This is a genomic window from Lawsonibacter faecis (assembly GCF_014287675.1).
Lineage (GTDB): Bacteria > Bacillota > Clostridia > Oscillospirales > Oscillospiraceae > Pseudoflavonifractor > Pseudoflavonifractor faecis.
Window position 1 is genome coordinate 279,940 of sequence record NZ_JACOPQ010000002.1, and the last position, 197,669, is coordinate 477,608.

General features: G+C 60.2%; 187 protein-coding genes, 4 tRNA genes and 2 pseudogenes (1 of these 193 running past the window's edge). 100 read left to right on the plus strand and 93 right to left on the minus strand.

The window, feature by feature from the left end; all coding sequences use genetic code 11:
• The 29 genes from H8S62_RS03515 to H8S62_RS03655 form a co-directional block, all read right to left on the minus strand.
• Positions 1 to 576, minus strand: partial view of a phage tail sheath protein gene (locus H8S62_RS03515; RefSeq protein ID WP_186918474.1) — the 5' portion only. The gene continues 504 nt to the left of window position 1, outside the view; 576 of the gene's 1,080 nt are visible here — the first part of the coding sequence; its start codon is at positions 574 to 576; the stop codon falls past the left edge of the window.
• A gap of 12 nt (positions 577 to 588) precedes the next feature.
• Complete coding sequence (locus H8S62_RS03520) at positions 589 to 1,062, minus strand: hypothetical protein (RefSeq protein WP_186918475.1); 474 nt, start codon at positions 1,060 to 1,062, stop codon at positions 589 to 591.
• Positions 1,059 to 1,547, minus strand: coding sequence for a hypothetical protein (locus H8S62_RS03525; protein ID WP_186918476.1), 489 nt, complete (start codon positions 1,545 to 1,547; stop codon positions 1,059 to 1,061). The genes H8S62_RS03520 and H8S62_RS03525 overlap by 4 nt, the downstream gene beginning before the upstream one ends.
• Positions 1,548 to 1,549: 2 nt before the next feature.
• Positions 1,550 to 2,149 carry a head-tail adaptor protein gene (locus tag H8S62_RS03530; RefSeq protein WP_186918477.1) on the minus strand — a complete coding sequence of 200 codons (600 nt, stop codon included), beginning with the start codon at positions 2,147 to 2,149 and terminating at the stop codon, positions 1,550 to 1,552.
• A 15-nt stretch (positions 2,150 to 2,164) separates the two neighbouring features.
• A complete protein-coding gene (locus H8S62_RS03535; protein WP_243255326.1) occupies positions 2,165 to 2,470 on the minus strand; it encodes a head-tail connector protein in 306 nt (101 codons plus the stop codon).
• 2 nt (positions 2,471 to 2,472) lie between these two features.
• Positions 2,473 to 2,883, minus strand: coding sequence for a hypothetical protein (locus H8S62_RS03540; protein ID WP_186918479.1), 411 nt, complete (start codon positions 2,881 to 2,883; stop codon positions 2,473 to 2,475).
• A gap of 20 nt (positions 2,884 to 2,903) precedes the next feature.
• On the minus strand, positions 2,904 to 4,202 hold the full coding sequence (locus tag H8S62_RS03545; RefSeq protein ID WP_186918480.1) for a phage major capsid protein: 1,299 nt from the start codon (positions 4,200 to 4,202) through the stop codon (positions 2,904 to 2,906).
• A gap of 19 nt (positions 4,203 to 4,221) precedes the next feature.
• Entirely contained in the window at positions 4,222 to 4,923 is a 702-nt protein-coding gene (locus H8S62_RS03550) for a Clp protease ClpP (RefSeq protein WP_186918481.1), read from the minus strand.
• Positions 4,924 to 6,138 carry a phage portal protein gene (locus H8S62_RS03555; RefSeq protein ID WP_186918482.1) on the minus strand — a complete coding sequence of 405 codons (1,215 nt, stop codon included), beginning with the start codon at positions 6,136 to 6,138 and terminating at the stop codon, positions 4,924 to 4,926.
• Entirely contained in the window at positions 6,138 to 6,377 is a 240-nt protein-coding gene (locus tag H8S62_RS03560; protein ID WP_186918483.1) for a hypothetical protein, read from the minus strand. Before H8S62_RS03560 ends, H8S62_RS03555 begins: the two co-directional genes overlap by 1 nt.
• A 2-nt stretch (positions 6,378 to 6,379) precedes the next feature.
• The gene (locus H8S62_RS03565) at positions 6,380 to 8,110 is read right to left on the minus strand and encodes a terminase TerL endonuclease subunit (protein WP_186918484.1); all 1,731 of its coding nucleotides are present in this window, start codon (positions 8,108 to 8,110) and stop codon (positions 6,380 to 6,382) included.
• Positions 8,103 to 8,588, minus strand: a complete 486-nt coding sequence (locus H8S62_RS03570) for a phage terminase small subunit P27 family (RefSeq protein WP_186918485.1) — start codon at positions 8,586 to 8,588, stop codon at positions 8,103 to 8,105. Before H8S62_RS03570 ends, H8S62_RS03565 begins: the two co-directional genes overlap by 8 nt.
• Positions 8,589 to 8,859: 271 nt before the next feature.
• Entirely contained in the window at positions 8,860 to 9,108 is a 249-nt protein-coding gene (locus H8S62_RS03575) for an HNH endonuclease (RefSeq protein ID WP_207723446.1), read from the minus strand.
• A gap of 196 nt (positions 9,109 to 9,304) precedes the next feature.
• Entirely contained in the window at positions 9,305 to 9,517 is a 213-nt protein-coding gene (locus tag H8S62_RS18635; RefSeq protein ID WP_423788654.1) for a cysteine-rich KTR domain-containing protein, read from the minus strand.
• 49 nt (positions 9,518 to 9,566) lie between these two features.
• Entirely contained in the window at positions 9,567 to 10,331 is a 765-nt protein-coding gene (locus H8S62_RS03585) for a rolling circle replication-associated protein (RefSeq protein WP_186918488.1), read from the minus strand.
• 247 nt (positions 10,332 to 10,578) lie between these two features.
• Positions 10,579 to 11,076, minus strand: coding sequence for a hypothetical protein (locus H8S62_RS03590; protein WP_186918489.1), 498 nt, complete (start codon positions 11,074 to 11,076; stop codon positions 10,579 to 10,581).
• A gap of 11 nt (positions 11,077 to 11,087) precedes the next feature.
• On the minus strand, positions 11,088 to 12,179 hold the full coding sequence (locus tag H8S62_RS03595) for a hypothetical protein (RefSeq protein ID WP_186918490.1): 1,092 nt from the start codon (positions 12,177 to 12,179) through the stop codon (positions 11,088 to 11,090).
• A 19-nt stretch (positions 12,180 to 12,198) separates the two neighbouring features.
• Positions 12,199 to 14,016 (minus strand): PcfJ domain-containing protein, encoded by a 1,818-nt coding sequence (locus tag H8S62_RS18470; RefSeq protein WP_186918491.1) that lies wholly within the window; start codon positions 14,014 to 14,016, stop codon positions 12,199 to 12,201.
• Positions 14,017 to 14,029: 13 nt separating this feature from the next.
• On the minus strand, positions 14,030 to 14,365 hold the full coding sequence (locus H8S62_RS03605; RefSeq protein ID WP_186918492.1) for a hypothetical protein: 336 nt from the start codon (positions 14,363 to 14,365) through the stop codon (positions 14,030 to 14,032).
• A gap of 12 nt (positions 14,366 to 14,377) precedes the next feature.
• Positions 14,378 to 14,827 carry a hypothetical protein gene (locus H8S62_RS03610; protein WP_186918493.1) on the minus strand — a complete coding sequence of 150 codons (450 nt, stop codon included), beginning with the start codon at positions 14,825 to 14,827 and terminating at the stop codon, positions 14,378 to 14,380.
• The gene (locus tag H8S62_RS03615; protein WP_186918494.1) at positions 14,817 to 15,782 is read right to left on the minus strand and encodes a DUF3102 domain-containing protein; all 966 of its coding nucleotides are present in this window, start codon (positions 15,780 to 15,782) and stop codon (positions 14,817 to 14,819) included. Before H8S62_RS03615 ends, H8S62_RS03610 begins: the two co-directional genes overlap by 11 nt.
• Positions 15,779 to 16,549: a ParA family protein gene (locus tag H8S62_RS03620; RefSeq protein WP_186918495.1), complete on the minus strand. Its 771-nt coding sequence runs from the start codon at positions 16,547 to 16,549 to the stop codon at positions 15,779 to 15,781. Before H8S62_RS03620 ends, H8S62_RS03615 begins: the two co-directional genes overlap by 4 nt.
• A 13-nt stretch (positions 16,550 to 16,562) precedes the next feature.
• Positions 16,563 to 16,760 carry a hypothetical protein gene (locus H8S62_RS03625; RefSeq protein ID WP_186918496.1) on the minus strand — a complete coding sequence of 66 codons (198 nt, stop codon included), beginning with the start codon at positions 16,758 to 16,760 and terminating at the stop codon, positions 16,563 to 16,565.
• A 153-nt stretch (positions 16,761 to 16,913) separates the two neighbouring features.
• Entirely contained in the window at positions 16,914 to 18,278 is a 1,365-nt protein-coding gene (locus H8S62_RS03630) for an AAA family ATPase (RefSeq protein WP_186918497.1), read from the minus strand.
• Positions 18,268 to 19,101 carry a hypothetical protein gene (locus H8S62_RS03635; protein ID WP_186918498.1) on the minus strand — a complete coding sequence of 278 codons (834 nt, stop codon included), beginning with the start codon at positions 19,099 to 19,101 and terminating at the stop codon, positions 18,268 to 18,270. The genes H8S62_RS03630 and H8S62_RS03635 overlap by 11 nt, the downstream gene beginning before the upstream one ends.
• Before the next feature lie 172 nt (positions 19,102 to 19,273).
• Positions 19,274 to 19,597 (minus strand): hypothetical protein, encoded by a 324-nt coding sequence (locus H8S62_RS03640; RefSeq protein ID WP_186918499.1) that lies wholly within the window; start codon positions 19,595 to 19,597, stop codon positions 19,274 to 19,276.
• Positions 19,598 to 19,640: 43 nt separating this feature from the next.
• On the minus strand, positions 19,641 to 20,102 hold the full coding sequence (locus H8S62_RS03645) for a helix-turn-helix domain-containing protein (RefSeq protein WP_186918500.1): 462 nt from the start codon (positions 20,100 to 20,102) through the stop codon (positions 19,641 to 19,643).
• Between the two features lie 38 nt (positions 20,103 to 20,140).
• Positions 20,141 to 20,338: a hypothetical protein gene (locus H8S62_RS03650; RefSeq protein WP_186918501.1), complete on the minus strand. Its 198-nt coding sequence runs from the start codon at positions 20,336 to 20,338 to the stop codon at positions 20,141 to 20,143.
• A 13-nt stretch (positions 20,339 to 20,351) separates the two neighbouring features.
• Positions 20,352 to 20,570 (minus strand): helix-turn-helix domain-containing protein, encoded by a 219-nt coding sequence (locus H8S62_RS03655; RefSeq protein WP_186918502.1) that lies wholly within the window; start codon positions 20,568 to 20,570, stop codon positions 20,352 to 20,354.
• 110 nt (positions 20,571 to 20,680) lie between these two features.
• On the opposite strand from H8S62_RS03655, the gene H8S62_RS03660 reads away from it, so the two are divergent.
• Positions 20,681 to 20,866 (plus strand): hypothetical protein, encoded by a 186-nt coding sequence (locus tag H8S62_RS03660; protein WP_186918503.1) that lies wholly within the window; start codon positions 20,681 to 20,683, stop codon positions 20,864 to 20,866.
• Here the strand turns inward: H8S62_RS03660 and H8S62_RS03665 are convergent.
• Positions 20,844 to 21,023, minus strand: coding sequence for a hypothetical protein (locus tag H8S62_RS03665; RefSeq protein ID WP_186918504.1), 180 nt, complete (start codon positions 21,021 to 21,023; stop codon positions 20,844 to 20,846). The genes H8S62_RS03660 and H8S62_RS03665 overlap by 23 nt on opposite strands.
• A gap of 132 nt (positions 21,024 to 21,155) precedes the next feature.
• Between H8S62_RS03665 and H8S62_RS03670 the strand changes: the two genes are divergently transcribed.
• Positions 21,156 to 21,497: a helix-turn-helix domain-containing protein gene (locus H8S62_RS03670; protein WP_341481013.1), complete on the plus strand. Its 342-nt coding sequence runs from the start codon at positions 21,156 to 21,158 to the stop codon at positions 21,495 to 21,497.
• Positions 21,498 to 21,721: 224 nt separating this feature from the next.
• Here the strand turns inward: H8S62_RS03670 and H8S62_RS03675 are convergent, their stop codons facing one another.
• On the minus strand, positions 21,722 to 21,937 hold the full coding sequence (locus H8S62_RS03675; protein ID WP_186918506.1) for a helix-turn-helix transcriptional regulator: 216 nt from the start codon (positions 21,935 to 21,937) through the stop codon (positions 21,722 to 21,724).
• A 218-nt stretch (positions 21,938 to 22,155) separates the two neighbouring features.
• On the opposite strand from H8S62_RS03675, the gene H8S62_RS03680 reads away from it, so the two are divergent.
• The 3 genes from H8S62_RS03680 to H8S62_RS03690 all read left to right on the plus strand — a co-directional run bounded on the left by H8S62_RS03680 (position 22,156) and on the right by H8S62_RS03690 (position 25,509).
• Positions 22,156 to 23,124: a BRCT domain-containing protein gene (locus H8S62_RS03680; RefSeq protein WP_186918507.1), complete on the plus strand. Its 969-nt coding sequence runs from the start codon at positions 22,156 to 22,158 to the stop codon at positions 23,122 to 23,124.
• A gap of 77 nt (positions 23,125 to 23,201) precedes the next feature.
• Positions 23,202 to 24,689, plus strand: coding sequence for a recombinase family protein (locus H8S62_RS03685; RefSeq protein WP_186918508.1), 1,488 nt, complete (start codon positions 23,202 to 23,204; stop codon positions 24,687 to 24,689).
• Positions 24,690 to 24,870: 181 nt separating this feature from the next.
• The gene (locus H8S62_RS03690) at positions 24,871 to 25,509 is read left to right on the plus strand and encodes a hypothetical protein (RefSeq protein ID WP_341481008.1); all 639 of its coding nucleotides are present in this window, start codon (positions 24,871 to 24,873) and stop codon (positions 25,507 to 25,509) included.
• 448 nt (positions 25,510 to 25,957) lie between these two features.
• Here the strand turns inward: H8S62_RS03690 and H8S62_RS03695 are convergent, their stop codons facing one another.
• The gene (locus H8S62_RS03695) at positions 25,958 to 26,596 is read right to left on the minus strand and encodes a DJ-1/PfpI family protein (RefSeq protein ID WP_186918509.1); all 639 of its coding nucleotides are present in this window, start codon (positions 26,594 to 26,596) and stop codon (positions 25,958 to 25,960) included.
• Between the two features lie 114 nt (positions 26,597 to 26,710).
• Here H8S62_RS03695 and H8S62_RS03700 point away from each other — a divergent pair, with 114 nt between their 5' ends.
• Positions 26,711 to 27,658, plus strand: a complete 948-nt coding sequence (locus H8S62_RS03700) for a helix-turn-helix transcriptional regulator (protein WP_186918510.1) — start codon at positions 26,711 to 26,713, stop codon at positions 27,656 to 27,658.
• Positions 27,659 to 27,817: 159 nt separating this feature from the next.
• Complete coding sequence (locus H8S62_RS03705) at positions 27,818 to 29,824, plus strand: MATE family efflux transporter (RefSeq protein ID WP_243255293.1); 2,007 nt, start codon at positions 27,818 to 27,820, stop codon at positions 29,822 to 29,824.
• A 365-nt stretch (positions 29,825 to 30,189) separates the two neighbouring features.
• Here the strand turns inward: H8S62_RS03705 and H8S62_RS03710 are convergent.
• From H8S62_RS03710 to H8S62_RS03775, 14 genes are all read right to left on the minus strand, one after another.
• A tRNA-Gly gene (locus H8S62_RS03710) sits at positions 30,190 to 30,263 on the minus strand.
• A 179-nt stretch (positions 30,264 to 30,442) separates the two neighbouring features.
• On the minus strand, positions 30,443 to 31,255 hold the full coding sequence (locus H8S62_RS03715) for a cell wall hydrolase (protein WP_155149347.1): 813 nt from the start codon (positions 31,253 to 31,255) through the stop codon (positions 30,443 to 30,445).
• A 564-nt stretch (positions 31,256 to 31,819) separates the two neighbouring features.
• Entirely contained in the window at positions 31,820 to 32,626 is an 807-nt protein-coding gene (locus H8S62_RS03720; RefSeq protein ID WP_155149346.1) for a cell wall hydrolase, read from the minus strand.
• Between the two features lie 119 nt (positions 32,627 to 32,745).
• Positions 32,746 to 33,477: an ATP-binding cassette domain-containing protein gene (locus H8S62_RS03725; protein ID WP_186918511.1), complete on the minus strand. Its 732-nt coding sequence runs from the start codon at positions 33,475 to 33,477 to the stop codon at positions 32,746 to 32,748.
• Position 33,478: 1 nt separating this feature from the next.
• Positions 33,479 to 34,381 (minus strand): glycine betaine ABC transporter substrate-binding protein, encoded by a 903-nt coding sequence (locus H8S62_RS03730; protein ID WP_186918512.1) that lies wholly within the window; start codon positions 34,379 to 34,381, stop codon positions 33,479 to 33,481.
• A complete protein-coding gene (locus tag H8S62_RS03735) occupies positions 34,378 to 35,082 on the minus strand; it encodes an ABC transporter permease (RefSeq protein ID WP_186918513.1) in 705 nt (234 codons plus the stop codon). Before H8S62_RS03735 ends, H8S62_RS03730 begins: the two co-directional genes overlap by 4 nt.
• Before the next feature lie 38 nt (positions 35,083 to 35,120).
• A complete protein-coding gene (locus H8S62_RS03740) occupies positions 35,121 to 35,732 on the minus strand; it encodes a 4Fe-4S binding protein (RefSeq protein ID WP_155149340.1) in 612 nt (203 codons plus the stop codon).
• Positions 35,733 to 35,915: 183 nt separating this feature from the next.
• A complete protein-coding gene (locus H8S62_RS03745) occupies positions 35,916 to 36,590 on the minus strand; it encodes a cysteine hydrolase family protein (protein WP_155149338.1) in 675 nt (224 codons plus the stop codon).
• A 153-nt stretch (positions 36,591 to 36,743) separates the two neighbouring features.
• The gene (locus H8S62_RS03750; protein WP_155149335.1) at positions 36,744 to 37,925 is read right to left on the minus strand and encodes a PucR family transcriptional regulator; all 1,182 of its coding nucleotides are present in this window, start codon (positions 37,923 to 37,925) and stop codon (positions 36,744 to 36,746) included.
• A gap of 187 nt (positions 37,926 to 38,112) precedes the next feature.
• Positions 38,113 to 40,815, minus strand: a complete 2,703-nt coding sequence (locus H8S62_RS03755) for a molybdopterin cofactor-binding domain-containing protein (RefSeq protein ID WP_186918514.1) — start codon at positions 40,813 to 40,815, stop codon at positions 38,113 to 38,115.
• 198 nt (positions 40,816 to 41,013) lie between these two features.
• Complete coding sequence (locus H8S62_RS03760; protein ID WP_155149331.1) at positions 41,014 to 41,706, minus strand: hypothetical protein; 693 nt, start codon at positions 41,704 to 41,706, stop codon at positions 41,014 to 41,016.
• 48 nt (positions 41,707 to 41,754) lie between these two features.
• Positions 41,755 to 42,798, minus strand: coding sequence for a hypothetical protein (locus H8S62_RS03765; RefSeq protein ID WP_186918515.1), 1,044 nt, complete (start codon positions 42,796 to 42,798; stop codon positions 41,755 to 41,757).
• A 192-nt stretch (positions 42,799 to 42,990) separates the two neighbouring features.
• The gene (locus H8S62_RS03770) at positions 42,991 to 43,443 is read right to left on the minus strand and encodes a M78 family metallopeptidase domain-containing protein (RefSeq protein ID WP_155149328.1); all 453 of its coding nucleotides are present in this window, start codon (positions 43,441 to 43,443) and stop codon (positions 42,991 to 42,993) included.
• On the minus strand, positions 43,427 to 43,777 hold the full coding sequence (locus H8S62_RS03775; RefSeq protein ID WP_173023456.1) for a helix-turn-helix domain-containing protein: 351 nt from the start codon (positions 43,775 to 43,777) through the stop codon (positions 43,427 to 43,429). The genes H8S62_RS03770 and H8S62_RS03775 overlap by 17 nt, the downstream gene beginning before the upstream one ends.
• 148 nt (positions 43,778 to 43,925) lie before the next feature.
• On the opposite strand from H8S62_RS03775, the gene H8S62_RS03780 reads away from it, so the two are divergent.
• From H8S62_RS03780 to H8S62_RS03790, 3 genes are all read left to right on the plus strand, one after another.
• A complete protein-coding gene (locus H8S62_RS03780; protein ID WP_186918516.1) occupies positions 43,926 to 44,135 on the plus strand; it encodes a helix-turn-helix domain-containing protein in 210 nt (69 codons plus the stop codon).
• A gap of 190 nt (positions 44,136 to 44,325) precedes the next feature.
• Positions 44,326 to 44,544 (plus strand): hypothetical protein, encoded by a 219-nt coding sequence (locus tag H8S62_RS03785; protein WP_155149322.1) that lies wholly within the window; start codon positions 44,326 to 44,328, stop codon positions 44,542 to 44,544.
• A gap of 42 nt (positions 44,545 to 44,586) precedes the next feature.
• On the plus strand, positions 44,587 to 44,901 hold the full coding sequence (locus tag H8S62_RS03790; RefSeq protein WP_186918517.1) for a helix-turn-helix domain-containing protein: 315 nt from the start codon (positions 44,587 to 44,589) through the stop codon (positions 44,899 to 44,901).
• 351 nt (positions 44,902 to 45,252) lie between these two features.
• Here H8S62_RS03790 and H8S62_RS03795 read toward each other — a convergent pair whose 3' ends face one another.
• The 15 genes from H8S62_RS03795 to H8S62_RS03865 form a co-directional block, all read right to left on the minus strand.
• The gene (locus H8S62_RS03795; RefSeq protein WP_186918518.1) at positions 45,253 to 45,753 is read right to left on the minus strand and encodes a hypothetical protein; all 501 of its coding nucleotides are present in this window, start codon (positions 45,751 to 45,753) and stop codon (positions 45,253 to 45,255) included.
• Positions 45,754 to 45,770: 17 nt separating this feature from the next.
• Positions 45,771 to 46,814 carry a CdiA C-terminal domain-containing protein gene (locus H8S62_RS17785; RefSeq protein WP_207723447.1) on the minus strand — a complete coding sequence of 348 codons (1,044 nt, stop codon included), beginning with the start codon at positions 46,812 to 46,814 and terminating at the stop codon, positions 45,771 to 45,773.
• A 71-nt stretch (positions 46,815 to 46,885) separates the two neighbouring features.
• Positions 46,886 to 47,062 (minus strand): hypothetical protein, encoded by a 177-nt coding sequence (locus tag H8S62_RS03805; RefSeq protein WP_155152254.1) that lies wholly within the window; start codon positions 47,060 to 47,062, stop codon positions 46,886 to 46,888.
• 113 nt (positions 47,063 to 47,175) lie between these two features.
• Positions 47,176 to 48,441 (minus strand): hypothetical protein, encoded by a 1,266-nt coding sequence (locus H8S62_RS03810; protein WP_186918519.1) that lies wholly within the window; start codon positions 48,439 to 48,441, stop codon positions 47,176 to 47,178.
• Positions 48,442 to 48,761: 320 nt separating this feature from the next.
• Positions 48,762 to 49,655, minus strand: a complete 894-nt coding sequence (locus tag H8S62_RS03815; RefSeq protein ID WP_186918520.1) for a PBECR3 domain-containing polyvalent protein — start codon at positions 49,653 to 49,655, stop codon at positions 48,762 to 48,764.
• 39 nt (positions 49,656 to 49,694) lie between these two features.
• Positions 49,695 to 54,656, minus strand: coding sequence for an LPD3 domain-containing protein (locus H8S62_RS03820; protein ID WP_186918521.1), 4,962 nt, complete (start codon positions 54,654 to 54,656; stop codon positions 49,695 to 49,697).
• Between the two features lie 96 nt (positions 54,657 to 54,752).
• Positions 54,753 to 56,315, minus strand: a complete 1,563-nt coding sequence (locus H8S62_RS03825) for a hypothetical protein (protein WP_186918522.1) — start codon at positions 56,313 to 56,315, stop codon at positions 54,753 to 54,755.
• A gap of 233 nt (positions 56,316 to 56,548) precedes the next feature.
• Positions 56,549 to 56,770: a hypothetical protein gene (locus tag H8S62_RS03830; protein ID WP_155152250.1), complete on the minus strand. Its 222-nt coding sequence runs from the start codon at positions 56,768 to 56,770 to the stop codon at positions 56,549 to 56,551.
• Between the two features lie 2 nt (positions 56,771 to 56,772).
• Positions 56,773 to 57,024 carry a phage holin family protein gene (locus H8S62_RS03835; protein WP_155152249.1) on the minus strand — a complete coding sequence of 84 codons (252 nt, stop codon included), beginning with the start codon at positions 57,022 to 57,024 and terminating at the stop codon, positions 56,773 to 56,775.
• 14 nt (positions 57,025 to 57,038) lie between these two features.
• The gene (locus H8S62_RS03840) at positions 57,039 to 57,719 is read right to left on the minus strand and encodes a DUF6273 domain-containing protein (RefSeq protein WP_155152247.1); all 681 of its coding nucleotides are present in this window, start codon (positions 57,717 to 57,719) and stop codon (positions 57,039 to 57,041) included.
• A gap of 3 nt (positions 57,720 to 57,722) precedes the next feature.
• A complete protein-coding gene (locus H8S62_RS18280) occupies positions 57,723 to 60,536 on the minus strand; it encodes a collagen-like domain-containing protein (protein ID WP_207723448.1) in 2,814 nt (937 codons plus the stop codon).
• Between the two features lie 54 nt (positions 60,537 to 60,590).
• A complete protein-coding gene (locus H8S62_RS03850; protein WP_186918523.1) occupies positions 60,591 to 62,366 on the minus strand; it encodes a hypothetical protein in 1,776 nt (591 codons plus the stop codon).
• 11 nt (positions 62,367 to 62,377) lie between these two features.
• On the minus strand, positions 62,378 to 62,812 hold the full coding sequence (locus H8S62_RS03855) for a hypothetical protein (RefSeq protein ID WP_155152243.1): 435 nt from the start codon (positions 62,810 to 62,812) through the stop codon (positions 62,378 to 62,380).
• Between the two features lie 211 nt (positions 62,813 to 63,023).
• The gene (locus H8S62_RS03860; protein ID WP_173023455.1) at positions 63,024 to 64,079 is read right to left on the minus strand and encodes a chitobiase/beta-hexosaminidase C-terminal domain-containing protein; all 1,056 of its coding nucleotides are present in this window, start codon (positions 64,077 to 64,079) and stop codon (positions 63,024 to 63,026) included.
• Between the two features lie 829 nt (positions 64,080 to 64,908).
• A complete protein-coding gene (locus H8S62_RS03865) occupies positions 64,909 to 66,057 on the minus strand; it encodes a Glu/Leu/Phe/Val family dehydrogenase (RefSeq protein ID WP_186918524.1) in 1,149 nt (382 codons plus the stop codon).
• Positions 66,058 to 66,334: 277 nt separating this feature from the next.
• On the opposite strand from H8S62_RS03865, the gene H8S62_RS03870 reads away from it, so the two are divergent.
• Complete coding sequence (locus H8S62_RS03870) at positions 66,335 to 66,970, plus strand: GntR family transcriptional regulator (RefSeq protein WP_173023449.1); 636 nt, start codon at positions 66,335 to 66,337, stop codon at positions 66,968 to 66,970.
• A 177-nt stretch (positions 66,971 to 67,147) separates the two neighbouring features.
• Positions 67,148 to 67,783 carry a flavin reductase gene (locus tag H8S62_RS03875; protein ID WP_155151754.1) on the plus strand — a complete coding sequence of 212 codons (636 nt, stop codon included), beginning with the start codon at positions 67,148 to 67,150 and terminating at the stop codon, positions 67,781 to 67,783.
• Positions 67,784 to 67,897: 114 nt separating this feature from the next.
• Here H8S62_RS03875 and H8S62_RS03880 read toward each other — a convergent pair whose 3' ends face one another.
• The 8 genes from H8S62_RS03880 to H8S62_RS03915 all read right to left on the minus strand — a co-directional run bounded on the left by H8S62_RS03880 (position 67,898) and on the right by H8S62_RS03915 (position 79,391).
• Positions 67,898 to 68,329, minus strand: a complete 432-nt coding sequence (locus H8S62_RS03880) for a sodium:proton antiporter (RefSeq protein WP_186918525.1) — start codon at positions 68,327 to 68,329, stop codon at positions 67,898 to 67,900.
• Between the two features lie 16 nt (positions 68,330 to 68,345).
• Complete coding sequence (locus H8S62_RS03885) at positions 68,346 to 71,453, minus strand: beta-glucosidase (RefSeq protein WP_186918526.1); 3,108 nt, start codon at positions 71,451 to 71,453, stop codon at positions 68,346 to 68,348.
• Between the two features lie 112 nt (positions 71,454 to 71,565).
• A complete protein-coding gene (locus H8S62_RS03890) occupies positions 71,566 to 72,159 on the minus strand; it encodes a hypothetical protein (RefSeq protein WP_155151746.1) in 594 nt (197 codons plus the stop codon).
• The gene (locus tag H8S62_RS03895; RefSeq protein ID WP_186918527.1) at positions 72,152 to 74,536 is read right to left on the minus strand and encodes a glycoside hydrolase family 2 protein; all 2,385 of its coding nucleotides are present in this window, start codon (positions 74,534 to 74,536) and stop codon (positions 72,152 to 72,154) included. Before H8S62_RS03895 ends, H8S62_RS03890 begins: the two co-directional genes overlap by 8 nt.
• Before the next feature lie 296 nt (positions 74,537 to 74,832).
• Complete coding sequence (locus tag H8S62_RS03900; protein WP_186918528.1) at positions 74,833 to 76,569, minus strand: nucleoside hydrolase-like domain-containing protein; 1,737 nt, start codon at positions 76,567 to 76,569, stop codon at positions 74,833 to 74,835.
• Between the two features lie 254 nt (positions 76,570 to 76,823).
• Positions 76,824 to 78,128: a sensor histidine kinase gene (locus H8S62_RS03905; protein ID WP_186918529.1), complete on the minus strand. Its 1,305-nt coding sequence runs from the start codon at positions 78,126 to 78,128 to the stop codon at positions 76,824 to 76,826.
• On the minus strand, positions 78,125 to 78,835 hold the full coding sequence (locus H8S62_RS03910; protein WP_155151735.1) for a LytR/AlgR family response regulator transcription factor: 711 nt from the start codon (positions 78,833 to 78,835) through the stop codon (positions 78,125 to 78,127). Before H8S62_RS03910 ends, H8S62_RS03905 begins: the two co-directional genes overlap by 4 nt.
• An 82-nt stretch (positions 78,836 to 78,917) precedes the next feature.
• Entirely contained in the window at positions 78,918 to 79,391 is a 474-nt protein-coding gene (locus tag H8S62_RS03915) for an SAM-dependent methyltransferase (protein ID WP_186918530.1), read from the minus strand.
• 193 nt (positions 79,392 to 79,584) lie between these two features.
• Here H8S62_RS03915 and H8S62_RS03920 point away from each other — a divergent pair, with 193 nt between their 5' ends.
• From H8S62_RS03920 to H8S62_RS03940, 5 genes are all read left to right on the plus strand, one after another.
• Complete coding sequence (locus H8S62_RS03920) at positions 79,585 to 81,369, plus strand: thioester domain-containing protein (RefSeq protein WP_186918531.1); 1,785 nt, start codon at positions 79,585 to 79,587, stop codon at positions 81,367 to 81,369.
• A gap of 225 nt (positions 81,370 to 81,594) precedes the next feature.
• On the plus strand, positions 81,595 to 82,662 hold the full coding sequence (locus H8S62_RS03925; protein ID WP_186918532.1) for a DNA adenine methylase: 1,068 nt from the start codon (positions 81,595 to 81,597) through the stop codon (positions 82,660 to 82,662).
• 33 nt (positions 82,663 to 82,695) lie between these two features.
• Positions 82,696 to 83,220, plus strand: coding sequence for a hypothetical protein (locus H8S62_RS03930; RefSeq protein ID WP_186918533.1), 525 nt, complete (start codon positions 82,696 to 82,698; stop codon positions 83,218 to 83,220).
• 21 nt (positions 83,221 to 83,241) lie between these two features.
• Positions 83,242 to 84,039: a DNA-methyltransferase gene (locus H8S62_RS03935; protein ID WP_186918534.1), complete on the plus strand. Its 798-nt coding sequence runs from the start codon at positions 83,242 to 83,244 to the stop codon at positions 84,037 to 84,039.
• A 66-nt stretch (positions 84,040 to 84,105) separates the two neighbouring features.
• Positions 84,106 to 86,043 (plus strand): sensor domain-containing diguanylate cyclase, encoded by a 1,938-nt coding sequence (locus tag H8S62_RS03940; protein WP_186918535.1) that lies wholly within the window; start codon positions 84,106 to 84,108, stop codon positions 86,041 to 86,043.
• An 86-nt stretch (positions 86,044 to 86,129) separates the two neighbouring features.
• On the opposite strand, the gene H8S62_RS03945 is transcribed toward H8S62_RS03940, so the two are convergent.
• The 5 genes from H8S62_RS03945 to H8S62_RS03965 are packed head-to-tail and all read right to left on the minus strand — an operon-like array spanning position 86,130 to position 88,307.
• Complete coding sequence (locus H8S62_RS03945) at positions 86,130 to 86,429, minus strand: hypothetical protein (protein ID WP_155151717.1); 300 nt, start codon at positions 86,427 to 86,429, stop codon at positions 86,130 to 86,132.
• A 27-nt stretch (positions 86,430 to 86,456) separates the two neighbouring features.
• On the minus strand, positions 86,457 to 86,867 hold the full coding sequence (locus H8S62_RS03950) for a peptide deformylase (RefSeq protein ID WP_173023933.1): 411 nt from the start codon (positions 86,865 to 86,867) through the stop codon (positions 86,457 to 86,459).
• Positions 86,864 to 87,388: a DUF6933 domain-containing protein gene (locus H8S62_RS03955; protein WP_155151713.1), complete on the minus strand. Its 525-nt coding sequence runs from the start codon at positions 87,386 to 87,388 to the stop codon at positions 86,864 to 86,866. Before H8S62_RS03955 ends, H8S62_RS03950 begins: the two co-directional genes overlap by 4 nt.
• Before the next feature lie 2 nt (positions 87,389 to 87,390).
• Entirely contained in the window at positions 87,391 to 87,852 is a 462-nt protein-coding gene (locus tag H8S62_RS03960; protein ID WP_173023934.1) for a YfcE family phosphodiesterase, read from the minus strand.
• Entirely contained in the window at positions 87,849 to 88,307 is a 459-nt protein-coding gene (locus H8S62_RS03965; protein ID WP_186918536.1) for a YaiI/YqxD family protein, read from the minus strand. Before H8S62_RS03965 ends, H8S62_RS03960 begins: the two co-directional genes overlap by 4 nt.
• A gap of 836 nt (positions 88,308 to 89,143) precedes the next feature.
• Here H8S62_RS03965 and H8S62_RS03970 point away from each other — a divergent pair.
• From H8S62_RS03970 to H8S62_RS04065, 20 genes are all read left to right on the plus strand, one after another.
• On the plus strand, positions 89,144 to 89,746 hold the full coding sequence (locus H8S62_RS03970) for a helix-turn-helix domain-containing protein (protein ID WP_186918537.1): 603 nt from the start codon (positions 89,144 to 89,146) through the stop codon (positions 89,744 to 89,746).
• A gap of 386 nt (positions 89,747 to 90,132) precedes the next feature.
• A complete protein-coding gene (locus H8S62_RS03975) occupies positions 90,133 to 91,068 on the plus strand; it encodes a DUF6017 domain-containing protein (protein ID WP_186918538.1) in 936 nt (311 codons plus the stop codon).
• Between the two features lie 50 nt (positions 91,069 to 91,118).
• Complete coding sequence (locus H8S62_RS03980; protein WP_341481009.1) at positions 91,119 to 91,994, plus strand: ParB/RepB/Spo0J family partition protein; 876 nt, start codon at positions 91,119 to 91,121, stop codon at positions 91,992 to 91,994.
• 17 nt (positions 91,995 to 92,011) lie between these two features.
• Positions 92,012 to 92,269: a hypothetical protein gene (locus H8S62_RS03985; RefSeq protein ID WP_186918539.1), complete on the plus strand. Its 258-nt coding sequence runs from the start codon at positions 92,012 to 92,014 to the stop codon at positions 92,267 to 92,269.
• On the plus strand, positions 92,256 to 92,870 hold the full coding sequence (locus H8S62_RS03990; RefSeq protein WP_186918540.1) for a DUF3846 domain-containing protein: 615 nt from the start codon (positions 92,256 to 92,258) through the stop codon (positions 92,868 to 92,870). Before H8S62_RS03985 ends, H8S62_RS03990 begins: the two co-directional genes overlap by 14 nt.
• A gap of 39 nt (positions 92,871 to 92,909) precedes the next feature.
• Entirely contained in the window at positions 92,910 to 93,413 is a 504-nt protein-coding gene (locus H8S62_RS03995; RefSeq protein ID WP_186918541.1) for a PcfB family protein, read from the plus strand.
• The gene (locus tag H8S62_RS04000; protein ID WP_186918542.1) at positions 93,410 to 95,170 is read left to right on the plus strand and encodes a VirD4-like conjugal transfer protein, CD1115 family; all 1,761 of its coding nucleotides are present in this window, start codon (positions 93,410 to 93,412) and stop codon (positions 95,168 to 95,170) included. The genes H8S62_RS03995 and H8S62_RS04000 overlap by 4 nt, the downstream gene beginning before the upstream one ends.
• A gap of 212 nt (positions 95,171 to 95,382) precedes the next feature.
• Positions 95,383 to 95,598, plus strand: coding sequence for a Maff2 family mobile element protein (locus H8S62_RS04005; protein WP_178870887.1), 216 nt, complete (start codon positions 95,383 to 95,385; stop codon positions 95,596 to 95,598).
• Positions 95,599 to 95,667: 69 nt separating this feature from the next.
• A complete protein-coding gene (locus H8S62_RS04010; protein ID WP_186918543.1) occupies positions 95,668 to 96,537 on the plus strand; it encodes a VirB6/TrbL-like conjugal transfer protein, CD1112 family in 870 nt (289 codons plus the stop codon).
• A 15-nt stretch (positions 96,538 to 96,552) separates the two neighbouring features.
• Entirely contained in the window at positions 96,553 to 96,996 is a 444-nt protein-coding gene (locus H8S62_RS04015; protein ID WP_186918544.1) for a PrgI family protein, read from the plus strand.
• Positions 96,905 to 99,304 (plus strand): VirB4-like conjugal transfer ATPase, CD1110 family, encoded by a 2,400-nt coding sequence (locus H8S62_RS04020; protein WP_186918545.1) that lies wholly within the window; start codon positions 96,905 to 96,907, stop codon positions 99,302 to 99,304. Before H8S62_RS04015 ends, H8S62_RS04020 begins: the two co-directional genes overlap by 92 nt.
• 22 nt (positions 99,305 to 99,326) lie before the next feature.
• The gene (locus H8S62_RS04025) at positions 99,327 to 100,172 is read left to right on the plus strand and encodes a phage antirepressor KilAC domain-containing protein (RefSeq protein WP_186918546.1); all 846 of its coding nucleotides are present in this window, start codon (positions 99,327 to 99,329) and stop codon (positions 100,170 to 100,172) included.
• A gap of 33 nt (positions 100,173 to 100,205) precedes the next feature.
• A complete protein-coding gene (locus H8S62_RS04030; protein ID WP_186918547.1) occupies positions 100,206 to 101,939 on the plus strand; it encodes a C40 family peptidase in 1,734 nt (577 codons plus the stop codon).
• Positions 101,940 to 101,972: 33 nt separating this feature from the next.
• The gene (locus tag H8S62_RS04035; protein ID WP_186918548.1) at positions 101,973 to 102,227 is read left to right on the plus strand and encodes a DUF4315 family protein; all 255 of its coding nucleotides are present in this window, start codon (positions 101,973 to 101,975) and stop codon (positions 102,225 to 102,227) included.
• Positions 102,217 to 103,353: a CD1107 family mobile element protein gene (locus H8S62_RS04040; RefSeq protein WP_186918549.1), complete on the plus strand. Its 1,137-nt coding sequence runs from the start codon at positions 102,217 to 102,219 to the stop codon at positions 103,351 to 103,353. Before H8S62_RS04035 ends, H8S62_RS04040 begins: the two co-directional genes overlap by 11 nt.
• Complete coding sequence (locus H8S62_RS04045; protein ID WP_186918620.1) at positions 103,353 to 105,407, plus strand: DNA topoisomerase 3; 2,055 nt, start codon at positions 103,353 to 103,355, stop codon at positions 105,405 to 105,407. Before H8S62_RS04040 ends, H8S62_RS04045 begins: the two co-directional genes overlap by 1 nt.
• Positions 105,408 to 105,489: 82 nt before the next feature.
• Entirely contained in the window at positions 105,490 to 107,664 is a 2,175-nt protein-coding gene (locus tag H8S62_RS04050) for an LPD28 domain-containing protein (RefSeq protein WP_243255297.1), read from the plus strand.
• Positions 107,661 to 107,882 (plus strand): transposon-transfer assisting family protein, encoded by a 222-nt coding sequence (locus H8S62_RS04055; RefSeq protein WP_186918551.1) that lies wholly within the window; start codon positions 107,661 to 107,663, stop codon positions 107,880 to 107,882. Before H8S62_RS04050 ends, H8S62_RS04055 begins: the two co-directional genes overlap by 4 nt.
• Positions 107,883 to 108,203: 321 nt before the next feature.
• Positions 108,204 to 108,785 (plus strand): type IV toxin-antitoxin system AbiEi family antitoxin domain-containing protein, encoded by a 582-nt coding sequence (locus H8S62_RS04060; protein WP_186918552.1) that lies wholly within the window; start codon positions 108,204 to 108,206, stop codon positions 108,783 to 108,785.
• Position 108,786: 1 nt separating this feature from the next.
• On the plus strand, positions 108,787 to 109,653 hold the full coding sequence (locus tag H8S62_RS04065; protein WP_186918553.1) for a nucleotidyl transferase AbiEii/AbiGii toxin family protein: 867 nt from the start codon (positions 108,787 to 108,789) through the stop codon (positions 109,651 to 109,653).
• A 95-nt stretch (positions 109,654 to 109,748) separates the two neighbouring features.
• On the opposite strand, the gene H8S62_RS04070 is transcribed toward H8S62_RS04065, so the two are convergent.
• The gene (locus H8S62_RS04070) at positions 109,749 to 110,513 is read right to left on the minus strand and encodes a hypothetical protein (protein ID WP_186918554.1); all 765 of its coding nucleotides are present in this window, start codon (positions 110,511 to 110,513) and stop codon (positions 109,749 to 109,751) included.
• Here H8S62_RS04070 and H8S62_RS04075 point away from each other — a divergent pair.
• The 8 genes and pseudogenes from H8S62_RS04075 (at position 110,512) to H8S62_RS04110 (ending at position 124,618) form a co-directional block, all read left to right on the plus strand.
• Positions 110,512 to 110,871 carry a TnpV protein gene (locus H8S62_RS04075; RefSeq protein WP_186918555.1) on the plus strand — a complete coding sequence of 120 codons (360 nt, stop codon included), beginning with the start codon at positions 110,512 to 110,514 and terminating at the stop codon, positions 110,869 to 110,871. The genes H8S62_RS04070 and H8S62_RS04075 overlap by 2 nt on opposite strands.
• Positions 110,872 to 111,452: 581 nt before the next feature.
• Positions 111,453 to 116,948: pseudogene (locus H8S62_RS18475) on the plus strand (MutS N-terminal domain-containing protein); the annotation flags it as partial.
• 760 nt (positions 116,949 to 117,708) lie between these two features.
• Complete coding sequence (gene ltrA, locus H8S62_RS04085; protein ID WP_050005929.1) at positions 117,709 to 119,604, plus strand: group II intron reverse transcriptase/maturase; 1,896 nt, start codon at positions 117,709 to 117,711, stop codon at positions 119,602 to 119,604.
• Positions 119,605 to 119,783: 179 nt separating this feature from the next.
• Positions 119,784 to 121,844 (plus strand): annotated as a pseudogene (locus H8S62_RS04090) (helicase-related protein); the annotation flags it as partial.
• 79 nt (positions 121,845 to 121,923) lie between these two features.
• Positions 121,924 to 122,421 (plus strand): DUF3849 domain-containing protein, encoded by a 498-nt coding sequence (locus H8S62_RS04095; RefSeq protein WP_186918557.1) that lies wholly within the window; start codon positions 121,924 to 121,926, stop codon positions 122,419 to 122,421.
• Positions 122,418 to 122,762, plus strand: coding sequence for a plasmid mobilization protein (locus H8S62_RS04100; RefSeq protein WP_341481011.1), 345 nt, complete (start codon positions 122,418 to 122,420; stop codon positions 122,760 to 122,762). The genes H8S62_RS04095 and H8S62_RS04100 overlap by 4 nt, the downstream gene beginning before the upstream one ends.
• Before the next feature lie 95 nt (positions 122,763 to 122,857).
• Positions 122,858 to 123,148 (plus strand): CD1845 family protein, encoded by a 291-nt coding sequence (locus H8S62_RS04105; protein WP_186918558.1) that lies wholly within the window; start codon positions 122,858 to 122,860, stop codon positions 123,146 to 123,148.
• A 63-nt stretch (positions 123,149 to 123,211) separates the two neighbouring features.
• The gene (locus tag H8S62_RS04110; protein ID WP_186918559.1) at positions 123,212 to 124,618 is read left to right on the plus strand and encodes a relaxase/mobilization nuclease domain-containing protein; all 1,407 of its coding nucleotides are present in this window, start codon (positions 123,212 to 123,214) and stop codon (positions 124,616 to 124,618) included.
• A gap of 147 nt (positions 124,619 to 124,765) precedes the next feature.
• Here H8S62_RS04110 and H8S62_RS04115 read toward each other — a convergent pair whose 3' ends face one another.
• The 6 genes from H8S62_RS04115 to H8S62_RS04140 form a co-directional block, all read right to left on the minus strand.
• On the minus strand, positions 124,766 to 126,157 hold the full coding sequence (locus H8S62_RS04115) for an NPCBM/NEW2 domain-containing protein (RefSeq protein ID WP_186918560.1): 1,392 nt from the start codon (positions 126,155 to 126,157) through the stop codon (positions 124,766 to 124,768).
• 174 nt (positions 126,158 to 126,331) lie between these two features.
• Positions 126,332 to 129,481, minus strand: a complete 3,150-nt coding sequence (locus H8S62_RS04120; RefSeq protein WP_186918561.1) for an Ig-like domain-containing protein — start codon at positions 129,479 to 129,481, stop codon at positions 126,332 to 126,334.
• Complete coding sequence (locus tag H8S62_RS04125; protein ID WP_186918562.1) at positions 129,478 to 129,738, minus strand: hypothetical protein; 261 nt, start codon at positions 129,736 to 129,738, stop codon at positions 129,478 to 129,480. Before H8S62_RS04125 ends, H8S62_RS04120 begins: the two co-directional genes overlap by 4 nt.
• 19 nt (positions 129,739 to 129,757) lie before the next feature.
• Positions 129,758 to 130,174, minus strand: coding sequence for a hypothetical protein (locus H8S62_RS04130; RefSeq protein ID WP_186918563.1), 417 nt, complete (start codon positions 130,172 to 130,174; stop codon positions 129,758 to 129,760).
• 14 nt (positions 130,175 to 130,188) lie between these two features.
• Positions 130,189 to 130,782, minus strand: coding sequence for a zinc ribbon domain-containing protein (locus H8S62_RS04135; protein WP_186918564.1), 594 nt, complete (start codon positions 130,780 to 130,782; stop codon positions 130,189 to 130,191).
• A 571-nt stretch (positions 130,783 to 131,353) separates the two neighbouring features.
• On the minus strand, positions 131,354 to 131,944 hold the full coding sequence (locus H8S62_RS04140; protein ID WP_186918565.1) for a recombinase family protein: 591 nt from the start codon (positions 131,942 to 131,944) through the stop codon (positions 131,354 to 131,356).
• A gap of 958 nt (positions 131,945 to 132,902) precedes the next feature.
• On the opposite strand from H8S62_RS04140, the gene H8S62_RS04145 reads away from it, so the two are divergent.
• The 21 genes from H8S62_RS04145 (at position 132,903) to H8S62_RS04240 (ending at position 150,479) form a co-directional block, all read left to right on the plus strand.
• A complete protein-coding gene (locus H8S62_RS04145) occupies positions 132,903 to 133,301 on the plus strand; it encodes a hypothetical protein (RefSeq protein ID WP_186918566.1) in 399 nt (132 codons plus the stop codon).
• Positions 133,302 to 133,454: 153 nt separating this feature from the next.
• A complete protein-coding gene (locus tag H8S62_RS04150) occupies positions 133,455 to 135,443 on the plus strand; it encodes a hypothetical protein (RefSeq protein ID WP_186918567.1) in 1,989 nt (662 codons plus the stop codon).
• Between the two features lie 2 nt (positions 135,444 to 135,445).
• On the plus strand, positions 135,446 to 136,258 hold the full coding sequence (locus tag H8S62_RS04155) for an ABC transporter ATP-binding protein (protein ID WP_186918568.1): 813 nt from the start codon (positions 135,446 to 135,448) through the stop codon (positions 136,256 to 136,258).
• The gene (locus H8S62_RS04160; protein ID WP_186918569.1) at positions 136,255 to 136,908 is read left to right on the plus strand and encodes a hypothetical protein; all 654 of its coding nucleotides are present in this window, start codon (positions 136,255 to 136,257) and stop codon (positions 136,906 to 136,908) included. Before H8S62_RS04155 ends, H8S62_RS04160 begins: the two co-directional genes overlap by 4 nt.
• Positions 136,909 to 137,179: 271 nt before the next feature.
• The gene (locus H8S62_RS04165) at positions 137,180 to 138,142 is read left to right on the plus strand and encodes a helix-turn-helix transcriptional regulator (protein WP_186918570.1); all 963 of its coding nucleotides are present in this window, start codon (positions 137,180 to 137,182) and stop codon (positions 138,140 to 138,142) included.
• 170 nt (positions 138,143 to 138,312) lie between these two features.
• Positions 138,313 to 138,915 carry a transcriptional repressor LexA gene (lexA, locus tag H8S62_RS04170; protein WP_186918571.1) on the plus strand — a complete coding sequence of 201 codons (603 nt, stop codon included), beginning with the start codon at positions 138,313 to 138,315 and terminating at the stop codon, positions 138,913 to 138,915.
• 14 nt (positions 138,916 to 138,929) lie between these two features.
• Complete coding sequence (locus tag H8S62_RS04175; protein ID WP_186918572.1) at positions 138,930 to 139,160, plus strand: hypothetical protein; 231 nt, start codon at positions 138,930 to 138,932, stop codon at positions 139,158 to 139,160.
• A 16-nt stretch (positions 139,161 to 139,176) separates the two neighbouring features.
• Positions 139,177 to 139,893, plus strand: a complete 717-nt coding sequence (locus H8S62_RS04180) for an ImmA/IrrE family metallo-endopeptidase (RefSeq protein ID WP_186918573.1) — start codon at positions 139,177 to 139,179, stop codon at positions 139,891 to 139,893.
• Positions 139,890 to 140,168 carry a hypothetical protein gene (locus H8S62_RS04185; RefSeq protein WP_186918574.1) on the plus strand — a complete coding sequence of 93 codons (279 nt, stop codon included), beginning with the start codon at positions 139,890 to 139,892 and terminating at the stop codon, positions 140,166 to 140,168. Before H8S62_RS04180 ends, H8S62_RS04185 begins: the two co-directional genes overlap by 4 nt.
• 436 nt (positions 140,169 to 140,604) lie before the next feature.
• Positions 140,605 to 141,045, plus strand: coding sequence for a hypothetical protein (locus H8S62_RS04190; protein WP_186918575.1), 441 nt, complete (start codon positions 140,605 to 140,607; stop codon positions 141,043 to 141,045).
• Positions 141,046 to 141,170: 125 nt separating this feature from the next.
• Positions 141,171 to 142,187, plus strand: a complete 1,017-nt coding sequence (locus H8S62_RS04195; protein ID WP_178844924.1) for a hypothetical protein — start codon at positions 141,171 to 141,173, stop codon at positions 142,185 to 142,187.
• Entirely contained in the window at positions 142,184 to 143,326 is a 1,143-nt protein-coding gene (locus tag H8S62_RS04200) for a hypothetical protein (RefSeq protein ID WP_186918576.1), read from the plus strand. Before H8S62_RS04195 ends, H8S62_RS04200 begins: the two co-directional genes overlap by 4 nt.
• Before the next feature lie 3 nt (positions 143,327 to 143,329).
• Positions 143,330 to 144,016, plus strand: coding sequence for an ABC transporter ATP-binding protein (locus H8S62_RS04205; protein ID WP_186918577.1), 687 nt, complete (start codon positions 143,330 to 143,332; stop codon positions 144,014 to 144,016).
• Between the two features lie 81 nt (positions 144,017 to 144,097).
• Positions 144,098 to 144,601, plus strand: coding sequence for an RNA polymerase sigma factor (locus H8S62_RS04210; protein WP_186918578.1), 504 nt, complete (start codon positions 144,098 to 144,100; stop codon positions 144,599 to 144,601).
• The gene (locus tag H8S62_RS04215) at positions 144,591 to 145,514 is read left to right on the plus strand and encodes a zf-HC2 domain-containing protein (protein WP_186918579.1); all 924 of its coding nucleotides are present in this window, start codon (positions 144,591 to 144,593) and stop codon (positions 145,512 to 145,514) included. Before H8S62_RS04210 ends, H8S62_RS04215 begins: the two co-directional genes overlap by 11 nt.
• Positions 145,515 to 145,735: 221 nt before the next feature.
• Positions 145,736 to 146,278, plus strand: coding sequence for a sigma-70 family RNA polymerase sigma factor (locus tag H8S62_RS04220; RefSeq protein ID WP_186918580.1), 543 nt, complete (start codon positions 145,736 to 145,738; stop codon positions 146,276 to 146,278).
• A gap of 547 nt (positions 146,279 to 146,825) precedes the next feature.
• On the plus strand, positions 146,826 to 147,206 hold the full coding sequence (locus H8S62_RS04225) for a type II toxin-antitoxin system PemK/MazF family toxin (RefSeq protein WP_186918623.1): 381 nt from the start codon (positions 146,826 to 146,828) through the stop codon (positions 147,204 to 147,206).
• On the plus strand, positions 147,206 to 148,249 hold the full coding sequence (locus H8S62_RS17895; RefSeq protein WP_243255299.1) for a ParB N-terminal domain-containing protein: 1,044 nt from the start codon (positions 147,206 to 147,208) through the stop codon (positions 148,247 to 148,249). The genes H8S62_RS04225 and H8S62_RS17895 overlap by 1 nt, the downstream gene beginning before the upstream one ends.
• Positions 148,155 to 148,901, plus strand: coding sequence for a DUF6551 family protein (locus tag H8S62_RS04230; protein WP_243255334.1), 747 nt, complete (start codon positions 148,155 to 148,157; stop codon positions 148,899 to 148,901). The genes H8S62_RS17895 and H8S62_RS04230 overlap by 95 nt, the downstream gene beginning before the upstream one ends.
• 75 nt (positions 148,902 to 148,976) lie before the next feature.
• Positions 148,977 to 149,204, plus strand: coding sequence for a helix-turn-helix domain-containing protein (locus H8S62_RS04235; RefSeq protein ID WP_178257099.1), 228 nt, complete (start codon positions 148,977 to 148,979; stop codon positions 149,202 to 149,204).
• 117 nt (positions 149,205 to 149,321) lie between these two features.
• Positions 149,322 to 150,479: a tyrosine-type recombinase/integrase gene (locus H8S62_RS04240; RefSeq protein ID WP_178257098.1), complete on the plus strand. Its 1,158-nt coding sequence runs from the start codon at positions 149,322 to 149,324 to the stop codon at positions 150,477 to 150,479.
• A 33-nt stretch (positions 150,480 to 150,512) separates the two neighbouring features.
• Here the strand turns inward: H8S62_RS04240 and H8S62_RS04245 are convergent.
• Positions 150,513 to 150,600: transfer RNA gene (locus tag H8S62_RS04245), tRNA-Ser, on the minus strand.
• A gap of 375 nt (positions 150,601 to 150,975) precedes the next feature.
• Here H8S62_RS04245 and H8S62_RS04250 point away from each other — a divergent pair.
• Both H8S62_RS04250 and H8S62_RS04255 read left to right on the plus strand, forming a co-directional pair.
• Positions 150,976 to 152,433 carry an extracellular solute-binding protein gene (locus H8S62_RS04250; protein WP_186918582.1) on the plus strand — a complete coding sequence of 486 codons (1,458 nt, stop codon included), beginning with the start codon at positions 150,976 to 150,978 and terminating at the stop codon, positions 152,431 to 152,433.
• 39 nt (positions 152,434 to 152,472) lie between these two features.
• Positions 152,473 to 155,466: an EAL domain-containing protein gene (locus H8S62_RS04255; protein WP_186918583.1), complete on the plus strand. Its 2,994-nt coding sequence runs from the start codon at positions 152,473 to 152,475 to the stop codon at positions 155,464 to 155,466.
• 150 nt (positions 155,467 to 155,616) lie between these two features.
• Here the strand turns inward: H8S62_RS04255 and H8S62_RS04260 are convergent, their stop codons facing one another.
• The 3 genes from H8S62_RS04260 to H8S62_RS04270 all read right to left on the minus strand — a co-directional run bounded on the left by H8S62_RS04260 (position 155,617) and on the right by H8S62_RS04270 (position 159,136).
• Entirely contained in the window at positions 155,617 to 156,621 is a 1,005-nt protein-coding gene (locus H8S62_RS04260) for a molybdopterin-guanine dinucleotide biosynthesis protein MobB (protein ID WP_186918584.1), read from the minus strand.
• Positions 156,618 to 157,826 (minus strand): molybdopterin molybdotransferase MoeA, encoded by a 1,209-nt coding sequence (locus tag H8S62_RS04265; protein ID WP_186918585.1) that lies wholly within the window; start codon positions 157,824 to 157,826, stop codon positions 156,618 to 156,620. Before H8S62_RS04265 ends, H8S62_RS04260 begins: the two co-directional genes overlap by 4 nt.
• A gap of 134 nt (positions 157,827 to 157,960) precedes the next feature.
• Positions 157,961 to 159,136 carry a GGDEF domain-containing protein gene (locus tag H8S62_RS04270; RefSeq protein WP_173023453.1) on the minus strand — a complete coding sequence of 392 codons (1,176 nt, stop codon included), beginning with the start codon at positions 159,134 to 159,136 and terminating at the stop codon, positions 157,961 to 157,963.
• Positions 159,137 to 159,432: 296 nt separating this feature from the next.
• Here H8S62_RS04270 and gluQRS point away from each other — a divergent pair, with 296 nt between their 5' ends.
• The gene (gene gluQRS / locus H8S62_RS04275; protein WP_186918586.1) at positions 159,433 to 160,380 is read left to right on the plus strand and encodes a tRNA glutamyl-Q(34) synthetase GluQRS; all 948 of its coding nucleotides are present in this window, start codon (positions 159,433 to 159,435) and stop codon (positions 160,378 to 160,380) included.
• 255 nt (positions 160,381 to 160,635) lie between these two features.
• On the opposite strand, the gene H8S62_RS04280 is transcribed toward gluQRS, so the two are convergent.
• Complete coding sequence (locus tag H8S62_RS04280; protein ID WP_186918587.1) at positions 160,636 to 162,897, minus strand: ATP-binding cassette domain-containing protein; 2,262 nt, start codon at positions 162,895 to 162,897, stop codon at positions 160,636 to 160,638.
• A gap of 211 nt (positions 162,898 to 163,108) precedes the next feature.
• Between H8S62_RS04280 and H8S62_RS04285 the strand changes: the two genes are divergently transcribed.
• Entirely contained in the window at positions 163,109 to 163,975 is an 867-nt protein-coding gene (locus H8S62_RS04285) for an AraC family transcriptional regulator (RefSeq protein WP_186918588.1), read from the plus strand.
• 107 nt (positions 163,976 to 164,082) lie between these two features.
• Entirely contained in the window at positions 164,083 to 165,213 is a 1,131-nt protein-coding gene (locus H8S62_RS04290) for a DUF362 domain-containing protein (RefSeq protein WP_186918624.1), read from the plus strand.
• Positions 165,214 to 165,683: 470 nt separating this feature from the next.
• Here the strand turns inward: H8S62_RS04290 and H8S62_RS04295 are convergent.
• The 3 genes from H8S62_RS04295 to H8S62_RS04305 all read right to left on the minus strand — a co-directional run bounded on the left by H8S62_RS04295 (position 165,684) and on the right by H8S62_RS04305 (position 166,815).
• Positions 165,684 to 165,774 (minus strand) — tRNA-Ser (locus tag H8S62_RS04295).
• An 89-nt stretch (positions 165,775 to 165,863) separates the two neighbouring features.
• Positions 165,864 to 165,950, minus strand: a tRNA-Ser gene (locus tag H8S62_RS04300).
• 100 nt (positions 165,951 to 166,050) lie between these two features.
• Positions 166,051 to 166,815, minus strand: coding sequence for an XRE family transcriptional regulator (locus H8S62_RS04305; protein ID WP_186918589.1), 765 nt, complete (start codon positions 166,813 to 166,815; stop codon positions 166,051 to 166,053).
• Between the two features lie 322 nt (positions 166,816 to 167,137).
• On the opposite strand from H8S62_RS04305, the gene H8S62_RS04310 reads away from it, so the two are divergent.
• The 3 genes from H8S62_RS04310 to H8S62_RS04320 all read left to right on the plus strand — a co-directional run bounded on the left by H8S62_RS04310 (position 167,138) and on the right by H8S62_RS04320 (position 170,032).
• Positions 167,138 to 167,341: a DUF6514 family protein gene (locus H8S62_RS04310; protein WP_186918590.1), complete on the plus strand. Its 204-nt coding sequence runs from the start codon at positions 167,138 to 167,140 to the stop codon at positions 167,339 to 167,341.
• Between the two features lie 191 nt (positions 167,342 to 167,532).
• Positions 167,533 to 169,371, plus strand: a complete 1,839-nt coding sequence (locus H8S62_RS04315) for a TIGR03960 family B12-binding radical SAM protein (RefSeq protein ID WP_155152119.1) — start codon at positions 167,533 to 167,535, stop codon at positions 169,369 to 169,371.
• Positions 169,361 to 170,032, plus strand: a complete 672-nt coding sequence (locus H8S62_RS04320; RefSeq protein ID WP_155152118.1) for a TIGR03936 family radical SAM-associated protein — start codon at positions 169,361 to 169,363, stop codon at positions 170,030 to 170,032. The genes H8S62_RS04315 and H8S62_RS04320 overlap by 11 nt, the downstream gene beginning before the upstream one ends.
• An 86-nt stretch (positions 170,033 to 170,118) precedes the next feature.
• Here the strand turns inward: H8S62_RS04320 and H8S62_RS04325 are convergent, their stop codons facing one another.
• From H8S62_RS04325 to H8S62_RS04335, 3 genes are all read right to left on the minus strand, one after another.
• Complete coding sequence (locus tag H8S62_RS04325; protein WP_243255301.1) at positions 170,119 to 170,685, minus strand: HdeD family acid-resistance protein; 567 nt, start codon at positions 170,683 to 170,685, stop codon at positions 170,119 to 170,121.
• Between the two features lie 126 nt (positions 170,686 to 170,811).
• The gene (locus H8S62_RS04330) at positions 170,812 to 171,285 is read right to left on the minus strand and encodes a YbaK/EbsC family protein (RefSeq protein WP_155152114.1); all 474 of its coding nucleotides are present in this window, start codon (positions 171,283 to 171,285) and stop codon (positions 170,812 to 170,814) included.
• A 3-nt stretch (positions 171,286 to 171,288) separates the two neighbouring features.
• A complete protein-coding gene (locus H8S62_RS04335; protein ID WP_186918592.1) occupies positions 171,289 to 171,681 on the minus strand; it encodes a thioesterase family protein in 393 nt (130 codons plus the stop codon).
• 571 nt (positions 171,682 to 172,252) lie between these two features.
• Between H8S62_RS04335 and H8S62_RS18760 the strand changes: the two genes are divergently transcribed.
• The 26 genes from H8S62_RS18760 to H8S62_RS04465 all read left to right on the plus strand — a co-directional run bounded on the left by H8S62_RS18760 (position 172,253) and on the right by H8S62_RS04465 (position 197,447).
• Positions 172,253 to 172,432, plus strand: coding sequence for a hypothetical protein (locus H8S62_RS18760; protein WP_155152110.1), 180 nt, complete (start codon positions 172,253 to 172,255; stop codon positions 172,430 to 172,432).
• 30 nt (positions 172,433 to 172,462) lie between these two features.
• On the plus strand, positions 172,463 to 172,624 hold the full coding sequence (locus H8S62_RS04345) for a hypothetical protein (RefSeq protein WP_155152108.1): 162 nt from the start codon (positions 172,463 to 172,465) through the stop codon (positions 172,622 to 172,624).
• A 146-nt stretch (positions 172,625 to 172,770) separates the two neighbouring features.
• Positions 172,771 to 174,186, plus strand: coding sequence for a phage terminase large subunit (locus H8S62_RS04350; protein WP_186918593.1), 1,416 nt, complete (start codon positions 172,771 to 172,773; stop codon positions 174,184 to 174,186).
• 624 nt (positions 174,187 to 174,810) lie between these two features.
• Positions 174,811 to 177,030, plus strand: a complete 2,220-nt coding sequence (locus tag H8S62_RS04355) for a hypothetical protein (protein ID WP_186918594.1) — start codon at positions 174,811 to 174,813, stop codon at positions 177,028 to 177,030.
• Position 177,031: 1 nt separating this feature from the next.
• A complete protein-coding gene (locus H8S62_RS04360) occupies positions 177,032 to 177,349 on the plus strand; it encodes a hypothetical protein (RefSeq protein WP_155152237.1) in 318 nt (105 codons plus the stop codon).
• Between the two features lie 20 nt (positions 177,350 to 177,369).
• Positions 177,370 to 177,798 (plus strand): hypothetical protein, encoded by a 429-nt coding sequence (locus tag H8S62_RS04365; RefSeq protein ID WP_186918595.1) that lies wholly within the window; start codon positions 177,370 to 177,372, stop codon positions 177,796 to 177,798.
• Positions 177,799 to 178,061: 263 nt separating this feature from the next.
• On the plus strand, positions 178,062 to 178,247 hold the full coding sequence (locus H8S62_RS04370; RefSeq protein WP_155191740.1) for a hypothetical protein: 186 nt from the start codon (positions 178,062 to 178,064) through the stop codon (positions 178,245 to 178,247).
• Positions 178,248 to 178,458: 211 nt separating this feature from the next.
• Positions 178,459 to 179,160 (plus strand): hypothetical protein, encoded by a 702-nt coding sequence (locus H8S62_RS04375; protein ID WP_186918596.1) that lies wholly within the window; start codon positions 178,459 to 178,461, stop codon positions 179,158 to 179,160.
• A gap of 444 nt (positions 179,161 to 179,604) precedes the next feature.
• Entirely contained in the window at positions 179,605 to 179,820 is a 216-nt protein-coding gene (locus tag H8S62_RS04380) for a hypothetical protein (RefSeq protein WP_155152240.1), read from the plus strand.
• Entirely contained in the window at positions 179,820 to 181,388 is a 1,569-nt protein-coding gene (locus H8S62_RS04385; RefSeq protein ID WP_186918597.1) for a hypothetical protein, read from the plus strand. Before H8S62_RS04380 ends, H8S62_RS04385 begins: the two co-directional genes overlap by 1 nt.
• A 288-nt stretch (positions 181,389 to 181,676) precedes the next feature.
• The gene (locus H8S62_RS04390) at positions 181,677 to 181,898 is read left to right on the plus strand and encodes a 4Fe-4S binding protein (protein WP_155152187.1); all 222 of its coding nucleotides are present in this window, start codon (positions 181,677 to 181,679) and stop codon (positions 181,896 to 181,898) included.
• Positions 181,891 to 182,949 (plus strand): 3-methyl-2-oxobutanoate dehydrogenase subunit VorB, encoded by a 1,059-nt coding sequence (vorB, locus tag H8S62_RS04395; protein WP_186918598.1) that lies wholly within the window; start codon positions 181,891 to 181,893, stop codon positions 182,947 to 182,949. The genes H8S62_RS04390 and vorB overlap by 8 nt, the downstream gene beginning before the upstream one ends.
• A 1-nt stretch (position 182,950) precedes the next feature.
• On the plus strand, positions 182,951 to 183,682 hold the full coding sequence (locus H8S62_RS04400; RefSeq protein ID WP_155152192.1) for a thiamine pyrophosphate-dependent enzyme: 732 nt from the start codon (positions 182,951 to 182,953) through the stop codon (positions 183,680 to 183,682).
• A 1-nt stretch (position 183,683) separates the two neighbouring features.
• Positions 183,684 to 184,223, plus strand: a complete 540-nt coding sequence (locus tag H8S62_RS04405; RefSeq protein WP_155152194.1) for a 2-oxoacid:acceptor oxidoreductase family protein — start codon at positions 183,684 to 183,686, stop codon at positions 184,221 to 184,223.
• Between the two features lie 4 nt (positions 184,224 to 184,227).
• Positions 184,228 to 186,324 (plus strand): acetate--CoA ligase family protein, encoded by a 2,097-nt coding sequence (locus H8S62_RS04410; protein ID WP_186918599.1) that lies wholly within the window; start codon positions 184,228 to 184,230, stop codon positions 186,322 to 186,324.
• Between the two features lie 25 nt (positions 186,325 to 186,349).
• Complete coding sequence (locus H8S62_RS04415) at positions 186,350 to 187,609, plus strand: MFS transporter (RefSeq protein WP_186918600.1); 1,260 nt, start codon at positions 186,350 to 186,352, stop codon at positions 187,607 to 187,609.
• An 87-nt stretch (positions 187,610 to 187,696) separates the two neighbouring features.
• Positions 187,697 to 188,878, plus strand: a complete 1,182-nt coding sequence (locus H8S62_RS18285; protein WP_186918601.1) for a M20/M25/M40 family metallo-hydrolase — start codon at positions 187,697 to 187,699, stop codon at positions 188,876 to 188,878.
• A gap of 50 nt (positions 188,879 to 188,928) precedes the next feature.
• Positions 188,929 to 190,311, plus strand: coding sequence for a YfcC family protein (locus H8S62_RS04425; RefSeq protein WP_186918602.1), 1,383 nt, complete (start codon positions 188,929 to 188,931; stop codon positions 190,309 to 190,311).
• 197 nt (positions 190,312 to 190,508) lie between these two features.
• Entirely contained in the window at positions 190,509 to 193,049 is a 2,541-nt protein-coding gene (locus H8S62_RS04430) for a bifunctional diguanylate cyclase/phosphodiesterase (RefSeq protein ID WP_186918603.1), read from the plus strand.
• Between the two features lie 161 nt (positions 193,050 to 193,210).
• Positions 193,211 to 193,855 carry a TlpA family protein disulfide reductase gene (locus tag H8S62_RS04435; RefSeq protein ID WP_186918604.1) on the plus strand — a complete coding sequence of 215 codons (645 nt, stop codon included), beginning with the start codon at positions 193,211 to 193,213 and terminating at the stop codon, positions 193,853 to 193,855.
• The gene (locus H8S62_RS04440) at positions 193,852 to 193,998 is read left to right on the plus strand and encodes a CD1871A family CXXC motif-containing protein (protein ID WP_207723451.1); all 147 of its coding nucleotides are present in this window, start codon (positions 193,852 to 193,854) and stop codon (positions 193,996 to 193,998) included. Before H8S62_RS04435 ends, H8S62_RS04440 begins: the two co-directional genes overlap by 4 nt.
• Entirely contained in the window at positions 193,991 to 194,869 is an 879-nt protein-coding gene (locus H8S62_RS04445) for a 4Fe-4S binding protein (RefSeq protein ID WP_186918605.1), read from the plus strand. The genes H8S62_RS04440 and H8S62_RS04445 overlap by 8 nt, the downstream gene beginning before the upstream one ends.
• A 1-nt stretch (position 194,870) precedes the next feature.
• Positions 194,871 to 195,224: a hypothetical protein gene (locus tag H8S62_RS04450; protein WP_186918606.1), complete on the plus strand. Its 354-nt coding sequence runs from the start codon at positions 194,871 to 194,873 to the stop codon at positions 195,222 to 195,224.
• A complete protein-coding gene (locus tag H8S62_RS04455) occupies positions 195,221 to 195,640 on the plus strand; it encodes an RrF2 family transcriptional regulator (RefSeq protein WP_155152223.1) in 420 nt (139 codons plus the stop codon). Before H8S62_RS04450 ends, H8S62_RS04455 begins: the two co-directional genes overlap by 4 nt.
• A gap of 217 nt (positions 195,641 to 195,857) precedes the next feature.
• Positions 195,858 to 196,412: a DUF4364 family protein gene (locus tag H8S62_RS04460; RefSeq protein WP_155152225.1), complete on the plus strand. Its 555-nt coding sequence runs from the start codon at positions 195,858 to 195,860 to the stop codon at positions 196,410 to 196,412.
• Positions 196,413 to 196,454: 42 nt separating this feature from the next.
• Positions 196,455 to 197,447, plus strand: a complete 993-nt coding sequence (locus H8S62_RS04465; RefSeq protein ID WP_155157967.1) for a putative ABC transporter permease — start codon at positions 196,455 to 196,457, stop codon at positions 197,445 to 197,447.
• Between the two features lie 83 nt (positions 197,448 to 197,530).
• On the opposite strand, the gene H8S62_RS18640 is transcribed toward H8S62_RS04465, so the two are convergent.
• On the minus strand, positions 197,531 to 197,662 hold the full coding sequence (locus H8S62_RS18640) for an IS3 family transposase (RefSeq protein WP_423788655.1): 132 nt from the start codon (positions 197,660 to 197,662) through the stop codon (positions 197,531 to 197,533).
• Positions 197,663 to 197,669: the final 7 nt, after the last annotated feature.

The window sequence follows — 197,669 nt, forward strand, 5'->3', positions numbered from 1 at the left end:
CAGCACGCAGGAGGTGGCCGAGCAGGTGGAGGGCACCCCGGCCAGAATCCCGGCGATGCGGGAGCAGTACTCCCCCGCCGTGAAGGTCTCCGCCCCAGCCTTGATATCGTCCGTGGTAAAGTTGACGATTCCCATGTGGTCGGCCGCCGTGTGGGGGAGCACCGCCTTTTCGGTGTTTCCGCCCTTTTCCCGGCGCTTCTTAATCCAGGCCGCCAGCTCCCCGCACTCCGCCTCGCTCATGTCGGGGGGCCCGGCCACGTAGTCGGCGGAGTAGTTGTCCAGCAGGGCCAGGGCCGGGGCCAGGGTAGCGGCCCCGCTCTCCCCGTCCGGGGGGATGACGGCCAGATACACCTTGGACGGGGTCCCCATGTCGGACCCCGTCATGCACCGCTCCACGTTGCGCCGGTTGGCCTCCCCCAGTTCGGCGGGGATGTCGCTCTCCCACACCACCTCATGGAGGCCCGCCGCCTTGGCGTCCCGCAGAATCAGGGCCACAACGCCCTTTTTGTCCCGGGCGGAGGCCGCCTGCGCGGCCGCGTAAAATTCCTGCTCCAGCTTGGGCAGTCCAATTGCCATGTCATTCACTCCTTACTTTCTGTCTGCTCCCGGGCCGCCGGGCTCCCTCAGCCGCAGGTCCAGGTGCTCCATGGGCGGGGCCTCCCGCACGGCTGCCCCCGGCCGCCCGGCAAACCAGTTGCACCGCAGCGTCACAAAGGCCGACTCCGGCTCCCTGCCCTCTGCCACGGCCAGCACGGACACGGCCCTTCCGCAGCACCGCACATAGCCCGCGCCGAAGAGCGTCAGCACCGCCGCCTGGGTCTCCATCAGCCGCTCGCTGCTGCTCACGTAGTCGTCGTCCTTCTCGTCGAAGATTTCCAGGCTCCACTCGGCGTCCCACCCCTGAAGCAGGGCGTTGGCGTCGCTGGCCTCCGCCCGGGTCATCTGTAGGAAGAAGGACGGCCGCTCAAAGTCCGCCGGGCACACGTCCCGGTAGATGATTCTGTCCGGCCAGCGGGAGCAGATGCGCTCCCCCAGCGCGTCTCCAAGCTCCATCAGCGTCATGCGGGCCCTCCCATCTCCCTGCCCATCTCCTCGCACCAGGCCCTGCTCTCGGCCTCGCAGGCCGCCAGCGCCGAACGCTCGGAGCGGGCGTAGTAGTGGTAGCCCCTTACCGCAGCAACCTTAATCCGGGGCCGGTAGCGGTAGCCCCCGCGCCTGACGGCGGAGGGTCTGCGGATGGCGTGGCCGTTCTCGGTATAGTTGGTGACGGCCCCTGGGCCGTTGGGCCCGGTCTCCGCACCCTCTTTTCCCCCCACGGGGCGCACCGCCGTATACCCCAGCCTGCTGCCCAGGTGGTACTTCTGCCACCCCGGCACCCGGCCGCCGCCGTTCTTCATGCCGGAAGCGGCCGCCTGCTCCGCAGCGGTGCGCTGGAGGGCCTTGCCCAGCCGGTCCAGAAGCTGCCGCTTCCGGCGGGGATGCTCCTCCCGCAGGTCGTCCAGCCAGTTCAGCAGCCGGTCCAGTCCGCTCAAATTTCCGCTCTGCAAGCCTACACATCCTCCCTCCGCTCAATCTCATACTCGTTTTTCCAGGGGTCCAGGGAGTGGACGGCGGTCACGTAGTGCCGCGCCCCGAGCGCGTCCACAAAGTCCCCCTCATCCAGCGCCACCGGCTTGGGTGCCACCAGCACCAGCCCCGCCCCGGCGGCGGCGTGGGTCGCCTCGCGCTCGTAGCGCACGTATTTCTCGGTCAACACCCCGGGGAAGGCAAAGGGCGGACCCACCGTCCGCACCGGCCGGTTGCCCCGGCTCTTGTCCACCGCCGCCTCCCTGTGGCGGGCGGTGCACTCCGTCACCTCCACCACGGCGGCCTGGACGCTGAGCCACCCCCGCGCAGGCTCGGTTATTTCGCTGAGGAACAGGTGCTGTCCCCGCCAGCGGGCGGCCTGGTGGAGGGTCAGGGCCCGGCGGCGCAGCGTCAGCTCCGCCGCCCTGGCCCCGATGCCGATTTTGGAAAACAGGCTGGTCTTGCCGGTCAGCTCCACGGCGGCCCATACCTCGGCGTACTTGATATACTCCCAGCCCCCGGCCGTCTCCGTCAGCCCCAGCAGCTCCACGCGCTCCCGCAGCGCTCCCGCGCTGTTTTTCATCCGTCTCCGCTCCTTTCAGCCCTGGGGCTCGGTCAGCTTGAGCTGGACGACGGTCCGCCGGAGCTGGGGGTTTTCGGCCACGCTCCCGGTCAGCACCGGGTCCCGCAGGTCGTAGCTGCCCAGGGCGATGGCGTGGGCCGCCAGATCGTAGAGGGCCCGCCGTGGGTGCTCCGCCGGGGGGAGGGCCACCCCCGCCCCGGCCAGGTATTCCCGGGCGGCCAGGACGCAGGCCGTCACCACGGCGTCGTCCTCCTCACCCTCCACCCGCAGATACGCCTTGGCGGCCGCCAGCTCCTCCGCCGTCAGTCCCGCCGCGCCCATGCTCACACCGCCAGGGTCCACCCGTTTTCGGCGGGCAGGAAGTCAACCCGGGAGGCCGCCACGACCGCGCAAACAAGGTCCGCGCCCGTGTCGTGCTTGAACTTGACGCCGAGATAGGCCCCGTGCTCCGCGTGGGGCTTGCAGGAGACCGTCACCAGCGCTTCGCTCATGGCCTTATCGGCGGTAAATACCGCGTCCGCCACCTTTACCGCGCCGGTGCCCGCCTCGTCGCCGGCGGCGTAAACCTCCACGGTCAGCTTCTTTCCGCTGGCCACCGGGCCGGTGGCCAGCAGGAACTCCACCTCCCCGGTCTCGGACGCGGCCACAAACCCGCTGGTCTTCTGGGTGGCGGTGGACACCGCCTGGGGCGCGAAGACGATTCCACGGGCCAGCTCTTCAAAAATGCGCTTCATTTCGCTCTCTCCTCTCTCAATCAGGTCCGGGCCGCCAGGGCCACGAAGGGGCTGCGGGTCTTGGTGCTGTTCTTGATGGTCATGGGCTTGTTCGCCTTGGGCCCGCCGTTGCAGCGGAAGACCACCCGGAAGCAGTTCTGGTCGGTCAGGAACTCCACATGGATGGACCACTCCTGCTTGACGGTGCCCTTGGTCAGGAGGATGTACTGATAGGGGTCCACCAGCATAATGTCGCCCTTCGAGCCCAGGGCGGAGCAGTTGTCCTCAAAGAGCACGGGCTTGTTCAGCACCCGCTGGGTGTCGAACGCCCCCAGCCCGCCCTCGGGGTTCCACAGGAACTTGGCCGCCTCGCCGCTCTGGATGGCGAGATAGGGCAGCACCTCCTCCACGTCGGGATGCATCAGCCACACCAGCCTGTCCCGGTTCCGGGGCATGGCCCGGGCCTGCATCTTGATGGCGTTGGCCCCCAGGAAGGACCCCGCCGCCTGGCCGGACTCCTTGTCCACCACGATCATCGCGCCGGACTTCTGGATGCCCAGGGGCTTGCCCACGCCGTCGCCGCACAGCACGGATTCCGTCAGCAGCCGGTCCCCCGCCAGGGTGAACGCATTGCCGAAGAAGCCGGACATAAAGGCCGCGTCCTCCAGCATCTCATCGGTGGCGTAGGCAAAGCCCATCATCTTCTCCAGATCCATCTTCATCTCTTTGAACTGGGGCTTGCTGGCGGCGACGGAGGCCGCCTCGCTGGCCCAGTACATCTGTACCCCGCCGAACACCGCCTTGGAGGTGTCCGTCTCGTCCGCGCTCAGCCAGCGCATGGCGTTGGCGGCGCTGGAGCAGGTGTAGCGGTCCAGGCGGTTGAGCAGGGGGCTCGACTGCACCGCGCTCTCCAGAATCATCCCGGCAAAGTCGGTCTGAAGCACAAAGCCGCCGTCAGCGCCCGTGCCCTCGTTCGCCCCCAGCGCGGCGTTGTTCACCTGGAACAGGCGCTTGTCCTCAATGTGGTTCTTGCGGAAGGAGTAGACCGCCTTGAGCTGTTCGCCCAGTGTGGCGAAGGGCCGGGCCTCATCCCGCTTGTCCTCGGGCTTTCCGCCCGGATCGGGGGTGTGGAGCGCCCCGTCATAGGCGCTCTCCGCCGCCTGATTGCTGGCGGCGGCCAGCTTCTCCAGACTCTGAATCTGGGCGTTGATGCCCTCCATCTGGGCGGTAATCTTGTCGGCCTCCTCAAACTTGTTCTCGCTGACCAGGCCCTCGGCCTGGCTGAGCAACTGGCTCTTCTGCGCCCGCAGCCCGGTGATTTTCTCCATGTAGTCAACCATTTTTGTTGTCCCCTTTCACTTAATAAGTTGCAAGCGCCCTCATCCGAGCCATGGCGCGCCTTGCCAATACCTCCTGGGCCGCTGCGGCCCGCTCGTCCGCAACGTGGGCCCGGTACTTCTCCCGCATGGCCGCCGTCAGCCGGATGCGGCCGCCCGCCGCCGCCACGAAAGCGGCCGGGTCCCCGTCCCCCGCCTCCAGCGGCACAATGGCGTCGATGAGCCCGTACTCCAGCGCCTGGGTGGGGGAAATCCAGATGTTTTTGTCCATCAGCTCGGCCAGCTCCTCGGGGCTCTTGGCGGATTTTCTCGCCGTGTACGCCTCCAGGATGCAGTCCCGGGCGTTGCGCAGGCCCTCGGCCGCCAGCGACAGGTCCTTGTAGTCCCCCTCCGCGCCGCCGGTTGGATTGTGGTAGCAGAGCAGGGCCCCGGGCTCACACTCAATGCTGTTGCAGCCAGAGGCCGCCAGCGTGGCGGAGGATGCCCCGTAGCCCTGGAACAGGGCCGTGGTCTTCCCCTGGTAGCGCCGCAGCAGGGAGCGGATCTCCATGCCCACCGTCATATCCCCGCCCGGGGAATTGATGAGCACCGTCACGTCCTCGCCCCCCGCCTGCTCCAGGGCGCTTGCGATGTCCATGGGGGCGGTGATATCCCGCCAGCCCCAGAATCGCAGCACGTCGGCGGAGTCGTTGTCCCAGAGCTCCCCCCTGAGATTGATGTCCATTTACTCCTCTCCTTTCAGGATAGCCCGCAGCGAACCCAGATTCTTGGTCGCCAGAAACTCCTGGCCCAGGCCGCCGGGGATGGGGTTCTTCTCCTCCTTGGCCCGGCAGTCGTCCGGGCAGTACACGGAGTTTTGCACCATCTTCTCGTAGAACTCCGCCCGGGTCTTGGGGTCGGCGCGGAGCAGCACCTCCACGTTCCCCCGGAGATACCAGCCCTGCGCCCTCTGCTGGGGCGTCGGCAGCTTGTAGGTGTTCTCCTGCTCCCACTGGAGGACGTAGGGCAGCAGCGTGTCCGTCACCCAGTCGATCCGCTGCTGGGCGTTGCTGTTGTACGCCTCCTTGCCCACCTGGAGCATATACTTCGGGATGCCCGTAAACCGGGAAATCTCCTCCACGCCGAACTGGCGGCTCTCAATAAATTGTGCGTCGCTCTGGCTCACCCCGATGGGGGTATACTTCATTCCGTGGTCCAGCACGGCCACGGCAAAAGCGTCGTCTGTGGCGTACTGCCGGAACTCGCTTTTGAGCTTGTCCCGGGTCTCCCGGCTGGCGTTGGTGTCCACCTCCAGCACGCCGGAGAGCCGCGCCCCGTTCTGGTAGAACTTCTTGCCGTACCGCTGGGCCATGCCGTCGGAGGCCACCGTCTCCCGGGCCAGGTCCAGCAGCCCCCGCCCCCGGATGCCGTCATAGCTCTCAAAGAACAGCATGGACAGCTCGTAGGAGGCAAAGGTCCTCTGCACCCCGTCCACGTTGAAGTCGTACCAGTAGAGCCCCGTCGCGCTGTCCCGCCGGACGGAGCAGCATTCCGTCGGCAGCGGGATACGCTCCGTCACCGCGCCGGAGGGGTCCCGCCTGTTCCAGCAGTAGCCCACCCCATGCCAAAAGGCGTTTGACATGACCACCTTGCCCAGCAGGAAGGGGGACATATTGATATTCGGCCGGACCTTCAGCACCCGGTCCAGCGCCTCGTCGCTCACCGACGCCCGGGCGTCCCCGTCCTTTTTGTAGACGCCGAAGGGGATCAGCCCAAAGGCGTTCGTCAGGATGCGGTGGGCGGCGGCCACCGGGGAAAGCCGCTCCGCGCTGGTGGTGTTCACGCCCAGCTCCTCGCCGCTGAAGAACACCTCCCGCAGCCATGCCTGCATATCGCCCCACTCCAGCGTCCGCTCCTCCATGGCGGCCCGGGGGCGGCCCATCGCCTTGCCGAAGAGCATCAGCCCCCGCCCCCTCTCCTGGAGCGGGCCACCACCACGGCGTAAACCGCCAGGCACACCCCCGCCGTCACCAGCGCCCAGGGCCGCCCCAGCAGCTCCAGGGCCGCCAGGACGAAGCAAATACCCGCCGCCAGGAGTAGCAGGTCGTCCAGGTAGGTCCCCAGCACCTCCGCCGTCCGCCCGGGCAGTCTGCCCACAACCGGGGCCACCCGGCTCCATATGTGTTTCAGCTTCTTCAAACTCATATCCCCCAATCCTCGGACAGTACGTGCTCGTTGATATCCGGCCCGGTCGGCATTTTCACCAGCGCCACGGCCATGGCGATTATCCAGGCCACCGTGATGTCGATGCGGCCGATGCTGCGGTTTTTCATGGGCTTCATGTTCTCGTTTCCGTCCACGGCGCACCGCACGTTGCCGAAGCACCACCGGGCGCAGGTGTTGTGTACGTGGCGCATTTCCCGGGCGCGGAGCAGCCGCTCCAGCTCCTTCATGGCCGGGGACATGGAGAGCATGGTCTGGGGTATCTCAATCACCTCCAGCCCCCGCTCCATCAGCCGCTGGGTCAGGGTCCGGGAGAGGTAGGGGTCCACCCCCAGCGCCAGCAGCTTGTACTCCTCCGCCGCCCGGGCCGCCGCCTCCTCCACCTGCACAAAGTCGATCATGTCGCCCTCGCACAGCTCCAGGAACCCGGCCCGCTCCCAATCGCGGTACGGCACATGGTCCCGCTGCTCCGCCTCCAGCACCCCGTCCCCGGGCCGCCACGCCCGGAAGAGGGCCACCCAGGTGTCCAGCCCCTCCTGGGGCGGGAAGAGGAGCACCAGGGCCGTCAGGTCCGTTGTGGTGGAGAGGTCCAGGCCGCCAAAGCACTTCTTGCCACGCAGCCGCTCCAGCCACGCCTCCCGGTCGGCCTTGGCCGACGGCCCCCACTGTGTCTTGTCGTAGATGGTCAGGGGAATCCACCCCACGTCCTTGGTGGCTATCCACTGGTTTAGCCGCAGCCAGCGGAAATTCCGCTCCGCCGCCTCGTTCTGTCTGGCCGCCCGGGCCTCCGCCCGGAACTGCCTGGGCTTGATGGTCACGCCGTAGGAGGGATTGCACAGCTTCCACAGCGCCTCGTCGTAGATGTCCAGCGCGGCTATCCTCTCCGGGTCGTCGCCGGTCAGGACGCTCACGCCGTACATGATGGGGCACCACTGGGGGTCGTCCTCGTCCAGCTCCCGCTCGGGCTCCCCGTTTCGCCACGCCAGGAGCCGCCTGCATTTCTCATGCACCTCCCAGCCGATGCTCTTTCGGTCCGGGTCGTCCCCGGCCGTGGTCAGCACGATCACAGCCTGCTGCCGCCGCGCCGCGTCGGACCCGGTGGTCAGCACGTCCCACAGCCGCCGGTTGGGCTGGGCGTGCAGCTCGTCGATGATGATGGCGGAAAATGAAAAGCCGTGCTTGCTCTCCGCCTCGCTGGAGTACACCTTCATCACGCCGCCGAACCGGGTACGGATTTCCCGCACGCTGTCCCGGCACCAGGCCAGGGGCGCGTGGGCGGGCTTTGAGAGGGCCGTGTGCTCCACCATGAATTTGGCGCACTGGTAGATGATATCGGCGTTGATTTTGTCCGCCGCGAAGACGCCCACCTGGGGCCGCGTCTCGCCGTCACAGAGGAGGTGATACAGGCCCAGCCCGGCGGCAAACTCGCTCTTGCCGTTCTTCTTGGCGATCTCGTCGTACAAAAACCGGCGGTAGCGCACCCATTCCCCGTCGTCGTCCCTAACCTGGACGCCGTAGAACTCCCGGATGGCCTGCTCCTCCCAGGGCAGCAGCTCAAAGGGCCTGCCCGCCCACTCGTTTTGTCCGAACACCAGCAGTGCGAAGAAGTCCATCACCCGCTGCACGGCCTCGGGGCTGTAGCGCAGCTCTGCGCCGTCCTCCGGCGCGGGCACATGGATAAACGGCGTCAGCCACAGCGTCTCAGGCACGGTCCCGCCGCCCCTCCATCAGCGTGAGGAAAGGGTTGGTCTCCGCCGCCTCCTTCTTGGGCAGCAGCACCAGGCGGCACCGGCTGGAGATGGTCAGGCCCATGTCGGCGGCGCAGGCCCGGCACTGCTTGAAGCACCGCTCCTGCTCCTTCCCCCAGGCTGCCACCTCCTCCACGTCCTCGGCGTCCAGGGCGTCGCTTACGTGCCGGGCCGCCGCCGTATACTGCCGCTGGGCAACCAGGTAGCGCCCAATGGTATCCCGGTCCAGCCCGGCCGCGCCCATGTCGGCCTCCAGCAGCTCCTTGGCCAGCTTGCGGAAATCCCCCTTCAGGTACTCCGGCAGCCAGGACGGCGGGCTGATTTTCTTCGGCCTGGGCAGCTTGACCTCCTGGGCGGCCCGCTCCGCCTTTTCCGCCTCGCTCAGATGCTTTTTCCCGTTGGCCTCCAGTACGGCCAGCGGCATTCTCGGTCCCGGCATGGTCTCCTCCTCCTCCCGCGCCGTTTTGTCTCCCGCGCCGTTTTGTCTCCCACGCCGTTTTGTCTCCCACGCCCTCCGCCGCCTGAACTTTCCCATGGGGAGAAAATCCCGCGCCGAGGGGGCCATGCGGTCTTGCACCCCTCGCCCCGAACTTTTTTAGGGTGGGGGGAGGGTTCACGGCAAGCCAAGGGCTTGCCCCTGGGCACGCCTGCGCCACGCGCTCAAGCGCCTGTGCGCCTAAGCCTCGCGGCAATTTGCTATCTGCGGCCCACTAGTTTTTTCGCTGTTTTTGTTTTCTTTCGGCCATTTCGGTGGCCGTCTTGCGGTTATGATGCCGCTCACACAAACTCTGGAGATTAGACTTGTCCACAAAGAGCGCCCAATCTCCCCGATGCGGCGTTACGTGGTCAACGACCGTAGCCCGCACCCGCAGCCCCAATGCTGCGCACTCGCGGCAGAATGGCTCCCGCAGTAACTGGCCGGGCCGCAGTTCTTCCAGCCAGACCTTGGTCCGATACATCCAGCGCCACTCCGCGCTTTCGGTCCTGGCAGCTTTTTTCGGCCTGTGTTCTGGGCACCAGCCATCCCGTGTGAGGTTTGGACATCCGGGTTTGCGGCATGGCCGCAGGGGCTTTAGGGCCACGGGCTATCACCTCCGGGCAAAACAAAAAGCGCCTGAGCCAACACATCCCCGGTTTCCCGGTGGGTGTAGTGGCTCAGGCGCTCGTCGTTGTACGACACTGGCTCAGGCTCTCGTCGATATTCACGATGGATTCTTGCTTGCAGTGCTTGCACCAAACCGGCCAGTTGCGGGCCGTGGTGTCGGGCCGCACCCTCTGCTGGGTAGGCCGTCCGCACCTGGGACAGATTACTCGTCCGTCCTCTGTGACTATTCTACTACTATTAATGCCCTGTTGCAACCCTTTCAACCGCCTTTCTATAGCTTTTCAGAGATGATAATCTGTGTTTCAAGACCGATTAAGGCTGAACTCGCTTTTTCTTTTTCCGCCGCTGCGGTCGTCTTAGTGACTGCTCCTCCTTTATCAATGGTAATAGGTATTTAATGTAAACGAACTCCCCGAACTCGTTTCGGCTCGGTGCAGGGGCGCAAAGGATATAGGCTCCGGGCGGTGCTGTGATAGTCTCGTTATCGGCCATATTACTGACCTCCGGCTTGGGACGGATGAGGCCCAGCGATGGGGTCCAGGTCCTGGCCCCTACATCTGCCTTACCGCACTCCCGGGGCTCTTTTGTCAGGTATTTGGCGACTACCTCATACCCGTCGTCATTGCCGCCAACCTCCAGCGGCTTTATTTCCACCTCGCCCCACTCCCACAAGCTGCGGATCGTGTCGTAATCGTCCCCGGTCCCGTTGAGCACCATATGGTGGTGGAGGCGGCCGCCCTCCGACGATAGCTGCTCCGTTACATAGATGTATTTCGTTGGCTCTCCTCGCAGCTTCCGGGCGGACCGCAGCTTGGCGATAAACTTTTTCATCCGCTCAACTGCCGCTGCCCTGGTCGGTGGCAGGTTGGCTTCGTCATAGGTCAGCGTAACAAACAGGTCCTTGCCGGTAAAGTTAGCTGCCAACAGCACCTCGCATTTTTGCCAGCTATACCGCAGATTGATGAGCTCTTGGGCCGCGCTGGACATCTGCGTCTTATCCGCCCGGGCCTTGGGGCTGTCCTGGAGAGCGGCCACCGTGTACGACACGCCAATGACCAGACGCCCCGCTGTTATCACTTTTTTTCGCTTCGTTTCCCTCTACCTCCCAGACGGGCAAAGGCGGGGCCGTAGCCCCGCCGCCCTTTTTTAGTTTTCTTTGCTATCAAGCGGGTGTTTATGGTCCTGCCCCTCCTCACGCTGCGACGCCTCTGGCGGAAATTCTTCATCGGGGCACGGCCCCTCAACACAGTATTCTGTTACAAGAAAGAGACCTTCCATATGGACGTGCGCAAGGCATTTCCCGTATGGTCCTTTCCAGATGCATTCAGCCATCCCCGCCACCTCCCAGCGCCGCCTCTGCCTCGGGGCTGGCATCGGCATAATCTCCGTTCTTGCAATACCAACACCGCTTACATCGGTCACACGGCTCATCGACATTTTCTGACCGCTGATATCCAAGGCACCAGAGGCTTCCCCCATAGTCCTCAAAGCAATCCGGTTGGGGGTCGCCCTCTTTTGCGGGCGGCGGGTCGATATGCACCCGTCCCTCGTCCCAGTCCTTGACCAGCGCGGTCAGCTCCTCGACGGTGCCGAGGGCGCGGTAGGCTTGCAGCTCGGCGGCCTCTGACCATGTACTTCCCTTATAATTCAGACACGCTTGATAGCCTAAATCGTGTGCCTCATTCAGCGCTTCGTCTATTCCATCCGGCTCCAGCCCCGTGTCCTCGTAGGCGGCGAGGCGGTCAACCCATGGCCCGCTATACTCGGTATCACCGGCGCGCAGACGCCATTTGCCGCCGTCCATATAGGTGTATCGCTCCATGCTCACCACTCCTAACTCCACACCATGTCAGATTTATTTGCTACACAGTCTTTCAGGATTGCCTTAAAATCAGAGAACTTTGCACAATCAGCGCGGCCACAATAGCCGTACAAAATGTTGTCGTCATAGTCTCCAATTACCTTCAAAATTTCCTTACAGGCACCGTATCGGATTTTCCCGCCGCAGTCGCATTGGTACAGGAAGTCGGCAATCTTGATATGTACTTTTTTCTCTGTGACAAGTTTTTCCGTTTCCTGGTCATATTTTTCAAAATACGCCTTTCTAGCTTCGCCCATCATAAACATCACGCTTGGTTCCGATAGGAGTAAATAGTGTTCTGCAAACGGATTTCCGACTAACTCAGCTACTTTATTTCGCAAATTATTAAACCCGCCGCATCCAAGGTCAATACTTCGGCCCGTCTTTTTGCATTCAATCGTTACTCCCATGTTCACGCCCCCCTGCGCGCCGCGCCACTCAAAGTGTCTGCAACCATTGCCACAGTCCATGCAGAACTCCAAATAGCCCTCACCCGGCCTGTATGCTGGCTTTCCGTCAATACAGTAGTGGGCACACAATACGCACCAATCGTCGCGCACCACAGCGAAGCGGATGTCCTCCACCGCCGCGTCCCGTTCCGCCCACGCTCTGGCACGGTCGCTTACCAATGCAGAAACCGTCTTTTTCAGCCGCTCAATCTCCTTGTCCTTCGACCCGTTCTCGGACTGGAGGGCGGTCACGGCCTCAATTAGCTCCGTCACCAGTGCCCGCGACGCAGCGATAAACACCGCGTCCGGGTGGTCTATGTAATCATCAAATCCTTTGTGGTGTTCCTTACCTGGGTAGGACTTTGCCATTTTGTCCGCCCGAACCATGCCCAGCCCGCCGCGCTCAGTCACCGGGCCGGAATACCGCTTAAACCGCTGGAACTCCGGGCAAGCGTCTTGCATCCCCCAGCGGGAAAACTGCATGACGTAATACTGTCCGCTGTGGGCCGTCACCAATTGGCATGTGTGGTGTGCAGTCCTCATGTCCCACATCCACGGTCCCGGGGTTGCCTTTTCGTCAAGGGCCTTTGCCCTCTGAATCAGCTCTTCATACATTTTGCTCCCCCTCCTCCGGCTACGCGCAGTCTTGCCTGAAGCTCTGCGCCAATTCCTTTTTGCTCGGATCAACCTTCACCGGCGGTTTCGCGCCCACGGGCGTACCGTCCTTTTTCCGCTTACACCCCTTTTTAACCCACGCCAGCCATTCCTTTTCAAACGCCTCCACCTCCGGCGTCCTGGCGGCGTGCCTGTAACCTTGATTCTGCCTGACACGCTCCTTCTGCTCGTCAAATTCCAGCGTGTAGTAAGGCTTTTTGGGTGCCCAGGTGTGGCGGATAAAAAATATTGACGTCTTCCCCAGGGCTACATCCTCCCCATATCCCGCCACGCAATGCCTCAGCAGGGCACCCTCCCGGGTTAAACTATTCTGGTTGGTCGCCGGGGATATCATCAGGGGGCCGCTGACATAGGTATATCTCGCCAGTGCTTTGGCCCGCTCCCTGAATTTACGTGCCAGCGCTTTTGTCCTCACAACCTTTTCCACAGTCATGGCCCGTTCGTGGGCGGCGATCAGGTTGTTGGGCCAGCGGACCTCCGGGTTGCTCAGGTCCCATCCCGCCGCCTCCGCCATGTTCCAGTAATCCACCAGAAATGCCGCGTTCAGCCTGTCGTCTTCGGGCATGTAGTCCACGTACTCATTGTACGGGTCGTTTGCCGCGCCCCACTCCCGGATTGCCTTCAGGAGATACCGCAGTGTCTTCCCTACCGGGGCCCGGCCAATCACCCGCTCAATATCCTCCCCGCCGTACTCGTGCAGCAGCGTGATATCCTCCGGCAGGCGCAACCTGTCCCCGGCGGCCTTGGCCTTGACGTAGACCCGCCAGTGGTACAGATCCCAGTGCTGTTTCCGCATCACACGGAACTCCTCCGCCGTCAGCCCCAACAGTTGCGCCGGGCGCTTCTCCTCAAAGTGAAGCTCCGGCAGCTCCATCACGCCGCCCGGGTTGTTCTCCCAGGTGGAGCGCTGCATCGTTTCATCAAACAGGCGGTCAAGCAGATACCCGCACCCCTGCACCACCAGATTTTCCACTTGAGGGTGATTCTGATAGAGCCGCAGATATTCCACCGGGCTCTTCATCCAGCCCGCACGTCCTTCCGCCATGTAAACGTCCAATTTGCTGTTGTACAGGCAGCTATCCGCCATCAGCTCCGGCGTCAGCCCAAAGACGGATTGCACCTGCCCCCAGGTCTCGCTCCAGTCGCGGGGCTGCCGCCATTCCCGACCCACAGACATAAAATATCCGGCGGTCCCGGAATATGATTTTACCCACCCGCTGAGCTTACAGGCGGAATCCTTCTCAAAGACATAGGCTTCCAGCGGCCTGATGTCATACCGCTCATATCCGCAGCGGTTTACCAGCCTGCGGATTTCCCACCCCGTAAGTACAAGAGGACGCTCCCCCGGCTCTCCAGGCAGTAGAGACGCGGACATAACCCTGGCCTCGTCCGCCGTGAACTCCCCGCGCCCTATCCGCGCTGCACACCGCACGGAAACCGGGCTGCCGCAAATCGGGCAAAGGGTGCTGTCCCCGTTGGTCACTGGCTCCATTCCCTGGCAGACATCGACGTAAAACCCATACACATCCTTTTTAGGAGTCCATGTGTGGTTCGGCGGTGCGTATGGCATAATCATGCTCTGTCCGCACTCCGAACAGGTACAACGGACCGCCTTCATTTTGCGCCCAGGGTTCTCAAACATGGCCTCTATGCCGCCGTCCTGTACCCACGCAATTTCATAGACCAGCCCCGCCGTGTCCAGCTCTCCCCGGGCAAGGGCAAAGCCCAGCAGCCCCTCGGGCGGCTTTCGTGACACCAATTTCCGATAGTCCTTCACAACGTCCGCCCCCTCATAGGAAATCCGACAGACTAATGATTTTCGGCGCTTCTCCGGGCGCGGGCGCTTCTACGGCCTTGGACAGGCCGTAGAACTCCCGGATAATCTTCTCTGCCTCCGCTGGCAGGACGCAGGAGAAAGAGCCGGTTTTGTGCTTGTCGGCGTATGCCTTGATTTTCTTCTCGCATTCGCTCAACGACATAGCCTCAATCTCCAAATCCCGGGCCACCAGCTCAGCCAGGTGGGGCTCGTCGCGCACCATGTCCTTCAACTGCTCCCCCACCATCCATACCGCCGTCCGCTCCTTCGGCTGTTGAGCCCTGATTTTTTCTATCGCTTCCGAAATCATTTTTAGGCCCCCTTACATAAAATCGGTCACTGTCATCCTGACAGCGGGAAGGACGGGCGAAAACAGTCTGTCCAGCGCTTCGGTCCTTACTTCGCGGCTTTCTTTATCTCGTCCGCAGATTACACCGTATCGCCATGTCCCATCCTCGTACATGCGGAGGCTTCGCAGCCACCCGATTTTATCTGACTCCAGGCCCAGTTCCCTCAGCGGGACCCCCGCACCGTTACAAATACAGCGGTCAGGGACCTCAAAAGAGATAGGGGTCTCCAGCACATCACCCCGGTCAAAGAAATCTGTGTGGTAAGCCGCATACCGGGACCGGTTGCCTAATAGCGTCACGCCGTCTAAACCACAACTCCATGCAAACAAGTCCAGCCCAACGAGGTACAGCGGGCCTCGGTCGCCCCATCTCTTATTGTGCTCAAACTGCTCCCCCAGGAGGCAGGGCGCTTCAATCAGCATTTTTCTGGGCCTCCTTTTTCGCCGGGAGCCTGTCTCTCAGCGATGCCAGCATCGTTTCGAGCGCGGTCAGCAGCTTATCATGGTTATTGCCGTCTCCATTTTTCGACAGCATCTGGAGACACCCCAGGCAGCGGTTGTAATCCTCCTGCACTGCCTCAAAGTAGACGGAGAAGGTTGCCAGCTCCTTGCCACCGGCCACGCGGAGCTTTTTCTCAAGTCCGTCCACCTTTTCGGACAGCGCCCGGTTCTGCTCCGCCAGGGTCTTTTCCGTCTGCTTGGCGGCCTCCCGCAGCTCCCGCAGCTTTTCCCGGGCCTCCTTCTCGGCGGTTGTGGCCTTGTCCAGCTTGGCCTGGAGCGCGTCCTCCGCCTCTTTTCGTGCGGCAGCCGCACCCTCGGCTCTGGCCTCATCCAGCGCGGCGGCGTCCAGACGCGCCTTTGCCAGCGCCATCTCCTGCTCCATCTTAGCCCGGGCGTCCTCGGCGGCCTTGGCGGCGGCCTCCGCCCGCTCCTTGGCCTCAAGGGCCGCTTTGCGGTCCCTGATGGCCTGCTCCAGCTCCCTGGCGGTCAGCTCGGAGGACTGCTTCACCTCGCCGTTGACTACATGCTCCCCAGCCATGAACGCCTCCCGCTCAGAGGCGGGCAGCTCCAGCAGCGCCAGGGCCTTTCGGGCCCCCAAATCCGCAACCGGTTGCGGATTTGGGTACTCCCGGGCAAGACGCATAAAGTTCTGCGCCATGCGCTCGGATATTTCAACCCGGTTATTGAGCCAGGGCAGCCACTCGCCATGACTCAGCTTTTCCTTGGCCTCGATGAGACCACGGCCGATCTCCAGGATACCGGCCCCCACCCTGTCCTTTTGGGCGATTATCTCCTCGGTGATAACCTCAATGGTCCTCTCCCGGGGCTGTACATGCGCACCCGCCATAGCGGCGGCAATATTGATAGGGGTACTCATTTGCCCTCACCTCCCAGATACTCGGCCACAAACGCCCTGGTATCCCGTGCAATGGCGCTGCGGGGAGAGTAGGGCATGATACCCCCTGCGGATTCCGTGCCGCCGTCGGCCTTGGCGCTGCGGCGGATGCGGGCGCTGTAGATGTGCACCGGGGCACTCTCGGTAAACTCGGCTATCTTGCGGTCCACGTACTCGTCGCGGTAGTACATGGTCAGCACACACCCGGCTACCCGCAGACCCGGATTGACCGACCGCAGACAATCCACTTGGGCCGCCAGCTCAGCCGCGCCGGAAATGCTGTAGGCATCCGCCTTGACGGGCACGATTATCTCATCGGCAGCCAGGACCGCCGCCTGGGCCCCCGGGTGGATAAACGAGCTGGGGCAGTCGATGATGATGTAATCATAGACGTATTCCCCGCTCAACTCATCCCGCAGGTCCAAAAGCGCCCGCTGGGAATACCGCCCCTTGTTGACGTTGGGCATACCAACCGTGGCAAGGGCAAAATCAGAGGGCAGCACATCCAGCCCACGGACGGAGGAGCGATAGATCAGGTCGTGGACATACTGCATGGGGTCCAGCAGGAGGTCCGCCAGCGTGTTGTACTCTCCCGGCGGCAGCAGGGTCTTGGTCGCGTCCCCCTGGCTGTCCGCGTCTACGAGGAGCACCCGCTTGTCGTGCTCGGTGGCCATGATGGCGGCCATGTTGATGGCGGTGGTGGTTTTGGCTACGCCGCCCTTTAAATTGAGGATAGCAATGGTTTTCATTATGTAAGCTCCTTTACTTTTTGAAGTACAGTGACTCGCGGATGGTCCGTCCGTTGACCTCCGCCTCGACGGTAAAATACCGCCGCTGGGGATGGATGAATATAACGCGCCCAACTACCTGCCGGGGTTTTTGCCACCTGTCGGGCGGCTTGCCGCTCTTCTCTACCTCAAAGGCCGAGGGAATGAAGGTGATTTTATCTCCGACCTGCATACGTGCTCCTTTCCGCCGAGGCGGCCCACGGCCCACTCCAGGGCCTTTGCCACCTCCAAATGCTCCAGGCGGCGCTCGGCGTCAAGGGCGGCCATGCTGCGATGCCGCCGGGCCTCCGCCTCAATCAGCCGTATCCGCCTGGGCTTGTCCATGTCAGGCTCCTTTCTTGCTGTCGTCGAAAGGGTCCTCCACCGGCGCTCCGTCATCCAGGAAAGACGGCTGCTCTTCGCCGTCAAATTCCCACCCATACGCCTTGTGGGGAGTTCCCCCGCCCGATTTATAAAACCGCTTTGACTTTTTATCAAAGTCAAGCCCTATACTGCGCTGTGTCTCACCGAAAAAGCGGTTTTTGAGGATGGTCAGCACCGTTCCCGACTTCGTGCCCTCATACTCGCTGTCTCCGCCGTTGCCGCCCTGGTCGGTCCGCTCCATGGAAAATACGTTGTCCGCCATGTTGGTGATGTCGCCTATCCCGCTCACAGCGTCGTTGTCAAGGGGCTTGTCCGTTTTGCGCGGATGGGCCACCAGATGCACATGGACATCATAACCCTTTGCAAACGACGCCAGCTCTCCGACAAAGTTTGACTGTGCGCGGTAGTAGTCGGAATCCTTAACGCCCTTATACCGTGCTGTCATCAAGTTATCTACCAGAAAAACCTTCGCGCCGTAGCGCTTGCGGGCGTAATCAAACGCTTTTAGGATGCGGGCGATATCATGCCGAGCGCTCTTGCCGATATCGTAGAGCAAGAACCGCCCACGCCACCACTCATCAATCCGTCTTTGTACAAAAGGATTGACACCCGGAATCACTTTGCCGCTCTGCGGGTCCGTGCTCTGCGTGATATTTTTGGGCCCGGCGGCCTGGAGCGTAGCCCAATACTTAAACTTCCACGCCTGCAACTCCCCTGAGTACGCACAAACAGGCACAGCTTGGTCAATGCTCTCCAGCAGCATCTGATCTAAAAAGGTACTTTTGCCCTCTCCCCGCTTGCCGGTCCAGATGGACAGCTCCCCCAAGTAATACCCGCCGATAATGTTGTCCAACTTGGCGATGCCGGTACGCACCTTCGGCATTTTTGATATATCCGGCGGGACTACATCCGCGAGGTCGAGGAGGCCAAAGCCGGGAAGCTCTGTGGTATCCAGCAGGAGGTGATCCAGAGATTTCAGCCCGTATTGGTCCCGCAGCTCCTGGAGTGTCGCGCACTTGCGAAAACCAGAGTCGTTCGCCACCAGCAGGACCAGCCCCGGAAGCCGCTCTCGGGCCTCTGCCGCCATTTTCGTTCTCAGCTTGCGGTCAGGGCAGACAATCAGCACATACGGAAACGACGCCAAAAATTTTTCGCACCGGGGCAGGTCCTCCCAGGTGGCTGTCGTCCGCAGGCACCCGGCGTTGACCTTAACGGCCAGCGCGTCCTCCGGGGTACTGCACAGCCAGAATCCGGTCGGCAGGCTCGGGTCCAGGTAAAACGGCTCATAGGCCAGCCATTCGCTGGCACTGGGAAGACTATTCGACATGGCGCACTTCCTTTCGCTTTAACGGGGCGGCTGTCCCGCCCTTGAGCGGGAACACGCCTGCCCAGCCATTAAGGACAGACTGTTTGATAATCTTGAGTTTGGCCTCCCTATCGCCGCCGGACAGCTCGTCCAGCTCAGCAAGGAGCATCTTGACCGCCCGGTCCGTGTTCTTGGCCTTTGGGCTTAGCTCCCGTATCTCCATGAGGGCCACCATAGCCTCCGTCAACTCTCGGTCCCCCGCCACGTACTCGTTAAGCATGGCGCGGGCCTTGTCACTCAATCCACTCCCCTTCCGCTGGCCCCCCTTGGGGGGCTTATGGGGGGTATTAGATAACTGGTTAGTAACTGTTCCTTTAATACAATCCACCGTTTGGTGAAATGGGTCCCCCGCTTCGGTGAATTGCATTTCACCGTTTGGTGGAATGGGTTTATCTCTCACCGTGTCCGCCTCAATCCCTTGCGGCACAGGCATTTCACCGTTTGGTGGAATGCATTCCACCGTTTTGGGAAAGTAGATGTCTTCCGCCTCTCCCGCCAAGGTGTACCATTTTGTACGGTCGGTCTTATCCTCGTTGTAATTTCCGACCAGGATGGCCCCCTGCTCCTTGCAGTTGGAGATAATGCGCTCCACCTGCCGGACCGTCCAAAATGGGAACCGCTCCGCTATGGCCTTGTAGGTATCGTAGGACCAGTAGCGGCCATCGTGGAAGTTGATGCTGTTGGACCGGTTTTTTGCCAGCCAGAAGGAAAGTGAATGCAGAAAGATGGCCTCATTCACGCCGTACAGTATCGCGATCTCAGGCTTGAATTGGTACTCGTTCACCCACGCCACCCCCTTGCAAAATCCGTCCGTATGTGCTATCATAATCGTGGTTTTCATTATGTGACGAGCTTCTGTGCCCTGGTCCGAGGGTACGGGGGCTCGTCCCTTTTTTGTCCAGGCCGCCGGTGTCCGCCGGGGGCCTCTTTTTACGTCTGTGCATGGTACTCCTCCCCTACCAGATGCCCGCCGCTACCATCGCCCTGGTGGCGGCTTCCTGGATCAGCTTTCGGCCCGCCGCCTTTTCTTCCTCCGTGGGCAGCTCGTCCCGGTGACTGATATAGCTCCGGCTCACGCCGTCGCTTCCGCAGTCGTAAAAGCAGGCTGAGTCCGCCAGGGTCACGCTGCCGTCGCGCTCTATGTACTGTGCAAGGCCGTTTCTGCGGTAGAGCTTCGCCCGGAAGGGTTTGCCCCTCACCGTCTCCATGTGCTCCTCCACGGTCTCTATTACGTTCCCCAGGTCCGTGACCTGGACCCCGAACATGGTCTTTGTCGCCAAGACGCTCACCCCCTTCCGAAAGCTATTCGCGGGCCGGATTGTCCTATACCGGCATGAAATCGCTGGCGCAGTAAACGTCCAGCTCCAGGCCGGAGCGGACAATCTCCCTTACCTCCGCCACAATGGCGTAAAACTCCGGCCGCTCATCATCGTCAATGACGTTATTCTCGGCAATGGCCATGAGACGGTCCAACCCGCCCTTATTCTCCAGTTCTTTGATGCGGTTATGGATGCGCACGGCAATCTCCAACACGCTGCGCGGCTCCAGCTTGGGCACTACGCGGTTCATCAGGGCGCTGCTCTCCCGCAGGTGCTGATATGCAAGGGCTTGATTGTCGTAGCAAATGACCATCAACTCCACCACATCGTTGGATGGGATTCTCGCGCCCGTTTCATACGCCTGCAAGCTGCTAATGCTGATATTCAGCCGCTCCGCTGCGGATTCTTGAGTGTAACCCCGCGTTTTGCGGGCTGTTTTGTAGATATTCCGGTATTCCTCCGGCATGGTAAATACCTCCTCCGTGGGGTATGATGATATTGAGCTCAGCAGGCTTCGTCGATGGACCGCAGGTCCATGGTGCCGTCCTGGCGGCATACGACGATGGCGCAGTCGCCGCTATGGTACACAATGCGGACGGCGTTTTTGGTGATGGGCTCTACGGAGCGCAGATTGCCGTCGGGGTATTCTGCGTCCAGCCAGCGCATGATTCTGCGCAATTCAGGGGTTCCGGCTTGGTACATGTTTATTCTCCTTTCAACTTGCGGCCGCGCTGGGCGGCTCCTGGGGCGGCTTGCGGCCATAGAGGGCATCAATGGTACAACCGAGCAGGTCCGCCAGCGCGGGCAACCTTTCCCCAGCCGGAAATGCTCGGCCAGCCTCCCATTTTGCCACTGCCACTTGCGATACACCCATGGCCTCGGCGACGCGAGTCTGGTTCAACCCTCTTGCCTCCCGCAGCTCCTTGATACGCATTCCACAACCTCCTTTCATATTTGGCTTGTCTCTCTTGTTCCATCGTGATAGAATAACTTTACCTATGGTTATAAGCATAATCTAAGTTCCTCTGAAAGGAGTCTTTCTAAGTGACGCAAAAATTACAATCGGATTTGGAGCGCTTTTTTCGCGTATACCAGAATGATGTGAGCGAAGTTCTTAAAAAGCAGCTTCCCCCAAAAGTTGCCGGGCAGGTTGAACGGGCACTGGATGAAGAGTTTGAATTATTTCGCGTCTCATTGATTAACCGACTTACTGAGGAAATGCCAGATTGATGGGCTTCGTGGTGCTGAGCAGTACTTCTTGAGCTTCCTCCAGCGCGGCTGATGCCTGCCTGTAGGAAAGCCCGCTGGAAATAATTAGCTCTACAATTTTACTGGCAAGCGCAATTGTCTCTTCATCCGATTCTGGTATACGGTATGGCAATCGCATAATTTTGCACCTCCTTTCGCTTTGGGTCTGCACCCTTATCTCTGGTTATAATCATAAATCGTAATTATACGATTGTCAATAGAAAAATCGAAAATATTAGATTTTATTGGGTGGTGATACAATTTGGATGTTATGAAAGTCGTTCAAAATATACAAGAACTCTGCAATAGCAAGGGCGTTAAGCCTACAGTTGCCGCACGCGAGAGTGGCGCAGGCAAAGATTTAATTACTAATATGAAAAAGCGAGGTACTCAGCCATCAATCGAAAAAATACGATTGTTGGCTGAGTATCTCGGATGTAGTGTTTCTGATATTTTGGGCGAAAAAGAAAAAGAGCCCACCATCGTTTCCGATGATGGGCACGCCGCGAAACTTGCGCAGGCGCTACGAGACATTGGCATCGATGTGGCCCAGCTCTCCGAGGCCGATGTCCGCAAGATCGCTAAGCTGGCCAAGACGCTCTTTGAGGAGTAAGGCAATACCCCTTATTTCCTCATCTGTTAGGTTTTCCACGCCGCACTCTTCACAGATAGCTTTGTACAGCTCTTTTTCTTTATCCATATGTATTGCCCCTCCCCTATCTTTGTCTGTGTGCCCTATATTATAGAACGTTCGTTCTATTAATTCCAGTGGCAAACTATATAAAATAGGCGGGGCATATTTGGCAAGCATTTTAGCTTTACAGCTATTGACACTGCCTAAATAGGCTTGGCATTCCCTTGTCCATCCACCACGAATAGCTCTTCCACGGCGCGGTCGAGCGCCCGGCAGATGAGGATTGCAACGTCTACCTTGGGGATGTGCCGTCCTGTTTCAATGTCGCTGACCGTGTGCTGCCCGACTCCGGCGGCCCGGGCCAGCTCCATCTGAGTCATGCCCAGCTCCTTTCGCCGCGCCGCTACCTTAACTGCCATATTTACCATATTTTGCTCCCCGCAATTCTATTAAATCGCATTTTTGAATACATTGTACTCGAAATATGTCGAAAAATACGGCTTTAGCGGAGTGTCGCTAAAGCTGCCTTGATTTCCAACACTTTCAGCGATTATTTTTTGCCCGGCAGGGTCGGGCTATGTATGGTAATTCTTCCGTCATGTCTGGCTTAACTAAATTGTGTAGGTGGTGAAATATAATGGCGGGCATCTATATTTGTTTCGGAAATGATTATGCAAATCCAAATCGGCCTTTCAAAGGAACGAGCATGATTGAGCTTTTAAATACCTATACAGTCGTTGATATCGAAACTACGGGGCTAGATTCACATTTTGATGAAATTATTGAAATAGCCGCGATACAAGTATCAAACGGACAAGAAATTAATCGGTTTAACTCGTTGGTCAAGCCTAATCAAGAGATAAGCACATTCATCTCTGAGCTAACCGGTATTACAAATGAAATGGTGGAAAATTCCCCCGGAATCGATGTGGTATTACCGCAATTTCTTAGCTTTATTGGAACTTCTGTATTAGTCGCACATAATGCAAATTTTGATGTAAACTTTATATATGATTTTACTCGCTTGTTGGATCTCCCCCCACTTAAAAATGACTTTATTGATACCCTGCGTCTTAGCCGCCGTATTTTCCCCAATTGGGATAACCACAAATTGCAAACTTTAGTTAATAATCTTAATATTTCAGATACTGTTGAGCATAGGGCACTCTCAGACTGCGTAAATACGCATCTCTGCTTTGAGTCAATGAAAGGCTATATTTCCGCAAATAATCTCTCTCTTGATACGCTATGGGAGCACTACGGGACTATGTCCAAACGGATACATGCACAAACTGATCAATTTGATCTGGACAGTCCCGTCTATGGACGGGTTTTTGCTTTCACTGGCACGCTTGAGAAAATGCCCAGAAAGGACGCAATGCAACTAGTTGTCAATGCTGGCGGGATATGTGGAGACGGAGTCACGCAAAAGACAAATTTCTTAGTACTAGGAAATAACGATTACTGTAAAGCGATTAAGGGTGGCAAGAGTAGCAAGCAAAAAAAGGCTGAGAAGCTCCAGATAGACGGTTACGATATTACTACAATATCAGAAAATGTTTTTTATGATATGATTGGCGCTGAGAATCTTATGGGAGGGGACTGACAAGCTGAAGATAAAAGTGCTAATCAAATCCGCAACCGGTTGCGGATTTGAATCTGTCAGACAGAGAGGAGCCCGCCATGGACGCCGCTGAATATCTCCGCAAATCCCGGATGGAGGAGGGCATGGACACGGAAGAGGTCCTTGCCCGGCACCGCAAGGCCCTGGCCGACTATGCCTCCGCCAACGGCATCAATATTATAGAGACCTACCCCGAGGTCAAAAGCGGCGAATCTCTCTATGCCCGGCCTGAGATGCTCCGGCTGCTGGAGGACGTGGAAGCGGGTAAATACGAGGCGGTCTTGGTCATGGACCTGGACCGCCTCTCTCGTGGCCGCATGAAGGACCAGGGCATTATCCTGGACACCTTTGCCGAATCGGGGACGCTCATCATCACCCCGGAAAAGACCTACGACCTGTCCGATGAGATGGACGCGGAGCTGGCCGAGTTTAAAACGTTTATGTCCCGCCGCGAGTATAAGATCATCAATAAGCGCTTACAGCGCGGACTGCGGCAGAGCATCAACGACGGCTGGTATGTCGCCAACGCCCCCTATGGCTACCGCAAAATAACTGTGGACCGCCACCCCACCCTTGAAGTCGTCGAGGAGGAGGCGAAGTTTGTCCGTATGATGTTTGAGCTCTATACCCAGGGCTACGGCTGCGTCTCCGTCGCCCGGCACATCAACGCCCTGGGGGCCCGCCCGCGCCGCTCAGACACCTTTACCCGCTCCTCCATTGCCAGGATATTGACCAACCCCGTCTATGTGGGCAAAGTCGCGTGGAACCAGAAGAGTCACATCAAAAAGGGCGTGCGGGGCAACCCGAAGCAAATTACGATCTACAATCCGCCCGAGAAATGGATCGTCACCGACGGCCAGCATCCGGCTATCATTGGCCGGGAGCTGTTTGACAGGGCGCAGGAGATTATGCGCGGGCGCTATACCCCCAGCAAAAATGACGGCACCATCAAGAGCCCCCTGGCCGGTCTCGTCAAGTGCGCTCGATGTGGGAAGAATATGCAGCGCCTAATGATGCACGGCGGCCCATACCTGCTCTGTAACACTGTCGGCTGCTGCGCCAGCGCCAAATTTGAGTATGTGGAGGCGCAGGTCCTCCACCAGCTCCGTGAGATTATGACGGAGCTGTCCCTGTCCAAGCCGGAGGCCGTCCCGCAGAATATCGCCCCGCTGGAGGAGTCCCTGGCCATGGTGCGCAAGGAGATTGCCTCCACCGGCAGGCAGAAGGACAAGCTCCACGAGCTGCTGGAAATTGGCGAGTATGACCTCCCCACATACCGGGAGCGTATGGGCAAGGTAAAGGACAAGCTCTCCGGCCTGGAGCGCCAGGAGGCGGAGCTCAGCCGCGCCATACGGGACGCCGACCGCGCAGACCCTCCAGCCGTGGCAAAGCAGATCCGAGCCGTCCTGGACGCCTACGACGCCGCCGACGCCGCGAACCGAAACGCCCTGCTCAAGAGCGTGGTCAACGTCATTTGGTACACCAAGGAGAAAAAGACAAAGCCCCGTGATTTCCAGCTCAAACTGGACGTAAAGGGCTATTTGTAAGCGTTCGTCAATATGCCCAATCCACAAACTCTTGCGGCGCAATGGGTTCAAGTTTCTATAAGGTGCTATATCCTGCGACAAGGACTGTATCGAGGATCTGCGTTTTTACCCCACCCAGAGCTCCCAGTGCGCCATTGACCGGGCCATCTCCATCAAGGCCGGCGCAGCCGAGCTCCTGTACGTGTACATCGACGTGGAGCCCATCGGCTTCAACCGCGGCTTCTACACCGTGGACGTCCGCTATTTCTACCGCGTGACCGCCGACGCCTTTGTGGGCGCCGCCCGGCCCGTGCAGATCTGCGGCCTGTGCGTCTTTGACAAGCGCGTCATTCTCTTCGGCAGCGAGGGCAACGCCAAGGTCTTCTCCTCCGAGGTCGTCTTCGACGGCCTGGACGAGCAGAACATTATGAAGAGCAATCTCCCCACCGCCGTTGTAGAGGCGGTGGACCCCATCGTGCTCAACATGAAGCTGGTGGACGTCTGCGAGTGCCGCCCCTGCGACTGCGAGCTCACCGAGATCCCCCCCTGCATCTGTGCCTGCTTCGGCAGCGACCTGTGCTTCGGCAACGACGGCAAGCGGGTCTATGTCACCCTGGGCCAGTTCTCCATTATCCGCCTGGAGCGGGAGACCCAGCTCCTCATGCCCGTCTACGACTACTGCATGCCCGAGAAGGAGTGCGGCTGCGGCGGCGGTAGCTGCGAGGACGACCCCTGCGAGATCTTCCGCCATGTGAAGTTCCCCGTCAACGAGTTCTTCCCCCCCAACGCCATGGGCGCCCCCTGCGACAACTACCAGAGCGTCAAGGGCTGCTGCACCTAAGCTCCGCACAGATTGAAAAAGGCCGGCCCTGTGAGGGGCCGGCCTTTTTCACCGCAGTTTCACGCGGCGCGCCTCCGGGGAGACGCCTATAAAAACAAAAAAGCCACACCAACATTCATGGTGTGGGACCTCTCTGCTGTCGCACGGAAATTACCGCTCGCTGATGATAACGCTCTCGTCAGAGCCAAAAATCAGTTCGTCGACATCCGTGCTGTGGATGTCCTTAAAATACATACGCTGTACCTCCTTTCTTCTGTTGTGCTCTTATTATACCTCATCTTCCAGGAAAAGCAAGAAGACATTTGTCTGCTTTGCATAAATTTCTTGTAAACAATTTGTGAACTGCTCTGATTACCTGGTAAAACAGAGCGGCCCGCCCCCACAGGCGGGCCGCCCTGCCGCCCCGGCGGCACCGGATATGCCCGACGGCTCCGTCCGGGACGGCGGGTCAATTTCCATGTTCGGGCGGCAGCGTCCCCATGAGGGTGAAGAAATGCCCGGCCTCGCCGGTACGGAAATAGTCGTACCACGCCTCCAGCGTGCCTGCTTCAAAAACGCCCAGACGCCCGATGATCTGCTTCGCCCACAGCAGCGCCCCGGTGGAGCCCGCCGTGATGAGGTTGCCGTCCGCGACCGACGGCTCGTCCCGATAAAAGCGCTGCCCTTGATAGCCCGGCGAAACCATTTCAAGAAATCCCGCCCCGTTGCTGGTATGCGCACGGCCATCCAGCAGCCCCAGGCCGGCCAGCGCGGCGGTGGCCCCGCAGATTGCACACACCGCGGCGCCTGCACGGAGCAGTTCGCCCGCTTTTTCGAGCACGGCGCCGTGCCTGGGATCGTTCCACGTATTCGCCCCCGGCAGGAGCAGCACGCTGGTTTCACTCACAGCGACGTCGCCCACCCGGCAGTCGGGCACGATTGTCAGGCCGCCCATGGTACGGACCGGCTCCCCTGAAGCGCCGACCGTCTTGAGGGATACGCGCGGCGCGCCCGCCCGGAAGAACCGCCCGGAATTCAGCTCCGCGGTCACATGCCCAAGCTCCCAGTCGGCCAGGGTATCCAGAACATAAACATAGATTGTAAACATAAACTTCCTCCGTTTTCATTGCCACATTGATTTATCCGCATTATGATAGTACCATGTAATTGCTGACAGCACTATGGCAGCGATCAAAAATAAATTTGGGACGGCGGCTGACGGATGAAGATTGACAGGCTTGTGAGCATTCTCATGGTGCTCCTCGATAAGCGGCGCATCGGCGCACGGGAGCTGGCGGATATGTTCGAGGTATCCCCCCGCACAATCTACCGGGATATCGACGCCATCAGCGCGGCGGGGATTCCCGTCCGCGCCGCGCCGGGGGTGGGCGGCGGCTTTGAAATCATGCAGGAATACAAGCTCGACAGGAGGGTCTTTTCCACGGACGACCTCTCCGCCCTCCTGATGGGGCTCTCCAGCCTCTCGGGCATGGTGCGGGGCGACGAGCTGGTGCACGCGCTGGCCAAGGTCAGGAGCTTAATCCCCGCCGACAGGGCGGGGGAAATCGAGCTGAGGGTAAATCAGATCTGTATCGATTTAAGCCCGTGGATGGGCAGCGGCGGCATACAGCCCTGTCTGGAGCTCATCAAAGAGGCGCTGCAGGAGAGCAGGCTGCTGGCCTTCGACTATATCGCCCACCACGGAAAGAAAACCGCGCGGACCGCCGAGCCGTGCCGGCTTGTGCTGAAGGGCAGCCGCTGGTATTTGCAGGGGTATTGCCGCAGCAGAAGCGACTTCCGCCTGTTCAGGCTGTCCCGCATGTCGAACCTGCGCATGGGGGAGGAGACCTTTACCCCCCGGGACGCTCCAAAACCGGCCCTGGACTTTACGGAAATGCTGGAGACCCTGCAGACCTGCATCACAATCCGCATTCACAAATCCGTCATGGACAGGGTGCTTGACCACTGCGCCTATGAGAATTTTACTCCGGACGGTGACGAGCACTACAAAGTGCGCTTCCCTTTCATAGAAAACGATTACCACTACGATCTTCTTCTGGGCTTCGGCGCGAAATGCGAGTGCGTGGAGCCGCCCCACGTCCGCGCAGAGATGAGGCGCAGAATCCTTGCCGTCGCCGCCGTGTATGACGGGGAGGCGGGCAAAACTTGACTTTGGAAAGAAAAATATGATATTATAATGATGTTGGACAGCTGAGTGCGTAGAATTCCGAACGAATTCTACGCACTCTTTTTTTGTCCTCCGCAGTTTTCAGGCAGCTTTTCTCCGATAAAGACTCCAAATCTTATATTCCGTATCAGGAGGAGAACCATGGAACAAGCAATGCAGAACCGAATGCTGGGTGAGGAAAAAATATCAAAGCTGCTGGTGAAATTTTCGATCCCCTGTATCCTCTCCCTGCTCATCAGCGCCCTCTACAACATCGTCGACCAAATTTTTGTCGGCAACAGCGCGTTAGGGTATCTCGGCAACGCGGCCACGGGAATTGTATTTCCCATCCTGATCATCGCACAGGCCTTCGCGTGGTGCGTCGGGGACGGCTGCGCCGCCTATCTCAGCATTTGCCAGGGGAAAAAGGACACGCAGAATGCCCACCGCTGTATCGGAACCGGCATAACGCTCACACTGATTCTCAGTATTGTCATGCTGGTTCTCTGCGCGGTATGGAAGCAGCCGCTGCTCCGCGTGTTCGGCGCGTCGGATCAGACCCTCGGAATGGCGGCGGAATACTTCACCATCGTACTCAGCTTCTTCCCGGCCTTCATGCTGATGAACATGATGAACGCCGTCATCCGCGCGGACGGAAGTCCGGCGGTTTCCATGGCGTCCATGTCCCTTGGCGCGATTTTGAATATCATCCTTGACCCGGTATTCATCTTCGGCCTGGACCGGGGGATCGCCGGCGCGGCATGGGCAACCGTGATCGGGCAGAGCGTTTCTTTCCTCGTCAGCGCACTCTACTTCTTCAGAACGAAGAGCTTCCGGCTGGAGAAAAAGAGCTTTATGCCCCAGTTTCCAATTTTCAGCAATGCCCTGAAGCTGGGCGCGTCGTCGTTCATCACCCAGATGTCCATTGTGGTCATCTCCCTGACCTGCAACATCATGCTCGCCAAATACGGCGCCGCCTCCGTCTACGGGCAGGATATTCCCATCTCGGTCATCAGCATCGAGACAAAGGTCTTTACCATTGTCATCAACATCGTCGTCGGCATCGTCCTGGGCGGACAGCCGATATTGGGCTATAATTACGGCGCGAAAAAATATGATCGCGTCAGAGAAACGTACCGCGCCATCCTCATTGCGACCCTGGCGGTCGGCGTTGCGTCCACACTGGTTTTTGAGATTTGCCCGCAGGCTGTTATCAACATTTTCGGCTCCGGAAACGATGCGCTCTACCTCGAATATGCAACGCGCACGTTCCGTATTTTCCTGTCGCTCGTCGTCTTTACCTGTCTAGTCAAAATGTCCTCCATCTTCTTTCAGGCCGTGGGCAAGCCCGTCGTGGCGGTCATCGCGTCGCTGACCCGCGATATCGTCTGCTTTGTGCCGCTGGTGATTCTGATTCCTTCGATTTTTGAGAGAAACCAAGCGGGCAGCGGCATCAATGCGCTCCTGTTTGCCGCACCCGCCGCAGATGTCATCGGCATGATCGTCGCCGTATGCCTGACCGTGCGTTATTTCAAAACAATGGAGTCCGGCGAAGGCCGGGAGCCCGTCCCGGAAAATGCAGTCATCCGCCCCTCCCATAGAGGCGTAATCGTTACCATCGCCCGCGAGCACGGCTCCTGCGGGAAGCGGATCGCCCGGCTTGTGGCGGAGCGGATGGGCGTGGCCTGCTACTATAAGGAGATGACCGCGCTGGCTGCGCTGGAGATCGGCTTGGACCGGCGCTTTGTCTCGGACATCAATGAAAACGCGCCGGAGGCGCTGCGCTCCCTGTACCTCAGCACAGACGTCGTTCAGCAGGCAATCGTGGCCCAGGAACAGATCATCCGCAGGATTGCCGACAGCGGCTCCTGCGTCATTGTGGGCCGCGCCGCCGACTGCGTACTGAGCGATTACCCCGATGTGGTCCGCGTCTTCATCCATGCCCCCAAAGAGTACCGTGTCAAAAAGGTGATGGAAATGTACGGCGACACGGAGGACGAGGCGCAGAAGAGCATCGGCCGTTCCGACGCTGCGCGCGCGTCCTACTACAACAGTATTTCGAGCGGCAAATGGGGCGATCCTCACGGCTATCACCTCTGCATCGACAGCTCCTGCGGTGTTGACGCCGCCGCCGGCATGATCTGTGATTACATCAATCTGCGAGGCTGATTCGGCCCGGTATCCCGGGCGGGGGAGGCCTTCCTCACCTGCCCTTCACATCACTCGGGTACGGCCGGGTAGATAAGAAAAATGGGCGGAGCGGCACTCCGCCCACGAAAAAGAAGGACAGAAAAGATAAACTCTTTTCTGTCCTTCTTTTGCCCCAATACAGCAGAATCAAGATGAGGGAGATGGGGCCCCGCCGTGCGGGGCGGCGCTTTTGCGCCGTACAAGCGTTTTGCCCGCGGGCAAAACCTTGATGCCGGGCGGATTCACTCCGCCCGGGCAGATCAAATAAACCGGGTGCAGCCGCCAAAGGCGGCGGAACCCAAAAAGAAAGACAGAAAAGATAAAATCTTTTCTGTCTTTCTTTTTGGAGCAGGTAAAGGGAATCGAACCCTCATATTCAGCTTGGGAAGCTGACGTTCTGCCACTGAACTATACCTGCACAAGGGAAATCGACTTTGATATTATAGCACAGGTTTCCCGGCTTGGCAAGCTCGATTTTTGCAAAAATCGGAGTTCTTTTCTCCTCCCCCCCGCCGGGGGGGAGGAGAAAAGAAGCCCCTCGGGGCTTCTTTGACAAGCGACAGGCCCGGCCGACGGCCGGGCCTGTCCATATCCTGTTCAGCCGAAAAAGGCGTGGGCGCCGATGGTCGCCACATAGGGGCGGTTGCGGGAGGCCCAGCTGTTGGGCGCCGTGCGGGGATTCACGAAGTAGAGGCTGCTGCCCGCCGTGTTGGCGCCGTCCATGCAGAGCTTGGCGGCGGCGACGCTCTCCTCGTTGGGCTCCAGGTAGATGCTGCCGTTGGCCACGGGGGTGAACTGGTTGCGCTGGAAGACCACCCCGTAGACCGTGTTGGGGAACATGGGGCTGTTCATCCGGTTGAGGACCACGTTGCCCACGGCAATCTTGCCGTCCAGGGGCTGGTTGCCGCTCTCGGCGTAGATGATGTGGGAGAGCCAGTAGAGGTTGTCGGCGTTGTAGTACTGGTCGCCGGAGAGGATGGGCCCGGTCCCGGAGCGGAGCTCCACCGCGCCGCTGCCGGAATCCCAGGTCACGTCCGCGCCCAGGGCGTGGGCCAGGGTGCGCACGGGCACCAAGATGTTGCCGTCGCGGACCTGCACGCCGTCGGGGAAGTAGAGATACCGGCCGTTGGCCACCAGATATTTGGCGCCCAGCTGGATGGTGAGGGTCAGCCCCTCCGCCCGCACCACGGCCTGTCCGTTCTCCCAGGCGGCGGTGGCGTCGGGATACATGGCCCGCACAACGGACCAGTAGCACACATAGGTGGTGCGGTTGATGACCACAGGCGCGGTCTCCATGGGGAGGGTCTCGCCGTCCAATCGAATGCTGGGGCTCTCCACGGCGGTCGCCTGTCCGGCCAGTGCGATGACCATGGTCAGACAGAGGACCGCAGAAAGAACTCGCTTTTTCATAGCAATGTACTCCTGTTTCCTTTTCTTCAATTTTGTTACCGTATTGTAACCCACTTTTCCTCGAAACGCAAGGAAAACTTTTGTCGCAAGCGGTTTTCGACCACTTTTTTGACCTTTTATTGGTTACAAACGGTGACAATAGCATACCCTCCCCGCTGGTATCTTAACCATAAATTTTCATTAAATTGAAAAAACAGGATATTTCGCGGACCTCGCCCCTCCCGGCGTCCCCCTCCCACATAGGACTTGGCCCCCGGTTTGCTGTGCAAAAACCGCTCTATCGCCTGCGGCCCAAGGGCTGCCCAGGCAGGATGATTTTTCCATCTGCCGAAGGTCTTTCCAGAGCGTCCCCGCCGCCCGGCCCTCTGTCTCAGGCTGTTTTCTTCCAGATTCAGTATAAGAAAGCCATTAAAAGGCTCATCTGCTAGATAAATACTGGAAGAAGCCCGGCCCGGCCCAGATTTACATAAGTTTCCGCAAAATTTTTTCTCATTTTTCCGTGTCCCGGGGCGCTTTTCTCCCAGGATAAGGAAAAATCCCGGCCAATTTGGCCGGGATTTTTCCCTATCGGTAGAACCAGTGGGCTCCGATGGTCATCACATAGGGCCGGTTTTCCATGATCCAGTGGTTGCTGGTCAGGGCGGGGGCCAGGAAATAGAGGCTGTCCCCCGCGATGTCGGCTCCCTCCAGGCAGAGCTTGGCCGCCAGGACGCTCTCCCCGGTGGGCGGGGCGTATATCGTGCCGTTGCGGACCGGCTCGAACTGCCCGCCCCAGCGGTCGTCGAAAATCACGCCGTAGATGGTGTCGGGGAACCCGCCGTCCCCGACCCGGTTGAGCACCACGTTGCCCACGGCGATTTTGCCCGTCAGCGGCTCCCCCCTGCTCTCGGCGGAGATAATCCGGGACAGCCAGTAGAGCTCGTCCTCCTTATAATAAGAGGAGGCGGCGGTGATGGGTCCGCCGCCGCTGTACACGCGGACCGTGCCCGTGGAAGCGTCCCACTCCACCGCGGCCCCCATGGCCCGGGCCAGGGCGCGGATGGGCACCATGGTCCGCCCCTGTCGGGCCAGAACGCCGTCCTTCACGTAGAGCGCGCGGCCGTTGGCCTCTATGTAGGGCGCGCCCGGCTCGGCGGTGAGGGTGAGGCCCGCCCCCCGGACCACGGCCCGGCCCTCCCAGCCCACCTCGGCCCCGGGGCTGAGGGCCTGTGTAACGGCCCGCAGGGGCACGTAGGTGGTCTCGTTGACAATCTGGGGCGGGGCGTCGCTGACAAGCGGCCTCCCGTCCACCTCAATTTCCACGGCGGCGGCGCTGCCGCACAGCGCCGCCGCCAGTACCAGGCCCAGGGCCAGGCGCAGGGGTCGTCCCATTGGTCACACATCCTTTGTCCAGGTTTGTAACCAAATTGTAACTTATTTGGCCTGCTGGAACAAGGCGTAAGATTTGCCAGCGGGGTTTGGGTCCGGTACGGGAAGGCCGGCGCGCGGCGTTACCTGTCCGACAGCAGGCGCCGCACAAAGCCCCCGGCGGGGTGGGCGCACAGCTCCTCCGGCGGGGCCAGCTGGGCGATGCGCCCCGCCTCCATCACCAGCACCAAGCTGCCCAGCCTGAGGGCCTCCCGGATGTCATGGGTGACAAAGACCACCGTGAGTCCCAGCCGCCGCCAGAGGGCTTGAAGCTGGTCCTGCAGGTCCCGGCGGGTAATCCCGTCCACGGCGCCGAAGGGCTCGTCCATGAGGAGGATGTCCGGCTCCCCCGCCAGGGCCCGGGCGATGCCCACACGCTGGCGCTGGCCGCCGGAGAGCTCGCCGGGGTAGCGCCCGGCCATCTCCGGCTCCAGTCCCACGGTCTCCAGCAGCTCCCCCACCCGCCGCGCCCCGGTCTCCCTGTCCCACCGGCGGGACAGGGAGGGCACGTAGGCGATGTTCTTTGCCACCGTCATGTGGGGGAAGAGGCCCACCCCCTGGATGGCGTAGCCGACGCGCCGCCGCAGGGCGATGGGGTCCGACGCGGCCACGTCCGCCCCGTCCACATAGACCGCGCCGCCGTCCGGGGTGAGAAGGCCGTTTACCAGCTTCAGGGCGGTGGTCTTGCCGCAGCCCGAGCGGCCAATGATGGTAAGGAAAGTCCCTTTACGCACGTCAAGGCACAAATCGTCCAGCACAGGGGTTTCCCCGTAGCGCTTGGAGACGTGGTCAAAACGGATGGCAAGCTCCTCCACTTTACTCCTCCAGCAGGCCCTTGGAGGCCAGGAACGCCCGGGCCACGTCCCGCTCGCCCCGCTCCTCCACCTCCACCTGATAGTTCAGCGCCGCCATCTCCTGGTCGGTGAGGATGCCCTCCATCTTCTTCAGGGCGTCCTCCAGGCCGGGGTACTTCTCCAGCGCGTCCTCCCGGACCACGGTGGCGCAGAAGTAGTTCACCTGCAGGCGGAGGTCGTCCTCCAGCGTGACCACGTCGGCCACGGCCAGCTGGGCGTCGGTGGTGAAGGCGTTGGTCACGTCGATGTCGCCGGAGGCCAGGGCGGCGTACTTCAGGCCGATGTCGATGTCCCGCACGTCCTTGAAGTCCATGCCGTAGGTCTCGCAGAGGAGGTTGAAGCCGTCGGCGCGCTCGATATAGTCCGGGTTGCCCCCGAAGACCAGCCCGCCCGAGGCCCGCCCCAGGTCGGAGCAGGTCCTGATGCCGTACTCCTTCGCCGCTGCGGCGCGCACCGCCACGGTAAAGGTGTTGTTAAAGCCGTACTGTCCCACCCAGGCCATACGGTATTTGTCGTGGTACTCGGTCCGGAGGGTCTCCCAGATCTCGTCGTCGGTCACGCCTGCGGCGTCGTGGTCCAGGACCATCACATAGCCGGTGGAGGTGTACTCGGGATAGAGGTCGAACTCCCCCTTCTCCATGGCGGGCTGGATATTGCTGGTGCCCCCGCCGATGCCCTTGGTGATCTCCACGGTGTAGCCCGCGTCCTCAATGAGCAGCCCCAGCATCTCTCCCAGGATATACTGCTCAGTCATGGGCTTGGTGGCGATTTTCACCGGACCCGCCTCCCCCTTCGGCGCGCCGCATCCCGCGGCGGAGAGGAGGAGCAAAACGGCCATGGCGGCCGCCGGCAGCTTCTTTTTCATATGGTCAATCTCCATTTCTTCTTGTAGTGGCGCTCCACCCGGCCCAGCAGGAAGTCGCAGGCCAGGGCCAGGAGCGCGATCAGCAAACTGCCGGCGAAGGTCATGGCCGGCTTATAGGTGGTGATGCCCCGGTAGATCGCCACGCCCAGGCCCCCGGCGCCGATGAAGGAGGCCACACTGCACACCGAGATGGACATGACCACCATGTTCCTCAGCCCCGCCAGAATGACCCCCAGGGCCAGCGGCAGCTTGACCCGGAAGAGGATCTGCGCCCGGGTGCTGCCCATGCCCCTGGCGGCCTCCACAATGTCGGAATCAATGGCGGTGAGGCCCGCGTAGGTGTTGCGGACCATGGGCATGAGGGCGTAGACCGTGAGGGCGGCCACCGCCGTTTTGTTCCCGATCCCCAGGAAGGGGATCAGAATGCCCAGCAGGGAGATGGCCGGGACGGTGTAAAAGACGTTGGTGACCCCCATCACCGCCCCGGCATACCGGGGGTGCTCGGCGATGAGGACCCCCAGCAGCAGCCCCAGGGTTCCGGCAATCCCAATGGCCGAGGCCGCCAGGCCCATGTGGACCAGCAGCAGATTTAAAAACCAGTCCCAGCGCTCCACATAGAGCTCAAGGGCGGACCGGAGCAGTTCAATCAGGTTTTCGATGGGTGTTCCCCCCTTCAGGATGCGCCCCGCGGGGCCTGCCATACTTTGCCCAGCCCGCGGCGCGCAATACATGCCCCCCGTCAGGGGTGCAGCCGCTCCACCGCGCCCGCGGGGCATTGCTCGGCGCAGAGGCCGCACTGGAGGCAGTGGCTCCGCTCCACGGCGTAGGGCGCGCCGGGGACGATGCACTTCTGGGGGCAGGCCTCCGCGCAGGCGCCGCAGCCGGTGCAGGCGGCCGTAATGGCGAAGCCGCAGCGCTCCTCGGCGCAGCCGCCGTAGGCGAAGCTCTCCCGGCGGATGGGGTAGTGCAGCAGGTCGAACCACTCGCCGTGCCCGGCATAGATGCGAAACGCGTCCAGGGCGTAACGGCTCTCACCGGGGTATACCTCGTTCATGCCGGGGTTGGCCTCAAAGACCCTGTCCACCCAGGTCCTGTCCAGGACCTCCACCTTCCCCAGGAATTTCAGGGACTGGCAGTCCGGGCACATGGCGGAGAGGGCCACCTCCCCCGTGTCGGTGAGCTGCTTCCAGAAGGGCTTGCCCCTGGAGGTGACGATGACCATGCCGTCGCCGCCGGCCAGCATCACGTTGATAATCCTGCTCCGGGGACGGCCCGCGCCGTCCACCGTCGCCGCAGAGGCGATTTTCACCGTCCGGAACAGCTCCACATACTTTCTCGCTTTTTCGTCCATTCTGTCTCCCTCCGGGTATCGTATGCCGGGCAGCCCTCTGCCGCCTCTCCGAAGTCCATTATAGGCGCGGCGGTTTCATGTGTAAAGTAAGCACTTTTCCGTTACATGGTTTCCATTTGATACTGATAGAAAAGGAAAAAACCGCCGCCGCAAAAATTTGCGGCGGCGGCGCGGGGGCCGGGCTCACGCCTGGCGCTTCCACTCCGAGAGCAGGTCGGCGGAGTCCACCACCAGCCCCAGGTGGAGGGAGATCATCCGCAGGGCGGGCAGCTCCAGGTGCTCCGACCCGCGGGTCAGGTCCCGGGGCACCACCACCCGGAAGTCCCGGTTGGCCCCGTCGAAGGCGGTGTTGATGACGCAGCAGTCGGTCATGCAGCCGGTGAGAACGATGCGGCGGATCCCCAGGTTCCTGAGCAGCAGCTCCAGGTCGGTGGGATAGAAGGCCGACAGGCGCTTCTTGCCGGTGACCATATAGTCCTCGCCGCGCACGTCGATGGACATCGCGTTCCAGCGGGTGCCCTCGAGGGCGTGCTCGGCGATGTTGGGGATCTCCCCCACCGTGACGGGGAAGACCATCCGCCAGGCCGAGGGGTAGCGCCTCTCGTCCGCGCCGTCCCTGCGCAGGGTGGAGCGGACGTGGATGACGGGCACGCCCAGGGCGCGCCCCTCCTCCATAAAGCGGTTGAGCGGCTGCACGATCTCCCGGCCCCGGGGGGACGGACAGGGGCAGTCCGGGTCCGGGGAGAGGTGTCCGTCGTGCATGTCGATGGTGATGATGGCCGTATCCCTGCGCTGCAGGAAGACCTCCCTCAGCTCCTCAGGGACTTCCCTGGCCACGTTGTCAAAATAGGCTTTCATCCGCGCGTCCTCCTTATCAGTGTGGTTGGTACTCCCCGCGGCCCGTGCGAACGGGGTTCCGGCTCCACTATAGCACACCCGGCGGCCCTTTGATTCGTGCGCGCGCCACAATTCTGCGCCCTCTTTTCCGGCGCCGCGCACGGGCGCGGCCCGCTACTTGCCGTACCGGTAGATTTTCAGGCAGTTATAGAGGTGGTTGCGCGCCTGCGCCTCCTCGATGGGCAGGTCCAGCAGCTCCCGTATCTTCTCAAGCCGATAGGCCAGCGTGTTGCGGTGCAGGTACATGCGCTGGGCGGTCCTCACAAGGCTGCAGTTGGCCTGCAGATAGACCTCCAGTGTCCGCAGCAGGTTCTTTCCGTACTTGGCGTCGTAGGCGATCAGGGGCTCCAGCTGGGCCAGGGCGTACTCCCGCACCCGCTTCTGGTCGGGCACCTCCATCAGCAGCTGGAAGATCCCCAGCTCGGAGAACGCCGTCACCCCCTCCGGCCCGCACAGGCTGAGGGCCTTCATGGCCTCCCGGCAGCTCCGGGCGAAGAGGGCGGGCTCGCCGCAGGCGCCGCCCACGCCGAAGCGCACCTCCAGCCGGGGGTAGTCCCGCGCGGCCTTCTCCCGGACGGCCAGCAGCACCTCCCGGAGGGCCGCCTCCTGGCGCTTCTCCAGCCGGAGGAGAAAGACCGGGTTCCAGTTGCGGCTGATGTAGTAGGTCTGCGGGAAGGCGCTCTTGAGGGACTGGATGATGAGGCTGTTGACCTGCCGGCGGGAGGGCAGCTCCCCCATGGGTCCCTCCCCGTCCCCCCCGCTCTCCCAGCGGCACTCCGCCGCCGCCACCAGATGCCGCCCGGTCAGGCGGTACTTCTCCACGAAGGCCGCCATCAGCTCCTCCGGCACCGGCTCCCGCTGAAAGAGGAGCATCTCCAGCAGCTCGTTCATGGCGTTTTCGCCGTACTGGTCGGTGAGGATGCGGGTGGAGATCTCCCCGATAAGGCCGGCGATGTGGGTGTCCCACGGCGCGGTCAGCAGCGGCAGGCGCAGCTCGTCTGCCAGGGCGGCGGTCTCCGGGGGAATTTGGGCGATGAGATCGTCGCACAGCCATATGATGAGGCAGGCCGCCTCCCCCTCCACCGCCTGGCGCACGATATGATTGAGAAATTCCGCCGTGTGCGCCAGGCCCACGCCGGTCATTAAAATCACGTCGCCCCCCATGAGCCACTCCCGGATGCTCTCCGTCTGGGCGATATTGGGCCAGGACACCCGGCGGTGGAGCCCCCGCCGCCCCGCCGCCAGCTCCATGGCGCGGAAGGCGTCCAGCTCCAGCAGATCCTTGACGCTGACCATCTCATCCCCCCATGTCGTTCAGTGAAGCATTCAGTGCGTGTTCCGCCCCAAAGCCGTCATTCAAATTTCTTCCCAAAGCTGTCCTTCAGGGTCTGATGCTCCTGTTGATCGGAATTCCTGGAGGTGAATTGTCCCGAGGGGGCAAGAGAGACCGCCCTGGGGCGCACCAGTCTGTGGGGCCTTCCCCCTATTCGCCCCGGGCCCTCCTCATGGCCTCCAGCACCCGGCCGGGCGTGGCCGGCAGCGTGCGGATGCGCACGCCCACCGCGTCGTGGATGGCGTTGAGGACGGCGGGCGTCATGGGGACGGTGGCCACCTCGGAGATGCCCTTGGCCCCGAAGGGCCCCAGGGGCTCGGGGTCCTCCACCAGGGCCAGCTCATAGGCGGGGGTCTCCCCGATCCGGGGCAGGCCCAGCTTCCCGTAGCTGAGATTGACCGGTACGCCCTCCACCGAGGGGAAGGACTCCCCGAGGGCGTAGCCGATGCCCATGGAGCAGCTGCCCTCAATCTGCCCCTCGATGATGTGGGGGTTGATGGCCCGGCCCACGTCGTGGGCCGCCACCACCTTGAGAACCTTCACCGCCCCCGTCCCCCGGTCCACCTCCACGATGGCGGCCTGGGTGGTGTAGGCGTAGGCGGGGTAATTGCGGTACTCCTCCCCCTCCCGCCGCCGGGCCTCCCCGTCCTCCAGGGGGTAGGTGGGCGGGGCCCTGAAGTAGTACTCCGCCGAGCGCGTCTCCCCCGGCCGCCAGGGGTCCCTCTCCAGGACCTCCCTCAGCCGGGCGGCGGCCTCCACCACGGCCCGGCCGGAGTTCAGGGTCTGCCGCTCGCTGACCGCCTGCCCGTGGCGCAGGGTGCGGGCGGTGTCGCCGGAGACGACGTCGATCTCCCCCGTCTCCCACCCGGCGGCCTCGGCGCAGAGCTGGAGCATGGCGGTGCGGAAGCCCTGGCCCATGTCGATGCCCGACACCCGCATCTCCAGCCGCCCGTCGGGCTTGACCGTGAGGATGCAGCCGCCGTCGTCGGGTACGCCCTTGCCCACGCCCACGTTCTTGTACCCGCTGGCCACGCCCACGCCCAGCGCCTTGTCCCCCCGGGGGTAGCGGGGCGCGTACTCCGCCAGCGCCTCCCTCGTGAGCCTCTCGCAGGCGTCGATGGTGTCCAGCAGCCCCACGCTGTGGCGGAGCTTCTCGCCGCCCACGGTGAGGGACCCCGCCCGCAGGGCGTTGCGGCGGCGCAGCTCGAAGGGGTCCAGCCCCAGCTTTTCGGCGGCCTCGTCCAGCAGGGTCTCAATGCAGACGGCCCCCTGGTTGATGCCGAAGCCCCGAAACGCCCCGCCCAGCACGTTGTTGGTGCGCACCGCCCTGCCCGCCACCGAGATGTTGGGGATGCGGTAGGGCCCCCCGGCGAAGATGCAGCTCTGCATCAGCACGCCGGAGCTGAGGTTGTCGTAGGGCCCCGCGTCGGAGCAGAGGGCGGCGTCCAGATAGCGGATGGCCCCGTCGGCGTCGAAGCCCGCCTCGTACCGGGTTTGGTAGGCGTGCCGCTTGGTGGAGAGGAGGAGGGACTCCCGGCGGTCCAGGGTGATTTTTACCGGCGCGCCCAGCGCGTGGGCCGCCACCGCCGCCGCGGCCTCGATGTGGGCGTCGCACTTGCTGCCGAAGCCCCCGCCCAGGGGCGTGCCCACCACCCGCAGCTTCTCCTCGTCCATGTCCATCACATGGGCCAGCATGGCCCGGATTTCAAAGGGGGACTGGGTGGTGGCGTAGACGGTGAGGCGGCCGTCCTCCAGGCAGCCCACGGCGCTCTCCGGCTCCAGGCAGCCGTGCTCCACCCGCTCCAGCTCGTATTCCCCGGAGACCACCAGGGCGGCCTGCGCCTTCGCCCCGGCCACGTCGCCGATCCTCCGCCCGCTCTCCGCCAGGACGCAGCCCTTTTCAAGCCCCGCGGCGATGGTGTAAATCCCCTCCCGCGCCTCCCAGCGGACCCGGACCGCCGCGGCGGCGGCTCTGGCCTGCCGCTCGGTCTCCGCCACCACCAGCGCCAGCATATCTCCCAGGAAATAGAACTCCTTTTCGCAGAAGACCTGCTGCTCCCGCTCAAAGGTGCCCAGGCGGTTTTCGCCGGGCACGTCGGCGTGGGTCAGGACGCGCCGCACGCCGGGCATTTCCTCCGCCCCGGCGGCGTCCAGCCCCAGGATGACCCCCCTGGGGGCGGGCGCCCAGACGAAGGCCCCGTGGAGCATCCCCTCCCGCTGCAGATCGCCGCAGTACTCCAGCGTGCCCTGGACCTTGGCCGGGCCGTCCAGGTCCGGGAGGGACCTGCCCACCACCCGGCGGGGCCGGGCCGTCGCTCCCCTCCCCTGCAGCACCGTGGTGTGCTCCAGGGTGCGCACCGCCTCAAGCCCCGGGTCCTCCCCCCGCAGGCGGGCTCCGGCCAGCCGGACGGCCTCGATGATCTTCACGTAGCCCGTGCAGCGGCAGTAGTTGTGCTCCAGGGCCGAGGCGATCTCCTCCTCCGTGGGGTCGGGGCGCCGGTCCAGCAGGGCCTTGGCCGCCAGCACCATCCCCGGCGTGCAGAATCCGCACTGCACCGCCCCCACGTCCAGAAAGGCCTTTTGGATGGGGTGCAGCCCGCCGTCGGCGCCCCGCAGCCCCTCAATGGTGAGGACCCGCCGCCCCGCGGCGCGGCTGAGCCTGGTCACGCAGGAGCGGACGGGCTTGTCGTCCAGCAGCACGGTGCACGCGCCGCAGTGGCCCGTGCCGCAGCCGTTCTTGGCCCCCCGCAGGCAGGCCGTCCCCCGCAGATATTGGAGCAGGGTCTCCCCCGCCCCGCACCAGCAGGAGACCGGCTCCCCGTTGAGCGTAAATTCAATGCGTTCCTTTTCCATATGCGACCCCCGCCCGTCGTTTTTCCGCCCCTCCGCCCGTTCCCGGCCGTGGGCGGCAAGGCTGTCCGCCTTATTCCGCCTCCATTATACCAGCTTTTTCCCCTCCCCCGCCCGGTCTATTACGCACAAAGTTTACCGCGTTTCTCTGTGCATATAAACCGAAAGGGCCGCCCGGCGGGCGGCCCTTTCGGCGCGGTTCTACTTCTTCGGCCTGTGCACGGAGACGATTTCAAAGTACCAATAGCGCATCTCCTCCTCCAGCAGCTCCCCCCGGAACGCCTGCGCAAAGGCCCCGTCCTCCAGCAGCTTCGGGTGGAAGGCCCTCTCCCGCCAGAGGCTCAGCCCCAGGGTCTCAAAGGTATAGGCGCAGCCCAGCTCCTCGTCCGGCCCGCCGCAGGTGCACGGGCCCCGGGCCTTCAGCCGGGCCACCAGCTCCTCCGCGTGGGTCTCGAACACGCTCACGCCGTACAGCGTGGGGACGTACCGCGCCAGCACGTCCCGCTGGACGCCGATGCTCACCGCGCGGCCGCCCTCGTAGTCCACGAGGTAAAGCTCGTAGGGCGTCACAAAGTACCGCACGCTCTCCACGCCGCCGCAGCCGCCGTAATCAAGCCCCAGCGGCCCCGGATAGAGCGGCGCGGCGGGGTCGTCCAGCTCTGCCTCCGCCGCCCGCCTGCGCGCCAGGGCCGCCTCAAGCTCCTCCCTGGCCATGCCCAGCGCCAGAGCGCCCACGGCCCGGCCCGGGAGAATCTCCACCGCCCGGGGCTCCGGCGGCCTCCTGCTTCCCCGGCGGAGGGGCGCGGGGGGCGCGGGCCGCTCCTCCCGCGCCTTGGGCGGCTCCAGCCCATATCTGCCCCTGATCCGCGCAAGCATCTCTTCCGTCGGCTCCATACCATCAACCGCCCCTCTCTCAACTTCACCCGCCAACCGGCAGGGCGCTCACTTTCCCCAGCAGAGGGGGCAGGGCGAATACCCCAGGCGGGCGCAGTTCTCCTTGTTGTAGGCCCAATAGGCGTCCGCAGACAGGAACACCGCGCATTCCGCCGTATGGTAAAACTGCGAGCCTTCGACCAGATACCCGATGCTGTTTTTATACAGATAATATACCCGCTCCAGGTCCGACAGCCGCTGGTTTTCCTCCTCCAGCCTGTCCACCGTGTTCCCATAGGCGGTTAGCTTTCTCTCGTACACTCCGGCGGCCGCCTCCAGGCGCTCCACCCGGTCCGCCAGCCGGGCGTTCTCCGCCGCCAGGCTCTCCCGCTCCGCGGCGGCCCCGGCGCTCTGCCACCCCAGAATCCCGCACCCGGCGGCCAGCCCCAGGCACAGCACGCCCAGCGCCGCCGCCAGCCACACCGGCGCGCCCCTGCGTGCCCCCCTCTCCGGCGCGTCCAGCGGCCCGCAGACCCTCCGCTCCTCCGCCGCCACGGCCGCTCCGGCCGCCTGTACGGGCGGGGGCGCAAAGTAGTAAGAGCCCTCCCTTTCAGGCAGGCCCGCCGCGTCCGTCTCCATGTCCGCACACTGCCGCCCGCCGTCCTCCTCAAGCAGGAAGAGCGCCCGGCGCTTTCTGTAATAAATCCAATTCAGGACCCCGAACAGGGCGGCGCACAACAGCTGCCCCGCGGTCGCCCAGATGAAAACGTCCCCCGTGCCCAGGACGACCCCCGCGATGATGTTTACGGCGTAGCTGATCACCAGCGCCCCCTGCGCCGCGACTATGGCGCAGGGGCCCAGCCAGGCTCTGCAGGCCAGTCCCAGCTCGGCCGCCAGGAGGACGCACAAAATCACCACGGTACAGACGCCATTAAACTCGCTTATCCACTCGAATTCGGTCCACCGCAGATACTCCTGCTGGGTAAACACAGCAGGAATGCTGATTAACCACATGAGAATTTGGAGCGGCAGCAGCACGTACAGCAAAAAGCAGTGCCATCTCATGGGCGTACCGCCCCGGTAAAACTGTTCCCGCAGGGTTCTCTCTCTCATCTTGGGCTCCCCCTCCATCAGTCTCTCTGTCCAGGCCTTGCCCGATCCACGGCAATGCGCCCGGCGGCGCGGTTTTTTTCGTGTGGCAGGCAGCTTCTTCCCAGGAATCCCGGCGGGCTTCAAGAAATCACCGGGCCGTCCAGGCGGGAAAGGACCCGCCGGTCAGCCGTGCCGACGGGTTTCAAGCAGGGCCTAAAAGCTCATATACTCCTCCACCGCGAGATTTCCGTAGGTATACCAGCACACGGCCCTGCGCATGAACTCTTCCGTCACGCCGAAGCGCTCCGCCAGGGACCAGAGCTCGGTGCACCCCTCGGCCACCGCGTCGTCCAGCTCCTCGGCGGACAGCTTGCGTTCGACGGCCCACTTGTCGGCCTTGCGCTCATGCTTTTCCACCAGGTCGTAGGGACTGCACACCCTATGGGTGGCCCCGGTGGCGTAGTGCCCGGCCTCGTGGAGGGCGGCGGACTCCTCCTCGGCCCTGGTCTTCATCCGCCCCTTGTCCAGAAAAATCCCCCAGGCGTCCGCCCCGTTCAGTTGTATGGTCAGCGCCTTGGTCCCATCATTGCTGAACGGGAGCTGCCTGTCGAACAGGAAAACGCCCTCGCCGCACAGCCATTGATACAGGCTATCCAGATTCTCCATCTCTCCGCTTCCTCGCATCGTTGAGCTGCCTCGCCATGGACAGCAGAATCTGCTTGTCCATCTCGGTCAGGTCCCTGGTCTCCTCCTGCATGGCGTAGGTGAAGCTGTCCAGCGTAACTCCCTCTCCCGCGCCGGGCGCCTTTTCCCGCCCCTCCCTGCCCAGCAGGCAGTCCACGGACACCCCGAAAAAATCCGCGATGCGCTGCGTTGTCTCCAGGTCGGGCTCCCGTTTTCCATTCTCATACTGGCTCAGGGTGTTGGCGGCGATATCCAGCGCCCTGCCCAGGTCCTTCTGCAGAAGGCCGCGCGCCTCGCGCAGCTCCTTAATTCTCATTTCGCTCACCTCATCCACAATATACATCACAGATTGTGAACAATCAAGTACAATCACAAATTGAGAATTTTGTGGACAATGCCAATTGCACAATTCACATTTTGAGACTATACTGAATTCACAAGCTGAGATTCAGGAGGTAATCGAAATGTCCAACCAATTCCGCATCAGGGAGCTGCGCCGGGTCCGGGGACTGACGCAGGCGCAGCTGGCCTTCCGGCTGGACCTGAAAAGCCCCAGTACCGTCGCCATGTGGGAGAACGGCGTCCGCCGCCCGCCCAGCACGCTGCTCCCCGGCATCGCCCGGGCGCTCCACTGCAGCATTGAGGACCTGTACGCCGGCGGAGCGGGCGCCTGAGCCCTCCCCCGCGCCTGCGATGGCGCGGGGGAACGGGGCTCCATCATCCGCCGTCCCCCGGCCGCATATCTATCTTATACCCGCCCCTGTCCCATAAACTCCCCTTTTCTTCCGGGAGGGGCGGGCAATGCCAGAGCCCGCGCCGCGGCCGGAAAACGCCGGAGCGCGGGGCAGAAAGGAGCGATGACCGATGTCTCTCAACCCCTACCCCCTCCGCGACGCCCAGGACGCCGGCCCCGCCGCCCGCGACGCCGACGGGGCGGAGATTTGGCGCGGTGAGACCACCTTCCGCTGGGAGGGCCGGGAGGTCTGCCGGGAGACCTTCGTGGCCGCCGTTGAACGGCTCCTGCGCGAAGACCCCTGCCAGGTGGCCCTGGAGATGGGCCTGGACATGACCAGATACGATTGACGGCGGCCCGCCCGGCCGCATAGGAGAAAGGGAGGAACCCCCATGACGAGCACGAAAGCCGCTGTCAAATTTGCGGCGGCAATCGAGTCGCTGTATATGGGCTCCCAGCCCGACGCGGCAATTGACGAGGCGCTCGCCCTCCCGTCCGGCGCGGCCCTCATGTGGCGCGTGCTGAACGGCTGCCCGCCCAATGAGGCGGGGCGGCGGGGCGGCCGCCGGCAGTCGGTGAACCTGCCCGGCCTGTTCCGCCTCCACGCCCAGGGCCTGACCGACGGCGCGATTGCCCGCAGCCTGGGCGTGAGCCGCAATTCGGTCTACCTCTGGCGCAATAAGCTGGGCCTGCCGCCCAACGGCTGAGCCGTATGCCCCCGTACAATGCCATTCAGGGAAGGCGCTGCGCGTACTTTCTACCCTAAAGCTGTCATTCAGATGCGGTACGCACAGCGCAGCCGCCGGCGGCTTTGCCGCCTTACGGATGCGGCGTACCCCTTGCGGGTACACCGGCGAAGAAGCCCCTTTTCAGGGGCTGGTACTTCTATTGAAGGGGATTCTTGACGGTGAATTGTCCCGAAGGGGCAAGAGAGACCGCCCTGGGGCGCACCAGTCCGAGGGGCCGCCGCTGCGCGGTCCATACGCGGCAGGGGCAGCCCCGCCAAACGGGAAGCGGCCGTCGGCGCCACACAGCGCCGACGGCCGCCCTGTCCTTTTTCAGTGTTCTCCCGCGCCCGCCCGCAATGCCTCAATCCCGCACGCCCGGAGCGTCTCGGGGCTGAAACAATCCGACCCGGGGCGCAGGCAGATTTTCCCGCTCTCCTTCTCAAACAGGCATTCATCCCTGTCAAGCACCTCTAAAAGCGCGTTTACAGGGTACTTCCGAAACAGGTGGCAGACAAACCGCAGGACAACGTTCAGCGTTTCGGGGATGTTGCGCTCCTTGTCCAGGCGGAACGAAACAGACTGCTCATAGGGGAAATCCCTCTTCAAAATGGCGGATTCATATACGCCAGGGTACATGCCGCCCTTGCGAACAATATGAAATACCAGAAAGCCCACCGGCTCGAACACTCCGCCAAATACGACGACCTGCTCGCTCACCCTCTCCGGAACAGTGTCACCGGCGCTCAGGCCGAAGAAGGCCGCAAGCTCCTGCCCCAGCTCCTCTGCGGTGATGAATTCCTCCCCGGCCATATAGTCCATATCAATCGACATCAAAAGCCCCCCCTTTCTCACGGATAAATATGCGTGACCGTACCGCTGCGCACAACCAGGACCTCTTCCAGCTCAAATAAAATGTAATCGTTCAGCTGCCGGACCAACTGCTCCAGGTCCCCATCCCAGTCGTCCAGACTCAAAACAATCCGCCTTGTCTGCCCCCTTGATAGCTTTTTTTGAATCCCTATCCAGATGCCCCTCGCACTCTGCCCTGCCTGCGGTGAATAGCAGTCAAAAATCCTGCCCTCGATGCGGTAATCCGGCTTTTTAGCGCCCCCGGTCTCCGGCTGCTGCTCTACTGCATATCCCCACTGTGCCAGCGTCCGGGCGGCCTCATTTTCCCTGGTGATGGAGCGTCTCGTCGATTCATTCATTTTGCGATAAAGCTGAGACGGCCTTCCCCCCGGAGCTGCATCGGGGTCGTAGACCCCACTGGGGGAGATTGGCTGATAGTCTGTTTCAATAAGACCACTATCCCCAATATCAAAGCCGTCCGCAGCATCCGTTTCATCGTTCCCAGGCCCCCTTACGCTGGACTCCTCGTCTCTCCAGCCCTCCTCCAGGGCCCGCCGCTCCCCGGCGTCCAGGGCCGCGCCCTCCCCGCCGGGCGGGGTCCTTCCGCCCTCCGCATACGCGCCCCGCACGCCCTCCATGACGGCGTCCAGCTCGGCGATATAGCCGTCAAAGTCGGTGAAAACGCCTCCGAACTCCGCCCGCGCGTGCTCCGGGTCCGCCTTGTAATAGCCCCAAACCAGGGCATTCATTTCGTCATATGCTGTCTTAATTTCTGCCGGGCTCAGGTCAAAAAAGCTTTTGCCTCTAAATCGACTGTTTAAAATAGCATCCATAACTTTTTTTGCAGTTTTATCTCGGTAGTTGATTCTGCCTCCGACGTCATCCAAAAGTGCCTGATATTCCGAACTCCCCCGTTGTTTGACGGCGTGTACCACCTCATGGTGTCCTACCACATCCGCCAATGCATCCGGGATCGAATCAGAGAGATAGATCACGCCATCGCTTGTAACGGCCCACGCTCCTGGAAATTTTTCTTTCAGCACCGCGCCGTCAACCGTGTAAACATCCGATATGTAGCCTTTGGCCTGCTCTCCTGCCCGTACAGACGCCTGATTCAGCGGTCGCTCGACGATGTGTCCTTTTGACCAATCGGCGACGGGTCTTTTTTCGCGGCTTCCTCCATCAGCTTTTCCAGATGCAAGCTCTCCTCCGGGGACAGCTCCCTGGACTTCACCCCGTACATCATCTCCAAAAGCTGGTCCAGCGACAGCGGTTCTCTCTGCTCTCCCATGTTCAATACCCCCCCTCTTCTACGTGTCCTTCGGCCCAGGCTGGGAGTCTCGCTCCAGCACCTCCACCTCGTCCCGGTGCTTCCTGTATTCCTCCATTCTCCGAACCACCGCCTCACGGTATTCCGGCGTCAGTGGCTTCGGGTCCTCGATTTTCACCCCGTACATCCGCTCCAGGAACTCCTTGTAGCCCGGTAAGGGCCTCTTCTCCTCTTCCATATCCGCCCGCCTCCTTTGCTCCATTGTAGGGCCCGGCGGCCCTCACGCCGGGCTCCTCGTCTCTCCAGCCCTCCTCCAGGGCCCGCCGCTCCCCGGCGTCCAGAGCCGCGCCCTCCCCGCCGGGCGGGGTCCTTCCGCCCTCGGCATACGCGCCCCGCGCCCCCTCCATGATGGCGTCCAGCTCGGCGATATAGCCGTCAAAATCGGTGAAAACGCCCCCAAACTCCGCCCGCGCGTGCTCCGGGTCGGCCTTGAAGTGTCCCCAGACCAGGGCGTTGAGCTCGTCGAAGACCGTATCTACTTCGCTGGGAGAGAGGTCGAAAAAGCCTCTCTCACCAAACCGGCTTTTTCGTACGGTGTGCAAAACAAAGTCAAGGGAGGGACTTTGGAAATTCAACCTTCCGCCCACAGCTCCCAGGAATGCCTTATACTCCACGCTCCCTCGCTGCTTGACTGCGTGTACCACCTCATGGTAAGAAACAGTATCAACCATATCTGCCTCTATTGCGTCGGACAGGCAGATCGTCCCGTTACTGGTCATAGCAAGCGCGCCGGGATTTAGCTGTTTCAGGGCACTGTCCTCCACCACGATGGTGTCGGGGATATAAGCGCCCGCCAGCTCTGTGCCGCGGACCGCCGCAGGATTCCGGGGGTTCTCAACTACGTGTCCTTCGGCCCATCCTGGGATACTTTTCGTTCCTCGTGCTGTTTCCGATATTGCTCCAAGAACCGTCTTGCTTCCGCCAGCTCCTCCGGCGTCGGCTCCGGGATTTTCACCCCGTACATCCGCTCCAGGAACTCCTTGTAGCCCGGTAAGGGCCTCTTCTCCTCTTCCATAGCTGACCGCCTCCTTTGCTCCACTGTAGGGCCCGGCGGCCCTCACGCCGGGCTCCTCGTCTCTCCAGCCCTCCTCCAGGGCCCTCTGCTCCCCGGCGTCCAGGGCCGCGCCCTCCCCGCCGGGCGGGGTCCTTCCGCCCTCGGCATACGCGCCCCGCGCCCCCTCCATGATGGCGTCCAGCTCGGCGATATAGCCGTCATAGTCGGTGAATACCTCGGCAAATTTCGCCCTGGCATTTTCGGGGTCCGCCTTATGAAACCCCCATACCACCGCGCTCAGCTCGTCATAGGCCGTTTTCAATTCCCCGGCACTAAGGTCCAGCAAATCTTTCCCGCCAAATCTGCTGCGCAAAATAACGCCCAGCACTTCGTCCGCCTTGTCGCTTAGCGGGTTAATGCGCCCTCCGATATCTTCCAGGAAGGCGTGATACTCCGCGCTTCCCCGCTGCTTGACCGCGTGGACCACCTCATGGTATCCGATTGCATCCGCCAACGGCTCAGGAATCGCATCTGAGAGGTGAATCACCCCGTCGCTTGTGATGGCCAACGCGCCGGGGGAACGCTTCTTCAGGGCCGCATCCTCAACCGTATATACGTCGGGTATGTAGCTGCTTGCCCGTTCACCCGCCCGTACAGACGCCTGATTCAGCGGTTGCTCGACGATGTGTCCTTTTGACCAATCGGCGGCTGGTCTTTTCTCGCTGATTCCTCCACCAGTTTCCTGATATGGGCTTTCTCCTCCGGCGTCAACTCCCTGGGCTTCACCCCGTACATCGCTTCCATAAACTCCTCGAAGCTCAGCGGCTCCTTCTTCTCTTCCATAACCGACCGCCTCCTTTGCTCCATTGTAGGGCCCCACGCCCCCGCGTCAAGCCCGCTCCCCGGCAGGAATACCGCGCCGACCATCCGGGCATCCTTCCCCTTGACACCCTGCCCCTCCTGGGGTATGATGGTGTCAGAAGAAAGCTCGGGCTCCGTCGTCTTGGACGTAGAGGTGTGGGTCTCCTCGGAGATATTCACCCCGGAGGAGGAGCTTTCTTTTTCTTTTACATAGAGCGTTCTGCCCTCAAAAGTCCCCCTCCCGGAATTGTCAAACTGGATGTACACGGCGGTTCCGTCAGGAAGCATCTTTTCATAAATTACGCCCTGCCGGTATGGAGAGCTCTTCTCTATGTTCCCAGGGCGTACCACATCGGGGTGCGCCACCACATCGGGAAGCGCATCAATAATCGCAGCCGTGAGCGGAGCGTTTCCCTTCCTGATTTCACCCTCCGCGTCTCCATGGGTGTCCATAATATGCTTCACGCCATCGTTTGTCACAATGAAGTCCCGCGCCCCGATCTCATACCCGAGAATGTCTCCAACCTTTGCCGCAGTCTCCCCATCCATTTTTCCGAGGTACAGCTTTTCCAGCTTCGCATCCGGCTTTCCTTTTCTCCCGGAACGCCATTTGTCAAAGAATGCCGATACGCTGGAGTCGATCCCCGCGATGATATTTCGGAAGGTCTTACCCTCATATCGTATCGCATCGGCCTCCATCGGCGTATACCCCACCGCCTCCCCCATGGAGGCGGTTTTTTACCGCCCGGCGGCCCTCACGCCGGGCTCCTCGTCTCTCCAGCCCTCCTCCAGGGCCCTCTGCTCCCCGGCGTCCAGGGCCGCGCCCTCCCCGCCGGGCGGGGTCCTTCCGCCCTCGGCATACGCGCCCCGCGCCCCCTCCATGATGGCGTCCAGCTCGGCGATATAGCCGTCATAGTCGGTGAAAACGCCTCCGAACTCCACCCGCGCGTGCTCCGGGTCCGCCTTGTAATAGCCCCATACCACCGCGTTCACTTCATCAAATACCTTATCCAGCTCTACGTCTTTCAGTTCCATGAAGACTTTCCCGGGGAAGCGACTATCCACGATTGCCTTTAAAAACTCTTCTTCCAAGTTTGTATTTTTGTAGTTGAGCAGTTCCCCGGTCTTGTCTACGAACGCACGATATTCAACGCTTCCACGCTGCTTGACAGCGTGCACAACCTCGTGATAACCGATTGGGTCCGCCAGTTCATCAGGAATGGCGTCAGAGAGCAAAACAGTCCCATCGCTGGTCAGCGCCCACGCGCCCTCGTGCCGAGCCTTCAAAACAGCATCCGGCACAACAGCGATGTCAGGCACGTAGCCCTTAGCAATCTCCTGCGCCCGGACTGAGCCGGGATTTGTCACATTCTCGACTACGTGTCCTTCGGCCCAGCTTGGGAGTCTTTTTGCTTCTGTTTGCTCTGCCTGTAAAGCTCCAATCGCTGCTGTATCTGCTTTCGCTCCTCCGGCGTCGGGTCCGAAATTTCCACCCCGTACATCCGCTCCAGGAACTCCTTGTAGCCCGGTAAGGGCCTCTTCTCCTCTTCCATAGCCGACCGCCTCCTTTGCTCCATTGTATGGCCCCGCGGCCCCCGCGTCAAGCCCGCTCCCCGGCAGGAATACCGCGCCGACCATCCGGGCATCCTTCCCCTTGACACCCGGCCCCGCCCGGGGTATAGTGTCCATAGGAGACGGTGATGCCTCACCGCGGAATGCCTGACGTTCCGCTGCCGGGGTGTTGCCGTCTCCCTTTTTCGGCGTAAGCGTAATGGTCTCCGGCGAGAAGTAGTAGAGCACGTTCTCCGTCGGACCAGCCTTTTCCTGCTGGACCAGGCGCACCCGCATATCCACAAGCGTGGGCGTGCCGTCGATGTAGACCGTGGTCATCAAATGGTCGATGCCGTTGATCTGCGGCCTGCCCTTTCGGTCCCCCTCGCTCTTAAAATACACGCCGTTGTTCGCAATGCGCTCCAGATGTTCCATGATGGCGGCGGACTCAATCGGGACTGGTCCGCCGTCCGCGACGCTGAACATCTTGTTCAGCGTCGCCTTGGTGATTTTCAAGACGTACTCCTCGCCGTTGCGGAAAACGTTGCTCGCGGGAATGAACGCCGCGCTGTGTCTATCGAGCCCGAGCCGTTCTCTCGCCCTCTCTATGACCGTGTCGCGGATATGCCCGCCGTCCTGGGGAAGGGTCCCGCCATTGAGCTGCGCCACCTCGTCAAGCGAGAGGTTGATAACCGGCACCGTCGGCAGTTCCACGTTCTGCGGCCGCTCCGCCCGATATTCCGCCGCCTCCCCCGTGGAGGCGGCTTTTTGCCGCCCGGCGGCCCTCACGCCGGGCTCCTCGTCTCTCCAGCCCTCCTCCAGGGCCCGCCGCTCCCCGGCGTCCAGAGCCGCGCCCTCCCCGCCGGGCGGGGTCCTTCCGCCCTCGGCATACGCGCCCCGCGCCCCCTCCATGATGGCGTCCAGCTCGGCGATATAGCCGTCATAGTCGGTGAAAACGCCTCCGAACTCCGCCCGCGCGTGCTCCGGGTCCGCCTTGTAGTAGCCCCAAACCAGGGCATTCAGTTCATCGTAGACGGTTTTCAGCTCAACGTCGTTAAGTTCCAACAGGTCTTTCCCGGCAAATCGGCTCTTTACCACTGTATCCAAAACGAACACCGCCTGATCTGCGGAGAAATTGACTCTATCATCCAGCCGGCTCAAAAATGCGCGATAAACTTCACTGCCTCTTTGCCGTACCGCATGAACGACTTCATGGTAGCCGACGGGCTCCGCCAGCTCGGGCGGTATTTTGTCGGAGAGAAGAACCGTTCCTCCGCTGGTCAATGCCCATGCGCCCTCGTGTTGTCCCTTCAGTGCAGTGTCCGATACGACAACAACACCATCAATGAAGCTGCGGGCGGCCTCTTGTGCTCGAACGGTGCCGGGGTTAGAGGCTTTCTCGACTACGTGTCCTTCGGCCCAGGCTGGGAGTCTCGCTCCAGCACCTCCACCTCGTCCCGGTGCTTCCTGTATTCCTCCATTCTCCGAACCACCGCCTCGCGGTATTCCGGCGTCAGTGGCTTCGGCTCCTCGATTTTCACCCCATACATCCGCTCCAGGAACTCCTTGTAGCCCGGTAAGGGCCTCTTCTCCTCTTCCATAGCTGACCGCCTCCTTTGCTCCATTGTAGGGCCCCATGTCCCCCGCGTCAAGCCCGCTCCCCGGCAGGAATACCGCGCCAACCATCCGGGCATCCTTCCCCTTGACACCCGGCCCGTCTTGGGTTATAGTGGGGTCAGAAGATGGCGCAGTATCCGTGCTACGAACGCTGGTCGCGTGACGGCCAGCCGTGGATGCTGCGCCATCGTTCTTTTTTGTCACTTCTATGGTCTCTGGGGTGAAGTGATACAGCCGATTTCCTCCGCCGGCTTTTTCATCCTCCACACGAACACGCATATCAACCAGATATGGAACTCCGTCGATATATACCGTGGTCATGAGATGGTCATACCCGGCAATCTGCGCCCGCCCGCGCCGGTCTCCTTCGCTACTGAAATACACGCCGTTTTGGGCAATGCGCTCTAATTGGCTTAGAACTGCGATGCTTTCCAACGGAACCACCCGCTCTGGATAGCTGCTGGCGGATAGCATTTTATTTAGTGAGGATTTCGTTATTTTAATTACATAAGCGTCCCCATTTCTGGTCACATTGCTGGCTTCAATATAGGCGGCCGGGTTCTTATCCAGGCCGAGACGTGCCTCCGTTTTCTCCAGTGCTGCTTTCCGGATGTAGTTCCCGGCCTTGGGCATGACCCCTCCGTTCATATCCGCCACCGTCTGCATCGACAAATTGATAACCGGCACCGTCGGCAGTTCCACGTTCTGCGGCCGCTCCGCCCGATATTCCGCCGCCTCCCCCGTGGAGGCGGCTTTTTGCCGCCCCTCCGTCTGGGTATCGGCGGCCCCCGGCATGAGCTCCACGCCGCCCAGCCGCCCGCCCAGGTACTGCTTCCCACGGACCGCGCCGCCCATGATGCCGCCGGACAGCGCGCCGCCCGCGCCCGCCCAGGCCACCTGCCCCACCAGGTCCAGGTAGGCCCGCCGCCTGGCCTCTTCCCTGCCCATGCCCTGGGCCTCGTAATCCCGCACGGCCAGCTCAAAGCCGGAGCTTCCGCCCATAATGGCCGCGTCGGAGAGGATGTTGGCAATTTCGGTAAAGGTCTCCTCGCTGGCCTCCACCCCCGCCTGCTTCAGGGTCTCCCGCAGCAGGTCCTTAGCACCCCCCACCGTCTTGGCACTCAGCAGATGGTCAATGCTGAACTTCTCGAAGACCGCCTCGGCGGCCCCCGCCGCCAGCCCGCCCAGAAGCACCTGACGGTTGGTCCCGCCCCGGGCCATAATGTCCCGGGCCTGGTTGGACGCGGCGCCGGCCCCCATAAAGTAGGTGGCTGCGGGTCCGAATGCGGCAATCTGGGCCGCGCTGTCTGCAATGCTCATCCCCGTCTGGTAGAGGAAGGAGGCCGCGTTCTGCCCTGCAATCTCCCAGACGGTGTTTTTCTCAATCTCCTCAGCCACCGTCCCGCGCAGCGTCCGCACCAGATTGGTTGCCTCCATGGCGTAGGGGTCCAGAGGCACGTAGCTGGAGAGGTCCTTTTCGTCGCTGTTCGGCCCCATGCTCCGCAGCGCCGCGTCCAGGAAGTCCAGCCCCTGGAGCGGGGAGGCCAGCACGCTCGCCGCCGATGAAAGAACGGGATGTTCCCTGGCCGCCTCCTGCCGCTCCTCCATCTTCCGGGCGTACTCCTCCGCCTCTTTCCTGGTCCGCTCATAGCCGGAAATGCGGCTGTAGTTGTAGCCCCGCCTCTTCAGCTCGCCAATGGCCTCGGTCTGCACATCCCGGGTCTCCAGGTCCGTTCCCAGCAGTGCGGTCAGGTCGTTCATATACTGCGCCGTCGACCCGGATTTCTCCGGCGACACGCCGAACCGCTCCCGAATCTGCGCTACAGCGGCGGGGTCCCCCTCCGGGGCGCCGCCGTTTTGCAGTGCGGACAGGATACGCCCGATTACCACGTCCGGCGCTCCCGCCGTCCCGGCCTGCTCATAGAGCGTCCCGCTCTCGGGCTGCCGCGCCAAACGGGCAAGCTGCTCCTCGTTGTCCGCGGCGTAGTAGTTCCAGTGCTGTCCCGCCAGTTCCCGGTCGGTATCCGCAAGCTCAGCCTCCACCCTTTTCAGAGCGTCCGCCGCAGATTCTCCGGGCTTCATATCCACCTTGTCCAGCCAGGCCCCCTCGTAGCGGCCCTGTGCCCGCTGGAGGATGCTTCTCTGCCGCTCCAGCTCATCCCGCCTGGCGCTCTTGTCCTCCACGCCGTCTCTCAGCGCGTCGGACGGCCTCCACAGGCCCTTCATCTGGGCCTGTACGTTTTGAACCTCCTGTGGACTTGCAAGCGGCTCTCCGGGGCTGTTATCAATGCGGTTAAAGGTCGGCAGCGTCAAAACCGATTTTCTCCGTACCGCGGGGAGCTGCAATTCCTCCGCGCCGACGGCGCGAATCTGCGGCCCCCCGCGGCCAAACTTCCCGGTACTCATCACCTCGCCGCCCGCGCCGCCGGCAGTCGGAGCGGTGGCCGACACGGCCCCCGGCACCATGCTCGCGCCTCCCAAGCGTCCGCCTGTGCTCTTGGCGGCATCCAGCCGCCGGGAGATGGTCGGCAAACGATTCTCTCCGCGCTGGCCGCCGACCTGAGCGAGACCCGATTGGCTTCTTTTCGCTGCGGCGATGCGCTCTTGAATTGTCACGGCAGCACCTCATCAATACCCGATTGACCGCAAAATAAAGTCCGCCTCTGCATCGGTAATTGCGCCGGTTTTCAATGCCTCATCCACCTTGGCGGCAATGCTTCCTGCCGATGCATTGCCCCGTGCGGCGCTGGACAGGATGCTCTGTGCCGCCGGTCCGCACTGGGAAATGTCCGTAATTGTGCCGCCCTGGGCAGTCTTCTCCTCCTGTTGCCAGGGCTCGCCCATATAGTACTGCCACGCGGCCCGGACGGCGGGGGTGATGTTCCCGCTTTCCACGGCGTTCATCATGTTGGCGTAGGTGAGCACCGGCTTCTCCGGCCCGCCTGTTCCCCCCGAACTGCCCCCGCCGCCCGTGCCCGCCGCCTGGGCCGCCGCGGGCTGCTTCCGGTACTCATAGGCGTCCTTCATGCCCTGAATCTGCTCGTCCGAGTAGCCCAGGGCCTTATAGCCGGAGAAGTCGCCGTACCGGGCCAGCTCCTGGGCCTGCTGGTAGGCCCACTGCCGGTTCCACTGCCCTTCCCCGCTCTGGAACTGCTGGTTCCACTGCTGGTTGGAGATATCCGCCTGCCCCTGCTGGAACTGCATCTGCTGCCGCTGGAGGTCCATCTGGGCCTGCCACTGCATCTGCTGCCGCAGGGCCTCGTCCTGGCGGACCTTCTCCTGGTAGAGCTGCTGGGCCAGCTCGTAGTTCCCCTGGGCCTCGGCCTGGGCGATGGCATTGTTGTAGTCGGTCTCCATTTGGCTGCGCTGGAGCTCCAGGTCCGCCATGGTGGACGCCTCCGCCTGGCCGATGCCGGAGAGGCTGTTCTGGAGCGCGTTGCCCATCGCCAGCATGGCCTGCCCGCCCGCGCCGGAGTTGAGGCCCTGGGCGGCGGCGTACTCGGCAAAGGCCCGCTTGCGCTGCTCGGACTGGCCCGCCGCCTGGTTCCGGGCGCTCTGGTACTGGGGGGCGATGCCCGCCTGAGTGCGGTCCAATCCGGCCACATTCTTCTCGTAGGCCGCCCGGAGCGCCGCCAGCGCCGCCTCCCGCTGGGCCCTGTTCATGGCCTCGATATAGTCCGAGTAGTCGTTGACGCCGCCGGTCTGCGGCCCCTGCGGCTTGGGCTGCTCCGCCGCACCGCTCCATGTGCCGGTGCCGGAATCGAAGTTCACCGAGCCGCCCATGAGACCCGCCAGATACTTATTCCGCTCCTCAAGCTCCTTTTTGGCCGCATCATCCGCTGTATGCCACTTCGCGGAATTGTCGTTCATCTCCTGCCGCCACTGTTCCTGCTGGCTGGTGCTGGTCTGTACTCCGGCGGCGGAACCCTGGAAGCCGCTGGGCAGGCCGCCGGAGGACGGGATACCGCCCCCGCCGCCGGAGCCGCCCCCGGAGGGCCTGCGGTTGGGGGCGGTGGTCCATGTGCCGCTCTTGTCGTCAAAGCTGGACGTGCTGCCGCTCATGCTGTCAATCTGTTTTTGGATCTCCTGGTTGGCCGCGTGCAGCCGGTCCCTGTCCGCCTGGCTCGCCGTGTGCCACGCCGCAGAATTGGCCTTTTTCTCCGCCTCAAGCTGCGCGAGCGTCTTTGCCATAATCGTTCCCTCCTCAAAAATGGATGGGGCGCCGGACCTCGTCGGGGCAAAGTCCGTTCCATTCGCAACGGCCTGCGGGAGAGGGCATTCCTCACTCCGCTCATCTCCGGCCTAAGAGCCGCCTTCGGCGGTTGGCCTCCGAAACGCGCCTGCGGGCGCAGCCTTGCCCCTCCTCTCCCCGCAGAGCCCCTGTGGCTTTGCGGGGCCCCCAAAAGTCCGGCGCCCCCTATTTTTTACTCCTTCTCCTCGTGCAGCTCGTCCAGCCGCTTGTGGGCGGACTTGGCGGAGGCCTCCACCAGAGCCATGCGCTCCACGAGGTTGTTGTGCTTCTCCACCTTCTTCTCCAGCTCCTCAATGCGGAAGTTGGTGAGCTTGTTGGAGGCCAGCACGCCGAAGAACGACCCGCCCAGCGTCCCCAGCAGGGCCAGGAGGGCCACTGCAATTTCCGGCTCCATCCCTACTCCCCCTTGTTAAGCTGCTTATATGCCTGATGCACGCCCGTGGCCGCAAGGCCGGAGACGACGCCCACGGCAGCGGCGGTCATGCAGTCCGCGGCGGGGAAGTCCGGCATGACGAACATGCCCGGCGCGCCCACGATAACGGGGATATGCTTGTTGTCCAGCCCGGTCGCCTCGACGAGCCGCCCCGCCAGGAAGCAGATGACCGTGACGACGGCCACCCCGCCGATGCCCGGGGAAGAAACGTCCATACTCCGCGCCTCCTTTAAATACAAAATCCAACCGACACTCCGGCCGTGCCGCTGGCCAGGGTGGAGCCGTTCCCGCCCTGCGCGTCCACGGAGCAGAAATGCACCCCGGTGCCGATATGCGGCGAGCGCAGCCACCACACCGACGGGGAGCCCCCCGCCGTCTTGATGCGGGCGGCGTCGGAGCGGAAGAGCGGGTAGAGCGTCCCCTCCCCCTCGGCCGAGACAAAGGTGGACCCCCGCACCTCCACCTCCGAGAAGAGCCACAGCTTATCCGACGTAACCTCGATATGGGAGCTTCCGTAGCCGTCGTAGGTCTTTTTCTGGGCCTGCTTAATGAGCGCCCGGAGGTCGGAGGGCAGCTGTCCCAGCAGTGTGGGCATCCACGCGCGCATGGCGGACTGTCCCCAGCCGCCGCTGCTCGAGGCCGAGCCGTTCATCTGCCTGCCCGCGTTCAGGCATTTGCTCATGCCCAGCGTCAGCGGCGCCTTGCCGCCGCCCGCCAGGTCGTCATGGTCAAAGTCCTCGATGCGGATTAGGATGGTCTCTCCCGTGGTGAGCGTCACCTCCTTCGCGTCTCCCAGGGCCCACGCCTGGGACGCCCTGCCGCTCTGCGCGACCGCGTTGATCTCCGCCCACGAGGCGGCGTAGAAGGCCGCGGAGGTTCTCGTCACCACCGCATTCGTCCGTCCTGTCATACCTTACTCCCCCTTGATAAATACGATACTGGCAACGGTAACCGTTGCCGTCGGCTTGACCCTGCAGTAGATATACACCCCGCCCGCATAGCTGTCGCTCACAGGGGCGAAGTTGCCGCTCACCGTGTCGGCGGCCCCGAAAGCCACGTCGGGCCGGTGGGAGGCGGTCACGCCCGTACAGGGTACGGCGGCACGGTAGCCGTACTCCTGGGCGCCGTAGGTGCCGTTTGCCGTCCACGCGGAGACGGCCACGCTCTTGCCCGTGAAGACCAGCGTCTCCGCCCCGGCCGGGTTGAGCAGCTGCCAATAGGTCCCGTCATAGCGCAGCAGCGCGCACATTCCCGCCCGGATCATCCCGCTCCTGACGGCCCCGCCGTTGGCCCGGATGCTCTTGGCGCCGGTGGAGTTGACGTTCAGCGTGGCCGCCGTGCTGGTGTTGGCGTAGGTGAACTTCACACAAACCACCGCCCCGCTGTCCAGGGTAAAGCCGGGAAGCGCCGCCGTCTTGGCCAGCGTCGCCGCCGCCGTCGCACAGGTTCCGTACTTGACCGCCTGTGTGTCCACAAACGCCCTGTTGGCGGCGTCCATCGGGAATTCGGGCGCCGATACATTTGTAATTTTGCTGTTTGCCGCGTCTATCTCGCTGCCCGGGCACAGGGAGAGTATCCCGCTGTCGCTGGAAATATAGGACTGCCCCAGCTCTAAGACGGCGCTTTCCGCCAGCTTCAGGTCCCCCGCCATGGTCCCGCCGCTCAGCGGCAAAAACGGTCCATCCTTCAAACTCACCAGCGCCGCGTAAAACGCCGCCTCGGTCCCCGTGTAGCCCGCGTCCACCGCCTGCTGATAGGCGCTCTTTCCCGCCGCGCCGTCCTTTCCCGCCGCGCCGGTATCTCCCTTGGGCCCCGCCGCGCCCTGGACGCCCTGGGGCCCCTGCTCGCCCTGGGGACCCTGCACGCCGGGGTCCCCCTTCAGTCCCTGGGGGCCCTGGGGTCCGGTATCTCCCTTGTCCCCCTTGGGGCCCTGGATGCCCTGGTCTCCCTTGGGCCCCTGTTCGCCGGGCAGGCCCTGGATGCCCTGGGGCCCCTTGGCCCCGGTATCCCCCTTGGGGCCGGCGGCCCCGGTATCCCCCTTCTCGCCCTTCGGGCCCTGGGGGCCCGTCAGGCCGATGGGCCCCTGAATCCCCTGCTCGCCCTGGGGTCCCTGGGGGCCCTCCGCCCCGGTATCACCCTTCGGCCCCTGGGGGCCTGTCAGGCCGGTGGGCCCGGCGGCCCCGGTATCGCCCTTGTCCCCCTTAGGTCCGGCGGGGCCGGTCAGGCCGATAGGCCCCTGAATCCCCCGCTCTCCCTGGGGTCCCTGGGGGCCCACCTCGCCCTGGGGTCCCTGGGGACCCTGAACCCCCTGGGGGCCACGGGGTCCCTCCGGCCCCTGGAGCGCCCCGATGCTCTGCCACGCCAGGTTCGCCTCGCTCCAGATATACAGCTCCCCGTTGGCCTCCACCTGGAACGCCCCGGCGGCCCCCTCCGGGAACGCCGCCTGGAGCCGGGCCAGGGTGGGGTACACGTCCTCAATCTCGAAGCTGCGCCCGTCCAGGCCCCGGTCCCCCTTGGGCCCCTGAATCCCCTGGGGACCCTGGGGTCCCGCCGGACCCTGGATGCCCTGGGCCCCTCTCGTGCCCTGGGGGCCCTGTAGCCCCTGGGGTCCGGCGGGTCCGGCCTCTCCGGTATCGCCCTTGTCCCCCTTGGGGCCGGTTTCGCCCCGCAGGCCCTGGGGACCCGCCGCGCCCTGGGGGCCCGGCTCGCCCTGGGGACCGGTGAGGCCCCTGGGACCCTGGAGGCCCTGGACGCCCTGGGGGCCCTGGGCGCCCTTTTCCCCCGCCGCGCCCGCGTCGCCCTTGTCGCCCTTGGGCCCCGCCTCGCCTCTGGGTCCCTGGGGGCCCATGACGCCCGCAGGACCCTGCTCGCCCTGGATGCCCTGGGGGCCCCGCGGTCCCTGGGGGCCCTCCAGGCCCCGTGGTCCCTGCTCCCCGGGGAGGCCCTGGAGTCCCTGGGGACCCTGGGCCCCCTCCGGTCCGGCCCCGCCCTTGAGGCCCTGGGGACCTTGCGGGCCCTGTACGCCCTGGAGCCCCTGGGACCCCTGGGGGCCGGGGTCTCCCTGCTTGCCCTGCACGCCCTGGGGGCCCTGGGGTCCTCTCACGTACACCGGCGCGGGCACCGCCCCCAGCTCCCCGGCGGCAAAGCTCATCAGTCCCGTGTTCTGGTCCACGCTGGGGATGACGGCCTGTCCCGTGGGGCCCCGCGCTCCCTGAATCCCCTGGGGGCCCCGCGCTCCCGTGTCCCCCTTCTCCCCCCTCGGCCCGGTGACGCCCCGCACGATGGTGACGCTCCCGTCGTCCTCCACCTCGCAGTTGGCAAACCGCATCCGGCTCCGCTGGGGCAGCGCCGCGCCGTCGCCGCCCAGTATCAGGTGCCCGCTGGACCCGGTGGCCTCCCACGTCCTGCCGTCCGCCGAGGTCTCCAGCACACGGTCCCCGTTCAGCCGCAGATATTTGAGCGCCGTCATATCGCCGCTGCGGACAATCGCCGGCACCCCGGCCGCCTCCAGCTCAGGCAGAAGCACCGTGTTCAGATAGGTCTGGAGGGCCTCGCCCCCCTCGTCGAATTTCTCCTTCAGCTCCGCGGGGGTCAGGCCCCCCACGTCGTTGGGCTCGTCGTCCAGCTTGGCGACGATTTTCATATCCTTCTCAAATTTGGTCAGCGCCATATCGTCCTCACAAACTCCTTTCCGCTCCATCCGCCTGTCGGCGGATATCCGCTCCATTGCGTTGCTCGTCCTCTCCCCACCCGATGCTACGCATCGTGCGTGGCCCCCCTCCTATTTCACATTGCCGGTATATCTCACCTGGAAATCCGCCGCCAGGATGGTGGCGGTGGCCGAGATGGAGCGGGAGGAGAAAATCAGCTTGTAGAACGTGAATTTCTTGACCTTCAGCCGCACCCGCGCCACCTGGGGATTCCGGTTGGTGCCGAAGCTCCAGTGGGCGAAGCTGGTGTTGAGGAAGGAGGACAGGCCCGAGGCCACCTCCTTCCGGATGTAGCTGGACTTCACGTTGGACTGGGCCGTCACCGTCACCCGGGCCTGGCTCTCCGGCTTGATGGACACCCACAGCACCGAGCCGTACTTGCGCCTCCAGTCCGTGGAGAAGTCCATGCTCCCGCTCTCCCAGTAGGCGTCGATGGGCTCCAGGGCATCGTTACGGTACTGCCGGGACAGGTGCATCACCCGCCCGTCCGGCGTCCCGAAATACAGTTTTCCGCCCACCTTCACCATGGCGGCCGCCGGGAAGTGGTCGTAGTAGTACCAGGTGTTGTTGGCGTAGTTGTGGATTAAGGCCCGCTCCCCGCAGACCACATAGTACTCCCGCTCCTCCTCGTCATCGAAGACGGCGGTCCGCTCCAGGTCGAATCCGGCCAGGGTCGCCTCCACCCGGTCGCTCAGCCGCTTGGCGTTGCGCTCGTCCCGGCTGGCTCCCACCGTCAGCGACCACTGGTACACCCCCCGCCCGAAGAGGGTCCGGGGGTCGTTGTCCACCAGCCGCGCCTGCCCCGGCGCGGCGCAGCCAATCTCCCGGTTGAGCGGATTGGCGTAGAACGCCGGGGCCGCGCTGCCGTCCGCCAGGGTGATGGAGGCGTACTGGCAGGAGTGGGCGCTGTCGGTCTTGAACACCAGCAGCCGGTCGTAGTGGCGGATCATCGCGGTGATGGGCGTGTTGGCGCTGTCCACCGCCATGACGTTCAGGTCCGGGAAGTACTCCGCGCAGGGCTGCCCCAGCTCGTCCAGCCCGGAGTAAACGGCCTCGTTGGTGCCGTCGCCGTAGAGGAATACCCGGCTGTCCGAAGCGCCGTTGTACATCTCGGCAAAGCGCATCCCCGCCACCTTTCCCCGGTCGCCGCTGCCCTTCCTCCAGGTGATGGTGACGGTGTTGACCCCCTTGGCCGGGGCGCTTGCAAAGGTGAGGCTTCCGGCCTTCAGGTCGGCGGTCCAGGAAATATCGGTCCCCTCCACGGCCAGCACCTCGTCAATCTCCCCCTCCACCAGGTGGAACACCTTGTCCTCCCCGTCCGGGGAGAACTGCTGCCGCCGCTTCCCGCTGAGCTTGTTCACGCTCTCCAGCAGCGTGCCGCCGCCGGAGGGGGCCGTGGCGGTGGCCACGATGGGCACATACCCCTCCACCGGCTCCGCCTGCCCTTCGCCGTCCCAGCAGTAGTACTCGCTCCCGGTCAGAAGATACACCTTCCTGGAAAACCCGAAAAAGGAGGTCTCCGCGTCCTCCACGGCCCCCAAGTCCGTCTTGGACCAATCGGCGGGGCGGACGTCCCAGAGCCGCCCGCCGCAGGCCGCCAGCAGGTGGAACGCGCCCGCCACGTACCCGGACCACACCCCGCGCACCGGATGCCCGTCCGCCAGCGTGACCATGGGCGCATAGCCGGGCCGCACCTGTAAATGATTTTCCCTTGTCACACGGAAGTTGCGCATCTCGGCCGCCTCGCCCATTTTCAGCCCCGTGTCCCCGTCCGGGCTCTCGTTGAGCCCCAGCCATTTCTGGACCGCGAACACCTTTGTATCATTTGTGGAATAAATCTGTGCCAAATTGTCTCACCTCACCATCTCGCAAACTGGCCCAGCTCAATCCCGCCGTACAGGTCCGTGATATCCTCGCTCCCGGCGGGCAGGCCCCGCCCGGCGGCGGCCAGCAGCTCCTCGTACCGCTGGCTGAAATAGCCCGCCACGTCCGGGTTCTCGTCCAGCAGCAGATGGGCCGCAAGTCCGTAAGGCAGTACGCCTTGACAGATTCCGTCGTCCAGGCCGATGGGTGACTCGAACTCCTCAATCCGGGGGCAGACCGGGCGCTTCCCCGGCTCCGCCTTATACGTATCGGAGGCGGGAAAGCACTCCACCCGCAGGATGTTGAGAATGGGGATGGCCCGGTTTTTGTACTCCTTGGTGTCCGAGGCGTCCGCCTTTCCCGTGGACTCGTTCACCTCGTCCATCAGGTGCATCGCCGTCTCGAATACCTCCTGCGCCGTTGTCGACATGTGTTCATCTCCAATCAAGTCTTGCATTTTGCAGTTATCGCGGTCTTACCGGGATGACCTTTTACGGCTGGGGGGTAAGGAGTACTCCTTACCCCCCATGTCGTTTAAGTGAAGGCTCCGCGAAAAATGCCGTTGGGCTTGCGTGGAACCCCAACCTGTCTTTTCGGCTCCATGAGGTCTTATCCCCCTATGCGCCTGCGCCCGGCGCTTCTCAAACCGTCTTGTCCGTCACCGCGGAGGCGTAGCCGGACTCGGTGCAGGCGTAAGCCCGCACCCTGTCGCCCGCGTGTACGTCCACGGCGGCGGAATAGACCTTCGCGCTGTCGCTGTAGCGGGGGTCGGAGCCGTCCAGCGTGTACCTGACGACCGCGCCGCCGGTGGCGCTTGCGATGGCGGCCTTGTTGTTCGCCACGGTGACGGTGGGCGCGGCGGTCACGGCGGAGGCGGCGGCGGCCACATAGATGCCGTCCGCCTTGGCGCCGATGACGAACGCGTCGTGGTAGATGCGCCCCTCCAGCAGATTGCCGCTCAGGCCGGGAGGGTCCTTGTGGATTTTGGCGTCCTGGAGCTTCACCGGGTCCACGGTGGAGCCCTTCCACTTCACCATGAAGTAGACGTCCGCGGGGAAATAGCTGTCGGGCACCCGCTTGACGGTCATGCCGTCCACCTCGCCCACCACGCCCTTGCTGAGGGCCTTCTCCCCCAGCCTGTCCACGCCGATGAACTGGTCGGACAGGGCCAGGAGCTTATAGTAGGTGTTGGGGAGGAAGAGGGTGCGGCCCGCGGCGGGCACCAGGCGGTTGTCCATCTCGGCGCCCGCGTCGAAGATGAGCTCCACAATGTTGGCCTTGGTGGGCGCGCCGCTCAGGCCCTTCACGATGCCCGCGCCCCTGGCCCACTTGTCGAAGCGGTATTTGTCGATGTAGGGGACCACCACCTGCTCGGTCTCCCGCTTCATAGCCCGGGCCGCGCCCTTGATGTTCATCTGGTCGGCCTGGTTGCCCTTGTCGATGGTCATGGCGAAGGACTTGTCGTCCCCCATCACCAGCTCCTGGACGGTGTCGCCCAGCTCCACGGGCTCGCCGTAGCGGTTGGCGCCGGTGCGGCTGTAGTTGTTGAGGGGCACCGTGTCCACGGTGAACACCCGCACGGTCTTGGCCCCGGAGAAGGAGTAGTCCTTCCCCGTGGCGCTGTCGGTCAGGGATTCCTTGAAAAAGCTCTCCGCCACCTTGGGCGAAAAGGCGGTTGCATAATTGATTGCAGACATTCCATTTACCTCCATTTATCAGTTGTGTTGTTGTCTGTGCGCGCCCTGCGGCCTTTCGCTCCGCTCCCCGCTTAGTCCCCTGCTCACAGGCGCTCGGCGCTTCCTTGTCACGCTCGCGTTGGGCGCATCATACGGTGCGGCTTCCCGCCGACTCCGGCGAAAGCCGGTCAACGCCTGGCGGGGTACGGCCTTTTCCGGCTTCCCCCGTCGCTCTGGTCCATCCGCACCTATGCGCCTGCGCTCGCGCTTCCTTGTCACGCCTCGCACCCTCCGCGACGGGTCCTAAGCCGTACGACTGCGCAAAAATCCTCCGGGCGGCTTGCGTGGGACGCCCCCCTGCGGCCTTTCGCTCCGCTCCCCGCTTAGTCCCCTGCTCACGGGCGCTCGGCGCTTCTCCTTGTCACGCTCGCGTTGGGCGCATGGCCGGGTCGCCTTCCCGCCGACTCCGGGCAAACCCGGACAACGCCTCGCGGGGTCCGGCCTTTTCCGGCTTTCCCCGTCGCTCTGGTCCAGGCTCCCCTATGCGCCTGCGCTCGCGCTTCCTTGTCACGCTCGCGTTGGGCGCATGGCCGGGTCGATAAGCCGCCATTGCGCGAAAAATGCCGTTGGGCTTGCGTGAGACGCCCAACCTGTTTTTTCGGCTTCATGCCGTCTTATCTCCCCTATGCGCCTACGCTCGCGCTTCCTTGTCACGCCTCGCACCCTCCGCGACGGGTCCTAAGCCGTACGACTGCGCAAAAACCCTCCGGGCGGCTTGCGTGGGCCGCCGCCCTGCGGCTTTTCGCTCCGCTCCCGGCTTAGACCTCTGCTCCCGGGCGCTCGGCGCTTCTCAGTTGTCCGGGGTGTCGAACACGTCCGGGGCGAAGAGCTCCCGGGCCACCTCGCGCTGCGTCTTGCCCGTCTTTTTGGCCTCCTCAAAGACCAGCCGGGTGTTCTTGCGGATGACGCGCTCGGTGTCGTCCACAATGTCCTGGGGTATGGGGCCCACAATGCCGAAGACCAGAGCCTCGTAAATTCGGATGCCGCCCAGGTTGGACACGAAGTCCACGCAGATATCCACGCCCTTTTCAGCCAGAATCTCGTCCGCCTCGGCCGTGGTGGGGATGTTGGCGGCCTCCACAATCATGCCGGCCTTTACTCTGGGGGCGGTGTCCTTGTTGATGACGTCCTCCAGGGCGGCGGGGACCAGAATATCGCAGTCCACGTCCAGCCACTCGCTGTTGGGTCGGACGTCGTAATTGGCCTCAAAAACGGTCTCGTCCAGCTCGCCCTTGGGCTTGCGGGTCTTTACCAGCTTCTGCACGTCCAGGCCGTCCTGACAGGTGACGAGGAGATTCGCGTCGGCGATGCCCACCACCTTATAGCCCATCTTGTCCAGGCACCAGGCCATGCTGGCGCCCACGCAGCCAAAGCCCTGAAGCACCACCCTGGCCCCGGCCGGGCCCTTCTTGAACTTCCACGCCTCGTCCAGCGCGAAGGCGCAGCCGTAGCCGGTGATCATGTCGTACATGAGAAAGCCGTCGTACCGCATGGCGCAGGCGTCGTCGTGATTTTTGATGTACTGCCGGAACTTGGGGTCGGCCCGCATGGCCTTGGTCTGAGGCAGGCCGATGCCCAGATCGTCCAGAATGGCGAGCACATCGGCATAGTCCACGCCCAGATCGCCGCCGATGGAGACGCCGGCGTTGATGTAGGGGGCCATGGCGGTGAGGTAGCGCCGGAGCACGTCCTTGGCGTCGGGGGCCTTATAGTCGTAGGCGATGCCGCCCTTGCAGCCGCCGGTGGTCCGGCTCTCGCAGGCCTTGTACTTATAGCCCATGGTGGTGGCCAGCCGGATGACCTCCTCCCTGGTGACGGTGGGATGCATCCGGGTGCCGCCGCCGCAGTAGTGGTTGACAAAATTGTAGGCGCACAGCCAGCCCTTGGCCTCGCTCTCGGTATCGTTCCATTCCACAACGATGTACGGCTTCTTGTTCATTGTGTACGCTCCTCTCAAAACAATAGTTGTCTTGCTTATGTATACATAATACACTGTAAAAAGATGAGCGTCAATTATCAATAAAGTCATTATTTAAAATAAAAAATTGGATATAATACACAAAAATATTGTGAATAATCAAACAATCGGAATAGTGCTCGGCTTATATGTATTATTTATACTTATAACGCGATTGACATTTTTGGGACAAAGTGTATAATAAAATACAACAGAGTCGGAAGGCGGAAACCCCGCCGGTTCGGAAAGGATGCGTACCATGACCACTTCACTGCGGGAGCGCGTGCGGCAGCGCATTTTGGATCAGGTGAAATATGGGGAGCTGCGGCCCGGCGACAAGATCAGCGAGGCCCAGCTCTGCGAGACGATGGGGATCAGCCGCACCCCGGCCCGGGAGGCGCTGCTCCAGCTCGCGTCGGAGGGCCTGCTGGAAAACGTGCCCCGAAAGGGCTTTGTCGTGTGCGAACGCTCCATTAAGGAGAAGATGGATGTATACGACGTGCTGGCCGCCCTGGACGCCCTCGCCGCCAAGCTGGCCCTGAAATACATGGGGGAGAAGGAGCTGAACGGCATGCGCGAGTGCATCGACCTCATCGACATCAGCATCAAGTACCGCAACTACCCCGAATACTGCCGCCTGCAGCAGCGCTTCCACGACGTATACCGGGAGCGCTGCGGAAACGACATGCTCCGCAAGCTGCTGGAGGAGCTCCAGGTGGGCTTTGCCCCTCACACCTATATCAGCGACGACGCGGACCAGCTCTTTGAGGTCTACAGGGATATGAACGAGGAGCACCGCCACATTGTGGACCTCTTTGAGGAGAAGAAGGGCGACGAGCTCTACCATTTCTTGATGGACGTCCACTGGCAGACCAAATACGACGAGATGATTTGAGAAGACGCCCAGCCTGGGGGCGGGCGCGCCCAATTGAGTACGGAGCGGGAAAAATAGCGGCTGCGGCCGCTATTTTTTTGTTTTTTCAGGAAACACTTGACAAAAGGGGGAAGGAGAGATATGATATCAAAACAAACAGGAACTATTACTGATAAAGAAAATAAAGGAGGCATTCTTATGATCGATCTCAAGGCGTTCTTCCATATGAGCTATGGCCTGTACCTGGTCTCCAGCAGGGATGGGGACGCGGTGGCGGGCTGCACCGTCAACACCCTCTCCCAGGTGACCGCCGAGCCCGTCCGCATGACGGTGGCCGTCAACAAGGACAACGTTACCGCACAGGTAATCCAGCGCTCCGGCCTCTTTACCGGCGTGGCCCTGGCCCAGTCCGCCGGCATGGAGCTCATCGGGGCCTTTGGCTTCCACTCCAGCAGGGACTATGACAAGTTCGGCGCGTTCCGCACCGCCGAGGACGAGAACGGCGTGCCCTATGTGGCGGAGCAGACCGTGGCCCGCTTCAGCTGTAAGGTGATCGATGAGGTGGACCTGGGCACCCACATCCTCTTTGTGGGCGAGGTCCTCTCGGCCGAGCGGCTGAGCGACGAGGAGCCCATGACCTACGCCTATTACCACAAGGTGAAAAACGGCGTCACGCCCCCCAAGGCTTCCACCTATCAGCCCGAGGCCGGGGTGAAGAAGGGCTTCCGCTGCACGGTCTGCGGCTATATTCTGGAGGCCGACACCCTCCCGGCCGACTTCATCTGCCCCATCTGCAGGCAGGGGGCGGACAAATTTGTGCCCCTGGGCGGTTAAAGCATGGAATATTCCAAAAAAGCGGCCCGTGACCTCAGGCCTGAGGTCACGGGCCGCTTTTTTGCGGATATCAGTGAAGAGCGGGCGCGATGCGGCGAATACTGCGCAGGCGGCTCAATCCTTTGTGATTTTTTCGGAAAAAGCCGTGATAATCATGGCGGCGATTGCGACCAGGTAGAGCGCCATGCCCACGATGGAGAGGTTGAGGGCGGAGGCCTCCGCCTGGGGGTAGTTGACGGGGATGAAGTACACGTCGGCCACCAAGGTCACCCGGCCCATGGCAAAGAGGGCGAAGGCGGCGATAAGGAGCAGGGCGGCAGCCACCACGAAGAAGTCGGTCGCCAGGGGGCTGAGCTTCTTCGCCGCGCACACCAGCACCAGCGCCAGGAGAATCGCCGCGACGGTGCAGACGATGGGCAGGGGGCTCATCGCCGTGCCGGACAGGAAGCCGGTCATGGAGGTGATGAGGTAGAATACCAGTCCCGCCAGGGCGGACACAGCCGCCACGCAGACGGACCAGCCGGATTTTGTCAGTTTAACAGTCATTTTTCAGCCCTCCCTCTCAATGCTTTTTCTGCTTGCGCCGCGCGAAGACGTACCCGATCACGCAGACCACGACCAGCACGGAGAACACGGCGATCAGCGCGATATAGAGGACGCGCCACCAGGTCATGACGTTCTCGATGTGGGTGGTGGCGTTCACGCCGTTCATGGCGGCGCTGTTGGCCAGGGCGTACAGGAGGTAGTGGGTGTTCTGCTGGACGGCCTGGAGCATATCCCGGTCGCCGCTGAGGCTCTCGGGGTTCCAATAGGTGATGCCCTCGTTGATGCCGAAGCCGCAGAAGGCGGTGGTGCCGTAGAGGATGGACTCCTTGGGGGAGGCCTTCAGGGCGACCCCGGTGAAGTCGGTGACGTTGTAGCCGTTGAAGTCCCACTCGTCGCGCATGATCTGGACCATCACGCCGTAGTTGGCGCTGGGGGGCACCGCGCCGATGCGGTTGTAGGAGGTCATGACCCCCAGGGCGCCCAGGGTGTAGGTATCGGCCCTGCTCTCGTCGGCCGCGAAGGAGGCGGGCTTGCCGCCGGGCACGAAGGCCTGCTGGAGGTTGCGCAGCTCCAGCTCACGGGCCTTCTGCTCGGTCATGAACACCGCAATGCCGGAGCGGTTGATCTCCTGATCGTTGAAGGCGGCGTGCTTGATGTTCACAAGGCAGCCCTTGCTCTGGGCGCCCTGGACCACGGCGGAGCCGATGTAGCCGGAGAGGATGGGGTCCTCGGAGTAGTACTCCGCGCCGCGGGTGTTGTAGGCGTGGCGGTGGAGGTTCATGCCGGGGCCGATCATGATGGGCAGGTTCAGCACCAGGGTGCTCTCGCCCAGGATGATCTCGCCGTTCTCATAGGACAGCTCCTTGTTCCAGCTGTAGGCCAGGTTCTGGGGGGCGGGGGCCACGCGGGTGCCGTAGTCGTAGTCGGCGGCGTCGGCGTAGGGCACGCCCTGGTAGGAGCCCTCGGTGAGGTAGTGGGAGTCGGAGCCGCCGGGTCCGTCGTCCGCCGCGTACTGGAGGAGGCCCACGGAGGGGATGGCGGCGATGTTGTGGAAGGCGTTGGAGGCGAAGTCCAGGAACTCCTGGACCGTCACCTTGCCGACCAGCTCATCCCAGCGGGCGTCGTCGAAGTCGGCGCCCTTCATGTCGTTGAGCGTGAGGGAGCTTGTGGTGTCGCCGAAGGTGAGGTCGGACACGTCCTCGCCGGAGGCCAGGGGGATGAGGTCGCAGCTGAGCAGCCGGGAGAGGGCGTCGTTGGCGGCGAGGCCGGAGTAGGTCTTGGGGAAGGTGCCGTCCCAGTCGCTGCGGGAGAGGTAGGTGGCCGTGCCGGGCAGGAAGGCGTTGATGTCCATGGCGCAGTCGCCCTCGCTCAGGGCGTTGGTGATGACGACGCCCGCGGGGCTGACGGAGAAGGTGGCGGAGTCCACGCCGCCGTCCCAGGTCCACTTGTAGGTCTTGGCGGCGTCGCCGTCCGCGGTCATGCCGTCCGCGGTGGTCTTGCCCCGGGCGGCCAGAATGTTGTTGAGCGCGTCGTGGGCGTTCTCGCCGATGGCGAAGTAGTAGTCGCCGCCGTCCACAATAAAGGTTTTGGCGTTCTCGCTGTCGTAGCTGGCCAGGTTGGCGAGGTCCACCTCCATGGTGATGGTCTGGCTCTCGCCGGGGGCCAGGGTGTCGGTCTTCTCGAAGTCCATAAGCTGGACGGCGGACTTCTCAATGTGGAACTGCTTGTCGTAGTCGGTATAGGGGGTCTGGGCGTAGAGCTGGATGACCGACTTGCCTGCGGCGGAGCCGGTGTTGGTCACGGTAACGGTGACGCTGGCGGTCTCGCGGGAGCCCAGGACGTTCACCTGGTCCAGCTTCTGCTCGAAGGTGGTGTAGCTCAGGCCGTGGCCGAAGGGGTAGACCACCTCGTTCTGGTAGTCCCAGACGCCGTCCGCGTCGGCGACGGTGCCGTCGGGGTTGGCGTAGGTCCCGGCGCTGGCGCCGGCGCCGCCGTTGCCGAGGACGATGTCGGCGTAGCGGGTCTCATAGTAGCGGTAGCCGGTGTAGATGCCCTCGGCCTGGATGAGGTAGGAGTTGACGTTGGCGTCGTCGGAGAAGCTGGCGGCGTTGGCCCAGGGGATGTTGCCGTAGTTCATCATGGCGGGGGCCAGGGCGCTGTTCTTGGCGAAGACGTCGCCCAGATGGGCGGAGGGGGAGACGGTGCCGTTCAGTACGTCGGCCACGCCGTAGAATCCGTAAGCGCCGGGGAAGCCGATCCAGAGGATGGCGTCCACCTCCGGGTCCTCGGCCAGGCTGCCGATCTCCATGGGGTTGCAGGCGTTGATAAGGACGACCACCTTGTCGAAGTTGGCCTTGGCCTCCTCCAGAATGGCGACCTCCTCGTCGCTCAGGCTGAGGATGTTGCCGGTGACGGTGTTCACGCCGTCGGCCCGGCCCTCGCTGCCGGGGTAGTAGCCGTCGCCGTTCTCGCCGCCGGGGCGGCCGAAGACCACGATGGCCGCGTCGCCGTAGGCGGCGTAGTCCTGGTCAAAGCCGGGGTTGAGGCCCCGCAGCTCGTCCAGGGTCAGCTCGCAGGGGTCGTTGTAGGCGGTGATGGAGGCGTACTCGGGCAGGATGCCGCCGCCGAACTTGGGGGTGGTCCACTCCTGGCCCGCGAAGAAGGCCTCGTAGGCGGAGAGCATGGAGGGGTTGAGCTGGAAGCCCCGCTCGGCGAAGGCGTCGAAAATCTCCACGGTGGATTTGCCGTCGGGCACGCTGCCGCCGTTGTTGCCGTAGACCGGCGCGTAGCTGCGCACGCCGAAGAGGGTCAGCTTTGCGTCGGCGGAGAGGGGGAGGGCGCTGTTCTCGTTTTTCAGCAGCGCGTAGGTCTCCTGGGACTCCCGCACGGCGAATTCCCGGAAGCCCTCGTAGGCCTCCTTGGCGCTGGTGTAGTTGGACTGGTAGGTCCAGGCGTCCGAGGCATCGTCGGACGCCTCGGTTACAATCTGCTGGCTGCGGGTGCCGAAAAAGGCGTCCACGCTGGCGCGGTAGATTTCAAAAATGTTTGCCGCCATCAGGGAAAACACCAGGAACAGGGCAAACACCACGGTCAGGCCGCGCCATACTTTGGTTTTTTGAAACATATCCATCCTCCTTAAATATAAATTGCCGGGGCTGCAAGAGTGCGCGCTCCATCTCCTCCTTTCAGTGCCGGATATCGCGGCGGAACAGAGCGCCGCCGCGCCGGGGTGGGGACTACTTTTTGAAGATGAGCTTGAGAATGGGGAAGTACACCCAGAAGGAGACGGCGCAGTTGATGACCATGGTGATGAGGTCGGCGATGGTCTCGCCCGCGCCGCCCATGGCCCAGGTCTCCATGAAGAGGCGGTAGATGGGGGCCTTGTAGAGCCCCTGGAGGGCGGCGGCAATCAGGGTGATGGCCACGTAGGCGGCCAGATACCAGGCAGCCGCCCTGCCGATGGAGCCCTTGGACTTGAAGGTCACGCTGCGCTGGGCGAAGAAGTTGATGACCTGGGCGATGAAAAGGGTGAGCTGCACCGCCAGAAAGTAGGCCATGCCCCCGCCGCCGCCGGAGGCGATAGACCCGGCGGGGTAGTTGAAGATGTAGTAGACGCTGCCGTCAAAATTGTGTCCAACAGGAAGAATCTGGAAAGCGGCATCCACCAGGCCGGTCATGCCGAACAGGGCCTTGAAGGCGGGCATCATCACCATCTGCAGGACGGTAATGCCATTGCTGAGGAGGAAGAAGACCAGAAACTGGGCCGTGCCGGGATGCTTCTCCCGGAAGCGGGCCCAGGGGCCCGCAGGGGCGGCGGAGAGGTCAGACATGGGCGGAGTCCTCCACACGGACCTGGAAGGTAAGCTCCAGGGGGGCGGTCTGGCCGGTGGTGATGCGCAGGGTTCCCGTCCCGGCGGCTCCGGTGGTTCGCACGTACGTGCCGCACATCCCGCCGTCGGCGCAGGCGGCGTCCGGGCCGAGCAGCTCCAGGGGGCCGGAGACGGCAAAGCGGACGGGGAGCTGGGCGTAGGGCGCGGTGGAGCCGTTGGCGTCCACGATGCGGATGCGCACGGCGGCGGCGTCGTAGGAGGCCCCCTCCGTGAGGACGGTCCTGCTGGCGTCGACCTCCAGGCGGAGGGCGGCGTTGGAGGATTTGGTGAGGGCGGCGGTCACCCGGCCGTCCTTCACCGCCTCGAAGCGGTAGACCGGCGCGTCCACGCCCCAGGTGTTGATATAGTCGGCGTGGAGCCGGGTAAAGGTCTTGGGGCCGGTCCGCCAGCGGACCGCCCGCCAGGCGGTTTTCAGGACGTATTTGAGCGGAATTTTCACGCCGAAGCGCTGGATGGCCAGCAGGGAGTCCTTGATGGCCTCGGCCTTCTTATGGCTCCAGCCCTCGCCCTCCTCGATGGCGGCGCCCACGGTGTCGTTGAAGGGGATGGGGGGGTGCCTGAGGCTCTTCCAGCGCTTTCCCGCGGGCCTGAACTCGCCCAGGAGCTTGTCGTCCCGCCAGACCCGCACAAAGTCGGCGTTGGTGAAGATGTAGTTGTCGCCGATGCTGCCGGCGGGGTAGTCTCCGATGTCCATTTCGGAGCCCACGGCCAGCACCGCGGCCCCGTCTCCGGCGGAGGCGTAGACCGCCGCAGCCAGCTTGGGGTTGCGGAACATGTCCAGCACGCCGTGGTAGCAGATGCGGTCGCCGGAGCCGAAGTCCCCGTGGGTGTAGTAGTCGGCCATGCACCAGCCGAAGCCGCCCGCCACGTCCTCCCGGCCGTAGACCGCGTCCAGCACCGTGGCGTGGCGCAGGGCATGGTCCAGGCGGTGGGCGGGGGAGTCGAAGGGCTTGGTGGGGTACATATGGCCGTTGAACTCGCTGATGAGGTACCCCTTCCCCTTGTCGGGGGAGATGAGGCTCTTGGGGAGAAGTCCGCCGTTGTGCCCGGCGTGGGAGAAGTCGTTGAAGGCGTACACATCCTCCAGCAGGCTGCTCTTCCACAAAAAGCGCACGCCGCTGGTCTGGCGGGAGGGGTCCAGCTCGCGGGCGATGGCGTTGGTGCGCTCGTAGAACCCGTCGTCGTCCTGGGACTCGTTGATGCGCACGCCCCAGAGGACGATGGAGGGGTGGTTGCGGTACTGAAGCAGCATATCCCGGGTGTTCTGACAGGCCGCGTCCTTCCAGCGTTCGCCGCCGATGTGCTGCCAGCCGGGAATCTCGGTGAAGACGATGAGGCCCAGCTCGTCGCAGGCGTCCAGAAAGGCCTGGGACTGGGGGTAGTGGCTGGTGCGCACGGCGTTGCACTGGAGCTCGTGCTTGAGCACCTGCGCGTCGTGCCGCTGGATGGAGGCGGGCATGGCGTACCCCACGTAGGGGTAGCTCTGGTGGCGGTTCAGGCCCCGGAGCTTCAGCTTCTCCCCGTTGAGGAAGAAGCCGTCCGGCCGGAACTCCGCCTGCCGGAAGCCGAAGCGCGTGCGCTTTACGTCCAGGACCCTCCGGCCGGCGTCCATGAGGACGGCCTCCAGGGTGTAGAGCCCGGGGGAGTCCGGGGTCCAGGGGCGGGGATGCGAGACGGGGCAGGAGAGGGCCTGAAGCCGCTCAGCGGCCCCGAACGTACCTGTAAAGACGCTTTTTCCGGCGGCGTCCAGAATTGACAGGCTGACCGCGTCCGCCGGGCCGCCTCCCTCAATGGCAAGGTCGACGAGGGCCTGCTCCATGGAGGGGGTCCTGACGAACATATCCGCAATGTACGCCTGCTCCGCCACGTCCAGCCAGACCTCCCGGTACAGCCCGCCGAAGGTCATGTAGTCGATGACATGGCCGAAGGGGGGCTGGTCCAGGCTCTCCCGGGTGTCCAGGCGGACGGCGATTTGGTTCGTGCCGCCGCAGGACACCAGCCCGGTCAGCTCCACGGTGAAGGCGGTATACCCGCAGAAATGGCTGGCGGCCTCTTTCCCGTTGACGAAGACGGTGGCCTGGTGGGCCGCGCCGTCCAGGGTGAGGAAGAGCCGCTTGCCGCTCCACTCCGCCGGGAGCTCCAGAGTGCGGCGGTACCCGCAGACCATCTGGTAGTCGCGCTCGTCGGCATAGTGGAGGGGCAGCTCCCGGCAGGTGTGGGGGAGGCGCACGGGGGCGGCGTCGCCCTCGAAGCGGAGAAAGGAATCGTCAAAGCGCTCGGTGAATTCCCAGCCGTTGTTGAGCGGTCGTCTGATCATGATATCGGCCCCTTTCGGTGGTTTATATGGGCGGCTCCCTTCAAGGGGAGGCCTGAGCCTCATTTTGTACCCGGAGCATACCATAAGACGGGCCGGGGTGGGGCATAGTGCCCGTGAACGGTTGATTTTTGGCCGTAAGCCGTGGGTCAAGTAGCTGATAATGACAAAAATTAATGCAAAAAATTAAGCAATTTCACGAGAAGAAAGAGATCAGACGGACGGCAGCCCGCCGTGCCGGCACGGCGGGCTGCCGTCCGTTAGAGACAAGCCGTACGGAGAGGAAGCGAAATTGGTATTTATTTTGTAACCGTGATGATAAACTGAGCAAAACGGGTCATGGGGCGCTCCGCCTCGTCGGTCACTTCCATGTTTACAACAAAGATATCGCCGGACTCGGCGTCCCGCGGCACGGTAAACTGAGCAGACCATGTATCGGTGACGGAAACCTCCAGACCGGCGGCTTCACCGTCCTGATAGGTACAGGCATTGCCGGGCACCCACCAGCTTACATTCAGCTTGTCGCTGTCGGGATCGGCGGCGGAACCGGTCAGGGTCACGGTCTCCCCGGCCTTGGCGGTGCAGTCCGGCTTATCGGCGCTGACCACGGGCGCGTGGTTGCAGTCTTCCGGCGCGCAGACTGCCCAGTCGGCGCGGGCGGCCAGCTCGTCAAACAAAACCTGCACATAGTGATTGTTGGAATTCTTGACACCCTGCCGCAGGCCAATGTCGATGAAAGAGCCGCAGCCAAACTGGCAGCACATCCAGTCGAACTGATCCAGCTCGACCCGCGGGAAGGAGGACAGCGCCTGCGGCCCCCAGCCCTCTTTGCCCGCCCCGCCCCAGTCCACGTAGTTGAGCAGACCGTATTGATAGATGAGCGGCTCGCCATAGAGAACCTGTCCGTCGTTCATCAGATGGAATGCGCCCATCAGCTGGCCATGACCAAACTTGAACGCCTCCGTAAGGTATTCACCCTGATAGTAGGGAAGGAGATCTTCCGAGGCCTGAGCGGCGGAGAAATACTGGCCGTAATTGCCAAAGCCGGTCCACTCGCTGTCCTTCAGGCCGGGGAACAGCTCGTCAATCTTACTGTCCGCGCGGCAGTTGTCCTCGCCGGAGCCGATGAACCGGACCTTGTCCACCACCTTTGCCAAAACGGCTTCCCACTGGTCGGTGTTGTGGTAGTCCTCATAGATGCTCATCAGCGCCCGGACGGTGGTGTTGATTCCTCCCCAGTGCATGATGTAAAGCGGCCTGGGATCGTCGTCCAGAATACAGGCCTCAATCAGCTCAGAGCCCTCCGTTTCAAAGCGATAATCGCCTTCAAACGCGATGTTGCCGGTCTTTGCGATGCTCAGAAGGTATTCCGGCGTGGGATAATTGGGGTCGTTCTTGCTCAGATACTGGTAGTCGCTGGCGTAGTTGACTTCGATCAGCCGGGTGAGAAGTCCGGGGTCCACGGGCCGGAAGGAGGTGAGCTGTCCCGCGTTTTCCACCGTCCCGCCGGCGGTCGTGGCCTCGCATTTATAATTGGGGGTAACCTCCGCCAGGGTGTGCTCGCCGTCGCCGTTGAAATGGAACATACCGGCGGTCCACACGATACCGGCAAGGTCGTAGTCGGTGGCGTACATCACGCTCAGCAGGACGCCGTTGATATCGTCCACTTCCAGGTCGGTGGTGATAATAATACGGGGCTGGGTGCTCTTGTCAACCTTTTCCGCCAGCTTGACCGGCGCCGCGGCGTCTTTCGTAACCAGCTTGACCTCGCTGCCGCCCGCGTCCCAATTCACCTTCAAGCCGTTGGCCTCGGACACGGCACGGACAGGAAGATAGGTGGTGCCGTCCACGATAATGGGGTCCACGGGATTGCCCTTGACGTCTTTCAGCTCCACCTTTTTGCCGTCCACCGTCACCTTGACGTCAGAGTTTCGGACACCCTGAACCTGAGACTGCGCCGCCAGCGCGCCCCCGGTTCCCAGCAGCATGGCGGCCGCCAGCGCGCAGGCCATCACTTTTTTTCCGTGCTTCTTCATTTCCTGCAATACCTCCCCTGGTTTTGAATGATTTCTTCTGTGGACGGCGGTCGATGCCTTAGGCCTCTCACACCCCGCTTTTCATTCCGCCGTCTGATGCGATTCACTATAGCACCGAATTGGACAATTGGGTATTTCCTCCCGTGAACGGTTGATTTTTGGCCGCAATCAGTATGTCGAGCCCACAAAAATTACAAAAAACGCCCCTGTCTTTTTGTGCGTTTCGCCAAAAAGACAGGGGCGTTTTTCATCTGTTATGCGCTGAGGGGGAGGAGCACCCGCAGCTCGAACCAGCCGCCCTTGGCGCTGATGGTCACGGAGCCGCCGTATTTCTTCGCCGTCTCCCGGATGCTCTTGAGGCCGTACCCGTGGTAGCGCTTGTCGGCCTTGGTGGTGGCGGGCAGGCCGCCGTCAAACTGGAGCTCCCCCTCGTAGGTGTTCTCCACCCGGATGTGGAGGAAGCCCCGCTGGCGGGAGACCGAGAGGTGGATGAGCCGCCGCTCCGGATCGGGGAGCTTCTCCACGCTCTCAATGGCGTTATCGAGGGCGTTGCCGAAGAGGGTGCACAGGTCCATCTCGTCCATGAAGTCCAGGGCCGTGCCGTCCGCCACGCAGGTGAGGCTGACGCCGTGCTGCTGGCAGTAGAGGCTCTTGCCCGCCAGTACGGTGTCCAGCACGTGGTTGCCCGTCTTGTTCTGGGCCTCGTAGGCGCGGATCTCCTGCTCCATGCGGTCCAGATAGTCGTTCTTCTTCTGCGGATCGCTCTCGGCCCGGAGGACGGAGAGCTGGTGCTTGAGGTCGTGGTACTTCCGGTTGATGAGGTCCACGCTGTCCTGAGAGAGCTGGTACTGGCTGTACTGGGTGCGCAGGACATTGGTGAGCGCGTCCTTCTCCCGCCGGACGTGGAGCTCGGAGAGCTGGATGTGGTAGGCGTACAGAATGGCCACGCCCCCCAGGTCCACCAGGGTGCGGATATTGAAAATCTCCATGGTGAGGCGGCCGCTGAAAGGGGTGTCGGCGTAGAAATAGCTCAGATTGCTGATGGCGTAGATGGCCGCGCCGATGGCCAGGGCGGACAGGAGCTCCCGCCAGGTGATCTCCATCTCCCGCACGCTCTCCCGGCGGCGGCGCTCCAGCGCGTACATCAGCCCGAAGATCAGGGCATAGGTCCCCGCCAGGAACAGAATACGGATGGGCAGACTGGTCCCGCCGGCGCTGTAGGCCGCGTAGTAGTAGAGCTGCCACTCCAGGGAGGCGGCCAGCTCGGCCAGGATAAAGGCCCGCACGCAGTAGTACCCCGCGTTGGCGGTGGAGAAGTCGCAGCACAGGTAGATGAAGACGAACATCAGCGCGGCGGAGAGAAGAATGCAGGGCACGAACCAGGCCACCGGCACGTTTCCGGTGGCCGCCAGGAAGACGCACATCACCGCCAGGAAGAAGGCCTGGACGGCCCGCAGCTGCCAGCCCTTCAGCCTGTGGGGGAACAGGGAGACGCAGAGCATGCAGGCGATCCAGTCGGCCAGGGCGGTATAGAGGCGGGGAATGTTGCCCAGCGTCATTTGCTCACCTCGCCCAGAAAGTCGTTGAGGGCGTCCAGAAAGGCCTTTTTCCGGGCGCGGCTCACCTGGACCAGCTCGCCGTGGACCACGGCGCAATCCTCCCGGAGGCCGTCCACGTGCTCCAGGTTCACCAGGTAGCCCTTGTTGCAGCGGAAGAAGGCGGGACCCTCCAGGGCCTGCTCCACCTCCCGCATGGTGCCCGAGGCGGGGAGGGGGCCCTCCTCCGTGTGGAAGATGAGGTCGTGATCCTGGACCTCCACAAACCAGATTTTTGAAACGTCCAGCTTGCGGACCCCGCCCTTGAGGGAGACGTTGAGAAATTTGCTCTTGCGGTTGCCCATCCGCTCCAGCGCCCGGTCGATGCGCTGGGAGAAGGCGAAGTAGCTCACCGGCTTGAGAACATAGTCCAGCGCGCCCACGGCGTAGCCCTTGATGGCGTACTGGGGGGAGTTGGTGATGAAGATGATGACCACCTCCGGGTCCCGCCTGCGGATCTCCTCGGCGGCGGTCATGCCGTCCATGAAGCGCATTTCAATGTCCATGAGAATCACGTCGTAGTCGCTCCTGTAGCCCAGGGCGATCTCGTCCCCGTCGGAGAAGACCGAGACCCGCAGGCGCTCGCCCCGCTCCCGCTCGTAGCGGGCCAGGAATTCCCGCAGCGTGTCCACATAGCTGGGCTCGTCCTCCACCAGCGCAATTCGTATCATGGCGTACCGCCTCCCTCAATGGCCTCAGATTCCCTCGGGTTTATGATACCATCCGCCGGGGCATTTCGCAACCCGGCGGAAATCAGAAGTTGAACTCCCCGGACCAGTCGAAATCGCCGCTGGCCTCCACGCTTTTGGGCCAGTGGGCGCACCAGCCGGGGAGGACGGGGCTTTCCACCCGGTCCAGGCTGGGGGTGTAGGGCTTCAGGTCCAGCACGGGGCTGCCGTCCTCGGCGTCGATATACCCCAGGCCCACCAGGCCCTCCGCCTCGTCCATCCAGGTCACCTCCGCGCAGGAGAGGGCGATGGGGTTGGGCCGCCGGGGCGAGCGGGTGGCGAAGACGCCCAGGGCCTCCGGGCCGTGGACATAGGGCTTCTCCTCACGCCGCACAGCCCGGGCGTCCGGGCCGTCGCAGCCGCTGAACCACCAGAGGACGTTGACCCGGCGAAATTCCTCCAGCCCGGCCAGGGCGGCGCGGTACTCCGGCTCCAGCGCAATGCGGAAGCCATCCTCACCGGCGCGGATTACACCAAGCTGCCTTACTGTATATTCCATAAGAATCTCCTCGTCTGATTTAATTTTTACGGTACCGTGCTTCCAGTATAGCAGAGCAATTTGATACTACAAGCCCTGAATGGGGGCTTTTTGCGGAGGCGGGCGGGAACGGCGGCCCGCCTCCCGGCATATCCTGACAATAGACGAAGTTCGACAATGTTGAACCTTGCCACTTTAAACAGGAGGTAGACCCATGACCGATATAATTCGACCCGGCGTCGCGGCGGCCGGGTCCCAGGTGACCGTCACCGACCGGCTCCGGGCCGCCGCGCCCGCCTCCCGGCCCTTCGTCGTCTATCAGGACACCGACCTCACCGGCACCGCCACGGGCAACGCCAACGTGGAGAGCTACTGCTCCTGGGCGCCTGCCGCCGCGTCCCGGTATCAGCTCAACCGGCCCGACCACAACCAGATTTTCCGCTTCGATCTGACCACCCAGGGCATCACCATTCCTACCTACTGCCTGGACAAGTTCCGGGACGGGCCTTACGGCGGCGTGCCCTACCGGAGCGCGCCCTTCGAGACCCTCTTTCCCGGGGCGACCGCCCGGCAGAAGCGGATGCTGGCGTGGGTGATGGCCAACGCCTATCCCGCGGTCAGCGCGGCGGAGACCTTCGCCCTGGCGGGGGTAGACGCGGGGGAGACCCCGGTGCTGGACGACAACGACGCCTACGCGGCGGTCCAGGTGGCCCTGTGGGTGCTGCTGGGGCAGATTGCGCCGGAGGAGGTATATTTCCTCAACTGCGGCGGCGCCGACCAGCACCCCAAGTCCGCCAGGCTGCGGGCCGCCGTGCTTCGGCTGCTCCAGCTGGCGGGGGCCTACGCCGACGCGGCGCCCGCCCAGACGGGGGAGGGCGCGTCGGCCTGCCGCTGCGGCAGCGAGCTGATCCAGTGCTGTCCCGCTGAGGCGGAGACGCCCGGAGATGTGAACGACCCACGGATTGGCTTCCGGGGCTGTCCCTGCGAGGTGCGCAGCGTGTGCGGCCGCCTGCTGGTGGGGCCCTTCTCCCTGCGCTCCAACGTGGAGGGGACGCCCGCCGTTACCATTGAGCCCTTCTGCGCCTGCGGCGGCGATCTGTCCGCCGACTTCACCGATTTCTGCGGCAATCCCATCCCCGCGCCCGGCCTGGGGCAGGAGTTCTACCTGGCGCTGCGCTTCTGCGGCGGCAGTCTGTGCTTCAACCTGAACGTGACCCACTCCGGCACGGTGACCCGGGTGATCACCATGGACCCCACCAGCACGGCGCTGAACTATCAGCCCATTGGCGCGGTGCTGGAGGACTATGCCGTCACCCTGACCGCCTCGCTGTGCGTGTGCGTCACCGTCCCCGGGCAGGGGGAGGGCTGCGCCCCCGGCGGGCCGGGAATGCCGGGCGGACCGGGCTTCTCCGGCGTATACGTCCAGAACAACAATAACAATAACAACAACAATAACAATAACAACGGCGGACAGGGCGGAGGCCCAGGCGGCGGTTATCCGCCCATCCTCTTCCCGCCCGTCTGTCTGCCGGGGTGGTGCTGTCCGCCCTACCCGCCCTATCCGCCCTACCCTCCGGAGCCTCCCTATCCGCCCCGTCCGCCCTATCCTCCGGAGCCTCCCTATCCGCCCCGTCCGCCCTATCCTCCGGAGCCTCCCTATCCGCCCCGTCCGCCCTATCCTCCGGAGCCGCCCTGTCCGCCTTGTCCGCCCTGTCCTCCGGAGCCTCCCTATCCGCCCCGTCCGCCCTATCCTCCGGAGCCTCCCTATCCGCCTTGTCCGCCCTGTCCGCCGGAGCCGTCCCGGCCCTGCAGACTCTGCCCGGACTGTATGCCAGAGCCCTGTCCCTGCTGTCAGCCGTGCCCGCCGCCCACGCCCCCCTGCGCATGCGAGGAGCACTGGCCGCCCGAACAGTGCTGTAAACCCGGCCCCTGCTATCTGCCGCTGGAGCGGCGGTCCAGATGCTGCCGCCCGCAGCCATCCGCCAGGCCGGATTGCTGAGACAGTAAATTTTGGCTGGTCAGGACCACGCACTGGGCGTGGGCGGAAAAATCGTGCAGCGGCCGCCGGAGAGCCCCGAAGGACTCTTTGACCGATTGGAAATACCCCCGGAGCCGAGCGGCTCCGGGGGTATTTCTTATCCTGCGCCCCGCACAAATGAATTGCTATTCTTCCAAAGGTAGAGTAAAATATGATTTGATTTTCAAGGAGTGTGGAGAGTAGCATATGGAGTTTTTGAGCACCCGGCAGGTGAGTGCAAAATGGAACATCACCCAGCGGCAGGTGATTGAGCTGTGCCTGGAGGGCAGGGTCCCCGGCGCGCGGAAGGTGGACACCCACTGGATTGTCCCCGAGGACGCCGAAAAGCCGGAGGACGGCAGGAGCCTGCGGTACTGCGGCACCACCGCGAAAATCAAGCCCTTTCTGAAGTGGGCGGGAGGCAAGGGCCAGCTCCTGCCGGAGATTCGTAAAATCTACCCCGAGGAGCTGGGCAGGAGCATCACAAAATACGCGGAGCCCTTCGTGGGCGGCGGCGCGGTGCTGCTGGACCTCCTGGGCTCCTGCCAGCTGGAGGAGGTCTATATCAGCGACTCCAACGCGGAGCTGGTGAACGCCTACGGGGTTATCCGGGACCAGCCGGACGACCTGAGCGAGCGCCTGTACCGGATGCAGAAGGCATATCTGGCGCTGGACATGGAGGGCAGGAAGGAGTACTACTACGCCGTCCGGGACCGCTTCAATCAGCTCAAGACCGGGGGAGGCGGGGCGCTGCCCAGGGCGGCGGATATGATTTTTCTCAACCGCACCTGCTTCAACGGGCTCTACCGGGTGAACAAGAAGGGGCTTTTCAACGTGCCCATGGGCGCGTACAGGAACCCCCAGATTCTGGACGCGGACAACCTGGCGCTGCTCTCCGGGGCGCTGCGGAGTGTGCGGATTGTGCACGGGGACTACCGGCGGGCGGAGGAGTTTATCGACGATCGGACCTTCGCCTATTTCGACCCGCCCTACCGCCCCCTGACCAGGACCTCCGCGTTTACCTCCTACACGGAGAACGCCTTCGGGGACGAGGAGCAGCGGCGGCTGGCGGAGTTTGTTTTGCACCTGGCACGGGAGAAGGGGGCGCGGGTGGCGGCCAGCAATTCCGACCCCCACAACGCCGACCCGGCGGACGATTTCTTTGAGGAGATTTACGACGGGTGCGTGCTGCGCAGAATTGACGCCACCCGGATGATCAACGCCAATACCGGCGGGCGGGGGAAGATAAAGGAGCTGCTGATCACGACCTGGTGAGGCGGCGGAGCGGGGGAAGGGACGTGAACGAGGATGGAAAATATCTATGGAGGCGGACGCAGGACCAACGAGAACGGGCTCCGGTTTGAGCGGGAGACCTCCCTGGACAGCGCTCTGGCCGCCGCGGGCTGCCGCATCTCCGGGAACCGGGTCTACCTCGGCGGCGAGTGGATCGCCGTGAGCGCCCCGAAGAATGAGCTCTATACGGTGATTTTAGGGCCCCGGGGCGTGGACTGGCGAGCGCGCATCTCCAGAAAAATTCTGCCGGACGAGGCGCTGCTGAACCGGATGAACAACACGCTCTACATCCTGGAGAAGAAGTTTCAGCAGGCGGCCGGCTCGGTGGACGAGAAGCTCCAGACCTGCGATTTTAAAAAGCGGCAGTACGAGAAGCTGACAGCGGGCACCGGCATCAGCCGGGTGGAATACGGCTATGTGCTGTGCGACTTCTTCCGGCAGGCGCAGTACCGGGACGTGCGGGAGTACATAGAGGCCGTGGGCTGCTGGTACGAGTTTCGCGAGGTGCCGCTCTCCCGGCTGGGCCTGGGGTTTATTTGAAAAGCGAAAGTGGGAACTGAAATGGAAAGGCTCTTTCCCAAGTCCGTGCAGCCCTTTTACGAGGCGGAGGATGTGCTGCTGCTCTGCCGGGACAGCTTTCAGACGCTGGGAAAAATGAGGGCGGAGAGCGTGGACATGGTCTTCGCCGACCCGCCGTACTTCCTCAGCAACGGCGGCGTGTCCTGCAGGGGCGGGAGGATGGTGTCCGTCAACAAGGCGGCCTGGGACGAGGGGAAAACCCGCCAGGAGAGGCACCAGTTCAACCGCCGCTGGATTCGCGCCTGCCGGCGGGTGCTCAGACCGGGGGGCGCGATCTGGGCCTCCGGCACCCTGCACAACATCTACTCCATCGGCATGGCCCTGGAGCAGGAGGGGTTTCGCATTCTCAACAACATTACCTGGGAAAAGACCAACCCGCCCCCCAATCTGGCCTGCCGGTGCTTCACCCACTCCACCGAGACCATCCTCTGGGCGGAGAAGCCGGGGAAGAAGGCCGGGCACTATTTCGACTACGCCGCCATGAAGGAGCTCAACGGCGGCAAGCAGATGAAGGACGTGTGGCGGGGCGCGCTGACCAGACCGTCCGAGAAGGTGGACGGCGGCCACCCCACCCAGAAGCCCGAGTATCTGCTGGAGCGGATTGTGCGCGCCTCCACCCGGGAGGGGGAGCTGATACTGGACCCCTTCTGCGGCGCGGGCACCACCGGCGTGGCGGCGAGACGGCTGGACCGGAGATTCATCGGGATCGACAGCGAGAGCGGTTATCTGGATATGGCCGTGAAGCGGCTGGAGCGGCTCAGGACGTCCCCGCATGCCTGACGGGCGGAGAGGGCGCGCCCCCGTGGACGGCATATCCGCCGCAGGCCGCGGGAGAGGTGGAGCAAGATGAAAAAGAACATCCTGATGCAGACCAATCTGCTGGTCTGCCTGGTTATCGTGGTGGGGTTCCTGCTGACGGCGGCCCTGAGCTACAGGGCCAACTACAGCGCCTCACTGGAGAATATCGAGCAGGTGTCCGACCTCACGTCGGAGGGCATCTATTACCAGATGAGCACCACCTTCACCAAGCCGGTCAACATCTCCCTGACCATGGCCAACGACAGCCTGCTCCACGAGACCCTCGCCCAGGAGGCGGACCGGCTGGACGACCCGGCCTATATCGAGACCATCCGGGAGTACCTGCACACCTATCAGAACAAATACCGCTACGACTCGGTCTTCCTGGTGTCCGCGGCCTCGGCCCGGTACTATAACTTCAACGGCCTGGACCGGGTGCTGGAGCCCGGCGACCCCGAGAACTTCTGGTACTTCGACGACCTTTTAAGCTCCGAGGCGGAGTACACCATGAACGTGGACAACGACCAGGTGGCCGGGGCGGACAACGCCATCACCGTGTTCGTCAACTGCAAGATTAAAAACGGCGACGGGACGCTGCTGGGCGTGGTGGGCGTGGGCGTGCGCATCGACGGACTCCAGCGGACCCTGCAGGATTACCAGAACCAGTTCGGCGTCAACGCCTACCTGATTGACGACGCGGGCACCATCGAGCTCTCCACAGACTACTCCGGCTACGAGCGGGTGAACCTCTTTGAGCTGGAGGCGGAGTACGGCGGGGAGGAGCGGCGGGACGTTCTGGCCTGGAAGGAGGGCGACAGGGCGCTGAGCTTATGGTCCCTGGACGAGGCGGGACGGAAGCGGGACTATATCGTCGCCCGCTACCTGCCTGAAATCCGCTGGCATCTGGTGGTGGAGCGGGACACCAGCGAGCTGGTGGCGGAGCTGAGCAGGCAGATTCTGGTCACGGCGGTGGTCATCGCCGTCATTCTGGCGGCCATCCTCTTCATTATCACCACGGTGATCCGGCGCTTCAACCGGCGGATCGTGGAGCTGACCCAGTCCATGGAGCAGGAGCGCCAGGCCGTCTTTGAGAAGGTCACCGAGGAGCTCTTCGAGAATATTTATGAGATTGACGTCACCCGGGATCTGCCCGCCAACCCGGCCACGGCCGCGTATTTTGAGAGCCTGGGGGCGCCGCCGGGCTGCCCGTATGAGCGGGCGCTGCACTACGTGGCGGAGAAGCAGATTCAGGAGGCGTTCCGCCGGGGCTATATCGAGACCTTCTCGCCCGCCAACATCATGCGCACCTACGAGTCCGGCAGCGACAGCCTGACCTACGAGCTGATGCTCACCAGGGACGGCGCGCACTACTACTGGATGCGGATTACGGGCCGCATCGTGAAGTGGGAGACGGACGGGAGCATCCATATGCTGGTCTACCGCCAGAACATCGACGCGGAGAAGCGGCAGGAGCAAAAGATGCAGGAGCTGGCATGGACCGACGAGATGACCGGCCTGCTGACCAAGACCGCCACCCGGCGGCAGGTGGACGAGCTGCTCGCAGCGCACCCGGGGGAGGACTTCGCCTATTTTATTTTCGATATCGACAATTTCAAGCAGGCCAACGACCTGTACGGCCACGCCTTCGGCGACTCGGTCATCTGCGCCTTCGCCGGGACCATCCAGGCCCACTTCCGCCGCGGGGACGTACTGGGGCGGATCGGCGGGGACGAGTTCGTCGCCTTTGCCCGGGATACGGGCGCAGCCGCAGCGGCGGAGAAGGCCCGCGGACTCAACGCCGCCCTCAACCGGACCCACACCCGCAGCGGCGTGGGCTGGCAGGTCTCCGCCAGTATCGGCGTGGCGCTGGCGCCCGGGCACGGGGCCGACGCGGACGCCCTCTACCGGCATGCGGACGCCGCGCTCTACCGGGCCAAGGCCCGGGGGAAAAACGGCTTCGCGGTCTACGGCGGGGAGGACGGCTGACATCATAAGACGCGCCGGGACAGCATTTCGCTGTCCCGGCGCGTCTTACTATCGGAAAGGGAAGCAGGGGCACGGGTGGGGAGCCTCTAGTATCTTTGGACAAGCTGTGAAATCAGAGTTTTGCAGGTATTCATTTGGATACAGGCATAGAAGGCTTCCGTAACTTCCTTCCCCTGTCCGGCCGTCAGGGCGTTTTCGGCGTCTTCCGCCGTCTCCCAGAGGACGAAGTCGGTCCACACGGCCTCCTGTACATAATGTTCCCAGGAGATGAATCCGCTCGCCTTGGAGATGACTTCGTCGTGCAGCTTTTTTGTCCGTGCGATAAACTGTTCCGCACTCACGTTTTTCTTGAGCTTGTATGAGAAAATCCACGCGGTTGCCGCCATAAAGGGTCCTCCTTTTTTCTGTCCATTTTAGATGAGTATCCCGTCGCAGTGGTCGATCTCGTGCTGGATAATCTGGGCCGTCCAGCCGGTGAAGGTCTTGAAGCGGGTCTGAAAGGCCCCGTTCTGATACCGCACCTTGATGGACCTCCAACGCCTGGTCCGGCGGGCGCCGGAGAGGGACAGGCAGCCCTCCACGGCCTCGTAGGGTTCGGACTTCTTCACAATCTCGGGGTTGAACATCACCATGTACGTCCCCTCGCTGTCGAAGGCGATCAGGCGCTTGTTGACGCCGATCATATTGGCCGCCATGCCCACGCAGCCGTCCCTGTGGGCCTCCAGGGTCTCCAGCAGATCCTCGGCAGCGGGCAGATCGGCCGGACCGGCGGGCTCCGCCCGCCGGGAGAGAAAGGCGGCGTCCCTCATGATGTCCCGTATCACAGTCCGCACCTCCTTACTTCCTCAAGCAGGCACAGCCCCAGCCGCTCGGCGGCTGGGGCCAGACCCTCATATCCGACGCAGCGGCTGGGTTTTCCGTTTACGGCGTGCTCCAGCAGGGGCTGCTCCCGTGCTGTGGGGTCCAGCGCATAGTCCAGCGCCGCCACATCGTCCCAGGCCCGGTTGAGGAAGGCAACCTCCCGCCGTCCGTGTGTTTTGGTCATCCGCACCGCTTCGGACCGGCGCAGGTAGTCCGCGACGGCTTCAGGCGGGAGTTCGGCGGCCGCAAGGCTGCGGCCCAGGCCGTCCCGGAAGGTGTCCTCCAGGCGCTCCCACGCCCGCCGGCTGAGATCGAAGAGGACCAAGGCGTACCGGCTGCGGCAGTGGACGGCCAGCAGGCTGGGCCGGCCCCGGAGGGGGATGATATGGAGATCCCAGCGGAAGCTGCCGTCCGGCTCCCGGCCGCCGGGGAGCGGCCCCCGCTTGAGATGCCGCTGGAGAGGAAGGGTCAGGCCGAGCTCCATCTTCACGCCTCCCCGTGTGGGATCAGAATCTTTTCCACCCGGTACCGCCCCTGGCTGGCCTCCATCATGCAGAAGGTGATCTCCTGGCGGAAGCGCCGCCTGCCGCAGCTGCCGGGGTTGAGCCGGAGAACCCCGTCCCTCTCCTCGTCGGAGTACCTGTGGGAGTGGCCGCATACAATTACGTCCACGCCGGTCAGGTCCCCGGGCACGTCCTTCTTATCGTGAACCAGGAAAAAGCGGACGCCCTCCAGGGTAAAACGGAGGCTGTGGGGAAGGTCCCGGGCCCACTCCTTGTCGTTGTTGCCCCGGACGATATAGGCCTCTTTGCAGGCGCGCAGCGCGTCCACAATGGCCTGGCCGCCCACGTCTCCGGCGTGGATGACCGCGTCCGCCCCGGCCAGGCGGGAGAGCACCTCCCCGCGCAGCAGGCCGTGGGTGTCAGACAGAATGGCAATGTGTCTCACGGCGTTTCACGCTCCGAAAGCTGAACCTCCGCCAGCAGGCGCCTGAGCGCCAGGGCGAAGTCCACGTCCTGGACGCCCCTGCGGCGGGACGGACCCTTCAGCCGCCCTCCGGCGCCGCGGATTTTTCGGGCGGTGTGGCGGGCCAGGAGCAGTGCGTCAATGTTGCCGCCCGTGTACTCCATCCCGTCCTGGTGGAGCACCCGCGCCCGCCGGGCGAGGCACATGGCGGCGAGGCCGTAGTCCTGGGTCACCACGACGTCACCGGGGCGGAGCAGGTTCACCAGCGCGAAGTCCACGCTGTCCGCGCCCTTGGAGAAGGTCAGCGTGGTCGTCCCGGGCTTTTCAAACCGGTGGCAGGTGTCGCAGAGGATGAGGCACTCCGCATGGTGTTCCCGGGCGATGGCCGCGGTGAGGTCCACCACGGGGCAGCCGTCGGCGTCAATCAGGATGCGCATGGAAGTGGCTCCTTTCCCGTGCTAATAGCTGGTCCGATAGAGGGGGATGACGTTGATAACCGGCTCCTCATAGGGGTGCGCCCGCTTCACGGCGCCCACCGTCAGGTCTGCTCTTTCGGTGCGGCAGGCGAGAGAAGACTCATATCGGCCCCCCCTCATAAGAGAATGACCGGCGCGCGTGACAATGCGCAGAGGGCCGTCCGGTATTGGTTCGGCTCTATTATACACCGAGACCGTCAAAACCGGCAAGTCCCTGTGCGGACCTGCCGGTTTTGCTCCCGCACCCCGAGCATATCAACCCCCAAGAGCCGATTTGCTTCTGCCCCATCCGGCGCCAAAACAGTCCATGCAGGCCCTGATGCCGGGCGGATTCAGTCCGCTCGAGCAGGTAAAACGCCGAAGGGAGGAGCCGCCAAAGGCGGCGGAACCCAAAAAGAAAGACATCATCCAAAGATGATGTCTTTCTTTTTGGCGGAGCGGGTGGGATTCGAACCCACGTGCCCTTGCGGACAACTTGATTTCGAGTCAAAATTCGCTATTTAGAAATAGGCGGAATTAAGAGAAATTGAGTGATGATGGCGGAACTTGAAGAAGCCCGTATTTCAAGGGTTTTTCAAGGGTAAAAGCTCGGAAACTGGAAAAACGCCCAAAAATCAATGAGTTCGAATAATTAGCGGTTTTACTGCTTTTTAGGGGAGAACTGAGCATTTTGGGGAGAACTAGGGGAGAACTGGGGAGACCAAACAAGAAAAAATCGCAGTTCCTACGACTGCGTTTTGAACAGACTTTCATGGGAAACCACCTGCCGTTGACCAATATGAAAAGGTGGTTTGAACATGAAAAATTTAGAAGCGCATTTCAAAGAGATCAAGAAGCAATACCCAAAAACCATGAGCAAGGATCAGCTATATCGGGTGGCCCACATAAGCAAGGCAACCGCACTCTATTTGCTTCAAAGCGGTGCAATTCCATGCAAGGACACGGGTAAAAAAACACGTCGCTATACCATTAAGACAGACGATGTGATCGAGTACCTGCGTCAGAGGGAAATATGCCCGGAAAAGTACAAGGCCAGTGAAGGATGGTACGCTGGGACAGCAGGTGCTAAAAAAACAATAGCTCCAAGCTGCTGGATAACGCTGACTCCTGAGCAGACGAAAAAGTTTGAGCTGTTTTTTGAAGCGGAAATGAAGGAGATGGCGGACCTTATTACAATCGAGGAGCTTGCTGTGTTTGCTGGATACAAATCTACCTCTGTAGTAAACTGGTGCAGCAGCAAAAAGATGAAGGCATTTAAGATTGGAGGGAAATATTTTATCCCCAAAGAGTGTGCTATCAAATATTTAGCTTCAGCGGCAATGTGCCGTAATCCGCAACAGTCGTACAGGTACAAGCTGTTTGTCACAGAGTTCAGAAAACAATACAACATAAAATCATGAAAACAGTACATAGCGCGTCTGTTTACCCAAAGTGGCGCTTGGGTCGGCAGGCGCGCTATTTTTATGCCCAGATGCGGGCGAAGGAGGTGTTATTGTGAAAGCATATGGGAAGTCGTGGGGCTACAACGTATATGACTGCCGGTACTGCCTGTACCGGAAAGGGAAGCTCAAGGGCTGCGTCTACCCGGACGGCTGCTGCTGTCCCGTCCCGCAAAAGCCCGCAAGACGGAACGGCATAGAACAAGTTTACGATGCAGCTGCGGACAACGGTGCTCCCGTTTCGGAGTGCGAGGGCTGTCCCTACGGAAAGGCTGCCCCCTGCATCGGATGGTGTACCAAAGAGGTCATGCGCGCCGAAGGACTTCCAAAGGAGCGTGACAGAAGCCATGTATGACTATTTCTACGGCGCGGAAGCGGAACAGTTCTCCTTCTATCGTATCCCCAAGGTGCTGTTCACGGAGGAACGGTTCAGAAGCGTTTCCGCAGAAGCCAAGGTGCTCTACGGTCTGCTCCTTGACCGTATGAGCCTGAGCTGCAAGAACGGCTGGCTGGATAAAGAAGGACGTGTGTATATCATCTTCACCATCGAGGAGGTCATGACCGCTCTGGGCTGCGCCGACCAGAAGGCCGGAAAGCTGCTGCATGAGCTGGAGAGCAAATGCCGCCTCATCGAGCGCAAGCGGCAGGGGCTGGGCAAGCCCAACCTCATCTACGTCAAGAACTTTGTGGATAACCATGTGGATAACACATCGGGCAGTACCACACCCTCCCCGGAATCACGATTCCAGAACCGTGAAAATCACGATTCAGGAGCAGTGAAAATCACGGATCAAGAATCGTTAAAATCACGATCTAATAATACTGAGAATAATGATACTGATTTTAGTGATACGGATTCCTTTCCCTTCACTTCGTTCAGGAGGGATCACGGGCGGGAAGCGAAAGGAAACGAAGCGGCTCTGAGAGAGCGGTACAGAGAGCTTATTGCGGAGAACATCGCCTATGACGCACTCCTGACAGACTATCCATACGAGCAGGACACGTTGGAAGAAATCCTGGAGCTGCTGGTGGATGTTGTCTGTACGACAAAAAGCTCCGTCCGCATTTCCGGCGACGATAAGCCCGCCGAGGTGGTCAGGAGCCAGTTTTTGAAGCTGAACAGCGAGCACATCCGCTTTGTGGTGGGCGGGCTGAAGGAAAACACCACCCGCATCCGCAATATGCGCCAGTATCTTTTAGCCACGCTGTATAACGCCCCTCTGACCATCGGGAACTACTACCGAAGCCTTGTGAGCCACGATATGTCGAAGGGATTCATCTGAGCCGCAGGTTATTGCCTGCGGCTTTGGCATTTTCAGGAGGTGATGCGACCGTGCCGAAACAGAAACCCAACGAACAGGTACAGCAGATACCGCTTTCAGAGATTCGTCCCTTCAAGAACCACCCCTTCAAGGTGACGGACGACGAGCTCATGCAGCAGACCATCGACAGCATCATGCAGGTGGGCGTCCTCAACCCCGCCATCATCCGCCCCGCACCGGAGGGCGGATACGAAATGGTAGCCGGACACAGGCGGCTCCATGCCGCAGACCTTGCGGGGCTGAAAACCATACCGGCCATCGTCCGCAATCTTGACGATGACGAGGCGGTGATCCTCATGGTGGACAGCAACTTGCAGCGGGAAACCATCAGCCCCATGGAGCGGGCGCAGGCGTACAAAATGAAGCTGGAAGCGTTGAAGCATCAGGGAAAACGGGTGGATTTGGAGGATAAGTCAACTTCTCGCCAAGTTGGCGAGAAGTCATGGGCTGTTGCCAAAGTCGGTGCTGATGCAAACGAAAGTGAAAGACAGGTACACAGATATATCCGTCTCACCGAGCTTCTGCCGGAGGTGCAGAAAAAGGTGGACAGCAAGGAGATCGCATTCAGCCCCGCCGTGGAGCTGTCATATCTCACCCATGATGAGCAGAAGCAGTTTCTGGACGCAATGGACTATTCCCAGAACACGCCCTCCCTTTCCCAGGCACAGCGGCTCAAGAAGCTCAGCCGGGAGGGAAGATGTACGCAGGAGGCCATGCGCTCCATCATGTCCGAGGAAAAGAAGGAGGAACAGGAGCGCATCACGCTGAGCAGCGATACCCTCCGCAAATATTTCCCCCGAAGCTACACGCCCCTGCAAATGCAGCAGACCATCATCAAGCTCCTGGAGCAGTGGCAGAAAAAACAGCAGCGCCGGAACGAGCGCTGAGAAAGGCAGGTTTATCCATGAACGTAACCATCAACATCTACGGCGACGTACACATCCACTGTGACTGCTGCGACGAACGCGGCGTATATGCCGACGACCTTGAGGAAAGCCCCGAAGTCCCATATGAAGATGCACCCGATACGGAGGATGACAGCGAAGAAATCGAGCTGTCCATTGCGAAAGCGGAAGCTATGGTCAAGGCAGTGGCGGAGCTGCTCTTTCCCTTTCTTCCGGCTGAAATTGACGAGGGAGGCGGCGCGCATGAAGGAATTTGACGTGACCATCACCGAAACGCTGAAGCTCACCGTGTCCGTGGAGGCTTCTTCCAAAGAGGAAGCACAACAGATGGTAAGCGACCAGTGGCACGCCGGGGATCATATTCTGGATGCGGACAATTTCGTGGAGGTGGAGTTTGAGAGCAATGACGGCAAGGAAATATCCGCCGAAAAAGCGCAGGACGACACCCTCGAGGTGCTCATGGTGGAGCCGGGACAGTACCCGCGCGTGGAGCGCATCGGCTCAGACCTCGCTTCCTTGCAGAAGGCGGTGGACGGCTATATCGAGGCGGTCTACCCATATGACGACCCCGTGGCGCTGATATGCGGGGAGGAAGCCAAGCTGGAGGGCAAGCCCCTGAACCGCGCCCTGCGGGACGAGGACGGCGATATCTACGATATTGTGGCCGGTAAATTCTTCCTCTGCGGTCTGGGGGATGAGAACTTTGCGTCTCTGCCGAAGGAGCTGCAACAGAAATACGAGGAAAAGTTCCGTCAGCCGGAAGCCTTTTTGAAGATGGGCAGCAAAATTATGGCGATCCCTACCGAGCCCGCCAAGGCTGCGGGCAAGGGCAAGACCGCTCCGGTGACAGAGCGATGATACCATCACTCCCAATGCGAACGGAAGGAGGAAAAACTCATGCAGGAAGAAATTGAAAACAGAACTGTCACTCTGATCATCTCCGCCGTCAAGCTGACCGCACGGGAGCTGAAGGCCGGGATGGATAAATATCTTTCCGAAAAGAAGAGCAAAGCCATGGAAAAGGCGCGTGCCGCGCCTGAAAAGCCCAGCGGCAAGCAGACGGTGAGGCAGCTCATAGGGCAGAATCAGGGCGTATCCAACATTGAGATCACCAACAGCAATATCAAAGGCTTTGAGCGCATAGCTCGGAAATACGGCGTGGATTTTGCCGTTAAGAAAGACCGCAGCGTTTCACCGCCGAAATACTTTGTGTTCTTTAAGGCGAGGGACGCGGATGCACTGACGGCGGCGTTCAAGGAATACACGGCATATGAGCTTAAACGCGCCGCCAAAGCGCAGAACCGTCCCTCCGTGCTGGCGCATCTGCAAGCACTCAAGGCGAAGGTTCAGGCCATTACGCCGGGTAAATCCCGAAACCAGAACAGGGGCATCACGATATGAAGAAACCTCTGAATATCAAGAAGTTCCTGCTGCCCAATATCCCGTATGTCTTTATCGCCCTCTTTGCCACCAAGCTGGGGCAGGCGTGGAGGCTTGCCCCCGGCATGGATTTCTCGGGAAAGGCGCTGCACCTCATGGAGGGCTTCGCCGCCGCGTTCCAATCGGCGCTGCCCAGCTTCCACCCCATCGACCTGTGCGTGGGCGTTGCAGCCGCTCTGCTCATTCGGCTTATCGTGTACGTCAAGGGCAAAAACGCCAAGAAATTCCGCAAGAATCTGGAATACGGCTCTGCCCGTTGGGGCAAGCCCGAGGATATCGCCCCTTACGTCGATCCGAAGTTTGAGAACAACGTCATTCTCACCCAGACTGAGCGGCTCATGATGTCCAACCGTCCCAAAGACCCCAAGACGGCGCGGAACAAAAACGTGCTGGTAGTAGGCGGCTCCGGCAGCGGCAAGACGAGGTTTTTCATTAAGCCAAATCTCATGCAATTACACAGTTCATACGTTGTCACCGACCCGAAGGGCAGCATCGCCGTGGAGTGCGGAAAGCTCATGCTCCGCAATGGCTATAAGGTGAAGATATTCAATTCCATCAACTTCAAGAAGTCCCACCATTACAACCCCTTTGCGTATATCCACAGTGAGAAGGATATCTTGAAGCTGGTCACGACCCTCATCGCCAACACCAAGGGGGACGGGAAATCCGGGGACGACTTCTGGCAGAAAGCCGAGACGCTGCTCTACACGGCACTCATCGGCTATATCCACTACGAAGCCCCCGAGGAGGAACAGAACTTCGCCACGCTCATCGAGTTCATCAACGCCATGGAGGTACGCGAGGACGATGAGACCTTTGAGAACAACGTGGATCTGGCCTTCAAGGAGCTGGCGCAGCGGGAGCCGAATCACTTCGCCGTGCGGCAATATAAAAAATACAAATTAGCGGCGGGCAAAACAGCTAAGTCGATCAATATTTCCTGCGGCGCGCGCCTTGCGCCCTTCGATATCCAGGAGCTGCGGGAGATCACCATGTACGACGAGCTGGAGCTGGACACCCTGGGCGACCGGAAAACGGCGCTGTTTCTCATCATGAGCGACACCGACAGCACCTTCAACTTCCTCATTTCCATGATTTACAGCCAGTTATTCAACCTGCTGTGCGAAAAGGCCGACGACGTGTACGGCGGAAGGCTCCCCGTCCATGTGCGCTGCCTCATCGACGAGTGCGCCAACATCGGGCAGATACCGAATCTGGAAAAGCTCATGGCTACCATCCGCAGCCGCGAGATTTCCGCCTGTCTCGTCTTGCAAGCCCAAAGTCAGCTAAAGGCTTTGTACAAGGACAACGCCGACACCATCATCGGCAACTGCGACAGCTCCATCTTTTTAGGCGGTAAGGAGCCCGGTACGCTGAAGGAGCTGAATCAGGCGCTGGGGAAAGAGACCATCGACACCTTCAATACCGGCGAGAGCCGTGGACGGGAGGTGTCCCACAGCCTGAACTATCAGAAGCTGGGCAAAGACCTTGCCACGATAGACGAGCTGGCGGTGCTGGACGGCGGCAAGTGCATCTTGCAGCTTCGGGGCGTGCGCCCCTTCCTCTCGGATAAGTACGATATCACCAAGCACCCCAATTATAAGTATCTGTCGGACGCAAACCCAAGGAATGCCTTTGATATCGAAAAGTACCTCTCCACAAGGCTGGTGCCGAAAGCGGATGAGGTCTATGAGGTGTTCGACGCGGGCCGCGTCTGAGCGCACAAGCCCGCCGCCCTCATGCGGCGGCTTTTCATATAGATACGGATGAGAAAAGACGCTTCCTCGCTTGCAGGGTCGGAACGAATCCACGAACTAAAAATTGAAAGGAGAAGCCGGAATCGGGGCTGCATCGCAGCTTTCGTTCCGGCTCCTGCTGTATCCGCGAGATTTCAACACAACCAACACCCAATGATTCCGGCAACACAAATATGGAATTTTTCAACTCTGCTGTCGGCGTTCTCCAGACCCTCGTCATCGCCCTCGGTGCCGGCCTCGGCATTTGGGGAGCCATCAACCTGCTGGAAGGCTACGGAAACGACAACCCCGGCGCAAAATCGCAGGGCATGAAGCAGCTCATGGCGGGCGGCGGCGTGGCGCTCATCGGCGTCATTCTCGTTCCCCTGCTCTCCGGCCTGTTCGGTTAATCGCCCGCACGAATCCTTCGCGGCGTCCGCCCTCGGGGCGGGCGCTGCGGGAAAGGAGGGTAAAGCCCATTGGATTTGATATGGCAGAAATTCACCGAATGGCTGAAGGAGCTGCTGGTCAGCGGCATCATGGACAACGTGAACGGACTGTTTGACAACGTGAACAGCCGCGTGGCGGGCATCGCCGGACAGGTGGGCGCTACGCCCCAGGGCTGGAACAGCGGCGTCTACGGCATGATCCGAACGCTGTCGGACAATGTGATTTTGCCCATCGCGGGCGTGATCCTGGCCTTTGTCATGACGCTGGAGCTGATTCAGCTCATTACGGAAAAGAACAATATGCACGACGTGGACACCTGGATGTTCTTCAAATGGATATTTAAGACCGCCTGCGCCGTGCTCATCGTCACCAACACATGGAACATCGTCATGGGCGTGTTCGAGGCGGCTCAGAGCGTCGTCAACAGCGCGTCGGGCATTATCATATCGGACACGTCTCTGACGTTTAACGAGCATATCGCGGGATTTGAAGCTGCGCTTGCGGAAATGGAGGTCTGGTCGCTGCTGGGGCTGTGGCTGGAGTCCGTGGTCGTGCATCTTTCCATGTGGGCGCTGACCATCTGCATTTTCATCATCTGCTACGGCAGAATGATCGAGATCTACTGCGTGACCTCCATCGCTCCCATCCCCATGGCGACCATGGCCAACCGGGAATGGGGGCAGATGGGCCAGAATTACCTCAGAAGCCTGCTGGCGCTGGGCTTTCAGGGCTTCCTCATCATCGTCTGCGTGGCGATCTACGCGGTGCTGATTCAGAACATCGTAGTGGAGAGCAGCGTCTCGGCGGCCATATGGACGTGCATGGGGTACACGGTGCTGCTGTGCTTCACGCTGTTTAAGACGAGCTCCCTTGCCAGGAGCCTGTTCCACGCCCACTGACGGAGGTGATGAAATTTGGCATACGTTCCCGTACCCAAGGACTTGAATGCGGTGAAAACCAAGGTCATGTTCAATTTAACAAAACGGCAGATTCTGTGCTTTGGCGGCGGCGCGCTCATCGGCGTACCGCTTTTCTTTCTGCTCAAGGGCAGTATCGGCAGCAGCGCGGCGGCTCTTTGCATGATGCTGGTCATGCTGCCCTTCTTCCTGCTGGCCATGTACGAAAAGAACGGTCAGCCGCCGGAGAAGCTCATCCGCAACATCGTGCAGGTGTGCTTCCTGCGCCCCAAGCAGCGCCCGTACAGGACGAACAATTTCTACGACCTGCTGAACCGGCAGGATATTTTGGATAAGGAGGTCTACGCGATTGTCCACAAACAAAACCCCCGCAAGAAAGCTCACACGAGCCGAGCGAAAGCAGATCGACGCGGCGATTGCAAGAGCCAAGCGTCAGGATAAGCGAAAGAAGTCCGCCCAGGACAGCATCCCCTTTCAGCGGATGTACCCCGACGGCGTGTGCCGCGTGACGGACAGCTACTACACGAAAACCGTGCAGTTTCAGGATATCAACTACCAGCTCAACCAGAACGAGGACAAGACCGCCATTTTCGACGGCTGGTGCGATTTCCTCAACTATTTTGATTCCTCCATCCGCTTCCAGCTCTCCTTCATCAACCTCTCCGCCACGCGGGACACCTACGCCCGGCGCATCGCCATCCCCTTGCAGGGCGACTGCTTCGACAAGCTCCGCACCGAGTACACCGGGATGCTGCAAAGCCAGCTTGCCCGCGGCAACAACGGGCTTATTAAGACCAAATACCTGACCTTCGGCGTGGAGGCGGACAGCCTGAAAGCCGCAAAGCCCCGATTGGAGCGCATCGAGACGGATATCCTCAACAACTTCCGCCGTCTGGGCGTGCAGGCGGAAGCCCTGAACGGCATGGAGCGCCTGCGCCTGCTGCACGGGATGCTCCACATGGACGAGCCGCAGCCCTTCCGCTTTTCGTGGGACTGGCTGGCTCCCTCCGGGCTGTCGGTGAAGGACTTCATCGCGCCCAGCGCCTTCGAGTTCAAGACCGGCAGCAGCTTCGGCGTGGGCAGCAAGACCGGCTGCGTATCCTTCTTACAGATTTTAGCGCCGGAGCTCAACGACCGGATGCTGGCGGATTTTCTCGATATGGAAAGCTCCCTCATCGTCAGTATGCACGTCCAGTCCGTGGATCAGGTGAAGGCCATTAAGACCATCAAGCGCAAGATCACCGATTTGCAGAAGATGACCATTGAGGAGCAGAAAAAGGCGGTGCGCTCCGGCTACGATATGGATATTATCCCCTCCGACCTTGCCACCTACGGCACGGAGGCGAAAAAGCTCTTGCAGGAGCTGCAAAGCCGCAACGAGCGTATGTTCCTTTTGACCTTCCTTGTGGTGAACGTGGCGGACAACAGGCAGCGCCTCGGCAACAACGTCTTTCAGGCGGGCTCCATCGCCCAGAAGTACAACTGCCAGCTCACGCGGCTGGACTTCCAGCAGGAGGAGGGCTTCATGTCCGCGCTTCCGCTGGGGTATAACCAGATCGAGATCCAGCGGGGGCTGACCACCTCCAGCGTGGCGATTTTCGTGCCGTTTACCACCCAGGAGCTGTTTCAGGACGGCAAGGAAGCCCTGTACTGCGGGCTGAACGCCCTTTCCAACAACCTCATCATGGTAGACAGAAAGCTGCTTAAAAACCCGAACGGGCTGATCTTGGGCACGCCCGGAAGCGGCAAGTCCTTCTCCGCCAAGCGTGAGATCGCCAACGTGTTCCTCGTCACAAACGACGATATCATCATCTGCGACCCGGAGGCGGAGTACGGGCCGCTGGTGGAGCACCTGCACGGGCAGGTGGTGAAGATCTCGCCCACCTCCACCGACTATCTGAACCCCATGGATTTGAACCTGAATTACAGTGACGACGAAAACCCGCTGAGCCTGAAATCCGACTTCATCCTCTCCCTGTGCGAGCTGATCGTGGGCGGCAAGGACGGCCTCATGCCGGTGGAAAAGACCATCATCGACCGCTGTGTGCGCTCTGTTTACCGGGAATACCTGAGCGACCCACGCCCGGAGAAGATGCCTATTCTGGAGGACTTGTACAACGAGCTTCGCAGGCAGGACGAAAAGGAAGCGCAGTATATCGCCACGGCGCTGGAAATCTACGTCACCGGCTCTCTCAACGTGTTCAACCACCGCAGCAACGTGAATATCGAAAACCGCGTGGTCAGCTTCGATATCAAGGAGCTGGGAAAGCAGTTAAAGAAGATCGGTATGCTGGTGGTGCAGGACGCGGTGTGGAACCGCGTCACGATCAACCGTGAGCAGCGCAAGTCCACCCGCTACTATATCGACGAAATGCACCTTCTTCTGAAGGAGGAGCAGACCGCCGCGTATACGGTGGAGATATGGAAGCGATTCCGCAAGTGGGGCGGCGTTCCCACGGGCATCACCCAGAACGTCAAAGACCTGCTCTCCAGCCGTGAGGTGGAGAACATCTTTGAAAACTCCGACTATGTGTATATGCTCAACCAGGCTTCCGGCGACCGGCAGATTCTGGCGAAGCAGCTCAACATCTCGCCCCATCAGCTCTCGTATGTGACCCAATCCGCCGAGGGCGAGGGGCTTTTGTTCTACGGCAGCGTGATCCTGCCCTTCGTAGACCGCTTCCCCAAGGATACGGAGCTGTACAAAATCATCACGACCAAGCTCTCGGAGCAGGTGCAGTCAGAATAGAGACGAGAAAGGATGTGCGAATATGAATAACAATCTGATGATCTTTGAAAACCCGGAGTTCGGTGAACTGCGCTCCCTGCGCATGAACGGCGAACCGTGGTTCGTGGGCAGAGACGTTGCGATGGCGTTGGGCTATGGCAAGGGGAAGTCTCTGAATAATGCTGTTTCCAAGCACGTTGACGATGAGGACAAAGGGGTCACTGAAATGATGACCCCCGGCGGAAAGCAGAATGTTATTATCATCAATGAATCCGGCCTTTACGCTCTCGTCCTTTCCAGTAAGCTGGAGCGCGCAAAGAAGTTCAAGCGCTGGGTGACAGCCGAGGTGCTGCCCTCCATCCGCAAGCACGGCGCGTATATGACGGATGCGCTTCTTAGCCGGATGGATGAGCACCACGAGCTGATTTCGGAGTATATCGGCAAGCTCCGTGCGGAAAACGCAAAGGCGAACGCCGCGCGGGAGGCGCTGAAAAAGGCGGAAGCCGAGAACGCGCGGCTGGCTCCGAAGGCCAGCTACTACGATTCCTTTGTGGGCGTTGAGAGCGTGACCTGTCTCCGCTATACCGCCAAGGAGCTGGGCGTTCCGCAGAAGAAATTTATCGGCTACCTGCTGGAAAAGGGGTATGTGTTCAGAGACCGTCACCGCAGCGACCGTGTATTTGTCAGAGCCGGCAAGCGCAACGACCCGCTGTTTGTGACCAGAGATTTTTACCTTCCCAACGGCACAAAAAGCGAATACACCCTCGTCACGCCTGCCGGAAAGGCGCATTTTCTGAAAATCGCGGAGAAAATCCGCGTCTGGGAGCCCCGTGAGCTTGCAGAGGGCAAAGACGCCAGCGAACAGGCCGTCTTTGCCGCGTGCGTATGACGATCCAATCCCCACAGAATCGAGGTGATGAATATGGCAAAACGCTCGCCAAGGCTGATTTTCACCGAGGAAGAACGCGCCCTGCCGGAGCTGGAACGAGCTGTCCGCAAGGCGGACAGGGCGGCGGTTAAGCTGGAGAAGGCCGAAGCGAAAATTCCCAAGAAAACCGTTAAGGTCAAAAAGCGCGTTGTGGACAGTGAGAGCGGCAAGGTCACGACGCGCCTTTTCTTTGAGGAGGCGGACAAAAAGCGTCCGCCCTCCAAGCTGGCGCACGCCGCAAGGAAAGCGCCGCCGGATACCGTCCGCAGCGCAGTCCACCGCAAGCTCCGGGAGGAGGGCGACGACAACCCCGGCACGGAGGCGGCGAACACCCTGACCGAGACGGCGGAGCGCACCTGGCGCATTGCGGAATCGGCGCACCGCTCCCATGCGGAAAAGCCCTACCGCAGGGCGGACAAGGCGGAAGCCGGCGCAGACAAAGCCAATCTCAAGGCGCTGAACAAACAGTACGAGCAGGAATACGGCAGGGCTTCCAACCCCTATTCCCGCTGGCAGCAGAAGCAGGCCATTAAAAAGGAATACGCCGCCGCAAAAGCGGGGAACGGCGCGAGGAACACCGTCAAAGCGTCCGAGACCACTGCAAAGGCGGCCGGGCGCGCCGCCGAGGGAAGCAAGGAACTCGGCAGCTTTTTTGTCCGGCACAAGAAGGGCTTCCTCATCGCGGGCGGTATCGCCGCCGCGATACTGCTGCTCATGACCTGCATTTCCTCCTGCTCCACGCTGTTTCAGGGCGGCGTCTCCGGTATTGTGTCCTCCACCTACCCGCTGGAGGATGCGGATATGCTGGCGGCGGAAGCCGCCTACTGCGCCATGGAGGACGAGCTGCGGGAATACCTGAACAGCTACGAAAGCACCCACGATTACAACGAGTACCACTTCGACCTGGACGAGATTGAGCACGACCCCTATGTGCTCATTTCCATGATTACCGCCCTCAAGGGCGGAGAATGGACGATTGACGAAATAGGCGGGATTCTGGAGACGCTGTTTGAAAAGCAGTATATCTTAACGGAAACCGTCGCCACGGAAACCAGATACCGCACCGAAACGCGCATCGGCTACTACACCGACGAAAACGGCAATCTGCAAAGCTACGAGTACGAGGCGGAGGTTCCCTACACCTGGTATATCTGCCATGTGGAGCTGGAAAATTTCAACCTCTCCCATGTACCGGTGCATATCATGTCCCACGATCAGCTCTCCATGTACGCCGTGTATATGAGCGTGCTGGGCAACCGTCCCGACCTGTTCCCCGGCTCCCCGTATGTGAACCGGTACTACCACACCCAGTATGAGAAGTACGAGATACCCCCGGAGGCGCTGGCGGACGAGCAATTCGCCGCAGTTATAAAGGAAGCGGAAAAGTATCTGGGCTACCCCTATATCTGGGGCGGCAGCTCGCCCGCCACCTCCTTCGACTGCTCCGGCTTCGTTTCGTATGTCTACAACAACTGCGGCCTGCATTGGAGCTTCGGCAGGCTGGGCGCGGAGGGGCTGCGGGGCATGTGCGCCTATGTCTCCCCGGAGAGCGCCCGTCCCGGCGACCTGATCTTCTTTGAAAAAACCTACGACACCGCAGGCGCGTCCCATGTGGGCATCTATGTGGGCAATAACAGGATGCTCCACTGCGGCGACCCCATTCACTACGCTTCCATCGACACGAGCTACTGGCGAAGCCATTTTCTCCAATTCGGCAGATTGCCTTAGCAACAACCATATCAACGCAAAAAGGAGGATGTTATGAACCCGCGACTTGAAAAGCTGCGTCAGGAGCGCGAGAAGCTGGCGGAAAAGCTCGCATCGCTGACCGCACGGCTCAAAGCCCTGGACGAGCAGATTCTGAAGCTGGAAAACACGGATATTGTGGGCATCGTCCGCGAGAATGGACTGACCATCGAGCAGCTGGCGGCGCTGATGGCGATGCTGGAAAAGCGTCCCACGGCGGCGCTGCCCGACGAATACAGAAAAACGGAGGAATTTATGGATGAAGAATAAATGGAGATTTTTTGCCGTGATAATGGCCGTCGTGCTCTGCATGACGGTCTTTTCCGTTACGGCCTATGCAGGCGGCGATATGGTCGATTCGACAATGGGCGACCCGACCATGGAAACCCCAACTGCAACTACACAGCCGGAGAATACGAATACTGGTGAGCAGACCCCAAACGGACAGACCCTGACCGTGTTTGTGACCGAAAATGCGGATGGGAGCCATACCGTGACCATCGGGGATCGGAGCTGGACGCTTCCCGCCAAACGGGAGCAGGCCGGAAAGGTGGTCAACGTCCGCACCTATTTGAACCTGCGCACCGGCCCCGGCACGGACTACACTGTGATTGGGCATCTGCTCAACGGCGCGGAGGTGAAGGTGCTGGAGGAAAGCAACGGCTGGTACAAGGTGGTCGTGCCGGAGCAGACCGGCTATGTATACGGCAAATACCTTGAGGTTCTCAACACCTCTGCGGGAGGCGGTGAGAACGACACGGATACTGCGGGACTGCTGGAGATACTGCTGCAATATTACGCCGCTGCCGGAGGTTCCGCGCCCTTGACCCCGGACGGCAACCTGACGCTCATGGACGATATCGGCTCCGCTTTCGGCGCAGGCAAGCAGTTCATCACCGTGACGACCAAGGGCGGCAACACCTTTTATCTCATCATCGACCGGGACGACAAGGGCAATGAGAACGTCCATTTCCTGAATCTTGTGGACGAGGCCGACCTGCTGGCTCTGACCAAGGACGGCGAGAGCATCGTCCCCGCCTGCTCCTGCACGGACAAATGCGCTGTGGGCAAAATCAACACGGGCTGCAAGGTGTGCAGAACCAATATGAGCGAGTGCGCGGGCAAGGAAGTGACGGAACCCACGCCACAGCCCGCCGAGCCTGCGGAGACCGCGCCCGAAAAGAGCGCCAACGGCGCGGGGCTTGTTGTGGTCGTCCTCCTGCTCCTGCTGGGCGGCGGCGGTGCACTGTACTGGTTCAAGCTCCGCAAGCCCAAGGCCGACACCCGTGGGGCGGACGATCTGGACGATTACGACTACGGCGAGGACGAGGAAGATGAGGATTACGAGTTTGAAGATGAAAACACTGCTGACAGTGAGGAGGACAAAAACCAATGATGAATACGACCTGTTACCGGCTTGTTGTGTGTGAAAAGCCCTCCGTGGCAAGGAGCATTGCCGCCGTTCTTGGCGCAGGCAAACGCGGGGACGGCTTTCTTTCGGGTGGCGGCTATCTCGTTTCCTGGTGCTTCGGGCATCTTGCGGAGCTTTCGGATGCGGACGCCTACGATGAAAAGTACGGCAAATGGCGAAGGGAGGACTTGCCCATCCTGCCGGATAGCTGGCAGTACACCGTATCAAGGGACAAGCAGAAGCAGATGAACACCCTCCGCGCCCTCATGCACAGAGAGGACGTTTGCGAGGTCGTCAACGCCTGCGACGCCGGACGCGAGGGCGAGCTGATCTTCCGCACAGCGTATAATCTCAACAACTGCCGCAAGCGCGTAAAGCGGCTCTGGATCTCCTCCATGGAGGATGCGGCGATTCTCCATGGTTTTGACAATCTCCGCGACGGCGCGGAGTACGACAACCTCTACGCCTCCGCCCTCTGCCGCAGCAAGGCGGACTGGCTGGTGGGTATCAACGCCACCCGCCTGTTTTCCGTGATGTACCACCGCACCCTGAACGTGGGGCGCGTGGTATCGCCCACGCTTGCGCTGCTGGTGCAGCGGGAAGCGGAGATCAATGCCTTTCAGCCGGAGAGCTTCTACACCGTCCATCTGGACTTTGACGGCTTCTCCGCCGCAGGCGGGCGCATGAAGGAGCAGGCAGAGGCGGAGCGGCTTGCCGGGGACTGCAACTGCAAGACCGCCGCTGTTACCTCCGTCGTGCAGACGGAAAAGACAGAGAAAGCCCCGGCGCTCTACGACCTGACCACGCTCCAGCGGGACGCGAACCGCTTGCTTGGGTACACGGCGCAGCAGACGCTGGATTATCTGCAAAGCCTTTATGAAAAGAAGCTCTGCACCTACCCCCGCACCGACAGCCGCTATCTCACCGACGATATGGAGGGTGGCGTAAACGCGCTGGCGCTGTGCTGCGCGGGCATCTGCGGCACGGAGCTGCCCGCAGCCGTCTATTCGGGGCAGGTGTGCAGCAGCAAAAAGGTCAGCGACCACCACGCCGTCGTTCCCACCATGGCGGCGGGCGAAACGGACTTGGAAACCTTGCCCGCAGGCGAACGGGAGATCCTGCGCCTTGTTTCCCGTCAGGTGCTTATGGCGGTCAGCGCGCCCTTCGTCTATCTGGAGACCGAGGCAAGGCTGGACTGCGGCGGAAATGCCTTTGCCGCTAAGGGAAAAATGGTGATTCAGCTCGGTTGGAAAGCATATGCGGATGCGGAGCTTACGGACAAGGCCCTCCCGGAGCTTTCCGAGGGACAGATGCTTCCCGTTTCCTCCTGCGCGGTCAAAGAGGGAAAAACGACCCCGCCCAAACACTTCACGGAAGATACCCTCCTCTCTGCTATGGAGACGGCGGGCAAGGAGGATATGCCGGAGGATGCGGAGCGGCGCGGGCTGGGAACTCCCGCGACCCGGGCGGCGGTCATTGAAAAACTGGTGGCCACGGGCTTTGCGGAGCGCAGAAAGGCGAAAAAGGCTGTTCGCCTCGTTCCCACCGAAGCGGGCGTGTCCCTCATTACCGTGCTGCCCGAACAGCTCCAGTCCCCGCTGCTCACCGCCGAATGGGAGCACCGCCTCAAGGAGATCGAATGCGGCGAGCTGGGCGCGGACGAGTTCCTCGCCGGCATCTGCGATATGGTCGCAGCGCTGGTTCGGGACGCTGCGCCTGTGGACGGCGCGGAGGTGCTGTTCCCCTCCGGCAGACCCGTTGTGGGCAAATGCCCCCGCTGCGGTGCAGAGGTCACGGAGAGCAAAAACGGCTATTTCTGCGAGAGACGGAGCTGCAAGTTCGGGCTGTGGCGGGACAACCGCTTCCTTGCCGCCAAGAAGATTAGCCTGACAAAGAAGATGGCTTCCTCGCTCCTGACGCAGGGACGCGCCTATGCCAGCGGTATCTACTCCGAGAAAACCGGCAAGACCTACGACGCATTCATCCTGCTGGAGGACGACGGCGCGCGTTCCTCCTATAAGCTGGACTTCACCAAATGACCCTCACAGGCTCCCGCACGGGCGTTTCGTTCGCCTGCGGGAGCCGCTGTTTTTACCATGAATCAAAGGAGGTATGCACGAAATGGCTGAAAAACAGACCAACAAGGAACGGCTCAAGGATATCACCGACAGCATAGAGACGGGCATAAAGGAGCTGTTTGAGAGCGACAAATACAGGCAGTACCTTGCCACCATGAGCCGCTTTCACCGCTACAGCGTCAACAACACCATGCTCATCTATATGCAGCGCCCCGACGCCACCCATGTGGCGGGCTTCAACAAATGGCGAGACCAGTTCGGAAGAAGCGTCAAAAAGGGCGAAAAGGGCATTAAGATCATCGCCCCCACGCCCTTCAAGAAGAAAATCGAGCAGCAGAAATTAGACCCCGACACCAAGCTCCCCCTGCGGGACGAGAACGGCGATATTATCACGGAGGAAAAGACGGTGCAGATTCCCATGTACAAGCCCGTGGTGGTGTTCGACGTGCAGCAGACCGCGGGCAAGCCCCTGCCGGAGCTGGCGGCGAACCTTACGGGGGACGTGCAGAATTACGGGGTGTTCATGGAAGCTCTGCGCCGCAGTGCGCCCGTACCCATCTTCTTTGAGAAGCTGGCGGAGAATATGGACGGTTACTTCTCCGTGGACAAACAGCGTATCGCTGTCCGCGAAGGCATGAGCGAGGTGCAGACGGTCTGCGCCGCCGTCCATGAGATCGCCCACTCCAGGCTCCACAATAAGGACGGGATCGGGGAAAAATATCAGGAGATTGAGCTGTTCGGCAAGCCCGCGCTGTTCTCCAACGGGCGCATCGACCGGGATAAGCTGCCGGAGGGCTTGTATGTATATGACCTGCGCGGCTCGGATTACGATCCGGGTATGCCGGTAACGCTTGAAAGCCATGTCACCGTCAATCACGCCGCCTCTGTCATCACAGCAGCGCCCATTGAGCTGCCGGAGCAAGGCTTTTTGTATCTGGGCGAGGACGGGCTGAACTTCACGGGCGGCGAGCAGACCGTGAAGGAGTTTTTGCACGCACAGTACCCGGAAAAGGCAAAGCTCTCCCGCGCCGCCGAGGAGATTCAGGCGGAGAGCATCTCCTTCGCCGTCTGCGCCTATTACGGCATTGAGACAGGCGAAAACAGCTTCGGGTATCTGGCGACCTGGGCAAAGGACAGGGAGCTGACCGAGCTTCGCGCATCGCTGGAGACCATCAACAGAACATCTTCTGCCCTGATTACGGATATCGACCGTCATTACGCAGAAATATGCAAGGAGCGCGGACTGGATAAGGAACCGGAGAGTCTTGCCGCCCAGCCTGTGCAGGATATCGCCGTGCAGGAGCCGGAGCCGGTCACAGCACCGGACAACGGCTGCGTCCCCGACCCTGCGATTTCTGTTGAGAGCATGAACGCCTACGGCTACACCGATTCCAATATGCTGCCGCTGACAAAGGAGCGTGCGCTGGAGCTCATGGAACAGGATGTAAGCGTGTATATGCTTCACACGGACAACACCGAGGCCATGGCGTTCGATGCAGAGGATATCCGCAGCTTTGACGGCATCTTCGGCGTGGAAGCCTCCGAATGGGAGACGGTCAAGGAACGCCTTGCGCCGCAGGACTATGAAAAGGCGTTTCTCAGTAACCCCGCCGACAGCTTTGCCATCTATCAGCTTCGGGATAATGATAATACGGCGCAGCTCCGCTTTATGAACGCCGAGTATCTGGAGAAGAAGGGGCTTTCCATTGAAAAGGAGAATTACGCCGCCGTCTACGCGGGAAACCTCGACCGCAGGGGCGATACGCAGGACAGGTTGAACGAGCTGTATGAGACCTTCAACCTCCGCCGCCCGGAGGATTTTCGCGGCCACAGCCTGTCCGTCAGCGACATCGTGGCGCTGAAGCAGAACGGCGTGGTATCCTGTCATTACGTTGATTCCCGGGGCTTCAAGGCGCTGCCCGACTTCCTCAAGCCGGAAAACTATCTCAAAAACGCGGAGATGGCCATGGAGGACGATTACGGCATGATCGACGGCGTTATCAACAACGGGCCGAAGCAGACCGTGGCGGAGCTGGAGGAACAGGCAAAGTCCGGCAAGCCCATCTCCCTCATGGAGCTGGCGCAGGCGGCGCGCCGGGAACAGGCGCAGGCGTCACGGCAGGAGAAGAAGCCCTCCGTGCTGGCAAAGCTCTGTCCTCCCGTCAACGAGCCGAAAAAGACAGCGCGTTCAAAGCGCGCGGAAAGAGAGCTGCTATGATGAATTTTACCAACGATGAAATGAACCTCATGTGCATCTACCAGAGCGACAGCCGCAGCGGGCTGATTGCCGCCCTCACCGAAATGCGCGGATATTTGGACGAGGACGAAGCCGAGCTGCGGGAGCTGACCGACAGCGCCCTGCAAAAGCTGGGGGAAATCACCGATGAGGACTTCGCGGAGCTGGAGCTGGTGCCGGACTTCGACACGGACGAATAAGGCGGATTCAGCGGGAGCGGCTTTCGGGTCGCTCCCGCTTTGCTTTCACGATTCTATTTCCCAAAATCGAAAAAATATTGATTTTGGGAAATAGATGGTGATGCTTCGCTTGTCTGCACTGCCGCATTGTTGGACAAAATGCGTGTATCCGCAAAAATGTTCAATAGATGCGGTTTGCCCTTCTCTTTACAAAAATGTCCGTTCGAGTGCGTAACATCCACGGAAAACGCACAGAATGAGCAGGAAAGAATCCGCACTATTTTTTGAAATCCCTTGATTTTCACCGGATAGTTGCGTATAATAAGACTGCGAGGTGAAAATATGATAAAGACAACAGCGATGCTACTGGAGGAACTGCGGGAATACGGTTCTCCGAAGTCAAAGCTCGCACGCATGGCGGAGCGGGGCGAATGCTTTCCCATTACAAGGGGACTATATGAAACTGACCGGAACGCTCCTGCGTACCTGCTTGCGGGCAGTATTTACGGGCCTTCATACATTTCCTTTGAATATGCCCTCAGCCGCTACGGGCTGATTCCCGAGGCGGTATATGCCGTTACCTGCGCCACCTTTGAAAAGAAAAAGAAAAAGAAGTACGAAACGCCCTTCGGAACCTTCACCTATCGGGATGTGCCGTCCGAGGCGTTTCCGCTGGGGATTCGGCTCGTGCAGGAGGGCGATTATTTCTATCGGATCGCAGAGCCGGAAAAGGCTCTGTGCGACCGGCTCTATACTATGCCGCCCGTGCCGAACACACAGGAGCTTTTCCGGCTGCTGACGGAGGATTTGCGGATTGAGGAATCGGAGATTGGGAAGCTGGACGGAAATAAGGTTTGCAAATACAGCGGAGCGTATCATTCCACGAACGTAAAGAAGCTCTGCTCGCTTTTAAGGAGGCTTTGACATGAACAGCGCCATTGAACAGATGCTGAAAAGCTACCATGTAGAGAATATCTACGACAGAAAGAACGCCATGAAGGAAATCATGCAGGAAATTGTGCTCTGCGGCTTGTCCCGTGCGGGCTTCTTCAAAAAAGCGGCGTTCTACGGCGGAACCGCCCTGCGAATTTTCTACGGTCTCGACCGCTTTTCCGAGGATCTGGATTTTTCGCTGGAAGCGGAGGATTTGGACTTTGACCTGACGGCCTACTTTCCCGTGCTGGAGAAGGAAGTGAAAGCCTTTGGGCTGAACGTGGAGATTCAGGAAAAGGAAAAGACAAAAGAAAGCACCATCCGCTCCGCCTTCCTGAAGGGGAACACAAAGGAACATCTCCTGCTGTTCTACGCGGATGAAAAGGTGGCGGGAAGCGTAGCGAAGAATGAAGCGGTCAAGATTAAGTTCGAGGTGGACGTTAACCCGCCCGCCTTCGCCGCATTCGAGCACAAATACCGGCTGCTGCCCGTGCCGTATGAGGTGCGGCTGTACGATATGCCCTCCCTGTTCGCAGGAAAAATCCATGCGGTCATCTGCCGTGCGTGGCAAAGCCGCATCAAGGGCAGGGATCTTTACGACTATGTATTCTATCTTTCAAGGGGTGCGGCGGTCAATCAAAAACACCTTCGGGCACGATTGATTGATTCCGGATATATTTCTGCCGATGCGGACTGTTCCTTGCCGAAAATCAAAGCGATGCTGGCGGAACGCTTCGACAGCATCGATTACGCACAGGCAAGGCAGGATGTGGAGCCGTTCATTCACGATTCCTCCGTGCTGAATATCTGGAGCGCAGACTTTTTCAAACAAATCACGGAGGGACTGACTGCGGTATAGTCCCCGACTGAAAACCGAATACCGCCCTTACATAGAGCGTCCGTTCCGGGCGCTCTAAATTTATGCCATGAAGGAGGAACAATATGCCGAGCAAGCTACAAACGTATATGCAGATGGCGGACGAGGCGCAGCGGCAAATCACCGGCAGCTACCGGGGCTGGACGGGCTTTCTCACCACTGCCGCAAGGCTGTACAAATACCCCTACGCCGAGCAGGTCATGATCCACGCCCAGCGTCCGGACGCCACCGCCTGCGCGGAGTACGACTTCTGGAACGAAAAGATGGGCCGGTATGTCCGCAGGGGCTCCAAGGGCATCGCCCTCATCGACAGCAGCGGCGAAAGACCGAGGCTTCGGTATGTGTTCGACGTATCGGACACGGGCGGAAGGGAGTTTCCAAAGAGCCGCTATCTGTGGGAATACCGGGCGGAACACGCGGATGCGGTAAGCGCCATGCTGGAAAGCCGCTACGGTGTGGACGGAAAAGGAGGGCTCCCCGATCAGCTTGAGCGCATCGCGTCTCAGCTTGCGGAGGAATACTGGAGAGACTATAAGCGGGATATCCTCGCCATCGTTGACGATTCCTTTCTTTACGGGTATGATGAGTTCAACGTAGGAGCGGCCTTCCAAAGCGCCGCCGCCGTCAGCATCGCCTACTCGCTCATGTCCCGCTGCGGGCTTGAAGCGGACGACCGCTTCGAGCATGAGGATTTCCTGAGCATCTTCGATTTCAACACCCCGGAAGCAGCCGCCGAGCTGGGCACGGCGGTGAGCAGGATCAACGGAGAGGTGCTGCGGCAGATCGAAGTCACCATCAAGAATTACGAGCGCGAGAAACTCGCGGAAAGGAGCCGGAACCATGACAGAGCTGACCTACACCAAGAACGGGGACTACCTGATTCCCGACCTGACGCTGAGCGAGACGCCGGAGGACGCGAGACCCCTGGGCAAGTACGGGAGACTGCGCAGGAGCTACCTTCAGGAGCACAGACCGGGGCTGTACAGCCGTCTGGTGCTGTCAGAGAAGCTGTTCCCGCACCTGCGGGAGATCGACGAGACGGCGAACCGGAGGCTGGAGCAGATGATGCCGGAGCTGATGAAGTCGGCGGGCGTGACGGAGGAGCTGAAAGCCCGCGACCAGATGAAATGGGTGGGGCTGATGAACAGCCTGAAAGCGCAGGCCGAGGAGATCATCCTCAGCGAGCTGGTATACAACTGACCGATGACACGCCGGAAGCGGAACCGGCGCAGCCTCCGATACCGCAGGCATACCAACTGAGCCTGTTCCCCACGGAGGAAGAGCAAATCGCATATATCGCAGAAGCGGAGAGCTACACGCCCTCCGCTTTTTCCATGTCCATCCCGCAGGCGGATATCGACCATATTCTGCGCATGGAGGGTAACGCCGACTATGCCCGCATGAAGATCGCCACGGAGTTCTCCAAGGGCAAGGGCGTGGAAGAAATCGCGGCGTTTCTTCAGAGCACCTTCCACGGCGGCAACGGCGTCGTCACCGAAAACGGCAGATATTCCGCGTGGTACGCCGACGACGGCATCCACATCGCCAATGGGGACGCGGCAAGATACCTGACCTCCGCAAAGGTCGTAAGCTGGCAGGAGGCGGCAGCGCGCATTTCCGAGCTTTTGGAGCAGGGCGAATACGCAACCAACGTAGAGTTTGCGGAAGCGCCGGGGCACGAGCGCACGGAGCTGGCGCAGTCTATCTGGTATCTCCGGCAGGATTTAAGTGAAAAGGCGCGGGCGCAGGGCTACCTCTCCTGCCTGTCGGATATGCGGGGCGGCGGTTTCCCGGAGGAAACAGAGCGGCTTGCCGAGCGGCTGAGAGACCCTGCGTTCCGTGAAGTCCTCATGGATGATTTTGCACAATTCCGTTCCGACTACCGGGAGGACAGGAGCCTGCTGCGCTTTCACTACCACAAGCCGGACAAAATCGAGCAGGGTTTACGGGAGCTGTCCCTGCCCCGCAGGGAGTACCGCACCGAAATGGCGGAGATCCCCGCCGTGCAGCGGTTCATTACGGAGGACGAGATCGCCGCGACCCTGACCCGTGGCAGCAATATTGAAGGGAGCAAGGGGCGCATCTACGCCTATTTCAAAGAGAAACACAGCCCCAAAGAGCAGGCGGATTTCCTGAAAGATGAATACGGCATTGGGGGACGCTCCCACGCGGTATCCGGCGCATCCCACAGCGGTGAGGATCACAGCGGCAAGGGCATCAGCCTGAAAAAGCAGGACTGTCCCGATGTGCAGTTAAAATGGAGCAAGGTTGCCTCCCGTATCTCCGAGCTGATCCGCAAGGATCGTTTCCTGACCCCGGAGGAAAAGACACAGTACGAGCAGCTTCAGCGGCAGACCGCAGCGCGAAGCGCAGCATGGAATGACTACAACGCCGTAAAGGAAGCCCACCCGGACGACCTCGTGCTGTTTCAGGTGGGGGATTTCTTTGAGCTGTATGGCGAGGATGCAAAACAGGCGTCGGATCTGCTGAATATGAACCTGACCTCCCGCAGTATCCCCGGTGCTGGCCGTGTGGAGATGTGCGGTGTACCGTCGCACAATTTAGAGATGTATGTAGAGAAACTGCGCGATAAGTATGATGTGACGATTGCCGAAGCGCCGGACTTTAGAGGTGAGCGCCACATTTACACGCTGCGCTCTATCGACCATGAAGCAGAAGCCGCAATCAATGCTTATGAAGCGGAGTTCGGTGCGGACGGCACGAGGGTGTTCCGCGATCCTGCCGCAGAGCAGGCTCAGCCCACGGTGCAGGAGCTGTTCGAGAGATACCGCCTGAGCGTGGGCAACGCGCTTGTCGCGGACGATGCTTTCCTCAACGCCTGCCGCAATTCCGACCGTCAAAACGCCTATCTGGAGGGGGCGGCGGCAATCCGGCGCATCGTCACAGAATCCGGCGATTTGCAGCTCACACGGCTCTATTTCGATATGCCCGCGTTCCACAACCGGCTCCATCAGGAGCTTTTGGACGAGCTTTACCCCACGCTGGCAACGACGGTTACGCCCTCGCCCTACAAGGTCACGCAGGCGGACATTGACGCGGCCTTGCAGCAGTGGAACGGCAGGATTGAAAGCAAGCACGCAGTTGTCCGCTATATGAAGGCTCACGCCCGCGACCGGGACACCGCCGCATGGCTGGCACGGGAGTACGGCTTGAAGGATACCTCTAAACCGCTGCAAATCTCCGTGGGAAATTCCGAGCCGGTCACGCTGTCATGGGCAAAGGTGCAGCGGCGCATTGCGCAGCTCATTCAATCCGATAACTTCTACACCGAGCAGGAACAGGACAACTTTGACAATATTGACCCCATCGCCATCCGGGAAGCGCTTGCTGAACGCGGTATTGTAAATGGGCAGGTTGTGGATGCGGAAGCTAATCGCAACAGCCCCTTCATCCGGCAGGTTATGGCGGATGTGGAGCGGATCGCGGCGCAGGAAAGAAAGGCACAGCAGGAAGAACCTGCCTTCGACCCCGCAGACCGTTTCCATGTGGTGAGCCTTGACCGGGGCTTCCGCACCCTTTACGCCGTGTGGGACGACGAGACCCACGGCTACTATGTGGATGCGGACGGAGTGATCGAGGAATTTACAAGCGAATGGCAGGCGGAGGCATACCGGCTGGAACTGCAAGGACAGGCGGAGCAGGCGCTTATAGAACGGGCAAAGGGACTGATCTCCGACTTCTGCCGGAGCGAATACGGCTCGGAGGCGGATTTCAGCGACCCTACCAAGATTGGCATCGCCTACACCACCGTCACCGACGATGAGATTCCCATTCAGGTGAACATCGACCTTGTGAATTACCGGCTGGAGCGCTATCTGAATGATGAGCATCTGGAAACCCGGCAGTACGGCTCTTTGCAAGAGATTATTACCAACGAGCTGGAAAATCTCGATTTCAGCGATCTCATTCATGTTTCGGATGAGGATGTGGAGCAGCACCGCCGGCACGAGCCGGAGGAAGCAGTTACAGACGTTCCCGAAACAGCTCCTGTCCCGCAGCGAGAACCGTTCCCGTATTCCGTAGGCGATACGGTATATTTGGAGGACGGCAAGCCGTTCATTATTGAGCGCATCGGGCTTTTTGATATTTCTCTCCGCGACCCATCGCTTCTCTACCCTATCTCCCGTGCGGAGAGCAGGGAGAGCTTCGCACGGCTCATGGAGCGCTATCCGCAGCCGGAAAAGACTGCCGCAGAGAATACGGCTGTCCCCGAAAAAGAACCAAAACCCGCCTACACCGAGGAAACCGTGGCAGTATATCCCGGTGACAAAAACAACCTCCCCTATGATGTAGAGATTCGCACCCTGCGCTTTGACGAGCCGGAGCATGACCCGCCCGCACCGCTGCCGCCTGCGGAAAACTTCCGCATCATGGACGATGATCTCGGCAAAGGCGGCGCTAAGGAGAAATTCTGGCGCAACATCAAGGCAATCGCCACCCTGAAGCAGACCGAAGCTGAGGGCAGAAACGCCACCCCGGAGGAACAGCATATCCTCTCCCAATACGTGGGCTGGGGAGGTCTTGCGGACGCTTTCGACCCTGACAAGGCAGGCTGGCGCGTTGAATACGACGAGCTGAAAGGCGTGCTATCCCCGGAGGAATATACCGCCGCCCGCGCCTCCACCCTCAACGCCCACTACACCAGTCCCACCGTTATCCGCGCCATTTACGACGCGGTGGAGAATATGGGTTTCCAGACCGGCAATATTCTGGAGCCAAGCATGGGCGTGGGCAACTTCTTCGGTATGCTGCCGGAGAGCATGAAAAGCAGCAGGCTCTACGGCGTGGAGCTGGACAGTATTACCGGCAGAATCGCAAAGCAGCTCTATCCCAAGGCGGATATTACCGTGGCCGGCTTTGAAACCACCGACCGAAAGGACTTCTTCGACCTCGCCGTGGGCAACGTACCCTTTGGACAGTATCAGGTCAGTGACCGGGCTTTTGACAAGCTCGGTTTTTCCATCCACAACTACTTTTTCGCCAAGGCGCTGGAGCAGGTGCGTCCGGGCGGCGTGGTGGCCTTCGTCACATCCCGCTACACCATGGACGCCAAGGACAGCGCCGCAAGGAAGTATATTGCCCAGCGCGCAGACCTGCTCGGCGCGATCCGCCTGCCCAACAACGCCTTCAAGGCCAACGCCGGTACGGATGTCGTTTCGGATATTATCTTTCTTCAAAAGCGGGACAGACCCATTGAGATCGAACCCGATTGGGTACACACGGGTATCTGGCGAAACCCGGGAGCGAACGCGGACGGCTTTGCCATCAACCGGTATTTCATCGACCACCCGGAGATGGTGCTGGGGCGGCAGACCTCGGAAAGCACGCAGTACGGCAGGCAGGACTTTACCGTTGCGCCCATCGAGGGCGCAGACCTTGCGGAGCAGCTCAGCGGCGCAATTCGGAATATCCGTGGAACCTATGCGGAAGCGGAGCTGCCCGATCTGGGCGAGGATGAGACCATCGTGGAGACCATCCCGGCAGACCCGAATGTGCGGAATTTCTCCTACACCGTGGTGGACGGGGAGCTGTACTACCGGCAGAACAGCATCATGACCAAGCCCGACTTCAACGCCACCGCAAAGGAACGTGCCAAGGGCATGGTGGAGCTGCGGGACTGCGTGCAGAAGCTCATCTCTCAGCAGATGGACGGCTTTATTTCGGATGAAACCATCCGGCAGACGCAGGCGGAGCTGAATACCCTCTACGACGGCTTCACCGCAAAGTATGGGCTTATTAACTCCCGCGCCAACGCCCTGGCCTTTGCCGAGGACAGCTCCTACTATCTGCTCTGCTCTCTGGAGGAGCTGGACGAGGACAAAAACCTCAAGCGCAAGGCGGATATGTTCACCCGGCGAACCATTCGGGCGCACGAGGCAGTGACCAGCGTGGACACCGCTTCGGAGGCGCTGGCGCTGTCCATCTCCGAAAAAGCCTGTGTGGATATGGCGTATATGGCGCAGCTTACCGGCAAGGACGAAGACGCTCTCGCCTCCGATCTTCGTGGTGTTATCTTCCGCAATCCCGAAAATAAGCGCTGGGAGACCGCCGACGAGTACCTCTCCGGCAATGTAAGGGAAAAGCTGCGTATCGCACAGTCTGCTCAGAATTTGTTTGAGGGCGATTACGCCGGAAACGTGGAAGCGCTGAAAGCCGCGCAGCCCAAAGACCTTGATGCTTCGGAAATCGAGGTGCGGCTTGGCGCAACGTGGATCGACCCCTCGTATATCCGGGAGTTCATGTGGGAGACCTTCGAGACCCCCTTCTACCAGCAGCGCATGATCGACGTGACCTATTCCGCCTTCACCGCCGAGTGGAACATCAGGAACAAGAACGCGGTCAGTTACAGCAATATTGCCGCATATATGACCTACGGCACGGAGCGCGCAAACGCCTATAAGATTCTTGAAGATACCCTGAACCTGCGCGACGTGCGCATCTATGATACCAAGCACGATGCGGACGGCAGGGAGAGGCGCGTCCTCAACAGCAAGGAAACCACCCTCGCCCAACAGAAGCAGCAGGCTATCCGGGACGCTTTCCGGGACTGGATATGGCGCGACCCCGACAGGCGGCACACCCTGGTTGCAAGGTACAACGAGCTGTTCAATTCCACCAGACCCCGCGAATATGACGGCAGCCACATCACCTTTGCGGGCATGAACCCGGAGATCCGGCTGCGGGAGCACCAGCTCAATGCGGTTGCCCATGTGCTCTACGGCGGCAACACCCTCCTTGCCCACGAGGTGGGCGCGGGCAAGACCTTCGAGATGGTAGCCGCTGCCATGGAATCCAAACGGCTGGGGCTGTGCCACAAGTCCCTGTTTGTCGTTCCCAACCACCTGACGGAGCAGTGGTCTGGCGAGTTCCTGCGGCTGTACCCCTCCGCCAACATCCTCGTGGCTACGAAAAAGGACTTCGAGCCGAAGAACCGCAAGAAGTTCTGCGCCCGCATCGCCACAGGCGAATACGACGCCGTTATCATCGGTCACTCGCAGTTTGAGAAGATACCCGTCTCCATGGAGCGGCAGCAGCGGCTTTTGGCGGAGCAAATCTTTGAGGTGGAGGAAGGACTGCGGGAGCTGAAAAGCCAGCGGGCGGAGCGGTTCACCATTAAGTCTCTGGAGCGCACCAAGCGCGGCCTTGAAGCCAAGCTCAAAAAGCTCCAGGACAGCTCCCGAAAGGACGATGTTGTGACCTTTGAGCAGCTGGGCGTAGACCGCCTGTATGTGGACGAGGCGCACAACTACAAGAATCGTGCGAAACGTTGTGCATAAGTCGTAGCAGACAGCTATGACGAAAAGCACCATGCGATAGCACTTGATATATCAAGAAAATATCGTAGAGAACTCAAATCTCAAATTCAGAGGTGAAATTCCTCTGCCGTACAGAATCAATGCCGGAAAGGAGAAATCCCACAGCGGTCTGTCAAACCGCAGGCAGTACGAGAGCTAATACTCCACTGTGCGTTGTCTATCTGTAAATAGACAGGGTACAAAGCGTGGTGAAGTCGTAACCTGAAAACCTAAACCGAAAGGCATGGATAATAATGGTGCGGGCTTCCGAAACCTATGGCTATCCAGTAGTGAAAGCTATGCAGCATCGTAAGAGTGCTTGGCATCCGAAAGGATGAAGATTGGAGAAAGCAGATACGGCTGGTTTTTCCGTATATGCCCCATGAAATGAAATATTCATGCGGAACCACACAACAACTGTGATTCAAAGTGTGGTTAGGTTCTCCCGGTGTAAGGTAGCGGCCTAAGGGTTTCAACGGTCTATTGACCACAAGGATAGAGATTTGGGAACGTTTGAGAGCCTGTATTTGGAGTGTTACAGCACAATGAAGAATACAGGAAGTCAGCCGTGCCATAGTAGTCTGCAATTGGGTAATGCCAATTACACGGGGCTGAAATGCCCCACGGCGAAGGGCACGAGTCAGATTGATTTGTAAATTTCACGAAAGAAAATCCAATAACTCCCTGAAAGACGGGTGACGAACTGCGAGGTGAAAACCTTGTGCATTTAAGCGTCAGATTTTCAACAGAAAAAGAATTGAAACAGTTTCAAGACCTGCTCTATGAAAAATCGGGGCAAGGCGTTTCATTCACGGGACTGTTGGAAGCAATGGTCAGCGAAGTGACTATTGTAACCGCTGTTCATAACATCAAGTCCAACAAGGGCAGCAAAACTGCCGGTGTGGACAGGATGAAAATGGACAAGTATCTGCAAATGCCAAAAGAAGAACTATTTCAGTTGATTCAATCAAATATCTCCAATTACAAGCCGAAGCCAGCCAAACGGAAGTATATCGAAAAGGCAAACGGCAAAAAGCGACCTCTGGGTATTCCCACTGTATTGGATAGGATTATACAGGAATGTATGCGACTGATTCTGGAACCGATATGCGAAGCGAGATTCTATCCGCACAGCTATGGTTTCCGTCCTTACCGGGCGCAGAAGCACGCTATCCGGGATATTGTCAATGTCATCAATGCAAGTGTGAAATCCAAAGACCAGCCGGTATGGGCAGTCGAGGGAGATATAAAGGGCTGTTTTGACAACATCAATCATAGATTGTTGCTGAAAAAGCTATGGCGAATCGGAATCCACGATAAGAGGGTTCTGAAAATCATCAGCCAAATGCTAAAAGCCGGATATATCGATCAGGACTTATACCATGCAACAGAAATGGGAACACCACAGGGCGGTATATTATCTCCGTTGCTGTCCAATGTGTATCTCAATGACTTTGACTGGTATGTGGGGCGCTGCTATATGGAGCCGCACCGTCAATGCAAGCACAAATGCAACGATACCAGAAGGCTGAAATGGTCTGGAATCACCCCGAAATACAATTTTCGCTATGCGGATGATTGGGTGATCCTGACCTCTACGGAACAGGAAGCGTTCCGTATGAAGCATGAACTGACAAAGTATTTTAAGCATCGCATGAAGTTGGAACTGTCACAGGAAAAGACCTATGTAACCGATTTGAGAAAGAATGGTATTCATTTCCTCGGTTACATAGTCAAGGCAGAACGAAAGAGGAAAACACCAGACCCAGCCACATGGTCAGATAATCTGGTAGGAAAGCCATTCCCTGATATGGAACGATTGACGAAGAAAATCCATACCTTGCAAAAAGAAGTTAGGAAAATTGGATTATACACGCAATCCAACACGCAGGCGGCTCAAATCCAGTATGTGAACTCCGTGATTATGGGACTGGCCCAGTATTTGCAACCCTCTATCTGTTCTCATGCCTACCATGCCATTGACCGTAGAGTGAATAATACGGCGTTGGCAGTATGGAAAAACCTGTTTCCCAAGCAGTACAACCAAATGCAGGTGCCGTTAAAGGAATTAAGTAATCTGCCACATCGGCACGAAGGTTATGACAGTAAAACCTTCGCAATTCAAATTGATGGGAAATGGTTCGGAATAACCTATGCGTTTATTACACACAGTCGTTATGAAAGCAAACCATTTGACCAGAAAATGACCCCTTATACGGAGGATGGACGCAGGCGGTATGTAAATTATCGTACCAAGCATAAACCGTTGCCCTGTGACCGCCCCTCCATCAATACACCCGAAGATATAGCCTTATCCATCTACGCTAGCGGCAAGGGATGGAGAGCCAATTTCGAGTATTTTATGAATCGGGAATATGCCTACAACCGAGATAAGGGAAAATGCAAATGCTGTGGTAGATATTTCTCTGAACTGATTCCGAAACATTGTCATCATGTAAATCCACGACTTCCGATTGAAAGAATCAACAAAGTTCCAAATTTAGCATGGCTATGTATACCGTGTCACCGCATGGTACACAACAGTCCTATACCGCCAGAGTTGGATGCCAAGGCGGTACGCAAAATCAAGAAATATCGTGAAAAACTCAAAAAGTGAAATTTACAAGTGCGCTGTATTCGTGAGGGTACAGATGCAATGAAATCAGTAGAAAGTAAGTCAATCTGATGGTAGGCCGGGTGCGCTGAAAGGTGCACGCCCGGCGTGAGACGGGGGAAAATCCGGAGGAAACGAATGTGCGGCTTCGCCGCACATCACGTTCAAAGGATTACCTATCGTCATTTTTTCTCTACACCAAGATGCGCAACGTGGCGGGGCTTTCCGCCACCGACGCCCAGAAATCCTCGGATATGCTGCTCAAGTGCCGGTATATCGACGAGATCACCGACAGCCGTGGCGTGGTATTCGCCACGGGCACGCCCGTCTCAAATTCCATGACCGAATTGTACACCATGATGCGCTATCTCCAGCACGACGCCATTCGCGGCAAAGGGCTTGCCCACTTCGACTGCTGGGCTTCCACCTTCGGGGAAACGCAGACCGCCATTGAGCTGGCTCCCGAGGGTACGGGGTACCGGGCGAGGACGCGCTTTGCCAAGTTCTTTAATCTGCCTGAGCTCATGACCCTGTTCAAGGAGGCGGCGGATATCAAGACCTCCGACCAGCTCAACCTGCCTACGCCCACGCCCATCTATCACAACGAGGTGGCGCAGCCCACGGAGATACAGAAGCAGATGGTGCAGGAGCTGTCCGAGCGCGCCGCAAGGGTACACGCACAGCTTGTTGACCCCGGCACGGACAATATGCTCAAGATCACCTCGGACGGACGCAAGCTGGGGCTTGACCAGCGCATCATCAACCCCGACCTGCCGGACGACCCGAACAGCAAGGTCAATATGTGCGTGAATAACATCGTGCAGATCTATGAGGACGGGAAAGCGGACAAGCTGACCCAGCTCGTGTTCTGCGATTTGTCCACCCCGAAAACCGGCGCGACCGGGGCGAAGGCGGCAAAGACGGCGGGCGGGAATCTGGACAGCCCGGAGCTCAACGCCGTCGAGCGGCTGATCGACAAGGAAAATCCCGACGAACCCGGCTTCACGGTATATGACGACATCCGGGAAAAGCTCGTCGCCAGAGGAATCCCCCGCGAGCAGATCGCATTCATCCATGAAGCCAACACCGAAACGCGGAAGAAGGAGCTGTTTGCAAAGGTGCGCTCCGGTCAGGTGCGTGTGCTCATGGGCAGCACCTTCAAAATGGGCGCGGGTATGAACGTGCAGGACAGGCTCGTGGCGCTCCACGACCTCGATTGCCCGTGGCGGCCGGGCGATCTGGAGCAGCGCAGCGGGCGCATCATCCGGCAGGGCAACCGCAACAAGGAGGTACACATCTACCGCTACGTCACCGAATCAACCTTCGATGCCTACCTCTGGCAGACGGTGGAGAATAAGCAGAAGTTCATCTCCCAGATCATGACCTCAAAATCCCCGGTTCGCTCCTGCGAGGACGTGGACGAGACCGCTCTTTCCTATGCGGAGATCAAGGCGCTGTGCGCCGGAGACAAGAGAATTAAAGAGAAGATGGACTTGGATGTGGACGTTGCCCGCCTGAAGCTGATGAAGGCCAGCCACCGGAGCCAGCAGTTCCGTCTGGAGGACAATCTGCTCAGGCATTTCCCCGAACAGATCCGGCAGAACGAGAGCTTTGTGGAGGGCTTCACCGCCGATATGCAGACACTCGCCGAGCATCCGCACCCCGTGAACGGCTTTGCGGGCATGGAGGTCAAGGGCGACCTTCTCACCGACAAGGACAACGCAGGCGCTGCCATTCTGGAAGCCTTCAAGGACGCAAAGGGCATGGAGCCCGTTCCCATCGGGAGCTACCGGGGCTTTTCCATGTCCCTGACCGTGGAGGACTTTGGGCGGGACTTTATTCTCACCCTCAAGGGCAGGATGAACCACCGCGTGACGCTGGGCAAGGACGCACGGGGCAACCTCACCCGCATTGACAACGCCCTGAACGCCATGCCGGACAGATTGCAGAATGTCAGAAACACGCTGGACGCGCTCACCGCGCAGATGGAGACGGCAAAGGCGGAGCTGGGCAAGCCCTTCCCCCAGGAGGATGAGCTGCGGACAAAATCCGCGCGGCTTGCGGAGCTGAACGCCGAGCTGAACATCGACGACCGCACGCCCATGGAGCAGATGGCGGAGGACGCGCCCGCCGTGCAGAGCGCAAAGGCGGAACGTCCCTCCGTGCTGGCGAAGCTGAAGGCGCCGCTGTCCCAGCCCTGCGCCGAGGACAAAATCAAGCACAGGAACAAGGAAGAACGATAAAAAAACGGCGGCTTCGGCGAAGAATGGATTTTGCCGGAGCCGCTTCACTACATCTCAATGAAAGGAAGGATGCACCAATATGAAGGATATTCCCGTTTACAGATTTCCCGCCGAGCACGCCCGTGAAAACGGCGAGCTGGAGCTTTACCGCGCCTCCAACAAGGCCAATGCCGCCTGCAAGGAGGCCATTGAGAAGGCGATCTCCGAGCATTATTGCGATAACGTCCTGCACAGGGAAGCCGTCGCGCAGGTGGCGGAGCAGTTCGGGCATGAGCGCATTTTATATGTGCTGGCGATTACCATCCGGCAGAAGGATTGGGACGGGCGGTTCTCTGCGGACAACAAACAATGGGCAAAGACCGTTCCCGTTTCGGAGAACCCCGACGCATGGGGAACGGATCGGAACTGCTATCTGGCGGTGAACAGCCACAGCGGGCTGGTTGACCTGTTTACCAAGCTGGCGCGGGAGGACGCAAGGGCGCATGAGCGCAAGCCCTCGGTGCTCGGCAGACTGAAAAGCAGACCGTCCGAAGCGGCGGCGGAGGCAGTCAAAAAGGCAAAGGAGCCGTCCCTGTGAGCGCGCAGTTCATGCGCCGGAGCATCCGCATCTCCGTTCGCCTGACGGAGGAGGAGCACCGGCTGCTGAAGGAAAAGATGGCGCGGATCGGTGTTACCAATCAGGAGGCGTTCCTGCGGAAGATGGCGCTGGACGGGCTGGTGATCAGGCTGGATTTGCCGGAGCTGAAGCAGATGATCTCGCTTCTGCGCTACACGAGCAACAACATCAATCAGATCGCCAAACGGCTCAACGAGAGCGGCAGAGCTTACGACACCGACCTTGCGGAGATTCTGGAAAAGCAGAAGCAGCTATGGGGACTTGCCAACAAAATTCTTATGAAGCTGTCCACCATTCAGTGAGCAGGCAGAAATATACGATAAGCCCATGCTGCCGGCATCCTTGTTTTAGGGCAGCGCTTTCTGTATAATGAAATCAAAAAGGACGGAAAACGACTATGAAATTCATTTTGAAACTGCTGCTTGCGCCCCTTATGCTGGTTTTGTGGATCGTGGAATGGGCGCTCACGCTGGCGCTCAAGGCTTCCGCCGTGGTCTGTGTCATCGCCTCCGCCCTGTTTCTGCTTTCAGGCTTCTTTTACTTTGTGGACAGCAACGTGCAGAACGGCTGCATCTGTCTGGGCATTGCGTTTCTGCTCTCCCCCTACGGACTGCACTATTTGGCGGTGAAGCTCACAGCGCGGTTTATCGGCATGAGAATGCTGCTCAGGGAGCGAATCTACGGATAAACGGAATATGCGTAATGTGAAAAGGCGCAGGCTCCCTCCTGCGTCTTTTTCCATGGAGGGAATATGGCGACCACACGAATCATACCCATGCACTTAAACAAGGGCAAGACGCTGGCGCAGTGCCTTGCCGACCGGACGGAGTACGGCATGAATCCGGATAAGACCGAGGGCGGCGCGCTGATCTCCGCGTTCGCCTGCGAGCCGGAGACCGCCGTTTCCGAATTTGCCCTGTCCAAGCGGGAGTACCGGGAGCTGACCGGACGGGTGCAGGAAAGCGACGTCATCGCCTATCAGGTACGGCAGTCCTTTAAGCCGGGAGAGGTTACGCCGGAGGAGGCCAACCGCATAGGATATGAATTTGCCAAACGCTTCCTAAAGGGCCGGCACGCTTTTCTCGTCTGCACCCACACCGACAAAAAGCACATTCATAACCACATCTACTGGAACTCCACGGCGCTGGACTGTACGAAAAAGTTCAAGAACTTCATCGGCAGCTACCGCGCTGTCCGCAGGCTGTCCGACCTGATCTGCGCCGAGCGCCGGCTGTCCGTGGTGGAGAATCCGCAGAAACACGGGCTGAGCTACAACAAATGGCGCGGCGGTCACGACAAGCTCTCCAACCGCGAGCTTCTGCGCATGGCGATAGACGCGGCGCTTGAAAAGCAGCCCCAGGACTTCGACGCGCTGCTGGCGCTTTTGAAGGCTTCCGGCTATTCCGTCGCCCGAAAGAGCAGGCTGTCGCTGCGGCACGAAAACCAGAAACAGAGCATCCGCCTGGATTCTCTGGGCGAGGGATATTCCGAGCAGGAGCTGCGCGCGGTTCTCGCCGGAAGCAGAACGCACAAGCCCTTCGTCAGGAAAAAATATCCGAAGCGCAGGGAGCGCGCCACGCTGATTTCCGACATTGAGGCGAAGCTCAACGCAGGAAAAGGCTACCGCTACGATCAGGCGATGAAGGTGGTAAAGCTCAAGCAGATGGCAAAGACGCTGATATATCTGGAAGAAAAGGGCTTTGCCGATTTCGACGCACTTGTCAATGCCGCCGCCGATGCGGAGAAGCGGTTCTATGATTTGAAGGCGGCCATAAAGGCGGCGGAAGCGCGTATGGGCGAGATACAGACCCTGCGGACGCACATCATGAACTATTCCAGAACCCGCAGCGTTTACACCGGCTACCGCAAGGCGGGGTACTCGAAAAAATACCTTGCGGAGCATGAGGGGGATATCCTCATCCACAAGGCGGCGAAGAAAGCCTTTGATGCGTTCGGCCTGAAAAAGCTGCCCACGGTCAGGAGCCTGAACGAAGAATTTGCAAGGCTCATGGCAGAGAAAAAGGCGGCCTACGCCGAGTACCACCGGGCGCAGGAGCAGATGCGGGAGCTGCTGATCCACAAGGCGAACGCCGCCTATCTGCTGGGGCTGGACGAACAGAACCGGCAGACCACCGAGCGGCAGCGCGAGGAAAAATAGCGATGGCACATCGCGCAGCCACAGATGAAATCTGTGTTACAGGGGGTATGGGGAACGCCCCATCAAGCAAAAGGCGGGGACTCGTCAGAGTCTCCGCCTGGTGTCTTTTGGCTCCAAAAGACCTTGCTTGCCAAAGCCGGTGGTCTTTTACTTTGTCAGCTGTGCATCTGCGATAAGAGCGTAAATTGGACTAAAATAGTTGGAGCCTTCTCCAACGTAAAATTCAATCCAGTTAACGTTTGAAACGTCAATTTCAACAACAACCGGATTAAACTGTCTGCTGATATCAATTGAATAGAGAACCTTTCCATCCCCAACAACTTTGAATACAGCTTCCATGCTATCGCTTCGGTCGTCAACAGCAAGAGTGAACTTGAGCTTTGCATAGTTGTAGTTCAAACTATATGTACCCTTGCCATCACCCCAGTTATGTTCAACATAAAACAAGTTGCCGTAATTGTAATCATAAGTATTACCTACAACGTCCGTATAGGTTTTGCCGTACTCTGCCTGGTGATATTGTATGCTGTCCGAACACGTCAGTTCACACAGGTATGTGGGCTTTACAGCGTTAAGCTCGCTAAGCTTGGCGGTAAAGCGTTCGTCCGGCATGATTTTTGAAGCGTCATTGAGGATATAGAGTGCACGGAGATATTCCTTCGCTGCCATTGCATCACTTGCTTTTTGCAGTACCATTGTAATGTAGCTTTCTTTGAGCGCATCATACGCGCTGCTGAGTACATCGTCGCTGCCATGCTCCTCTTTATAATCTTCCAACATGCCGAATGCTTCTGCGTAATTGCCATTATTGTATTCGCTCTTAGCTTCCTCAATGGCGGCATCCCTTTCCTGCGCAACAGTATACTCAGCCCATGACCTTTCGGCATCCTCCTGCATAGCAGTATATGTGTCATCGTCCGGGAAATAGCGCAATACGTTGGCTATCAGCTCTATGGCATCTTCGTACTTGTTGGCCGCCAGCTTCTCTTCAATTTCTGCATTGACCTTTTCCATGCATTCCTGAAGTTTTGCGGAAGCATCTTCGTAGTTTTCATCCTCAGGCAAAACGTCCGAGAATAATCCGGCTGCCTCAAGCCATTTCCCGGCATTGTAGGCGGTCAAGCCATTCTTATAGCCCTTTTTAGAGGCTTCCAGTTTTTCAACTGTGGTAATCGTTTCATCAAGAACGTCCTCTATTGTGTAAATCCCGTTATATTGCCATTCTCCTATCATCTCGCAGAAGGCAAGCAAAACGCCCTTTTCCAAGCTGCCTTTCTTGTATGCATCCAGAAAGTCATCAAGTTTTGTGGGCAAGGCACTATTGAGATCTTTCAATGTTTCACTCGTAGCTTCACTGCTGAAGAAGAGTCTTGAAGCGGTCTTAAAATCATAGTCGTCGATTGCCGCCATAATTTTTTTGGCAGTAGAATCGTGTACCCTTGTGCTGCTCGCCGATTTACAGCCGGTGAGCAGTACGCTGACAAGGGTCAGGACAACCAGCAGCAGTGCTGCAATGGATTTTTTGTAGTTGCGTTTCATAATAAAATCTCCTTTTTTCTCTTTATTGAATGGAATAGGTTACAATTGATATTCCATAGTCAACCATGTACGCAGGATTCGAGGTTCGGTAGAATGATACCCGCTCACATCAATTGAACTTAATCATCCGAAGGAACCTCGAATTTGGCTCGATGCCAATGAGCAATAAAATCGTCAATGCTTTTTTCTGCGTTTTCCCATATTTACAGCAATTCCTGCTACAACGAGCATAATGCCCGTCAGTACCATGCTGACCGCACCTGTTTCAGGCGGTCCCACTTCCTTCTCTGTAACCGTGACAATGCATTCGGCTACATGACCTCCGTCTTCCGAAACTGCCGTCACTTTCGTTGTGCCAAGTTTTGTGCCGATAATTTCCGCCTGAGCATCGCCCGGAGTGAGGCGGATAATGCTGTCGTCTTCAACATACCATTTGATGTTTTTGTTCGTTGCATTCACGGGAGTAAACTCTACATCCAAGGTGATTTTATTGTTCAATCCGACTTTAGCCGTTGCAGGAAGGGCAATGGATTCAACGCCGTAGTTCGTATCATCCTTAACGGTGACAGTGAACTGTCCCGACACGCCGTATGCAGTGGTTCCGGTTACAATAACGCTTCCTTCGGCAAGTGCGTGCATAACGCCGAATTCATTTATCTCAATGATGCCTTCTTTATCCATTGAGTAGGTCAGCTCGGTTTCGGTTGTCGAAACGGGCTCAAAGGACGGTCTGATAAGTGTTCTTTCGCCAATGACCATTTCCACATCGGAAAAGCTCACAGCGGTTGCGTTTTGAACGACTGTAACTTCAGATGTTACGGCTTTATTGCCGTCGGTTGCGGATATAATGGTTTTGCCGTATCCTACTGCCGTAAGTACGCCGCTTTCGGAAACACGGGCTATCGATTCATCTGCTGAATGCCAAACCAATTTATCAGAAACAGCTCCTGTCTCGCTTCCGGAAATCTCTATTGGCAGCACATCGCCTTTGTTTACCTTGATTGCGGAAGGAATTTCCCATTCTGTAAACCAGTCCTCTGCCGTTCCACCTACGATTTCGGTAATCGTATCGTTGTCAATTACCTGGGTGGTTCCGTCAAAAGAAGCAATCAGTCCTGAGTCATATGTACTTGCAACGGAAGTTATCACGCTGAAGTCTTTCCACCCATCATCAACCAGAGTAGAAACATAGGCGTTGAAATTCACGCTTACGTCTGCGGAATTTCCATGCGTGAACAGAATTTTGTATCCGCCGTTCGGCATATAAATCGAGGCTTCAGTCCTTTCTCCATCTTCTTCCGCATCTGCGAATGAATCGAAGATAAAATCATTCTCTTCAAAGCCGGTTATGCCTTCCGAAGAAACCTGCGCCACTACATTGTTTTCCGCATCGTAGATGGTGGCAGTAACGGGTACATCTGCCTTATAGCGGATTTTGATTAATTCACTAATGCCGGCGGTGTCTGCTACATGATGATTCTTAACAGGGGTACGCATTCCTCTGATTTCGGAGCATATGCGACTGAGCACCTCCGAATCCTTACACAATCCGCCATGATCAGCTGAGTAATAATCGACCCTGAGTTTCACAATCCCATTAACGGCACCTGTTGCACTAATGCCTTGAACAGTGCCATCGCCGTTTCTGTTGTATATTATGTCGTCCAGCTTTTTCCCGCCGAAAACTCCGTTCCTATATAGCACCGTTTTTGTTGTTGAATGACCTGATGTTGTGCAGATTAACAAGGTATCAACCTCCATCAGGGATGCAAGCGACCACTGGCTTATGACGTCCCCCTTTAACGCAGTTTCACGAAAATACCTGTGGCTACGGTCAGTTCCATTCGTCAAATTGAGGTTTATGCGCTCACTTCCATTGAGGATCCTATAATAACCACCAATGGAACCGATAGCTTCCAAATTCGACCATGGACTCCACCAATTATCACTGTTAAAGTTAAGCATGGGTATTTGACGAATGTATTCGCTGCTTGGCAACAGCTGGTATGTGGTCGGCGAATTTTTTGCCCATCCGCGAACCCATGATTTCGGGGTGATTGCATCGAGTCCATGTGAAAACCAATCGATATTGGAGAGAATTTCGTTGAAATCAAATTTCCTGGAATCTCCTCTCTCTATGGGTAACAGCGAAGCGTATGTCCCGAAAAGGGGGGCTGCTATCAATATGGCTTTGGATACCAACAACTTGTTAGCGTTGCTCTTCGCTATGAATGCAGAGGCTAACAATCCGCCTGTGCTGTGGGTTACAAAGATGACGCTGTCGTAATGGTTTTTCCGAATGTCCCTTTCAAGTTTTTTGACGCTGTCGTTCAGATCCTCCAGCCAGTTGTATGGAAAGAACCTCACATCATACTCATCGACAAATTCAGCCCTTAAGCGATCTACCAGTGTTTTGTATGTACCATTCGCGCCGTACTCATCGCGCGCATAGTCAACGTGTAATCGTGTTCCATTACTATCAGCGTCTTGAAAAAATTTAGTCATGTTCAGCATAAGCCTGGGAATGGAAACGTAAACAAGGTCTCCTCCTGCGGTTCCGTCAGGACCATCGTACAGCTCGGAGCCTAAGTATCCGGGTAAAACGTATATCGCCTTCTTTGACTTTCCTGTGAGTCCGAGGATTTGGTTTGCTAAATCCGCAAGGACAGTGCTGAAATCGGAATAAATGTTCGCCCTGGTGCCTCCCGTTGTGGTGTATAGTTCTTCATAGGTTGAGAACTCGCTCTCTTCTGTGACAACAGAAGTGTTGATACCAGCATGTAGGAGCGCATCTGCAACCTCTTGCAAGCTGTTGAATCCATGCCTGTTTGCAACCTTATAACCTGCATCTGTCAAAACGACTGCAAACTTATATGAATCGCTGCTCCACGGAATTGTTTCCCCATCGACGAGGTATCCTAACCCATCAATTACCGATTCCGGGATGTCCCCGCCACCATCGGCAGCAATGCCGCCAAGTACTCCGACCATTTCGGAAGTGCTGTTCATCCATGGAGAATGATTCAGCTCATGGATAATGGTTGAGTCCAATCCGTCTTCCTCTATGTCACGGTATTCAACAATGCCTATTCGCAATTTTACCCCTTGTGTCTCCAGCGAGTTGACAAAGGATGTTATCCCTGTTTTGACGTTGTTGATGGCGTCGCCCATTGAACCGGTAGAATCAATAACGAACACCAGTTCAGCATTCTTTTGAACGGTGGCAGTTTCCGGCTCGGCATGTATGCCATGGACAGGCAATGCGGAAACAAGAAATGCCATTGTCAACAGCAGAGCTGTCAACAGTTTGGACGTGTGTTTCATAATGAAACCCTCATTCTTTGATTATTTATAGAGTTATCGGCATTAGCCGTAGCTCCTAAAGCCGTGTCCTGCTTCGGTCTTGGTTTCTCAACCACTTCCGGCGTTTCGGTTTGTTTATTCAGTTTATCGGCATCGCAGTTAAGACAGAGCCCGATGGATTCATCTAACTTCGAGCCGCATTTTCCGCAAAACTTAGCCACATTTTCTTCTCTCCCTTCGCTATAATGAAGAAAGAGCAGTGGATGCAGTACCGTCATCCACTGAACCTTTGGCATCTTATCCCATATATTTGTTAATCAGATTATCAACAACAGGAACAGCAATTGTTCCTTGCGTCAAGGCTTTCACACCCAACCCAATTATCAACAGCTTCTCGATAATGTTGAGTGCCGCAACGGCAGCAGAAATCAAATTGGACAGGAATGCCACATAGAAACTACCACCAAAAATTGAAACAACATCATTAATAAAGCCGATAGCGTTGGGAACGAGGTTCAGCACAGTAATCAGCAGCGAAAAAACTGCCATTACGGACATTGCTTTCACTGCATTCTTTCGCAGCCAACTGTTTTCCTCAAACAGTAAAACATATCCGGCAAGAAGAACCGCTAACAAATAACCACTGAATAACCCCATGAAATAGATTGCTGCTCCGAGCAATCCAACCGAAATACCAAGTCTTGTTTTCTGCATATCGTTTTCCTCCCTTATTGCAGCTTTATTCCACACTCGGCACAGAACGCCAAACCATCTTCGACCTTTGCACCGCAGTTAGGACATACTTCATTATGTTCAACAATTATCGTCGGCTCAGTTACGGGCACAGCAAAAGCGGCTTTAGCCGCATCTGTCGGTTTTCCGCAGGAAGTACAGAAGCGCATACCATTTTTCACTTCTGCACCACAGTTTTCACATTTTATGCAATCATTGGAAACCGGAACTCGGATTCTCGGCATGGTAGCTCCACAAGAACTGCAAAATGCCGCTCCATTGGGGACTTCCGCACCACACTTTTCACAGCGTTGTACTCCCTTAATGTCCTGGATTTGCATCTTGAAGTCTTTAATTTTTGCTTCTGCTTCAGCGATAGCACCTATCATTCCAGCAAAATCATCCTCAAAATCGTCTTTGTGGACGGAGACGTACAGTTTGCCAATCTGAAAATACTGATTGGCGATAACCTTTTCCTCTTCGGAAATCATTGAGTTTAGTCTTGAAGTATCAGCCAGTTCCTTAGCTTTAGCTATGGTTTTTTGGCTGACTTCCGTGACTGTCTTGCTTAACTTGTCAAAAAAAGCCATGTTTTCCCTCTCTTTGAATGTAATATTACGGGTTCTGTCCTTGAAGCTCTTTGTAGCAGTTGTTGCGCACAAAAATGATAATTCCCAAACCCGAGGTATAATGGTACTTCACCCTGCTCGAACAGAAGGCACAGTCCAACGTACAATCTGAAAAAAAGTACCCCTTTTCACCGAAATAGTCGTTCTTGTATCCTTTCGTTAATGTAGCTCCACATTTACTTCCTTTAGCTGAACCTCGTTGTGCTGCAAGCGGTGTATTATATCCACCAGATCTGTGCGGCTCAGCCGCTTAAGTCCGCTGTCTTTTTTCATGCGCATACGCCTCCGGTGATAATGTATATTTATGCACTATTTTTAACTGTCCGCCAAAGTACAGGTTGATGTACATGGCTTTCTGCACAGCGTCTTGTTAAGAAAAACAGTGAATTTCAGGCGATTTCGAAGAAAACCGTTACCATTTCTCAACAGTAGTATACATAATACAGAGGGCAAAGTCAATGCATAAACCTGTACTTTTATGCACAAAATCGCAAATATATTAATATATTATTCATGACTGGCAGCGACACTTTCATTCCCTCAGCCACTTATAGAACAATGAGCGGCTTACGCCGAACCGTTTGGCTATATTGATGCGGGACAGCCCCTGTTTTTGCATCTCTGTCACCTGTTCCATGAAATCCTTGGGCTTCTCTATGCTTTTTCTTCCGAACTGCACTCCGTTCGCCTTTGCTACGGCAATACCCTCCGCCTGTCGCTTGCGGATGTTTTCGCGTTCGACCTGAGCGACATATGAGAGTATCTGTAACACGATGTTAGACAGGAATAGTCCGGTCAACCCGTCAATGCGTTGTCTTGTATCCAAAAGTGGCATATCTATCACAATAATGTTCACTCGTTTGTTCTCGGTTAGCAGATTCCACTGGTTCAGGATTTCTTCATAGTTGCGTCCGAGCCGGTCTATGGACATTACAAAAAGCTCGTCACCCGGTTTCAGTTTTCGCAACAGTTTTCGGTATTGAGGACGGTCAAAATCCTTCCCGCTCTGTTTGTCGATAAAAACGTTGCTTCCCTCAACTCCCGCATTTTTCAGCGCAACGAGCTGCCGGTTGGTATTTTGTTCCCTGGATGAGACTCGTGCATATCCGTATCGTATGTTCATCGCAATAACCTCCAAACAATAATGGGCTAATTATAGCAATTAAATGGTTGCTGATGAGCAAAAGCTCCCGGCAGGCAGTACCGGGAGCTTTGGGTATGGCTATGAGTTGTTGTTAGAGCCGGAAGAATAAATAGTAACCTCTGTGCCGATTGAAAACGTTTTATATGTGGAGAGGTATTTTGCAGATAAGTAGCCTGATAGTAAAACTGCAGGAGTCTCTCGGAATCTTGAGCATAGAGAAGGACTCGTTTAATGTCAGAGTGTTGAGCGATCAGCGGAATATATTTAGCCACGACTAATGGCAAGTGGAACTATTTGTTAAGAACAGTAATATTATTCTCGTTTAAGCATTAACAACGTTATCTGTGCTGAGCAATACTAAATAAGGAAAACGTTCCGTAGGGAGGACGGCATCCGTTCCCTCTGTTGGTTTGCTCTGAGACTTCCACGTACTCTCTCCACAGCAACTTTGCAATTTTCCCTCTGCTGCCTACAACGCCGGGCAAGCGTGTTTTTCCAAATACGCGAACAACTTATTTTGAAAATGGGCGTAAAAAAACCGCAGAAACTCTCTGCGGCTGTGGCTATTTGATTTCCTTCGTTTGCTCCCCCTCTTATAAAGAGAGAATTTATCTCGGTTCTTATGCCACATTTACAAGAAAATGTCCCAAAGTGAGCGATCAAGACGTTGAGACTGCCTTTAGGATATGGTATACTATTCATGAAGATGTGAAAGCGTCTATCTACAACGATTGGAGGTAACACCATGTATCGACCCTGCGACACAGGCTTCGGCTTTGCATATTGGCGCTATTGGTGCGGCTCCCAATTCTGGAGAGGTCGTATCAGGGGTGTAATCTTGTGCGCATGAGTCGGACAGCTTCTTTTCGGCTTGTGCGCTTTTCTATTATGTGTTCAGAATAGAAGCAAACCACAAAGGATAGAGGAGGTGAAAATGATGAAAAAGATTCTACGTACAATTCTACGTGCAATTCCCGTTGTGCTGGTTTTGGTTTTCTGCCTATCTGTTACAGCGATGGCCTATAGTGGTAGTGAGAGTGTGACTTTGAAAACTACGCAGAATGAGGCTACTTCCGGCAGCCTCTCGTGCCATCACGCAAAAGTTTCCGCTACCAATAGTGCGTCATCTCAGCATAACGTAAGTGCTGCTTTGCAATTGTCTTCCGGGAGCGGTTGGAGTAACTATGGTACTTTCACTTTAGCTCCTGCGGCTTCAGGAAACACCGGGGCTTGGGGACACAGCGACTATGTCTACCTTTGCAGAGCAAAACTTTGGGTTCCCGGTTTGCCGTCTGGCGGATGCAGCGCAACTGGAACGCTGACCGTAACGGACTGACATGCTCACTGAACCCTAAAGGCAGGGGGTAAACGGGGCATGAACTAACATACGATGAACTTATTTACACTGAACCCTGAGGGCGGGGGATAATCTCTTGGTTTACCCCCTGCCCTTTTGAATAAAATCCGTTTTCTTAGAGGGAGGGATTATATGCGCATCTCTATGAGCGTTTCTATAAAAATCTTTTTTCGCTCCATTATCTATTTGGCGATTTGTGCCGTCCTTTTTCTGCTATCCAATTTCTTTCTGGTGCGATTTTTCAATGCTTCCAATTATTTGGCAGAATTCCATGTGGCCAGCTTGAAGCTCGGCATCGTCGGCTACATAGTATTTTCCTTCTTAAGTTACGAATATACCAACCTGCCCCGGACATCTGCCTTACAAGAGGCATTAGAAATTATTCCTTCTTCAAGGTCGAAACTTCTTTGCTCTCAAAGTCTGGTTTTGATCTCGCTGCTGTTGATCTGGAGCATCAACATCTTTGGTTGGATACTCGGAAAATATGCACAATTGCAAATTCACTACCCAGCGTTCTTCCTTAATTCCATTCCCAGCATCTTTATTGACTTCTTCTTGCCCGGAGTAATTGCCATATTAGTTGGGGCGCTCTTGTCACAAAAAACTGTTCGTGAAGTCGCATACTGCATAATCATTGTTTCTGCGCTGGTTTGTAGTCCTGTTCCCTCAGGGATATTTGCAAGCGAATCGATATTAGGATATCCGGTATTGACGTTTTTCGATTGGTTTTCTATTCTTGCTCCAAATACAAGTTGGGTCGCAGACGACATATATGGGGCATCCATTGAAGCATATCGTTGGGTTCTTGCAGCATTCTGGATTCTGTTATTGACTGCGGCTATAGTTTTCGCAACAGCCAAACGAAATAGAAAAACCTATATGATGACTTCTGTTCTTATTGTTCTTTCTTTCCTTTGCGGCGTGCGGTTCGTTTGCCGCAGCAATGATAGCATTATACGAAAAGATTACAGACCCTATGGGACATTGCAACATGAATTCACTTACCGCCAAAAATATCCTGAGCAGCAAGAACTGCCGGCTGATTTTCATGTTTCAAAATATTGTATTGAGCTTACTGTTCGGAACAATACGAAGGCAACTGTTCGTATTGAGTTAAAAGAGAACGACCGGAACGAATATCGTTTTACCTTATACCACGGTTATGTTATAAACTCCATTAAAGACGGAAACGGAGACAAGTTGAATTTCGACCAAAATGGCGATTATGTTACAGTATATGCGCCTATGGGAACGAAAGAACTGAACTTTTCCTATTCCGGAAGTGCAGGAAAGTATTATTCCAATTATCAAGGCATTGCGTTGCCGGGCTATTTGCCGTATTATCCTGTTCCCGGCTTTGTGAAATTCTATGAATCCGGGCAAATAATCGTGACTACTGATCTTGAACCCACATACTATGAAGTTTATGTAGATTCAAACATAGCTGTAGCATCTAATCTCCCCAAGACCGACGATAATACCTTCTCTGGAAATGCTGATGCGGTGTCGTTATACGGAGGAATGATTGTTTCCGAAGAGAAAGAGGGTATCGTATGCTGGTATAGCCCCATCGGTGTCCGGAGTATCAAAATCAGCGGATACCAGGAGGCTTGGAAAAGACTCGCCGATCAAGTTGGTGAAACAGCAGCATTCGACCTGATGGGAAAGACCATTTTCATGCAGCCGGTAACAATTATGGCTGCCAACTCTGGTCAGGAAGGATATGTCGAATTCAGCGATCATATTATTACGGCAGACTGGTCGGTTACGGCAGATTCTCTTTGCAAACAGCATTTACTTGCAACGATGCCCAAGGAGAAAAGCACAATGCTGCTATATAACGTGTTCTCGGATTATCTGATTTTTGGCGGCAGCCGTGAAGTTGCTGAAATCCCGTGGTCGAGCATTGAAATTCTTACTCGATATGATTCTGCCAATGAAATAGAAGATTTGGAGGAATGGTCAGAGTACATAGAAGCCAGCAATCTCTTTTCTGAACTGTTCAGCTATAAAGCCAACCTGTTAGGAGAAAACTTCGTCTTGAAAGCAGTTTATCAGTATCTGAAAAAATCGGCTCCAGAATGCAACCAAATAGAATTTCTTTATAGATTGGGGGAATAAGAATGCTAACAGTTGATAACCTTTCCAAGAGCTTCGGTAAGAAAACCGTTCTTGATAATATTTCTGTTCAGCTAACGCATGGAGTTTATGGCTTGCTTGGCCCAAATGGTTCCGGGAAAACAACCTTTATGCGGTGCGTTGCAGGAATTTACCGCTATAATGGAAGAATCATTACACCTTCCAACGTGGGGTATCTTCCTCAAAAATTTGGAGCATTTCGGGAACTCACGGTTTATGAGGTTCTGGAGTATTTTGCAGAATTGAAAGGAATACCCTCCAATCGCCAAGGAAAGGACATTCATGACTGCCTGGAAGATGTAAATCTTTGGGAGCGCCATTCTGATAAGGTAAAAACACTGTCCGGCGGAATGATCCGGCGGCTTGGTGTTGCACAAGCCCTGCTTGGGAATCCCGAACTAATCCTTGTTGATGAACCTACCGCAGGACTTGATCCTGAAGAAAGACTGCGCTTCAAAAATCTGATTTCTCAACACCGAGAGGACTGCACGATTTTGATTTCAACACATATCGTGGAAGATGTTGAAGCTCTTTGCGACCATATAATCATACTGTCACACGGGAAAAGTATTTGCCAGGACACGCCGGAAAATATACGGAAGGCTGCAATGAAGCATGTGTGGCATGTTTCAGAGAAAAGGCAGAAAGAACTTACTTCTCCATACTACATCCTGCGCAGGGAGCAAATTGATGGGGAAGCATACCTGCGTGTGCTTTCCAACGAAGAACAACCCGGCAAATCGATTCAACCGACACTTGAAGATGGATATATAAATATGATAAGGGGGATACGATGAGGCTGCGCTTGAAATTGTTACGCATTATTATGCGTAATTGTAAGCCCCTGTTCTTCATTCCTATCATTATCGCATACTGCCTGCTGCCGGGCGTGTCTGCTATCAAGTATTTTTATGTTGATCCCTCAGAGGCGCGCAGCACTTTTATTTACATGGCACAAGTGTTTATTCCCTTATGTGGACTGCTTTGGCCGATGGGATATCTCCATGTCTGGGTAGAAGGCGACGGGTGTGAAGCGCTTCGTGCCTGCACAAAATACCACAAAACTTGTGTTGGCGAATTGCTTTTGCTTTGTTCAGCTTATTTGCTGATGGTCTTTCCCACAATTACATTTGCAGTAATCATGTTCCATCTATCCTGGCTGGAATATATGCGTCTTGCATTGCAGTTTAGTATTATAATCAATTTCCTCTATTTCATGATCATGCTGCTTAAAAATGTGACGATAGGCTGCATCCCTGTTGTAGCATATCTCCTACTTTGCTTTTATATTTCAGGGTCAGCCGATTTTGCGTCATTTTCGATTATCGCGCCGAATTTGCCCGCAGAATTTTCAAATTGGAACACCTTGCTTGTGGTTTTTTCATCGTCTTTGCTTGGCCTGCTGCTTGGGTATCTGCTGGACAGATTTTGGTATAAATACTTATGATGGTCAGGACACTGGTATGTGCATCCTTTGGCGATTCGGTCAAAGTCCTTCCACAATAATCCGATGCCGTTTGGTCAGATGTTCTGTCTTTTCTGCGATCGTCCGCTTAATCTTCTCTTGGAGTCCATTGGAACATCCGTTACTGTATTATAGAGCCAGCAAATAAGTTATGGGAAAGACCTTCCACTGCTGGAGACAATATGGACATCAATCCACTTCATTGCAGCTGACCTATAATTTACAGGAACAAGCTCCAGCAAAGGAGGAAAAAATGGCACTTACAAACCGCACGCTCATCCTGTTCAAATACTTCTGGGAGGCCACGGGCGAAGCGCACCCGGTCTCCCTTGCGGATATCTCCGCCCAATTGAAGGAACACGGCATCACCGCCGACCCGCGCACGCTCCGCAATGACATTGAACAGCTTGTGGAGTTCGGCGTGGATATCGTCAAAGAACGCAGAGTGCAGAACCTCTACCATGTGGCAACCCGGCACTTTGAAGCCCCGGAGGTTAAGCTCCTCATCGATGCGGTGCAATCTGCACGGTTCATCACGCCGGGAAAAAGCAAGGAGCTGGTCAAACGGCTGACGACCTTTGTTTCTCCCGGAGACGCCGCGCTGCTGGAACGGCATCTGTACATCGACAGCCGCGTAAAAGCCGTCAACGAGAGCGTCTACATCAGCGTAGACCGCATCCAGACCGCTATTGCAGAGCGAAGGAAAATCGCCTTCCGCTACTTTGATTACTCCCCCGCCAAGGAGCGCGTGCATCGAAACGGCGGGAAAGTCTATTCCGTCTCCCCATATGCACTGCTCTGGAACAACGACAGCTACTATCTTGTGGGCTTCCACGAACACAGGCAGCAGATTGCGAAGTTCCGGGTAGACCGCATCGACGGCTTGCGAATCACGCAGAACGCATCCCTTCAAAAGCCCGAGGATTTCGATGTGTCGGCGTATTTTACACAGGAATTTTCCATGCTTACCGGCAAAACGTGCCATGTTACGCTGCTGTGCGAAAACGCCCTCATGAACAGCATCATCGACCGCTTCGGTGAGGACGTTTCCACACAGGTCGTGGACGAGAGCCATTTCAGCGTGGAGGTGACGGTAAATCTCAGCAGCAATTTCTACGGCTGGGTGTTTGCCTCTGCCGGGAAGATGCGGATTGTGGAACCGCAGGAAGCGGTGAAAGGCTTTCACAGAATGATGGAGAGCTTCAGCAGCGGGTAATCATCCTCTGAAACACCCCTCATATATGGCTGTCAGGTTAAAAAATGAAGATTTTTCGCAGAAGGTGTGCATCTGATTGCACACCTTCTTTTTTTCTCTTGACTTTCTCCGAGTTATGTGTATAATAGAGCTATCAGGAACTCTTGTTCCAGATAAGGAGATTATACACCATGAGAAGCAAGAGCGAGGAGCTTATGCTCCGCATCCGGGAGTACATCGAAAGCTACTTCGAGCGGTATTCCTCTACCCCAACCGTTCGGGAGATTGCCGGAGCCATGAAGATCGCGGTTTCCTCCGCACACAGATACCTTGTGGCAATGGCGGAGAAGGATATGGTTTTCTACGAAAACGGTACGCTCTCCACGCCGAAGATCCGGCGGATGAATCCGGCGGTGAGCCCCGCCGCCATTGTCGGTTCCATCCCCTGCGGCTCGCCGGAGGAAAAGGAAGCCCAGGTGGAGGAATACCTGCCCCTGTCCGTGTCCTTCTTCGGCAAGGGGGACTTCTACGCCCTCCGTGCCTCCGGCAGCTCCATGGTAGATGCGCAGATCGACGACGGCGACCTTGTTATTATCCGGCAACAGCACACCGCTCAGGTCGGGGAGATCGTCGTCGCCCTCACCGACGAGGACAAGAACACGCTGAAGCGGCTCTTATATGACGATGACCGGCAGAGCTATTACCTCCACCCGGAGAACAAAGACATGGAGGATATCTATGTGTCCGGGCTTCGGGTACAGGGCGTAGCCACCCATGTGATCAAAGCCCTTTGACGGAGGTATTGCCCATGCAAAAAAAATATGTGTCCGTCAACGCGGAGGTGGATACGGACGGCGTGATCCGCCCGCTTCTCATCCGCTGGCATGACGGCAGACAGTGGGAGGTGACAAAGGTGCTTCATACCTGTACTGCATCTCACGATGAGTTTGAAGGTGTCCGCTACACCGTCAAAATCGGTCGTGCGGTAAGATATTTGTATCGGGAGGGTCGGCGCTGGTATGTTGACCGCTCCCCATAGGAGGTGTTTGTGAGACATGAGGATTTTTTCCTATGAGGAACTCGACGAATTGGGTGAGGGCTTGATCCGCCAATATCTCGGGAAGGAAGCGGAGCGCACGTGCTGCGTGGACATCGAGGGGTTCGTTACGGACTTTCTGAAGCTGCCCCTGCTGTACCGCAGCTTTGCCGAGGAGGACAGCGACAAGATCGGCTTCATTGCGGACGGCGTGACTCCTCTGCGCGTCTATGAGGGCGGAACCGTCGTCCGGCGCGTGTATCCCAGAGAAACCATCGTGATCGAGCGCTGCCTGCGGCGGGAGCACGAAAGCGGCAGGCGGCGCTTCACCATCAGCCACGAGTGCGCCCACTACATCATGGACAGGGCGGTTCCCTCTGCTGCTTTCCACAGAGAGTTTGATAACGAACGCATCTACTCTCAAGAGGACTTCAAAAACCTGTTCAGCTTTCGGGAGACGCAGGTTGACCGCATGGGCGCAGCCCTCCTGATGCCCCGCTTCATGGTTCACAACGTAGCGCTCATGCACGGATGCACAGACCGCATCCCCGTATATGGGGACAGCATTCTGCGGACGGCGGACAAGCTCCTGATCAAACAGATGGCCAACGCCATGGGCGTGTCCTTCTCCGCCTTTCTCATTCGCCTCCGGGAGCTGGGCTGCCTGTGTTACCGCCCGCTGGCGGAGTACATCACGGAGGAAATGGGGCTGGGACAGGACGGTGGCACAGGATGAGAAAAGCAAGCGCTCCTCGTAAGCTCTCGCCGGATGTGTCACGCAGGCTGTCCGATTCCCGCAGGGAATCCGCCGCGCTGACCCTCCGGGAGATCCACTGCCCCTTTTGCAGCTTTCTGGTGGAGAAGGTGTTCTCCGACGCAGCGGGACACAAAATGGTCTACTGCCGAAAATGCAAGTCGGAGTATCCCATCAATCTGGGCTGCTTCCGCAGGATAAAGGCGAAACAGGCCGTCTGCCGCCTGTTTTCCAAAAGAGAGAGGCAGAAACGATAAACTGAATAGACAAACCGACTTTTAATCGAGCAAGCGGAGAGAATCAGATTCATTCTGAGGAGACTGCCAAGCGCCGTACAAAGTCAGACTGAACCAGTAAATGGGTTCGGTCTGCTTTGACGGCGCTTTTTTGCTGCCCGATTGCTTTTACGGCAACCTGGGGCAAGATTGCAAAGCCTCTCAAAAATATATTTTTCTTTTTCTCATTTTTCCTGTAAGATTCCCCCTTTTTCTCAGTCTAATAAGTAAATAGCGGGAGAAATCCCTAAATGCCGGGGGTGGTAGTATGGTATACTTAAAGCTTTGTTGGATGAGCTAATCAACCAACAACACCAAAGAAGGGGGGCGTGTGCGCCATTGCACTTTCCCCGTCCGAACATGTAAGGTGTTTTGAGAAAATCCTGACATGCTACATATTAAAAAATGAGGAGGCCTTATGATACGAACAAAACAAATTACCGTCGTGTGCGCAAGCGTTGCTTTGCTGTGTATTCTCTGTGTACAGGCTTTCGCTGCTCGCAGTGCATCCCCCAACTATGCAACGAATTCGCATGAAGACATGTCCCTTTACTACTATGGTTACGTTCAGTGCCGCCCTTCCTATAACGATGATGGGGCGCACGCACAAGCGGGCTATATCCGCTATTGGCGGTATGACCTTCTTGGTAATGTTGTCAATGACACCGGGAGACTCTATACCCCCTATGGCACCGATCAGACAGATTCTCGTTTGCTGACTAAGAGTCACACTTATACGGATTCAATTATTCCGAATCCGCATAAGACGCAGTTCAGATATGGATTTATCTGGCAACCGCACCGCGACAAATCTATTCCGTGGCCACTGCCGTACTCAATTGGTAATGTGACTAAATAAAATGCCTTGAGTATTTGGTCATAGCGGATTGCGTTCACCTAAAGGATCAGGGGCGCAGACTCGTACATGGATGTTCTCTCCATTGTTCGATTTTGTTGCCCCGATTCGAATGAAAAGGAGGAAAAATGAAACAAAGAAATTTGATGGTTTTAACTCTTTCCTGTGCGTTACTGATAATCATTGAGCTTGGTGTATCAATCATCTACTCTGATTACATATATAACCCTGCGAAAGGTCTAATTTCAATCAATGTTGCCAGTCAAAGTTATAATGACCCCAATTGGGAGCCGGGCATGGAGAACCCGACTTCTTCGCAGAATGCGGCGAATCTTATGCAGGAAATCGACGATTGGGCAAACAGTGCAAAAGCAGCTGTTATTCATAAAAATGCCTTTTCAGCCGGTTGCGGCTATTCAGACTACTCCGGATGGCTGTTGTCCGCACTTGGCGTTTCAAAGGCAAAGGATGAAACCACTGGCGGCAAGGGAGTCTACACGACTGAAGGCAACTCGTTCAATGACGCGTATACAAATGATAACATATTGTTTCCGGGCAAAGCTGATTTAAGAATTTTAGGTACATTCAGCGATGAAGGTTTGCCCCCTGCACTTGCAGGCTGTGATTATTTTTATCCCTTAACAATGTCTGAAGTAACGGATGGAGTGTATTTAACAGATGCAACTGAGATTGACTCGCTGTTAAAGCTGTTCGATGACAAAGGTTATGAAATTCTTCATGTGCAAAGACCGCTTTCATTTTTCGCATTAGTGAATAGAATGCTGTCCGATGGGTTTGTTACGCGTGCAGTAGCTTGTGCAATGGTTGGGTTGTTTTTCTGCTTTATATATAGCATTGTCATGCTGTATAGGGAAAATCTTAAAAGCCTGCGAATTCGCCATATCTTCGGCCTGTCAATGAAGCAAATAACGCTTGGCTCATTAGGAATCGCCACTTTAATTGCAGCTGTTGCTGTCGGCGTTTTTTCAGTTATACTGTTCAGCGGACTGTCCTACATGTCAAAACATGATTTGAATCGCCTGTTTTGCTATATAACGGTCGGTATTGCGGCATTGTCGGCAGGTACTTCATTGGTGTGCGCCATAAGCACCAACAGAGCAGTTTCAAGGAGGGAAAGGCCATGACATTGTTAAAACAGGTGCTTTCAGATTTATTCAAGGAAATCGGTTGGATAGTACTGTACGGATTTCTTGCTGCAATGACCGTTATGACTTGCATACTGGTTGGGCTCAGCTATAAACATGTGTCCGGTCAAAACTCTGCGATTACCCGTTTCATCGCAAATGATGTTTCGCTGCTTCAAATCAAGAGCTGTGACCTTAATGTTCCATCGTCATCAATGGATGAACCGACATCTGCATATTCAGAACCCTCTCAGAGCAGTACCGCTTCCTTTATGGACTATTTTGAAAGGGCATTCTCTGCAGAAGGAATCCTCGGAAGCTATGTTATCTTGCCCTTTGACAGGGACGGCTTCAACAATGTGATAATCTATTTCGGAAAATATGCGGAGTTAACAAGGTTCAACCTTCCGGCAGAAAAATCAACTGTGATTGCTGTGTCCCCCGACATGAGAAAAATGGTTGGGCAAACCGTTTCTCTCGCGGCAGAGACCTTCTCGGTCGATGCAGCCGTGCCCGACGATATGGATCTTTATCATCCCTATTACTACGCGCCCTCAGACGCAGAAGAATTGAAAAAGACACTGTACATTTTTACAGACAGCTACATGTTGATTAACAGGCTGTTCCCACAGGCGAGCGGCGAAATGCTGTTGGATCACCTCATAGCCATCGGTGCAACAGAAGCTGAATTGGTGGAATTGCGAACCGTGCTTTTTAATTCGGTGGGTGTCTATGTAGGAATTCAGTCGATGGAAGCCTTCATAGCGAGTGCCGAGGCAGGCGGCACAAGAACACATCAAACCTATCTGCTGTTCTATATTTCAGCATCCGTTGCTCTTATCGGAGCTATGCTGGCAAATATGATGCGGTCACTGAGCTTTATGATGCCAACGTATTCGATTCATCATCTGTTCGGAGCGTCCGGGAAGCATATCTTCATGCGAATGCTCCTGTTTACGGCAGGCTACAACATTCTTCCACTCTGTGGGATAGCGTTGATTATGTCAATGAACATGCTGGCTTCGCCGGTCAATATCATAATTCTTGTGCTCACGGTGCTTACAGTTGCAACGATTATTTCGGCAGTCAAATTCAGGCAGTTCAAGATATGTTTTTCACAAGGTTTAAGGAGGGGTTAACTCATGTACTCAATTATGCTTGACAAGGTAAGCAAAAGCTATCAAACCAATAATTATGTGGTAAAAGCTGTAAATCAGGCTGATTTCGCAGCGGATAAAGGCACTTCGGTTGCGATAATCGGACCTTCCGGGTCGGGGAAGTCTACCCTACTGAATATGATGGGCTTGATTATCTATCCCGACTTTGGACGCATTCTTATCAATGGCGAGGATGTCACCAATTTGCCAGACACTGCTCTCTGCCATTTCCGGAACTCCTACTTCGGCTATGTCGTTCAGGACTTTGCCCTTATTGAACGGGAAAGCGTTTTCAACAACATCCGAATTCCTCTGTTATACAACAAGAAAATCAAGCGCGGAGAACACAAAGAACGTATCCATCGGGCAGCAGAAAGCCTTCTCATTCAGGATAAGCTGCATCGCAAGGTCGAACAGCTTTCCGGCGGCGAACGTCAAAGAGTTGCCATTGCAAGAGCCATTGTCTGTGACCAACCGATAATCCTTGCGGACGAACCGACAGGTTCGCTCGACGCTGTAAATCGCGACAGAGTTATGGATATTCTAATGGATTTATGCAACGAGAAGGGGAAAACGCTGATCATCGTCACCCATGACACCTCCGTTGCCGAACGATGCGACAGGATTATCAGGATGAAGGATGGGCAGATTACAGACCGGGCAGGCGAATAAACTCACCGAAAGCTGTCCACGTATGGTATAATTAAATCGCATGGGAAACCTGAATCTATAAAACGGGAAGGAGGTCGAAAAATGATTGACATTGAAGCAGCCTTTGTGGAACATTTCAGCTACGTCTATTTGTACATACGCAAGCTGTCACATAACGAGGCCATTGCCGAAGAGATTACGAGCGAGACCTTCTTCAAGGCACTTTCCGCAATCGATAGCTTCAGGGAGGACTGCGATATACGTGTGTGGCTGTGTCAAATCGCAAAGAACTGTTACTTCACCCACGTTAAAAAGCTCCAACGGGAACAGCCCCTTGAAAGTTCCGACGCCGATGTTCCCGACGGCCTTCTATCCGGGCCTATGGAAGCCGTGCTTTCAAAGGAAACCGTTACGGAAATACAGCGGTCGCTCCATGGGCTGGATGAACCGTACAAGGAGGTCTTTATGTGGAGGACACTTGGAGAGCTAAGCTTTAAACAAATCGGAGCATTGTTCGGCAAAACGGAAAACTGGGCGTGCGTTACCTATCACAGGGCGCGAAAAAAGATACAGGAAGGAATGGAGGGTTTCAATAATGAAAAATGAATGCAGCATTGTCCAAGACATCCTGCCACTCTACGTGGAGGACATGGTGTCCGAGGATACTGCGGGTTTTGTGAAGGAGCATTTAAGAGGCTGCCCGGAGTGCCGTGCAGAATTGAAAAAACTGCGGGAGCCGGTGACAGTTCAGCTGGAGCCGGATATCAACGCCGCACCGCTGAAACGGCTGAAAAAGACGTTATTGATGAAAAAAATGCAGACCATCTTATGCACGGTTGCCGTACTGCTGGCACTGCTGCTGTCCGGCATTTCGCTTCTTATCGCACCGGAATATTTTGAGTATACATCGGATTTGGTGACTGCTTCGGAGACCGGAGCCGGCGAGGTAACGCTCTCTTTCAGTGGCAAGGTAACGAGCTATAATCTTCAACAGATCGACGATCCTGACGGACGCAATACAGTTTACCATTTGGAAGCATGGACTTCTCCATGGGACAGAATGTTCAAAAAAAACGGCGCATGGGCTGTGACCGTATCACCGGAGAACGATAAGCCGTTGTTGATCTACTTTACACAAATTGCTGATGGCAGCTCGGTGAATCTCTATGGTGAGGCTGCATCGGATAACAGTGGCTGGGTCGCTCTGCCCGGGCTTACCCTTGGCTATTGGCTGCTGGGCAACATAATGCTGTTCATCATCGTTGCTGTGATTTGGTTTTGCGTGCGGAAAAAGGAACGCATCCGCCGTCGAGCGGAGTACCTGATGCTAATTCCCGTTGCCTACGGGCTGGGGCATCTCTGCGTGCTGGGTTTCCGAACTGTCTCCTATTCGGAATGGCGGGATTTTCAGCTGATTCTTGCAATTGGCATATTGCTCTACTGCGCCATGCTGCTGGCATTGAACATCTTTTACGCTGGTAGAAAGCGCTCAAACGCATATAGAAAAGAATTGCGATGAAAAAGACCAACTAAATATACAAACCGACTTTTAATCGAGCAAGCGGAGAGAATCAGATTCATTCTGAGGAGACTGCCAAGCGCCGTACAAAGTCAGACTGAACCAGTAAATGAGTTCGGTCTGCTTTGACGGCGCTTTTTTGCTGCCCGATTTCTTTGTACGGCGTTGAAAGTCCTTTCCCGGCTTGGCTCGGGAAAGGACTTTTTCCATGAAACGCCGCTTTGAACAATACATCTGCCGCTACCCGTGAGCTCCGAATTTTTGATTTCACCCAAATTCAAAAATTCAAAGGAGATCACGGCATGAAAACATTAAAGGAGTTCGATTACGACCTTTGGGCAATCGAGGAAAACGGAAGAAAGAGATATTTCGCCAGAATCAAAGCCACCGGAGAGGAAGCGGAGGTCAGCCTTGAGGTGATGCGGCTGCTGCTCAGTCAGGAAAAGCAGATGCGCCGGGAGTACGCAAAACAGCAGACCATCGGGCCGGTTCTGAGCCTTGACGCCATCCGCGACGGCGGAAGCATGGACGAGGCCGCATGGCTGCTGGATACGCGGCAGCGCATCGACTCCGAGGTGCTCACGACAGAACTCACAGACGCATTCTGCAAAACGCTGACGGACAGCCAGCGTTCGATCTTTACGGAATGCCTCATCGAGGGGAAAAGCCAGTCCGCATATGCTGCGGAGCACGGCATGACCAGGCAAAGCGTGCATGACGCAATCGCGCTGATCCGCAAAAAAGCAAAAATATATTTTGCGTGATACCTGACAAAGGGCAAAAAAATGTCCATTGAAAGGTGAGAGGACAAATCTCACCGCAAGGGATACGGAGATTCAGTTTTCTCAGAGCCGCAAGGCTCAGCGAACCTTGAAAACTGAATATCCAGGCATCAGGCACATTCCCAACGCTATGGGCTGAACCCCTGAGCCGCTTTCGTGAGTGCGCCACGACCCCAGACGGGCGAGCGATACAGCTTACACGATAAAAGCCGGGCTGCTCCCGGTGGAGGCGATGACAGGTGTTGGGGACAATGATACTTCCGTAATTCGCGGCCCGGCCACAATGAAGGCGGGGAGGTTCGATTCCTATGGAGCGGTGCAGCACACCGCCGCCTGATGCTCTCCCTGCTCTCGGGGCGTCGAGGACAAATAGAGAGCATACATACCCGAAAAACCAAAATGACAAAGGACAAGGAGACGCAATATGAACGCACAGGGCAGATATAACAGCGAGAGATATTTGGACATGACCTGCTTTCTCGCTTTGAGGAATATCGAAAGAAACGAAAGAAAGGAACGGAGAAACCGCATGAAGGAAAACTGGATTTACCGCAGGGGCGACGTGTACCTCGCCAACCTCGACCCGTATATCGGCTCGGAGCAGGGCGGCACCCGCCCAGTCGTAGTGTTGCAGAACAACACCGGCAACTACTACTGCCCCACGCTGATCGTCGCGCCCATCACGTCCAAGGCCGGCAAGAAGCCGTCCCAGCCCACCCACTACTATGCGGAGCGTATCCACGGGCTGGAGCTTCCCGGCATGGTGCTGCTGGAGCAGATCAAGACCATCGACAAGCGGCGCGTGAGGAAATACATGGGCAGAATGACACGGCGGCAGATGGACGAGATTGGGGAAGCCATCGAGGAAGCCCTCGGCTTGTACGTTCCCGAAGAAATGGAGGCTCCGTAATGAATCCCGTACTGACCATCGACCCGGAGTTCGAGGCGAAATGCCCGCCGCTGACCGAGGACGAGCTTTCCCAGCTGGAAGAAAACATCTTAGAGGAAGGGCTGGTGCTCATGCCCCTCATCGTCTGGAACGATACGATTGTAGACGGTCACAACCGCTACCGCATCGCGCAGGCGCATCCGGGCATCGAGTTCCGTGTCCATGAAAAGAACTTCAACAATAAATACGAAGCCCTTTCCTGGATTTGCAAGAATCAGCTTGGGCGGCGCAACCTTACGCCGCAGCAGAAGAAATACCTGATTGGACAGCGATACAAGGCAGAGAAACAAATACACGGCGGCGATAGAAAAAGCGAGCAGGCAAAATCAAGTTCCCAAAATGGGAACTTGATTTCTCCGCTTAAAACTTGTGACCGTATCGCAGAGGAAACTAATACCAGCAAAAACTATGTAATTCGTGCAGAGCACTTTTCGGATGGAATTGACGCTGCCGAGGAAGTCCTTCCCGGCATCAAGAACGACCTGTTGCTCGGAAAGTTTAAGCCCAGAGAAACCGATGTGGCGGCTGTCGCCCGCGCATCTCCGGAGGAGCGCCGGGAAAAAGCGGAACAGCTCAGGGTGATCCCGGAAAAGAAGCCCAAAGCAGATAAGGAGTCTGCCCGGAGCGGCACAAAGCGCCAGCAAGAGGTTTATGCGACTATCGACAAAAGCTACGAGGATATGAAGGACTCCAAGCGCGTCACGGAGGATTCGGCACTGGTAAGCCTGCGCTATACGGCGCGGAACATGGTCGAGACATGCGACGTGCTTTTTACGAACTTCCCCGGTCTATTGGAAAAGCCGGACTACAAAGATCAGGTCATTGAAATCATGCAGGAGCCAAAACAATACATTCTCAAATTGGAAGGAGAAACAGACAATGAACAGCATTCAGACACTCTACAAGCTGATGGAGGTCAGCAGCCGGGATTTGGAGATTCCCGATGCGTACCAGCGCAAGCTGAACACCGAGCGTGTGGCAAAGATCGTGGCCGGGTTCAATGAGCGTATCGCCAACGAACCGAAGGTTAGCTTTCGTGACGGTCACTATTATGTGTTTGACGGGCAACATACTATTGTGGCGCGCAAGCACATGAATGGCAATGCCGACCTGCCGATCCTCTGTAAGGTGTACTACGGTATGACAGAGGCTGAGGAAGCCCTGCTGTTTGCCATGCAGACCGGCTGCTCCGCAGCCCTGACGCCCAGTGCAAAGCTCCGCGCCAATCTTCGCGGAAAGGATAAGGCGTCGGGCGAGTTCTACGAGGCCACCGAGGAAGCGGGGCTGCATGTGGGCTTTGAGCGGGGCGGCGGCACGGGTCGCATCCTCTGCATCAATACCGCCTTTGCGGAGTTCAGGCGTGCCGGGGCGGAGCTTTATAAGGAAGCGCTCACCATCCTGCTGGAAGCCTGGGACGGAGACCCCGATTCCCTCCGAGCCGAGGTGATTCAGGGCATCGTCCACTTCGTGGAGCTGTACCACGGCGAGTACGACCGGGAGCGGCTCATTTACAGCCTCCGCGCCTACGAGCCCAAGTTTATTTACGCAGCGGGCAAGGCGGAAAAGGAGCTGCGGGGCGTAAAGCGCTACGTCAACCTGTTCTACCGCATCTACAACGGCAGGCGCAAGCATTCGACCCTTCCCATGAAGTTCTAAGGGAAGGCAGACCGCAAGAGAAATCGTGCGGTCATTTACATACAAAAACAACGCATAGGAATGGAGGTGCGAAACATGAACTCTGAAACCACTACCACGCTATCCCAGCGTGATGCTTACAAGCTAATGCTGAAAGAGTATCCGGATGTCATGGATATCGTTCAGATGTGCCAGATACTTGATGTCAGCACGAAAACGGGGTATCGACTGATACGAGAAGGCAAAATCTGCTGCATAAAAGTAGGTCGCGCCTACCGTATCCCCAAAGCACATCTTTTTACCTACTTATGCATCGGCTGTTGACTGCATGGAGAAATAAATCCGATTGGCGGCATCCTTTCCGCATCAGTTCGAATGATTTATACTGTTCTCAGGTCAACGGCAGGTGTTGCCCACAACAAGAGAGGAGGATATCTTATTATGGTGGCAGGACACCTTCGTGAGAAAAAGGGCTATTTTTATGCCGTACTAAACTACACAGACGCACACGGAAACCGCAAAACAAAGTGGATCGCAACAGGGCTTGCGGTCAAAGGCAACAAGAAACGCGCCGAGGCGTTCTTACAGGAGCAGCGGCGCAGTTTCCAGGAAGATGTGCCGATTACAGGAGACGTTCTTTTTGCAGACTTCATGGAACAATGGCTTACGGTAATAAAGAGTTCCGTGGCGGTGACAACTTTCGCCTCATACTCCAATATGGTCAAAAAAGTAATCGTGCCGTATTTCAGAGAACGGCAGATTGCATTGCAGGAGCTGTCGGCAAAACACATCCAGGATTTTTACCTGAAGGAACTGGAACGTGTGAGCGCGTCCTCGGTTATTCATTATCACGCAAACATCCACAAGGCGTTGAAGTATGCTGTCAAGCTCGACCTAATCTCCAGTAATCCTGCCGATAAGATCGAAAGACCAAAGAAGGAGCGTTTTATGGCAAACTTTTACGATGCCGATGAAGTGAACAGGCTTTTTGAAATCTCCAAAGGCACCAAACTTGAAATCCCCATTCTCTTTGGTGCTTTCTATGGGATGCGGCGCAGCGAGACCCTCGGTATGAAATGGGATGCCATCGACTTTGAGCGCGACACAATCACCATCCGGCATACGCTTACAACCGTTGCCCTTGATGGAAAGCGTATTACGGTCGCAGAAGATCGGACGAAAAATAAGTCCAGCATGAGAACGCTGCCACTGGTTCCTTTCGTAAAGGAACGGCTTCTGGAGCTTAAAGCAGAACAGGAGGAAAACCGGCGTTTATGCGGGCGATCCTATGTGAAAGATTACACGGGCTATGTGTGTATCAATGAAATCGGAGATATCATCAAGCCTAATTATGTTTCCTGCGGATTCCCGAAGCTTCTGGAGGAACACGGATTGCGCAGAGTGCGCTATCACGATTTGAGACATAGCTGCGCCTCGCTGCTTCTCGCCAACGGCGTTCCGATGAAGCAGATTCAAGAATGGCTCGGGCACAGCGACTTCTCAACTACGGCAAACATTTACGCACACCTTGAGTACAGTTCAAAAGTTATCTCCGCAGATGCAATGCTTGCTGGCTTAGGGATAGGAAACCGGGAATAAAAAAGAGAAGCCGGCAAAACCGGCTTCTCAGGTTGGCGGAGGGTTAGGGATTCGAACCCTAGGTGCCTTGCGGCACACGACTTTTCGAGAGTCGCACCTTCGACCACTCGGACAACCCTCCAAGTTGTATCTTCACCCAATCCGCTTTGGAAAATGGGGAGAACTGATGGGGAGAACTCAAAGATTTTTTTGTTTTCGAACCCTCGAAAACCTGCATAAATCAAGACTTTTTCGGGTGGAGCGTTCCACGAAGCGATTCCGATTTCGAGTCAAGCTCGTTATGACCACTTCGATACCGCTCCGTGCAGCCTTAATAAGATACCGCATTTACGGGTTTTTGTCAATGTTTAAGACCCGCGTGTTTTCGCTTTTTTGTGCATGTTCGGCATGATATTGCGCACTCGCGGTAAATGCCGCGAGTTTTGATTGAAATGGTGATTGACCGGTGGTAAAATAAGCTAATATTATAAAAGCGATTTTATGGAGGATGGATCAAATGAAGCTGTGGAGAAGAGTACTGGCGCTGGGGCTGTGCGCGGCGTCCTGCCTGACGCTCCTGGGAGGGTGCGCCGGAGAAGGCGCTGGAAAAGGCAAAGACCCGCTGGCAATCACCATCTGGCATTACTACAACAGCGACCAGCAGCAGATCTTCGATCAGCTGGTGCAGGAGTACAACGAGTCCGTCGGCGCGGAGCAGGGCGTGGTGGTGGTGGCCCACAGCTACGGCGGCGTGAACGAGCTCAACGAGAAGGTGCTGGACGCGGTCCACGGCAGAGTGGGCGCGGAGGAGGTGCCCGACGTGTTCGCCTCCTATGCCGACACCGCCTATGAGATCAGCAGCATGGGCAGGGTGGCCGACATCTCCCAGTACCTGACCGCGGAGGAGCAGGCCCGGTACGTGACCTCCTACCTGGATGAGGGGCGCTTTGAGGAGGGGGCGGGCTTCCGGATCTTCCCCATTGCCAAGGCTACGGAGCTGCTCTTCCTCAACGAGACCGTCTGGGAGGAATTCTGTGCGGCCACCGGGACCGGGGAGGACGCGCTTACCACCTGGGAGGGCGTAACCGCCGTGTCCGAGGCCTACTACGACTGGACCGACGGGCAGACCCCCGACGTGCCCGACGACGGCAGGGCCTTCTTCGGCCGGGACGCCTTCGCCAACTACATCATCATCGGCAGCATGCAGCTCGGCGTGGAGCTGTTCCAGGTGAAGGACGGCAAGGTCACGCTGAATGTGGACGAGGCCGTCATGCGCCGCCTGTGGGACAACTACTACGTGCCCTACGTCAACGGCTGGTTCACCGCCAAGGGCCGCTTCCGCAGCGACGACATCCGCACCGGCGACCTGGTTGCCTGCGTGGGTTCCAGCAGCGGCGCGTCCTTCTTCACCTCTGAGGTCACCCAGGACGACGGCAGCACCTACCCTATCGTCGGGGGCGTGCGCGCCCTGCCCAATTTTGCCGGAACCGACCCGATGGCGGTCCAGCAGGGGGCGGGCATGGTGGTCACCAAATCCAACGCCGAGCGGGAGAAGGCGGCGGTGGACTTCCTCAAGTGGTTTACCCAGCCGGAGCAGAACGTCCGCTTCGCCATGGCCTCGGGCTACCTGCCCGTGACCTACGAGGGCAATGATACCGAGCGCATCGCCCTGACGGCGGAGGAGAACGGCCAGGCCATGTCCAAGGTCCTGAAGGAGAGCGTGGACATCGGCGTGGCCATGACGGGGGAGTACGCCCTCTATACCAGCAAGGCGTTTGAGCACGGCTCCGCCGCCCGCGCCGTGGCGGAGAGCTCCATGAAGGACAAGGCGGCCGGAGACCGCTCTGAGGTGGAGGCGCTGATGGCCTCCGGCCTCTCCCGTGGGGAGGCTGTGGCCCGGTACGACACCGAGGAGAATTTCCAGGCCTGGCTCCAGGCCTTCCGGCAGGCGCTGGAGAGCGCCGTCGCGGAGTAAAAAAGCCGGAAGCTCCGGCCGAGAGAGGAGATGAGCCGATTGGAGAGACGAAAGCAGCGGTCCAGGACAACATTTCGCAGGATGCTGGCCCTGCTCCTGGCGGTACTGCTGATCCAACTGCTCATCTACCTGATCGTCTTTTTCAAGGGGGGCATCCTGGAACAGACGGAGGACAATGCCTTCTATATCCTCAGTGAGCGCACGGCGAACCGGAAGGTATACCTGGAAAACGACATGGTCAGCCGCTGGTCCAACCTGGCCGAGGGGGAGAGCGAGGTCCTGACCGCGGTGTCCGCCGTGCTGGAGCGGCACGGCGTGGGGATAGAGGCCCTTATGACCGATCAGGCCCTCTGCCAGGAGGTGGTGGCGTCCACGGCGGACGACATCGTCTCCATGCTCCGCCGCAACGGGGTCACCGGCGCCTTCCTGGTGCTGGACTGTCCGGGGGAGAACGAGGCACGGCCCGGCGTCTACATCCGGGATTACGACCCCGCCAGCTTTTCCGCGGACAACAAGGACCTGCTGATGGAGCGGGGCCTGCCTGAGATGGGCCGTATTCTGGGCATCACCATGGACAGCTACTGGAGCGCCCTGTACCGCTTCCGCGGGGAGGACGCAGCCTTCTTCCACGAACCGGTGGACGCGGCGAGGAGCGCGCCGGTCCGGGACCGCAAGAGCCAGTACTTCGGCCACTGGAGCGGCCGTTTTTCCCTGAGCGAATCGGACCGGCCGGTGGCGGCCTACTCCATTCCGCTGATCTGGGAGGACGGCACGGTGTTCGGCGTGCTGGGCGTGGACCTGACGGTGGACTATCTGGCCGAGCAGCTCAAGTACGACGAGCTGGGGGAGGAGCGCTCGGGCGCGTACTTCCTGGGCATCAGCCGGGACGGCGGGACGACCTACGAGACGGTCTGCACCAGCGGCCCCAATTTCCGGGCCTATTTCGGCCAGGCGGACACCCTGGCCGTGGAGGCCGGCCGGCACGAGAACATTGTGACCCTGGGCAGCGACAGCTATACGGACAGCACCATCTACGGCGCGGTGCAGAGGCTGAAGCTCTACAACACCAACACGCCCTTCGAGGGCGAGGTGTGGGCGCTGATCGGCATCATCAGCGGCGAGCACCTGCTCAGCTTCTCACACCAGATACGCTCCATGCTGCTGGTGTCCACCCTGGTGTCCCTGCTGCTGGGACTGGTGCTGACTATCCTGGCGACGAAGAACTTCACGAAGCCCATCGCCGATCTGGTGGACGATCTGCAGAGGAGCGACCCGGATAAGCCCATCCGCCTGCGGCGCATCAACATCACTGAGATTGACGCGCTGACCGGGGCGGTGGAGGACCTCTCCAACGCGGCGGCGGAGTCGGCCTCCCGCATCTCCAAAATCGTGGCCATGTCCCATATCCCCATCGGCGTGTGCGAGTACAAGAAGGGCGGGGACCGGGCCTTCTGCAGCCGCAACCTGTTCACGGTGCTGGACTGGCCCGAGCGCCCCGAGGGGGACGCTTATCTCCCCCGGGAGGAGTTCGACCGCCGCATCGAGGAGATTACCAGGCGGGGCGGCGCCGGGCCGGGAGAGGAACAGGTCTTCCGCCTGTCCCGGGAGGGCGGGCGGGACCGCTGGGTCCAGCTCTTCTACCGGGAAGAGGGGGAGACCGTCCTCAGCGCGTTCCTGGACGTGACGGACGATGTGGAGGCCAAGCGGAAGATTGAGTACGAGCGGGATTTTGACATTCTCACCGACCTCTATAACCGCCGGGCCTTCGACGAGCACATGGACAATCTCTTCAACGGGCGGGGGCCGGGCGCACTGAAGGTGGCCGCGCTGCTCATGCTGGACCTGGACAACCTCAAGTACGTCAACGACGGCTACGGGCACGACAGCGGCGACCGCTACATCCAGGCGTTTGCCCACTGCCTGGAGTACTTCTACGGCTGCCGCAGCGTGGTGGGCCGCCGGTCCGGCGATGAGTTCAACGTCTTTCTCTACGGGTATGAGAGCCGGGAGGAGCTGCGGAAAAACGTGGCTGAGTTCTGGACGCTGGTGGGGGAGACCCACATTACCCTGCCCACCGGGGAGCAGATGCGGGTGCGGGCCTCCGGCGGCCTTGCGTGGTATCCCGACGATGCGGACAATTACGAGCAGCTGCTCCGGCTGGCGGATTTCGCCATGTACAGCATCAAACACACGGTAAAGGGGAGCATCCAGGAGTTCAGCCGGGAGGAGTACGGGCGCAAATCCATCCTCATCCAGGGGCAGGACGCCCTCAACCAGCTCATCGACGGGCGCATGGTGCGCTATGCCGTCCAGCCCGTGGTCTCGGCGCGGGACGGGGCTGTTTACGGCTACGAATTCCTCATGCGGCCCACGCTGAAGCAGCTGTCCAGCCTTCAGGACCTTTTCCTGCTGGCCAAGGCCCAGTCCAAGCTCCTCCAGCTGGAGGAGCTGACCTGGTTTGAGGCGATGGACGCCTTTGCGCGCCTGACCCGCAGCGGCGCGCTGGGGGGAGAGGCGCGGGCCTTCATCAACTCCATCGGCAACCAGTACCTCACCTCGGACGACGAAAAGCGGCTGGAGCGCAAGTACGGGGACCTGCTCAGCCGGTTGGTCATAGAGATCACGGAGAACGAGGAGACCAGCGCGGAGCTCACCGAGCGCAAGAAGGCGGCCGCCGCCGCGTGGGGCGCGCAGATTGCGCTGGACGACTTCGGCACCGGCTTCAACAGCGAGAGAATCCTGGTGGATATCGCGCCGGATATTGTGAAGGTGGACATCTCCATTGTCCGGGAGATCAATTTAAACCCCAACCGGCAGGCCCTGCTGCGCAACCTCATCGGCTACGCCAGGGAGCGGGGCATTATGGTGCTGGCCGAGGGGGTGGAGACCCGGGAGGAGCTTGAGACCCTCATCGCCATGGGGGTGGACTATCTGCAGGGCTTTTACCTGGCCCGGCCCGATTTCGGGGTGCCCAAGGTGCCTGTGGGGGTCGTGGAGGAGATTGGGAAGTTCTACCGGGAATACCGTACATAAAACCGGAAGCGCCGCCCCGGAGGGGCGGCGCTTCCGCAGTCTTTCAAAAAAACCTCCGCAGAAAAAGCCCCGCAGAGCTGCGCCGCCCGCGGGCGGCGCAGTCAAATGGATATCGGTCATTTCCGGGGACAGGGGGCATGGGGCCTTCCGCTAAAAAACGGCGTTGTCCCCGACCGCGGCGAGGAGCGTCTCCAAAAGCGCAGGTAAAACCGCCGGGTCTCCCGGCAGGTTCACGATGAGCGCGCCGCCGCGGATCATGGCGGTCCCCCGGTCCAGCACGGCGTTTTGGGAGAGGGCGAGCCATCCCGCCCGCAGGGCGGCGGAGAGGCCGGGAACGGCGCGCTCCGCCGCGTCGCAGGCCGCCTCGGGGGCGCAGTCCCAGCGGGAGAGGCCGCAGCCGCCCACTGTGATCACCAGATCGGCCCCGCCGCACAGCCGCCGCAGCTCCGCGCCAAGCATGGCGCGGTCGCAGGGGAGGAGGCCGGTGGAGACGACCCGCCAGCCTGCGCCGTTCAGGCAGCGGACAGCCACGGGCCCGGCGGCGTCAGGCCGCTCCCCGGCGTAGGCGGCGTCGCTCACGGAGAGAACGGCGGCCCGTCCGCCCCTGTCGGCAGGCGCCGGGGCGGCGGGCGGGGCGCCCGCCGGTTCCGGCTCGCCCCGCTGCCGCCGGAGCCAGCCCGTTAAAAAGGCGGAAACCGCGCCGGGCGAGAGGGGTAAAGTGGGAACGCCATACAGGGAAAAGGGCGCGTCGGTGACCACGGCGAGCAGGGTGGAGGGGTCACAGACGGCCCTGTCAGACACCGGGGGCCGCACCAGCTCCAGCTTGGGCCAGAAGCTGTGGTCGAAGCCCTCCAGCAGCACCAGGTCCGCGTCCCGGAACTGGGAGATGAAATGGCTCTCGGCGGCGCAGCCCTGCCGGACGACCAGGGAACGCCTCTCGTCGTAGACGGCGCAGCCCAGGGCGCCCGCGGCCAGCAGCCGGTCCGCCTCCGCGCCGGGGAGGGGGCCGGGGGCGAGGGCCTTCGTCCGCCGGACGACGGCCGTCCGTATGCGCGCGGCGCGCAGAAGGGGGAGCAGGCCCTCGATCAGTGCGCTCTTGCCCACGCCGGGCGCGCCGCATACCGCCACCGCCCGGGGGACGGTCGCTCCCCTCACGCCCGGAAGGGGCGCACGGCCACCGCGTCCCCCACAGCCAGCGCGCCGGTGCCGGCGGGGATGTCCACCAGGCAGTTGCACAGGGCCAGGGAGGCCAGGGAGCCGGAGGCCTGGCTGTCGGGGAGCGTCACCTCTCCGCCGGAGAAGACGCCCCGCAGGAAGCGGCGAGCGGGACTGGCCTTGGGGAAGGGGGTGGCAAGACGGCCACGGGTGAGGCGGGGCAGCAGATCCGGGCAGCCTGAGAGTACCGCCAGCGCGGGCCCGGCCAGCACCTCGAAGGTGGCGGCGGCGGCGTAGGGGTTGCCCGATAGGGAGAGGATGGGCGTGCCCCGGCAGCGGGAGTAGAAGAGGTGCCCGCCGGGCTTTACCCTCACCTGATAGAAAACCTGCTCCGCGCCCAGGAGGGGCAGAGCCTCGTGGAGGATGTCCTTTGTCCCCACGGAGACGCCGCCGGTGGTAATCAGGAGATCACAGTGAGCGGCGGCCGCCGCCAGGGCGCGGGCAAGGGCTTCGGGCTCGTCGCAGCAGGCGCCCGCCGCAACCGGCTCGGCGCCCAGCTCCAGCAGCCGGGCGCGGAGAAGATAGCGGTTGGCGTCGTAAATCTGCCCCGGCAGGAGGGGCGCGCCGGGCTCCGCCAGCTCGTCCCCGGTGGCGAAGACCGCCACCCTGGGCCGGCGGCGGACGCTCACCCGGGCCATGCCCAGGCTTGCCAGCAGGCCGACGGCGGCGGCGTTCAGCCGCAGCCCGGCGGGGAGCAGAACGTCCCCGGCGCGGTAGTCGTCCCCCCGGGGGACAAAGTTGTCAAAGGGCCGCAGGGCGCGGCGAACGGCCACCGTCTCCGTTCCGCAGTCGGTGTCCTCCTGACGCACCACGGCGTCGCAGCCCTGGGGGAGCATGGCCCCGGTCATAATGCGCACGGCCTGGCCCGGACCCACGGGGACGGCGGAGGCCTGTCCGGCGCAGAGGCTGTCCACCACGCGCAGCACGGCGGGGCGGAGGTCGTCCGCGCCAGCCAGGTCGGCGGCACGGAGGGCGTACCCGTCCAGGGGGGAGCGGTTGAACGGAGGCTGATCCCGGGGGGCGGCCACGTCGGCGGCGAGGACCCGGCCGGCGGCCTCGTCCAGAGGGACCGTCTGTTCCTGGGTGGGGGAGAGATCACGGGTGAGCAGGGAAACCGCTTCTTCCAATTCCAGCTTGGTTTGCATGGCGTATGACCTCCTGCGTAAAAAGAGCGGACCGGCAGGACGCCGGTCCGCTCTGGTATATTCAAGTATATCAGACCCGGCGAAAAAAGACAACCGCCGCGGCGGAGCGGGCCGCTGAATATCGGGGCGCCCGCTCATTGGGCGCGGGGGCCCTTGGGCAGGGGGTCGTTTGCGCAGGGCGGCGGGCCGTTTTCCCCGTCCGTAATGCAGTAGGCGTCCTTTCCCTCCCGCTTGGCGCGGTACATGGCCGCGTCGGCGGCCTGGAAGAGGTCGGCAAAGCACCGTCCGTTCCGGGGGTAGAAGGCGGCGCCCACGCTGCAGGTGAAGCGGTAGGAGCCGCGCCCGTCCCCGGAGCGGGCGGCCAGGGCCCGGCAGACCTCGTCGGCCTTCCGGCGGACCAGGGCCTCGTCCGCCGCGCCGGGCATGAAGATGAGAAACTCGTCGCCCCCCGCACGGGCCAGCACATCGCTGCCCCGGAAGGTCTCCCGGAGGATCTGGGCTGTAAGGCGGAGGGCATTGTCGCCCGTCGCGTGGCCGCAGCTGTCGTTGATGGACTTGAAATTGTCCAGATCCAGCATCAAAAGGGCGCCGCCCCCCTTGGCGCAGGGGGAGTTGCGCCACTCCTCCAGCCGCATGGCGAAGGCGCTCTTGTTCAGAAGACCGGTCAGGTCGTCCAGGGTGGAGCGGGCGATCAGGGCCTCCTCCCGGGCCTTCCGGGCGTCGATATCCTCAAAGCGGCCCATGAGCATCATGGGGGCGCCGTGGCTGTCGTGGATGGCGATGGATTTGCACTCGTACCATACGTAGCTCCCGTCCCGGTGGCGCAGGCGGAACTCCAGCGCGGCCTCCCGCCCCGCGGCGGGTGGATTGCGGTAGAGGGCCTCCACCCGGGGCCGGTCCTCCCCGTGGAGCAGGGAGCGGAAGAGCGCGGCCCCCGTAAGGCTTCGTGCCTCGGGGGGCAGATCCAGGCCGGGGGGCAGATTGTCGCTGAGGCGCAGTCCGCCGGTCTCATAGCTGAGCTCGAAGAGGCAGGTATTGGCAAAGTGGGAGAGCAGATAGAATTGCCCCCGTTCCGTTACCAGGCGGCGGGTCTTCTCCTTTTGGAGCAGAAACAATATAAAGCCCACCAGCACCAGCAAGGCCGTCAGCAGCAGGCAGAGCAGAACCGCGCGCAGAAGCAGGGCGGCGGCCGCCTCATGGTAATGATAGCGCAGCCGGGCGGCAAAATCATAGAAGATTAGAATAACAGTGGAGAGCAGCAGAAGAATGGCGGCTGCCGCCAGTGCGAACGAAATGCGATGGCGTTTCAAGGGGCTCCTCCTCTCTTGGCGCGGGGTCTGACCCAATCCGACGCAAGCCGTGGCCATGCGACTCGTGCCGGCCTCTCTGACTCTTGCGCAATGATACACCAATATATGGAAAAATGCAATAGACTTAGAAAAAATTACCATAAACGGCAAGGAAGAGCCGGGAGAGGCAAGGCCTTTTCAGGGGAGGAGGCTTGTGGTATAATGACTGTGAAACGGTCACTTTGGGCGCTGAAACAGGGTTTCGGGCCGAAAACAGGCTGCAGGTTTCAATCGGACGTGTCTGGTGGGAAAAGCACATGATACAGCGGCAAATCAAGGGGCGGTTCGCGCCCAGCCCCAGCGGGCGGATGCATTTGGGGAATCTCTTTTCCGCCCTGCTGGCCTGGCTCTCCGCCCGCTCGGCGGGCGGAGATCTGGTGCTGCGGGTGGAGGACCTGGACCCGGACCGCTGCCGGGCGGAGTACGCCGCGCAGCTGGCCGACGATCTGCGCTGGCTGGGCCTGGACTGGGACGAGGGATATGAGCGGGGCGGGGAGAGGGGACCATACCTGCAGAGCCTGCGCACCGGTTCTTACGCCGAGGCGTTCCGGCGGCTGGAGGCGCGGGGGCTGGTCTACCCCTGCTACTGCACCCGGGCCGAGCGGCTGGCGGCCAGCGCCCCCCACCGCTCCGACGGGCAGAGCCTCTATCCCGGCAAGTGCAGAGACTTGACGGAGACTGAACGCCGGCGGCTGGAGGCGGAGGGCCGCCGTCCCGCCTGGCGGGTGCGGGTCCCGGACGAGGACTGGGCCTTTACCGACGGGCATATGGGGCGGTGTACGCGCAATCTGCTGCGGGACTGCGGGGATTTCATCATCCGCCGGTCCGACGGGGTGTACGCCTACCAGCTCGCCGTGGCGGCGGACGACGCAGCCATGGGGGTCACCCAGGTGGTCCGGGGCCGGGATCTGCTGGACTCCACGCCCAGGCAGCTCTACCTGTACCGCTTGCTGGGCCTCACGCCGCCGGAGTTTTTCCATGTGCCCCTGCTGACCGCTCCCGACGGCCGCCGCCTCTCCAAGCGGGAGCGGGACCTGGATATGGGGGCGCTGCGCCGGCGGTTCACCCCGGCGGAGCTGACGGGCCTGCTGGCCCATCTGGCCGGCCTGCTGGATCGGCCGGAGCCTGTGGCGGCGCGGGAGCTGGCGCCTCATTTCTCCTGGGATAAGGTGCCTCGGACGGATATCGCCGTGGAGGCGGTCTGAGGCGGCGCCCGGACGGGATATCGCGATATGTTGAAACGGCGGACGCCGCAGGGCCCCCGGTATCCAGGCCTGGATACCGGGGGCCCTTTCCGCCATCGCCCTGCCGCTCAAAACCGGGCCGCCCGGGGGCGTATCGGCCCCTGAATGCGGCTTCCGGGCGGACGGCGCGCGGAATGTCTTAACTCAATGACACTGCCCATGGCGGACGGGGCGGCTTTTTCCCAGGCAATCAAGCCCCATCCGTCACGCGGTCTCTCAGTGTGCGGGGCGGTCCTGGGGACGGCACGACGAGCGCAGGCTGTCCGCCGTGAGCGTCCTCGCGCCGCGCACCATCTCCATCGGCGTGCCGGCGAACACCACCTCGCCGCCGTTCTTCCCGCCGTCGGGGCCGATGTCGATGATCCAGTCCGCCTGCTTCATCACGTCCAGGTTGTGCTCAATCACCACCAGCGTGTTTCCGCGGGAGACAATCATGTCGAACAGCTTGAGAAGGTTCTGAATGTCGGACGGATGGAGCCCGGTGGTCGGCTCGTCCATCACGATGACGCCGCCCTTCTTCCCCAGGTGCTTCGCCAGCTTGATTCTCTGGCGCTCGCCGCCGGAGAGGGTGCTGAGGGGCTGGCCCAGCGTCAGGTAGGACAGCCCCACCTGCTCCATCACCTTCAGGCGCTTTCTGATCTTGGCGTCCTCAAACACCTCCAGCGCCTGGGAGGCGGTGAGCCCCAGCAGCTCCACAATATTTTTCCCCTTGCAGGTGCAGGCGAGCGCCTCTTCGTTATACCGCACGCCGCCGCAGGCCTCACACGCGGTCACGACGGGGTCCATGAAGGCCAGCTCGGTGACGATGACGCCCTTGCCGCCGCACGCCGGGCAGGCCCCCGCGGAATTGAAGCTGAACAGGCTGTCCGGCTTGCCGCTCTCCCGGGCCAGGAGCTTCCGGATCTCGTCGAAGAAGCCCAGGTAAGAGGCGGGGGTGGAGCGGTTGGTGGCCGTGATGGGCCCTTGGTCGATCATCACCACGCTGCTTTCGTACTGTTTGGCAAAGACCTGGGAGATGAGGGTGCTCTTCCCCGAGCCCGCCACGCCGGTCACAACGGTCATAATCCCCAGGGGGATGTCCACGTCCACATGCTTCAGGTTGTGGAGGCAGGCGTCCCGCACCGGCAGGCTGCCCGTGGGCTTGCGGGGCGTCTCCTTCACGGGGAGGGACTGGAGCATGGCCCTGCCCGTCAGGGTATCGGCATGAAGCAGCGCCTGGAAGCTGCCCTCGAATACGATCTCCCCGCCGTGCTGACCCGCCAGGGGTCCCACATCGATGATGTGGTCCGCGATGGAGATGACGTCCCGGTCGTGCTCCACCACCAGGACCGTATTGCCCTTGTCGCGCAGCTTTCGGAGCAGACGGTTCATGCGGTGGACGTCCCGGGGATGCATCCCGGCGCTGGGCTCGTCGAAGATATAGGTCATCCCCGTCAGGCTGCTGCCCATGTACCGCACCAGCTTGAGCCGCTGGGCCTCCCCGCCGGAGAGGGAGGGCGTCTCGCGGTTGAGATGGAGATAGGGCAGGCCGATTTCAATCATCCTGTCCAGCCCCTCGATGAGGGTCTGCACCAGCACGCCCACCGTCCGGTCCGTAATCCGGGAGAGGACCTCACGAAGCTGCGTCAGCTCCATACCGCACATGTCCGCAATGGAGAAGCCGCTGATTTTGCAGCTTAAAGCCGCCTCGTTCAGCCGCTGCCCGTGGCAGTCGGTGCACTCCAGCTCCGCCACCAGACTCTGGGACTTCTCCTGCGTGTGCCGGCTCTTGCCGCTGATGTCCCGGTTGAGGAGTGTTTTCGTGTATTTGTGGTACAGCCCTGTCACCTTCGGGTTTTCCGGCGCTCCCGCGTCGCCGCGGGAGCCGTAGAGGAGGAGGTTATACTCCTCCCGGGAGTACTCCTTCACGGGCTTGTCCAGGTCAAAGAGGCCCGACCGGGCGTACTGCTTCCAATACCAGGAGCCGGGACTGTAGAGGGAATCCCTCACGCAGCCCTCGTTCCAGGATTTCTCCGGGTCAATCATGGCCTCCACATCCACCCTTGTGATCTTCCCCAGGCCGGAGCAGGTTCTGCACATGCCGTTGGGGTCGTTGAAGGAGAAGCAGGACGCCGTGCCCGCATAGGGCCGCCCGATTCTGGAGAAGAGCAGCCGCAGGCTGGAGTACAGGCCGCTGATGGTCCCCACCGTGGAGCGGGCGTTTCCCCCCAGGGGCGATTGGTCCACGACGACGGACGGCGTCAGGTTGTCAATCCGCTCCACAGCCGGCTTCGGGCGCTTGGGCAGCCTGGACCGGACGTAGGCCGGATAGGTGGCGTTCATCTGCCGCTGCGACTCGGCGGCGATGGTGTCGAAGACGATGCTGGATTTGCCGGAGCCGGACACGCCGGTAAATACGGTTATCTTCTCCTTTGGAATGCGGAAGCTGACGTGCTTTAAATTATTCTGCGTGAGTCCCTGTACCAGGATATCTGCCATCAGTCTGCCCCTCTCTGCGTGTGTTTCCATCTCGCTGCACAGGCTTGCCGGGACCGCCGCCGGGCGCGGATATGCTCCGGCCCCAGCCGCGGTCCCCTTGATTCTAACGGACCGGCGGAGGCTTTTCATGATGTTTTTTGCTGGATTTATTTCAGTGTGGAGACGGCGGTCCCGCTATGGTAGAATGGAGCCGACGAAGGGAGGCGCCGGTTTGAAAGAGCTATCGCCGCTGGAGCGGGCGGTTGAATACATTGAAGCGCATTTGAATGAGAATATCGGCCTGCGGGACGTGGCCGGGGAGATCGGCTACTCCTACTACCACATGACGCGGCTGTTCTCGTCCGTACTGGGCGAATCGGCGGGCCGCTACATCCAGCGGCGCAGGCTGTACCAGGCCTCCGGGCAGCTGCTCCGCTCGGGGCGGAGTGTGATTGAGATCGCGCTTGACAGCGGGTTTGCATCGCCCGAGGCGTTCAGCCGCGCGTTTAAGGCCGCCTTCGGCAGCAGCCCGGCGGAGTACCGCAAGGCCGGGCTGGACCTGGTGGTGAACGCCAAGAGGGAGCTCAGTCCCGGGGATGTGTACCACATTGCGAACAATATTTCCCACACGCCTGAGATTCTGACCCTGAAAGAGATGAAAATAGCGGGCGTGCGGGGGACGACGTCCCTCTCCCAAAACCGGCTTCCCGGGCTGTGGGAGGAGTTTCTGCGCCTGCGCGGGGAGCGGGGGCGCTTCGCGTCGGACGAGGGGTATGGAATCTGTGAGACGCAGCAGACCGTCTACACGCAGGACGGCGACGTGTCGTTTTCCGTGGTGGCCGGCGGCCCGGTGGAGCGCTTCGACGGCCTGCCCAGGCCGCTGGTTCCCAAAACGCTGGGTCCCGGAAGGTACGCCGTATTTATCCACCGCGGCTCCTTTGCGAAGCTGTTTCAAACCTATCAATATATCTTCGGCACATGGCTGCCCGCGGCGGGGGAGGCGCTGGACGAGCGGGAGGACTTTGAACGCTACAGCCGCGCGGTGCGCGCCTTTGACGACCCGGACAATGAGGTTTCCATCTATATCCCGATAAAATGAGGCGCCCGGCGCCGGCGGCCTTTCCGCGCCGCGCCCCGGGCGGAGGCGGTTGACAAACGCATCCCGCGCCGCTATTCTGGTGGGAGACGACGGAAGGCGTGAGAGATATGAGGCACAAGGTCTATGTGGTAAAATGTCCCGGCTACGACCAGGCGGAGGAGAAGCTCTCCGAGCTTATGGCGCTGATGGGCGGAATGAGCGCCTATGTGGGGGAGGGGGAGGAGATTCTGCTCAAGGTGAACCTCCTCCAGGCCGCCGACCCGGACCGGGCGGTGAGCACCCATCCGGCGGTGGCGGCTGCGGCGGCGCGCCAGGTGCGCGGCGCGGGCGCCAGGGCGGTCATCTGCGACAGCCCCGGCGGCTACCGGAGCACAGAGGCCATGCTCAGAAGGGTCTACGATACCTGCGGCATGACCCGGGCGGCGGAGGCATCCGGCGCGGAGCTGAGCTTCGACCTCGCCGCCGAGGAGGTGCCGTTCCCCCAGGGCGGGCTGGTCAAGCATTTCAAGGTCCTCCGGCCCATCCGGCAGGCCGACGGCGTGCTGAACCTCTGCAAGCTGAAGACCCATGTGTTCATGAGCATGACCGGCGCGGTAAAGAACAGCTTCGGGGCGATTCCGGGCCTGGGGAAGGTGGGCTGCCACACACGGTTCCAGAAGAAGGAGCAGTTCGCCGATATGCTGCTGGACCTCTCCGGGCTGGTGGCGCCGCGCCTGTCCATCATGGATGCGGTGGTGGGCATGGAGGGGGAGGGGCCGGGCGCCTCCGGCACGCCCCGCGCCATGGGGCTGCTGCTGGCCTGCGAAAGCCCGCTGGCGCTGGACCTTGTGGCGGCGGAGATCATCGGCCTGCCCCGGGCCCATAACCCGGTGCTGCTGGCGGCGGAGCGCCGGGGACTGACGCCCGTCCGGATTGAGGATGTGGAGGTTGTGGGCGCGCGGCTTGATGAGCTGCGCCTGAAGGACTTCCGCCTGCCCGCCGGCGTGCGGGAGGACATGACCGGCATGCCCAGGCTCCTCCGGCCCCTGGCCGGGGCGGCCAGGCGGCTCTTCGGCCGCGCCCCCAGGGTGGACCCGGAGAAATGCGTGGGCTGCGGGGTCTGCCGGGACGCCTGTCCCGTGAAGGCGATCTCCCTGACAGACAAAAAGGCCGGGATCGACGGAAAACGGTGTATCCGCTGCTACTGCTGCCATGAGCTCTGTCCCGAGAGCGCCGTGGCGGTCTCAGCGCAGAGATAACAAAACGCCGCTCTCAGATTCGGCCTGCGGGAGCGGCCTTTCTCCAGTCAGGGAAGAGGTCCGTTCGGCTGGCCCATGCGCGGCGATTTACGCGCCCCGGTCCGCGGCCCGGGCGATTCACGCGCCCCGGCGGATAAAAAAGAAAGACATTCCCCAGAGGAATGTCTCAGGCAAAACCTTGATGCCGGGCGGATTTATTCCGCCCGGGCAGATGAAATCAAACGGGCGGAGCGCTGCAGCGCGGCGTGAAGCCCAAAAAAGAAACACTGGCAAAGCCAGTGCTTCATGAGGGAGATGGGGCCCCGCAGGGCGGGGCGGCGCCTTTGCGCCGTACAAGCGTTTTGCCCCGGGCAAAACCTTGATGCCGGGCGGATTTATTCCGCCCGGGCAGATGAAATCAAACGGGCGGAGCGCCGCAGCGCGGCGTGAAGCCCAAAAAAGAAGCACTGGCTTTGCCAGTGCTTCTTTTTTGGCGCAGAAGGAGGGATTTGAACCCTCGCACGGTTTTACCCGCCTACTCCCTTAGCAGGGGAGCCCCTTCGGCCACTTGGGTACTTCTGCATGTCCGGTTTAGATTGCCCATATTCGCTTTTTACATTCGGAGAAAACCATTCATGGAAGCCTTTCCTGGCTTACTTTTAAAAAGTAAGTGGCGGAGAGAGTGGGATTCGAACCCACGGCTCTTTCGAGTCACCGGTTTTCAAGACCGGCTCCTTAAACCACTCGGACATCTCTCCACGTCCGGTCTACGGCCAAATGCAAAAATGATATTACCATAAATGTGTGGACTTGTCAACCTCTCATCTTCCCTTTGCGGACAAAAAGTGCAAAACCCTCTCAGACCCAGCGAAAGGAGCGGAGCGCGCCCACGACCACGCCCAGGCAGCGCAGCTCGTCCTCTTCGCGGATGGGGATGTCCCTGAGCCTGACGTTGGTGGCCACCAGCTTATGGATGTCCCGCCGCTGGTAGAGCTTGCGGATAAACCCCTCCCGGTTGAGAAGGAAGACGCCCAGCTGGTTGTGCTTTGCCATGGTCCTGCGCACGCCCAGCACCGTGCCCGCGCCGTATACCGGCTCCATGGACTGCCCGGTGAGCATCACGGCGAAATCCGACTGGCTGGAGACCGGATCGGGGGCGGCGGTCAGATATTTCAGCTCCAGGGCGTCGCCGTAGGTGCCCCGCAGCCCGTTGGCCACCGGGACGTAGCAGAGGAGCTTCCGGCCGGCCGCAGCGACCGGCTCCTGGGGCAGGCGGAGCAGAAAATCGTCCAGAAGCAGCTCGAAGGTGCAGCGGTCGTGCTCGGGCAGCCTGCGGTATTTGGAAAGCAGCTCCAGCTCGTCCTTTGTGACGTTGAGAAGCCCCTCGTATTCGGAAAACGCCTTCATATCGCAATCCACCGGAATGCTGTCGTCGATCAGATAGCGCACCGGCACGTTAAAGGTATTGGCAATTGCATACATATTTTTCAGCGCCGGGTTTTTGGTGGCGCCGGAGAGAATCTTGTTGAGGGTTCCGATGGGGACGCCGGAGCACTCCGCAAGGTCCTCGGAGTTCATTTTTTGTTTCCGCTTCAGATACGCCAGTTTTTCCACCACGGACATAGGGGGCCTCCTGTCGAATTCTGCCATTCTTTAACCGAATGTGGTAAAATAATAAGTGCTTCCAAGCAAATATTGGAAAAGACATTGACAACGATAAGAAAATACACCATATTGATATGCGTCGCTCACAGAGCACAAGATGCGGATGCAGCGCAAGCGGTCATGTGTGGCATGAGACGCGCGGCCGGAACTTCCGGCCGCAATGATCGGGGAGGAAGATTGCCGGGAAACTGTATTTTAGCACATTTTTTAAAAAAAGTGTAGTATTCTATCAAAATTTGTAACCAAAGAGAATATGAGAATGAGTAAAGGAGCTGGAATCATGGAGAGAAGAGATTACCATTATGAGGTGTGCAGCGACGGCGCGGCTTTGGTGATGTTTGGCATCCGTTCCAACAGCGGCGTCTGCGTCCGTCGGGTCTCCTCCGACTTCCTGGAGGTGGACCGTCTGGTGCGCAAATGCAACCGGCTCCAGGTCTCGCCAATCCATCTGGGGGACGTCGTGGAGGATTACTGCCGGGGATGACCTGGAAAAGCCCCCGCCCGCTCCTTTCCCCAAAGCCGGGCGGGGGCGCCTTTCACCCGCTTTTCCGGCCCCGAACCGGGCCGGGGGGGAGCCAAATCCTCAAATATAGCCGAAAAACAGAAAATAGTCTTGCCAATCGCCCATGTAACAGGTAGAATATTAAGGTTATATGAGACAGACGGGGGTTTGGCATGAATCGAAGCTTGGAACGCATCCTCCCACGGGTGCAGAAACCCGCCCGCTACACGGGCGGCGAATATAATGCGGTAGTGAAGGACCGGAAAGCCGTTGAGGTGCGCTATGCCCTCTGCTTCCCGGATACCTATGAGATTGGTATGTCCAACCTGGGCGTGCGCATTTTGTACGGGGTGATGAACAATCTGCCCTGGTGCTGGTGCGAGCGCGTTTTTGCCCCCTGGGGCGATATGGAGGCCGAGATGCGCGCCGAGGGACTCTCCCTCTACGGCCTGGAGAGCGGCGACCCCATCGCCGACTTTGATCTCATCGGCTTCTCCCTGGGCTATGAGATGGCCTATACCAACGTACTGAATATGCTGGACCTGGCGGGCCTTCCGGTCCGGGGGGCGGAGCGGCGGGGCCTCTCGCCCATTGTGGTGGCGGGCGGCACCTGCGCGTTCAACCCGGAGCCGCTGGCCCCCTTTGTGGATATCTTTTCCCTGGGCGAGGGCGAGGACGTGTCCGTGGAGCTGCTGGAGCTCTACCGGACCGCCAAGAGCGAGGACTGGACCAAGGAGGAATTTCTCCAGGCCGCCGCACGGGTCCCCGGCCTCTATGTGCCCTCGCTCTATGATGTTTCCTACCATGAGGACGGCACCGTGGCCGCGATCACCCCCCGGGACGGCGCCCCGGAGGTGGTCACCAAGCGGATCGTCCAGGACTTCAACCAGTCCTACTTCCCGGTGAAGACCATTGTGCCCTCCACCGAGATCACCCAGGACAAGGTGACGCTGGAGGTCTTCCGGGGCTGTATCCGGGGCTGCCGGTTCTGTCAGGCGGGGTACGCCTACCGGCCCGTCCGCTCCCGGGACCCCGAGCTGCTGGTGAAGTACGGCATCGACGCCTGCAAGGACTCGGGCTACCAGGAGATGACCCTCTCGTCCCTCTCCACCAGCGATTACCGCCACCTGCTGAACCTGTGCGACGGCCTGCTGGAGTGGTGCGAGCCGGAGAAGGTGAGTCTGGCGCTGCCCTCCCTCCGGGCGGACAATTTCTCCATGAACCTGATGCACCGCCTCCAGCACGGCAAGAAGTCCGGCCTCACCTTCGCGCCCGAGGCGGGCACCCAGCGCCTGCGGGACGCCATCAACAAGAACGTGACGGAGGAGGACCTCCTCCAGTCCTGCCGCACCGCCTTCTCCGGCGGCTGGTCCTCCGTGAAGCTCTACTTCATGCTGGGCCTGCCCACCGAGACCGACGAGGACGTGCTGGGCATCGCCGACCTGGCGGAGAAGGTCTACAGGGTCTGGCGGGAGTACACCCCCGAGCCCAAGCGGGGGGTGCGCATCACCGTCTCCACCGCCTTCTTCGTGCCCAAGCCCCACACGGCCTTCCAGTGGGAGGGGCAGATCTCCATGGAGGAGTACCACCGCCGGGTGAAGCTCCTGCGGGAGAATATGCGGGGCCGCTCCATCAGCTACAACTGGCACGACCCGGACACCAGCTTCCTGGAGGCGGTCTTCGCCCGGGGCGACCGGCGGGTGGCCGACGTGATTGAACACGCCTGGCGCGCGGGTGCCAGGTTCGACTCCTGGAGCGAGTACTTCAGCTTCCAGCGCTGGCTGGACGCCTTTGAGCGCTGCGGCGTGGACCCCCATTTCTATGCAGGCCGTGAGCGGAGCAGGGACGAGGCGCTGCCCTGGGATATGATCTCCACCGGCGTGCGCAAGGACTACCTCTGGCGGGAGCGGGAGCAGTGCTACAGGGCCGCCGTCACCCCCGACTGCCGCAGGCGGTGCACCGCCTGCGGGGCGGATAAGCTCTACGAAGGGGGTGTCTGCGATGCGGAATAGTCACCGACTGCGCTTCTCCAAGCTGGGCCGGGCCAAGTATATCTCCCACCTGGACCTGATGTCCACCTTCCAGCGGGCGTTCCTGCGGGCGGGGATTGAGATTAAGCACACCGAGGGCTTCCACCCCCACGCCTTTGTCTCCATTCCGCTGCCCCTGTCCGTAGGCTTCTCCAGCGAGTGCGAGGTGCTGGATTTCGAGCTGGTGGGGGAGACGGCGAAGGAGAGCGTCCCCGCCCGGCTGAACGCCGTGATGCCCGAGGGCATCGTGGTGCAGAAGTGCTATGACGCGGAGACGCCCGTGAAGGCCCTGACCTATGTGAACTATATCCTCTCCCTGGAGTACGAGAACGGCGCGCCCTTCGGGGCGGAGACCGCCATCCGGGAGCTGCTGGGCCGGGAGGGTCTGGTGGTGGTCAAGAAGTCCAGGAAGGCAAAGTCCGGCCAGGTGGAAGTGGACATCATCCCGCTGATTGCAAAATACACCTGCGAGGGCCGCCGGGACACCATTGCACTGGACGTCGTCATCCGTGCGCAGAATCCGGGGCTGAACCCGGAGCTGATTATGAAAGCCATCCGTACCGAGTGCCCGGACGCCGCGCCCGACTTCGTCACCTTCCACCGCAAGGACGTGCTGGACGCCGGGTTCCGGTCCTGGGAGTAATATGCATAAAAGAGCCGCCCTCCAGATGGAGGGCGGCTCTTCAGCTTGTCAAAGAGGACCTTCGGGGCTTCGCTGACAAGCTTCGGCTACTCAATATCGATGGGGTCGATGATGATGGGGTTGTTCTTGCGGTACTCCTTGGTGATGCGGCTGATTTTGAAGATGGACCACAGGTCGGACAGGCCGTTGTAGACGAACACGCCGCCGATGACCATGATGAGCACGTCGGCCGTCATACCGGGCCGGAAGAGGATGAGCACGCCCAGGGCCACCGACACCAGGGAGAGGACCAGGATGACCCACCAGCGCCCGTACTGGAGGCTGTGCAGCTCCAGGGAGCGCTTGAGGTTGAGCAGCGCGTCGATGATGATGTAGATCCCCAGCACGACGGGGATGACGGACTTGACGAACTCGGGCTTGATGAGGAAGAGCAGCCCGGCCGCCGCCGCCACGATGCCCAGAATCAGCTCGAAGCGGAAGGTGCCCAGCCGGCTGTCGTGAACAAAAAAGCTGATGATTGTGATAATGCCGTAGATTAAGAGCAGAAGGCCGAAGGATAAGCAGATAAGGTCTCTGCTGATGCCGGGCCAGATGAGCAGCACCAGCCCCAGGGCGATGTAGAGCACGGAGGCCAGAAGAAAACTGACTTTCATATTCTTCAGGAATTCCCGCATAAAATCCCTTCCTTTCTGAATGACAGTATACCCTCCAAGGCGGCAAAAGTCACTAGACAATCGCAAAATTTTGTCAAAAGGGAGGCCCGCTGCGGGCGATGCGCCCTACTGCCAGTTCTTGCACACATCCACCCAGCCGGCGCTGTGGGCGTACCCGGCCAGTTCGTCGCAGGTGAGCTCAATGGCGGAGTTGGAGGAGCCGGCGGCGGGGTAGACGGTCCCGAAGCGGCGCAGGGAGACGTCCAGGTAGGCCGTCACCCGCTCATCGGTAATGCCGAAGGGGCATACCCCGCCCACGGCATGGCCTGTAAAGTCCAGCACCTGTTCGGGGGTCAGCATGGTGGCCTTGGTGTGGAATTGGGCCTTGAACTTGGAGTTGTCGATTTTGGCGTCCCCGGCGCAGACGATGAGGACGCAGCCGCCTTCCACCAGGAAGGAGAGGGTTTTGGCGATGCGGGCGCCCTCGCAGCCCACGGCCTGGGCGGCCAGCTCCACGGTGGCGGAGGAGACGGGGAACTCCAGAATATCCCCCTCCCGCCCGAGGGAGCGGAAGTAGTCGCGGACAATCTCAATGGACATGGCTCATGCCTCCTTCCGGCTCCGGGCCTTGGCGAGGAATTTCTCCGCCCCCACCACAAAGCGCTCATGGACGCCGCCGCCAATCTGCCCGGCCTCGTCGAAGGCGCGCACGGCGAAGACCACCCTGCGGCGGTCCAGGCCGGTCACCTCGGCCTCGGCTCGGACGGACATGCCCACGGGGGTGGCCGCGTCGTGGGTGATATCGAGCCGCGTGCCCACGGAGCCGTCGCCGGCATCCAGATATGGGGCAAGGGCATTGACCGCCGCGCGCTCCATCAGAGCGGCCATAAAGGGGGTGCCGAAGACGGGAAGGGTTCCCGACCCGGCGGCGATGGCGGTATTGGCGTCGGTGACGGCGGTCTCCGCCCGGCCCATAGCGCCGATTTCGATCTGCATATTCATACGCCTCCTACTGGAATTCAAACTGCACCTATCTTACAACAGTTGAAGGGCGGATGCAAGAGGGGAGGGCGGGAAATGCATGAGGCGGGGGTGTCAAGGGCAAGGGGGGATTTGCGGCGGAGAAGGACGGCGCGCCTCCGCCCGGACGGGGGCGGAGGCCTGCGCGGGGAGAGCCGGACGGGCGTTTTTGTGCAGGCGGGCACAAGATATTGTATCGAAACGCCGTATGTCCACATTAATTGCTTTTTGGGGGGATTGACAAGCCCGGGAGGGGGCGCTATATATAGAATATAAAGATTTACGTCAGGTTGGATAGGCGGTGTTTCAGAACATGGACAGACCCACCGGAGGAGATCGGGACGGGAGTAAGGATGAGCTTACCTATACGCCTGAAGAACTGGAGAGACAATGTCAATTATACTTCTCCTCCTGTGAGGAGGGAGGAAGGAAATGTACAAAACCCGGTTTGATATTATATTTAAATATAACCGAGGGAGCGTTTAACGCCTGGCTGAACAATGAGAGGGACCGTTATACCCGGCTCTCACAGGTCTTGAAAAAGGCCATGCTGAGAATACGGGACGATCTGGAGCAGCGGAGCGACAGCATGAGCCTGTTCCGGCTCAAGCAGCCCTGCTACGGCGGATACGCCGACAGGCCCGCGGAGAACGGCGGGGGCGGCATCAGCGTGACGGTGACCTTTGGCGGCGGGGACGCTGAGGCGGCCGCCGAGTACGTGAAATAGGCGGTTTCGCAGGCGGGGAGGAGGATTGTTTTGGAGGGTAAGGTTCAAAGCTTGAAGGCGGTAATCCGGGACGGGTGGGCCCTGTGCCCCAAGTGCTGGGGGAAGCTGTGCCGGGTGCCGCCCGGCGCGAAGGCCAGAGGCGTGCTCCTCTGGTGCAAGAGGGACAAGGAAGTGGAGCTGTCGACGCAATAGGCGCGCAGCCGGGACAGAGAAATGGAACTGACGACAGAGCCTTAGAGCCGGTCGGTACGGGAAACCGTGCTGACTGGCTCTTTTTTTCGCATTCCGACGGGAATGCGGACTGCCGCGCCCGCTTGCAATGACAGGAGGTGGGGAACATGGCGCACAGAGGCGCTCCGCGCAAGGCGGTCAAGGGGGAAATCAAGCTGGATTTGGGCAGGCCCAATCCCAAGCAGGCCAGGTTCCTGGCCTCCAACCACCGCTACACCGCCTACGGCGGCGCCCGGGGCGGCGGCAAGAGCTGGGCGGTGCGGGTGAAGGGGGTGGGCGGGGCGCTGTACTATCCGGGCATCAAGATTCTGATGCTGCGCCGGACCTACCCGGAGCTGGAGAACACCATCATCTCCCCCCTCATCGAGCTTCTGAACACCGCCGCCCTGGACGGAAAACCGGCAGGGGACAGGCTCTTCACCTACAACGCCACCATGCGGACCCTCTTCTTCGCCAACGGGTCCATGATTAAGTTCGGCCACCTCCAGAGCGCAAACGCCGTCACGGAGTACCAGGGCCAGGAGTACGACTGGATTTTCATGGACGAGGCCACCCACTTCACCGAGTGGGAGTTTAGGGTGCTGGCCGCCACCCTGCGCGGCGTGAACAAAATCCCCAAGCGGATGTACCTCACCTGCAACCCCGGCGGGGTGGGGCATCTGTGGGTCAAGCGGCTCTTCGTGGAGCGGGACTTCCGGGCGGGGGAGAACCCCAAGGACTACCTGTTCATCCCGGCCACGGTGGAGGACAACACGGCCCTGATGGACCACTCGCCGGACTACATCCAGATGCTGGACCTGCTGCCGGACGACCTGCGCGCGGCCCACCGCTACGGCGACTGGGACGCCATGGCGGGGCAGTTCTTCGCGGAGTTCAGGCGGGAGACCCACGTGGTAAAACCCTTCCTGCTGCCCCAGGAGTGGCCCCGCTACCGCGCCATCGACTACGGCCTGGACATGTTCGCCTGCCTGTGGGTGGCGGTGGATTTCGGGGGGCGGGCCTGGGTGTACCGGGAGGTGCAGCAGCCGGGGCTCATCGTCTCCGACGCCGCGGCGCTCATGCGCGGCCTCACGCTGCCGGAGGAGCGGATTGAGTACACCATCGCGCCGCCGGACCTCTGGAGCACCCAGAAGGACACGGGACGGACCATGGCGGAGGTCTTCGCCCGGAACGGCGTGGGGCTGGCGAGGGCCAGCAACAGCCGGGTCCAGGGCTGGCTGACGCTGAAGGAGTATTTGAAGCCGGGGGCGGACGGGCGGCCCAATCTGCTGGTGACGGAGGACTGCCCCTGCATCATCCGCAACCTCCCGGCCCTCCGGCACAGCGACAAGAACCCCTCCGACTGCGCCACCGAGCCTCACGACATTACCCATATCTGCGACGCGCTGCGGTATTTCGTGCAGTTTCGGACCCTGGGGGCCATCCGGCAGGCGGTGCGGGAGGAGCCGGAGGAGCGGGGCGAGGACTACGACGACGCCATGTGCGGCGGAGCGGCGGACGAGGGGTACTTGATGTACAGTTAGAAGCGCCGAGCGCCCGTGAGCAGGGGACCAAGCGGGGAGCGGAGCGAAAAGCCGCAGGGCGGCGGCCCACGGAAGCCGCCCGGAGGGTTTTTGCGCAGTCGTACGGCTTAGGACCCGTCGCGGAGGGTGCGATGCGTGACAAGGAAGCGCGAGCGTAGACACGCAGGGAAGCTAAGGCCGGAGTGAGACCTGGAACCCAGGAAGGCCGTCTCACGGAAGGGCTTCCGGTTCCGGGGCGAATCGGAGGACTTAGGGACCCGGCCGCGTGTCCAACGCGAACGTGACAAGGAGAAGCGCGAGCGCAGGCGCATAGGTGCGGATGGACCAGAGCGACGGGGAAAGCCGGAAAAGGCCGTATCCCGCCAGGCGTTGACCGGCTTTCGCCGGAGTCGGCGGGAAGCCGCACCGTATGATGCGCCCAACGCGAACGTGACAAGGAGAAGCGCCGAGCGCCCGTGAGCAGGGGACCAAGCGGGGAGCGGAGCGAAAAGCCGCCCGGAGGGTTTTTGCGCAGTCGTACGGCTTAGGACACGCCGGCCTGCCGCGCCGGGCCGGGACGGGGGACGGAAACAGAGGAGTAGTGATATGCAGAGAGGGTCGGTTGAACAGAGGAAGAGCATGGGGATGGCGAAACGCTACGGACCGGTCATGACGGCGCTCCGGCAAGGCGGAGACGGGGGCGGGAGACTGACGCTCCAGCCGGGCGGCATGGGCGGAGGCGGCACCCGCGGCTTTACGCCCAGGAAGGGCGGATTTGCTTCCGGCGGCGGAGGCGGCGCCCGCGGCTTTACGCCCGGGACGGGTGGATTTGCTTCCGGCGGCTCCGGCGAAGCGGATGAATTCCGCCCGACCTGGAGCGACCTGCTCCGGGCGACGGAGGGCGGCGCGGAGCTGCCCAGGCACATCGCGCAGGAGGCGGAGGAGCAGGCCCGGGTGGAGCGGGCGGTGGAGGCCGCCCGGGAGCGGGCGGAGGAGCGGGCCCGGGTGGACACAGTGAGCGGCGCGGCCCCGGCGGTCAAGCGGGAGGACGCGTGGAAGTGGCGCAGCGCGGCGGAGCGGGCGGAGTACGAGGAGACGGCGCTGGGCGCGCCGGACTTCGCCGGGATGCGCGCGGCGGGAGAGCGGGTCGGCAGGCCGTCGGAGGACCCGTTCCTGCGGATGCTGGGCGAGCTGGGCTTTGGGACCGGGGCCTATGGGGACCGGGAGGACCGGGGCCGCCGGGCGGTGAAGACCCTGAACGACCCGGGCTACAGACGCCTGCACAGCGACGGCAACAGCGAGTACGCCATGGAGAACCTGGACTATCTGGAGCCGGAGCAGCGTGCGGTCATCATGTACTACGCGGGGCGCGGGGAGTACGAAAAAATCGGCGCCTACCTGGAGACCCTGGACCGGGACCTGAACGAGCGGCAGCGCGCCCGGGAGTCGGTGGAGCAACCCAAATGGGCGGAGGAGCAACCGTTTCAGGCGGTGGGAGCCAACATAGCAGGCTCCTTCACCTCGCCGTCGGCCTATTTAGAGACGATGAAGCAGGCATGGAGAAACTTTTTGAGCGGGGAGGAGGTCCCTGTGGACCCCAACTCGCAGGCCTTTTCCGGCGTCCATCTCCAGCACGACACAGAGCAGGGCGTGCGCTCGGCGGCACGGAAGGCCGCCGAGGAGGCCACGGGCAGTACGTTCTGGGGCGACGCGGCGGCGGGCGCGGCGGGGCTCGGGCTTGGGATGGGCAGGTTGGGGAGCAAGCTGTTCCTGGGCCCGGGGTTCGCGGCGCTTTACCAGGGCACCGGCGCGGCGGGCGAGGCGGCCACCGGCGCGGCGGAGCGGGGCGGAAGCGCCGGGCAGGCCGCGGCGATGGGCACGGCGGTGGGGACCATAGAGGCGGTGAGCCAGCTCCTGCCGCTGGAGAACCTCTTCAGCCTGGGGAAAACGGCGCCGAAAACGGTGCGGGAGCTGGTGACCGGGGCGGCGGCCCAGGCGGGACTCTCCGCAGGCCAGGCGGCGCTGAGCCAGGTGGGCACGGAGCTGGCGGACACCTTCATCCTGGGGGACAAGGGGGAGTTTGAGTCCATGGTGCGCTCGCTGGAGGCCCAGGGGCTGGAGAGCGGCGAGGCCCGGGCCCGGGCGCTGATGGAGTACTGGCTGCGCCGGCCGGGCCAGGCCGCAGCGGCGGGCGCTGCGGCGGGGGGCCTCTCGGCCCTGGCGGCCCGGGGGCTGGCGGCGCTGAGAGAAGGCGCGGGCGCTCCGGCGGACGAGTCCCTGGACGACGGCGCGCGGAAGGCCCTGGAGGACGGCTGGGGAGACACGGAGCCCAGCGTGCGGGGGCCGGAAGACGATGGAACAAATGTTCCCAAAAGCGTTGAAATTCCCGGCGAACATGATATAATAGGAACAGGTGAACGGGGCGGGGAGATACTGCAGGCGAAGGCGCGGCACGAGAGCTCGGAAACCGACCCGGTATACAAGGAAGTTAATATTCACGGCCCGCGCAATTCTGAGCTGGATGATGTGGATTTGATTGACCAGATCATCTATGAGGACAAGGATGCAAGCAGCTTGTATATGGAAAATCCTAATTTTCCGCAGACGGAACAGCAGTGGGCATATAAGCAAATCTTTAACAGAACAAAAAACAGGATACTCGCACTACAGCAAGAACAGTTCCGCATGTCCAGCGAAGTGTCTCCCACATTACCTTCAACAGAAGGGTTAAGGGGGATACGGACCTATGTGTTCCGAGTTAGCGCGGACACGCCCGCCTTGCGGGAGGCCGTGCAGGCCGAGATGGATCAGTTGAGCGAGTTGTTCCCGGATTATGAATTTTATGCAGTTTTTGGAGGAAATTAGTATGTCAGTTGCAATAATCAGAGATGAGAGACCCGGCGAAGAGGGTTCACTTGAAATTCCGGTTGCATTTCAGCGGGTTTATAGGCAGTATTGGAAGCCTGCGGTTGAGGAACTGGGCCTTCAATGCTTTCTGGTGCCCACGGGTTTCGGCAAGGATAAGCTGGAGCAGGCACTGCGGGAGCTGGGGCTGATGAGGGAATGGACGAAGAAGAACGTCACGGGGTCTGATCAGGAGTATATCCTGATGCGCATCGAGGGGCTGGAGAAGGGGCTCCCCGAGGCGTTTGACCGGGAGGATACCATCCTCTACGTCGGTTAGACGAGCGGGAAGGTAAACGTTTGGGGAAGCCCTTCGCCCCTGCCCTGCGGGAGGCCGTGCAGGCGGCCATGGACAGATTAAGCCAGGAATTTCCTGAGTATGAGTTTTACGCAGTTTTGGAGGGGGATAAGATGTCAGTTTCAGTGAGTAGAGATGAAAGACCCGGAGAAGATTTCGGCCTTGAGATATTTGTTGCGTTTCAGAGCATATATAACCAGTATTGGGAGCCGGCGATTGAGGAATTAGGTATCAGGTGCTTTATTGCGCCGACCTGCTTCGGCAAGGATAAGCTGAAGCAGGCGCTGCGGGAGCTGGGGCTGATGAGGGAATGGACGAACAGGAATGTCACGGGAAAGGACCGGGACGAGATCCTGATGCGCATCGAGGGGCTGGAGAAGGGGCTCCCCGAGGCGTTTGACCGGGAGGACACCATCCTCTACGTCGGTTAGACGAGCGGGAAGGTAAACGTTTGGGGAAGCCCTCCGCCCCTGCCCTGCGGGAGGCCTTCATGCTGAGATGGATCAGTTGAGCGAGTTGTTCCCGGATTATGAGTTTTACGCAGTTTTTGGAGGGGGATAAGATGTCAGTTTCAGTGAGTAGAGATGAAAGACCCGGAGAAGATTTCGGCCTTGAGATATTTGTTGCATTTCAAAGTATATACAGAAAGTATTGGAAGCCTGCGGCTGAGGAACTGGGCCTTCGATGCTTTCTGGTGCCCACGGGTTTCGGCAAGGACAAGCTGGAGCAAGCGCTGCGGGAGCTGGGGCTGATGAGGGAATGGACGAACAGGAATGTCACGGGAAAGGACCGGGACGAGATCCTGATGCGCATCGAAGTGCTGGAGAAGGGGCTCCCCGAGGCGTTTGACCGGGAGGACACCATCCTCTACGTCGGTTAGACAGGGGAGAGGGGAACCCTATCAGCCGCCCGCGGCGGCTGATAGACCGGCTTTACTACGACAATTTGTACGAGAACGCTGAAAGCAAGAGCCCGAGAGGCCGCCGGCACCGTGAGGTGCCGGCGGCCTCTCTTTTCTTTTTTCCCGGGCCGGAAGACCATCCGGGCCCGGAGAACAAATTGCCCGACCAGAGGCAGAAGGAGCAGAGAATATGGAACTGGAAGCAATGGACACCGAGCAGGCCGTCCAGGCGGAGACCACCGCCGGGGCGGCGGAGGACTTGAGCGCGGCCTGGGAGGCGGCGGACCAGCCGCCCGTCCGGGAGCCGCAGGAGGAGCCGGAGCCTGCCCCGGCCCCGGCCCCGGCTCCGGAGGGGTTGGAGCTGAAGTACATGGGCGAGGTGCGGCAGGTGCCCCGGGAGGAGGCCGTGACCCTGGCCCAGAAGGGGATGGACTACGACCGCATCCGCGCGGAGCGGGACGAGCTGCGGGGGTTCCGCGCCCAGGCCGCCCCGGCCCTGGAGCTGATGGAGGGGATGGCCCGGCGCTCGGGTATGAGCACGGAGGCGTTTCTGGAGCGGTGCCGGGAGACGGCGCTCCCCGGCGGGACTCAGAGCGGGGACTGGGAGGAGCGAATGCGCTCCGAGGCGCTGGACCGGGATATGCGGGATTTTGTATCCGACTACCCGGACGTGAAGGCGGAGGACATCCCCAAGGAGGTCTGGGAGATGGTGGCCGGGGGAAAGAGCCTGACCGGCGCCTACCAGCTCCACCGCATCCGCACGCTGGAGTCCCGGCTCGCCGCCGGGGAACAGGACCGGCGCAGCCGCCGGACGGCTATGGGCAGCATGGCCCAGAGCGCCCCCGGCGACAGCGGCGACCTCATCTCGCGGTGGTGGAATGAGGGGGAGTAGGAAGCGCGAGCGCAGGCGCATAGGGGGGATAAGACGTCATGGAGCCGAAAAAACAGGTTGGGCGACTCACGCAAGCCCAACGGCATTTTTCGCGCAATGGCGGCTTATCACCCCGGCCATGCGCCCAACGCGAGCGTGACAAGGAGAAGCGCTGAGCGCCCGTGAGCAGGGGACTAAGCGGGGAGCGGAGCGAAAAGCCGCAGGGCGGCGGCCCACGGAAGCCGCTCGGAGGGTTTTTGCGCAGTCGTACGGCTTAGGACCCGTCGCGGAGGGTGCGAGGCGTGACAAGGAGAATCGCCGAGCGCCCGTGAGCAGGGGACTAAGCGGGGAGCGGAGCGAAAAGCCGGAAAAGCCCCCTCCGCAAGGCGGCCCCGAAAGGGGCGGGCGGGTCAAGGAGGCACACACGTAAGGGGAGAACGAAGTGAGGAGAAAGGAGTTTAAACGATGCTGATTGCTGGGATGGTGCTCTCGGCGCTGGCGCTGGGAGTGGGGGCGGCGGCGCTGGCGCTGGCGCTCCTGGTGTGGAGCGGCGAGCGGCGCAGACTGCCGCCTGAGGAGGCCCGGGAGGAGGGCCGGCGGAAACGGGACGATGAGCGGATGCGGGAGGGCATCGCAAACCTTATGGCCTACCAGGTGGGAAGCAGGGAGGCGGAGGACTGATGGAGAAGGACGTCACGCCCGAGCGCGTCTGGGCGGAATACGAGAAGGGGGTGGCCTTCAACCACTCCATCGACCTGTACGAGACGGTGCGCAGCAACGAGAATTTTTTCATCGGCAAGCAGTGGGAGGGGGTCCAGTCCAACGGACTGCCCACGCCGGTATTCAACTTTATCCGGCGGATCGTGCTCTTCCTGGTGGCGTCCACCGCCACCGACAACCTGAAAATCAACGCCTCCCCCATGGCGGCGGGGGTCGGCCTGGAAGATGCCTGCCGGGCGGTGAACGCCCAGCTGGAGGCCCTCTACGAGGAGAACAAGCTGGGGCGGCTGACCCGGGAGTTCATGCGCAACGCGGCGGTGGACGGGGACGCCTGCCTCTACGCCTGGTACGACCCCGACCACGAGACGGGCCAGCCCCGGCGGGGCGGCATCCGCACCGAGGTGGTGGAGAACACCCGGGTGCTCTTTGGGAACCCCAACTCCAGAGACGTACAGAGCCAGCCCTATCTGCTCCTGCCGCGCAGGGAGCGGCTGGAGGCGGTGAAGCGCCGCTGCGCCGAGTACGGCGGGGACGGCGGGGCCATCCGGCCGGACGGCGGGGAGGAGCATTTGGGCTTCCGGCAGGGGGAGGACGGCAAGTGCACCACGGTGCTGCGGCTGTGGAAGGTCCGGGAGGAGGACGGGCGGGAGTGCGTCTGGGCCATGGAGTGCGCCAGGGACGGCGTAATCCGGCCCGCCTGGCCCACGATGCAGCGGCTCTACCCCGTGGTGTGGCTGCCCTGGGACTACGTGCAGGACTGCTACCACGGCGCGGCGGCGGTGACGGGGCTGATTCCAAACCAGATTTTCGTCAACAAGCTCTTCGCCATGACCATGATCTCCCTCATGACCACGGCCTACCCCAAGGTGGTCTACGACAGGACCAGGGTGGCCAAATGGGACTCCCGGGTGGGGGCGGCCATCGGCGTCAACGGCGGGGACATGAACAGCGTGGCTCGGACCCTGGACGGCGCCACCATCTCCCCCCAGGTCCACCAGTTCATCGAGCTGGCGGTGCAGTTCACCAAGGAGTTCTCCGGCGCCACCGACGCGGCGCTGGGCAGCGTCCGGCCGGACAACACCAGCGCCATCATCGCGCTGCAGAAGGCCTCCTCGGTGCCCCTGGAGCTGGTAAAGCAGAATTTTTTCCAGTGCCTGGAGGACCTGGCCCATATCTGGCTGGACCTGATGCGCCTGCACTACGGCGTGCGCCGGGTCCCCGCCTCCGGCGGGGAGGGGGAGCGGCCCTTCGACTTCGGCGCGCTGGACGCGCTGAACCTGTCGGTGAAGCTGGACGTGGGCGGCAGCGCCTACTGGAGCGAGATTGCGCAGATCAACACCCTGGACAACCTGCTGACCCAGGGGAAAATCAACATCATCGACTACCTGGAGCGCATCCCCAACGGGTACATCTCCGACCAGCAGAAGCTCATCGAGACCCTGCGGGAGCGGGAGGGGGGCGGCGCGTCCGCAGCCGCCGGGGGCGCCGAGCTTGGATTTCCCGGCGTGATGCCTTTTTCCGCGGTGTAGGAAGCGCGAGCGTAGGCGCATAGGGGAGCCTGGACCAGAGCGACGGGGAAAGCCGGAAAAGGCCGGACCCCGCGAGGCGTTGTCCGGGTTTGCCCGGAGTCGTCGGGAAGGCGACCCGGCCATGCGCCCAACGCGAGCGTGACAAGGAGAAGCTCCGAGCGCCCGTGAGCAGGGGACTAAGCGGGGTGCGGAGCGAAAAGCCGCAGGGCGGTCCCTCCGGCTCCGCCGACGCCCCGCCGAATTTTTCAATCACGCCCCATATTACGGTCTGAAAAGGAGGAGTTTCAGTTGGAAAAGCTGGTCATCCGGCACGAGGACTGGTGCAAGAACTGCGAGTTCTGCATCCGCAGCTGCCCCAAGGGGGCGCTCTCGGCGGCCGAGAACCGAATCAACGCCAAGGGCTATCCCCCCGTCCAGGTGGACTATGAGAAATGCATCGCCTGCGGCGTATGCTTCAACGTCTGTCCCGACTATGTATTTGAGATTGCGGAGGTGAGCGGCAATGGCTAGGCAGCTTATGAAAGGCAACGAGGCCGTGGCCGAGGCCGCCGTCCGGGCGGGCTGCCGCTTCTTCGCAGGCTACCCCATCACCCCCCAGAGCGAGGTGCTGGAGTACCTCTCCAAGCGGATGGGCGAGGTCGGCGGCACCTTCCTCCAGAGCGAGTCCGAGCTGGCGGGCATCTCCATGATCTACGGCGCGGCGGCCTGCGGCTTCCGGGCGTTCACCAGCTCCTCCGGTCCGGGATACAGCCTGATGCAGGAGGGCATCTCCTACATCGCCAGCGCGGAGCTGCCCTGCCTGCTGCTGGACGTACAGCGCTACGGCTCCGGACTGGGCGATATCTTCATCGGTCAGAGCGACTACTGGCAGTGCGTCAAAAACGGCGGCCACGGCGACTACCGCTCCATCGTCTATGCCCCCAACTCCGTCCAGGAGATCGCCGACCTGGCCGTCCTGGGCTTTGAGAAGGCGGAGGAGTACCGCAACCCGGTCACCCTTCTCTCCGACGCGTCCATCAGCCAGATGATGGAGCCGGTGGAGCTGCCGGAGATGCGCGAGCACGACCCCGACCAGTTTGACTGGGCCCTGAAGGGCAAGGGAACCGGCGAATCCAAGCGGCATACCTCCGTGATGTACTACATGTCCGACTATGATACATACATTCAAAGCAAATACAGAGAGATTGAGGGGAAGGAGCAGCGCTGGGAGAGCTTCCAGACCGAGGACGCCGAGCTGGTGCTGGTGGCCTACGGCATCTCCTCCCGCATCTGCGCCGAGGCCGTGGCCCTCTCCCGGGCCAGGGGCCGCAGGGTGGGCCTCATCCGGCCCATCAGCCTGTACCCCTTCCCCGTCAAGGCCTTTGAGCCGCTCCCCTGTGTGAAGGCCTATCTCACCGTGGAGATGAGCAAGCTGGCTCAGATGGCCGAGGACGTGGCCCTGGCCAGCGGCATGAAGCACCCCATCTACACCAAGACCGGCGGCACCGCCCTCTACGACTCCGCGGAGGTCTGCGGCGAGATTGAGGCCGTGCTCTCCGGCGAAGCAAAGGAGGCGTTCTGAGATGCTCAAGACCATTCCAAAGGCCTGCTTTATCGACAATAAGTACTGCCCCGGCTGCGGCCACGGCATCGCCAACCGTCTGGTGGCCGAGGTGCTGGAGGAGATGGGCCGGGACGGGGACGCCCTGGCCGCCATCGCCGTGGGCTGCGCCTCCCTCATGCCGGACACCTTCGGCATCGACTGCGTCCAGGCCCAGCACGGCCGGGCCGCCGCCGTGGCGGTGGGCATGAAGCGCTGCCGCCCCGACAAGCTGGTCTTCACCTACCAGGGCGATGGGGACGCCCTGGCCATCGGCTTCTCCGAGACCATGTACGCCGCCGTCCGGCACGAGAACATCACCGTCATCTTCGTCAACAACGGCAACTTCGGCATGACCGGCGGCCAGATGGCCCCCACCACGCTGGAGGGCCAGAGGACCACCACCTCCCCCCGGGGCCGGGATGTGCGCACCACCGGCGACCCCATGAACATCATGGAGCTTTTAAAGCCCCTGGACCCCGCCTACCTGGCCCGTGGGTCCATGACCTCCAACGCTGAGATTCTCAAGACCAAGAAGTACATCCGCACCGCCTTCGAGGCACAGGAGAGGGGAGTGGGCTACTCCTTTGTTGAGATTCTCTCCCCCTGCCCCACCAACTGGGGGCTCTCCGCCATGGACGCCGTTGCGCGCATCAGGGCCGAGGTCGTGCCCGTCTATCCCCTGGGTGAGTTTGTGAAGAAGGAGGGACTTTGAGATGGCCGATATGATTTGCGCCGGCTTCGGCGGCCAGGGCGTGCTGACCATGGGCCTTATCCTGGCAAAGATCGCCATGGACGAGGGCAAAAACGTGACCTGGATTCCCTCCTATGGCTCCGAGATGCGGGGCGGCACCGCCAACTGCAGCGTAAAAATCACCGACGGCATGGTCGCCAGCCCCTTTATCAAGCACGCCGACATCGTCATCGCCATGAACCAGCCCTCCCTGGACAAGTTCATGCCCATGCTCCGCCCCGGCGGCACCCTGATGGTAAACACCACCATTGTCAAGGACGCGGTCCGCCGGGACGACATCGAGGTCTACGGCGTGGACGCCACCGAGATCGCCCAGCAGGAGCAGAACGCAAGGGGCGCCAACATCGTCATGCTGGGCGCACTGGCATCCGCCGGGAAACTCCTCACCCATGACGTGATTGAGAAGGGCATCGAGGCCTTCTTCGCCTCCAAGGGCAAGCACAATCCGAAAAACGCCGCCTGCTACGAGAGGGGCTTCGCCTGCTGTGCGAGGCTGGGGTGAGCCTATGGATATTACCAAGCTTTTAAAACCCCACAAAATCGCCATTGTGGGCGCCAGCGAGAAGACCGGCTTCGGCGGGGACACCTGCCGGAACGTGATGCGCTACATGACCGAGGGCTCCTGCTATTTCGTCAACCCCAGGCGCGGCGAGGTCTTCGGCAGAAAGGCCTACCCCTCCATTTCCGATTTGCCCGAGCCCATCGACACGGTGGTCATCTGCACCCCCCAGTCCACGGTGGAGGACCTCCTGCGGGAGGCCGCCGCCAAGGGGGCGGGGGGCGCGGTGGTGTTCGCCAGCGGCTACAAGGAGGTGGGCACGGAGGAGGGCCGGGCCGCCCAGGAGCGCCTTGCCGCCCTCTGCCGGGAGCTGGACATGGCCCTTATGGGCCCCAACTGCGCGGGCTTCGTCAACTACGTGGATATGGTTTACCCCTTTGCCTTCCTCTCCGCCGACCGGGACCGCCGGGGGAGCGTGGGCATGGTGTCACAGAGCGGGCAGCTCTGCCTCTCCCTCATGGACAGCCCCAGCATGCGCTTCTCCTATGTCATCTCCAGCGGCAACTGCGCCGTGGTGGAGATGGAGGACTACCTGGACTTTTTGGTGGACGACCCGGACACCAGGGTGGTGGCCCTCTATCTGGAGGGGGTGAAAAACCCCGCCAAGTTCGTCTCCGCCCTCAGGAAGGCCGCGCTCAAGCGCAAGCCCATCGTGGTGCTCAAGGCGGGCCGGTCCGAGAAGGGGGCAAAGCAGGCCGCCTCCCACACCGGGAGCCTGGCCGGGGCCGACCGGGTGTTCGACGCCCTCTTCGCCAAGTTCGGCGTGGTCCGGGTCAACGACCTGGAGGAGCTGCTCTACACCGCCCAGATGTTCTCCGTGCTGCCCAGGCTGCCGGAGAGGCCCGCCTTTGCCTCCATGAACCTCTCCGGCGGGGAGACCGGCATCTGCGCCGACATGGGCGAGGCCGCGGGAATCGAATACCCCGACTTCGCCCCCGAGACCCTGGCGAAGCTCCGGGAGCAGCTCCCCGGCTACGCCTCCCCCGCCAATCCCCTGGACATGACCGCCTCCCTCTCCTACGATACGGAGCTCTACGCCGGGGCGGTGCGCACCGTTATGAGCGATCCCGGCGTGGGCATGGTGCTGGTGGGGTACACCCTGCTGGAGGAGATCGCCGACCCGGCCATCGAGTACATGGCCCCCGCCCTGGAGCGGGTGAGCCGGGAGCCCGGCGCCAAGCCCATGGCCATGCTCCCCTTCGTGGGCAACACCCGCAACCAGAAGTACCTGGACATGCTGGAGGGCTGCGGTGTGGTCATGCTGCCGCCCCCGGTATACGCCTTCCGCATCCTCCGCTACCTGGCGGACTTCATCCGGTACGACAGCGCCGACCACAACCTGGACGTGGCCGTCCCCGAAAGGCCCCGGGGCGGCGCCCGCTGCTCCCTGGGCGAGCACGAGGGCAAGCTGCTGGCCAGGCGCTTCGGCCTCAGCGTCCCCGCCGAGGAGGTCGCCCGCTCGGAGGAGGAGGCCGCGGCGGCGGCGCGGCGCATCGGCTTCCCGGTGGTGATGAAAATCGACTCCCCGGACATCCTCCACAAGTCGGACTGCGGCTGCGTGAAGGTGAACGTGCGGGACGCCGCCGCCGCCGGGGAGGTCTACCGGCAGATTGTCTTCAACGCGCAAAAGCACCATCCGGACGCCCGCATCAACGGCATCCTGGTCCAGCAGACGGCCCAGCCGGGCACCGAGATGATCATCGGCGTGGCCAGCGACCCCTCCTTCGGCCCCACCGTCCTGGTGGGCCTGGGCGGCGTGTTTGTGGAGGTCTTCAAGGACACCGCCCTCTGCCTCGCCCCCGTCTCCCGGGCGGAGGCCATGAGCATGGCCGCCTCCCTCAAGGGCGCCAAGCTGCTGCGGGGCTACCGGGGCGCCCCGGCGCTGGATATGGACGGCTTCGTGGACGCGGTGCTGGCGGTATCCGACCTGGCGGTGCATTACAAGGACACCATTCTGGAGATGGACTTCAACCCGGTCTTCCTGTACGAGAAGGGGACCTGCGCCGTGGACGCGGTGGTGGTCTCCTCCGCCCCCCTGGAATAGGGGCACAGAGAGAGGAGCGCTGTCAATGAGTAAATCGAAAAAGTATCTGGTTATGCTGGCCCTGGCCCTGGGGCAGGGCGCGGTGTACTTCCTGCCCTATATCCGCAACGTGTACTACGCCCCTCTGGTGGAGACCCTGGGGGTCACCAACGCCCAGTTCGGCTCCCTGGTCAGCTTCTTCGCCATCGGCTGCATGATTTTGTACATCCCCGGCGGCATCATGAGCGACAAGTGGAACTACAAGCGCAACATCACCATCTCCCTGTACGCCACGGCGGCCCTGGTGGCCTCCTTCGCCTTCTTCATGAACTTTACCTACGCCCGCGTCGTCTTCTTCCTGCTGGCCCTGTCCACCACCTTCGTCTTCTGGTCGTCCACGCTGAAGGCGGTGCGCATGATCGGCAAGAGCGACGAGCAGGGCAAGACCTACGGCATCTTCTACGCCATGCAGGGCATCCTGTCCATCGTGGTGCAGAGCGGTATTCTGGCGGTCTACAACCTCTTTCCCGACCAGGCCTTCGGCCTCAGGGTGGTGCTCCTCATCAACGCGGGCATCAACCTGGCTGCGGGCCTCGCCTGCCAGTTCTTCCTGCCCTCCCCCGAGCATCTGGCCCAGGAGCGCGGCGAGGGGAGCGGCGGCGGCTTCCAGTTCAAAATGGTGGGGCAGGTGCTCAGAAACCCCCTCATCTGGCTCATCGCCCTGCTCATCTTCTGCGCCTACGGGCTCTACTCCAACTCCTACTACTTCAGCAGCTACCTGACCGAGGTCAAGGGCCTGGACTTCAATTTCGGCGCCCAGCTCTCCCTGATCCGGGTCACCTATATGATGTGCGTGGCCTCCCTCATCGGCGGCTTCATCGCGGATAAGCTCAAGTCCACCACCCGCTGGTACATCATCTGCGCCGCCGGCGCGGCGGCCTCCTGCGTTCTCTTCGTGACCCTCTCCCCCACCGGCGTAAGCCCCGTGGTCCTGGGCGTCATCTCCATCCTGCCCGCGGCCTTCATGCTGATGGTCTACGGCCTCACCAGCTCCCTCTATGAGGAGTACCACATCCCCATGGCGGTCACCGGAACGGCCATCGGCATCGTCTCCATCATCGGCTATACCCCCGATTTGCTCTTCGGCCCCATCCTGGGCGGAATGCTGGACAGACAGGGCGCCGACGGCTATCTCTCCATCTTCATCTTCTTCGCCGCCCTGGGCGTCATCGGCCTGCTGGGCTCTGTGCTGGCTATGTTCCTGAACAAGAAGCGCCGGAAGACCTCCGCTCCCGCGGAGTTCTGACGGGCGGCGGCGCAGGCCCCGGACCTGGATTCGGGGCTTGCGCTGTTTTCTCAAAACGCGGTATAATCCGGAAAAGGAGAGCTGCATATGTATGCTTTGGATACCAGACTGACAGAGAGCGTCCGCCGCTATTTCGACCTGTGCAGAGAGCACGCCGACTACATTACCGACCACCCGGAGCTGGGCTGCGAGGAGCATCTGGCCTGCGGGCGTTACGTCAACCTGCTGGAGGAGCATGGCTGGCAGGTGGAGACCCCTGTGGCGGGGGTCCCCTGCTCTTTCCGGGCCGTCCGTAAGGACCGGCTGGACGACGCCGGCCCCCGGGCGGTCTTGATGTGCGAGTACGACGCCCTGCCCGAGGTGGGGCACGGCTGCGGCCACTCCATGAGCGGCTCCGCCAGCCTGCTGGCCGCCCTGGCCCTGGCCGACGCCTACCCGGACCTCCCCCTGCGCATCGACCTGATGGGCACCCCCGGCGAGGAGTACCCCGGCGGCAAGGTGATGCTGGCCGACGCGGGCGCGTTCGGGGGCTATGAGTTTGCGGCCATGGCCCACATGATGGACTACAACGCCCCCGGCTTCGGGGTGCTGGCCTGCAACGACAGGTATATTACCTTCCGGGGTAAGGCCGCCCACGCCTCCGCCATGCCCGAGAAGGGAATCAACGCCCTCAATGCCGCGCGCATTTTCATGGACGCCATGGACATGTGGCGCCAGCATCTGCCCAAGTACTCCCAAATCCACGGCGTGGTGGCCAAGGGCGGCGACCTGCCCAGCATCGTCCCCGACGACGTGGAGCTCAACTACTACTTCCGGGCCCGCACGCTCAAGGAGCTTCTGGACCTCAACGCGAAGGCGGAAAAATGCGCGGAGGGCGCCGCCCTCTGTACCGGCTGCACCTGCGAGTGCGCCCAGCAGTACCTGACCTATGCGGACCTGAGCAATCCCCCCGCGGGCCTGGAGGCCCTCCGGGACATCTTCGACGCCCTGGACCTGCCCGTCCGGGAGCCGGGGGACCCCTCCGGCTCCACCGACGCGGGCAATGTGGACCAGATTATCCCCACCTTCCACCCCCTGGTGTCGGTGTCCGGCGGCAGGCCCCAGGTGGTGCACGACAAGGGCTTCACCGCCCTTATGAAGTGTGAGAGCGGCTACCGCGGGCTCTACAACGCCGCCGTGCTGCTCGCCTCCTTCGCCCTGCGCCTGGCCGGCGAGCCGGAGCGTCTGGCGGAGATCCAGCGCTGGCACCAGGAGTACCGGGGCCTTTGACGTCCCGCCGGGACAGAGGGACCGGCTTTCCATGAGGGAGGAGCGTTCATATGAAGAAATCGATCAAGGAGACCTTCTCGTCTCCCATCGTCATGATTTTGATGATCCTGCTGGTGGTGACAGTACTCACCTATCTGATTCCGGCCGGCGAGTTCGACCGGACGGTGGACCCCGTCTCCGGCATCACGGTGGTGGACGGGGCCTCCTTCCACCTTGTGGAGAAGCGCTATATCGGCGTCATGGACTTCTTCAGCGGCATCCACCTGGGCTTTATGAACGCCGCCGACGTGATTTTCATGTGCTTCTTCTCCAGCTTCTATATCCGGGTCATCACCGAGTCGGGCGCCTTCAGCGCCGGCATCTCCACGCTGCTGCGGCGGTTCGGGAAAAATAAGCGCCTGCTGATCCCCTTCTTCATTCTGATCATCTCCCTCACCGGCTTTACCTACGGCGAGACGGAGGACCTCTACCCCCTCATCCCCCTCTTCGTCTCCGCCGCCGTTATGGCCGGGTTCGACCCGGTGGTGGGGGTTGCCATCTCGGGCGGGGCGGTCATGGTGGGCTTCGCCTCCTCCGCCTTCAACCCCTACACCATCGGCGTGGCCCAGAAAATCGCGGAGCTCCCCCTCTACTCCGGCGCGCTCTTCCGCACGCTGGTGTACGCCGTTTTCGTCGCCGCCTACACACTCTACGTCATGCGCTATGCCAGGACCCACAGCGGGCCGGACTGCCTGGCGGGGTACGACGACATCGCCGCGGAGGATATCCGCACCACCGACGCGCCCTTCACCCTCCGGCACAAGATCGTCCTGCTGGGCTTCCTGGTCATCGTGGGGCTGATGATCTACGGCGCGCTGCGGCTGGAGTGGTACTTCACCGAGATCAGCGCCCTGTTCATCATCGGCGGCGTCTTCTCCTGCATCTTCCTGCGCGCCTCACCCAAGGAGTCGGTCCGCATGGCCATCGACGGCTTCAGGGACATTATCATGGGGGTCATCGTCATCGGCCTGGCTCGCAGCATTCTGGTTCTCCTCAGCGACGCCCAGGTCATCGACACGGTGGTCTACGGCCTCTACCACGCGGTGAGCGCCCTGCCCAAGTTCCTCGCCCCCGTGGGGATGCTGCTGGTGCAGACCATCCTCAACTTCTTCATCCCCTCCGGCTCGGGCCAGGCCTCGGCGGTCATGCCCATCATGACCCCGCTGTCCGACCTGCTGGGCATGAACCGGCAGGTGGCCGTCCTGGCCTTCCAGATGGGCGACGGCTTCTCCAATATGCTCTGGCCCACCGCCGCCTGCGCCGTCATCTGCGGCATCGCCAAGGTGCCGCTCCAGAAGTGGTATCGATTCCTGCTCCCCTTCTATGGCGCAGCCTTCCTGCTGCAGTGCGTCTTCATCCTCATCGCCAACGCCATCCCCCTGGGTCCCTTCTGACCGGCCGCAAAAAAACGATTTGCGCCCTCCGCTCCGATTCACGGGGCGGAGGGCGTGTTTTTTAAGCCCCCGGGCGGCCGGTCTCTTTACATATTTTTCAATAAATTCTATTTAAGCACTGTCATTTTTTCGGTCTCTGTTGTATAATGTCTCCACTAGCCGTAATCTGGCGGCATGCTGGGCGTGGGGGTAGAGCCATGGCGTATTCCGAGTGGAGCTGGGTGCTGGGCGAGGTCATGGACAAGATGAAGGCCTTTGTCTATGTCACCGACCTGGAGACCGACGAAATCCTATTCATGAACCGCAATATGAAGGAGGCCTTCGGCGTCGCCGACCCCGAGGGGCAGATCTGCTGGAAGGTCTTCCAGAAGGACGCCGCGCGGCGGTGCGCCTTCTGCCCGGTCAACATCCTCACCGCCGAGGACGGCACGGACTCCTATATCTGGGAGGAGCACAATGAGCTGACCGGCCGGATCTATGAGAATTACGACAGTCTGATGCGCTGGACCGACGGACGGCTGGTCCACTTCCAGCAGTCCATTGACGTGACCGAGACCCGCAGGCTCTACAAATATGCCAGCATCGACGAGCTGACCGGCATCCTCAACCGCCGGGTGGGCAAGGAGCGGCTGCGGGAGCGGCTGTCCGCCTACCGCGCCGCGGGGCGGCCCCTCACCCTCTGCATGTTCGATATCGACGATTTGAAGCACATCAACGACCTCTACGGCCACTCCGCGGGCGACGAGACCATCCGCAGGGTGGTGTCCGCCGTCAAAAACAGCCTGGGCCCCGAGGACTTTCTCTTCCGCCTCTCGGGCGATGAGTTTGTAATCGTCTTTTCCGACGCCGGCCAGGAGCAGGCCCGGGCGCTGGTGGAGGGCGTGCAGGCCGGCCTCCGCTCCCCCGCCGCCGGCAGGGCCGTCACCTTCTGCTTCGGCCTGCTGGAGATCTCCGCCGCCCGCACCCTCACCGTGGACGAGGCCTTGTCCGCCGTGGACGAGCGGCTCTACGACCAGAAGCGGGACCTCCACATCGCCCACGCCGCCCGCGCCCTCGGGGAGGGGGACGCCTCCTGCGCCCCGGCGCTGGACTACGACGCCGCCCTGCTCTATGACGCGCTGATCCGCAGCACCGACGACTACATCTATGTCACCGACATGAAGAGCGGCACCTTCCGCTATCCCCCGGCCATGGCGGCCGAGTTCGCCCTGCCCTGCGAGGTGGTGGAGAACGCCGCCGCCGTCTGGGGGGCGAAAATCCATCCGGACGACCGCAAGGCCTTTTTGGCCACCAACCAGGAGATTGCCGACGGCCGGGCCGACCGCCACTGTGTGGAGTACCGGGCCATGAACCGCAAGGGCGAGTGGGTCTGGCTGCGCTGCCGGGGGCAGGTCATGCGGGACAGGGACGGCGCGCCCACCCTCTTCGCCGGGTTCATCACCAACCTGGGCAAGCGCAACCGCGTCGACCACCTGACCGGCCTGATGAACAAGTTCGAGCTGGAGGAGGAGCTCTCCCGCCTGCTGGGCCAGGGCGCGTCCCTGGCCCTGATGATCTTCGGCGTGGACGACCTGAAGCGGGTCAACAGCCTCTACGACCGCACCGCCGGGGACGAGGTGCTGCGCCTCACCGCCCAGAAAATCCAGTCCTTCCTGCCCCCCAACGCGGGCGTCTACCGGATGGACGGGGACGAGTTCGGCGTGATTGTCCGCAGCGGGAGCCGGGAGGACGTCCAGTCCCTCTACCGGGAGCTCCAGGTCCTCTTCGACCGCCAGCAGAGCTTCGACGGGAAGAAATTCTGCTGCACCCTCTCCTGCGGCTGCGCCTTTTCCGGGCCGGACGCGGCGGACTGCCAGTCCCTCCTGCGCCACGTCCATTTCGCTCTGGACTTCGCCAAGTCCTCCGGCAAAAACCAGCTGCGCTTCTTCTCCCGGGAGGTGCTCGCCCACCGGGAGCGCGCCATGGAGCTGACCGAGCTGCTGCGGGAGAGCGTGGAGCACGGCTTCGAGGGCTTCGAGCTCTACTACCAGCCCGTCTTCCTCTCCGGGGGCGAGACCCTGTCCGGCGCGGAGGCCCTGTGCCGCTGGCGCTGCGGCAAGTACGGCCCCATCTCCCCGGTGGAGTTCATCCCCCTGCTGGAGGAGAGCGGCCTCATCCACCAGGCCGGGCGGTGGATTTTCCGGCAGGCGGTGGCTACCTGCGCCCTGTGGCAGAAGCGGATGCCCGGCTTCCTGATGGGGGTCAACCTGTCCTACCTCCAGCTGGAGGACCCCACCTTCCTGCCCTTCGTCTCCGGTGTGCTGGAGGAATTTCAAATCCCGCCCGACTGCCTGGTCGCCGAGCTGACCGAGAGCTACCTGGCCGCCAATATCCAGGCCGTGTCCGAGGCGCTGCTCCAGCTGCGCCGCATGAGGGTTATGGTCTCCATGGACGACTTCGGCACGGGGTACTCCTCCCTGGGGCTTTTAAAGCACCACCCCATTGACGTGGTGAAAATCGACCGCACCTTCGTCCAGGGCGCCAGGGCCAGCGCGTTCGACAGCGCCTTCCTCCGCTTCGTCTCGGAGCTGTGCCGCAGCGTGGGCATCCGGGTCTGCCTGGAGGGTGTGGAGACCCGCGGCGAGCTGGACTTCGTCAAGCCCTTCGGCCTCAGCTTCCTCCAGGGCTTCTACTTCGGGCGCCCGGTTCCCCGGACCGAGTTCGAGCGGCGCTTTCTCCCCGGCGGGCCGGCGGACTAAGGGCCTCCGGCCAAAGCTCCGCCGCCTCTGCTTCGCGCTTTCACCGCCGGGCAAAAAGCCCGGCGGTTTTCCTGCGGAAGGACTTGACAGCGGCAACTGTAACTGTTATGATTACAACCAGAAGGAATTGAAACCATTTCAGTTACAGTAAAGGAGCTCTTATGAAACGTCATATCGCCGTTCCCGCCGCCCTGCTGCTGGGCCTGACCGTGCTGCTCTCCGCCTGCGCGCCCGCCACCGGCGGAGAGGGCGCGCCCTCCGTCTCCCCCACCCCCACGGGCGCGGCTTCCGCCGCTCCCTCCGGCAATCCCGCCCCCGGCCAGAGCGGCGAGCCCCAGGAGGCCCAGGCCGGCATTCTCAGCTCCTTTACCGCCACCGGCCTGGACGGCGGCGCGCTGGACCAGACCATGCTGGAGGGGTACGACCTGACCATGGTGAACGTATGGGCCACCTTCTGCGGCCCCTGCCTGCGCGAGATGCCCGACCTGGGCGAGCTGGCGGCGGAGTACGCCGACAAGGGCGTCCAGATTGTGGGCATGGTCTCCGACGTGCTGGACCGGGACGGCACCCCCAGCGAGGATCAGCTCGCCACTGCCGGGGACATCGTGGAGTCCACCGGCGCGGACTACCCCCACATCGTCCCCGGCGAGGACCTCTTCGGCCTGCTGGGCCAAATTTCGGCGGTACCCACCACCTTCTTCGTCAACAGCGCCGGCGAGCAGGTGGGGTATGCCGTCTCAGGCGCCCGGGAGAAGGCGGACTGGATTACCATTATCGACGCCGCGCTGGAGGAAGTGGGGAAATGAGCTTTCTGCGAAAAAACCGCTCTGCCGCGGCAGTCCTCCTGATCGGACTCCTCTTCGTGGCCGTTGGCGTATGGCGGGGAGAGGTGGAGGTCGTCTTCCGCAAGGCGGTCAATATCTGTATGGAGTGTATCGGTCTTGGGTAAAGTATTCTCATCGGTCAGGCGCCGCCTGCGCACCTGGGTGCAGATCGGCTTCACCGCCCTGACGAACGGTTACGCCGCCGGCTTCGCCAAGGGTACTATCTACAAGGGGCCCACCAAGGCCTTCTGCGTGCCGGGCCTCAACTGCTACTCCTGCCCCGGCGCGCTGGGCGCCTGCCCCATCGGCTCCTTCCAGGCCGTCATCGCCAGCCGGGACTACAAGTTCACCTTCTACATCGTGGGCTTTCTCATGCTGGTGGGGGCTGTTTTCGGCCGCTTTGTCTGCGGGTGGCTGTGCCCCTTCGGGCTGGTGCAGGACCTGCTCTACAAAATTCCGTTTATCAAAAAGCTGCGCAGGCTTCCCGGCGACCGCTTCCTCAAATATCTCAAGTATGTCATTCTCGCCGGCTTCGTCATCATCCTGCCCCTGACGGTGCTGGACATCGTCGGCCAGGGCCAGCCCTGGTTTTGCAAATACATCTGCCCCTCGGGCACCCTCTTCGCGGGCATCCCCCTGGTGGCCTCCAGCCCGCCCCTCCAGCAGGCTCTGGGCTGGCTCTTCACCTGGAAGGTGGGAATTCTGGCGGTGCTGCTGCTCCTCTCCGTGGCGGTGTACCGCCCCTTCTGCCGCTACCTCTGCCCCCTGGGCGCCGTCTACGGCCTCTTTAACCCCATCGCCTTCTACCGCTTCAGGGTGGACGGGCAGAAATGCACCGGCTGCGCCGTCTGCCAGAAGGCCTGCCCCATGGATATCCCGGTCTACAAGACCCCCAACTCCCCCGAGTGCATCCGCTGCGGGGTGTGCAAAAAGAGCTGCCCCCACGGGGCCATCTGCCCGACCCTCAGCAAAAACCGCGTAAAGGAGGCGCAGTAATATGCTCCATCAGTCCTCTCCCGACCCGGTCGTCCTCACCATTACCCTGGCCTTCCTGGGCCTGGCGGCGGCGCTGGGCCTGGCGGCCGTGTCCGCCCTGCTGCTCTTCCAGACCCGGCGCCGGGGCGCCGCGCTGGCCTACCTCGCCATGGCGGGCGTCTTCACCGCGGCCCTGGTACGGGTCCTGACCCGTGCGTTGGGCGGCGTGGTGTGCTACCGCTCCCCCCTCCAGACAGTCCTGCTCTATGGGGGGCTTATCACTTTACACCTCTACTTTATCTGGGATACCTGGCGCACCCTGCGGCAGGAGCTGGCCATCCCCTGCAAGCTGGATAAGGATGGTGAAAAACCTTGACAGGCGAATTTTCTCTGGCGATCCACGCCCTGGTCTTCCTCAGCCGCCATCCGGGCGCCACCCAGTCCAGCGAGACCCTGGCGGACAACATCTGCACCAATCCCGCCCGGGTGCGCAAGGTCATGTCGGGCCTGAAAAAGGCCGGGCTGGTCTCCACCAAGGAGGGCGCCGAGGGCGGCTACGCCCTGGAGCGCCCCTCCGGCGAGATTACCCTCCGGCAGGTGGCCGACGCGGTGGACGCGCGCTTTGTCTCCGCCTCCTGGCGCAGCGGGGATATCGACAAGGAGTGCCTCATCGCCTCCGGCATGGCCGGGGTGATGGACGGCCTCTACGGCGAGCTGGACGGGCTGTGCAAGACCCGGCTGGCCGCCCTCACCGTGGCGGACATCGAGGGGCGTATTTTCCCGCCCGGCTGATGTGCGGCAGGGCGCCGCCCTCTCGGGGGCGCAATGGTGAACATGACTTTGGAAACGCCAGGGCGGCCATCCCGCGGGATGGCCGCCCGAACGCGTAGAGAGGGACCGGGCCAAATTCAGGGCGGTGATTTTTCCTCTTGTCCAAACTCCGGTTTCGCGCTATAATGATTCGTTGTGTACGAACGTCTTTTCCACTCTGCAGAAAGGAGGGGAACCCATGCCCCGCTACGGATTTATTCACGACAAGCTGGATATCAAGTTCCTGCTGCTCTATATCCTGTCCCGGGCCGCCGCTCCCCTCGACTTCTCCACCCTGACCGACCTGACCATGATCGACGAGGGCGTGGACTATTTCGACTTTGCCGAGGCCCTCTCCGAGCTGGTGGAGAGCGGACACGCCACCCTGACCGACGGCAGCTACGCCATCACCGACAAGGGCAGGAAGAACGGCGCGGTGTGCGAGAGCAGCCTGCCCTACTCCGTGCGCACCAAATGCTCCCGCCGCCTCTCCAAGGTCAATGCCGCCCTCCGCCGGGACGCCCAGGTCCGCTCCGAGATTCTCCCCCGCGCCGACGGCACCTGCACCCTGCGCCTCTCCCTCGACGACGAGGAGGGCAACATCCTGACCCTGGAGTTGCTCTCCCCCTCCCAGGCCCAGTCGGAGCGGCTGGCCGAGGGGTTCAAGGCCCGGCCGGAGCAGATTTACAACGGCGTGCTGGACGTGCTGCTGGCCGAGGCCGACAACGCGGATAACAAAGAGCGCGAGCCGTAGGATTTCCCTGAGGCCCGCTCCGACAGCGAGGTACGAACATTTATGACGGAACCGATTTTGTTTGGCTTTCCCATCACCCTGCTCTTCCTCTATTTCATGGTCTACTCCTTCCTGGGCTGGATTATGGAGACCACCTACTGCTCCATTGGGGAGCGCCGCTTTGTGGCCCGCGGCTTCCTCTACGGCCCCATCTGTCCCATCTACGGCGTGGGCGTGCTGATGATGATCTGCTGGTTCGCCCCCTTCACGGGCAATCCCATCCTCTTCTATGCCATCGCCGTCATCTGCATGTCCGCCTGGGAATATCTGGTCGGCTGGTTTCTGGAGACCACCACCCACATCAAGTACTGGGACTACAGCATGCACAAGTTGAACCTCCACGGGCGCATCTGCCTGTGGGTCTCCCTCACCTGGGGCGTTCTGGCCTATCTCGTCATCTTCTGGATTCACCCCCCGGTGGCCCGGCTCATTGACAAAATCCCCCCGCTGGCCCAGCACATCGTCGCGCTGGTGCTGCTGGTGCTGCTGGTGGCCGACGCCGCCGCAACCATCCGGGACCTCGCCCTGGTCACCCGGATGCTGGGCAAGCTGAACCAGATGGGCGAGGAGCTCCAGCTCCAGCTCGCCCTGGGCAAGTCCGAGCTCTCCGACCGGCTGGACGAGGCCCGTGACACCCTCACCGACCGTCTGGAGGACGTGAGGGACTCCATCACGGAGCGGCTGGAGGGGGCCAGGGACAGCATCAGCGGTACCCTCACCGCCGTCAAGGCAGCCCAGGACGCCATCGACAGCGTCCCCGGCCCCACGCCGGATGCCGAGACCGAGAACGCCGCCGTCTCCGCCATGCGCCAGCGGTACAACGAGCTGCTGGCCAAGGCAGAGCGGCAGAGCCGCCACCTGCGCCACGCCTACAGCGGCATGACCTCCAAGCGTCTCTCCGACGCGCTCACCCAGGTGGCCGACGCCAGCCGCCGCAGCCGCGCCGAGCGCGAGGCCAAAAAGGCCGAGCGCAAGGCCGCCAAAAAGAACCAATAGAGAAAACCCTCCGCAGAGGACGGTGAACAGCCCCAAGTTATTCAGACAGCACAAAAAAGCGGCCCGTGAGTAGGCAAAGCAGATTATGAGGAGAGGTGGCGCACAAGCGGCGCCTCTCCCGTTTTTATTTGGATACGCTCATAGTTATAAAAGTGAATAAACTCGGCAATCGCATGGTTGGCCTCTTCAAAGGTGTCCGGCTTATGCCTGTAAATACACTCG

Coding starts and splice junctions, on each gene's coding strand:
- H8S62_RS03520 (WP_186918475.1), bottom strand. CDS start 1,062: ATGACGCTGATGGAGCTTGGAGACGCGCTGGGGGAGCGCATCTGCTCC.
- H8S62_RS03530 (WP_186918477.1), bottom strand. CDS start 2,149: ATGAAAAACAGCGCGGGAGCGCTGCGGGAGCGCGTGGAGCTGCTGGGG.
- H8S62_RS03535 (WP_243255326.1), bottom strand. CDS start 2,470: ATGGGCGCGGCGGGACTGACGGCGGAGGAGCTGGCGGCCGCCAAGGCG.
- H8S62_RS03540 (WP_186918479.1), bottom strand. CDS start 2,883: ATGAAGCGCATTTTTGAAGAGCTGGCCCGTGGAATCGTCTTCGCGCCC.
- H8S62_RS03545 (WP_186918480.1), bottom strand. CDS start 4,202: ATGGTTGACTACATGGAGAAAATCACCGGGCTGCGGGCGCAGAAGAGC.
- H8S62_RS03550 (WP_186918481.1), bottom strand. CDS start 4,923: ATGGACATCAATCTCAGGGGGGAGCTCTGGGACAACGACTCCGCCGAC.
- H8S62_RS03555 (WP_186918482.1), bottom strand. CDS start 6,138: ATGCTCTTCGGCAAGGCGATGGGCCGCCCCCGGGCCGCCATGGAGGAG.
- H8S62_RS03570 (WP_186918485.1), bottom strand. CDS start 8,588: ATGCCGGGACCGAGAATGCCGCTGGCCGTACTGGAGGCCAACGGGAAA.
- H8S62_RS03575 (WP_207723446.1), bottom strand. CDS start 9,108: ATGTATCGGACCAAGGTCTGGCTGGAAGAACTGCGGCCCGGCCAGTTA.
- H8S62_RS03590 (WP_186918489.1), bottom strand. CDS start 11,076: ATGGAGCGATACACCTATATGGACGGCGGCAAATGGCGTCTGCGCGCC.
- H8S62_RS03595 (WP_186918490.1), bottom strand. CDS start 12,179: ATGTATGAAGAGCTGATTCAGAGGGCAAAGGCCCTTGACGAAAAGGCA.
- H8S62_RS03605 (WP_186918492.1), bottom strand. CDS start 14,365: ATGATTTCGGAAGCGATAGAAAAAATCAGGGCTCAACAGCCGAAGGAG.
- H8S62_RS03610 (WP_186918493.1), bottom strand. CDS start 14,827: ATGCTGATTGAAGCGCCCTGCCTCCTGGGGGAGCAGTTTGAGCACAAT.
- H8S62_RS03615 (WP_186918494.1), bottom strand. CDS start 15,782: ATGAGTACCCCTATCAATATTGCCGCCGCTATGGCGGGTGCGCATGTA.
- H8S62_RS03620 (WP_186918495.1), bottom strand. CDS start 16,549: ATGAAAACCATTGCTATCCTCAATTTAAAGGGCGGCGTAGCCAAAACC.
- H8S62_RS03625 (WP_186918496.1), bottom strand. CDS start 16,760: ATGCAGGTCGGAGATAAAATCACCTTCATTCCCTCGGCCTTTGAGGTA.
- H8S62_RS03630 (WP_186918497.1), bottom strand. CDS start 18,278: ATGTCGAATAGTCTTCCCAGTGCCAGCGAATGGCTGGCCTATGAGCCG.
- H8S62_RS03645 (WP_186918500.1), bottom strand. CDS start 20,102: ATGCCGGAGGAATACCGGAATATCTACAAAACAGCCCGCAAAACGCGG.
- H8S62_RS03650 (WP_186918501.1), bottom strand. CDS start 20,338: ATGTACCAAGCCGGAACCCCTGAATTGCGCAGAATCATGCGCTGGCTG.
- H8S62_RS03655 (WP_186918502.1), bottom strand. CDS start 20,570: ATGCGTATCAAGGAGCTGCGGGAGGCAAGAGGGTTGAACCAGACTCGC.
- H8S62_RS03665 (WP_186918504.1), bottom strand. CDS start 21,023: ATGCGATTGCCATACCGTATACCAGAATCGGATGAAGAGACAATTGCG.
- H8S62_RS03670 (WP_341481013.1), top strand. CDS start 21,156: ATGAAAGTCGTTCAAAATATACAAGAACTCTGCAATAGCAAGGGCGTT.
- H8S62_RS03675 (WP_186918506.1), bottom strand. CDS start 21,937: ATGGCAGTTAAGGTAGCGGCGCGGCGAAAGGAGCTGGGCATGACTCAG.
- H8S62_RS03680 (WP_186918507.1), top strand. CDS start 22,156: ATGGCGGGCATCTATATTTGTTTCGGAAATGATTATGCAAATCCAAAT.
- H8S62_RS03685 (WP_186918508.1), top strand. CDS start 23,202: ATGGACGCCGCTGAATATCTCCGCAAATCCCGGATGGAGGAGGGCATG.
- H8S62_RS03695 (WP_186918509.1), bottom strand. CDS start 26,596: ATGTTTACAATCTATGTTTATGTTCTGGATACCCTGGCCGACTGGGAG.
- H8S62_RS03700 (WP_186918510.1), top strand. CDS start 26,711: ATGAAGATTGACAGGCTTGTGAGCATTCTCATGGTGCTCCTCGATAAG.
- H8S62_RS03705 (WP_243255293.1), top strand. CDS start 27,818: ATGGAACAAGCAATGCAGAACCGAATGCTGGGTGAGGAAAAAATATCA.
- H8S62_RS03715 (WP_155149347.1), bottom strand. CDS start 31,255: ATGAAAAAGCGAGTTCTTTCTGCGGTCCTCTGTCTGACCATGGTCATC.
- H8S62_RS03720 (WP_155149346.1), bottom strand. CDS start 32,626: ATGGGACGACCCCTGCGCCTGGCCCTGGGCCTGGTACTGGCGGCGGCG.
- H8S62_RS03730 (WP_186918512.1), bottom strand. CDS start 34,381: ATGAAAAAGAAGCTGCCGGCGGCCGCCATGGCCGTTTTGCTCCTCCTC.
- H8S62_RS03735 (WP_186918513.1), bottom strand. CDS start 35,082: ATGGCAGGCCCCGCGGGGCGCATCCTGAAGGGGGGAACACCCATCGAA.
- H8S62_RS03740 (WP_155149340.1), bottom strand. CDS start 35,732: ATGGACGAAAAAGCGAGAAAGTATGTGGAGCTGTTCCGGACGGTGAAA.
- H8S62_RS03745 (WP_155149338.1), bottom strand. CDS start 36,590: ATGAAAGCCTATTTTGACAACGTGGCCAGGGAAGTCCCTGAGGAGCTG.
- H8S62_RS03750 (WP_155149335.1), bottom strand. CDS start 37,925: ATGGTCAGCGTCAAGGATCTGCTGGAGCTGGACGCCTTCCGCGCCATG.
- H8S62_RS03755 (WP_186918514.1), bottom strand. CDS start 40,815: ATGGAAAAGGAACGCATTGAATTTACGCTCAACGGGGAGCCGGTCTCC.
- H8S62_RS03760 (WP_155149331.1), bottom strand. CDS start 41,706: ATGGAGCCGACGGAAGAGATGCTTGCGCGGATCAGGGGCAGATATGGG.
- H8S62_RS03765 (WP_186918515.1), bottom strand. CDS start 42,798: ATGAGAGAGAGAACCCTGCGGGAACAGTTTTACCGGGGCGGTACGCCC.
- H8S62_RS03770 (WP_155149328.1), bottom strand. CDS start 43,443: ATGGAGAATCTGGATAGCCTGTATCAATGGCTGTGCGGCGAGGGCGTT.
- H8S62_RS03775 (WP_173023456.1), bottom strand. CDS start 43,777: ATGAGAATTAAGGAGCTGCGCGAGGCGCGCGGCCTTCTGCAGAAGGAC.
- H8S62_RS03780 (WP_186918516.1), top strand. CDS start 43,926: ATGTCCAACCAATTCCGCATCAGGGAGCTGCGCCGGGTCCGGGGACTG.
- H8S62_RS03785 (WP_155149322.1), top strand. CDS start 44,326: ATGTCTCTCAACCCCTACCCCCTCCGCGACGCCCAGGACGCCGGCCCC.
- H8S62_RS03790 (WP_186918517.1), top strand. CDS start 44,587: ATGACGAGCACGAAAGCCGCTGTCAAATTTGCGGCGGCAATCGAGTCG.
- H8S62_RS03795 (WP_186918518.1), bottom strand. CDS start 45,753: ATGTCGATTGATATGGACTATATGGCCGGGGAGGAATTCATCACCGCA.
- H8S62_RS03805 (WP_155152254.1), bottom strand. CDS start 47,062: ATGGGAGAGCAGAGAGAACCGCTGTCGCTGGACCAGCTTTTGGAGATG.
- H8S62_RS03815 (WP_186918520.1), bottom strand. CDS start 49,655: ATGGAGGCCGATGCGATACGATATGAGGGTAAGACCTTCCGAAATATC.
- H8S62_RS03825 (WP_186918522.1), bottom strand. CDS start 56,315: ATGGCAAAGACGCTCGCGCAGCTTGAGGCGGAGAAAAAGGCCAATTCT.
- H8S62_RS03830 (WP_155152250.1), bottom strand. CDS start 56,770: ATGGAGCCGGAAATTGCAGTGGCCCTCCTGGCCCTGCTGGGGACGCTG.
- H8S62_RS03835 (WP_155152249.1), bottom strand. CDS start 57,024: ATGGACGTTTCTTCCCCGGGCATCGGCGGGGTGGCCGTCGTCACGGTC.
- H8S62_RS03840 (WP_155152247.1), bottom strand. CDS start 57,719: ATGACAGGACGGACGAATGCGGTGGTGACGAGAACCTCCGCGGCCTTC.
- H8S62_RS18280 (WP_207723448.1), bottom strand. CDS start 60,536: ATGGAGCGGATATCCGCCGACAGGCGGATGGAGCGGAAAGGAGTTTGT.
- H8S62_RS03855 (WP_155152243.1), bottom strand. CDS start 62,812: ATGTCGACAACGGCGCAGGAGGTATTCGAGACGGCGATGCACCTGATG.
- H8S62_RS03860 (WP_173023455.1), bottom strand. CDS start 64,079: ATGTCTGCAATCAATTATGCAACCGCCTTTTCGCCCAAGGTGGCGGAG.
- H8S62_RS03865 (WP_186918524.1), bottom strand. CDS start 66,057: ATGAACAAGAAGCCGTACATCGTTGTGGAATGGAACGATACCGAGAGC.
- H8S62_RS03870 (WP_173023449.1), top strand. CDS start 66,335: ATGACCACTTCACTGCGGGAGCGCGTGCGGCAGCGCATTTTGGATCAG.
- H8S62_RS03875 (WP_155151754.1), top strand. CDS start 67,148: ATGATCGATCTCAAGGCGTTCTTCCATATGAGCTATGGCCTGTACCTG.
- H8S62_RS03880 (WP_186918525.1), bottom strand. CDS start 68,329: ATGACTGTTAAACTGACAAAATCCGGCTGGTCCGTCTGCGTGGCGGCT.
- H8S62_RS03885 (WP_186918526.1), bottom strand. CDS start 71,453: ATGTTTCAAAAAACCAAAGTATGGCGCGGCCTGACCGTGGTGTTTGCC.
- H8S62_RS03890 (WP_155151746.1), bottom strand. CDS start 72,159: ATGTCTGACCTCTCCGCCGCCCCTGCGGGCCCCTGGGCCCGCTTCCGG.
- H8S62_RS03895 (WP_186918527.1), bottom strand. CDS start 74,536: ATGATCAGACGACCGCTCAACAACGGCTGGGAATTCACCGAGCGCTTT.
- H8S62_RS03900 (WP_186918528.1), bottom strand. CDS start 76,569: ATGAAGAAGCACGGAAAAAAAGTGATGGCCTGCGCGCTGGCGGCCGCC.
- H8S62_RS03905 (WP_186918529.1), bottom strand. CDS start 78,128: ATGACGCTGGGCAACATTCCCCGCCTCTATACCGCCCTGGCCGACTGG.
- H8S62_RS03910 (WP_155151735.1), bottom strand. CDS start 78,835: ATGATACGAATTGCGCTGGTGGAGGACGAGCCCAGCTATGTGGACACG.
- H8S62_RS03915 (WP_186918530.1), bottom strand. CDS start 79,391: ATGGAATATACAGTAAGGCAGCTTGGTGTAATCCGCGCCGGTGAGGAT.
- H8S62_RS03920 (WP_186918531.1), top strand. CDS start 79,585: ATGACCGATATAATTCGACCCGGCGTCGCGGCGGCCGGGTCCCAGGTG.
- H8S62_RS03925 (WP_186918532.1), top strand. CDS start 81,595: ATGGAGTTTTTGAGCACCCGGCAGGTGAGTGCAAAATGGAACATCACC.
- H8S62_RS03930 (WP_186918533.1), top strand. CDS start 82,696: ATGGAAAATATCTATGGAGGCGGACGCAGGACCAACGAGAACGGGCTC.
- H8S62_RS03935 (WP_186918534.1), top strand. CDS start 83,242: ATGGAAAGGCTCTTTCCCAAGTCCGTGCAGCCCTTTTACGAGGCGGAG.
- H8S62_RS03940 (WP_186918535.1), top strand. CDS start 84,106: ATGAAAAAGAACATCCTGATGCAGACCAATCTGCTGGTCTGCCTGGTT.
- H8S62_RS03945 (WP_155151717.1), bottom strand. CDS start 86,429: ATGGCGGCAACCGCGTGGATTTTCTCATACAAGCTCAAGAAAAACGTG.
- H8S62_RS03955 (WP_155151713.1), bottom strand. CDS start 87,388: ATGGAGCTCGGCCTGACCCTTCCTCTCCAGCGGCATCTCAAGCGGGGG.
- H8S62_RS03965 (WP_186918536.1), bottom strand. CDS start 88,307: ATGCGCATCCTGATTGACGCCGACGGCTGCCCCGTGGTGGACCTCACC.
- H8S62_RS03970 (WP_186918537.1), top strand. CDS start 89,144: ATGAAAAATTTAGAAGCGCATTTCAAAGAGATCAAGAAGCAATACCCA.
- H8S62_RS03975 (WP_186918538.1), top strand. CDS start 90,133: ATGTATGACTATTTCTACGGCGCGGAAGCGGAACAGTTCTCCTTCTAT.
- H8S62_RS03985 (WP_186918539.1), top strand. CDS start 92,012: ATGAACGTAACCATCAACATCTACGGCGACGTACACATCCACTGTGAC.
- H8S62_RS03990 (WP_186918540.1), top strand. CDS start 92,256: ATGAAGGAATTTGACGTGACCATCACCGAAACGCTGAAGCTCACCGTG.
- H8S62_RS03995 (WP_186918541.1), top strand. CDS start 92,910: ATGCAGGAAGAAATTGAAAACAGAACTGTCACTCTGATCATCTCCGCC.
- H8S62_RS04000 (WP_186918542.1), top strand. CDS start 93,410: ATGAAGAAACCTCTGAATATCAAGAAGTTCCTGCTGCCCAATATCCCG.
- H8S62_RS04005 (WP_178870887.1), top strand. CDS start 95,383: ATGGAATTTTTCAACTCTGCTGTCGGCGTTCTCCAGACCCTCGTCATC.
- H8S62_RS04025 (WP_186918546.1), top strand. CDS start 99,327: ATGAATAACAATCTGATGATCTTTGAAAACCCGGAGTTCGGTGAACTG.
- H8S62_RS04030 (WP_186918547.1), top strand. CDS start 100,206: ATGGCAAAACGCTCGCCAAGGCTGATTTTCACCGAGGAAGAACGCGCC.
- H8S62_RS04035 (WP_186918548.1), top strand. CDS start 101,973: ATGAACCCGCGACTTGAAAAGCTGCGTCAGGAGCGCGAGAAGCTGGCG.
- H8S62_RS04040 (WP_186918549.1), top strand. CDS start 102,217: ATGAAGAATAAATGGAGATTTTTTGCCGTGATAATGGCCGTCGTGCTC.
- H8S62_RS04045 (WP_186918620.1), top strand. CDS start 103,353: ATGAATACGACCTGTTACCGGCTTGTTGTGTGTGAAAAGCCCTCCGTG.
- H8S62_RS04050 (WP_243255297.1), top strand. CDS start 105,490: ATGGCTGAAAAACAGACCAACAAGGAACGGCTCAAGGATATCACCGAC.
- H8S62_RS04055 (WP_186918551.1), top strand. CDS start 107,661: ATGATGAATTTTACCAACGATGAAATGAACCTCATGTGCATCTACCAG.
- H8S62_RS04060 (WP_186918552.1), top strand. CDS start 108,204: ATGATAAAGACAACAGCGATGCTACTGGAGGAACTGCGGGAATACGGT.
- H8S62_RS04065 (WP_186918553.1), top strand. CDS start 108,787: ATGAACAGCGCCATTGAACAGATGCTGAAAAGCTACCATGTAGAGAAT.
- H8S62_RS04075 (WP_186918555.1), top strand. CDS start 110,512: ATGACAGAGCTGACCTACACCAAGAACGGGGACTACCTGATTCCCGAC.
- H8S62_RS04070 (WP_186918554.1), bottom strand. CDS start 110,513: ATGGTTCCGGCTCCTTTCCGCGAGTTTCTCGCGCTCGTAATTCTTGAT.
- H8S62_RS04095 (WP_186918557.1), top strand. CDS start 121,924: ATGAAGGATATTCCCGTTTACAGATTTCCCGCCGAGCACGCCCGTGAA.
- H8S62_RS04105 (WP_186918558.1), top strand. CDS start 122,858: ATGAAATTCATTTTGAAACTGCTGCTTGCGCCCCTTATGCTGGTTTTG.
- H8S62_RS04110 (WP_186918559.1), top strand. CDS start 123,212: ATGGCGACCACACGAATCATACCCATGCACTTAAACAAGGGCAAGACG.
- H8S62_RS04115 (WP_186918560.1), bottom strand. CDS start 126,157: ATGAAACGCAACTACAAAAAATCCATTGCAGCACTGCTGCTGGTTGTC.
- H8S62_RS04120 (WP_186918561.1), bottom strand. CDS start 129,481: ATGAAACACACGTCCAAACTGTTGACAGCTCTGCTGTTGACAATGGCA.
- H8S62_RS04125 (WP_186918562.1), bottom strand. CDS start 129,738: ATGACGGTACTGCATCCACTGCTCTTTCTTCATTATAGCGAAGGGAGA.
- H8S62_RS04130 (WP_186918563.1), bottom strand. CDS start 130,174: ATGCAGAAAACAAGACTTGGTATTTCGGTTGGATTGCTCGGAGCAGCA.
- H8S62_RS04135 (WP_186918564.1), bottom strand. CDS start 130,782: ATGGCTTTTTTTGACAAGTTAAGCAAGACAGTCACGGAAGTCAGCCAA.
- H8S62_RS04140 (WP_186918565.1), bottom strand. CDS start 131,944: ATGAACATACGATACGGATATGCACGAGTCTCATCCAGGGAACAAAAT.
- H8S62_RS04145 (WP_186918566.1), top strand. CDS start 132,903: ATGAAAAAGATTCTACGTACAATTCTACGTGCAATTCCCGTTGTGCTG.
- H8S62_RS04150 (WP_186918567.1), top strand. CDS start 133,455: ATGCGCATCTCTATGAGCGTTTCTATAAAAATCTTTTTTCGCTCCATT.
- H8S62_RS04155 (WP_186918568.1), top strand. CDS start 135,446: ATGCTAACAGTTGATAACCTTTCCAAGAGCTTCGGTAAGAAAACCGTT.
- H8S62_RS04160 (WP_186918569.1), top strand. CDS start 136,255: ATGAGGCTGCGCTTGAAATTGTTACGCATTATTATGCGTAATTGTAAG.
- H8S62_RS04165 (WP_186918570.1), top strand. CDS start 137,180: ATGGCACTTACAAACCGCACGCTCATCCTGTTCAAATACTTCTGGGAG.
- lexA (WP_186918571.1), top strand. CDS start 138,313: ATGAGAAGCAAGAGCGAGGAGCTTATGCTCCGCATCCGGGAGTACATC.
- H8S62_RS04175 (WP_186918572.1), top strand. CDS start 138,930: ATGCAAAAAAAATATGTGTCCGTCAACGCGGAGGTGGATACGGACGGC.
- H8S62_RS04180 (WP_186918573.1), top strand. CDS start 139,177: ATGAGGATTTTTTCCTATGAGGAACTCGACGAATTGGGTGAGGGCTTG.
- H8S62_RS04185 (WP_186918574.1), top strand. CDS start 139,890: ATGAGAAAAGCAAGCGCTCCTCGTAAGCTCTCGCCGGATGTGTCACGC.
- H8S62_RS04190 (WP_186918575.1), top strand. CDS start 140,605: ATGATACGAACAAAACAAATTACCGTCGTGTGCGCAAGCGTTGCTTTG.
- H8S62_RS04195 (WP_178844924.1), top strand. CDS start 141,171: ATGAAACAAAGAAATTTGATGGTTTTAACTCTTTCCTGTGCGTTACTG.
- H8S62_RS04200 (WP_186918576.1), top strand. CDS start 142,184: ATGACATTGTTAAAACAGGTGCTTTCAGATTTATTCAAGGAAATCGGT.
- H8S62_RS04205 (WP_186918577.1), top strand. CDS start 143,330: ATGTACTCAATTATGCTTGACAAGGTAAGCAAAAGCTATCAAACCAAT.
- H8S62_RS04210 (WP_186918578.1), top strand. CDS start 144,098: ATGATTGACATTGAAGCAGCCTTTGTGGAACATTTCAGCTACGTCTAT.
- H8S62_RS04215 (WP_186918579.1), top strand. CDS start 144,591: ATGAAAAATGAATGCAGCATTGTCCAAGACATCCTGCCACTCTACGTG.
- H8S62_RS04225 (WP_186918623.1), top strand. CDS start 146,826: ATGAAGGAAAACTGGATTTACCGCAGGGGCGACGTGTACCTCGCCAAC.
- H8S62_RS17895 (WP_243255299.1), top strand. CDS start 147,206: ATGAATCCCGTACTGACCATCGACCCGGAGTTCGAGGCGAAATGCCCG.
- H8S62_RS04230 (WP_243255334.1), top strand. CDS start 148,155: ATGGAGGTCAGCAGCCGGGATTTGGAGATTCCCGATGCGTACCAGCGC.
- H8S62_RS04235 (WP_178257099.1), top strand. CDS start 148,977: ATGAACTCTGAAACCACTACCACGCTATCCCAGCGTGATGCTTACAAG.
- H8S62_RS04240 (WP_178257098.1), top strand. CDS start 149,322: ATGGTGGCAGGACACCTTCGTGAGAAAAAGGGCTATTTTTATGCCGTA.
- H8S62_RS04250 (WP_186918582.1), top strand. CDS start 150,976: ATGAAGCTGTGGAGAAGAGTACTGGCGCTGGGGCTGTGCGCGGCGTCC.
- H8S62_RS04265 (WP_186918585.1), bottom strand. CDS start 157,826: ATGCAAACCAAGCTGGAATTGGAAGAAGCGGTTTCCCTGCTCACCCGT.
- gluQRS (WP_186918586.1), top strand. CDS start 159,433: ATGATACAGCGGCAAATCAAGGGGCGGTTCGCGCCCAGCCCCAGCGGG.
- H8S62_RS04280 (WP_186918587.1), bottom strand. CDS start 162,897: ATGGCAGATATCCTGGTACAGGGACTCACGCAGAATAATTTAAAGCAC.
- H8S62_RS04290 (WP_186918624.1), top strand. CDS start 164,083: ATGAGGCACAAGGTCTATGTGGTAAAATGTCCCGGCTACGACCAGGCG.
- H8S62_RS04305 (WP_186918589.1), bottom strand. CDS start 166,815: ATGTCCGTGGTGGAAAAACTGGCGTATCTGAAGCGGAAACAAAAAATG.
- H8S62_RS04310 (WP_186918590.1), top strand. CDS start 167,138: ATGGAGAGAAGAGATTACCATTATGAGGTGTGCAGCGACGGCGCGGCT.
- H8S62_RS04315 (WP_155152119.1), top strand. CDS start 167,533: ATGAATCGAAGCTTGGAACGCATCCTCCCACGGGTGCAGAAACCCGCC.
- H8S62_RS04320 (WP_155152118.1), top strand. CDS start 169,361: ATGCGGAATAGTCACCGACTGCGCTTCTCCAAGCTGGGCCGGGCCAAG.
- H8S62_RS04325 (WP_243255301.1), bottom strand. CDS start 170,685: ATGAAAGTCAGTTTTCTTCTGGCCTCCGTGCTCTACATCGCCCTGGGG.
- H8S62_RS04330 (WP_155152114.1), bottom strand. CDS start 171,285: ATGTCCATTGAGATTGTCCGCGACTACTTCCGCTCCCTCGGGCGGGAG.
- H8S62_RS04335 (WP_186918592.1), bottom strand. CDS start 171,681: ATGCAGATCGAAATCGGCGCTATGGGCCGGGCGGAGACCGCCGTCACC.
- H8S62_RS18760 (WP_155152110.1), top strand. CDS start 172,253: ATGCTGAGAATACGGGACGATCTGGAGCAGCGGAGCGACAGCATGAGC.
- H8S62_RS04350 (WP_186918593.1), top strand. CDS start 172,771: ATGGCGCACAGAGGCGCTCCGCGCAAGGCGGTCAAGGGGGAAATCAAG.
- H8S62_RS04355 (WP_186918594.1), top strand. CDS start 174,811: ATGGCGAAACGCTACGGACCGGTCATGACGGCGCTCCGGCAAGGCGGA.
- H8S62_RS04360 (WP_155152237.1), top strand. CDS start 177,032: ATGTCAGTTGCAATAATCAGAGATGAGAGACCCGGCGAAGAGGGTTCA.
- H8S62_RS04375 (WP_186918596.1), top strand. CDS start 178,459: ATGGAACTGGAAGCAATGGACACCGAGCAGGCCGTCCAGGCGGAGACC.
- H8S62_RS04380 (WP_155152240.1), top strand. CDS start 179,605: ATGCTGATTGCTGGGATGGTGCTCTCGGCGCTGGCGCTGGGAGTGGGG.
- H8S62_RS04385 (WP_186918597.1), top strand. CDS start 179,820: ATGGAGAAGGACGTCACGCCCGAGCGCGTCTGGGCGGAATACGAGAAG.
- vorB (WP_186918598.1), top strand. CDS start 181,891: ATGGCTAGGCAGCTTATGAAAGGCAACGAGGCCGTGGCCGAGGCCGCC.
- H8S62_RS04400 (WP_155152192.1), top strand. CDS start 182,951: ATGCTCAAGACCATTCCAAAGGCCTGCTTTATCGACAATAAGTACTGC.
- H8S62_RS04405 (WP_155152194.1), top strand. CDS start 183,684: ATGGCCGATATGATTTGCGCCGGCTTCGGCGGCCAGGGCGTGCTGACC.
- H8S62_RS04410 (WP_186918599.1), top strand. CDS start 184,228: ATGGATATTACCAAGCTTTTAAAACCCCACAAAATCGCCATTGTGGGC.
- H8S62_RS04415 (WP_186918600.1), top strand. CDS start 186,350: ATGAGTAAATCGAAAAAGTATCTGGTTATGCTGGCCCTGGCCCTGGGG.
- H8S62_RS18285 (WP_186918601.1), top strand. CDS start 187,697: ATGTATGCTTTGGATACCAGACTGACAGAGAGCGTCCGCCGCTATTTC.
- H8S62_RS04425 (WP_186918602.1), top strand. CDS start 188,929: ATGAAGAAATCGATCAAGGAGACCTTCTCGTCTCCCATCGTCATGATT.
- H8S62_RS04430 (WP_186918603.1), top strand. CDS start 190,509: ATGGCGTATTCCGAGTGGAGCTGGGTGCTGGGCGAGGTCATGGACAAG.
- H8S62_RS04435 (WP_186918604.1), top strand. CDS start 193,211: ATGAAACGTCATATCGCCGTTCCCGCCGCCCTGCTGCTGGGCCTGACC.
- H8S62_RS04440 (WP_207723451.1), top strand. CDS start 193,852: ATGAGCTTTCTGCGAAAAAACCGCTCTGCCGCGGCAGTCCTCCTGATC.
- H8S62_RS04450 (WP_186918606.1), top strand. CDS start 194,871: ATGCTCCATCAGTCCTCTCCCGACCCGGTCGTCCTCACCATTACCCTG.
- H8S62_RS04460 (WP_155152225.1), top strand. CDS start 195,858: ATGCCCCGCTACGGATTTATTCACGACAAGCTGGATATCAAGTTCCTG.
- H8S62_RS04465 (WP_155157967.1), top strand. CDS start 196,455: ATGACGGAACCGATTTTGTTTGGCTTTCCCATCACCCTGCTCTTCCTC.